Here is a 229469-nt window from a genome sequence, read left to right on the forward strand (position 1 = left end):
CCTGCTGGGTCAGCAACGAGTCCAGCGAACTCTTCGGCAGGTGGTAGAAGTTGGCCAGTTTCGTGGAGTAAGCGCTGCGCAGGATGTCCGGGTCGGCGCGGGTCACATTGCCCCATACGGCGTCGAAGTCACCGGATTGCAGTGTCGGGGCGAACTGGGCGATCTGTCGTTCCTTGAGCACGATGTCGATGCCGACGGCCTTGAGCTGCTGCTGGATCAGCTCCAGCGCGGGCTGGTTCGTGGCCGCGTTGGCGAACCAGTTGACGGTGAGGCTCAGTCTGGTGCCGTTCTTCGTTCGGATGCCGTCACTGCCCGTCTTCCAACCGGTCGAGTCCAGCAGGGACTTCGCCTTCACCGCGTCGTAGGCGAGAGCCGGGCCGAGGTTCGCGTAGTCCGGCGTGGTGTGCGCCAGGATGCTCGTGGCCGGTTGTGTGCCGGTCGGGAACACGGCGTCGACGATCTGTTGCCGGTCGATGGCGAACAAGATCGCCTGACGCACCTTCACGTCCTTCAGCAGCGGCCGGGAGTTGTTCAGCCCCAGGTTGAACACGTTGCCCGGGTTGGCCCGCCGCGGCAGGCTCACCTGACCACCCTTGAGTGCTGCCTCGTCGGCCTTGCCGACGCTGCTGATCGCGTCGACCTGACCGGACTGAAGGCTGCCGGTGCGCACCCCTGCCTCGGGCACCACCTTGAACACCAGCTTGTCGAGGTATGCCTCGCCCTTCTTGGCCCACAGCGAGGAACCCCAGGCGTACTTGGTGCGCTTGGCCAAGGTGATCGACCGGTTCTGCACGTACTGCTTCAGCGTGAACGGGCCGCTGCCGACCACCCCCTGGCTGCACTTCTGCTGCGGGGACTGCTTCACACTTGCCGACGACTCGATGCCCAGCGAGAACGTGGAAGTGGCCTGGAGGAACTGGGCGTTGGGCTGCTTGAACTTCACCCGCACCGTGAGCGGGTCGACCACGATGGTGCTCTCCACGCCGGTCAGGTACCCCTGTGCCAGGACGCCCAGGGCGCCGAGCTTCGGCACCGCGTCGAAATTGTCCTTGACCACCTGCGAGGTCAGCGGTGTCCCGTCGCTGAAGGTGACACCCGATCTCAGATGGAAGGTGAACGTCGTCGTGTCCGAGCTGATGTCCCAGCTCTTCGCCAGCCACGGCACGATCTTGCCGGTCCTGGGGTCCTGGTCGGTCAGGGAGTCGACGACCTGACGCAGCGAGTAGATGGTGTCGTTGCTGCCGACCTGCTGTGGATCCACGCAGCCGGCGTCGGAACCCACCGCGAAGGTCAAGGTGCCGCCGGACCTGGCCTGGCCGCTGTTGTTGCTCGAACTGCTGCCGCCGCCGGACGAGCATGCGGTCAGCAGCACACTGGTGGTCAGGAGTGCGGTCAGTGCCGCCCATCGGGCAGGGCGGGAATCCGGATGCGATATCACGGAACGAGTTCTCCTACTCGAAAGCCGTCACGCACGCGTTCGTGCGGACAAGGGAGATACGCGGATGGTGTCGCTCCCGAGGCAGGACGACACGGTTGAAGAGGGGTGAGGCGGAGAGCGGAAGGAGTTCGCTGTCGGCGCTAGAACGGGCGGTGAACGCCCTCAGTCAGCCGACGGAACGCGGTGAGCCAGTGAGCCGACGAGACGCAGTCAGCCAAGACACAGGCAACTGGTGATGCGCTGCAAGTCGATGTGACGGCGGCGGGAAAATCGGGAAACAGCCGCAGCAGTCGTGGTGGAGGGAGTTGAGACGCTGCTGTGACGCATGCTCACACCTCCATGTTCCAGGCCCCTGAAGCGGGGCCACGCGCTTGCCGAGTCGGCGACTCGGCCGGGCTTTCACCTGGAGCACCCCACCGCGTCGGAGGGTTGCCGGTCAGCAAGCCAGGGCTCGGTGCTGACACTCAATGCCAGTTGAAACTTTAGCTATCGCCGCCGTGCCCCGTCAATGTCGAGGGACGAGTCGTACAACACCAGGCGGCACATCGGGTGTGCCGGACGGAGGTTCCTCGACAGGGAGGTGATGTCCGCCCGGCCTGTTGACGAGAGACAAGATGTACTGGTGCATCACCGGCGGCAACGACCGGGAACAGGGCCGCGAGGGCGACACGCTGACCAAGGACGAGCGCTACGCCCGTACCCGCGAGTACATCCGGATCGTCAAGAAGATCTGGACCACCCGCGAGTCCTTCGACCACGAGGGCGAGCACTACCGCTTCCATGACTTCGTCAGCGATGTCTTCCCGGTCCAGCAGCCCCGCCCGAACGTGTCCTTCGGGGGCTCGTCACCTGCCGCGTACGCCGCAGGGGGCGCCGAGGCCGACGCCTACTGCCTGTGGGGCGAGCCCCTGGAGAAGACCGCTGAGCAGATCGAGGCCGTCAGGTCCGCCGCGAAGGCCGCGGGCCGCACCGACGTACCGCGCATCCAGGTCGCGTTCCGCCCGATCATCGCCCCGACCGAGGAACTGGCCTGGGAGAAGGCCCACCGCACGGTCGGGGCGATCAAGGCCCGCAAGGAGAAGGACGAGCCGGTCAACAAGCGCCACAACGGGCAGGCGCAACCGCAGAACACCGGCTCGCAGCGGCTGCTGGCCATCGCCGAGGCGGGGGAGCGCTACGACCGCGCCCTGTGGACTCCGACCGCCGCCGCGACCGGAGGCGCCGGCAACTCCAACGCCCTGGTTGGCACACCGGATACGGTCGCCCAGGCGCTCCTTGACTACTACGACCTCGGCGTCGACATCCTCTCCGCCCGCGGCTACGACCTGCTGGGCGACGCGATCGACTTCGGCAGGTATGTGATCCCGATCGTCCGGGACGAGGTCGCCAAGCGCGACGCCGAGCGGGCCGAGCGCGGCACGCGGAACCTCGCGGCGGTGCATGGATGACGTCCGTCCCACCACCACCGCCGCACGCGGTCGAGCCGGCGGTCATTCAAGTGACCGTGATCTGAGGCTCACTGGTCCGGCGGCCCCAGGGGGCTGTCGGACCAGATCGCCGCGCCGCTCGTCCGGGTTGTGCGGGGTTCGCGGGGCCGGACCGGACCGGATGGAAGACGCTAACGGAGCCCGGTGTACAGGGAGTTCATCAGGGTGCCGTTCGGGGTGTCGCCGGACATTTCCCAGATCATGCCGCCGAGCAGCCCCTTCGATTTGATGTACTCGGTCTTCTTCCCGATCGACCAGGTGTCGTCGAAGGACCACCATTGGCCGCCGTTGCCCGTGTAGCCGTAGGTGGACACCGACTGGGGGTCGTGGACGACGGTGATGCCGGGGTAGCTGGTGATCAGGTTCTGGTAGCCGCGGGTGCCGGCCTCCTCCGGGAACTGGCCGGGGGCCGCGCCGTTCGCGCTCTGCCATTCTCCGCCGGCGCCACCGTCGGTGACCTCCTTCCAGCCTCGGCCGTAGAAGGGGAAGCCGATGGTGAGTTTGCGCGGGCTGACACCGGCGTCGGTGTATGCCTTCACGGCACCGTCGATGCTGAAGTCGTTCGGGTAGGGCGACTGGGCGTCGGCGTAGAGATTGGCCTGGTGGCCGGTGCGGCCGGGTTCCCAGGAGTTGTCGCTGCCCGCGCCGTGGAAGTCGTAGCCCTGGACGTTGGCGTAGTCCAGGTCGGTGAAGATCTTCGATACGTCCCAGCCGGCGTCGATCTTCTTCGGGTCGGCGGGGGTGAACGCGGTGAGCAGCTTGTGGTCGCCGCCGAGCGCGTCGAGCTGTTTGCGGAACTCCGCGATCAGGGCGGTGTTGTTGGCCTTGTCGGCGGTGCTCCAGTGGTTGCCGGGGTGACCGTCCGGGGAGCCGGGCCACTCCCAGTCGAGGTCGATTCCGTCGAAGATCCCGGCCGCGGCGCCCGGCCCTCCGGCACCGTTGTACGCGGGCAGGTCGCCCTTGATGTACATGTCCACGCAGGACTTCACGAACTTCTTGCGTGACGCGTCGGTGGCGGCGACATCGGAGAAGTACTTGGAGAACGTCCACCCGCCGAGCGAGATGACGATCTTCAGGTTCGGATACTTGGCCTTGAGCTTCTTGAGCTGGTTGAAGTTGCCGCGCAGTTTGCCCCAGCCGTCGTCTGCCACGCCGTCCACGGACTGGGAGGCGGGGAAGGCGCGGCCGTAGTCGGCTTCTGCGTCGCCGGCGCCATCGCCTTCGTTGGGGTCCTGGGGGTTGGCCGAGACACCCTTGACCACGCCGTTGAGGCAGGTGAGATTGACGGGGTCGATATTGCCGAAGGCGTAGTTGACCACGTCCAGCTTGGCGGCGGCGCCGGAGGTGTCCAGGTTCTTGACGAAGTACTGGCGGCCGTAGATGCCCCACTGGACGAAGTAACCCACGGTCGCGTAACGGCCGTTGCCGACCGCCTCCTGTGTGGTGACCGAGAGTGTGTTACTCGCCGGGGATGTGTTGTCGGCGGCGTCGCGTGCCCTGACCGTGAACCCGTATGTCGTGGCGGGGGACAGCCGGGTGACCGTGGTGGTCAGGGTGCCTGCCGGGACCGTGGCGACCAGCGTCGCGCCCCGGTACACGTCGTACGCGGCGACGCGGTTGTTGTCGCTCGACGCGTTCCAGGCCAGGGCGACGGTGCTGGAGGTGACGGCGGTGGAGCGCAGGCTGCCGGGTGCGGTCGGCGGTACGGGGTCGGTGGCCGGGTCCACGGTGGTGGCGGTCACGGGCGCGCTCGGCGCACCGAGGTTGCCGCGGGTGTCCTTGGCGCGGACGGTGAAGCTGTATCCGGTCGCCGGGGTCAGGTCGCGGACGGTGGCGGAGGTGGTGGCGGTGGCCGCCACGACGGTGCCGCCGCGCAGCACCTCGTACCCGGCGACGGGGAAGTCACCACGGGTCGACGCGTCCCACTTCAGGCTCACCGTCCGGGCCGTGGTGTCGGTCACGGCCACCCCGGGCGGCGCGGACGGGGGCGCGGCGGGGCTGCCGTCGCACTTGTCGCCGTTGATCAGGCAGCCGGTCGGCGCTGTGAGAGGACCGGTGGCGACGAACCAGTAACTGTAGGGTTCGGTACTGCCGTTCGCCGGGACGGAGGCGTTGTAGTGGGCGTTGGTGACGGTGACATGGGAGCCGTTGACGGTTGCGGTCCCGTTGTAGTGCTGGCTGATGGTGACCCCGGCCGGCAGATCGAACTCCAGGGTCCAACTGGTCACCGGTGTGGCGCTGTTGTTCCTGACGACGAACGTGCCCTTCCACCAAGGGCCGTTGTCGGCGCTGGTGAACGACGCGGTGAGTGCGCCGACGGCCTGTGCCGGCGCGGCGATGCCGACGAGCCCGCCCAGGGCGAGGACGAGTGCGGTGAGCGCGGCGAGTAAGCGCCGCCGGGGCGGCGCCATGGATCTGATCGCCATAGATCTGATCGCCATGGATCTGATCGACCTGGGTCTGGTGAACACGGCTCTCCTTGGTGTGGGGGGAGGCGGGACCGGGATCCCGCGTCGCGTGTCCGTGCGCCGGCACCCGATGACGCGATGGTCGGGAGACACGCACCTGTCCGTGGCGCCGTGGCCGGCATCGGACACGTGTGCTGTGGCAGTGCTCTCCAGAGAAGCCAGTTGTCGCACACCCGTCAATGAGCGCTGCGCGGGATTGGACTGCACCAATGCCACGTACGGTCCGCCATGTCGAACTCCCGCCCCAGGCAGGCGACTCAGGAATGGGCTAGACCAATTCTCGGGATTTTACGGTCCCTTGGCATTGTGCGGGCTGCGGGGGAGGACGCCGGCGAAGGAGGGGCAGCGCAGGGGACGGGTGGGGGGTTTGGCGCCGGACAGGAGGGGTGGGCGGGTGAGGGGCGCTGCTCGACTTCGAAGGCGCCGGGGCTTGACATCGTGCGCGCTCTAGTCGGCAGCCTCGGGCCTGTGTCAACGAGAACGTAACGAGAACTTTGGGACACAGCGGGATCGAGGTCAGCGCGATCGGACTCGGCTGCTCGGCGACACGCGGGCCGTTCACCGCGGGTGGCAAACCGGCCGGGTGGCGTGTGGTCGATGACGAGGAGTCGAACGCGGCCATCCGGCGGGCCCTCGAACCGGGCGTCCCGTTCTTCGACACGGCCGACAACGGCTGAGCCGTCCCAGGAATTCGATCTACTGAGAACACGTGCGCAAGTCCACGTCACTGAGGAGGAGTAGGCCATGGAGTACACACGATTGGGAACGTCAGGGCTCAAGATCAGCCGGATCGCCTTGGGCTGTATGAGCTTCGGCGACCCCGCCAAGAGGATGTCCTGGGTGCTCGACGACAACGCGGCCGAGCCGATCTTCCGCCAGGCCGTCGAGCTGGGCATCACGTTCTGGGACACCGCCAACATCTACGGCCTGGGCACATCGGAGGAGATCGTCGGGCGGGCGCTGCGTAAGTACACCCGGCGTGAGGACATCGTTGTGGCCACCAAGTTGTTCACGGCGATGCACGAGGGCCCAGGCGGGGCGGGGCTGTCCCGCAAGGCCGTCATGGAGCAGATCGACGCCTCGCTGCGGCGCCTGGACACCGACTTCGTCGACCTCTACCAGATCCACCGCTTCGACCCGCAGACACCGGTCGAGGAGACGATGGAGGCGCTGCACGATGTGGTCAAGGCGGGTAAGGCCCGCTACATCGGTGCTTCGTCGATGTGGGCCTGGCAGTTCGCGACCATGCAGCATGCCGCGCAGGCCCACGGGTGGACGCGGTTCGTCTCCATGCAGGACCAGTACAGCCTGCTCCACCGCGAGGAGGAACGCGAGATGTTCGGCCTGCTCGCCTACCAGGGCGTGGGAAGCATCCCGTGGAGCCCTCTCGCCGGGGGACTGGCCACCCGGCCCTGGGGCGAAGGCTCCACGCAGCGCTCGGAGGCCAACCCGAAAGTCGACCAGTACGGTCGTCCGCTGTTCCTCGACAGCGACCGGGCCATCGTTGAGGCCCTCCAGCGCATCGCCGACGCCCGGGGCGTTTCGATGGCGCAGGTGGCGATGGCCTGGGTGTTGAACAACCCGGTGGTCTCCGCCCCGATCGTGGGCGCGACCAAGCCGCACCACCTCGCGGACGCCGTCGCCGCGCTCGACATCAAGCTCACCGCCGAGGAGATCGACTCCCTTGAAGCACCCTATGTACCGCGCCTGCCCACGTACTTCTAGGCATCCGCATCGTGGCCCCAGCCCGGACACCGGCGTCCGCAGTTCAGCGCGCCGAGGGTGGGGAGACTCACCGTCGTATATTCCATCGCTGTATGGGGACGCGGTGTTCAACCAGCCGCAGAGGCCGCCGCTGTTGGCGGAATTCGACCGGCTTCCCGCCGCCTGCGGTGGTGACTGGGTCGCGCAGGCCCGCGAGTTGTGCCAGGTCGTTCAGCGGGGGACGCACCTGTATCTGTGGTTCATCGGCGACTGACCGCGCCCGGTGGGCCGTCACCTTCGGCGGGCTCGTCACTGGCTCAGGGCCTGCCAGCCGATGGTGCGCGATGGTGCCGCCCTGGACGGAGTGGGCCTTATCGGCCCGCCACCGGGTGGCGTGCGTGCGGAGCCGTCCGTCGGGCGTCTCCGCGTACGGCACGTCGGGTTCAGTCGGTGATGTACCAAGAGGTCACGCAGGAACGGGGAGAACGGTTCCCGGGCCGGTTCAGATGGGAGGTCGGCCGGTCACGCAGGGCCCCAAGTCCGCGTGCGCCGCCGTTGGGCTTGGTTTACCCGTTCGATCACCGGCCGTGCGGTGGGCAGTTAGCGTGCTGGGATTCGGGTTGCTCGGTTTCTTCGGGTTCTACCTCTGGAAGGTGTCCCGCAGCGAGGTGGCGGAACCCGATCTGGCCGGACCCGCCGCCGTCATCGGGGAACTCCCCCAGCACGCCCGCCGGATCCTGGTGGTGGGTCTGGTCCTGTTCGCCGCCGCCGTCATCCTGGCCTGCGCCGAGCCCCTCGCCCACAACCTGATCGCCGCCGGAACCGAGCTGGGCATCGACGAGTTCCTGCTCGTGCAGTGGCTCGCGCCGCTCGCTTCGGAGGCTCCCGAATTCATCGTGGCGATCCTGTTCGCCGTACGTGGCAACGGCGCGGCGGCCATCGGCACCCTGATCTCCAGCAAGGTCAACCAGTGGACGATGCTCGTCGGCAGCCTCCCGGTCGCGTACCTCCTCGGCGGAGGCGGTGCGGCGCTGCACCTCGACGGGCGTCAGGTGGAGGAGTTCCTGCTCACCGCGACCCAGACGCTCCTCGGTGTCGCGGCACTGCTCGCACTGCGGTTCCCCCGCTGGGCCGCCTGGACGCTGCTCGGGCTGTTCGCCGTGCAGTTCGCGCTTCCCGGCCAGGAGGCGCGTTACGTACTGTGCGGTGTCTACGCCGTGATCGCCGTGGCCGCGTTCGTCCGCAACCGCCGCCACATCCTGCCCACACTGGCCGCGCCCTTCCGTGGTGCGCCGGATGACGACGACCAGCCGCCCCGCGAAGGGGGCGAGCAAGTCGGCGTGACAGGCTCGTGTTTCTTGCGCTGAGCCCTTTCCGGACAAGCCTGTTGGGCAGTGAGAGCGCCGGATGACGTCCCCGAGGTGCCGTGGCGGACCCCGTCCGTGCCGGACACCGGCCACGGCGCCTCGGGACTACTGAGAAAAGGCCGATGAGACTCTGTTTTCTGGTGGAGGAGCGGTACCGGAACGACGGCATGCCGAACAGGGTGATCGGTCAACTCACCGCCTGGGGGCACCACGTTGACGTTCTGCGTCCCGGCAGCTCGCTGGTCGGTCTGTCCGACGCGGTCCGGGCGGGAAGTCACGATGCCTGGGTACTCAAGACGGTGTCGGGCGGACCGGGACTGTCCCTGCTGGAGGCCGCCGCCGCGGTGGGGCTGACGACCGTCAACGACGCGCGGTCGATACGCGGCGTACGGGACAAGGTACGCGCGGCCGTGGTCGCGCGGAGCCGGGGTCTGCCGATTCCCCGTACCTACGCCGTGCCGTGTCCCGAGGCGTTGGCGGAGCTGCCGGAGGCGGAGTACCCGCTGATCGTCAAGCCGGCCGACGGGAGTTCGGGACGGGCGGTCCGCCTGGTGCGGTCGCCGGGACGGCTGGCAGCGTTGCGGCCTGCCATGGCACAGGAGGGGATGCTGATCGCTCAGCCGTACGTGCCCAATGCGGGGGTCGACCTGAAGGTGTACTGCGTAGGCGGCGAGTTGTTCGCGACCGAGCGCTCGTCACCGCTTCATCCCGACCGGCCGCAGCACGAGCGCCGTGTGCCGCTGTCCGCCGAGGTGGCGGGGCTGGCTGAGGAGGTGGGGAGGGTGTACGGGCTCGATCTGTACGGTGTCGACGTGGTGCTCGGCACGGACGGCCCGGTCATTGTCGACGTCAACGACTTCCCGAGCTTCCGTCGTGTGCCGGACGCAACGGCCCGTGTGGGGCGCGCCGTCCTGAGCCTGGCGCGCGGAAGCGGGAGCCTGCGGGAGACAGTGGTGCCTCTGCCCCGGCCCGAGCGCGCGCGGATTCCGGCACATCTCTCGGCGACGGAGCCCGAAGGAGTATGAGGATCCGCTTCATCACACACGGCCCCGACCACCCGCTGATCGCTGCCACCGCCGCCCTGCTGACGCCCCGTCACCAAGTGGACGTAGTCGACCCGGCCCTGTCGTCCCAGCCGAGCGGGCGCGTCGACGTCTGTCTCCTGAAGGCGCGTACACCGTCGGCGCTCGACCTGGCCCAGTCGTACGAAGCGCAAGGGGCCGTCGTACTGAACTCGGCGGCGGCGACGGCACTTTGCCAGGATCGAACGGAAATGGACAGACTGGCCCGGTCCGCCGGACTGCCGTTCGCGGCCACCCGGACCGTGGCGGACCTCGCGCGGCTCACAGCGGAAGGGGACCTCCCGTATCCACTGGTGGTCAAAAGCCGACACAGTCGCCGCGATGACCTGGTCGCCCGCGTCGATGACATCGCCGCACTGCGCGAGCTGTCCCGCACCTGGCCTCACGAGCCGGTGGTAGTACAGGAGTTCGCGCGGAACGGCGGCTGGGACCACAAGCTGTGGGTGATCGGCGATGACGTCTTCGCCGGTCTGCGCCGGTCCGAACTGGCAGTCGCGGACACGGGCCCGACGCTGCCGCTCACCGAGGCCGATCTGCCCGACGGCTGGGCTGAGTTGGCCCGCGCGGTCGGCTCCGTGTTCGCCCTCGACGTGTACGGCGTGGACGTGGTCGAGACGGTAGGCGGCGCCCCGCTCATCGTGGACATCAACGCCTTTCCCGGCATGCGAGGCCAGACCGGACCTCCCAGGGCTCTGGCAGCACTGGCACTACGAGCGGGGACCCCGCCCGGCCTCGGACGGCCGGTGCGATGAGGGTGAAGCGCGCCGGACCACCGGCGGTCGGTCCTTGGCCAGCGTTGACACCACCACACCCGAATCGCCCATTGATCACGCAATACGGGTTCTAGGAGGGTTGACGGACTTCGGTGGCGAAGGTGTACAGCTCGACGATGACGCCGTCCTTGCAGTGGGCGATGTCCATTCCGGCCGCAACGGGCGGTTGGCCGGCCGGACCGTACTGGAAGGCGAGGTGACCGAGGTCGTCGTTGACGGAGACGGGGCCATCGGGGTGGAAGACCCAGTCCGGGGTTTGCGCACGCAGTTCCGTGGCGCGCTCGGCGAGGGCCCCGCGGCCACGGACGACGCGGTCGGGTTCGTGCCACACGACGTCCTCGGCGTAAGTCTGGGCGATGGCCGCGCTGCGGCGCTCGGGATCCGGTTCGTTGAAGACGTCGAGGAGGTTGCGGCGCATCAGGTCGGCGACGGTGTTGTTCATGGGGGGGTCCTTCGGGTCGTGCCGGTCGGCATCATCGGTCAGGCGTTCCCCTATGGGGCCGGGAATCGCCTTGCCGACTCTGTTCGGGGGGGTTCGTTGAGCGGCACGATAGTGACTTCGTCGGCCTTCACCTGTGCGGCTCGGTGTCTGGATGAGAGACCTGACCCGGACGATTCATTGATCACGACGCGATACACGCCCAGGGCCCTTCTTCTGGATCAGCACTCGCAGCGATCGAGGCGGCGAGTCCCTGATCGGCGACTCGATCCGGCCGGCATATGACGCGGTCTAGGGTGATCGAATGGACGTGGGGGCGGTACTGATTGCGATCACTGGTGTAGCGGGAACTCTCGGGGGTGCGTTGCTCACCCAGCGGAGCGCTGACCGGGCCAAGAAGCGCGAGTTGGAGATGGCCCATGCGATCCAGGAAGCTCGCGAGAATCGTGAACTACGTCGGAGCTGCTACACACAACTGCACCGGGACGCCAGGCAGTTCGCCACGGCGCTCAGCCGGCACTTGTACGTGATGCGAGATTGCACGCTCGGGCAGGAGGACATATCGGCGTTGGAAGGAACCAAGGACGCCTACCGTGACCGGTGGTCCGAGGCTCTGATGATCGCCCCCGATGCGGTGATCGTTCCGGCTCATGAACTGAATGAAGCTCTGACCGGAGTCTATGGACAGATCAAGCGCCTGGAACAGGGAAACCCCCGGCCGGGCGAGACCCTCCAGTCAGCCGCTGAAGCGCAGCATGCGCTCTGGTCTCTGACAAGCGTCACGAGAGAGGCGATGCGTCGTGATCTGGGCGTCACCGCAGTCGCCGGCGAGGAAGCCACCGGTCGAACACCGTTGGTCTCCTCCAGCAGCCCCATCGTCTTGGCCAGGGATTTCGGTGAGCCGCTCGACGGCCTCGACTCCTAGGCCGTCTCTCTGGATCACCCGCTGACCAGATGAAGATGGCGGCGAGATGGAATCCGGCGTGATCCTTGGACGGCCGGTCCGCCTGGGCACTCGTAAGAGGGCCATGACCTGGGTGAACACAGGTGCGTCACCTGCCTGGCCGGGCGTGATGACGAAGGCCGGCGGGCGGCGGTGGCCGTCTGCGGCGAGGTGGACCTTGGTGGTCAGCCCGCCCCGGGACCGTCCGAGGGCATGGTCAGGCGGCTCGCCGGCCGGAGCCCCTTTTTTGACGGGCCCCGGCGGCGTCCTGGTGGGCACGGACGATGGTGGGGCCGACCGCGACGACCCGGTCGAGGTCGCCTTCGGCGTCGGCCTGGGCGAGCCGTGGGCGCCGAACAACCCGTCCCGTACTGGGGGCCGTGGTGACGCCCGGCCACCCGGGTCGCCACCGTCATGACCACGGCAGCGGAGGCCGTTGCCCGAGCGTACGGTGTTCTTCGATCGTCGTCGCGTCTGCTGTCCGGGATGACCGACACCGCGGCTCCGCCGCCCGATCAACCGGGGTCAAATCGCCTACCAGGCAGGTCCTGAAGGAGGCAGGTCCCACGCAGCGGCACTTCCCCGGAAGGGGGCACCACACACCGGTCAAGCCCCGCGCAGCGGCCCGCTCCGCTGGCAAGCCCCCCGCCTCGCCTCTAGCCTGAATCTGCACGCGCCGCCCCGGTATGGAGCGTGCGAGGCCGGTTGGTGCCGGGGTCTGGAGGTTCGACATGCCACGCCCCGTATGGTCGGGTGCCATCACCTTCGGACTTGTCACGATCCCGATCAAGGTGCTGCCGGCGACGGAGAGCCACAACATCTCCTTCCACCAGTACCACCTCACGGACCTGGCACGCGTCCGCGTCAAGAAGGTGTGCGAGCTGGACGGCAAGGCTCTGGAGCCCGAGGAGATCGGGCGCGGATACGAGGCGCCGGACGGCGGCACCGTCGAGATCACCGACGACGAACTCGACGCCATTCCGCTGCCCACCGCGAAGGCCATCGAGATCGAGGGCTTCGTACCCGTCGACAGCATCGACCCGGTCCGGATCGGTGAGGGCTACTACCTGGAGGGCGACGGGCAGGTCGCGGCGAAACCGTATGTGCTGCTGCGCAGGGCGCTGGAGCGCAACGCCAAGGTCGCCGTCGCCAAGTTCGCCTGGCACGGCCGGGAACGGCTCGGTCTGCTGCGGGTCAAGGACGACGTTCTCGTCCTGCACTCCATGAAGTGGCCCGACGAGGTGCGCTCACCGGAGGAGTTGGCGCCGCCCGACATCGAGGTGGACGACGGCGAGGTGCGGGCCGCGGTCGCGCTCATGGACTCCATGGCCACCGATGACATCTCGGACCTCAAGGACCACTACCGGGAGGCCCTGGAGAAGGTCATCGAGGCGAAGGCCCAGGGGAAGGCACCGCCCGAGGCACCGGAGGAAGAGGCCGAGGAGGGTCAGGTACTGGACCTCATGGCGGCGCTCCAGAACTCCGTGGACCAGGCCCGTTCCGCACGGGGGACCCGGAGCGACGGCGGCGACGCCACGGTCCACCAACTCCCCAGGAAACGCGGCAAGAAGGCCCCGGCCGAGAAGGCGACCGCACCGACGAAGACCACCACCCCCACGAAGACCACCGCCACAAAGACGGCAGCCAAGAAACCGGCGGCCAAGAAGACCACGGCGAAGAAGGCGGCGCAGGAGAAGGAAGACCCCGGCAAGGCGAAGAAGGCCACGGCCAAACGCACACCGGCCCGGCGCACCGGAAAGCCCGCCTGAGGCAAGAGGGAAAGTCCGCCGGACGTCACGACGAGTTCCGTACCACCAGCTCCGGTTCGAAAATCACCGACGTCGCCTCCGTGTGCACACCCGTGAGCCGTTCGTGCAGCAACCGCGCCATCGCGGCGGCCATGTCCTCCACCGGCTGCCGCACGGTCGTGAGCGGTGGACGGCACGCGGTCGCCGCGCTGCTGTCGTCGAAGCCGACCACGGCGACGTCGTCGGGGATGCGGCGCCCTTGTTCCCGCAGGACGAGACAGGCTCCCTGCGCCATGAGGTCGTTCGCCGCGAACACCCCGTCCAGATCCGGGTGTTCGGCCAGCAGCCGCCGCATCGCGTCCTCGCCGCTCGCCAGCGTGAAACCGCCCTCGGCCACCCGGACATACGCGTGCCCGCGCCGGGCCATCGCGTCCCGGAAACCGGCGAGCCGGTCCTGCCCGGCCAGAACGTCCAGCGGACCGGTGATGGTGGCGACGCGCCGGCGGCCACGGGCGAGCAGATGCTCGGCGGCGAGCCGCGCGCCGTCCTGATGGGCGACGTCCACGAAGCTGATCGGCACGGGCGTCGCCGGGCGCGCGAACAGCACGGCCGGGATGCCCGCCTCCGCGACCAGCGCGGGCAGCGGATCCTCGGCGTGCGTGGAGACGATGAGCGCGCCGTCCGCGTTGCCCTGCCGGAGATACGACACGACCTGGTCCCTGGTTTCGTCCGTCTCCGCGAACATCAGGACCGGGTGCATCGCCCGGGGCCGCAGGTATCCGATCACCCCGCTCACCACCCGGCCGAAGAACGGATCCGCGAACACCCGTGAGGCGAAAGCCGATTGCTCGGCCTCCGACGCGCCGCCGGCCCCGGACACGACCAGGGCGATGGTCTCGGCGCGGCGGGTGACGAGGGAGCGTGCCGCCCGGTTCGGTGTGTACCCGGTGGACGCGACGGCCCGCCGTACGGCCTCCTGGATCGTCGGATCCACATTGCGGACGCCGTTGACGACCCGGGACACGGTGGCCCGGGAGACTCCGGCCACCCGGGCGACGTCCTCCAGCGTGGGCGGAACGGCAGGCGCCCGCAGCTCTCTGCTCATGAACGAACTGTACCGGAGGGGAGAGCGCTCTCCCGATGCTTGCGCGGACCTCCTGAAGCTCCTCCTGTCAGCTCCTTCCGTCACCGTCCGACCCGGTCGGAACCGCCCGCGCCCGGTACCTCGCCGGAACCGGTGGCCGACTCCGGCAGGAACGGGTGCCCCACCAGCGTGACCCGGCGGACCAGCGGAAGGTCCCCCGCCGAACGGCCCGCCCGTACCTCGAAGGTGCCCGGTTCGGTACGCCTGCTGCGCTCGGCGGGCGACCAGTGCTGCCAGGTGCGGGGCGCGAGCCGGACGACAGCGGTGACGGCCTCGCCGGGACCCGCCGTGACCTCGGCATATCCGGCCAGCCAGCGGGCCGGCCGGTCGACCGCCGAGTCCGGCCGGGCGACGTATATCTGGACGACCTCGCGCCCGGTGCGGCGGCCGATGTTACGGACCCGGACGCGTATGGCCACCGGCTGGTCGCCCGTGATCTGTCCGGCGACGTCGATGGTCTCGTACGACCAGGAGGTGTAGCCGAGACCGTGGCCGAACCAGTAGGCGGGCCGGGCGCGTGAGCGCAGCCAGGCGCGGTATCCGATGTGCAGCCCCTCGTCGTACGCGAGGACCCCGCGCGTCGGCCGTACCGTCCTGACCGGGACCTCGGCGAGCGTCTCGGCCCAGGTGGTCGGGAGCCGGCCGCCGGGTTCCGTACGGCCGAGGAGTACGTCGGCGAGTGCCGGGCCGCCCTCCTGTCCCGGGAACCAGGTGAGCAGTAGCGCGCCCGCGTCCGTGTGCCAGGGCATCTCGACGGGACCACCGGCGTTGACCACCACCACCGCGTCCGGCGAGTCGGCCAACACCGCCTGGACGAGGGCGTCCTGATGGCCCGACAGGCGCAGCGACGCCCGGTCGTGGCCCTCGGACTCGCTCTGCTCGGTCGTGCCGACGACCATCACGACCGCGTCGGCCCCGCGGGCGGCGGCACGGGCCTCCTCGGTCGCGGTCGCGGGATCCGCCGACGCGGGCGGGGACACCGAGAGGACTGTGGCACGGCCCGTGTCGGGGGCGAGAGCGCGACGCGCGACGACGGTCACCTCACGGTTCGCGCGGAGCGCGATCGTGCCGTCGTGGCGCGGTGGGTGGACGTGTACCACCGCCGGGTCGTCCGTGTCACGCGTGAACTCGCCGTCCACCAAGGTCTGTTCGTCCACCGTGAGGCTCATCCGGCCGAACCCTGCGACGCCGAAGGTCCATTCACCGTCGCGGTCCGGTGCGAAGCGCGCCGTGATCTCCACCGTGTGCCCGTCCGGTACGAGCCGGGGCTCCAGGATCCGCCCGGACAGCCGGTGTTCGGCGTACAGCTCACGTCCCGAGGCGTCCAGCAGCCGCACCAGGACACCCGGTTTGCCCGACCTGGGGTCGCGGGCCCGCGCCGGGGTGAGCGGGGCGGGCGGGGACCCGAGTGCGGGACCGGGGGCGTGGACGACCCGTACCTCCGGACCGAGCGCCGTACGCAGCGCGTCGAGCGGGGACACGGATGACGAGGGAAACACCTCCGCGCTGCCGCCGCCCTGCATCCGGGGGTCCACGGCGTGGGCTCCGATGACCGCCACGGTGCGCAGCCCGTCCGAACTCAGCGGCAGCACACCCGAGTTGCGCAGCAGAACCATGCCTGCCGCAGCAGCCTCCCGCAGGGTCGCACGGGCACCTTCGGACTCGGACTCGGCCTCGGCACATCCGGCGGTAGCCGTGACCGAAGCGGCGGCCGGACCCACGGTCGTCGGACCCGCCGTCGTAGTCGCACCCACCGTCGTAATCGGCCCCGAAGCCGTAGCCGGAACGACAGACGTGGTCGGAGCAACAGCCGTAGCCGGAACAACAGCCGTACCCGGAACCACACCCGTGATCCCGTCCACGCCCACGTCATCGTTCCAGCTCCCGATGCCGAGCGCCCCCACCCGGTACCCGAGCCGGAGCACCCGCCGTACCTTGTCGTCGACCGCCGACTCCGGGACCAGGCCCTCCTTGACCGCGCGGACCAGCGCGGCGCCCCAGGGTCCGTCGGGCCCCGGCATCCCGAGGTCGTGACCGGCGACTGCCGGGCCGACGGTCGAGCGGAGGGCGCCCCAGTCCGACACCACGACGCCGTCGAAGCCCCAGGCACTCTTGAGCGGATCGCCGAGCAGTGGATTCGCGGTCATGGTCGCGCCGTTGACCCCGTTGTACGCGGCCATCACGAGCCAGACCCCGGCCTCGACGGCGGCTTCGAACGGCGCCAAGTACACCTCGTGCAGGGCGCGTTCACCGACCTGGACGTCCACGGTGAGCCGTTCGGACTCGGAGTCGTTGGCGACGTAGTGCTTCGCCGTCGCGGCGACCCCGCGGGACTGGACCCCCCGGATCACGGCCACCCCGGTGCGTCCGGTCAGCCAGGGGTCCTCGGCGAAACACTCGAAGTGCCGTCCGCCCAGCGGTGAGCGGTGCAGATTGAGGTTGGGCGCGAGCACCACCTGGACGCCCTTGCGCCGGGCCTCCGACGCGAGCAGCCGACCGAGGCGCTCGGCGAGGTCGTCGTTCCACATCGCCGCGACGGCGGTGGGGCAGGGCAGCAGCAGCGAGGTGCTCCGCTCGTCCCAGGAGTCGCCGCGCACGCCGACAGGACCGTCCGACAGGGTGAAGGCGCGCAGCCCCACGGCGGGCTCGTCCGCCGTACTCCAGGTCGACCCGCCGGAGAGCAGCCCGACCTTCCTGTCCAGGCTCAACGTGCCCAGAAGCAGGTCGAGTCGCGCGTCGAGTTCCGGGTCGGGCATCGCACCTCCAGGCAGGCACTCGGGGAGAGCGCTCTCCCAAGGCTGGTACCGGTACCCGCCTCCTGTCAATCGCCCGGCACCGAGCCGGCCTGGGAAAGAGCCGCCGCCGAGTCTTGACACGGACTTGTCACGGCGGAACACTCCGGCTGCGGGAGAGCGCTCTCCCGTTCTCCCGCACTCCGCACCCCGGGCAGCCGCGACGGCGACCCACACCGACCGCGCACGGCCGTCCACCCCCACCCACCCGCACGGACGTGACAGGAGGTCTCCATGGCGAGGAGATCGCACCAGAAGAAGGCACGATACGGCTCGGCGTTACTCGTGAGCACCGCGCTGATCGCCACCTCGCTCGGCCTGGTGCTGCCCGGCATCGTGGCCAACGCGAGCCAGGACACCGGACAACAGCACGCCGCCGCGACCGGCGCGCACGCGGGCCACGCGATGGCCGCGGCGGCGCCCGTGCCGTCCGGCGACGACCCCGACGGCGACGGCTACATCCCGGCGAACCCGCCGGTCACCGGCGTCACCCCGTCCGACAAGGAGCCGACGCACAAGTACTTCCACGAGTTCCAGGCCAACTGCTCGGTCTCGCACACCAAGCCGGACGACCCGATCGTCTTCCCGGGGCAGCCCGGCGCCTCGCACGACCACACCTTCATGGGCAACACCACCACCAACGCCCAGAGCACCACCGCCTCGCTGAGCGCGGGCGGCACCCTGTGCAGGGCGCCGGGCGACAAGTCGGGTTACTGGATGCCCTCGCTGTACAAGGGCGACCAGAAGATCCAGCCGGTCGGACCGCAGACGATCTACTACAAGGCGGGCGTCACCGACTACACGAGCGTGCGTCCCTTCCCCAAGGGCCTGCGGTTCGTGGTGGGCAGCCCGACCCAGACCGCCGACGAGTTCCGTAACCACAAGGGATTCGTCGAGGGATGGGAGTGCGGCAACAGCTACTTCAACACCGAGTTCCCCGCGAGCTGTCCCACCAGCCCCGACGTACAGCTCAACCTCCGCTTCCAGGCGCCGAGTTGCTGGGACGGGAAGTACCTGGACACGCCGGACCACAAGGCCCACATGGCGTATCCGGTGGTCAAGCCCGGCACCAACAACAACGTCTGCCCCGCCGACCACCCGGTCGCGCTGCCGATGATCGAGTTCAAGATGGTCTGGCCGGTGAACGGTGACATGTCGCAGGTCCGGCTCGCCAGCGGCACCGGACACTCGTTCCACTACGACTTCATGAACGCGTGGGACGACCGCACGCTGAAGGCGCTCGTGGACCACTGTGTCGTCGGCGGGCTCCAGTGCGACGCGCGCGGCTACGACCAGTCCCACCCGGAGGCGGGAGCGGCGCTCAACCAGAACTACGAACTGCCCTGACCGAGCGACCGGTTACCCCCTCAAGGAGCGACATGCGCACACGCATACCCCTGGCGGTGGCGGCGGCGTTGGCCGCGGGCACACTCGCCCTGCCGGCGCCCGCGGTCCACGCCGCCGGGAACGTGGTCCGCGTCACCGGCACCCAGGGCAACTGGCAGCTCACCGTGAACGGTTCGCCGTACACGGTGAAAGGGCTCACCTGGGGCCCGTCCCCGACCGACGCGGCCCGCTACATGCCCGATGTGAAGTCGATGGGTGCCAACACCGTCCGTACCTGGGGCACCGACGCGTCGAGCCTGCCGCTCTTCGACGCGGCGGCGGCCAACGGCGTCAAGGTGATCGCGGGCTTCTGGCTGCAACCGGGCGGCGGTCCGGGCAGCGGCGGCTGCGTCAACTACCTGACGGACACCGCGTACAAGACCCAGATGCTCGACGAGTTCCCGAAGTGGGTGCAGACGTACAAGGACCATCCGGGTGTCCTGATGTGGAACGTCGGCAACGAGTCCGTCCTCGGCCTCCAGAACTGCTACAGCGGGGCCGAGTTGGAGCGCCAGCGCGACGCCTACACGACGTTCGTGAACGACGTCGCGAAGAAGATCCACACCGTCGACCCGAACCACCCGGTGACCTCCACGGACGCCTGGACCGGCGCCTGGCCCTACTACAAGAAGAACGCGCCCGATCTCGACCTGTACGCCGTGAACTCCTACGGCGACGTGTGCGGGATCAAGTCCACCTGGCAGGCGGGCGGTTACACCAAGCCGTACATCCTCACGGAGACCGGACCGCCGGGGGAGTGGGAGGTGCCGAACGACGCCAACGGTGTGCCCACCGAGCCCAGCGACACCGCGAAGCGCGACGGGTACACCAGGGCGTGGGACTGCGTCACCGGACACCAAGGTGTCGCCCTGGGCGCCACGATGTTCCACTACGGCACCGAGTACGACTTCGGCGGCATGTGGTTCAACCTGCTGCCCGCCGGTGAGAAGCGGCTCGCGTACTACGCCGTGAAGAAGGCGTACGCCGGTTCCACCGCGGGCGACAACACGCCGCCCGTCATCTCGGCCCTGAACGTCGAGGGCGGCGCGTCGAACGTCCCGGCCACCCGTGACCTGGTGCTGGCCACCACCGCGTCGGACCCGGACGGGGACCCCCTCACCTATGAGGTCCTCTTCGGGAGCAAGTACCTCGACAACGCCGGCGGTCTGACCAGTGTGCCGTTCACGAACCTGGGCGGAGGGCGGCTCAAGGTGACCGCGCCCGACCGGACCGGGGTGTGGAAGGTGTACGTCAAGGTCAAGGACGGCAAGGGCAATGTCGGCGTCGAGACCAGGTCCGTGAAGGTCGTGCCACCACCGGTGTCCGGTACGAATGTGGCCCGGGGCAAGCCGGCCACCGCGTCGTCGTACCAGCCGTCGGGTTCCGGCTGCCCCTGCCCGGCGTCCAACGCCGTGGACGGGGCGGCGGACACCCGCTGGGCCAGTGACTGGAGCGACCCGCAGTGGATCCAGGTGGACCTGGGCGCCCGTACCACGGTGCGTCATGTCCAGCTGGTGTGGGAGGCCGCGTACGCCAAGGCGTACACGGTCCAGACGTCGGACGACGGACAGAACTGGCAGACCCTGCGCCAGGTGACCGACGGGAACGGCGGTATCGACGACTTCGACGTGTCGGGCACCGGGCGTTACGTCCGTGTGCACGCCACGGTCCGCGGTACCGGATACGGCTACTCGCTCTACGAGTTCGGCGTCTACAGCTGAACCCGGGGACCCGTACCGAGCCCGCCCCGCACCGGGTCCGCCCCGTGCGCGCCCTGTCCCGCGACAGCACATCCGTCGCGGGACAGGGCGCCGCGCGGCGCCGATGATGCCGCCGCCCGGCGCCCCGCCCGTGCCGGTCCACGGCTCAGGTCCCGTACACCACCTTCACCTCGTCGAAGCCCAGCGAACGCAGGAGTCCGCGGAGCATGCCCGTGGTGTTCTCCTCGGCCCGCCGGACCAGGTTGGTGTCCTTCGCGGCCTTCCCGATGTGCTGTGCGGCGAGTTTCTGCACGGCCCGCTCACTGTTGGGGTTGTCGGAGAAGAAGTCACCCAGCCGGTCGAGCAGTCCGCGCTGCTTCGACACGGCGTACGAGCGATCGGGGTCGAGCGCGGGTTTGCCCAGCTCGGCATGCGGCAGGCGCAGGGTGGCGGACGTACGGTCCTTGTTCGTCGTCACATCGTCCTCGCCGACCTTGCCGAGGTCGACATAGGCGTCCACGGTGCCCGCCCCCACGTACAGGGTGCGGGTGCCGCGGATCGCGTCGGGCAACAGCTTGGCGTCCTTCTCCAGGTCCACGACCACCTGGAAGTTCCCTGAAGCCGCGTCGTAACGGCTCATGTCCTGGATCGACTTGAGGAGTGCCGGTCCCGTGCGGTCGTGCGTGTCCTCCCCGAGCAGCGCGTTCAGCCCGGGGACCAGGCTGAACCGGATACCCGCGAGGAGGACCACGATGACCACGACGACGGCGGTCAGCACCTTCACCCAGGTGGGGACCCGGGTGCCGGTCGAGACCTTCCCACGGGGTGAGACCTTCTTTTCGGACGTGCCGGACGTCATGAGGCTTCTCCCTTCCCGCCTTACCCAATGCCCCGATGCGACGAGATCAGGCATCTCTCCCTGGACGGCGCCGAGTTCACTTCCTGACCGAACGGCGTGCCGCGTCCGTGACCGTGTGCACAACTCTTGACGAGACACGTACAAGGGGAGAACCATCACTGCGATGGGAGAGCGCTCTCCCCACCGTTTCAGGGCTACCGCGCTCGCTTGTCTCTCTCCGGGGCACCGCACCGTCCCGGCCACCCGCACCCCGACAGCTCAGGAGTTCCGACATGCTCATTTCCGCTGTACGGCCCCGGAGGGCGGGCGGGCGGCTGCCCCGTCCGGGCCCGCGTAGAACGCTGGCGGGTGCCCTGGCCGGCATCCTGGCCGCCGCCCTGCTGACCTTGCTGCCGACCCCCGCCCAGGCGGCGCCGGCCCTGCTGTCCCAGGGGAAGACGGTCACCGCGTCCAGCGAGGAGAACTACGGCACCCCGGCCACCGGCGCGGTCGACGGCAACAACGGCACACGCTGGTCGAGCGCCGCTGCGGACCCGCAGTGGATCAAGGTCGACCTCGGCGCCACGGCCTCCGTCAGCCAGATCGTGCTCCGCTGGGAGACCGCGTACGCGAAGGCGTACCGGATCGAGTTCTCCACGGACAACTCGACCTGGACCACGGCCTATTCGACGGCGGCGGGATCCGGCGGCAACGAGACCCTGAACGTCTCCGGGTCCGCGCGCTATGTCCGGATGTACGGCACCACGCGGGCCACCCAGTACGGCTACTCCCTCTGGGAGTTCCAGGTGTTCGGGACCACGGGCGGCGGCGGGGGCGACCCCATCCCCGGCGGCGGTGACCTCGGGCCGAACGTCCTCGTCTTCGACCCGTCGACGCCCGACATCCAGGGCAAGGTCGACGCGGTGTTCAAGCAGCAGGAGTCGGCGCAGTTCGGCACCGGCCGCTACCAGTTGCTGTTCAAGCCCGGCACGTACAACAACATCAACGCCAACATCGGCTTCTACACGTCCATCTCGGGCCTCGGCCTGTCGCCCGACGACACCACCTTCAACGGCGATGTCACCGTGGACGCGGGCTGGTTCAACGGCAACGCGACACAGAACTTCTGGCGCTCCGCCGAGAACCTCGCCCTCAACCCCGTGAACGGCACCAACCGCTGGGCGGTGTCCCAGGCGGCGCCGTTCCGCCGGATGCACGTCAAGGGTGGGCTGAACCTGGCGCCCACCGGCTACGGCTGGGCCAGCGGTGGCTATATCGCCGACAGCAAGATCGACGGCACTGTCGGACCGTACTCGCAGCAGCAGTGGTACACCCGGGACAGCTCGGTCGGCGGGTGGACCAACGGTGTGTGGAACATGGTGTTCTCGGGTGTGCAGGGCGCCCCGGCGCAGGGCTTCCCGAACCCGCCGTACACCACGCTCGACACCACCCCGGTCTCCCGCGAGAAGCCGTTCCTCTATCTGGACGGCAACGACTACAAGGTGTTCGTGCCCGCGAAGCGCACCAATGCCCGGGGTGTCTCCTGGGCCGGCACCCCGCAGGGCCAGTCCCTGCCGCTCAGCCAGTTCTACGTGGTCAAGCCCGGAGCGACCGCCACCACCATCAACGCGGCCCTCGACCAGGGCCTGAACCTGCTCTTCACGCCCGGCGTCTACCACGTCGACAAGACGATCGACGTCAAGCGCGCCAACACCGTCGTCCTCGGTCTCGGCCTGGCGACGATCATCCCCGACAACGGCGTCACCGCGATGCGGGTCGCCGACGTCGACGGCGTCAAGCTCGCGGGCTTCCTCATCGACGCGGGCCAGGTGAACTCGTCCACACTCCTGGAGGTCGGCCCGGCCGGCGCCGCCGCCGACCACGCCGCCAACCCGACGACCGTCCAGGACGTGTTCATCCGCGTCGGCGGTGCGGGCCCCGGCAAGGCCACCACCGGCATGGTCGTCAACAGCGACGACACGATCATCGACCACACCTGGCTCTGGCGCGCCGACCACGGCGACGGTGTGGGCTGGGAGACCAACCGCGCCGACTACGGTCTGCGCGTCAACGGCGACGACGTCCTCGCCACCGGCCTGTTCGTCGAACACTTCAACAAGTACGACGTCGAGTGGTACGGCAACAACGGGAAGACGATCTTCTTCCAGAACGAGAAGGCGTACGACGCCCCGAACCAGGCCGCCGTGCAGAACGGCGCCGTCAAGGGCTACGCCGCCTACAAGGTCGCCGACTCCGTCACCACCCACGAGGGCTGGGGTCTGGGGAGCTACTGCTACTACAACGTCGATCCGACCATCCGCCAGGACCACGGGTTCGAGGTACCGGTCAAACCCGGCGTGAAGTTCCATGACCTGCTCGTCGTGTCGCTCGGCGGTAACGGACAGTACGAGCACGTGGTGAACAGCACCGGGCCGGGGACATCCGGAACGTCCACCGTCCCGTCGACGGTGACGTCCTTCCCGTAACAGGCCATCCCGTAGCGGTCCATCCCGTAAGAGAGAAGAGGAGTGGCGGGCTCCCGTGCCGGCGGACGGGAGCCCGCTTAGAAGCGGCCGTCACACGAGTGGCCCGTCGATCTGCCCTCCTGTCCGTTTTCATGCATATGGTCGGAAAACGGTACATCTAGGGCAGGAGGCGGGCGCTCATGGCAAAGCCCGGATGGAGGAACGGTCTCGCGGCTGAGCTTTCGGCTGAGTTCGCGGGCACCCTCATCCTCATCCTTTTCGGATGCGGAGTGGTCGCGCAGGTCGTGGCCGCTGGTCTCGGTGACCACGACAGCATCGCGTGGGCGTGGGGGCTCGGCGTCACCTTCGGCGTGTACACGGCGGCCCGGATCAGTGGCGCCCACCTGAACCCCGCGGTGACCCTCACGCTCGCGGCCTTCAAGGGCTTCTCGTGGGGCAAGGTGGTCCCGTACGCCCTCGCGCAGACGTTGGGTGCCTTCGTGGCGGCGCTGCTCGTGCGCTGGAACTACTCGGAGGTGCTGGCCAAGTTCGACCCCGGGCACACCTTCAAGACCCAGTTCGTCTTCTCGACGCTTCCCGGCAACGGCGTGCTGCCGGTGAGCGAGTGGGGCGCGTTACGTGACCAGATCATCGGCACGGCGATCCTGCTCTTCCTCATCCTCGCCGTCACGGACCTGCTGAACACACCCCCGGGCGCCAACCTGGGAGCGTTCATCATCGGCCTGATCGTCGTCGCGATCGGGATGGCCTGGGGTGCGGACGCGGGATACGCCATCAACCCCGCCCGTGACTTCGGCCCGCGCCTGGCGAGCTTCATCACCGGATACGGAACCGCGTGGCGAGATCAATACGGCAATTTCTACTTCTGGGTGCCGATCGTCGGGCCCCTGATCGGTGGTCTGGTCGGCGGGGCGCTGTACAAGTACCTGATCGGGAACTTCCTGACCAGGGAAGGTGAACTGCCACAGGAGCCGGGCCGGGTGCCCGCGCCCGAGGGCAACCGCTGACGTCTGGCGCACCCCGGCCCCACGGTAGGCTCTCCGCAGCGGTGGTCCTCGACCACCGCTGCGGTGGTGGGGCCCACCGTTCCCGAACCGCGGCACCGGCGCCGCCAACGGTCCCTACTTGCGATCACGCGCACCCTTTCGTGGCGGCGAGTAGGAGATCCGGATGACGCACATGTGGCGCGGGCAGGGCCCGGTCGTCACGATGGTGGCCATCGGCGGCGCCGTCGGCGCGAGCGCCCGCTACGGTGCGTCCCTCCTCTGGCCCACGGCCGCCGGAACCTTCCCCTGGACGACCCTCTTGGTCAATGTCGTCGGGTGCGCGGTCATCGGGGTCTTCATGGTGGTGATCACCGAGGTGTGGGCGGCCCACCGGCTCGTACGGCCCTTCTTCGGCACCGGTGTCCTCGGCGGCTTCACCACCTTCTCGACGTACGCCGTCGACATCCAGCGGCTGGTGGCGGGCGGTGAGACCGGTACCGGAATGGCCTATCTGGCGCTGACTCTGCTGGCCGCCCTCGGCGCGGTGTGGACGGCGGCACATCTGACGCGGCGCGCGGTCGCCTGGAAACGGCGGTGAACCCGGATGGGGGCAGGGATGGAGGCAGGCATGGTGACATTGGTGGAGGCATCGGTGGAGGCGTGGGTGCTGCCGTGGACGGAGGTACCGGTGGAGGCGCGGACGCGATGAGACTGACCGGATCCGCCCTGCGGCTCACCGTGATCGTCGGCGAGAACGACACCTGGCACCACAAGCCCCTCTTCACCGAGATCGTGCACCGCGCCCACGCGGCGGGCCTCGCCGGCGCGTCGGTGTTCCAGGGCATCGAGGGCTTCGGCGCGTCCTCACTGATCCACACGACCCGACTGCTCTCCCTCAGCGAGGACCTGCCGGTCGCTGTCGTCATCGTGGACACCGAGGAGCGCGTACGGGCCTTTCTGCCGCAGCTCCATGAGTTGGTGACCGAGGGGCTGGTGATCCTCGACGCCTGCGAGGTCGTGCGGTACGGGGGCCAGGACGACGCCGGCGGGAGCAAGGGGGCGCGGTGAACTGGCTGTTGGTGATCGGCGGAGCGATGGTCGGCGCACCGCTGCGCTACCTCACCGACCGGGTGGTGCAGTCCCGGCACGACACAGTGTTCCCATGGGGGACCTTCGCGGTCAACGTCGTCGGCTGCCTGATCCTGGGCGTGCTCACCGGCGCGGTGACGGCGGGCGCCACCTCGGCGCAGGTCCAACTCCTGCTGGGCACGGGCCTGTGCGGGGCGCTGACGACCTACTCGACGTTCTCGTACGAGACGTTGCGCCTGGCGGAGGACGGGGCGGGGGTCTTCGCCGCGGCGAACGTGCTCGGCAGCGTGCTGGTGGGTCTGGGTGCCGCTTTCGCGGGGGTCGAGGTGGCGGGGTTGCTGTGGGGCTAGGTTTCCGTGCGGCGGGTCTTCTGTCTGCCGCACGGTCGGTTCGTTGTACTGGTCGTGGGTTGGGTGATCTGACCAAGGGCGATCAGGTCGGTACGTGTGCCGTGGTGGGGCCGTGTGTGACGAGCCGTCCGGCTTCCAGAACGTGCACCGTGTCGGTGTAGGCGGCGACCAGGTGCGTCTCGTGGCTGACGAGGGTGACGGCCATGTCGTGTTCGGCGCGCAGGCGTTGCAGGAGTTCCATGATGGCGATGGCCGTGTCGGGATCGAGCGCGGAGGTGATCTCGTCGCAGAGCAGGAAGTCGGGGGTGGCGGTGAGGGCGCGGGCGATGGAGACGCGCTGGCGCTGCCCGCCGGAGAGTTCGTGCGGGTAGCGGTGGATGAAGTCGGCCGGCAGGTCGACCTGGTCGAGCAGTTCGGTGATCCGGTCCGCGGTCCGGGCCTTGGTGAGCGTGGTGTGCCGGCGCAGGGGCCGGGTCAGGGCGGCGCCTACGGTGCGGGACGGGTTGAGCGCGGCGAGCGGGTTCTGCGGGACCAGTTGGATGCGCCGGAGGTGTTCGCGGCGACGCTTGCGGGCTGCGTGGGCCAGCGGGTGGCCGTCGAGGGCGAGGCTCCCGGTGTCGGGCCGTTGGAGGCCGGCGAGGACGCGTAGCAGGGTGGTCTTGCCGGATCCGGAAGGCCCGATGATCGCTGTCGCCGAGCCGGCGGGCGCGGTGAAGTCGACCGAGTCGAGCGCCAGCTGTGCGGTGCCTCGGGCGCGGAAGGTCACGCTGACGGACCGCGCGGCGATCCCGTCCGTGGCGGTGTCCGCGGATTCTTTCTTCCGCTGTGGGCGCGCCGTGTGTTGTCGGGGAAGGCGTGGTTGCGCGGTGGTGAGCTGTACGACGTGGTCGGCGCAGGCGTCGACGAGTTCGGGGTCGTGGCAGGCGATGACGATGGCCAGGCCACGCGAGCTGGCCAGGTGGCGCAGCAGGCCGGCGATGTCGTCGCGCAGGGCTTTGTCGAGTCCTGCGGTTGGTTCGTCGAGGAGTAGCAGGTCAGGAGTGCGGGCGAGGGCGCGGGCAAGGGCGACGCGGCGCTGCTGGCCGCCTGAGATCGCGGTCGGTCTGCGGTCGGGGAAGCCGTCGTCCGTGGGCAGCTTGCATTCGCGCAGCAGGGCCGGAACGGTCTGGTCGTGCACCGTGGCGGCGGTCTCCGCGATCAGATGGCGGATCTTCATCCGGGGGTTGAGTGCGGAGCCGGGGTCCTGGCCGACGTAGGCGACCTGCGTTCGGCGCATGGTCCGCAGTGCCGTCGGGTCGAGGCTGGGGACGTGGTGGCCCAGAACGTCGAACGCGGTGCAGTGGGTGGCGGCTTGGGCGGGCAGATGGCCGATCAGGGCGCGTAGCAGCGTGGTCTTTCCGGAGCCGGAAGCCCCGGTCAGGGCGGTGATCTCGCCGGGCCGGACGGTCAGGCTGGTGGGCTGGAGCAGGGTGGGTCCGTCGGGCATCCGGATGCTGAGATCGGTCACCGACACCACTGGCGCGGAAGCGCTGTCCTCGCCGGCCGGCGCGGCTTCGAGGGTCTCGTCGGTGGTGGACGAGGGCAGGGGGTTGTTCACGGGGTGGTCACCGCCTTGCGTGCGGAGCGGGGGGCGAGGGAGGTGGCGGCCAGGTTGACGCTGATGGCGAGGAAGGCGATGGCGAGACTGGGGGCCACCACCGCCCACGGGTTGAGGAGGATGCCCGAGGAGTTCTCGCGGATCATCAAGGCCCAGTCCGCGGCAGGTGGCTGGGGGCCGATCTGGAGGAATCCGGCCATGGAGATGACGTAGACGGCCTCGACGAAGCGCAGGCCGAACAGCGCGAGGACGGTGGCGCGCAGATTCGGCAGGAGTTCACGGGTGGCGGTGTAGGTGAGGGATTCACCGCCGGCGAGGGCGGCTTCGACGTATCCGGCACCGGCCAGCGGGGCGGCGGCACTCGCGACGACGCGCACCGCGTAGGGGGTGCCCAGGATGATGGCGGCGCTGGTGACGGCCCATCGTCCGCCGCCGGGCCAGGCGAGTGCGATGAGCATGATGCCCAGGATCGGCGGGAGCAGGATGAAGATGTCGGAGGTGCGTTCCACGGCCCGCCCCACGGCCGGGTGCAGGACGGCGAAGCAGCCCGCCAGTGCGGCGAGCGCGGTGACGACCACGGCGACCAGGAGGGCGCTGCCGATCAGTGCGGTTCCGCCGTGCAGGAGCCGGCTGAGGACGTCGCGGCCGAGCTGGTCCCCGCCCAGTGGTGCGCCGTCGCCGGCGGCGGCGAAGGGAGCGGTGACCGGTTTGTCGAGGGGATGTGCGGCGAGGAACGGGCCGGTGAGGGCCAGCAGGACCAGCACGACACCCGGTGCCAGACGGCGGATCACCCGCCCACGGCCGACAGACCGCGCGCGGGCGCGGGCGGTGGTGAGGGTGCTCATGCGTGGCTCCCCAGAACTCGGGCGCGGACGAGGTCGGCGGCCAGCAGAACGAGGCTGATGGCAGCACCGGCGCAGACGACGACGCCGGCGATGAGGGGAGTGTCGCGGGTGGAGACCGCGCTGGCGAGCACGCTGCCGATACCGGGGTAGTTGAAGAGGGTTTCCACGACCACGGTGCCGCCCAGGAGCATGCCGGTGGAGGTGGCGAGGCCGGTGGCGATGGCCGGGACGGCGCCGGGCAGGGCATGGCGCCAGATGACGCGGCGTACCGGCAGGCCGTCCAGGTGGGCGGCCTCGACGTGCGGTGTGGCCGCCTGGTCGGCGAGAGCGCCGCGCACGATGGTGGTGTTCCACCCGGTCTGCGGGATGACGAGCGCGAGGACCGGCATGATCAGCATGGTCCAGGTGGAAGGACGGCCGTCGGCCCCGGCCACGGTCACCGCGGGCAGCCAGCCCGTCCACAGGGACAGGAGCATCAACAGGCCGACGGACACGACGAATTCGGGGATGGCGAACGCCGAGGTCGAGGCGTGGCCGATGACCCGGTCGGTGAGCCGGCCGGGGCGGGCGGCGGCCCAGCAGCCGAGGGCCAGCGAGGCCACGGCCGTCAGGGCGAAGGCGATGGCCGCGAGCAGCAGCGTGTTCGGGAACGGGTCGGCCAGCATCTGCGTGACCTTCTCGCCACGGGCGCTGACTCCCAGGTCCCCCGTGAGCAGCCCCGTCATCCAGTCCCGGAAGCGTTCCCACACCGGTCTGTCCAGGCCCAGCAGATGGCGCCGTGCCGCGATGTCCGCGGCGCTCTCCCCCCGCTCGGAGGTCGCGGTGGCCGCGTCTCCGGGCAGCAGCTCGACGGCGGCGAACACCAGGGCTAGCAGGACGGCCAGCATGAGGAGTCGCCGCCCCACGGCCGCGGCGAGACGGCCGAGGAGCGGCAGCGGGTGACGTCGCGCGGTGGCCGGCCCTGTGCCGGCAGGGGCGGCCACCGCGCTGTCCTTGAGCGCGCGACTCAACTCAGCCACACGCTGTCGAGCTGGACTCGGCCGTAGCCGGGCAGCTTCGGCAGGCCCTGGACCTTGGCTGCGGCCAGGTCGACACCGTCGGCCATGCCCCACAGCAGATAACCGGAGCGGTCGTACTCGATCTGCTGCAACGCGTGCAGGGCCTTGGTCCGTTCCTGCTTGTCCGTGGTGCCGATGACCTTGCGGTAGGTGGCGTCGAACTCCTCGTCGCTGAAGCCCGATTCGTTCTGGCCGGCGCCGGTGAGCAGGGTCTTGGACGCGAAGAACACCACGGAGTCGTTGGTGCCCCAGTAGTTCGTGTAGAGGTCGCCCTTGAGCCAGGTCTTCTCGTAGAACGTTCCCGACTCCTGCTTGACCACCTTGATCTTGATCCCGGCCTCGCGCGCCTGTGAGGCGAACAGGGTCGCGGAGTCGGCGATGCCGGAGATGTCTTCGGTGGTGTACAGCTCGTAGGTCTTGGACAGGTCGAACTTGGCGTCCCGGAGCAGCTGTTCGGCCTTGGCCAGGTCGCGCACCCGCTGCGGGATGTCCTTGGCGTAATCGGGGTCGCCGGTTCCCATGATGTCGTTGGCGACGTTTCCGTATCCGGACAGGGCCTGCCTGACCATGGCCTCGCGGTCCACCACCAGGCGCATCGCCTCGCGCACCCGCGGGTCGGCGAACGGGCCGTCGGCGGTGCGCATGACGATGGGCATCGACATGTCGTCGGGACGGCGGACGACCTGGATCTCCTTGCGGGACTCCGCGGTGCGCGCGGCGACCGGGCCGGCGTTGGAGGCGACGTCGATCTGCCCGCCGAACAGCGCGTTGGCCATGGCCTGCGGCGTCTCGAACATGGTCACCTCGATCGCGTCGAGATGGACCGTGCCGCCGTACCACTTGTCGTTGCGCACCAGACGGGCGTTGCCGTTGCGGTACCAGTCCAGCTTGAACGGGCCGGTTCCGGGCGCCTTGGCCACATCCTTGTCCGGGGTGTCCTGCTTCATGACGAACGTCGTGAACCGGGTCATGAGGGGGAGTTCGGTATTGGCGTACTCGGAGACCACGACCACCGTGTCGGTGCCCTCGGCGGTGATGCTGTCGGCGTTCTTGACTCCGGGCAGACGGGCCGCACCGGCCGGGGTGTCGCGCAGTCGGCGCAGCGACCAGACCACGTCGTCGGCGGTGACCGGGCTGCCGTCGTGGAAGGTGGCACCCTCGGCCACCTTGAAGCGCCATGTCTTCAAGTCCGCCGAGGACTCCCACGAGGCCAGTCGGGGAACGGTGTTGGACTTGGCGCCCGGCACGGCGAGCGTGTCGAAGGTGAGCGCGAGGATCAGGTAGTCGCTCTCGTTGGCCTGCGTACCGTGCGGGTCCCGGGTGATGGCGCCGGCCCGGCCGAGCGCCCCGATCCGCAGGGTGCCGCCCTTGCGGGGCTTGCCGGCCTTGCCGGAGCCGGCCGCGGTGTCGCCGCTGCCCGAGGAGCACGCCGCCAGCAGTACGGCCGTCCCTATCGCCCCGCCGGCCGACAGCACCTGACGCCTGTTGATGTCCACGTACGTCCTCGCTCCATGATCCGGGCAACCCAAAGATGTTTTTAGGTTTGCCTACCCTAACGACAATCATTTCTGCAAGAGGGGGCGGGGTGTTGCGCGCGAAAGGCAGCACATTCGCTCACCGATCGCTCCCGTCTCGACAGGTTCCAGCCACCCTAGCCTGAATACTAAGGTTTGCCTTACCTAAGTCTGATGCTAGCGTTCGGTCGCCACCGGAGGTCGAACCGCCCGCACCGCTGGGGGCAACTCGCCCTACCTGACCACCGGTTGGCGACCGTCGCCTCCTGCGTTCCGGCGACACTCCCTGCCACCCCCACACGGAACGGACTCCTTCGCCATGAGCACGGCAGCCGCACCTGTCCGTCAGCTCGCCCCCCACACCGTGGGTGAACTCCGCACGGCAGCGGAACGGATACTCGAAGAATTCGGCACCTCGGCGACGTCCCCCGCCCTCCTGGAGTGCGTCGCGAAGACCGTGAGTGGCTTCGGCGACGCCCTGCGGCACGACTGCCGGCCCGTCGACACCGCGGACGGCCTGTTCGTACTGCGGGGTCTCGATGTCGACGACGCCTCCATCGGGGCCACGCCGGACAGTTGGGCCCGCGCCGGTGACAGCGGTGCCCTCTACGACATCACGCTCCTGCTGCTGGCAAGCGTGATGGGCAACCCGATCGCCTGGGAAGGCCAGCAGGACGGCCGGTTCGTCCATAACATCGTGCCCTCGCCCGGCCATGAGAGCGAGCAGACGGGCGCCAGCAGCAGCGTGCTGCTCAGCCCGCACACCGAGGACGCCTTCCACCCGGGCCGCGCACACCTGCTGATGCTCGGCTGCATGCGCAACCACGACAACATCGCCACCACCGCGGCCAGCATCCGCAGGACGGCCCTGTCAGAAGCCGATGTGCGGACGCTGTCCCGGCCTGTGGTGCCGATCCTGCCGGACGCCGCCTATGCCGACGCCCAGGGCTACGCCGACGCGGAACCGCCCGCGGTTCCCGCCCTGTTCGAGGCTGAGGACGGGACGACGCTGCGCTTCGACCCCGCCTACACACCCCTCGATCAGGCCGACGACACCTACCGCGAAGCCTACGAACGGCTGGAAGACGGACTGGCCCGTGTCTCCGTCGCGGTCAGCCTCACCCCCGGCGAAGTCCTCGTCGTCGACAACGACATCGTCGTGCACGGCCGTGTCCCCTTCCAGGCCCGCTACGACGGCACCGACCGCTGGCTCAAGCGTGCCTCGGTCCGCGTCCCCGGACGCCGCACCCGCCCGGCGGCCGAGGCCGAGGAACACGGCTACGGCCAGGTCGCGCTCGAAGCGCACGCCAGTCCGAACCGCCCCTGCCACTGGAGGAGTTGACCCATGACTGACGCACAGACCCGCAAGGCCGACGGCGCGATGTCCGTCGATGACACGCATATGCGGATCCTGTCCAAGAGTGACCTCGCCGGGATCGACATCACGCCGGCAGATGTGGTCGCCACGGTGGAAGGCGCCTACCGCACTCTGTATGAGGGGCAGTCCGACAACCCCCGCAAGCTCACCGTCAAGCCGCAGGACGAGCACTCGGTCGCCTACGCGATGCTGGGCCGCGACGGCTCACGCAACGTCGTCGCGATCAAGACCTCGTACAAGCACGGCCTCGACGTCGGTCGCGAGGAGCAGCACTACTACACCACGCTCAGCCTCTACGACGACGTCACGGGCCTGCCGGTGGCGATGATGGACTGCTCCCGCATCGGCTCCCTGCGCACGCCGGCGGTCTCCGCCCTGCTGGCCCGTGAATGCGCCGTACCGGGTGCGCGCAGTGCCCTGGTGATCGGCACCGGCACCCAGGGGCGCCTGGCGCTGCCGTTCCTGCTGACGACGCTGCCCGAGCTGGACCGGCTGATGCTCTTCGGTACGCACTCCGAGGGCATCGCCGCGGTGCGCGAACAACTGCGTGTGCACCACCCCGACCGGGAGGTGGAGATCGTCACGGACGTACGGGCTGCCGCTGCGGACGCCGATGTCATCGTGGCCACCGCCGGCGGCCACACCCCGGCCGCCGTCGAAGCGGACTGGCTCAGGCCGGGCGCCCTCTCGATCCTGGTCGGCCACGGCCTGGCGCCCTCGACCCTGCACCGTGCCGACCGGGTGATCGCCACGAGCGAGGCCCAGATGAACGTCACGGGCACCGACATGGCCGACGCCGACGGCAAACTCCCCGCGGTCCACAGCGAGTTCCCGCCCGTGGTCGCCGGCATCACCCCGGGCCGCTTGTCCGCCAAGGAGAAGATCTTCGCCTACAACAGCGGTCTCGTCGTCACCGACATCGCCCTCGGGCACCATTTCGCGCAGCTCGCTCTCGCGCAGGGCCTGGGCACCGAGGTGCCGCTGTGGCAGTGACCGCCCAGGACACCGCGATCGTGCCGACCCTGCCCGCCCACCCGGATCCGGACAGCGACCGAATACTGGACAGCGGACTTCTCCACGAGCTGTCCTACGCCTTCGGCGGGCCCTTCCACTTCCTGCTGCCGCACCGCTTCGACGCCAACCTGGCAGCCTTCCGCACCGCGCTCAGCGACTCCGGTGTGGAGGGGCGTGTGTACTACGCGAAGAAGGCCAACAAGGCCGCCGTATGGATGGAGCGCTGCGCCGTACACCAGGCAGGCGTCGACGTGGCCGCCGTGGGTGAACTGCGGGAAGCTCTCGGCTACGGGGTCCGCGGCGAGAACATCGTGGTCACCGGCCCCGCCAAGAGCGACGAGCTGCTGAGACTTGCCCTGTCGCAGGGCTGTCTGATCGCCGTCGACGCACTTGACGAACTGGACATGCTCATCACGGCGGCGCTGACCGGCGCCGTGCGACCGGCCCGGCTGCTGCTGCGCCGCCTGCCTCCCACGCAGCCGCACAGCCGCTTCGGCATGAACGCGGATGACCTGGCGGCAGCCCTGGACCGCTGCGTACGCGCGGGCGACGCGGTGCGGATGGAGGGCTTCAGCTTCCATCTGTCCGGCTACGCCACCCAGCCGCGTGCCGACCTCGCGGCGGAACTGGTCGAGTGGTGTCTCAAGGCCCGGGTCCTTGGGCTGCGGGCCGACCGGATCAGCATCGGCGGCGGCTTCGCTGTCGACTACAGCCCGGCCGACCAGTGGCACACCTTCCTCGCCGAGCAGCGTCCCGATCACTACCACGCACGCAGGACGTTCCATAACCGCGACTTCTACCCGTACCACTCCCCGGTCGCGGGAGCGGACGCCCTGCGCGCCATCCTGTCGTCCGTCCCCCAGGGCGGACAGGCCGTCCTGGCCGAGTCCTTGAAGGAGACGGGGACACTGCTGATGATGGAGCCCGGACGCGCCCTGCTGGCCGGCGCGGGCTCCACGGTCTTCCGCATCCAGGGCCTCAAGGAACGTGACGGGTACCGGATCGCCACCGTCGACGGGACCAGCCTGAGTCTGTCCGAGCAGTGGTTCAACAGCGAATACCTGCCCGAACCGGAATTGGTGACCCCCACGGGCCGCTCCCGGAGCACGGACATCCACCCCACGTGCGTCGGCGGTTCCTCATGCCTGGAGTCGGACATGGTCACCTGGCGCAAGATCCCCCTGCCCGCCCGAGCCAGGGTCGGCGACCTCCTCGTGTACCCGAACACGGCGGGTTACCAGATGGACTCCAACGAGTCCCCCTTCCACGACCTGCCGCTGCCACCCAAGGTCGTCCTCGACCGGCTGGGCGACCGTCCGCGCTGGCGCCTGGACCGTCGAACCGCCTGACCCCGAGCCGACGTCCCCCACGAATACAGGAGCGTTTCGATGCCCGGATTTCTACAGCGCCCGGCCGTGGTCTCCCGCGTCTCCGACCTCATCGGCCACACCCCCCTGCTGGAACTCGCCGGCACGGAGACCGGCAGCCGTCTGCTGCTGAAGCTGGAAATGTTCAACCCCACCGGGACCGCGAAGATCCGTATGGCACGCGCGATGATCGACGCCGCGGAACAGTCCGGCGAACTCAGGCCCGGTGGCCGCATCATCGAATCCACCTCCGGGAACACCGGGCTCGGCCTCGCCGTGATCGCCGCCGAGCGCGGCTACGCCTTCACGGCCGTGGTCGACAACCACGCCGCCGCCGACAAGCTCCGCGCCATGAAGGCGCTGGGCACCGAGCTGGTCCACGTCGTCGATGACGGCACCGAGGAACTGGCCACCGCCGCCCGTGAGGAACTCGCGGAGGACATGGCACGCGACCAGGACAACACCGTCTTCACCGAGCAGCACAACAACCCGGCCAACGGTGTCGGCTATTTCCCCGTCGCCCACGAACTGAACGCGGCCCTCGACGGAAACCTCGACGTCCTCGTCGGTGCCGTCGGAACCGGTGGCGGACTGTGCGGCACCGCCCGCGAACTGCGCACCCTCATACCCGGCTTCTCCACCATCGGAGTCGAACCCAAGGGTTCCATCGCCTTCGGCGGACCGGCCCACGACTACTACCAGTCGGGCACCGGCACCCCCGAGGGCGCCGAACTCGGCGCCCTGGTGGACTTCGACCTGATCGACGAAGGCGTGAAGGTCGGCGACGTCGAGGCGTTCGCCACCTGCCGGGCCGTTGCCCGTACCGGCCTGCTCATCGGCGGCTCCGCCGGCGGCGTGGTCCACGAGGCACTGACCCGCCTGTCGTCGCTGCCGCCGGGGACAACTATGGTCGCCCTGATAAACGACGGAGGGGAGAAGTACATGGACACCGTGTTCAACGACGACTGGATGCAGGCCCGCGGCCTCCTCGACCCGAACGCGGAACGGGACATCGAAGAACTCCTCACCAAGCTCCGCAGGAACCGGTGACCCGATGCTCAGCACCCTCCTCCGCGACAGCCGGGCCCTCGCCACCCTCGCCGTCCCACTGATCCTCACCCAGCTCGCACAGGTCGCCCTCACCACGACGGACACCGTGATGATGGGCTTCCTCGGCACGCGGGAACTGGCTGCGGGCGGCCTGGCCATCGTCATCTTCAACCAGCTGCGCACCATGGGCGTCGGCCTGGTCACCTCCGTCGGCAACCAGATCGCCGCCGCCGGAGCCCGCGCCGAACAGGCCGCCCAGCATGCCGGTCAGGAGGGCGAGGGCGGCCAGGACGGTCAGGACGGCAAGGGCGGTCAGGGCGGTCAGGGCGGTCAGGACACGGTGCGGGGCAGCGAGGAGGTGCCGGGCCGCGAGGAGGTGCGGGGCATCGTCCGCGCCGGTATGGCGCTGGCCACCCTCGCGGGCATCGCCGGCGCCGGCCTGATGATCCTGATCGGGCAAGCTCTGCCCTGGCTCGGGCAGGACGCCGATGTCGCCGACCGCGCCCAGACCATGATCTTCGCGCTCGCCCCCGGCCTGCTGCCCTGCCTCTGGTTCCAGGTGATCCGCCAGTTCACCGTCGGCATGCGGCGCCCGCAGGCCCTGCTCCGGATCACCATCGCCTCCGTCGCGGTCAACGTCGGCCTCAACTGGATCCTCATCCACGGCACCTGGGGCCTGCCCCGCATGGGCCTGACCGGCGTCGGCATCGCCACCTCCAGCGTCTACCTCCTGACCTTCCTCGCCCTCTACCTGTCCGCGAGGAGGGACAGCACGCTCGCCGCCCTGCTCTCGCTGGACCTCATGAAGGCCGATTCGGCAGTCCTCAAGCGGCTGCTGCGCCTGGGCATCCCGATCGCCGCCACCTACGGCTCCGAAGCCGGCTTCTTCTCCCTCACCGCACTGATGGCCGGATCCTTCGGACCGGCGGCCCTGGCCGCACACACCGCCGTCAACCAACTCGTCTACATCGTCTTCCAGGTCGCCGTCGGACTCTCGCACGCCGCGTCCATCAACGTCAGCCGAGAAGTGGCACTGGGCCGATACGACGACGCCCGCAGGATCAAGAACACGGCGTTGGCCTGCGCCGGCGCCGTCATGACCGTCGTCGGAATCCTCTACCTCACCCTGCCGAAACTCGTCCTGGCCCCCTTCCTCGAGTCCGGCTCCGACCAGGCCCTCACGATCGCCGGCCATCTGCTGATCGTGACCGCGTGCCTCCAGTTCTTCGACTGCGCCCAGAACATCGGCGTCGGCCTGCTGCGCGGACTCGACGACACCAAGAGCGGTTTCCGCATCACCCTCATCGGCTACTGGGCCGTCGGGCTGCCCGCGGCATGGCTCCTCGCCTACGCGCTGGACCTCGAAGCCGTGGGCCTCTGGCTGGGCCTGCTCACCGGCCTCGCCACCACCGCCGTCCTGCTCCTGCGCCGCTACTCCACCTCCCTCACCGCGCGAGCCGGCGAACGGACAGCCGTCGCGGCTGGATGAGGTGTTCGCGCGTGACGGGTCGGGGAATCAGCCGGCTCGGCGCGTGACCGCCCGGACGCACCCGAGGCTGATGAGTGTCACCCCGGCGAGATACAGCGCGATGGGCGTGGTCGAGGACCAGCTCGTGTAAAGGCTGGTGGCGACGGTCGGGGCGATACCGCCGCCCAATACGGAACCCACCTGATAACCGAGCGAGGCCCCGCCGTACCTGACTTCCGCCTTGAAGAGCCCGGAGAAGAGTTCCGCGACGGGTCCGTAGACGACACCCATGAACACGGCCGTGACCAGCAACGCGACCAGGGTCAGCGGAGGTTGGGCGGTGTCGATCGCCGGGAAGAGCAGGGCCGCGCAGCCGACCAGACCGACGGAGCCGGTCAGCAGCACCTTGCGCCGGCTGCGCCGGTCCGAGAGAGAGGAGGCCCAGGGGATGACCGCGAGCCACCAACTGGGGTCGGATATCGCCGTCTTGTGCGGAGCCCTTCGGTGTCAGGGTCTCCGTGACGGTCCTGTCAGTGCCCCGCCCGGACCGGTCGGCCGGCAGGTGTCAACCGAAGGTTGACAGTAAGGGAGTGTCAACCTAAGGTTGACGCATGACGAAATCAGTCGGCATGAACCCTCCCGTACGTCTGGACGACCTGATCGAGGCCATCAAGTTGGTCCACTCCAACGCGCTCGACCAACTCTCCGACGCGGTCATCGCGGCCGATCACCTCGGTGACGTGGCCGACCATCTCATCGGCCACTTCGTGGACCAGGCCCGGCGCTCCGGCGCCTCCTGGACGGACATCGGCAAGAGCATGGGCGTGACCCGGCAGGCGGCCCAGAAGCGGTTCGTCCCCAAGAACCCGGGCGAGGTGCAGGACCTCGACCCGCAACAGGGCTTCGGCCGCTTCACCGATCGTGCGCGGAACGTCGTGATGGCCGCGCAGAACGAAGCCGCGGCGACCGGCGCCGAAGAGATCTGCCCCGCCCACCTGATCCTCGGCCTCCTCGCCGAACCGGACGCTTTGGCGGCGAAGGAGATCGTGGCCCAGGGCGTCTCGCTCGACGCCCTCAGGGAAGCCGCCGTCGCGGCCCTCCCTCCCCGCGCTCCCGCCGTCGCCGAACTCATCCCCTACGACGCGGCGGCCCGCAAGGTACTCGAACTCACCTTCAGGGAAGCCCTGCGCATGGGCCACAACTACATCGGCACGGAACACATCCTCCTCGCCCTGCTGGAACACGAGGACGGCGACGGAATCCTCACCACCCTGGGCATCGACAAGACCCGAGCGGCGACCAACCTGGAAGAGGCGGTGGCGGAGGTGGCGCGGAAGATGCGGGAAGGGGCGTCGAGGGAGGAGAAGTAGCAGGGAGGAGGGGGCGGCGCGCGTCCGTGCTGCGGTGCCGGTGAACAAATCGGTGGTCAGGTGCGTATGGCTGATGAAAGCGGACTTGTGGTGGTGGCCCGTGGGGGATGGCGGGGCGGCATCGGTCCGGGTGGACGCGTCGCCGCGGAGGTCCCTGATGACGATCAGCCGAGACACCGACATCCCCGTGCCCATGACGGGCGGGCTGGGGCGGCGGCTCCAGCGTTGGGCGACCGGCACGCGTGACCAGGCCGCGGTGACCGCACTTGTTCAGGAGCGGTCACTGCTGGCCAGGGAGGACGTCCGGCTGGCGCTGGTCCGTGAGGACGGCGCCGGCGGGGTGCTCTGCGACTGGGCGGGGCTCGCCAGGCATCTGTACATCCTCGAACTCGACGCGGGGGAACGGGTGTTCCTCGGGTTCGTGCTGTCGATGGCGGGTCCCCACCAGACCGCGCTCTCGCGCGTTCAGGAACTCGACGAGGCCCGGCTCGCGATCGTCCTGCGAGCCCTGATCCGGCTGTCGGGCAACCTCCGTATCGCTGTCGGTACCCGCGCCTGACACACCGTCATCACCGGGTGCGAGGCACCGAATTCCGGTGCCGTTGAACATCTCACCCGGCTCACCCGTACCTCCAGTCATTCAGGCGCCCCATTCGGCCGCTCCGGCGGCCCCGCGGACTCCGTCCCCCAGGAGGTCACGAGTTGAGCCACAAACGGATACCCAAGCGCAAGGTCGTACTGGCGGGAGCCGGAGTCGTCGCGATCGGTGCGGCAGCCATCCTGCTGCCCAACGCCAACGCGTCACAGACCGATGACCAGGGACCGAAGACGATGTCGGCGGCGGACGCCTCGGACCTCGCGGCGGACCTGTCGTCCCGGCTCGGTACGACCTTCGCGGGCGCCTACTACGACACCGGCAAGAAGCAGGTCGTCGTCAATGTGGTCGGCGGCGACGACAGCGCCGTCAGCCAGGTGGAGAAGGCCGGTGCCGTCGCACGGAGCGTGGACAACAGCACCCGCCAACTGAAGGCCGCCGCAGGGACGTTGAAGGACCGCGCGACCATCCCCGGTACCGCCTGGGCCGTCGACCCGCGCACCAACCGGATCGTCGTCACCGCCGACCGCACCGTCACCGGCGCCAACTGGAACAGACTGGAATCGACCGTCGCCGGACTCGGTACCGGCATGGCCCGTATCCAGAAGTCGACGGGCGAGTTCAAGACCTTCGCCGCCGGGGGCGACGCCATCTTCGGTGACGGCGCCCGGTGCTCCCTCGGCTTCAACGTCGCCACCGCCGACGGCGCCCCCGCCTTCCTCACCGCCGGCCACTGCGGGGTCGCCATCGCCCAGTGGTCCGACACCCAGGGCGGCGCGCCGATCGCCACGGTCCAGGAGGCCACCTTCCCCGGCGAAGGGGACTTCGCCCTCGTCACCTACGACGACGCCACGACCCAGGCGCCGAGCACCGTCAACGTCGGCAACGGGCAGAGCGTCGACATCGTCGGCGCCGCCGACGCGGCCGTGGGCCAGCAGGTCTTCCGCATGGGCAGTACGACAGGGCTCCGCGACGGCACCGTCACGGGACTCGACGCCACCGTCAACTACCCCGAGGGCACCGTCACCGGACTCATCCAGACCGACGTCTGCGCCGAACCCGGCGACAGCGGCGGCTCGCTGTTCACCCAGGACGGCAGCGCCGTCGGACTGACCTCCGGCGGCAGCGGCGACTGCGCCAACGGCGGCGAGACCTTCTTCCAGCCCGTCACCACCGCACTGACCGCCGTCGGCGCGGTCCTCGGATCCGGCGGGGCCGAGGCTCCCCAGGACCCGCAGGCCCCGGATGACCCGCAGAACCCGCAGGACCCCCAGAACCCGCAGGACCCCCAGGCTCCCGGCGACGACATGGGCGCGGGCATGGGCGACGACAACGGCTCGGGCGCCGGTAGCGGCACCGACGACTCCGCGCAGTACGGCCACTGACCAGTACGGCCACCGACCCCGCGACCAGGGCACAGCGCGACCCGGCGGTCCGACTCCTCGCCACACCCGGGAGCCGGACCGCCCCTCCAGGGGGACCACGCCCGGCCCAGGGCGCGGTTCCGAGCAGCGACACGTGAGGACCTCCCATGAACGAGTCCACCACCCCACCCCTCCAGGCCACGCCCGACGGCGGCGCCGAAGTCCGTCTGGTGCTGAGGCTCCAGTGGGAGGACGTCGCCGCGCTCGGCCAGGAGGCCGGGCAACTGGCCGCCCGGCTCCAGCGCCCCGTCACCCTCGACGAGGCGGTCAGCCACCGGCTACGGGTCCGGCCGACCGCGGCCCACGCGAAACCCGCCACGCCGCAGCAGACGGTCGCGCCCTCGACGGTGTCGTCCCTGCCGTCGCGCTCGCCGGGAGACCAGGCACGGCAGGCGATCGAGAAGATCACCGGCTCGGCTTGACGCCGCGCTCGGCCTGAACCGTCGTACGGCAAAGGAGCGTTACTCCTCCAGGCGGACGGACAGCGCGTGGTGGAAGACGTCGCGTGGGTCCCAGCGCCGCTTGACGGCTTGCAGGCGTGCGTAGTTGCCCTTGAAGTACAGGGCGTGCCACGGCTCGCCGGAGGTGTTCCAGGCGGGGTCCGCGAGGTCGCTGTCCGGGTAGTTGAGGAAGGCGCCGTCGTGGACAGAGCCCGGTACGGGGACGCCGCCGGTGTCGGCGTACATGTCGCGGTAGAAGGCACGTATCCAGGCGAGATGCGCCGCATCCTGGTCCGGCCGCTCCCACGCCGTCAGATACGAGAGTTTGACGACGGCGTCCCGCTGCGCCACGGCCGTCGCCGCCGGAGCCACCGTGTTGACCTGGCCGCCGTACGTGTTCAGGGACAGGGAGCCGCTCACCACGTCGGAGTCGGTGCGGGTCAGGTGGTGGTGGATCGTGGCGATCTGCCGGTCGGTGAACGGCCGCCGCAGATAACCCGACTTGATCTTCAGGCGCCAGTCGCCCACCTCGTCACCGGTACCCCGCAGCGCCGCCGTCAGCCACGGCATCCGCTGCTTCGTGAGCCGCGCGGGCCGGGGCCCGCCCGCGCTGATCGCGCCGATGTGCTCGTCGAGCAGGCGCTCCCCCGCGCCGGGCCCCGCCGCGACCTGACCGACCATCAGAAGGAACCCGGCGGCGCGCCGCAACAGGACGAACTCGCTGTACAGCGCGGCCTGTTCGGAACCCGGGGCGCTGTTCCGCCCGGCCCATCGCCCGTGGTTCGCCACCAGCCGTGAGAACGCCGACCGGTCCAGACCTTCCCAGGTCCACTCCGCGCGGAACGTCAGCGCCGAGGCCGGTGGCGCCGGCAACAGCCGCTCCGGCGCGGTGGCCGCCGTCGTGCCGGGGGAGCGGAACCAGTACCGCGTGACCACACCGAAGGAACCGCCCCCGCCACCGGTGTGCGCCCACCACAGATCACGGTGCGGATCCGACGGCTCCCGGCTCGCGATCACACTCCGGGCCCGCCCCGCCCGGTCCACCACGACCACCTCGACCGCGTACAGATGGTCCGAGATCAACCCGAACAGACGGCACAGCGGCCCGTATCCGCCGCCCGGCACATGGCCGCCCGTACCGACCTCGGGGCAGTAACCCCCGGGTACGGTCACCCCCCACCCCAGATACAGGCGCCGGAACGCCTCACCGAGCGTGGCCCCCGCTTCCACCACGAAAGCGTGCCGGACCGGGTCGAAGTACACGTCCGCCATGCCGGACAGATCGATGACGGTCCGCACGTCGGGGTGGTCGACGAAGTCCTCGAAGCAGTGGCCGCCGCTGCGTACCGCGACCCGGCCGCCCGACCGCACCGCGTCCTGTACGGCCCGGACCACCTGCCGGGTCGTACTCGGCACGTACACCGTGTCGGGTGTGCCCCGGAACCGGTTGCTCGCGCCCCGCGAGGTGAGGTGCGCGTACCGGGGATCGTCCGGCCCCGCCCGGACCAGCTCCGGCGGCGGCGGGCAGTCGCGGTCCACCCCCGACGAAGAAGCCGCCGATGCCGATGCCGGCGTTCCGGCTGATCCGGTGACGGTGAGGGCCGCCCCCGCCCCCGTCAGCGCGGTGGCCCGCAGGACGTTCCGGCGGCTGTGTCCGCCCATAGCACGTCTCCCCTCGTTGCGGGCCACCGACGCCGGGCGGCCCCCGTGGGAAAGACCCTAGAGAGCGCCGTCACGGATCGTGAGGGGCCTACCCACCCGGTGCGGGGTGGGGATAGCCCCCGTAAACAGCTCCGGTAAAACCGCTTTGCCTTTCCCGCACCCGCTCGTTATGGTCGAACGGTCCTGTTGTCTCCGAATGAGGTGGACGTTGCGCATCTGAGGTCCGCGATCACCGCGCCGTACGGCACTCGCCGTACGCCCGTCACGCCGCAGCGGCATTCGCCCTGCCCGTGACCCCGCGTGGCTGCGACCTCGGTGCACGAGCCGTCCCTCACGTCCCGGAACGCAGGTCCCCCTCACCAGGACCTCAGTCCAGGACCCAGGACCGCCGCACCCCTCTCCCGGATTTCCTCCGGTCCGGTCCGGTCGCCGCGCGGTGCTCGCCTTTGCAGCCCTCGTTCACCCCGTCTGCGACTGCGAGACTCATCATGGCGACACCCACCACACCCCACGCCTCCCTGGCCTGCTCGGCCCTCTCCTTCCGGTGGCCGGACGGCACCGGCGTCTTCGACGGGCTCTCCCTCACCGTCGCACGGGGCCGCACCGGCCTCGTCGGCACCAACGGCGCGGGCAAGTCCACCCTGCTGCGCCTCCTCGCCGGGCAACTCCGCCCCGCACAGGGGTCGGTGACCGTCGGCGGCAGCCTGGCCTACCTCCCGCAGAACATCACCCTCGACACGGCACTTGGCGTCGACCAGGCCCTGGGCATCGCCGAACGCCGCGCCGCCCTGCGCGCGATCGAGGCCGGAGACGTCCGCGAGGAGCACTTCGACACCGTCGGCGACGACTGGGACGTCGAGGAACGCGCCCTGGCCACCCTCGGCTCGCTGGGACTCGGCCACGTCGAACTGGACCGCACCGTGGGCCGGATGTCCGGCGGCGAGACCGTCCTGCTGCGGCTCGCCGCACTGCTCCTGGAACGCCCCGACGTCCTCCTCCTCGACGAACCGACCAACAACCTCGACCTGTTCGCGCGCCGCCGACTCCACGAGGCCGTCGACTCCTGGCGCTCCGGCGTCCTGGTCGTCGTCAGCCACGACCTGGAACTCCTGGAACGCGTCGACCGCATCGCCGAACTCCGCGCCGGCTCCGTCACCTGGTACGGCGGCGGCTGGTCCGACTACCGGGAGGCACTGGCCACCGAACAGGAGGCCGCCGCCCGGACACTGCGGGCGGCCGAGGCCGATGTGCGGCGGCAGAAAAGGGAGTTCGAGGAGACACAGATCAAGGTGGCACGCCGCCAGCGGCACAACAACAAGATGGACGTCCAGCGGCGCGCGTCCAGGATCGTCGCGGGCGAGAAGAAGCGGTCCTCGCAGGAGTCGGCGGGCAAGCTCCGTACCCTCCAGGAGGACCGCCTTGGCGAGGCACGCGAGCGCCGCGACGAGGCCGCGGACGCCCTCCGCGACGACGCCGAGATCCGTGTGAAACTCCCGCACACGGCGGTACCCACAGGCCGCACCGTCCTGACCCTGGACCAACTGACCCCCCGGTACGGCGCGTTGCGCGAGGGAAACCTCCGGGTGCACGGACCCGAGCGGATCGCCCTGGTCGGTCGCAACGGCGCCGGCAAGACCACACTGCTGCGCACCCTCACCGGCGAGTTGGCCCCGCTGTCCGGCGAGGCCAGGACGTACGTACCGCTGCGGTTCCTGCCCCAGCGCCTCGACGTCCTGGACGAGGAGGCGAGCGTCGCGGCGAACGTCGCACGGCTCGCCCCCGGGGTCACCGACAACCACATCCGCTCGCAGCTCGCCCGCTTCCTGTTCCAGGGCAAACGCGCTGAACAACCGGCGGGCACCCTGTCTGGCGGCGAACGCTTCCGCGCCGCCCTCGCCGCGATGATGCTCGCCGCGCCCGCGCCCCAACTGCTGATCCTGGACGAGCCGACCAACAACCTCGACCTCGCGAGCGTCCGACAGTTGACATCGGCACTCGACTCCTACGAGGGCGCGCTCCTCATCGCAGGGCACGACCTTCCGTTCCTGCACGCGGTCGGCATCACCCGCTGGCTGCTCCTCGCGGAAGACCTCCAGGAGACCAACGCCGACGAGGTCGACGCCCTCCTGGCGGCACCGGAATCCGGCTGAGCGACCGGCGGGGCCGCAGACGGCAGTTCGGTGCGTCGACCGACGCACCCAACCGCCGCCTGCGGGCCGTTCCACGCCCGGTACCCGCAGGAACAGCGGTCGGGAGCGGGGTCGGTCAGTCGCCGGCCCTGCTTCCCGTGGAGACCCGGCGGGTCACCCGGAGCAGATACTCCTTGCGGTCCAGCGGGTTGTGGTCCGTACGGGCCCGGGTGGGCACCGGGCCCGTCACCGGTCGGTAGCGGGCGAACGCCGACTCCAGGACGCCCTCGCCGCCCGTCAGCGTAGGCAGTTGCTGCTCCAGGGCGTGCAGGTGCGCGGCGGGGATCTCACCCTCCAGGACACAGGACGTGCGGGTCGTCATCGGGGCCCGCGGGACCGCCCGCAGCCGGGTGAGGACGGGCCACACGGAGCCGAACGCGTCCGCCGGGATCTCCAGCCGGAAGCGGTGCATCGGCTCCTGCACCTCGGTACCCGCCCGCCGGAGCGCGGCCGTGAGGACCAGCGGTGTCAGATGACGGAAGTCCGCGCCCGTACTCGACATGCTCTTGTCGAAGACGGCATGGGAATGGCTCTGCCGGGGGCAGTATCCGGACCGTGTGAGGGTGACCGCGCAGTCCGCGATCTGCCAGCCCCGCAGCCCCTGCGCCAGGGTTTCCCGCACGGTGTCCTCGATCGCCTTGATGAACGCCAGCGGGAGCGAGCCGAGTTCGATACCGAGCCGGAACTCGACCCCGCTGTCGACGGGTGCCGGTTCGACCCGCAGCCCGATGGTGGCGAGGAACGGATTGGGCCCGTACTTGTCGATGACCTCCAGCGCCTCACCGGTGCCGACGACCCGCTCCCGGCAGATGGTCGTCGATTCACGGAAGGTGACGTCGACACCGAAGTCGTCCGCCAGAGTGGCTTGGATGACCTCCTTCTGGACCTCGCCGTAGAGCGAGACATGGACCTCCTGGCGGATGTCGTCCTGCCGCAGGTTGATCAGGGGGTCCTGCTCGGCGAGTTGGGCCAGCGCGAAGTGCAGGGTGCCCTTGTCGGAGGCACGGACCGGCACGACGACGGTCTCCAGGGTCGGCGGCGCGAAGTGACCGTCACGGGGTGTACGGGCGCTCACACCGGGACCGTCGTCCCCACCGCTTTCGTCCCGTCCGGGACCCTCGTCCGACGCCTCGCCCAACTCGTCGTCACGCAGTGTGTCGCGTGGCCCGATCGTGTCGCCGATCCGGACCTCGCCGAGACCCCACAACTTCCCGATCTGCCCGGCCGTCACCAAGTCCCGTCGTACGGTGGTCCCTTGGTCGAAGACACCGATCCCGGTGACCTTTCCCTCCACCGGTTCAAGGGCGCCCGTGTCGTCCGCGCCGGCCCGCAGGACGACCCGGTCCCGGGTCCGTACCGCCCCCGAGAACAGCCGGGCGTAGGCGATCTTCTCGCCGGCCGGGCCGCGTTCGACCTTGAAGACCGTCCCGGACAGAGTGCCCTCGGCGTCGCCGCGTGGTGCGGGCAGCAGCTCCGGGATACCGGCGATCAGCGCGTCCACGCCCGCACCTGTCACGGCCGAGCCGAAGAACACCGGATGCGTCCGGGCCCGCCGCGTCTGGGTGGCGAGCGCGCCCCGCAGCCGGTCGTACGACACGGCCGTCTCGTCGTCCACGTACGCGGCCAGCAGGTCGTCGTCCTGATCGGCCAGCAGCTCCAGGAGGTCCGACGTGAACCCCGCGTCCCGCGCGGTGTACGGCGTCACGGCCGCGTCGCGGCGGCCCGCACCGGTGACCTGTCCCATCGGGACCACCGCGGGGGTGAGCCGCTCCGCGAGGCTCCGCAGGACGCGCTCGGGGTCGGCGCCGCCACGGTCGACCTTGTTGACGAAGATCAAGGTCGGAATCCGCAGCCGTTGCAGGGTGCGCATCAGGACACGGGTCTGCGCCTGGACACCCTCGACGGCGGAGACGACGAGTACGGCGCCGTCGAGTACGCTCAGCACCCGCTCCACCTCGGCGATGAAGTCCGGGTGGCCGGGTGTGTCGATCAGGTTGACCGTGATGTCGTCCAGCGTGAAGGAGACGACGGCGGATTTGATCGTGATCCCGCGCTGGCGCTCCAGCGCCAGCGAATCGGTCTGTGTGGTGCCGTCGTCCACACTGCCGATCTCGTCGATCACACCGGCGGCGTGCAACAGCCGCTCGGTCAGGCTGGTCTTACCGGCGTCGACATGCGCGAGAATTCCCAGATTGAGCAAGTGCACTGAGCGTCAAGTCCTTTGAAGAGGCGAAGATTTCCTTCTGGGTGGACCTGAACGTTCCGCGCATGATCGCCTCCGGGGTCGAATGAGTTCCCGGCGAGTCCAGCAGACCGCCGGGAGACGGGGCAACCGAATTTCGGGGCGGCGGGGCACCCGGCGAGACCGGGTAGCCGGAGGGGACGTCCCGGATCGGCCGTCCGCCGGACCGAATTGGTACGCACCATCTTGACGTGTGCATGTGACCGCCCCTAGCTTCACGGCTTGAGATAAGTATTGGCGGATGCGGCCCCGCACCGGACCCGCGCGTCCACCGCTCCTGACTTGGCCCCCCACGCCGCCCCGCGCGGCACAGGAGACACAGATGACACGTTCCGGACCGGCGTTCCCCGCCGAACGCCGTCGCACCAGCCGTCGCACCAGCCGTCTCATCCGGCGACTTCACCCCGATGGCCCACGGCGGCGCGGTGCGGCACTCGCCGCCGTGGGCGCCCTGTGCGTCTCCCTGCTGTCCGCGGTCACCGCTGCCCCGGCGGCCCAGGCCGCCACCTCGGCCGCCGCCCTGCCCACCGGCTGGGCCACCGTCGCCGCCAAACACAGCGGCAAATGCGTGGACGCGGCAGCGGCAGGCACCGCGGACGGCACCGCCGTCCAGCAGTACGCGTGCAACGCGTCGACGGCCCAGCAGTGGCAGTTCGTGCCCACCAGCGGCGGATACGTCCGCGTCAACAACCGCAACGACACCGCGAAGGCGTGGGACGTCACCGGCGTGTCCGCGGCCGACGCGGCGCCGATCCAGCTGTGGACGTACTCCGGCGGGAACAACCAGCAGTGGCTGCCGGTCGAGGAGGCCGGGGGAACCTTCCACTTCGTCAACCGCAACAGCGGCAAGTGCCTGGACGTGCCGGGCGCGTCGACCGCTGACGGAGCGCGGATGCAGCAGTACACCTGCAACGGCAGCGCGGCCCAGTCCTTCAGCCTCGGCTCCGCCGACGGCCCGTCGAACCCGCCCGGCACCCCGGACCTCGGTCCCAATGTGTCCGTGTTCGACCCGTCGATGTCGTCCGCGACAATCCAGAGCCGCCTCAACCAGGTCTTCGGCCAGCAGGAGACCAACCAGTTCGGCGCGCAGCGCTACGCACTCCTGTTCAAGCCCGGCAGCTACAACGTGGACGCCAACGTCGGCTTCTACACCCAGGTCGCCGGCCTTGGACTGTCACCCGACGACGTGACCATCAACGGCGCCGTGCACGCGGAGGCCGACTGGTTCCAGGGCAACGCCACACAGAACTTCTGGCGTTCGGCCGAGAACCTGTCCGTCACACCCGCCGGCGGCAGCGACCGCTGGGCGGTCTCCCAGGCGGCGCCGTACCGGCGGATGCATGTGCGTGGGAATCTGCAACTGGACGACGGCGGCTGGTCCAGCGGCGGCTTCATGGCCGACTCGAAGGTCGACGGCCAGGTGCGCTCCGGCTCGCAGCAGCAGTGGCTCTCCCGCAACAGCCAGTGGGGCAGCTGGACCGGATCCAACTGGAACATGGTCTTCGTCGGTGACGTCAACGCCCCCGCGAACACCTTCCCCAACCCGCCCTACACCACGGTCGCACAGTCCCCGGTGACCCGCGAGAAGCCGTTCCTGTACGTGGACAGCGCCGGTGCCTACAAGGTGTTCGTGCCCTCGCTGCGGACCAACACCCAGGGCACCACCTGGGCCAACGGCACCCCGGCAGGGTCCTCGCTGCCGATCGCCGACTTCTACATCGTGAAGCCGGGCGCGACCGCGACGGACATCAACGGGGCGCTCGCGCAGGGCAAGAACCTCCTGTTCACGCCCGGCGTCTACCACCTCAACCAGACGTTGAACGTCAACCGAGCGGACACCGTCGTCCTCGGTCTCGGTCTCGCGACGCTGATCCCGGACAACGGCATCACCGCGATGAACGTCGCCGACGTGGACGGTGTGAAGATCGCCGGGCTGCTGATTGACGCCGGAACGACCAACTCGGAGACCCTGATGAACGTCGGCCCGTCCGGGTCGAGTGCCCGGCACACCGCCAACCCGACCTCGCTGCACGACGTGTTCTTCCGCATCGGCGGCGCCGGCGTCGGCAAGGCCACGCAGAGCCTGGTGATCAACAGCTCGGACGTGATCGGTGACCACATGTGGCTGTGGCGCGCGGATCACGGCAGCGGTGTCGGCTGGACCAGCAACACCGCCGCGACCGGGCTCGTCGTCAACGGCACCGACGTCACCGCGTACGGGCTGTTCGTGGAGCACTATCAGCAGCATCAGGTCATCTGGAACGGCAACGGCGGGCGCACGTACTTCTTCCAGAACGAGATGCCCTACGACCCGCCCAACCAGGCCGCGTGGATGAACGGTTCCACACGCGGCTACGACGCCTACAAGGTGTCCCCGAACGTGACCAGTCATGAGGCGTGGGGTCTGGGCAGTTACTGCTACTTCAACGTCAATCCGGGCGTGGTCGCCGATCGCGCGATCGAGGCGCCGAATGTCTCGGGGGTCCGTTTCCACAGCATGGTCACGGTCTCCCTCGGCGGCACCGGCACCATCAGCCATGTCATCAACAACACCGGAGGACCGTCCAACTCGTCCAGCAACGTGGCCAATCTGGTCTCGTACCCCTGACCGAACCCCCTGAACGACCGAACCCCCTGAACGACCGGGCCGCCGGACGGCGGCACCGGGCGGGACGGCCCGGTGGGACACGTGGTCCTGTCCCACCGGGCGCCCGCCGGTCCGGTCGGCGGGTCAGCGGCCCCCGAGGCCCCGGTCGACGGCGCGCACCAGCTCACCGTCGGCGGTGTCCCCGTCCAGGGACCAGAACATCGCCCCGCCGAGCCGGTTCTCGCGCACATAGCGGGACTTGGTGCTCAGGACCTGCGGATCGTCGTACGTCCACAGCGTCGTACCGTCGAACAGCCACGCGTGACCGTTGCGACGGTCGCGGTGGACCTCGAAGGTGCCCGCGTCGGCGAGCTTCTTCAGGGCCTTGTAGTCCTCGTAGCCGGACTGCCAGGTCGCGGGTGCCGGGGCCGCCGCGGGCTGGTGGAGCCCGTCGCCGCCGCCCGTCACACCGGTCCAGCCCTGACCGTAGAACGGCATCCCGACGACCAGCTTGCGGGCCGGCGCGCCGCGGCGCAGCCAGTCGCCGACGGTCTGGTCCACGCTGAAGTCGTTCCGGGCGTAGAGCGCCGACTGCTGGTTCGTGGTGGCCTCGCCCGAGACATGGAAGTCGTAGCCCTGGAGATTGACGAAGTCCAGGTCCCGCATGATCTTGCGGACCTCGAATCCGGCGTCGATCTTCGCCGGGGCCGTCGGCACGAACGCCGACAGTTCGTAATGCTTCTTCCCGCGCGGGGATGTCGCGCGCTGCGACTTCGCGTACGCGTCCATCTGGGTGCGGAACTCCCGTACCAGCGCCGTGAAGTTCTTCTTGTCCTCCGGCCGGTACACGGTGTCCGTGTCGCCCGCCGAGCCCGGCCACTCCCAGTCGAGGTCGATGCCGTCGAACACGCCCGCCGCGGCACCGGGACCGCCCCGGGCGCCGTCGACCGGCAGATTGCCCTTGAGGTAGAGGTCGATGCACGAGGACACGAACGCCTTGCGGGACGCGGGGGTGCGGACCGCGTCGGAGAAGTGGGTGGACCAGCTCCAGCCGCCGAGCGAGATCATCACCTTCAGGCCGGGGTGCTTGGCCTTGAGTTCCTTGAGCTGGTTGAAGTTGCCCGCCAGCGCCTGGGTGTCTGTGTCGGCGACGCCGTCCACCGAGTTCTCGGCGTCGAGCGGCCGGGCGTAGTCCGCCCAGGCGTCGGCCTCGCCCGGCACATTGCCGGTGAAGCACTTGCCGTCGGAACTCACGTTCCCGAAGGCGTAGTTGATGTGGGTGAGCCGCTCGGCCGCACCGCTCTTGTCGAGGTCCTGGACCTGGAAGTCCCGTCCGTAGACGCCCCATTGGGTGAAGTAGCCGACCCGCTTGTACTCGGGGGACGGTGCGTGGGAGGTGCGGGAGTCGGCCGATGCGGGTGCCATGGCCAGGAGGGAAACCGGAAGAGACGCGGCGCAGGTGGCGACAGCCAGCCTGACGAGGATTCTTCGACGCATGCCGGGAAACTATTGGTCTGGACCAGGGCGGTCAAGGGGGCGGTGCCCGGAGCGCACCGGGAACGGGCTCCAGGACCGCACCGGAAAAGGGGCATCAGGACCGAACCGGCGTTCCGGAGCGAATCGGGGCGATCGAACATACGATGGGGCGTGCAGTGATGCCACGGCCGGTACCCGGCGAGGCGCCGGGCGCGGCACTGATCGACTCCGGGTGGGAGACGTATGCCAGAGGCTGTCGACGCGACACGGACCGTCATCCTCACCGTGGACGACGACCCCGGTGTGTCGCGGGCCGTGGCCCGAGATCTGCGACGCCGCTACGGCGCGTCGTACCGCATCGTGCGGGCCGAGTCCGGCGAGTCGGCGCTCGACGCGCTGCGCGAGCTGAAACTCCGCGGCGACCTGGTGGCCGTGATCCTCGCTGACTACCGGATGCCGCAGATGAACGGCATCGAGTTCCTGGAAGAGGCCCTGGACGTGTACCCGGCCGCGCGCCGCGTCCTGCTTACCGCCTACGCGGACACCAATGCCGCCATCGACGCGATCAACGTGGTCGACCTCGACCACTACCTCCTCAAGCCCTGGGACCCGCCCGAAGAGAAGCTCTACCCGGTCCTCGACGACCTCCTGGAGACCTGGCGGGCCGCCGACCACCGCACGGTGCCCACCACCAAGGTCGTCGGCCACCGCTGGTCGGCGCGCTCGTCGGACGTCCGCGAGTTCCTGGCCCGCAACCAGGTCCCGTACCGCTGGTACTCCTCCGACGAACCCGAGGGGCAGCGGCTGCTCACCGCGGCCGAGGAGGACGGGCTAAGGCTGCCGCTGGTGATCACCTCGGACGGCACGGTCCTCGTGGAGCCCGCCGATCAGGACCTCGCCGCCCACGTCGGCCTCGCGACGACACCCGCCGCCGACTTCTACGACCTCGTCGTCATCGGCGCCGGACCCGCAGGACTCGGCGCCGCCGTGTACGGCGCGTCGGAGGGCCTGCGGACCGTGGTCGTGGAGCGCTCCGCGACCGGCGGCCAGGCCGGTCAGAGTTCCCGGATCGAGAACTACCTCGGCTTCCCCGACGGCGTCTCCGGCGCACAGCTCACCGACCGGGCCCGACGGCAGGCGGCGAAGTTCGGCGCCGAGATGCTCACCGCGCGCGAGGTCACCGGACTGGAGGTCAGCGGCTCCGCGCGGACCGTCCAGTTCTCCGACGGGACCGCGATCGCCGCGCACAGCGTCATCCTCGCCACCGGCGTGTCGTACCGGCAGCTCGACGCGCCCGGCATCGGCGACCTCACCGGCTGCGGCGTGTACTACGGCTCCTCGCTCACCGAGGCCGTCGCCTGCCAGGGGCACGACGTGTACATCGTCGGCGGCGCCAACTCGGCCGGGCAGGCGGCGATGTACCTCGCCCGGGGCGCCAAGTCGGTCACCCTTCTGGTCCGCGGTGAATCCTTGTCGCACTCGATGTCGCACTACCTGGTCGAGCAGGTCATGGACGCCCCCACCATCACCGTGCGCACCGGCACGGTCGTCGAGGCCGCGCACGGCAGCGACCATCTGGAGCAGCTCACCCTCCGCGACACGGCCTCCGGGCACACCGAACTCGTCGACGCCCAGTGGATGTTCGTGTTCATCGGCGCCGCACCGCTCACCGACTGGCTCGACGGCACCGTCCTGCGGGACCCGCGCGGCTTCATCATCGCCGGGCCCGATCTCGCCGCCGACGGCGAACGGCCGCCCGGCTGGGAACTCGACCGCGCGCCCTACCACTTGGAGACCAATGTGCCCGGCGTGTTCGTCGCGGGTGACGCGCGCGCCGAGTCCGCCAAGCGTGTCGCGTCCGCGGTGGGCGAGGGCGCGATGGCGGTCATGCTCGTCCACCGCTATCTGGAGCAGTCATGAGCGGGCAGCCTGCCGTGTGCGACCAGGAGGAACTGAGTTCGCTGTTCCTCTTCGAGAAACTCTCGCCGGAGCAGTTGGCACGGCTCTGCCACGAGGGCCGCGTCGAGTGGTACGACACCGGCCCGGTCTACGCCGAGGGTGAGCAGGCCACCTGCTTCTACGTCCTCCTCGAAGGCACCGTCGTGATGTCCCGCCGGGTCGGCGCCGACGACATCGAGGTCACGCGCACCTCCAGCCCCGGCGTGTACGCGGGCGCCTTCCAGTCCTACCTCGGCGACCGGGTGCCGCAGCGGTACAACAGCTCGTTGCGCGTGACCGAGCCCTCGCGGTTCTTCGTGCTGGGCGCCGACTGCTTCGCCGCGATCATGCGCGAGTGGTTCCCGATGGCCGTACACCTGCTGGAAGGGCTCTTCTTCGGCACCCGGTCGACGCAGCGGGCCGTGGGACAGCGGGAGCGGCTGCTCGCCCTCGGCTCCCTGTCCGCCGGGCTGACGCACGAGCTGAACAACCCGGCAGCCGCGGCCGTACGGGCCACCTCGGCGCTGCGCGAACGGGTCGCCGGCATGCGGCACAAGCTCGGCGCGATCGCCGCGGGCCCGTACCAGCGGGGCAGCCTGGAAACCCTCATCGAGGTGCAGGAGCGCACCGCGGACCTGGTCGCCAAGGCCACCGCTCTCAGCCCGCTGGAGGCCGCCGACCGGGAGGACGCGCTCGGGGACTGGCTGGAGGACCACGGCATCACCGGCGGCTGGCAGCTCGCGCCGACCTTCGTCCAGGCCGGACTCGACACCGACTGGCTTGACCGGGTCGCCGCCGACGTGGACGAGGGCACCCTCGAAGGCGCCGTGCGCTGGCTGAACTACACCGTCGAGACCGAACTCCTGATGAACGAGATCGAGGACTCGGCCACCCGCATCTCCCATCTCGTCAACGCGGCCAAGCAGTACTCGCAGCTCGACCGCGCCCCCTACCAGGTCGCCGACGTGCACGAACTCCTCGACAGCACCCTGCTGATGCTCTCCGCGAAGATCGGCCCCCGCATCACCGTCGTCAAGGACTACGACCGCACCCTGCCGAAGATCCCGGCCTACCCGAGCGAGCTGAACCAGGTCTGGACGAACCTGATCGACAACGCGGTCGCGGCGATGAGCGGTGCCCCCACCGGTCCGGGCGCCGCCGCCGACACCGCCTCCGCGCCTGAGTCCGACGGCACCCTCACCGTCCGTACCGCGCTGGACGGCGACCGGCTGCTCGTCGAGTTCGGCGACACCGGACCCGGGGTGCCCGACGAGATCCGCGACCGTATCTTCGACCCGTTCTTCACCACGAAACCGGTCGGCGAGGGAACGGGCCTCGGCCTGGACATCTCCTGGCGCATCGTCGTCAACAAACACCACGGCGACCTCGAAGTGCGGTCCGCCCCCGGCGACACCCGCTTCCGGGTCCACCTGCCGCTGACCCCACCGGAACCCGAGACCCAGCCGGAGCCGCCGGACCTCTCGGCGGAGTGAACGACATCTCACCGGAGTGAACACGGCCACCGTCCACCGGGAGTGATCATGAGCACCGTCAACGGAATCGACCCGTCCGTCCCGCCGTCGGGAGCGGGCTGCGCCGAATGCGAGGCCGGCGGCGGCTGGTGGTTCCATCTGCGCCGCTGCGCGCAGTGCGGCCACATCGGCTGCTGCGACAGCTCACCCGCGCAGCACGCCACGAGCCACGCCCGCGCCAGCGGGCACCCGATCATGCGCAGCTACGAACCGGGCGAAAGCTGGTTCTGGAGCTACGACGGGAACGAGATGTACGAGTCGGGTCCCGAGCTGGCCCCGCCCGAGAGCCACCCGGCCGACCAGCCCGTTCCTGGCCCCGCCGACCGCGTCCCCGCGAACTGGTCCGACCTGCTGCACTGACCCCACAGGCGTCGGCGGACGAATGGCCCAGGAAGGGACGGACACCGTGGCTCGACCCAGGATTCTCGTGGTGGGCGCCGGCTTCGCCGGGGTGGAATGCGTCATGCGCCTGGAGCGGAAACTCGCCCCCGGCGAGGCGGACATCACCCTGGTCACGCCCTACTCGTACCAGCTCTATATGCCCCTGTTGCCCCAGGTGGCGGCGGGTGTCCTCACCCCGCAGTGCATCGCCGTGTCGCTGCGCCGCAGCGGCAAGCACCGCACCCGCATCATCCCGGGCGGCGCCGTCGGCGTGGACCTCAAGGCGAAGATCTGCGTCATCCGCACGATCACCGGCGAGATCGTCGACGAGCCCTACGACCGCATCGTGCTGGCCCCCGGCAGTGTCACCCGCACCTTCGACATCCCCGGCCTGAACGAGCACGCCCGGGGCCTGAAGACCCTCGCCGAGGCGGCCTACATCCGCGACCACGTGATCGCGCAGCTCGACATCGCCGACGCCAGCCACGACGAGGACGAGCGGGTGTCGAGGCTCCAGTTCGTCGTGGTCGGCGGCGGCTACGCGGGCACCGAGACCGCCGCGTCCCTTCAGCGCGTCACCACCAACGCGCTCAAGCGCTATCCGCGCCTGGACCCGCGACAGATCAAGTGGCACCTCATCGACATCGCCCCCAAACTGATGCCGGAACTCGGCGACAAGCTCGGCGCCGTCGCCCTCGGCATCCTGCGCCGGCGCGGCATCGAGGTCTCCCTCGGGGTGTCAATCGCGGAGGCCGGTGCCGACAAGGTGACCTTCACCGACGGGCGCGTCATACCGTGCCGGACCCTGATCTGGACGGCGGGCGTCGTCGCGAGCCCTCTGGTCCACACCTTCGACGCCGAGACGGTGCACGGCCGGCTGGTCGTCGGCGCCGACATGGTCCTGCCCGGCGCCGACGGCGTCTTCGCACTCGGCGACGCGGGAGCCGTGCCCGACCTGGAGAAGGGCGGTGACGCGGTCTGCCCGCCGACCGCGCAGCACGCCATGCGCCAGGGCCGGACGGTCGCCGACAACGTCATCGCCACGCTGCGCGACCAGCCGACCCGGCCCTATGAGCACCGGGACCTCGGGCTCGTCGTGGACCTCGGCGGCAGGGACGCCGTGTCCCGGCCGCTCGGCGTCGAACTGCACGGGGTGCCCGCCCAGGCCGTCGCCCGCGGCTACCACTGGTCGGCGCTGCGCACCAATGTCGCCAAGACGCGCGTGCTGACCAACTGGATACTCAACGCCGTCGCGGGCGACGATTTCGTCCGGATGGGCTTCCAGTCCCAGCAGCCGGCGACCCTGCGCGACTTCGAGTACACGGACACCTATCTGACCCCGGAAGAGGTCCGGGAACACACCGCGACGATGCGGGCCATCAGATCCTGAGACGGATCCTTGAGGCGCCCACCCCCGTGGGGCGCCCGACGCCCTGTCACGCGGTGGGCACCCGGTCCAGGAAGCCGAGCACCGAACGGATCCGGCCGTCCTCGGCCAGCGTGATCACGTCGAACCCCGCGACGGGGGCCGAGCCGTCGGCCGGATCGACCAGTTCCCAGCCGAAGCGGGCGAGGTCGTGATGCCCGTCGACCGCGCCCAGCGGACGGAAGATGAAACCGGGGAACTGCTGGTGCGCGCCGTTGATGACCGCGGCGACCTGGTCCAGCCCCGCGACATCGGCCAGCGGGTCGGTGTAGGAGCCGTCCTCGGTCCACGCGACGGCGACGGCCTTGCCCACGGCGTCGGGGGACGTGGCGTTCCAGGCGTCGAAGTAGCGGGCGACGGCGGTCTCGTAACGGTTCTCGGACATGGTGCATCGGCCTTTCGTCGGCACGGCTGGGAAGTCCGGTCCTCCGGGAGCCGTGCTCCCGGGGTCCCGGTGACCGCAACGATGCCGGGTGGTGCGGAAAGGGTCGATTACGTCGCAGGTAATGACGCGGGTGATGACGGAGCGGGTGATGACGGCGCAGGTGGTGACGGCCGGGCCGGTCAGCTCTCGGGCGGCTGCTCGCCGAGCACGTACAGCTCGGGCAGGTTGACCACGATCGCCTCCTGCGTGCTGCGGGCGATCACCACGACGGCCTCCTCGTCGGCGCTCGGGTTCTCCTCGCGGTGCGGGACGTACGGCGGGACGAAGATGTAGTCACCGGGCGCGGTGCGGATACGGACCTCCTCGGGTGTGCCGGCGGAGTCGTCGAGGAACACGAACTCCGGGTGGCCCTTCACCACATGGATCGCCGTCTCGGACTTCCCGTGGTGATGGTTGGACGAGGCGGTCTCCGGGGCGACATGGGTCTGGCCCATCCAGATCCGCTCGGAGCCGACCGTGCGCCCGCTGATCGCGGCGAACCGCCGCATGCCGCCGGTCTGCGCGGTGTCGCCGTCGAGCGCGTCCGCCCGAATGTGGTGCAGCCGTGCCCGGAGCGGGAGTTGGCTTTCCGCGGGGTCGCGGGGGCCGTCCGGCAGATCGGGGTGGAAGGCGTCCCGGTCCGGTTCGGACGAGGGCGGGGTGTGCGGGGCCATGGGCATCCTGCTCGTCGGAAGGTCGGGGGTGGAGATCGGGGGTGGAGATCGAGGGCTGGAAATGGGGGGATGGAAATCGAGAGGTGCGAAGGGGCGTACGCAAGATCCTGACGCCGACGGTAGAGAGCGCGGCGAATGGATGTCAAGATGTGTCCATTACGCCTGGGCTGGCCCTTTGCCGTCCTCGGGCGGAGACACACGGCCGTGGACGGACCCTTCGGGAAGACGGTGCACATGCAGATCTCGGCAAAGGCGGACTACGCGGTACGGGCCCTCGTGGAGCTGGCCGCGGACAGCGGGCGGCCCTTGACCTGTGAGGGCATAGCCTCCGCTCAGGAGATCCCGTTCCGCTTCCTCAAGTCGGTGTTCCGCGACCTCCGTTCGGCCGGTCTGGTGCGCAGCCAGCGCGGCTGCGAGGGCGGCTACTGGATCGGCCGTGACGCTGGATCCATCACGGTCGCCGAGGTCATGACCGCCGTCGACGGCGAGTTCTTCACGGTACGCGGCGAACGCCCCGGCACCCTGGACTACCCGGGCGCCGCGCACGGCGTCGCGGAGCTGTGGCGGTCCGTCGAGTCGGCTGCCGAGACCCGGCTCGCGCGCACCACCATCGGGGACCTCGCGTCCCGCCAGGGCTCCGCGGCCCTCCCGGTATGAGCACGTCCGCGCGGCAGCCCCGCCCGACCGTCACCGGAGGGTCCGTCCCGCCCGCCGGGCACCGACTCCCACTCCGCGTAACGGAGTTCACCGATCCCGCCTGCCCCTGGGCCTGGGGCGCCGAACCCGTCTTCCGGCTGCTCCGGCACAGCTGGGACCCGTACGTCCGCTGGCGCCGCGTCTTCGGCATCCTCTTCGACGAGAACGACGACCCGGCGCCCGACCCGGACGCCGAGGCCCGCTGGTACGAGGGCTTCGTCCGGGGTGTCGCCGAGCACACCCGCGCTCCGTACGCGCCCCGGTTGCACCGGCTGACCCGGACGAGCTGGCCCGCGTCCCTCGCCGCCAAGTCCGCGCAGGCGCAGGGCGGCGAGGTTGCCGAGCGGGTCCTGCGGCGGCTGCGCGAGACGACGTTCGTGCTCGGCACCCCGGCGGACACCCCGGCCGGTGTCGAGGACGCCCTGCGCGGTCTCCCCGGCCTCGACCTGCCCCGACTGCTCACCGCCCTTGACTCCACCGAGGCACGCGCCGCCGTCCGGGCCGACTGGGCGGAGACCCGCGCACCCCTGCCCGACGTCCTCGACCTGGAGGGGCCGGGGCCGCACCCGGGACGCGCCAAGGAAGTGGGGGACGGATACCGGTACGCCCTCCCGACCCTGCTCTTCGAGGGGCCGGGTGGCCGGAAATGCGTCCCCGGATGGCAGCCGCTCGATGCGTACGCCGAGGCCGCCGACGCGGTGGCGGGCGGCCCGCTGCCGCGCCCAGGACGTCTCGCGCCCGAGGCGGCCCTGACCCGGTGGCAGACGCTCACCGGCCCCGAACTGGCGCTCCTCACCGGCGAGTTCACGCCGCCCGCCGACGCCGTACGCGTCGAGACCGGCAACGGGCCCCTGTGGCTGCACCCCGAGGAGGCCCGCCACCACCCCGCCACCCGCGCCTGACGCCGTCCCGCACCTGGTGCCGCCGTGTTCCGTAAACACGCAGGTCGTCGGGGTCTCGATGAATGAGACACCAAGAGGTGTCCATTGACAGGGCGGTGCCGGGCCGTGAGGATACGGGACATGCATTCGATGCACCCCGGCGTGGTCTGCCGCTACGTGGACTATCGGCGCACTTCCAGCGCACTCTGTCGCTGACCCGCCTCCTGCGGAGTCCCGGCGCCAATGCCCGGCGCCCTGAGGGCCCCGGCACCCGGTAACCCCTCGCGCACGGTCGCGAACGCCGCCCTGGCGAACGCCGCCCCGGCGAACGCCGCCCATGCGTGCGGCGCCCGTTCACCCTCCTGAGCGCCCGCCCCGGCCTGTCCGCACGTCGTCGCGGATGGCCGGAAGCAGTGCTCCCGTACGCCGGAACCCCCGCCGATCCGCCGATCCGCCCTGCCTGCCGATCCGCCCTGTTCGCCCCCCCGTCTTGTCGTCACTTCCTTCGCCCGCGCCACCGTCGACCGGGCGTCCCAACGGCCCTGCCCGCGCTCCCGTGTGCCCGCACACCCGGGTGCGGCGGCCCGGCCGAGAAAGGTGCGCACCCATGCCGAAGTCCCTCACCACGTCCACCGCCACGCCGACCGTCACGGCCCCGACGCCCCCCGTCACCTCCGCACTCGGCCGGAGATCGTTCCTCGGTCTCTCGCTCGGCGTGGGCGCCGCCTTCGCCCTCACCGCCTGCGGCTCCACCTCCACCTCGGCCGCCGGAACGGGTCAGGGCACACTCAAATGGGGCTGGGCCCTGCCGACTTCCTGGGATCCGGTCACCTCGTCCGCCGGCTGGGACGTACACGCCCTGTCCCTCGTCTACGCGGGCCTGACCAAGCTCGACCCCAAGGGTGAGGCAGTACCGGCCCTGGCCAAGTCCTGGACGTACAACACCGAAGGCACCACCGTCACCTTCACGCTCCGCACCGGCCTGAAGTTCAGCGACGGGACGGCACTCGACGCGACCGCCGTGAAGAAGAGCATCGAGCGGGGCCGCGACGACGAGAAGTCGCTGATCGCGGCGCAGCTCACCGGAGTGCGGAAGGTGACGGCGCTCGACGCGCACACCGTCGAACTCCGGCTCGCCGAACCCGACTTCCAGTTGCCCGCCCTCTTCGCGGGCAAGACCGGCATGATCGTCAACCCGAAGGTGTTCGAGGCCGACGCGGCGGGCCTCGCCACCAAACCGGCGGGCGCCGGCCCGTACACCCTTGTCTCCTATGTGCAGAACTCGAAGGCCGTCCTGCGCCACAACGCCTCCTACTGGGACGCCGGGCAGATCAAGGTGCCGAACTTCGAGCTGTACCCGCTGCCCGAGCCGTCGACCGTCGTCGCCTCCCTCAAGTCGGGTCAGTACGACGTCGCCCAGATACCCGGCAGCCAGGTCAAGGCCGCCAAGGCGGCGGGACTTGAGGTACAGGTCATCCCCTCGATGGTCGTCGCCGTCCTCGATGTCCACATCGGCCGCGAGCCGTTCACCGACCCCGACGTCGCCCTCGCGCTGAAGTACGCCATCGACCGCGAAGAACTCCTCAAAACAGCCTCGTTCGGGTACGGCGAGGTCACCCGCCAGCCCTTCCCGAAGGGTTACGCCGGTCACGACGACGCCCTGGACACCCTGTTCCCCTACGACCCGGAGAAGGCCAAGGAGTTGCTGGCCAAGGCGGGCCACGCCGACGGGCTGAAGATCACGCTCTCCGCGCAGAAGGGCGAAGGCGTCCCGGAACTCGTCCAGGCACAGCTCAAGAAGGTCGGCATCACCGCCACCATCGAGACCATCCCCGCCGACCAGGCCACCCAGATCGTGTACATCCAGCGAGCCAAGGCCCTCTACGTCGACCAGTTCGCCGGACGCGACGCCGCGACGCAGGCGTTCCAGGTGCTCTTCGGCAAGGAAGGGCTGATGAACCCGGGGCGGACCTCACCGCCCGAACTGGAGGCCGCGCTCGACGTCGTCCGCCGCACCCCGCTCGACTCGCCCCGGTACCCCGAGGTGCTCCAGAAGGCGACCGGTATCGCCGTACGCACCATGCCGAACGTCTTCCTCTACACCGTGCCGCGCATCCTGGCCCGCAACCCCAAGGTCTCCGAGATCCCCGCGTATACGGTCGTCCAGCGGTTCGAGGGGGTCTCCGTCTCATGAGCACCGCCACCGGTCCGCGGGCCGCCCCCGAGACGAAGGAGCGGCGATCTGTCCGGCGACCGCTGAGCCGGCTCGCTGCCGCGCCCCGCTCCTTCGGACGGGTCGCCGCGGTCACCGTCACCGTGTTCCTCCTGGCGTCCCTGCTGACCTTCGCGCTGGGCGCGCTCTCCGACGCCAACCCGGCCGCCGCCGTACTCGGCGACCTCGCGACCCCGGCTGACATCGCCCGGATGGAGGCGCAGTTCGGCCTCGACCGGTCCCTGCCCGTGCAGTACCTGACCTGGCTCGGCAACGCCGTCACCGGCGACCTGGGCGTCTCCTGGTTCACTGGGGTCCCGGTCGCCGACAGCATCGCGCAGGCCCTGCCCGTCGACCTGTCCATCGCGGGCCTCGCCCTGCTGCTCGCGGTGCTCATCGGCGGCGGCGCGGGCATCGCCGCCGCCCTCGACAACGGCGGCCTGATCGACCGGACCGTGACCCTCGTCTGCTCCGTCCTCGCGACCCTGCCGCCCTTCCTCATCGGCATCGTCCTCATCGTCGTCTTCGCGGTGCAGTTCGGCGCCCTGCCCACCGGCGGCTACCAGCCGATCGGCGCGGGTGTGGGGGAGTGGCTGCGGTACGCGATCCTGCCCGCCTTCGCGCTGAGCCTCGACGCCGCCGCCTCGATCGCCCGGCAACTGCGCACCTCACTCGTCGGCGCGCTGCGCGAGAACTATGTGACCGGCGCCGAGATGCGCGGATTCTCCGCCCGGCGCGTCCTGTTCGGACACGTCCTGCGCAACGCGGCGGGACCCGCGCTCACCGTCCTCGGTGTCAGCGTCCCGGTCATCCTCGGCGGCGCCGTCGTCACCGAGAAGATCTTCAACCTTCCCGGTATCGCCCAACTCTCCCTCCAGGCAGCCGAACAGCACGACATCCCCGTCATCCAGGGCACGCTGCTCGTCACCGTCGTGGTCGTGCTGGTCGCGAACATCGCCGTCAACGCGGCGCTCGCCGCGCTCAATCCGGCGGCCCGCCGCACCCGGGGCGGGCGCGGGACCGGCGACGCGGGTCAAGGAGCCGCCGTATGAGGGCTCTTCGCCGCACCTGGCGGCTGCGCACGGCGCGTCTCGCGCTGGCCGTTCTCGCCCTCGTCGCGTTCCTCGCCGTGGCGGGCGCCGCCGTCGCCCCCGACGACCCGCTCGCCCAGCACCCGGCCGACATGCTCCAAGGTCCGGGCGCCCAGCACCTGTTGGGCACCGACTACCTCGGCCGTGATGTCCTGAGCCGGCTGCTCGCCGGGACCGGACCCTCACTCGTCGGCGCCCTGGAGTCCGTCGGCGCCGCGATGGTCATCGGCATCGTCCCCGGGCTCGCGTCCGTCTGGCTCGGCCGGACCGTCGAATGGACCACGCAACGGGCCGCCGACACCTTGATGATCATGCCGTTCACCGTCTTCGCCATCGCCGTCGTCGGCGCCCTCGGCAACGGTATGCACCAGGCGATGCTCGCCCTCGGCGTCCTCTTCGCGCCCCTCTACTTCCGGGTCACCCGCGCGGCGGCCCTCGGCCTCAAGCAGGCGCAGTACGTGGAGGCGGCGGAACTGATGGGCGCCTCCCGGTGGTGGATCCTGCGCACTCATGTCTGGGGCAAGGTCCTGCCGACCATCGCCGTCACCACCGCCCAGACGGTCGGTCAGGCCCTGCTCGTGGTCTCCTCGCTGACCTTCCTCGGCCTCGGGGTACAGCCGCCCGCACCGACCTGGGGCGGCATGCTCGCCTCCGACCTGGGCTATCTCGCCCAGCAGCCCTGGGCACCACTGATTCCCGGCATCGCGATCATGATCACGGTCGGCGCCCTCAACCTGCTCGCCGACGCGATACGGGACGGCGGCGCACCGGTCGCGGGAGAGGTCGCGGCGGTCTCGGGCGGCGCGGGGGAGCCGAGCGGATCCGGGGAGCCGGTACTCGTCACAGCGGCCGTACCGGAGGTTGTACGGGAGGCGGCCGACGCCACACCCGATGCCGACCGCGCAACCGATGCCGATGCCGATGCCGATGCCGATCGCGATTCCGATTCCGGTGCTCGACAGCGCCGCCCCGCCGCTCCGGCATCCACCGCACCCGAAGAGGAGGCCGAAGGCCGTGTCGCGACCGTCTGAACACCCGGGCGCGGAAGCCCAGTTGGCCGGCCACTCGGGCCTGGACGCCCCGCCCGTTCTCACCGTCGACGCGCTCGACGTCACGATCGGCGACAGCGTACGGTCCGTGCGTGCGGTCCGCGATGTGTCACTGCGGCTCGCGCGCGGTGAATCGGTCGGCCTGGTCGGCGAGTCGGGCAGCGGCAAGAGCCTGACCTGCCGTTCGGTGCTCGGCGTCCTGCCGCCCGGCTGCCGTGTCACCGCCGGAACTGTCACCCTCACCGACGGAACCGACAAGGTCGAAGGAACCGCCGCCGCCGAACCCGTCGAGCTGACCGCGCTCACCCGCAAGGAATGGAACACCGTACGCGGCAGCCGGGTCGGCGCGGTCTTCCAGGACCCGGCCTCGTATCTGAACCCTTCCCTCACCGTGGGGCGCCAGCTTGCCGAGCAACTGCGCGTGGGCCGGGGCCTGTCGAGGTCCGCGGCACACTCCCGCGCCGTCGAACTGTTCGCCGCCGTCGGACTGCGTGACCCCGCCGAGGTGTACCACCAGTACCCGCACGAACTCTCCGGCGGCATGCTCCAGCGCGTCCTCATCGCCATCGCCGTCTCCTGCGAGCCCGAACTGCTCATCGCGGACGAGGCGACGACCGCGCTCGACGTCGTCGTCCAGGCGGAGATCCTCGACCTACTGCGGACCCTCCGTGAGGAGCGGGGGCTCGCGCTGCTGCTCGTCACGCACGACCTCGCCGTGGTCGCCGAGAGCTGCGACCGGGTCGTCGTGATGTACGCGGGCGAGATCGTCGAGGACGGACCGACCGCCGACGTCCTGGCCGACCCCGCCCACCCCTACACCGAGGCCCTGCTGAGGGTGGCGTCCATCGGGGACTGGGACCGCCGCGACCTGGACATCATTCCCGGCCGGCCGCCCGAGACCGGCGCCGACCTCCCCGGCTGCCGCTTCGCCGACCGCTGCGCCTACGCCAGCGCCGCCTGCACCGAGGGCCCGGTCGCCCTGCACACCCGCGCGAACGGCCGCCGCGCCCGCTGCCTGCGCCTGACCGATGTCGTCGGCGCACTCCCGGTGTCCGGCACGTCCGTCACGGAAGCGCGAGGAGCCACCGTATGAGCCACGCCCCCGTCACCGACGCGCGTACCGAACCGGGTACGCGGACCGAACCGTCGCCGGCGCTCCTGGAGATCAGTGGGCTGAGTGTGTCGTACGGGCGCCGGGCCACCGCTCGCCGTTCGGCGGGCCGGACCCGGGTGCTCGCCGATGTGGATCTGACCGTGCGGGCGGGCGAGATCGTCGGGATCATCGGCGAGACCGGGTCCGGCAAGACCACCCTGGCCCGCGCCGCCGTCGGACTGGTCCGCGCCGACACCGGCAGCGTCCGCTTCGACGGCCGCGACCTCACCGGGCTGCGCCGCCGCGACCTGCGGACGTTCCGGCGCTCGGGCAGCGTGCAGTACATGTTCCAGGACCCGCTGCGGTCGCAGGACCCGGATCTGACGGTACGTCGTATCGTGGCCGAGCCGCTCGCCGCCGTCGGTGCCCTGAGCCGGTCGGAGCGGCACGACCGGGCCGACGAGGCACTCGCTCTGGTGGGTCTGGACGCCGCCGCGCTCGGGTCCCGTACCCCCGGGCAGATATCCGGCGGGCAGCGCCAGCGGGTCTCGCTGGCCCGCGCGGTCGTCACCCGGCCCCGGCTGCTGCTGAGCGACGAACCCGTCAGCGCCCTGGACGCCTCCAACCGCAATCTCGTCCTCGGCCTTCTGGACCGGCTGCGCAGCGAACTGGGCCTCGCCGTCGTCGTCATCTCGCACGACCTCAGCTCGCTCGCCGGCATCGCCGACCGGGTCGCCGTCCTCTACCGGGGCAGGCTCGTGGAACAGGGCCCGACCAGGGCGGTGCTCGGCCGCCCCCGGCACCCGTACACCGCACTGCTCACGGCCTCGGCGCCCAGCGTCCGTCATGAACACCGGCTGCCGCTCGGGCAGTTGAGGGTCTCGGCGGAGCGTGCGCCCTGGCCTGCGGACGTGGGGTGCGTGTTCGCGCCGCGCTGCCGGTTCGCCGACCCGGAGTGCCGTGACACCCCGCGTGGTGCGGCAGCCGACATCGAGGGCGCCGATACCGCCGGCGGAGAGGACGCCGGCACCGCGCACACCGTCGCCTGCCACCACGCCGGCACCTGGCGCGACCGCGTCGAGTGACCCCGGTCCTGACACCGGCCCCCTTCGATTACGCCCCTCGCACCCGGGAGTTGACCACCATGGCCATCGAGTTCATCGGCATCGCCGCGACCCAGGAGACCAGTGAGAGCGGCGCCGGCACGCCGACCGCGTCCCGTGACGGGATCTCCACCCAGACGGAGGCCGGCCATGCCCACGGCCCGGTCGTCCAGCCCGGCTATCTGCGGGACATCGCCCGAGCCCACGAGGAGTCCGGCTTCGACCGGGTCCTGGTCGCGCACTCGTCCGCCAGCCCCGACGGCTTCACCGTCGCCGACCAGATCCTCACCCACACCGACCGACTCGGCGTTCTCCTCGCGCATCGCCCGGGTTTCGTCGCGCCGACCCTCGCGGCCCGCTCGTTCGCCACCCTCGACGCCTTCCACCCGGGACGGATCGCCCTGCACGTCATCACCGGCGGCGACGACGCGGACCAGGCCAGGGACGGCGACTTCACAGACAAGCCGACGCGGTACCGCCGTACCGACGACTTCCTCGACGTGGTCCGCAAGGAGTGGACATCGGCCGAACCCTTCGACCACGAGGGCGAGTTCTATCGCGTCCAAGGCGGATTCTCCGCCGTACGCCCCGCCACACCCGTTCCCGTCTACTTCGGCGGCGCGTCCGAGGACGCGGTCCGGGTCGGTGGCAAACACGCCGACGTGTACGCCTTCTGGGGCGAACCCCTGGCCGGGATCGCCGAACGTATCCGCGAGGTACGGGCCGCCGCCGCCCCGCACGGCCGCGACCCCCGCTTCAGCGTCAGCCTGCGGCCGGTGCCCGCCGCCACCGAGGCCGAGGCATGGCAGCGGGCGGCGGAGATCCTGCGCCTCACCAAGGACCGGGTGAGCGAGGCCCGCGCGACCTTCAACCTGGACCACGGGCAACAGCGCGGCTCCCAACGGCTCCTCGCCTACGCGGCCCAGGGTGACGTCCACGACAAGCGACTGTGGACCGCCATCGCGAAGACGACCGGCGCCGCCGGTAACTCGACGGCGCTGGTGGGCAGTTACGAGCAGGTCGCCGAGTCCCTGCTCGACTACGTCGCCCTCGGTGTGAGCACGCTGCTCATCCGTGGGTTCTCACCGCTCGCGGACGCCCGTGACTACGGCACCCTCATCGACCTCGTCCGCGCGGGCACCCAGCGGATCGCGGACCCCGTGGCCCTTGAGGACCCGGTGGTGCCCGCATGACGTCCACTGAGCCGCGCAGCCGCGCGCGTACGGAACACGGCGACTCCGCCGCCGCCCTGCCGCCCCTCGACCTGGACCGGCTGCCCGTGATCACCCGGACCCTCGCCGACCGCGCGCCCGCACACGACCGCGACGGCTCCTTCCCCACCGAAGGGTTCGCCCTGGTCCAGGAGGCCGGCCTGCTCACCGCCACCGTCGCGCCCCGGCACGGCGGACCCGGCGCGGGCCTCGCCGACACCGTCCGCATCCTGACCGCGCTCGGCGCCGGCGACCCGGCCGTGGCACTGGTCACCGCGATGACCCTGTTCACGCACGGCACCGAGGCCCGTACCCCCGGCTGGCCCACCGCGTCCTACACCGCCTTCCTCCGGGAGGCCGCCCAAGGACCCGCTCTCGTCAACGCCTTGCGTGTCGAACCTGAACTCGGCAGTCCGGTACGCGGGGGACTGCCCGCCACGACCGCGCGCCGCGCCGGGGACCACTGGCTGCTGACCGGCCGCAAGATCTACTCGACGGGCGCCGTCGGCCTGAGCCGCATGCTCGTCTTCGCCCGCACCGACGAGGACCCCGTCCGCGTCGGCTCGTTCGTCGTCCGCGCCGGCACGCCCGGCCTGAGCGTCGAACCGACCTGGGACCACGTCGGGTTGCGGGCCAGCCGCAGTGACGACGTGGTCCTCGACGGCGTCCGCGTCCCCGTTGACGACGTCATCGGCCTCCGGACCGCGACGGGGGACACCCCGGGCGCCCGCCCCGACCCGGTCACCGGCGCCTGGAACGCGCTCGGCCTCACCGCCCTCTACCTCGGCGTCGCGGGAGCGGCCCGCGACTGGCTGACCGGGTTCCTCCACACACGCGTCCCCACCGTACTTGGCGCACCCCTCGCCACCCTGCCGCGCTTCCAGAGCGCCGTCGGCGAGATCGAGGCCGCGCTGACCGGCACCACCGTGCTCGTGGAAACCCTCGCGGCCCGCGTCGACGCCGGCGACCCGGAGGCCGCCCAACAGGCGGGCACCGCCAAGGTCCTCGGCACCCGGGCCGCGATCGGCGCCGTCGAACAGGCCCTCGCGCTCACCGGCAACCACGGCCTGACCCGGGCGAACCCCTTGCAACGCCACTACCGGGACGTGCTCTGCGCCCGGGTCCACACACCCCAGGACGACTCCGTCCTGACCACCGTCGGCCGGGCGGCCCTCGCCCGCCGCGCCGCACCCGACGGGCTCCCCGTCACCGGTCACCCTCCCGTGTCCGCACCCGGCGACGGCTCCGCACCCAGCGACGGCTCCGCACCCAGCGACGGCTCCGCACCCGGCGACGGCCCCTCCGCACCGAAAGGCACCCGAACATGACCATGCCCTCCGTCGAGTTCATCGGCATGATCGGCACCCAGGACGCCTCCGAGACACGGCCCCCGACCGGACCCGTGGTCGACGTCGCGTACACGACCCGCTTCGCCCGCGCCCACGAGGACGCCGGATTCGACCGGGTCCTGATCGGCTACAGCTCGACGCGCCCCGACGGCCTCCAGGTCGCCGCACATGTCGCCGCGCACACCGAACGCCTCGGCCTGCTCGTCGCCCACCGGCCCGGCTTCATCGCGCCCACCCTCGCGGCCCGCAGCTTCGCCACCCTCGACCGGTTCACCGGGGGACGCGTCGCCGTGCACACCATCACCGGCGGCAGCGACGCCGAGCAGCGCAGGGACGGCGACTACCTGGACAAGGAGGAGCGCTACGACCGTACCGACGAATACCTCGGCATCCTGCGCCGCGCCTGGTCGTCCCCGGAACCCTTCAGCCACGAAGGGCGCCACTACCGCTTCGAGGACTACGCGCCCGGCGTCCCGCCGCACCGGGAATCCGGCATTCCGCTGTACTTCGGCGGATCGTCCGACGCCGCGTACCGCGTCGGCGGACGGCACGCCGACACCTTCGCGCTGTGGGGCGAACCCCTCGCCGAGACCGCCGAACAGATCGCCTCCGTCCGCGCGGCGGCCGAGGCGGCGGGCCGTACCGAACCGCCCGGCATCAGCGTGTCCTTCCGGCCGATCCTCGCCCCCACCGAGGAACTCGCCTGGGAACGCGCGCACCGCATCCTCGACACCATCAGGTCCGGCGCGGGCCGCCCCTTCTTCGAGCAGGCCCGCCACCACACCGGCGGCGCCACACCCCAGAACACGGGCTCGCGACGCCTCCTCGCCGCCGCGGCCAAGGCCGACCGGCACGACCGGGCGCTGTGGACCCCCACCGCGACCGCGACCGGTGCCGGCGGCAACACCACCGCACTCGTCGGCACCCCCGAGACGGTCGCCCAGGCCCTCCTCGACTACGTCGACATCGGCGCCACCACCCTCCTCATCCGCGGCTACGACCCGCTCGACGACGCCATCGACTACGGCCGTCATCTGCTGCCGCTCGTCCGCCAGGAACTCGCCCACCGCGCCGTCACCGCGGCGCCCCTCACCCCCGCCGGAAGCACCCGATGACCCACCTCGACACCGCCCCCGCCCTCGTACCCACCGACCGCCCGCGCGGACACACCTGGCAGCCGCCCGCCGGCATCGCGCCGCGCGGCACCCTCGTCGTCCTGCCCGGGCGCGGCGAACACGCCCTCGTGTACGAGCGGTTCGGGCGCCGCCTGGCCGCCGACGGCTATGTGGTGCACGCACTCGACACGACCCCCGACGACCGCCCCGACGACCTGCGGGCCACCGTCGCCACCGCCCTCGGCGATACCGCCGTCGCCCCCGTGGTGCTCGTCGGCAGTGACACCGGAGCGCTCCAGGCGCTGCACACCGCGGCGGCGGACGACCCGGGCCACCGACCGGACGGCGTCGTCGTCGCCGGAACCGCCCTCGCCCCCGAACCCGGTGGCGACACCGAACCACCACCGCCGACCGCCGAGTGGACCTGGGACGGCGAACTCGACGCCCGCACCGCCTGCCCCACCCACCGTGAGCGGCTCACCGACGACCCCGACTTCGCACGCGGCCGGATCGGCGACCCCGTACCACCACACCTGCGGGCGGACGCGCTGCCGGACGTACCCGTACTCGTCCTGCACGGCTCCGCCGACCCGCTGACGCCCACCGCTCGGGCGCGTGACCTCGCCGCACGGCTGCCCAGGGCGGCCTTCGGGCTGCTGCACGACGGACGGCACGACGTCCTCAACGACGCGACCCACCGCTCCACCGCCGCCACCGTCGTCCTGTGGCTTGAACGCCTGCGCGCCGCCCCTGACCTGCGGCCCGTCCTCACGATCGAGACCGACCCGCACGCCTGACCGCCCTCCCGACCACGCCCTGAAGGGAAGTCGTATGACGACGCTCTCCACCGGACGGCCGCAGGCACCCGCCGCCGATGTGATCCTCCGCCGGACCCTGCGGCGGCACGCGGCCGGGGTCACGGTGATCACCGTGCCGGGCCCCGCCGGATTCACCGCGACCTCGTTCACCTCGGTGTCCCTGGCACCCGCACTGGTCTCCTTCTGCCTCGGCCTCGACGCGTCCACCGCGCCCGCGGTACGCGACGCGGAACGCTTCGCCGTCCACATCCTCGGCACTGGCAACGCGCCCCTCGCCCGGCAGTTCGCCCGCAGCGGCGTCGACCGGTTCGCCGGTGTCCCCTGGACACCGGAACCGGACGGCCTGCCCGTCCTGGACGGTGTGGCCGCCTGGCTCGGCGCCCGGGTCACCCTGCGCCAGCGCGTCGGCGACCATCTGCTCGTCGTCGGCGAGGTCGATTCCGGCGCCGTCCACGAGCACACCACCGCCCTCGTCCACCACGACGGCGCCTTCGCGTCGGCGGCCCGCCTGCCCGTCCAGCCGACGGAAGCCCAGCATTCGTCACATGACGGACCATGACGGACCATGACATGCCGTGACGGACTCATCGCATGAAAGGACCGAATGACTAGAATGGGAAGGTCCGATCCGCTGCGGCGGCGCGACAGCGACCGGGCGCGGGTGCCCGGGTCGCCAGGTGCTCGAAACCGATGTGCGGCGGAGTTGATTCATGGCGTGGAACCGCCCCGCGGAGAGCCCTGACGACCTCCTGTCCAGGCTCGGGTCGCTGACGGCCGAGGCCAGGGAGCGCGCCGAGGGCCAGCGGGCCCGGATCGAACTGGCCCTCGCGTTGCAGCGGGACATGCTCCCCGCCGACCTCCCGGACGTCCCCGGCCTACGGGTCGCCGCCCGCTACCGGCCCGCCGACACCGGACTCAACGTCGGCGGCGACTGGTACGACGGTTTCCGGCTGCCCGACGGCTCCCTCTGCTTCTCCATCGGCGACGTCCAGGGCCACAACATCGAGGCCGCCGCGTTCATGGGACAGGTACGGGTCGGACTGCGCGCGCTCGCGTCGGTCGTCCGCGACCCCGGCGAGCTGCTGGCCCGTACCAACGATCTGGTGCTGTCACTCGGCGGCGCCCTCTTCGCGACCTGCACGCTGATGCGCTTCGACCCGTTCACCTGGGAGCTGGAGACCGCCCGCGCGGGCCATGTGCCGACGGTATGGGCCCTCGCGGCGGGCCAGTCCGGCGTGATGGACGACGCGGGCGGCCTGCCCCTCGGTATCGAGGAGGGCGCCGAGTACCCCGTGACCCTCTATCGGCCGGCCACGGCCGGTGCCTTCGTCTTCGTCACCGACGGTGTCGTTGAGGGCCCCTCGCTCGCCGTGGACAAGGGCCTCGGTCAGGTGGCACGGCTCGCCGGTGACGCGGTCGTCGCGGGCACGGACGCCGACGACCTCGCCTCCGGCGTCATGGAGCTGGCCTCATCGATCGGCCACGAGGACGACGCCGCCGTACTCGTCATCTGCCACGACGCACCCCGTCCGGCGTAGTCGCCGCACGCCCGTACCGGGCCGCCGGGCCCCTGGCGTCCGACCGGTCGCCCGGTGTGACCAGGGGAAAAGCGGACCGGGACCGAGCGTGTCACGCCTCGTGCCTGGCCTGGCGCCGGTGTCTCATGGCTGCCGTGGTGCCTATCCAGCTCAGCAGCCGAAGGGTCAGGACGGTCCTGGAGATCCTCGCCGTCGCCGCCTGCTACTACGCCGGAGGACGGCTCGGCCTGCTGAAGTCGCTCATGGTGGAGGAGTCCGTGGTCAGCCCGATCTGGCCGCCCACCGGCATCGCGCTGACCGCCCTGCTCGTGTTCGGGCTGCGCTGCTGGCCGGGGATCGCGCTCGGCTCCTTCCTGATCATCATCTCGATCAGTGCGCTCCAGCTGAACATCCTCGGATTCCTGGTCGGCAACACCGTCGCCCCGATCTGCTCCTACCTGATGCTGCGCCGGGTGGGATTCCGCAAGGAGCTGGACCGGCTGTCGGACGGCCTGGCCCTCGTCTTCCTCGGCGCCCTCATCGGCATGCTCATCAGCGCCACATCCGGCGTGGGCGTGCTGTACGTCACGGGCAAGATCGCCGCGGAAGACTTCTGGCCCGTGTGGTCGGCCTGGTGGGCGGGCGACGCGATGGGCGTCCTCATCGTCACCCCGGTCCTGCTGCTCCTCACGCAGTCCCGGTGGCCGCACTCCACGGCACGCTGGGGCGAGGTCCTGGCCCTGGTCGTGTGCACGGCGGTCGTGGCGCCGTACGCCACCCACAGTTCCCTCTGCCTGCTCTTCCTCGCCTACCCGCTGCTGATCTGGGCGGCGCTGCGCTTCCAACTCGTCGGCAGCACGCTGTCCGCCCTGTTCATCTCCGTGCTCGCCGCCGTGGCGGCGGTCGACGCCGTCGGCCCCTTCAGCCGGCGCAGCCGCCTCGAAATCATGATCAATCTGCAAGCCTTCAACGTGTCGCTCGCGCTGAGCGGCCTGCTGCTCGCGGCGCTCGTCGCGGAGCAGTACAACACCCGTCTGCGGATCGAGGAGGCGTGCGGGGAACTCGCCGAGGTGGTCGATCAGTTGGCACCGGGCGAGGCGAGCCGGAGCTGGCCGCTGCGGGAACGGGACGAGCGCGAGCGCCGCGAGCGCAGGGGGCGGCGAGGGGACCAGGGCCGCTGAAGTGTCCCCCAAGGTGGGCTTCACGTGAACGGCCCTCGATGCTGGTGCCCACATGATCGGTCCGCGAAGGCGGGTCTCCACAGGACCGTGCCCCACGTCACAGAGGGGCCGGAACATTCGGCTGTGGTTTATCGTTCACCTATTGCGTGGGTACGGCGGGGGCACTGCCCCCCGGTGGCTCCGTCGTATCCCGCCCCTGAACGGCCCCGGCTGGTCTCCCCCGTCCAGCCGGGGCCTTTTCCCTGCCCGGCGGCCCGTTCCCGGTGCGCGAGGGGTGCTGAGCCCCGGGTGTCCGGGGCGGCCCGCGTCAGACCCGCGCGCCGCCGGTCGCCAACTTGCTCACCAATTCGAAGGAACGGATCCGGTCGCCCAGGTGGTACACCGGCGTCACCAGCATCAGCTCGTCCGCGCCTGTCGCGTCGGCGAGTTGAGCGAACCGGCGGCCCACGTGGTCGGGCGTGCCCTCGGCCTGGTGGGCGCGGAATCCGGCGAGCAGGTCCTCCTCCTCCGAGGTGAACCGCCGGGCCGCCGCGGCCTCCGGGCTCGGGAACGCCTCGTCACTGTGCCCCCTGAGCAGACCGAGCTTGACCACCTCCATGGGCCGCGCCATCTCGGCGACCTGCTCCTCGGTCTCACCGCACACCACCTGGACGCACACGAGGACCCGGGGCTCCTCGCACCATCGCGAGGGGCGGAAGGCGGCCCGGTACCGTTCGAGGGAGGGGACCGTGTTGTCCGGCCGGATGTGGTGCGCGAAGGCGATCGGCAGCCCCAGCGCGGCGGCGAGTTCGGCACCGGCGCCGCTCGACGCCAGCAGCCAGGGCTCGGGCAGCGCACCGAACTCGAACTCGGCGAGGAACCCGAGTGTGGCCGCCACGTCCCCCCGGTACTCGTCGTCCGTGACCGGCCCGGCGCCCCGCCGTAGCGCGCGGGCGGTCCCCTCGTGGAAGGTGCCGGGGCCGCGCCCGATCCCCAGGTCGATCCGGCCCGGGTGGAGCGCTGCCAGCGTCGTGAACTGCTCGGCGACCACCACCGGGGCGTGGTTCGGCGCGAGCACACCGCCCGAACCCACCCGGATGGACGAGGTCGTCGCCGCGACGTGCGCGGTCATCACCGCCGGCGGGAAGGCGCCGATCGCGGGGGAGTGGTGATGCTCGGCGAACCAGATCCTGCCGTAGCCAAGATGCTCCAACTCATCGCCGAATCCAGCGCAGTTGGCGAGTGCCTCGGTGGCGGGACGGCCGTGCTCGACCATGGCGACTTCGAGTACCGACAGTGGCAGATCGATCATGCGGTCAGCATAGGGCGATCCTCACGCGGTCGTGCGGGGCTGAAGGAACCGGGCCAGCAGGTCGTCCAGGCTGACCAGCCCCGTGAGCCGTCCCGCGTCGTCGCGGACCACGGCCAGTGACGTCCGACGCTGCCGCAACTGCTCGACGGCGTGCGCCACCGTGTCGTCCGTGGTCAACTCCGGCAGAGGTCGAGCCAGTTGGCGTGCGGTAGTCGTCCGGGCCTGTGCGCGGGCGACCAGCGCGTCACGGGCGTGCACCGAACCGAGGACCGTGCCGTTCTCCCGCACCAGCAGCCGGGTACGGTCACCGGCCGACGCCACGTCGAGGATCCCGTCGACATTGGCCCCGCCGTCCACCCAGGTGATGTCGGCGGCCGGCACTTGAAGGTCACCCACCGGTGTGTGCGGCTCGGTCAGCGAACGGGTGATCAACTCCGAGTCGGTCTCACTGATCAGGCCGAGCCGCTGGGACTCCGCCACGAGATGGGTGAGTTGCTCGCGGTTGTGGACTTCGGTGAGTTCGTCGCGGGGGGTGACCCGGCAGAGTCGTACCAGTGCGTTGCTCACGCGGTTCAGTACCTGGATGAGTGGGCGTACGACGTTCACGACGGCCCGGAACGGGGGTGAGAGCAGCATCGCGGAGCGTTCGGGGTGGGCGATGGCCCAGGATTTGGGTGCCATTTCGCCGACGACCATGTGCAGGAACACGACGACGATCATGGCGATGGCGAAGGAGACGCCGTAGCTCACACCGCTGGGCAGGCCCAGCGTGTGCAGGAGTGGTCCGAGTTCGTGGGAGATGGCGGGTTTGGAGAGGGAGCCGAGTCCCAGGGTGCAGACGGTGATGCCGAGTTGGGCGCCGGCGAGCATGAGGGAGAGTTCGCGCATGCCGGCGAGGGCGGCTTTGGCGCCGCGCTGTCCGGAGGCGGCTGCCTGTTCCATGCGGTGGCGTTTGGCGGCGACGAGGGCGAACTCGGCCGCCACGAAGAAGCCGCTGCCGACCAGGAGCAGGACGGTCACGAACAAAGCCATCGGAAAACTCATGCCTGCTCCTCCTTGTCCTTCTTGCCCTTGTGCCGGTACTGGGTGGTGTGGGGGTTGGTGCCGTCCGGGTCGTGTGTGTCGTCCAAGGTGTCCGGGTCGTCCGTGTGGCGGTCGGGTCGGGGCCGGTGTTCCAGGCGTACTCGTTCGGGCACGTGCCGGTTGAGGGTCCGTACGTCGATGACCACCGTGTCGCCGTTGTCGAGTGGGAGGGTGAGGTGGTCGCCGACGGTGGGGAAGCGGCCGAGGCGGTCGACGATGAGTCCGGAGACGGTGTCGTAGTCGTCGTCGGGCGGGAGGGTGATGCCGGTGGCTTCGGCGATCTCGTCCAGCCGGCGTCCGGCATCGACCAGCCAGCCGTCGCCGTCCGGGCGGGCGGGTTCGGTGACGGTGTCACTCTCGTCGGCGATGTCTCCGACGAGTTCCTCGGCGATGTCCTCGTAGGTGACGATCCCGGCGATGCCGCCGTGTTCGTCCAGGACGACCGCGAACTCGTCGTCGCTCTCCCGCATCCGGGTCACGGCCCGGGGCAGTTCGAGGGTGTCGGGCAGCAGCAGCGCGGGCCGGGCCAGCGTCGCGGCGGTGGTGACGGCGAGGCGGGAGGCGGGCAGCCGCATCAGCTCCCGCACCCCCAGGACACCGGTGATGTCGTCGGGGTGGTCGCCCAGGACGGGGTAGTTGGAGTGGCCGTGTTTTCCGATCAGCTCGACCGCCTCCGTCGCGCTCGCGTCGCTGCGGACGAAGACGGCGTCGGCGCGGGGGACCATGACCTCGTCCAGGGTGCGTTCGGAGAAGTCGAGGGCGTGGTCGAGGAGTTCGGCGGTGTCGTGGGGGAGCTGGCCCTGCTGGTGGGACTCGCCGATGAGGTGGCCGAGTTCTTCCAGGGTGGCGCCGTGGTGGAGTTCCTCGACGGGTTCGATGCCGATCCGGCGCAGCAGCCGGTTCGCCGCGCCGTCGAAGATCCGCACCAGCGGTCCGACCACCTTCAGGTAGGCGAGGGTGGAGGGGGCCAGGGTTTTGGCGAGGCGTTCGGGGACGGCCAGGGCGAGGTTTTTGGGGGCCAGTTCGCCGAGCACCATCTGGATGACGGTGGCCAGGACGAAGGCGAGGGTGACGGACAGGGCGGTGACCGCGCTGTCGGGGAGGCCGGTTCCGGAGAGGGCGGGGTGCAGGAGGGCGGAGACGGAGGGTTCGGCGAGGAAGCCGACGATCAGTCCGGTGACGGTGATGCCGAGCTGGGCGCCGGAGAGCATGAAGGACAGGCGGCCCAGGACGGTCAGGGCGCGGGTGGCGTTGCGGTCGCCGGTTTCGGCTTCGCGGGCCAGGGCGAGGCGGTCTGCGGAGACGTAGGCGAATTCCTGGGCGACGAAGTAGCCGGTGCCGGCGGTCAGGACGAAGACGGCCAGCAGGCCCAGTACGGCATTCATCGGACACCATCCCGCCGGGTGCCGTGGTCAGGGGTGCGGAGGCGGGATGGTCCGGGACTGTGTCCCGGAGGGTCCGTCGAACTGGCGGACAAAGCGGTGATTCCTCGATCCTGGTCGTGGCGGGTCGGTGCGTTCGGATAACGGACGAGGTGCGAGGTGAGTTCCCGGGTGACCTGTGCCACACCGCTGTCCGTCCGGGTCGTGAGTTCTCCACGGGCCATGGAGGAATTCTTCACCGGGGCGTGCAGGTCCGCTCGGGGGCGAGCCGTTGGCTGCTTGATCCAAAAGGGCTACGCGTCACGTCGCACCCGCGCCTACCATCCCCGGCGATGACTACTTCAGCCGACGACTCCAGCCAGCCCGCCCACCCCACCCACCTCGGCAATCCCGGCCGCCCCGGCCCCTCCGCACCCGGCATCGAGCCATTCCGTATCGATATCGCCGAGAGCGAGCTGGACGATCTGCGTGACCGGCTCGACCGGATCCGCTGGCCCGACGAACTCCCCCGCGTGGGCTGGGACCGCGGCGTCCCGGTCGGTCACCTCAGGGAACTCGTCGACCACTGGCGCCACCGCTACGACTGGCGGGCCGCCGAGGCCCGCCTGAACGCCTGGCCGCAGTTCACGACCACCGTCGACGGCGCCACCGTCCACTTCGCGCACATCCGCTCCCCGGAACCGGACGCCACCCCGCTGATCGTCACGCATGGCTGGCCCGGCTCGATCGCGGAATTCACGCGGATCGCCGGACCGCTCTGCGACCCCCGCGCGCATGGCGGCGACCCGGCGGACGCGTTCCACCTGGTGCTCCCGCACATCCCCGGCTTCGGGTTCTCCGGGCCGACGCGCGAGACGGGCTGGGAGTACCAGCGGGTCGCCGCCGCGTTCGCCGTCCTCATGGACCGCCTGGGGTACGCGCGCTACGGCACCCAGGGCGGCGACTGGGGCGCCGCGATCTCCCGCGAACTCGGCCGTATCCACCCCGAGCGGGTCATCGGCGTCCATCTGAACCTGCTGCCCGGAGGCGACGCGACCCGGGAGCCCGACCCGGACGAACTGGCCGCGCTGAGCCCCGCGGAACGCGACCGCACCCACGCCTCGTACGCCCGTCATCGTGCGTGGCTCCGCGACCGGCAGGGCTATGCCGACCTCCAGTCCACCCGGCCGCAGACCCTCGCCTACGGACTCACCGACTCGCCGGTCGGCCAACTCGCCTGGATCGCCGAGAAGTTCCACGAGTGGAGCGACACCCGCGAGCGCCCTGGCGGTGCGATCGACCGTGACCTGCTCCTCACGAACGTGATGCTGTACTGGCTCACCCGGACCGCGGGCTCCTCCGCCCGCATCTACTACGAACGCGCGCACGCCGACTACCGGGGCGCCCCGCCCGAGCCGTCGACCACGCCCACCGCCCTCGCCGTGTTCCCGGAAGACAACTTCATCCCCCTGCGGCACATCGCCGAGCGCACGAACCGCATCGTGCGGTGGACGGAGTTCGACCGGGGTGGTCACTTCGCGGCGCTGGAGGAACCGGACCTGCTCGTCGCCGACGTGCGGGCGTTCTTCCGAGAGCTGCGCGGACGCTGAGCGGGATCGGCGAGATCCGGTGCGGGACAGACCCCGCAAGAGGCGCGGAGCGGGTGCGGCTCCGCCGCCTGGGCGCGACCAGCCACTGACGGCCGGCGGTTTCCGCACCGGTCTTCCAGCGGAGCGCCCGGCGCCACCGGATGGGAAAATGGGCCGTACACCCACGGGAACGCCCGTGCGACGCGACCACGTCATCGAGGTACTGAGCTGTGACCAAGCCCGCCCCCCGCGTGCCCCAGCGAAGCAACTCCCGGTCCAACCGGGCCCGCATCCTGGCCGTCGCCCGGCACGAGCTGGGCCGGAACCCGGACGTCTCCCTGGAGGACATCGCCCAGGCCGCCGGCGTCGTCCGGCGCACCCTCTACGGCCACTTCCCCGGACGGCTCGCCCTCCTCGAAGCGCTCGCCGACGAGGCGGCCGACGCGCTGCGCGACGCGGTGACCGAGGCGAGCGTCCCGGACGAGCCGTACGAGCGTGCCCTCGGGCGGTTCGTCCTGGCGATCTGGCCGATCGGCGACCGCTACCGGATGCTGCTCGCGCTGGCCCGCCACGACCTGGGCGCCGAACGGGTCTCGGAGGTCCTGGCACCGGCCCGCCGCGAGGCCATCGGCATCCTGAAGAGCGGTCGGCGGGCGGGTGTGTTCCACGACCACGTCCCCGCCGACGTACTCAGTACCGCTCTGGAAGCCCTGGTCCTCTCCCTGCTGGAGAGCGTCAACACCGGCGCCTGGGAGGACGACCAGGGCGGCGGCGCGGCTGTCGCCACCCTGATCGCGGCAGGCGTCCCCGCCGCACACGCCGAGGCGGAGGTACGCGGCCTCATCGCCGCCCGCTCCCGGCCGGACACCACCTGACCTGGAATGGAGCGCGGGGAAGCGGCGGCATAGGATTCGGGGATGAGCGGTTACGAGCTGGGGGAGTTCCTGCGTGCCCGGCGCGCCCGGCTGAAGCCGGAGGACGTCGGTCTCCGCAGCTCCGGGGCGCGGCGCGTCGCGGGCCTGCGGCGGGAGGAGGTCGCCGTGCTGGCGGGCGTCAGCGCCGACTACTACGCCCGCCTGGAACAGGGCCGCGAACGCAGCCCGTCGAACCAGGTCGTCGACGCCATCGCCGGTGCTCTGCACCTCGGCACGGACGCCCGCTGGCACGCGTACCGCCTCGCCGGACTGGTACCGAAGGAGCAGCCTGACGAGCGGCCCGACGACGTGGACCCCGCCCTGCTCCAGCTGATGGACGGCTTCCCCGGCGCGGTCGCCTATGTCGTCAACCGGCGCCTGGAGGTCCTGGCGTCGAACACGCTCGCCGACGCCCTCCTCGCGCCGCTCGCGGACTCCCGCCGGATGGTCCGCTCCCTCTTCCACGACCCCGCCGCCCGTGAGCTGTTCGCCGACTGGGCGACCGTCGCCCGCGACTCCGTCGAGGCGCTGCGGCTGGCCGCGGGAGAGGCCAGGGCCGACCCGGGAATCAGTGCGCTCGTCGACGAACTCCTCGACAGCAGCGCGGAGTTCGCGACCCTGTGGCGTGACCACGACGTGTCCCGGCTCGGTAGCAGGACCAAGGTGTTCCACCACCCCGACGTCGGTCGCGTCAGGCTGACGTACCAGGCGTTCGACGTGCAGGGCACGCCGGGGCAGTACCTCCTCGTCGGCACCGCCGAACCGGGCAGCGCTGACGTTGACTCGCTCGCGCTCCTCGGTTCGCTGTACGCGGCGGCGCACCCCAACAGCCCTCGGCCGGGCACCCGTTGATGCGATCGACGCACGGCGCCGCGCCAACAGCCGGGCGCCTGGCGGGCCTTGGCGCCGCCCTGTTGCTCACCTTCACGGCGGCCTGCTCGTCCCCGGACACCGGAGGGCAGGACGGCGACATAGGACCCACGAAAAGTGGCTCCACGAAAAGCGGCACCGCCGTACGCAAGCCCGTCCCGGGCGCCGCCTTCGACTACCAGCTCGGCGGCCCGTACACCCCGCCCGACCAGGTGCGCGCCGTCTCCCGCGACCGCACCGCCGACCCGGTCCCCGGGCTCTACAACATCTGCTACGTCAACGCCTTCCAGGCCCAGCCCGGCGATGCCGTCACCTGGTGGCAGGACCACCACCCTGACCTGCTGCTGCTGCGCGCCGACGACGGGCACCTCGTCATCGACGAGGACTGGACGGAACCCCTCCTCGACATCAGCACACCCGCCCGACGCGACGCCCTCATGGACATCGTCGGCCCCTGGATCGACGGCTGCGCCGACGCCGGGTACGACGCCGTGGAGCCGGACAACCTCGACTCGTACGAGCGCTCCGACGACCTGCTCGACGTGGCCGACGCCGTCGCCTTCGCGACGCTCCTCGCGGACCGCGCCCATGAACAGGGCCTGGCCATCGCGCAGAAGAACACCACCGACCTGCTGCCGCACCGCGCCCGCGTCGGCTTCGACTTCGCCGTTGTCGAGGAGTGCGCCCGCTACGACGAGTGCGGCGACTTCGCCGACGCCTACCGGGGCAGGGTCTTCGACATCGAGTACGTGAAGGCCGACTTCGCGACCGCCTGCCGCACCTGGGGCGAAGACCTCTCCATCACCCTGCGCGACCTCGATGTGGAGCCCGCCGGCACGAAAGGCCATGTGTACCGACGCTGTTGACCGCGGAATGCCCGGCGCCCCGAGCGATGTTGCACTCGGTGCGGCCTTCGTGCCGTACGACCTGTCCTTCTCCTACGTAAGGATCGCGACCGTGGCAGCTGGTCTCTCCGACGACCTGAAGAAGTACCTCGACGACTCACGGGCATTCGTGACCGTGGCGACCGTACTCCCCGACGGGCGACCGCACTTGACGGTGGTCTGGATGATCCGCGACGGCGACGATCTGCTGTTCTCCACGACCGTGGACCGGCAGCAGGGCAAGAACGTCGCCCGCGACCCCCGGGTCACCGTCCTGATCAGCCCCGCCGACAACCCGTACACCTACGCCGAGGTCCGGGGCACCGCCACCGTCACACCGGACACCACCAAGGAACTCGTGAACACGCTGTCGCACAAGTACACCGGCCAGGACTACGCCACCTTCAACCCGGCGTCGAAGAACGACGGCGACCGCGTCATCGTCCGCGTCACGCCGGACAAGGTCACCGGCCGGTTCTGACAGCGGGCGCAGCTGACCGTGCGCCTCTCCGGAAGCGCCGAGGGGGACCGGCCCAGCGGCCGGCCCCCCGTGCCCGGCATGCGTCAGCGCGAGCCGGTCTTCTGTCGGACGTCGCCCCGTACCGATCGGGCGAGTGGTTCGTCGTCCGTCTCCACCGGACCTCCCTGTCACGGCCACATGCGCAGCGGCCTCACCCCGTACTTGTCGCCCGGAGCCCGGAGCGTTCGCGACGGCGTGCCACGCGCCGCCCCGCCGACAGGGCCGCACCGCCCGTGACCAGGGCGAGTGCCACCAGAGCCGCACTCACCCACACCGCCGACCGGTAGCCGGATCCGGTGCCGATGGCGACGCCGCCGAGCCAGGGCCCGATCGCCGCCCCCACATTGAACGCGGCCGTCGCACCGGCACCGGCGAGCGTCGGCGCGCCCGCACCCGCGTACAGCGCCTGCGCGATCAGCGTCGATCCGACGCCGAAGGAGAGCGCGCCCTGCACCAGGACCAGGACCAGGGTCACCGTCGCGTCGCCCGCCGTCAGCGCACACACGACCCAACCGGCGCACAGCGCCACTCCACCGATCACCAGCACCGGCAGCGGACGGGTGTCGGCGATGCGGCCGGCGACGGTGACGCCCAGGAACGACCCGAGGCCGAACAGCGCCAGCACTCCCGGCACCCAGCCGGCGCCGATGCCGGACACGTCCGTGGCCAGCGGCGCCAGATAGGTGAAGGTGCAGAAGGTCGCGCCGTTCACGAGGGCGCCGAGCGCCAGGATCACCAGCGGCCGGGGCCGTCGCAGCGCACGGAACTCGGCCCGTACACGACCGCCGCCGCGCCTGCCCGACCCCTCACGCGCAGTGCCGGGAGCGTCCTCGGTGTCGCCGGACCCGCCAGGAACCGACCGCAGGATGGCGAAGACCGCCGGTACCGACACCACGACCACCGCCCAGAACGCCGACCGCCAGCCCCAGTGCTGACCGAGCACCGCACCGCCGGGCACGCCCGCGACACAGGCGAGCGTCACCCCGCCGAGCAGGACCGATGTGGCGCGCCCCTTGGCCTCGGGGCCGACGAGACCGACTGCGGTCACCAGGGCGACCGCGAGGAAACCGGCGTTGGCCAGCGCAGCGACGACACGGGTGGCCAGCAGAACCCAGAACGTGGACGTCAGGGCGCCCACCACATGGACGAGGAGGAACAGGATCAGAAAGAACAGCAGAGCGTTCCGTCGGGACCAGCGCATGCTCAGCACCGCCATCACGGGGGCGCCGACGACCATGCCCACGGCGAACGCCGAGGTCAGTGAGGACGCCACCGGGACGGACACGTGAAGGTCACGCGCGATATCCACCAGGAGGCCGGACAGCATGAACTCGGACGTTCCCTGGGCGAATACCGCCAGTCCGAGCAGATAGAGAGCCAAAGGCACAGCAGAACTCCGCAACCGCATCGAGGATCGACAAAGGCAGCGGCGGCTCGCGGCAACGCCCCGGAGCACGGGAAAGCCCCAAGAACCCGAAGAAGGGGGTAAGGCCCGAAGGACGGGAAGAGAGGCTCAGGGCACAGGAGCACACACCCGGAGCACTACGGCTCGGGGCTCCACGCGAGCAGCCACCGGACGGGAACCGGTGGCTAGAGTTTGGACGCCTCGGGGCTGGACACGGGATCACCCTAGGGACTCGCGCCGCCCACCGTCCACACGATTACCCCTCAGGGCCGGTGGTTCGGCTCCCGGTGCGCGGGCTGCTCCGGCGCCGGCCGTACCGTGGCGGCCGGAATCTCCCGGCTCAGCGGCGCCTCCAGCGTCAGGGTGAGCGGCTGCCGGAAGTGGCGGATCTTCAGGGGTGACCCCGCGAGCAGTGTGTACGTCGCCGTGGCCGCCGTGATCTCCACTCGCAGCCGCCGCCCCAGGAGTTCCATCGTGAATGCGAGCCGGCTGAACTTCTCCGGCAGCCGCGGGGTGAACTCCAGTGTGTCCCCGATGTGCCGCATCCCGCCGAACCCGGCGACCAGCGCCATCCAGGTCCCGGCCAGTGACGCGATGTGCAGCCCGTCCTTGGTGTTCTTCTCCAGGTCCTCCAGATCCATCAGCGCCGCTTCGGCCAAGTAGTCGTAGGCGAGGTGCAGATGGCCCGCCTCCACGGCGATGACGGCCTGGCAGCACGCCGACAGGGACGAGTCGCGGACGGTCAGCGGCTCGTAGTAGTCGAAGTTACGGGCCTTGTGCTCCTCGTCGAAGTACTCGCTGCACTTGTACATCGCGAGGACGAGGTCCGCCTGCTTGATGACCTGCTTGCGGTAGAGGTCGAAGTACGGGAAGTGCAGCAGCAGCGGGTACTGGTCGGCCCGTGTCCCGGCGAAGTCCCACACCTGGTAGCGGGTGAACCCCGACGCCTGTTCGTGCACGCCGAGTTCGTGGTTGTAGGGGATGTGCATGGCGTCGGCGGCGTCGCGCCAGTTCGCGCTCTCCTCGTCGTCGACGCCGAGTTCCGCGGCGCGGTGCGGATGCCGCTCCACCATGTCCGCGGCGGCCAGCAGATTCGTCCGTGCCATCAGGTTGGTGTACGTGTTGTCGTTGGCGATCGCGCTGTACTCGTCCGGGCCCGTGACCCCGTCGATGTGGAACTTGCCGTGATGGTCGTGATGCCCCAGCGACCGCCACAACCGGGCGGTCTCCACCAGGAGTTCGACCCCGGTGTCCCGCTCGAAGTCCTCGTCCTGCGTCGCGGCCACGTACCGCAGCACGGCGTCCGCGATGTCGGCGTTCACATGGAACGCGGCGGTACCGGCCGGCCAGTACGCCGAGCCTTCCGAGCCGTCGATGGTGCGCCAGGGGAACGCCGCGCCCTGGAGGCCGAGTTGGGTCGCCCGGTCCCGCGCGGCGGGCAGCGTGTTCTGCCGCCACCGCAGCGCCTCCGCGACGGCGTCCGGCGCGGTGTACGTCAGGAGCGGCAGCACGAAGCTCTCGGTGTCCCAGAACGCGTGCCCGTCGTACCCGGAGCCCGTCAGTCCCTTCGCCGGAATCGCCCGCTGCTCCGCCCGCGCACCGGCCTGGAGCACATGGAACAGTGCGACGCGGACGGCCTGCTGGATCTCCTCGTCACCGTCGACCTCGACGTCCGAGCGCGCCCAGAAGTCGTCCAGATAGGCCCGCTGTTCATCGACGACGCCCTGCCAGCCGACGGCCGACGCCGCCGCGAGCGCCGCGTCCACCTGGTCGCTCACGGCCGGCAGGGAACGGGTGGCGGACCAGCCGTACGACACCAGCTTCTCCAGGCGCAGCGTCTGCCCGGGGGAGAGCACGGAGGTGACGGTGAGCCGGGCGGTGTCGTCCACGGACTCGCTGTCCGTGCGGGTGCCGTCGGGGCCCGTGACGACATGGTCGGCCGCCGCCGCGACCCGCAGTTCGCTCTGGCGGGTGCGGTGCACCAGCTTCAGCCGCTTGCCCACCGCGAAGTGCTCCTCGCCGTCCAGCGGCGACTCCAGGGCCACCGCCGCCCGGGGGTCGCCCACCCTGGTGGGCAGTTGCTCGTTGGCGACCAGCTCCGACTGGATGACGACACGTACCTCGCCGTCGACGGCCTCCACCTCGTAGGCGATGGCGGCGATGGCGCGCTGCGTGAAGGACACCAGCCGTGTGGAGCGCACCCGGACCGTGCAGCCGGCGGGTGACGTCCACTCACAGGTCCGCTCCAGGAGGCCGCCGCGCAGATCGAGTACCCGCTCGTGCGAACGCAGCCGCCCGTACCGCAGATCGAACGGCTCGTCGTCCACGAGCAGCCGGATGATCTTGCCGTTGGTGATGTTGATGACGGTCTGCCCGGACTCCGGATAGCCGTATCCCGCCTCGGCGTACGGCAGCGGATGCAGCTCGTGGACCCCGTTGAGATAGGAGCCGGGCAGTCCGTGCGGTTCTCCCTCGTCGAGGTTTCCGCGCCATCCGACGTGCCCGTTCGACAGCGCGAAGATGGACTCGCTCTGCGGCAGCACGTCCAGTTTGAGCCCGGTCTCGCGCAGCGTCCACGGCTCGACCGCGTACGACGAATGGGTGATCATGCCCCGTTCTCCAGCTCGGCGAGATCCTTGACGACGACATCCGCGCCGTGCGCGCGCAGCCCCTCCGCCTGGCCGACACGGTCCACGCCGACGACATACCCGAAGTGGCCCGAACGGCCCGCGTCCATCCCGGCGAGCGCGTCCTCGAAGACCGCCGCCCGCGACGCCTGGACCCCGAGGTCCTGCGCCGCCGCGAGGAACGTGTCCGGCTGCGGCTTGCCCGGCAGCCCGCGCTCCACGGCGACTACGCCGTCCACCCGCACGTCGAACAGGTCCTCCGCGTGGACCGCGCGCAGCACGTCGAGGCAGTTGGCGCTGGACGACACGACCGCCGTCCGCAGACCGGCGGCGCGGACCGCGTCGATGTACCGCAGCGTGCCGTCGTACGCCTCGACACCACCCTCCCGGATCTTCGCGAGCACCAGGGCGTTCTTGCGGTTGCCGAGCCCCTGGACGGTGATCTCGCCCGGTGGGGCGTCCGGCGGGTCGTCGGGCCCGCCCTCGGGCAGCTCGATCCCGCGCGAGGCGAGGAACGTCCGCACACCGTCGGCGCGTGGCCGACCGTCCACGTACTGGTCGTAGTCCGTCGCGTCGAAGGGCCGGAAGTCGGCGCCGTCACGCTGCCGCAGGAACGCGTCGAACGTTTCCTTCCAGGCCGCCTCGTGCACGACGGCCGTCTTGGTGATGACTCCGTCGAGGTCGAACAGGCAGGCGCGAATGGTGTCCGGGAGTCCGAGCTTCGTCATACGAGGAACCTTCCCCAGGCGTCGCCGCCATCGTAGGTCGTCCCGGCGCCGCCCACCCGGCGAGACGGACCGGGGCATCATGGCCCTACTCCGGGTGTCGACCCGGAGTACCTACAGGGGAGCAGGAGCGTCATGAGCACCTACGTGCTGATTCCCGGAGCGGGCGGCGTCGCCGCGTTCTGGCATCTGGTCGAGGACGAGCTGCGCCGCCGCGGCCGGCACACGATCGCCGTGGACCTGCCGGGCGACGACCCCGCCGCCGGACTGCCGCAGTACACCGACCTCGTGGTCGAAGCGGTCGAAGCGGACGGCAAGGCGGTCGACGGCGACCCGGGCGGACTCGTCGTCGTCGGCCAGTCGCTGGGCGGGTTCACGGCGCCGCTGGTGTGCGCCCGGCTGCCCGCGTCGCTGCTCGTCCTGGTCAACGGGATGATTCCGCGGCCGGGCGAGACACCGGGGGAGTGGTGGGACGCCACGGGCCAGGCCGCCGCGCTGCGCGCGAGCGACGTACGCGAGGGCCGGGACCCGGACGCCGGGTTCGACCTCGCGACGTACTTCCTGCACGACCTGCCCCAGTCCGAGATCGACGCTCTGTTGAAGAACAACCGGGACGAGTCCGACGCCGCGTTCGGCACCCCGTTCACCCTCGACGCCTGGCCCGACGTACCGACCCGGGTGATCACCGGACGTGACGACCGGTTCTTCCCGGCCGACTTCCAGCGGCGCGTCGCGCGCGAACGGCTCGGGATCACCCCGGACGAGGTACCCGGCGGCCATCTGGCCCCGCTCAGCCATCCTCGCGAGTTGGTGGACCAGTTGGAGGCGTACGGCACCGGGCGCCCGGAGGGAGGGCCCAGGCCATCCAGGCGGGGCTGAGGCGCACATACGCGATGGTGCGCCGGTGACGGGTGTAGGCGACATGGAGGGTTCCGTCGGACGCCTGGGCGATGGACGGGTAGGACAGTTCGCGGTTCAGGCCGTGCCGTGAGTTGTTCGTCAGGCAGTAGCCGTCGCCCGTCTCCAGATCGTGGCGCACCGGCCAGGTGCTGCCGCCGTCCGACGACACGGAGAGGGTGAGCGGGGCGCGAGGGGCGCCCCAGAACGCCGTGGCCGCCTCGCCCGGCGCTGCTTCCCTCCGCGCCGCCTCGCCCGGTGCGCGGTCGCCCGGCGCACCGTCGTTCACCCCGTCGTCGTCGATCTCGTCGTACAACGACACCCGGCGCTCGACGGCGTCGGCGGCGCTGCTGGCGTTGTGCACCAGAGCGAGTCGCCCGTCGGCCAGCGGCACGAACTGGACCGAGGAGTTGTTGTTGGGGACGCCCAGGGGTTCCGGCGCCGTCCAGGTCTCCCCGTCGTCCCGCGAGGTGCACCGGTGGACATGGTCCGCCCGGCGGCTGCGGAACAGCGCCACCAGCGAACCGTCCGGCAGCGCGTGGACGTTCATGTGCACCAGACCGGTGGAACCGGGCACCGGCCGCTCGCGCCAGGTCGCTCCGGCGTCGTCACTGACCAGCACCGAACTGGTGTCCTGGCCGCCCGACCAGCGTTCGCCCGGCACGGTCACACAGCGGAACACGGGCAGCAGCCAGCGCCCCGACGGCAGTACGGTCACCGGCTGGCGCACGAAGACACCGCCCTCGGCCGTGGCGGGGAAGAGGACCCGGGACGGGCCCCAGGTCACCCCGTTGTCCCGACTGACCCGCTGCCGTACCTCGGCGGTGTCCTGATGTCCCGCCCGCTGGGCGGTGTGCAGCAGCCACAACTCGCCCGCGGGCGTGGGGAACAGCACCGGGTTCTGCTCGGACCGGGTGGTGTCGTCGGAGAGCCGGACCGGCGTCGACCATGCGTCGGCGCCCTCGACGAGCCGTGCGAACCAGACGGAGATGTCCGCGACGCCTTCCTGCGTACCCCCGAACCAAACGCAGGCCAGGTCCCCGCCGGGCAGCACCGTCAGATTCGCGGCATGGCTCTGCGCGGCGGGTGCGGCCAACTGGGCCTCCGCACGCCCCGGTTCCGTCGGATGCGGGCGCAGGACACCGTCGGCGTCGGCCGGCGTAGTGGACGAAACGGCCGTGGGCGTCCCGGCAGGGGGCGTGCTCACCGGGCGTCCCCCGTGGCACGCGCGGCGGCGAGATGGGAGCGGACGACCTGCTCCAGGTGGGTCAGGTCACTGGCGACGGTGGCGAACGTGAAACCCTGGGCCAGACGCCGGGCGGCGGAGGCACCGTCGGCGTTGTGGATGCCCGCGGCGATCCCGGCGGCGACCGCGGCCTCGCGCACCCGGACGAGCGCGGCCTCGAACACCTCGTTGACCGAGGGGTCGGTGGACGTGGCCCCGCCCAGGGCGATCCGCAGATCGGACGGGCCGATGTAGACGCCGTCGAGGCCGTCCGTGGCGCAGATCTCCTCGACGTTCGCCAGACCGTCCGCTGTCTCGATCATCGCGAGGACGACCGTCTGCTCATGCGCGTCGGCCGGGTCGGGCCCGATCCGCAGCGCCGAACGCATCGGGCCGTAGGAGCGGCGGCCGAGCGGTGGGTAGCGTACGGCGGCCACCGCGTCGGCCGCGTCCTGGGCGGTGTCGATCAGCGGGACGATCACCCCGGAGGCCCCCGCGTCCAGCGCGCGGCCGATGGGCGCGGGATCGTTGGCCTCGGTACGGACCAGGCCGACGGCGGTGCTGCCCTTGGTGTCGATGGCGGTGAGGGAGGCGAGCAGACCCGCGTACTCGATCAGACCGTGCTGGGCGTCCAGCACCACGTAGTCGTAGCCGAGGCGCGCGATGCGTTCGGTGGAGACCGGGGAGTCGAGGACGGACCAGTAGCCGATGAGCTGTTCGCGGGCGCGCAGGGCGGCGGCGAAGGCGGCAGGCGTACCGGGCGTGTCGCGGGTCATGAGGACAACTCCTTGAGGGGGTTGAGGGGGTTGAGAGGGGCCGGGTGGGGGGTGCGGCGGATGGCCGTCGGGTAGTCCGGTCAGCGGTTGTACGCGGGCATCGGACCGCGCAGCGCGGCGCCGACCTCGTCACAGGCGGCCGTGACATCGGCGGACAGCGGTCCGGCCTGGGCGGCGGTGACATTGGCCCGCAGGTGCTCGGTGCGGGAACCACCGAGCAGCAGCGCGTCGGTGGAGGGCCGGTCAAGCAGCCAGCGCAGCGCCAGCTCGGTGAGCGGAAGACCGGCCTCGTCGGCGATCCGCGACAACTGTCCGATCGCGTCGAACAGCCGCTCGTCCCAGTAGCGCTCGCGGTACATCGCGGCGAGCTTGGAGTCGCCGAACCGACCGGAGTCCGGGGTCTGTCCGAACTGGTGACGTCCTGTCAGGAGTCCGCCGCCGAGCGGGTTGTAGACCATGGTGCGCAACCCGGTCACGGCCGCGTACTCGACGTACTCCTCCTCCAGTCTGCGCGCGAGCAGATTGTGGAGCTGCTGCGCGACGACCGGGGACGGTGCGCCCACCTCGCCCGCCGTACGGACGAGTTCGGCGATCTGCCAGGCCGCGAAGTTGGAGACGCCGAGGGCGCGGATCTTGCCCTCGGCCCTGAACTCGGCGACGGCGGACAGCGTTTCGGCGAGCGGGGTGGCACGGTCCGGCTGGTGCAGATAGAAGAGGTCGACGTGATCAGTGCCGAGGCGCCGGAGGCTGCCCTCCAGCGCGGCCCGCATCCCGGCGGCGGACAGCGGCGCGTGCTCGCCCTGGTCGGGGTGCGGGATCCCGGCCTTCGTGGCGAGGACGATCCGGTCACGGCGGCCGGGCAGCAGCCCGGCGAGGATGCGTTCGCTCTCCCCACCCGCGTAGCCGTTGGCGGTGTCGACGCCGGTGATGCCCGCGTCGAGCGCGGTGTCGAGCATGGCGGCGGCGCCCGCCCGGTCGACGGTGTCACCGAAGGTCATGGTGCCCAGGACCAGACGGGACAGCGGGACGGGGACGTGGGGCAGGTCGATGCCGGTGGTCACGGGAGATTGCCTTCCGGTGCGTTGGCGCCCGAGGGGGTGACGGGCGTGTCCGAGGGCGTGGCGGACGTGCTGACGGCGGTGCCGGACGGCCGGGGCGCCGGCGCGGCGGCCGTGGCGTTGAGCAGATGCCGGGGTTTGAGCCCCCGGATCGCCAGAGGGTCGAGCGCGGCGCGGCGCAGCGCCCGCGTGTACGGCTGGGCCGGGGCGGCGAGGACGGACCTGGTCGGACCGGTCTCGACGATCCGGCCCGCGTGCATCACCACGACCTCGGTGCTGATCTCACGGACCACCCCGAGGTTGTGGGCGATGAAGAGATAGGCGATGCCCGTCTCGGCCTGGAGTTCCCGCAGCAGCTCCAGCACCTGGGCCTGGACCGAGACATCGAGGGCGGAGGTCGCCTCGTCGCACACCAGCAGCTCCGGCCGGGAGGCGAGCGCGCGGGCGATGCCGATGCGCTGGCGCTGACCGCCGGAGAACTCCGGCGGCCTGCGGTGCAGCGCGGTGGTCGGCAGCCCGACCCGGTCGATGAGTTCGGCGGCGCGGCGCGCGCGTTCCGCCTTGTCCGTCACACCGGACAGGCGCAGTGGCTCCGCCACGATCTGTTCGGCGGTCAGATGCGGGTCGAGGGAGCCGTACGGGTCCTGGAAGACCATCTGCACCCGCCGCCGCAGTGGTCGCAAACGCCGCTCGGACAGCGGGGCGATGTCCGTGCCGTCCAGCACGATCCGGCCCGATGTCGGCTTCAGCAGCCGGACCAGGGCACGGGCGAGCGTGGACTTGCCGCACCCGGACTCGCCGACGACGGCGAGCGACCCGCCGCGCGGCAGCTCGAAACCCACCCGGTCGACGGCACGGAACGGACCCCGCGCGGTGGGGTACTCGACGACAAGGTCCTCGACGCGGAGGAAAGACCGGCCCGCGTCCGGGGCGTGCTCGTCGGCGTGGGGGACGGCCCCCGTACCGGTCAGGGGCGTGTTCACCGGGACACCTCCGCTACGGCGGTTCCGGCCGGCGCGTCCTCGTCCCAGGCACCGAGTCCGGGCACGGCGGCGAGCAGGTCGCGGGTGTACGGATGGGCCGGCCGGTCCACGATCTGCTGGGCGGGTCCCGACTCCACGAATCTGCCCTCCTTCATGACATGGATGCGGTCGGAGACGATCCGGGCCACCCCCAGATCATGCGTGATCATCAGCATCCCGATCGACTCCTGTTCCTGTAGCTCCATCAGCAGATCGAGGACTCCGGCCTGCACGGTCGCGTCCAGCGCGGAGGTCGGCTCGTCGGCGATCAGGAGCCGGGGCTCCCCGGCGAGGGCCACGGCGATGAGTACGCGCTGCAACATGCCACCCGAGAACTGGTGCGGATAGGTCTTCCAGCGCGTCTCCGGCTGGGGGATACGGACCTGCGCGAGCAAGTCGGTGCCCCTCTCCCGGATCTCGGAGCGGGACATCCGCGGATGCCGCAACCGCAGCGCGTCGCCGAGCTGACGGCCGATGGTGTGGACCGGGCTGAGCGCCGTCATCGGATCCTGCGGGATCAGTGACACGGTCCGTCCGCGCACCGCACGGGCCGCGGCCGGATCGGCGATCACGTCCCGGCCCGAGACGCGTATGGTGCCGGAGAGCACCGCGAGCCCGTCGGGGAGCAGCCGCAGGACGCCCATGGCGGTGGTGGACTTGCCGGAGCCCGATTCGCCGATCAGCGTCACGGTCTCGCCCTCACCCACGGTGAAGCTCACGCCGTCCACGGCGCGTACGATCCCGCGCGCGGTGATGAGTTCGATCTGGAGGTTCTCCACGTCCAGGAGCGGAACATCCGTCATGGCTCAGACTCCCTTCTTGGCGTGTGCGGCGCGCATACCGCGGGGTACCCACGTTCCGCGCGGTGCCTTCGCCGTGCGGGTACGGTCGCGCAGGCCGTCGCCGATCAGGTTGACGCCGACCACGAGCAGGGCGATGACCAGGCCGGGCAGGGTGACCAGCCACCACGAGGTGGTGATGTAGTCCTGGCCGTCGGAGATGATCCGGCCCCAGGTCGCGAACGGCCGCTGCGGGCCGGCGCCGAGGAAGCTGAGCGCGCTCTCCAGGAGGACGGCCTGGGCGAGCAGCAGCAGGACGACGAGGCTCGCCTGGCGGATCACGTTGGGGACGATGTGCCGGACGAGCACCGACCAGCCGCGCAGCCCGAGTACCCGGGCCGCGGCGACATACGGTTTCTCGCGCTCCACGAGAACGAGCGAGCGGGTGAGCCGCGCGACCTCGGGCCACTGGGCGACCGCGATCACACAGGTGATGACGGTGACCGAGGGACCGAACAGGGCGACCACGAGCAGCAGCATCATCAGCAGCGGGAGCGCGAGCTGGGCCTCCAGGAGCCGGGAGACGACCGTGTCGACCCAGCCGCCGAAGAACCCGGCCGCGGAGCCAGCCGCGATACCGATCAGACCCGACACGAGGACGGCGAGGATGCCGACCGACAGGGACACCTGACCGCCGTGCAGGATGCGGGAGAGCAGATCGCGGCCGAGCTGGTCGGTGCCGAACAGATGACCCTCACTGAGCGGCGGCAGTCGGCGCCGGGACAGATCCTGCGCGTCGGCGCCGGGCAGCGGCAGCAGACCCGCCAGCGCGACGGGCAGCACCACAAGCGCGGTGCAGAGCGTGCCCACCCACAGCTTGAATCGGGCGCCGCGCTGTTGCCGGGTGGCGGTGGCCCGCGCGAGGTCGCGCGCGGTGACGGCGCTGGGGCGGCCGTCCGTGGCGGAGCCACCGGAGGAAGGGCCGCCGGGGGAGTCGGCGGGACGCAGGGCGGTGGTCATGTGTCAGGCCGCCTTTCCGAGGCGCACCCGCGGGTCGAGCAGCGGGTAGGCGAGGTCGACGAGGAGTTGGACGAGGATCGCGAGGGTGGCGGTGACCAGCACGGTGGCCTGGATGAGCGGATAGTCGCGGGTCTCCAGCGCACGGACCACGAGCGAGCCGACGCCGGGCCAGCCGAAGACGACCTCGACCACGACGACGCCGTTGAGCAGCGCCGCGAAGCGCGTACCGATGGCGGTGAGCAGCGGAACCCCCGAGTTGGCCAGGGCGTACCGCCAGGTGAGGGCGCGCTCGGAGAAGCCGCGTGAGCGGGCGACGGTGATGTAGGGGGATGCGAGAGCGGTGCTCATCTCGCGCCGTACCAGCCGGGAGATCAGCGCCAGTTGGAGGACCGCCACGGTGACGGTCGGCAGCACCAGACCGCTCCAGGAGGTGAAGCCGGAGGCGGGCAGCACCGGCAGCAGCACGGCGAAGACGGTCAGCAGCATCACCCCGGTCCAGAAGTCCGGCATGGACTGCCCGGCGATGGTGAGGACGTTGGCGCCCAGCTCGCGCTTGGTGTCGGCGCGGCGCGCCATCCACACGCCGAGCGGCACGGCGACCACGGCGGTCACCGTGATCGCGGAGACGGCGAGCGTGATGGTGTACGGCATCCGTTCCAGGACCACGTCGAGCGCCGGGGCGTGGAAGGAGTAGCTGGTCCCGAGGTTCCCGCTGAACAGATCGCGCAGGAAGATGCCGTACTGCGTGAACAGCGGCTGGTCCAGCCCGAACTGGGCGCGGATATGGGCGAGATCGGCGGACGTCGCGTTGGGAGCGGCGTACGCGGATGCGGGGTCTCCGGGGGCGAGACGTACCAGCAGGAAGACGGTCGTCAATGTGAGGAAGACGGTGAGCAGGCTCTGGCCGAGCCGGCGAGCGAGATACTTCGGCACGGCTCAGCCCTCCAACCGTACGGCGGACAGGTCATAGGAGTTGATGGTCAGCAGCGAAAGGTCCTGGACCCGGGCCCTGCGCGCGAGGAGCGTCTTGGGGGCGAAGGCCCACAGGCTGGGCCAGGTGTCCCAGATGGCCTTCTGCACTTCGGCCAGTTGCCGGGTGCGCTCGGCGTCGTCCACCTGGGTGGCGGCGGCGGTGAGTTGCCGTTCGACGTGCGGGACGACATACCCCATGAAGGCGTCGCGTGTACGTTCCTTCGCCGCCGTCCCGCCGTACATGCCCTGGAGCACGGTGAGTGCCTGGCCGGTGGGGCTGCCGTAGCCGTTGCCGATGACGTCCCAGTCGCCGGCCTTGCCCTGGCGCCAGGTGAGGATGTCGCCGCCCGGCTGGAACTGCTGGAGCGAGGCACGCACCCCGACGTTCTTCAGCATGTCCACCACGGCCTCCATGACCGAGGTGTCGGCGGCGAACTCGCCGGACTCCCAGATGATCCTCATCCGGAGGTTGGTGGCTCCCAGGGACGTCAGCAGCGCGCGGGCCCGGCCGGGGTCGTACGTGTACGAGCCGGTGGGCACCGCGCCTTCGAGGGCGAGCGGCACCACACCGCGGGCCGCCTCGGCCGATCCGTTGAGCACGTCGTTCACGAGGGCCTTGCCGTCGATCGCGTACGTCAGGGCCTGCCGGACCCGGGGGTCGGCCAGCGGACTGCCCTGGGGCTTGCGGAAGTTGTAGAAGAGCTGACACATACGGACACCGGAGGTCTCCTCGACCTGGACGCCCGGGAGCCCGGTGAGCTGCTCCGCCGAATCCGGGGTCAGCGTGTCAACGACATCGATCTCGCCGCTGCGTAGGGCGACGACGCGGCTGGACTCCTCCGGTACGAACCGGACGCGTACCGTCTCGACGCGGGCGCGCGGTCCCCAGTACTTCGGATTGCGGCCGAGGGTGTACTCACCGGCGCCCGAGTTCGCCTTGAGCACGCGGTACGGGCCGGAGCCGAGACCGCTCTGCAGCTCCTCGGGCCGGTTGGCGGCGGCGGGCGTGATGTGGATGTTGGCCATCAGCCGGTCGAGCACCGGTACGGGCTGGTGCGTGTGCAGCAGGAAGGTACGGGCGCCGGTCTTCTCGACGGAGGGCAGTTCGGGGAACAGACCGAGCAGGAACGAACCGTTGACCTTGCCGTACATCTTCAGGGCCGTGGCGACGTCCTCGACGGTGACCGGGGACCCGTCGGAGTAGCACACGCCCTCACGCAGCCGCACGGACCAGGCGGTGGGCTCGGCCATGTCGAACCGGTCGGCGAGGACGAGCCGCGGCTTCATGCCGGGGCCGATCCGGGTGAGCGCCTGGCGTACCGCGCGCTGGACGGTCACGGCCGCGTCGAACTGGTTGAGCTTGTTGTCGAGGCTCACCAGGGAGCGGTTCAGGCCGAGCGTGAGGGTGCCGGGGCCGGGAGCCCCGGTGGGACCCGCGCAGGCGGCCAGCGGGCCGAGAGCGACGCCCGCGCCGCCGACGGCGCCCCAGCGCAGCAGTGTGCGGCGGCTGAAGGGCCCGCGCCGGGGAGCGTCGAGGGGATCGCTCGGAGGAGTAGGGGTCATCGTCGACCTTCTCGGGTTCTGGGAGGCGACCGGCTCGTGCTGCCGGTGCCGGGCGGGCCGGAAAGTGGTCCCTTCTGTCCTGGACCGCGGCCTTCCCGCACCAACAGGTGTCGCGCCGCACAAGGTGGCATGGTTGCGTGTTTCGCGCAAGAGGTCTCGCGCACTTCGCGCAACCTGTGTCATCATCGGGCACCGAAGCGGCCCGACCGGGCCGTCCGGAGGAGGTATGCGTGGTACTCGCCAGCCCTGGTGTACGCGCACCGCGCCGCGTTCTCGCCCTCGCGGACGACCTGTCCGGCGCGGCCGAGACAGCGGCGGCGCTACGCCTCCCCGGCCGGATCGTGCTGGGACCGGCGGCCGTCCCGCCGCCCGCCGACGGCGAGGCGCTGGTCCTCGACCTCGACACCCGGCAGCGTGCGGCCGACGACGCCGCACGCCTCGTCCGCGACGCGGTACGGGACGTCGCCGCGCCCACCGTACTGATCAAGAAGACCGACTCGCTGCTGCGCGGCAACCTGGCGTCCGAGGCCGCCGCCTACGCCCGTGGCGCGCGGGGCGTCGTGATCGCCCCCGCGCTACCGGCGGCCGGCCGCACCGTCCGCGACGGTGTCGTCCACCTGCGCGGCACCCCGCTGCACGCCACGGACGCCTGGCGCGCCGAGTCCGCTCCCGCCCCGCGTTCGGTGCGCGCGGCGCTCGGCGACCTGCCGACGCGGATCGTGCCGCTCGCCGCGGTGCGCGGCTCCCGCCCGGAACTCGCCGGCCTCCTGCACGACCTCGTCGCGGCGGGGGTGTGCCCGGTCTGCGACGCCGAGACGGACGCCGACCTCGACGCCGTCATCGCCGCCACGCTCCACCTCGGGCCCGGTGTACGGCTCATGGGAACCGGCGGCCTCGCCACGGCGCTCGGCCGGATACTCGGCCCGGCAGCCGGCACCGCTGACGCCCCGACACCGACGGCCGCCCGCACGGTGGACCGTCCGCTGCTGGTCGTCGTCGGGACCGCCGAACCCAGCGCCGCTGCGCAGATCGCGCAACTCACCGCCGCCGGAGCACAGCACACCGCCCTGTCCGCCGATCTGCTCGCGCGGCCCGGCCCGCCGCTGCCGTTCCGGGTCGATCCGCACGGCGTCACGGTCGTCAGTGTCGACAACAGCCGCGGGATCCGGCCCGGTTCGGCCCGCCAGGTGGTCGCGGGACTGGCTCGGGCCGTCGCCGCCGTGGACCGGCCCGCGGATCTCGTCCTCACCGGCGGCGAGACCGCGCGGCGCGTGCTGGACGCCCTCGGCATCGGCCAACTCCGCCTCGTCGGACAGATCCACCACGGAGCCGTGCACGGCCACACCCCCGACGGCCGCTCCGTCGTCACCCGCCCCGGAAGCTACGGCGACAGCGGATCACTGCTGCGGATCGCCCGCGCCTTGCGACCCGGCCGGCTCCGCACCTCCCCGGCCCGGCCCGCCGCCCTCCCATCGGCCACCGACCCCTCCGCACCGGGAGTGGCGTTCGTCGCGCCTGACTCCCCACCGCCCGAAGCATCCGTACCGCAAGGAGAAGTCCAGTGAACGCAGCCCCGACGACCGCCCCCACGCAGCAGACCGGAACGGCCGACCAGCCGCTTCCGATCATCGCGGTCACCATGGGCGACGGTGCCGGCATCGGCCCCGAGGTGATCGTCCCGGCGCTGCTCCACGCCGACACCGCCGGTCGCTGCCGCCCCGTCGTCATCGGTGACGCGGAACGCCTCCGGCAGGCGGCCCGCATCGTCGGTGCCGACTGCGAGATCGTGACCGTCGAGACCCCCGAGGAGGCCGAGTTCACCCCCGGTCGTATCAACGTCGTCGACCTCGGACTGCTCCCCGCGGATCTGCCCTGGGGACAGTTGTCCGCCGTCGCGGGCGACGCGGCGTACCAGTATGTGCGGGTCGCCGCCGAACTCGCCGTACGCGGGGCGGTGCAGGGCATCTGCACCGCCCCGCTCAACAAGGAGGCGCTGCACGCGGGCGGACACCTCTTCCCCGGCCACACCGAACTCCTGGCCCACCTCACGGGTGTCGAGGAGGTGTCGATGATGCTGTCCACACCGAAGGTGAAGGTCATTCACGTCACCACCCACATCGGTCTGATCGACGCCGTGCGCCGCATCGAACCAGGACTGGTCGAGCGCACCGTGCGGCGCGGGCACGAGGCGATGGTGCGGGCCGGAGTCACCGACCCGGTCATCGGGGTGTGCGGCATCAACCCGCACGCCGGTGAGAACGGCCTCTTCGGCTACGGCGAGGAGGAGGAGAAGATCGTCCCGGCCATCGAGGTGCTGCGCGCCGACGGGATCGACGCGGTCGGCCCGCTTCCCGCCGACACCGCCTTCTTCCTCGCCGCACGCGGTGACTACGACCTGATCGTCGCCATGTACCACGATCAGGGCCACGGCCCCGTCAAGGTCATGGGCATCGAAGCCGGCGTCAACCTGACCGTGGGACTGCCGGTGATCCGCACCTCCGTCGACCACGGCACCGCCTTCGACATCGCGGGTACCGGCAGGGCCGAGGCCGGTAGCATGGTCGAGGCTCTGCGCCAGGCCGCCGAGATGTCCACCACTCCGGCCCACTGACACCTGTTCCGTCCGCATTGGGAACAGAGGACCACAGAGGACTGAGGACAGAACGCTGATGTCTGCGATGGGATCCAAGGCCCGGCGCGATCGTATCGTCCACCTTGCCACGACGACCGGTCTCGCCAGTGTGGAGGAGCTTTCCCAACTGCTCGGTGTCACCGCGTCCACCATCCGCCGTGACCTCGCGAAGCTCACCACCGACGGGCAACTCGCCCGTACCTACGGGGGAGCCATGGCGCTGGCCGCGCATCCCGAGGCGTCGCTCCGGCAGCGCACCGGCGAGGCGTTCGAGGCCAAGCAGGCCATAGCGCGCTGGGCGGCGGCGGAGGTCAGGCCGGGGGAGACCCTTCTGCTGGACGCGGGTTCCACCGTCGGCGCGCTCGCCCATGAGCTGCGCACGGCGGAGGACGTGACCGTGGTGACCACGGGGCTGACGGCCCTTCAGGAACTGTCCGACGTCGAGTCGGTGCACGTCGAATGCCTCGGCGGCACACTGCGCCCGCTCAGCCAGGGGTTCGTCGGACCGCTCACCGAGGCCGCCCTGGAGCGACTGACGTTCGACCGGCTCTTCCTGGGCACGGACGGGGTCTCGCCCGAACACGGCATCTGTGAGGCCGACTTGAGGCAGACGCGCCTCAAGGAACTCATGGCCCGCCGCGCCGATCGGGTCTATGTCCTCGCGCACGCGGCGAAGCTGGGCCGCCGGCCGTTCCACACCTGGACCCCGCTCCGGCAGGACTGGACGCTGGTGACCGACGACGCGGCGGACCCCCGCATCGTCGAAGCGCTGCGGTCACGCGGCATCACGGTCGTCCAGACCCACCCGGAGCCGCACACCACTCACCGGAGCGCGGACTGATCTTCGAGCCGGCGACTCGAACGGCGTCTTCGCCACCTACTCAAAAGCCGCAGAAGCTAGTAGTCGATTTGATGCGTAGCGGAGATCGTGCCATTGATCGCGCACGCCGTGCTGGAGCCACTACGCATGTTGATGCCGCTGCCCTTGCTACCGATCGCGGTCGCATCAAAGTTGGTCGGACGGGTCGACCCGCACGCGGCATGCGCATTCGCTGTAGTGGAACGCGTGAGTGGTGCTGCGACAGGGAAGTTCAGGACAATGTGTGCGGTAGGCGGCCAGGACGCCCACTTGGCCTCCGTCAAGTGAACCGGTCGGCCGCGTGTGTGCCCAGGAAGTGGAAGCCCGGCCGGGGATGCATCAGGAAGTCGTGGTGGGAGATGTTCCACGCGTACGCCCCCGCCAGCGCGAACAGCACCCTGTCCCCGGCGCGCAGCCCCGCCGCCGGTACCTCCCGGGCCAGCACGTCCTTCGGTGTGCACAACTGCCCGGCCAGCGTGACCCGTTCCCCTGCCGCCGGGGGCCGTGGCCACGGATGCGGCCAGGACTCAACCGGGAGTACCGCGCACGGCTGGTCGTGGCCCTTCGTCGCCGGGGTCCGCAGATGGTGCGTCCCGCCCCGGACGACCGCGAAGTCCTCGCCGTGACTGCGCTTCACGTCCAGCACCTCGGTCGCGTACCAGCCGCAGTACGCGGTGAGGGCGCGACCCGGCTCGATGCGGAGGGTCAACCCCGGGTAGCGGGAGGTGAGTTCGGCAAGCCCGGCGCCGTACGCCACCCAGTCGAACCGTCGGCCGGGGCGGGCGTAGTCGACGGTCATACCGCCTCCGATGTTCACCTCGCGGACCTCGGTGCCGTGTCGCGCCCCGAGACCGGCCGCCCAGCCCACCACGGACGCGGCGACGTCCAGCAGCTCCGGGGCGTCGAGTCCGCTCACCAGATGGGCGTGGACACCGTGCCACTCCAATTGCGGGAAGGTCTTGTCGGTGAGGAGACCTACGACCTCGTCCGCCTGGGACGGGTCGAGGCCGAACGGGGTCGGCCGCCCGCCCATGGTCAGGGACCCGCCGTCCAGGGCCCGCCCGGCCACCGGCAGATTGAACCGGAGCAGCACGCCGACGGGCGCCGTCGCGTCCCCCGAAGGGCGACGGACGTGGCGGGCGAGATGGCCGAGCATCCGCAGTTCGTACGCGCTCTCCACATGGAACCGGCGCACCCCCCGCTCCAGCGCCGCCGTCAGCTCGGCCGGTGTCTTCCCTGGCCCGCCGAACGCCAGCTGACGATCCGTCACCGTCTCGGCGACATGGGCGAGTTCACCGCCGGACGCCACCTCGAAACCGTCCACGAAGGGGGCGAGGGTGGTGAGGACCGCCGGCTCCGGATTCGCCTTGGCCGCGTAGTACATCTCGACGCCCGGGGGCAGCGCTGAACGCACCGACAGCACGTGTGCTCGCAGGGCGTCGAGGTCGTACAGATAGGCGGGCAGTTCCTCCGGCGCGAGGGAGAGCGCGCGCTCACGCACCAGTGCGGTGACCGGCACGGGGGACAGATCGGTCATCGGGTGCTCCACTCGGCGTCGGCGGAGGTCCCGCTGTCCGCGTCGCTGTCCGCGAGGGGTGACGGCAGCCGTACGTACTCGGCGTCCCGGTCCGCCGAACGCTCCCAGCGGGCCAGCAGATTGGCCTTCGCGGGCAGCGGTACCCCCGCGAGAAGGGTCCTCAGCCGGGGCGGACAGCCGTGCTCGTGCGCGTACTCCTGGAGCGTGCCGCGCAGCCGCTCCCACAGGGCGCGTTCGAGGGAAGGATGCAGATCGGCGAGCGCGGCGAGCAGTTCCGCCGCGTGGTTCACCACGAGGCAGTACACGACCCGGTCCCAGCCGCGCCGGGCGTCGTACGTCAGCGGGCCCGCCACCTCGGGCGGCAGGGAGCGAAGGGCTTCGGTGTGCGGTCCGGGCAGCAGCTTGGTGCCTTCGAGATCGCGGAAGAGGACCTGCGCGGGCCGCCCGTCGTCGTCCACGCAGAGCAGGACGTTCTGGAGATGCGGTTCGAGGACGATGCCGTGGTCGAAGTAGGCCGCGAGCACCGGCGGCACCAGCAGCCGCAGATACCGCGTCCACCAGCGCAGGGCGTCCTCGGGTCCGGCGCCGGCGAGGAGTCGGGACACATGGGCCGGTCCTGTCGCGTACTCGTCGGCGACGGCGGCGGCCAGCAGCGGGGTGGTGCCGGGCCGTAGGTGCCGGGCGAGTCCGTCGCGGACGATCACGCCGAAGCCCTCCAGGAGGGCGGGGTCGGGACGTTCGTCGGGCCCGGCGACGGCGAGGCTGCGGTAGGCGGGCTCCCGCAGGACCGCCGTACCGGGGAACCGGACCGCCAGCTCCGCGAAGGCCGGGGCGAGCAGCCGGGTGAGCGCGACGGCGCCGGACAGTTCGTACGAGGCGTTCTTGCGGAGGCAGTTGGTGATCCGCACATTGAGGCTGAACTTGAGGAAGGCGTCACTTGTGAGGGCGGTGCCCGTGCGGACCGTGCCCGTGCGGAGGGTGCCCGTGTGGACCGTGCGTACGGACGCGGTCGGCGTGACGGGTGTGCGCCCGGGGCCCAGGTCGAGGACGTCCCGCCGGTCCAGGGCGGCCCTCAACCCCGGGTGCGCGCCCAGGAGTTCGTACTGCCAGGGGTGGGCGGGCAGCAGACGGTAGCCGTCGGGTACGGGATGCAGTCGGTCGAGTGGTTCGGCGGCGTCGGGATCGGCGCACTCCTGGGCGACGAGTTCCTCGCGGACGGCGAGCATCCGCAGCGGGAACGACGCCCCGGCCTCCGGCGCGTACGCCGCCCAGCGGACCGGGTCACCGCTGTGTGCCTTGGGGGTCGGATGGAAACGGTGACCGAGGACGAGGGACTGCTCGGACGTGAGGTAGGCGGCGAGACGGTCGTCCGGACCCCGACGTGGACCCCCTCCGGCCACCGGCCCGCTGTCGGGTCCGGTCAGCGCGAGCGCCGCCGCGGCCCCGCGATGGCTTGCCGCGACCTGGTCGAGGAATTCGTCGTTGTCGACGCCCGTGCGCAAGGACAACTCGTCCCGCACATGGGCGGCGAGACGGGACCAGTCGATCTCGGTCCAGTCGTCGCCGTCGCCGTCCACGCGCTGTTCGGTGACGGGTCCGGTGAAGCGGGGGGAGCCGAGGAGGGAGCCGCGGCGCAGGGCCACGCGCAGCAGCACGCCACGGCGCGGCAGCCGCAGCAGCAGACGGTCTCCGACGACGGCGGTCTGCCGTTCGGGTGCGGACACCTCGCGCAGCAGACAGTTGAGGAGAGTGTGGGTCACCGCGATGTCGGCGGTGGGCAGGGCCGAGAGCGGCGCCGGGGCGTACGGCGAACCGGAGAGTGTGCTGGCCATCGGCGGGTCACGCACCTCGCAGAAGATAGTTGGGACCGGTGGTGTAGTGCTTGTTGATGTCCGACGCGCCCGAGCGCTCCTTGGTGAGCAGGGTGCCCGCGGTCACCATCGCCTTGACGGGCAGCCGTTCGGCGTCGAGGACGCGTGTCCGCAGGACGGCGCCGGGCTGCCCCGGGCGCGTTCCCAGCCGCTCGACGGCCGCGCCGAGCCGGTCACGTATCAGCGCGAGCAGCCGGTCGAGCGGGGCATGGCCGCGCCGGGCGAGGCCGAACGCGTAGGCGCCCGCGCAGAGATGGACGGTGATCGTGGTGAACAGATCCGCCACAGGGCCGTCGTCGGCGCACAGGATCCGCGCGTCGTCGAAGTCGGCGAGCCCTGGCGGCTCGGGACCGAGCCGGTCCCCGAGTCGGGCCGTGTTGATCCGGGGGCCGTCGTTGTCCTTGAACAGCAGCCGCAGGGGCGGCCGTCCGGGACGGTCGTCCAGGACGAGGGAGATGTTCTGCTGGTGCGACTCCAGGGCGATCCCGTAGCCGAAGAGGGTGGTCTGCCAGTCGAAGAGCAGGGTGAGCACGGCGTCGAGGAGGGCGAGCGGGTCGCCGCGGTAGAAGCGGTCGGCGAGCCGGTCGATGACGAGGCGCCCGCTCCGGGCGGAGCGTTCCTGTCGCCCGGGTCCTTCGCGTTGGCCGGGGCGTTCGTCCGGCGCAGGGCTCAGGAGCGCCGCCATCGGGACGGTGACGGTGCCGTCGAGCCCGCGCGGGTAGCGGCGCCGCAGTACGGACAGGAGTTCATGGTCCGCGTGGGCGAAGGACGTCTCGTCGGCGAGCAGGACCGTGTCCCGGAAACGCTCCTCGCGGGCGAGTACGGCGGTGAGGAGCCGCTGGCAGGCGGCGCCGTCGTACAGGGTTCCCGGTTTGACGGTCCGCAGGTTCAGACGGCCCAACGTCGAGGTCATGAGCGGCAGTTTGAGGTGTGTTCCCGGCGTGCCGACGAGCGCCACGGTCCGCATCGACAGGGTGGGGACGACCTCCGCGTACGCCCGTTCGGCGAGGACCGCCCGCCCATCGAGGCCCTGGTGGCGCAGGAGGTCCCGCAGGCGTGGGCCGACGGTGAGCGGATGGACGGGCAGGGTGACATGGGTGCCGTCGAGCGGGGCCGGCAGCCCGAGCGCGGACGGGCTCGGCCATGCGTCCGGTACGGGCCCCCGTCCGGTCAGGGACTCGCGGGGCAGGGCGAGCCAGCGCAGCCGGAACCGGGGATGGAACTCCGGTGCGTACGCGCGGAGTTGCCGCTCGGTGATGCCCGTGCGTGCCCGCCCGGTCGGATGGACCGGGTGGTCGAGGCGCGCGGCGAGGGTGTCGAAGGCGAGTGAGGCGTCGGGCCCGGTCCAGTCGGCCGGATCGTCGCCGTAACGCTCCGCCAGGCGGGCCGTCACCGTGTCCTGCGTCGCGCGGTGCAGCCGCAGGGTGGCGGCGGCCTGGCGGCACTCCTCGCCGAAGGCGGCGAACCCGGCCCGGTCCGCCGGATCGGCCTGATCGCTCAGCGCGGCCAGGACGGAGTCCACGGTGGTCAGATCCGTCCCGTCGGAGGCTCGCCGTAACAGCGGCATCCGTGCCCTGAACTCGCCCTGGAATCCGTCCTGTTCGACCGGGAGCAGCAAGGCGTCACCGTGCCGCGCGGGCACCCTCAGCCAGGTCCCGTCGGGTGCTTCCACGGGCTTGGCGCGCGTACGGAGACCGGCGACGTCCTCGCGGAGCAGCGCGCCCAGGACATTGCGCAGGAGGCCGTCGGCATCGGCTGTCGCGTCCCCCGGCTCCCTGGTGCCGGTCATGGGACGATCTCCCACCTCTGGCCGGCACGGAAGTCCGCGACAGCCCGGTCCACGGACACCTGATCGCGGCCGGTCGCACGGATGACGCCGAGGAAGTCACGGTTGGTGTGGTGCAGTGCGTGCCGCTCCCCGGTCCGGCGCAACGGGCGGTACGTCAAAGTCACGTCGTCCAGGGCGAGTTCCACCGGTCCGGGCGCATGGGTGAGGGTACCCGGGGTCCGTGCGTACGGGTAGTCGAGCACCGCGGCGCCGCCGGTACGTAGGCCCAGGTCCGTGGGCAGGGGTTCGCCCAGGTGGACGCGGAGAATGTGCTCGAAGAGGGGGATGCCGAGCAGTTCGGCGAGCAGCAGGTCGCACTGGTCGCCGATGGCCCGATAGTTCACCTCCACGATCCGCGCGCGCCCCTCGGTGTCGATGACGAACTCGGTGTGACAGGCGCCGAACCCCACGCCCAGCGTGGTGAGTTGGTCTAGTACCTGTGCGACGACCGGCTCGGGGTGTGCCGGTACGAAGGTGAGCCGCTCCTCGATGAAGTACGGCGGCGGCGACAGCTCCGTACGGAAACCGCCGAGCACATGCAGGACCCGGCCGTCGCCCAGGGTCTCCAGGGTGTGCAGCCCGCCCGTCAGGAACTCCTCCACGACCAGGGCCTCGCCCGGTCGCCGACCCTGGATCTCGGTGCACCGCGCCACCAACTCACCGGGTGTCTCGACCCGGAACACGTCCTCGCTCGCCACCCCCTCGCGCGGTTTGACCACACACGGGTACGGGAGGTCCGCGACGGTGCCGAGTGCGGTGGCGGGATCGGCGCCCGCGGGCACCTCGGCCGAGCGGACCCGCTCCGACTCCGGGCGTCCGGAGGACAGATGACGGCGCATCAGCGCCTTGTCCTTCGTCCGTAGCGCGGTCCGCCAGTCTTTCGCCGGGAGCCCGAAGTACGCGGCGGCCAGCGCCGCCTGGGTCTGGAGGTGGTCGCTGTTGGTGAAGACCGCGCCGGGCGCCGCCGCCTGGGCCGAGATCAGCCGGACGACCGCCCGGAAGTCACGTACATCGCACTCCAGCAGATCGACGCCGTCCGGACACCGCTCGCGGTGGTCGTCGGGCCGGTCGGTGAGGAGGGTGACGGGGAGGCCGAGGCGGTGCGCGGCGGGGAGGAATCCCTCGGTGACCGAGTCGGTCGGATTCAGGGCGAGCAGGTACAGCCGCAGGTTCGGGAACACGAGGCGAGAGCTTAGGTTAGGCAAGCCTAAGAGTGTCAATTCGGCGCGACGCGCCCCCGATTCGACGTATGAGGGGTCGTCATCAGTAAGGTGAGCCTTGCCTTTCCCTTTCGTGCGGAGCTGTCTGCTCCGTGCTCAGTGCTGCCCCCACGCTCGCAGTTCATGTTCGTGCTCGTGTACGTGTTCGAGGAGTACCCGTGTTCTTGGCCCCGGCGCCGGCCCCCGCCGCCCCAGCCGTGAGCTGTTCCACCCTGCTGGCCGCCACCTACCGGCGGCTCGTCGGGCTCTGCCCAGCCCTGGACGTCACCGTCGCGCACCCCGCGTCGACCGTGGGCCAGGGCTGGGCCGACAGCGCGGAACTGGCGTACCGTCAGGAACTCCTCGACGGCTTCCTCGACGCCGAGTCGACCCGCATCCGGGACCGGTACGCGCACACGGCCCGTCCCGACGTGGTCGCCTCCCGGGCCCTGCACGGCTACCTCTGGTCCGCCGCGCTCCTCGTGACCGGCCCCTGGTTCCTTGAACGACGCGTGCCGCGCCTTCGGCCCCAGGACGTGCGAGTCAGCCGTACGAGGGACGCGTACGAGATCGTGCCCGGCGGGTTCGCCTGTCTGCCCGACGATCCGGCGGCCGGGCTTCCGGGGGTGCGTGTTCTGCCGGACGGGGCCGTGCTGCGGGCCGAGGTCCGCGCCGCCGTCGCCGACCATGTGCGGCCCCTGCTGGCCGCGATCGGCCCCCGGCTGCGGCGCGGACCGCGCGCCCTGTGGGGCATGGTCGGTGACGATCTCGTCTCCGGTGTCTGGTACCTCGGCCGGATGCTCGGCGACGAAGCGCGCGGGGTGCGGGAGGCCGGGGCGCTGTTGCCGGGTCCGGTCCACCCGTTTCCGGGCGGCGCCGACTTCCGTGCCCTGGCGGCCCGCGACGGACAGATCCACCCGACTCGTACGCGCCTCGGGTGCTGCCTCTACTACACGATCCGCCCGGCGGAGGCGTGCGGCACGTGTCCGAGGGTGTGCGACGCGGAACGGCTGCGGCGGATCGAAGGGGACGCGGACGGGCGCGGCGCCTGACGGACGTGATGGCGAACGTGATGGCGAACGTCCCTGTTCCGCACGGTCGGTGAGGCATGTGACACAGGCGCAACTCACGCGGCCTTCACATTTACTGACGTATGCTTCACAGCATGTCCACGACTCCAGGAACCGGCGAATCCCGTACCCCGACCGAGGTCAATGAGGACATCCGGGCTCTGTGGACGCGCGCCGGTGGCAGTCTGACCATCGAGCAGCGCCGTGAGTACCAGCGGCTCGTCACCGAGTGGTCGGCGGCCCTCAGGTCCGGGACCGAGGCCGCGTAACCGCAGGGGCGCGCCCGCCTCAGCCCGCGTCCTTCATCGGCACCCCGGGAGCGAACTCGGCCATGGCGGCGGCGAGTCGGTCCCGGTCGAGACGCCAGCCGCTCACCGGCCGTGACACCGCCACGACATCGGCGGGAAGATGCGGCACCAGCGCACGCACTGTCGCGCGGCCGATCCGGCTCCGGGTGGCCCCCGGTACGGGCGCCGCGTCCGCCCGAAGTGCCAGTCCCACATGGGGGATCGAGGCCGCGGTGTGCTGCCGCCAGCAGACGACGGCTTCGATGTCACGCCACGGAATCCGCGCCGTGGTCGCCTGGTAGCGCGCCGGATTGCCACCGAGGAGCACACCGGTCTCGTCGACCCGGAACGCGACCTTGCCACTCATCGCCGCGTACGACATGAACAGGCCGCCGCCGGCGGACAGCAGTAGGCCCGCGCTCCGCAGTGCGAGCGGCGCGGTCGCCACGAGCAGACACAGCGCGAAGACGGCACACGTGATCACGATCACGATCGTCTTGCGGTCCCAGCCGAACCGCGCCTCGTACACCGGCGTCACCGTGTGAATCCTCTGTGAACCATGCCGGGAGCATCCCAAGCGCCCAGGGGTGTTGGGAAGTGCCGGCGCCTCGCCCGGTCGGGCCGGCCGACCCCCTGGTGCGGCTCGGCGCGATCGGCGACAAATACAGCCGCCGCGGCGCCCTCGTCACGGGACTGATCGTCTTCGGCGCCGGTTCCGTGATGGGCAGCCTCGTCGACGAGACGGCACTGGTCATCACCGCCCGCGCCGTCATGGGCCTCGGCGCGGCCGTGATCATGCCGGCCACCCTCTCCCTGCTGGTCGCGACCTTCCCGCGCGGCGAACGCGGCAAGGCGATCACCGTCTGGACCGCCACCTCGGGACTCGCCATCGCCCTCGGCCCACTGGTCGCCGGCTGGCTCCTGGAGGACCACGCCTGGGGCTCCACGTTCCTGATCAACATCCCCGTCGTCGTCCTCGCCCTCATCGGCGCCCTGCTGCTCGTCCCGCCGTCGAAGGCCGAAGGGCTCGGCCGACTCGACTACGGCGGCGGCCTGCTGTCGATCGTTTCCATCGGCGCCCTGGTGTACGCGATCATCGAGGGCCCGCACTTCGGCTGGGGCGCGGGTCCCGTCACCGCCGCCGTGGTCGCCGTCGTCGGCCTGATCCTGTTCGTCCTGTGGGAGCTGCGGCACCCGCAGCCGATGCTGGACGTCCGCAAGTTCAAGGTCCGCCCGTTCAGCGGCTCGATGATCGCCGTGCTGTTCTTCTTCTTCGGCACCTTCGGCTCCATCTACTACGCGACCCAGCACCTCCAATTCGTCCTCGGCTACGGCCCGTTGGACACCGGCGTACGGCTGCTGCCCCTCGCGGGCGCCGTGTTCGTGGGCGCCGCCGTCACCGGCCGCCTCACCCCGAAGCTCGGCATCAAGTCGATGATCGTCGTCGGCATGGCCATCGGCACCGTCGGCGTCCTCCTGCTCACGCGGATCGACCAGGGCTCCACCTACGACGACTTCCTGGCCCCGCTGCTGCTCCTGGGCGTGGCCATCGGGCTGAGCGTCTCGCCCGCCACCGACACGATCATGGGTTCCTTCCCCGAGAACGAACTCGGCGTCGGCGGCGGCGCCAACGACACCGCCCTGGAACTCGGCGGCTCACTCGGTATCGCGGTCCTCGGCTCCCTCCTCGGCACCACGTACCGCGACGAACTCACCGACCTCGTCGGCGGCAAGCTCCCCGCCGCGGCCCTCGACACCGCCCAGGACTCCGTCGGCGGCGGCCTCGCGGTGGCCCAGCGCATCGCCCAGGACCCGGCGGGCGGCCCCGCCCAGGCGCAGGCCCTGATCAACGCCGTCCATGAGTCCTTCGCCACCGCCGTCTCGCACACCAGCCTCATAGGCGGCGTCATCATGGGAGCGGGAACCCTGATCGTCCTGGCCGTCCTCCCCAGCCACCGAAAGCGCCCGGCACGCACCACCGGGAAGACCACCGCCGACGCGACGGCACGACCGGAGCCGGAGCGTTCGGACGCGATCTGACGGGACCGGGTTCAGTCGGTGAGGTCCACCCGGATGGTCAGCAGGTGGGTGCCGAATGCCTGGACCGCCGCGCTGTTGGCGCGGGGGAGTGTCCTGAGGCGGGCGCGGGCGTCGTCCCCGGCGAGCAGGTGGGCCGTGCCGGTGTGCCACTTGCCCTTGATACGGACACGGACCCGCGGGTCGGCTTGGATGTTGCGCACGTACTGCGACTTGTCGCCGTACTCCGACACGAACCAGAAGGAGTCTCCCTCGCGGCGCCCGCCCACCGGGGTGCGGCGGGGGAGTCCGGACGTCCGTCCGACCGTCTCCACCAGGGTTTGCGTCGGCAGCCGCCGCGAGACCGGATTGGCGACCCGTCGCTGAAACGTCGTGACGACCCGGAACTTGACCTCGTCCATGCGTGACACCGTTACTCTCCCGTTCGTCGCTCGACCTCAACACCCTTATCGTGTCAGGGACTTCTTGTCACCCATCACCACGACCGGCCGCAGCTTCGGGTCCAGCAGGAGCAGCAGTTCCCGCATGTCGTCGAGCGGCAGTGACACACACGCCCGCGTCGGTCCTCCGTGGTCGACGTGCAGCCAGATGCCGCCGCCCTTGCCTTCGCCGAGCGGACGCCGCTTGTCGAGAGGTGACGCACCGGGAACGCGGTTGTAGTCGATGGCGATGACGTACTCGAAGGAGCCTTCCAGCGACTCGCCCAGAAAGCCGGTGCCGGAATCCGCGAACTCCTTGTCCTGGCTGTAGGGGAGCTTCGTCCCCGGGTCCGGCAGTCGGCCCCCCGAGTCCCGCAGTCCGAACACTCCGATCGGGCTGCGCTGATCGTCCGCGCGGTGGTCGTGCGTCCAGCCCTTCATCGCGTTGTGCGCGGGCCATGGACCGCCCACGGCGCCCCAGGTGCCGTTGGCGCCGCGCTGATGCAGCACGACCGACCCCGTGTTGGCGTCCTTCCCCTCACCCGTGACGACCAGCACCTGCCGTGTCGTGTCCGGAATACGCGCACGCGTCGCGGGCCCGATGCCATGGATCCCCAGCGGGTGCTTGTCCCCGGCCGCCCGGCCCGACTGCGCCTCCGGTCCCGCGTGCCCCTGCGGCGGTCCCGCGTGCCCCTGCGGCGCCGGCGGGTGCGAGGGGGTCGCGCTCAGCGTACCGGCGCCGGACCACGGGGCGCCGGAGCAGCCGGCGAGCAGGAATCCGGCGCAGGAGACCGAGGCGAGAAGGCGGCGAACGGCGGGGCGGAGAGCGGTATTGCGGACTGGCACGTCCAGGGCCTTCCGGTCGGGGGTCGCGGGCGGGAGCGGGGCGGAAGAGGATGCCGCAAGCGCACGGGTTCTGATCATCATTAGTGTGACTTATATGCACCGGAATTCCGGGAATGCCGCGATGCCGTTCCCGGATTCACCCCACCGCACCGGAGTCCTTTGCCGGATCGGCAACGAATCTGTGCGGCGCGGGTCGCGATGACGGATGCTCGCCATGATCGTCCGCCAAGCCGAAGCGCTACGCCGATGTCCCCCGACATACGCCGATGCGCGCCGATGTACGAGGAGCCCGCGATGACGCAGCCCCCGCGCCCCCACCAGCCGACGCCCGCAGGCGAGCCGACGCACCGACTGGTGGACGTCCCCGGTGGACGTGTCCACCTCGTGGAACAGGGCACCGGCCCCTTGGTCCTGCTCGTCCACGGATTCCCCGAGTCCTGGCGCTCATGGCGCCACCTGCTCCCGGTCCTCGCCGCCGCCGGACATCGCGCCGTCGCCATCGACGTACGCGGATACGGCCGGTCCTCGAAGCCGGGCGCCGTCGCCGAGTACCGGATGCTCGCGCACATCGCCGACAACGTGGCCGTCGTCCGCGCACTCGGCGAGGAGACCGCGACGGTCATCGGTCACGACTGGGGCGCCACCATTGCCGCGAACTCGGCCCTGGTCAGGCCGGATGTCTTCACCGCCGTCGGACTCCTCGGTGTCCCGTACCAGCCGCGCGGCGGCCCCCGGCCGACGGACATCTTCTCCATGATCGGCGGGCCGGAGGAGTTCTACGTCAGCTACTTCCAGCAACCGGGCCGTGCGGAGGCCGAGATCGAGCCCGACATCCGCGGCTGGCTGGCCGGTTTCTACGCCAGCCTGGACGGCGGGACGGGCGTGCCCGAGGGCGGCGACAGTCCCTTCTTCGTCCCGGCCGGCGCGAAGATGTCCGACCGCTTCGTGCGCGGCACCCTGCCCGACTGGCTCACCGAGGAAGAACTCGACATCCTCGCCGAGGAGTTCGAGCGCACCGGATTCACCGGGGCGCTCAACCGCTACCGCAACGCCGACCGGGACTGGGAGGACCTGGCCGCCTGGGACGGCGCCCCGATCCGGCAGCCGTCCCTGTTCATCGGCGGACAGCGCGACGCGTCCACTACCTGGCTCGCCGACGCCATCGCCGCGTTCCCTGTCACGCTTCCCGGCCTTACCGCCTCCCACCTCCTCGAAGGCTGCGGGCACTGGCTCCAGGAAGAGCGGCCCGACGAGGTCGCCCGGATTCTGACGGACTGGCTGAGCAGCGTACGCACCTGAGTACAGGCGCCTTCGAGTGCATGGTCAAGTTCCCTTTTTCACCTCGCTGTTGGAGGTGTGGAAGGACGTTCAAGGGCTCGTTCGGTGAACTCTGCTTTTTTCATTGACAGCGGAAAATAAGCGCCTTAGGTTCCCGGCCATGCGCTCGACCCGCTCGACCCCTCGCACCGAGGCGTACCCGGCCCCGCTGCCCACCGCCGCCCAGATCTTCACCACCGTTCTGTCCCAAGGGCCGCTCACCCGGACGGAGTTGGCCCGGCGGACCGCGCTGTCCCCGGCCGCCATCACCAAGGCGGTCCGGCCGCTGATCGAGGCGGGCTACCTCGTCGAGGACGTGGACGAGGAAGCCCGCCGCTCCCTCGGGCGCCCCGCCAACCCCGTACGTGTCGACGGGGGCAGGGCGCTGTTCCTCGGGGTCAAGGTCACCGGGGACGAGATCATCGCCGTCCTCACCGACCTCTGCTGCCGCGTCCGGACCGCCCGCCATGTCCCGCTCGTGGCGCGCGACCCGAAGACCGTGCTGGCCGCGCTCAGCGATCTCGTGCAGGAACTCCTCGCGGAGGCCGACGGGTTCGGCGTCCGGGTCCAGGGCCTCGGCGTCGCCGTCTCCGGTGACGTGGACCGGCCCGGCGGCACCGTGCGCTACTCGCCGTTCCTCGAATGGCGCGACGTCCCGCTCGCCGAACTCGTCGGCATGACGACCGGACTCCCGGTCACGGTCGACAACGACGTACGGGCCCTGACCATCGCCGAGCAGTGGTTCGGCGCCGGTGTCGGACTCACCGACTTCGCCCTGGTCACCGTGGGCGCGGGCATCGGCTGCGGACTCGTCGTCAACGGACAGGTCGTGTCAGGGATGTTCGGCGTGGCCGGCGAACTCGGCCATGTGTCCATCGACCCGAACGGCCCCCTCTGCCACTGCGGAAACCGCGGATGCGTGGAGGCGATGGCCGCGGACTCCGCGATCCTGCGCGATGTCCGCGAGGCCACCGGGCTACCGGTCGCCGACACCACGACCGCCCTGGAACTCGCCCACCGCGGCGACCCCGGCGTCCGAGCGGTCTACGCCCGCGCGGGACAGGCCATCGGCCGCGCCATCGGAGCCGTCGTCAACCTCCTCGGACCCGAACGCGTGATCATCTCCGGCGAGGGCCTGGTGGCGTACGACCTCTTCGCCGACCAGATCCGCACCGAGTTCGCCGCGTCCGCCTTCGCGACCGCCGCCCAATGCGATGTGAAGACCCGCCCGTTGCCCTTCGAACAGTGGGCGCGCGGAGCCGCCGCCACCGCGATCCAGTCCTTCATCCGGTCCGACGCCTTCCAGGAAGGACGCTGACGGCATCCCACGCCCACCGGCACCGAACATCACGTCGCACCGGTACCCCATGCCAGGCCGTACCACCCCGCGCCACCCCGCACGCCGCAGTGAGAGCCGTACCACCTCCGCACCAACCTCGTACCTCACCTTGACGACAGGAGGTCCGACCATGCGGTCGTCCCTGCACTCCGCCCCGCCGCCCCCCGCCCCCTCACCCTCCATCCCGCCCGCCGGAGCCCCCGCACGCTCCGGCCGCCGCGCCCTCAGAGCCGTGCTCGGCCTGGCCCTCACGGCCGGCATCGTCACCGCCGTCCCGTCCGCGCAAGCAGTCACTCCCGCCACGTCCTCCGCCCCCGCCGCACCGGCCGCCCCCGCCACCGCCCTGGCCGCCAAGCCGTACATGGGCTGGTCCAGTTGGAGCATGCAGTCCTCGAAGTACCCGGGGCTCAACCCCGACGGCGACTACAGCTACCTCACCGAGAAGAACGTTCTCAAGCAGGCCGACGCCCTCGCGAAACGCCTCAAGCCCTTCGGCTACGAGTACGTCAACATCGACGCCGGCTGGTGGCGTGACAAGGACTGGAAGCCCGTCTTCGACGCCCACGGCCGTCAGACCTCCGACCCGACCCGCTTCCCGCGCGGTATGAAGCCCGTCGCCGACGACCTCCACGCCAAGGGGCTCAAGGCCGGTATCTATCTGCCCGTGGGCCTGGAGAAGGAGGCGTACGGCGAGGGCAAGGTGCCCCTGTGGAACGCCGGTGACTGCACCACCGCCGACATCGTCCACAGCGATCTGCGCACCACCAACGGCTGGGACAGCTCGTACAAGATCGACTTCAGTCGTCCGTGCGCGCAGAAGTACATCGACTCGCAGGCCCGCATGATCGCGGACTGGGGTTACGACTTCCTCAAGCTCGACGGGGTCGGCCCCGGCTCCGGGAAGAGCGGTGACCAGTACGACAACGTCGCCGATGTCGCCGCCTGGCAGAAGGCCATCGCCGCGACCGGACGCCCCATCCACCTGGAGGTGTCCTGGTCGCTCGACATCGGCCGGGTCGCCGACTGGAAGAAGTACACCAACGGCTGGCGTATCGACACCGACGTCGAGTGCTACTGCAACACCCTTGTCAGCTGGGAGAACTCGGTGGACGACCGCTGGGACGACGCTCCCGGCTGGACCCGTCACGCCGGTCCCGGCGGCTGGAACGACCTGGACTCGCTGAACGTCGGCAACGGCCAGATGGACGGACTCACCAAGGCCGAGCGGCAGAGCTACGCCACCCTCTGGGCCATCGCCAAGTCCCCGCTCTACACCGGTGACGACCTCACCCGGCTCGACTCCTACGGCCTGTCCCTGCTGACCAACCGCGAGGTCATCGCCCTCAACCAGGGCGCCACGCCGCCCGCACGCCCCGTCACCCCCTCGGGCGCCCAGCAGGTGTGGGGCGCCAAGAACGCCGACGGCAGCTACACGGTCGCCCTGTTCAACCTCGGTGACGCGCCCGCCGCCGTCACCGCCGACTGGACGTCCTTCGGCTTCACCGGCAAGGCCGCCGTCCGCGACCTGTGGAACCGCGAGAACCTTGGCACGTACACCGACAAGGTCACCCAGGCGCTGCCCGCGCACGGCTCGCGCCTGTTCACCGTCACACCGAAGGGCCCGGCGGTGCAGCTGACCGGCTACGAGGCGGAAGCGCCGGCCAACACCCTCAGCGGCAACGCGTCCGTCGCGAACTGCGACGCCTGCTCCGGCGCCCGCAAGGTCGGCAACCTCTACCTCGGCGGGAAGCTCCAGTTCAACGACATCGTCGTGAACAAGGCGGGCAGCTATCTGCTCCAGGTGGCCTACGTCAGCGGTGACCCCCGCTCGGTTGCCGTATCCGCGAACGGCAACGGCGCCACCACCCACAAGTTTCCGTCCACCGGGGACTGGGGGACCGCCGAGACGGTCGGCGTGCCGGTCACTCTCAAGGCGGGATCCAACACCGTCACCTTCGACAGCGGCTCCGGCTACGCACCCGACATCGACCGCGTCGGCGTACCCAAGCTGCCCTGACCCAAGGTGCCCGACCCAAGCTGCCCTGACCCATGTGCCGCCGGGGCCCGGCCCGCGCCGGGCCCCGCGTCGCCCCGCTTCCCCATCAGGCCGCGTCCGGCCTGCCCGCACGGGGTCTGCCCGCACGCCCTGTCCACCCGTCTTGCCCACCCGCCCCGCCCACCGGAATGGAGTGCACCGTGGACCTCCAGCCCACCAGCCCGCCCGATGGCCTCCCCAGCAGACGCCGCCTGCTCTCCCTGGCCGCGGCGGCCGGGGCGTTCACCGCCCTCGGCGGCCTGCCCGCCTTCACCGCGTCCGCCGCGCCCGCCCGGCCCACCACCTCACCGCTGCGGCCCCCGGACCCCCGGTCCGAGCTGTGGTGGCAGGCGCCCGCCGATGACCGGTCGATGATCGAACAGGGCCTGCCGATCGGCAACGGCCGCCTCGGCGCCCTCGCGTCGAACGACCCCGGCAGCGAACTCCTCCTGATCACCGACGCCACCGTCTGGACCGGCGGCCTCAACGACACCCTCGACTCCGACGGCCAATTCCCTTACGGGCGCGAGGATTTCGGCTCCTTCACGCTCCTCGCCCGGCTGACCGTCGACATTCCCGACCACGACCTGTCCGCCGTCTCCGACTACCGGCGCACCCTCGACCTCGCCCAGGGCATGGTCACCGCCTCGTACCGCCGCTCCGGAGTGACCTACCAGCGGCGGATCGTCGCGAGCCGCCCCGACGACGCACTCGTGCTGCACTTCACCCAGAGCGGCGGCGGCCGGTACACCGGCAGCATCTCCCTCGCCGGCACCCACGGTGAGACCACCACCGCCGACGGATCACGGCGGTACGCCTCCTTCGGCGCCACCTTCGCCAACGGGCTGCGCTACGGCGCCGCGGTGACCGCCCGCAGCACGAGCGGCACCGTCCGCGTCGACGGGACCCGCATCTCGTTCACCGGGTGCAAGGACCTCACCGTCGTCGTCAGCGGCGGCACCAACTACGCGCCCGACGCCGCCGCGCACTACCGTGACCCGTCACTCGACCCGCAGCGCCTCGCCCGTACGAAGGTCCTTGACGCGGCAGGGCACTCGGCGGACGTCCTGCTCGCCACGCATGTCGCCGACTACCGTTCCGTGTACGGGACGATGGACCTCTCGCTCGGTACGTCCTCGTCCGCGCAGCGCGGTCTCGACACCTGGGAGCGGATCCGGGCACGGGCCCGGGACGGCGCACCCGATCCCGAACTCGAAGCCGCCTACCTCCAGTTCGCCCGCTATCTGATGATCTCCGGTTCGCGGGGGAGTCTGCCGCTGAATCTCCAGGGCCTGTGGCTGGACGGGAACGACCCCGACTGGATGGGCGACTACCACACCGACATCAACGTCCAGATGAACTACTGGATGGCCGACCGCGCCGGACTCTCCGACTGCTTCGACGCGTTCACCGACTACTGCGTCGCCCAGTTCCCGTCCTGGACGGAGCTGACCCGCACCCGCTTCAACGACTCCCGCAACCGCTACCGCAACTCCAGCGGGAAGGTCGCCGGCTGGACCGTCGCCTTCTCGACCAACATCCATGGCGGCATGGGCTGGTGGTGGCATCCGGCGGGCAACGCCTGGCTGTGCCACTCGCTTTGGGAGCACTACGAGTTCACGCAGAGCCGCTCCTACCTCGCGAAGATCTATCCCCTCATCAAGGGCGCCTGCGAGTTCTGGGAGGCGCGGCTGCTCACCACCGAGGTGACCGACCCCGACACCGGCGCCGTACGCGAGGTCCTCGTGGACGACAGCGACTGGTCGCCCGAACACGGCCCGCAGGACGCGAAGGGCATCACCTACGCGCAGGAACTGGCCTGGGTCCTGTTCGGCATGTTCCGTACCGCCGCCTCCGTCCTCGGCAAGGACGCCGCCTACAGCAGGACCGTCGCCGATCTGCAACGGCGGCTGTATCTGCCGCGGGTCAGCCCGAAGACCGGCTGGCTGGAGGAGTGGATGTCGCCCGACAACCTCGGCGAGACCACCCACCGGCATCTCTCCCCGCTTTTCGGCCTGTTCCCCGGTGACCGCATCCGCCCGGACGACTCGACGCCGAAGGAGATCGTCGACGGTGCCACCGCGCTGCTCACCGCGCGCGGCACGGAGAGCTTCGGCTGGGCGAACGCCTGGCGCGCTCTGTGCTGGGCCCGCCTGAAGAACGCCGACAAGGCGTATCAGCACGTCGTGAACAACCTGCGGCCCTCGGTCGACGGCAGCAATGGCACCGCGCCGAACCTCTTCGACATCTACGAGGTCGAGCGGGGCCGGGGCATCTTCCAGATCGACGGCAACTTCGGCACCCCCACCGCCATGCTGGAAATGCTCGTGTACTCCCGCCCCGGGCACATCGAACTCCTGCCCGCGCTCCCGGCGGCGTGGGCAGCGTCCGGTGAGGTCACCGGGGTGAGCGCGCGCGGCGGCTTCGTCGTCGATCTGCGCTGGCGCGACGGCCGGCCGGCCGAGGCCACGGTCCGCAGTGTCGGCGGACGCACCACCACCGTGTCCTTCGGCGGCACGGTACGGAAGGTCACCCTGACCCCCGGCAGGTCCGTCACGCTCAAGGACCTCGGGCGGTGAGGCCCCGGCCGCGCCACCTCGTCCTCGCCGTCGCGCTGTGCGGCGTCCTGTCCGTCCCGGCCACGGCGGTGGCGGCGCCCCCTGAGGCGGAGCCGACGGGAGAGAGAAGCGTGACCGCCGCCGGGACGCACGAGGTGATCACCTGGGGGGCGAGCGCCGACCGGATCGGTGACGCCGTCGCCGACCGGGGCTACCGCCTGGTGGTCCGCACCAGCGTCGGCGGCACCGGTCTCCGCATCCGGCTGTCGAACGCCTTCGGGGACCGGCCGGTGACCTTCGACAGCGCCTACGCGGGCGTCCAGAAGGAAGGCGCGAGCCTGGTCGACGGCAGCAACCGGCGGCTGACCTTCGGCGGGAAACGGTCCGTCACCGTCCCGGCGGGCGCCACCGCGTACAGCGACCCGCTGCCCGGACGCCTCGCCGCCGCCACGACGCTCGTCGTCAGCCTGCACACCTCCGATGCGGCGGGCCCGGTCACCGGCCACTCCATGGCCATGCAGACCTCCTACACGACCAGCGGCGACCACACCGCCGAAGAGGGCGCCGGTAACTGGACCGAGCGGACCGGGTCCTGGTTCTACCTCGACGCAGTGACGGTACGCACGCCGTCCACTACCGGCGCCGTGGTGACCCTGGGCGACTCCATCACCGACGGCTGGCAATCCACGAGCGACCTCAACCGCCGCTGGCCCGACTACCTCGCCCGCCGACTCCAGGCCGCACCCCGTACGACCGTGAAGGGAGTCGCCAACGAAGGGATCTCCGGCAACAAGGTCCTCGCGGACGGCGCGGGACAGAGCGCGCTGAAACGCCTCGACCGGGACGTCCTCTCGCACCCCGGTGTACGGACCGTGTTCCTCTTCGAAGGCGTCAACGACATCAAGGCGCACTCGGGTGTCACCGCCGCCGAGATGATCGCCGGATACCGGGAGATCATCGACCGCGCCCACGCGGCCGGCACCTGTGTCGTCGGCGCCACCGTCGCACCCTTCAAGGGCTGGTACGAATGGGACGCCGACGCCGAGGCGGTACGGCTCGACATCAACGAATTCATCCGGAACAGCGGCGAGTTCGACGGCGTCACCGACTTCGACCGGATCCTCCGCAGCCCCTACGACCGGGAACGGATCCTCCCGGCGTTCGACGGCGGCGACCATCTCCACCCCAATGACAAGGGGATGCAGGCGATGGCCGACGCGGTCGATCTGAACGGCCTGGAGTGCGATCGCTTCTGACCAGGCGTCACGCATTCATGTGTCACGTTGTCGTGCGGGGTGGCCCGAACCATGGCCGTCCCGCACGGAGTTCACCTACGGCAGCCGGTATGTCAGCCGGTACGTCAGCCCTCGAACGCCGGCTGCGCCAGGCCCCGTCCCGCACCGGGCAGCACGAGGAGCGAACCCTCGTAGGGGCGCGGCGCGTCCAGCCCCGTACGGGCGGAGGTGATGTACAGGTCGCGCAGATCCGTGCCGCCGAACGCGCACGCGGTGGGGCGCCTGACCGGGAGGTCCACGACACGGTCCAGGGCGCCGGACGGTGTGTAGCGGCGCAACGCGGCACCGTCCCAGAGCGCCACCCAGACACAGCCGTCCGCGTCGACGGTCAGGCCGTCGGGGAACCCGCACCCCTCCTCGACGGTCGCCAACTCCCTGCGGCTCGCCCGGAATTGGGACGCGTCCACGGTGCCGTTGGCGACATCGAGTGTCGTGGCGTCGAAGACGTCGATGCGGCGCGTCGTGGTGTCGACGTAGTACATGAGCGTCCCGTCGGGGCTCCAGCCGGTGCCGTTGCTGACGGTGACATCGCCCAGGATCTCCGTCACCGTGCCGTCCGGGGCGATCCGGGACAGTGAACCGCCGCCCGGTGTCTCGTCGTACGGCATGGTCCCCGCCCACAGCGTGCCGTCCGGGGCGACCGCCGCGTCATTGCCCCGGCGGCCGGGCACCGGATCGCGCAGCAGCCACCGGAAGTCACCGCCGCCCGGCCCGTAGAGCCCGATCCCGTCCCGCAGGTTGACCACCAGACCGCCGTCCGCGCGGGGCTTGGCGGCCCCCACGTGCTGCTCCGTCGCCATGACCGTACGGCGACCGCTGTCCGGTTCGTACGTGTGGACCCGTGAGCCGAGGATGTCGACCCAGATCAGCCGGCCGGCGGCGGTGTCCCAGGTGGGTCCCTCGCCGAGTTGGGCGTGCGCGCGTACCGCGATGTCGATGGACTGCATGCCGGTCACACTCTCAGGTGCCCGCACGGCACGACGATCCGGCCCCGGCACACACACCGCGATCCGGCCCCGGCCCCACCACCACCCGGCCCCGGACACCCGCCGTCAGCCGTCCCCAGCCGCCCTCATCCCTCGTTACCCGTCGATCAGATGCTCCGCCGTGAACCCCAGCAGCCGCCGCGCCGCCGATGTGTCCACGGGCGCCGTCCGTCCCGGCAGCGGGCGCCGCAGGGTCGCGGTCGGGTGGTAGCGGCGCAGCAGTTCCTCCGTGCGGAACGGCACGATGATCTCCGGAGCGCACACATGGACGGCGTGCGCGCCAGGACCCGGAACGTCCAGGGCGAGGAGCGCCGCCCGTGCCGCGTCGCCGACTTCGAGATACGTCCACAAGTCCCTTGCCCCGGCGCCCGGTTCCCGGGTCAGCCGTGCCGCGTGCTCCCGCAACCGCTCGTCGAAGCCGCCGACGAAGGGATAGCGCAGACACACCACGCTCATCCCGTGCCGCCGGGCCATCATCGCGGCGGTCAGCTCATCGACCTGCTTCGACAGCCCGTACGGGTCCTGCACCTGAGACGGCAGCGCCTCGTCCACCGGCACGTACGCCGGACTCGGATTCCGATCGGCCGTCCACGGCAGTCCCGTTACGCCCCACGAACTCGCGAGCGCGACCCGCCGTACACCGGCCCGGCCCGCCTCCTCCAGGACCGTGAACGTGGACAGGGTGTTGCCGCCGAACACGTCCTCGGCGCGGTCCCGTTCGGGCGTCGGGACGGCCGCCAGATGGATCACCGCGTCCGCGCCGTCCAGCGCGGCGCGGACGGCCTCCTGGTCGGCGGCGCTGCCCGTGACGACTCGGCGCGCGGTCAGGTCGCCCGGGTCCTGGAGGACGAGGGCGTTCGCCTCGATGCCGCGTGCGGCGAGCAGATCGAGGACCGCGCGCCCGATCCGCCCGGCAGCTCCGGTGACCAGCACGCGGGAGACCGAGGTGACCGTGTCGTTCCTGGTGGGTCCCGAGACCATCCGACTGCTCCTATGCGTACGCGCGGACCGAGACGATGTGCGCCGAGCCGGCCCCGTTGGTCGCCTCGACAACGATTCTCACCGCGTCCGTGCGGACCGGCTCGGCGAGGCGGTGCACCAGTCGGCGCCGCCGGTTGTCGCGGACCCGTGCGAGCACCTGCCAGCTGCCGTCCGGGCGGCGCGTCTCGACCCGGTAGTCCCGCAGCAGTGTGGGCAGGACGTCGAACGGGGTCCGGTGGTGGTGCAGATTGATCAGGTCCTCGTTGACGTCGTCGTCCGCGACGACCTCGATCCTGCCGAGCGTCACCGGCTCCGGCCAGGCCACCTGGAGCCAGGCGCCCACCGTCTCGTCGAGTGGCGCGGACACCCACATGTGCGGGCCCGCGTACGGGCGGGCGTACCCGTCGACGGCCCGCCGCGCGGTGAACGCCCAGGTCGGGCCCGCCCGCAGACAGAACGCGCGGCGGTGCAGCCCGGTGTCCGTCCACTCCCGCAGCGGCTGCGGCGACTCGTCCTGAGGACGCAGCGGGACCCGTGTGAGCGCCAGCACGCCAGGCGTCGGATCGGCGGTGACGTACAGGCCGATTCCGGCGGCGGCGCGGACGACGACGAACGCGTTGCGCGGGGTGTCCGGCGCCCACCGGACACCCGTGTCGACCCACTGCTCGGCCCCCGCCGCGACCGGGACAGTGGTGGTGGCGACGAGATGGCGCGGCACATAGTTCTGGCCGGGCCCCGGGTCGTACACCTCGACGGTCAGTTCGGTGTCGCGGTCCGCGTCGAGGAGGAGTTCGAGACCGGTGAGCCCGGGGTCGGCGGGCAGCACGATGCCCGCGTCGGCGGTCAGCGGCCACGGCTCGTGCGGTGCGTCGACCGTGAGCGCGGTGAGTGTGGACGACGCGGTGGCCGTGCCGCCGAGCGCCAGGTCGTCGGGGTCCGTCGAGGCCAGGCCGACGACGGACGCGTCCTCGCGCAGCAGCGTCCGGTGCAGCGTGGGCACGTCCAGTTCACGCGGCGTGACGCCCCGCTCGGCGCAGAGCGCCGCGGCCGTCCCCGCCGCCTGCCCGATCGTCGCGCAGGTCGCCATCACCCGGGTCGACCCGAACGCGACATGGCTCGCGGAGATGTTCCGCCCGGCGAACAGCAGATTGTCCGTGTTCACCGAGTACAGGCTGCGGTACGGGATGTGGTAAATGCCGTCCGCATAGCGCTGTTTCGCGGCGGCCTCGGTGGCGTACATGCCCTGCGGCGGATGCAGATCGATGGACCAGCCGCCGAACGCGACCCGGTCCTCGAACTCCGTCTGCCCGAGGATGTCGCCCTGGTGCAGGACGTAGTCGCCGAGGAAGCGCCGGTACTCGCGCTTGCCGGGTACCGACCCCACCCACTCCAGGGTCATCGTGTCGGCGTCGAACTCGCCCGAGTTCTTGATGTGGTCCCAGATGCCGTGGATGACCGACCACAGCTCGTCCCGGATCCGCTCGTTGTCGTGCACCGTGTCGAGTTCCCCACCGAACTCGATCCACCAGTACGCGCACCCGTTGTCGCCGGCCTTGATGATGCGGCGCTGCGGGATGGACGTTTCGCCGATGTCTTTGGCGAACGACGGGGGCACGTACTTCACCGGGTGCCCCGCGTCCTTCGTGTAGAACAGCAGCGTCGAGCCCAGGGTGATGTCGTCGGCGGTCTCGGGCGCCCACGCCTCGCCGTACTCGGCGTGCGCCTCGCGGCCGATACGGTGCCGCGCCCCGGCCAGCGCGCCGACCAGACCGTCGCCCGTGCAGTCGAGAAACACGTCGGACTCGAACCGGATCAGCCGCTCGGAGCCCATCATCCAGCCGGTGACACCCGTGACCCGCCGGGCGTCGTCCGCGCCCTCGGCGTCGACCTCACGGACATCGGTGTTCAGATACAGGCTGATCAGCGGCTCCGCCCGCACCGCGTCGAGGACCACGGCGTCCCAGTAGTACGGATTGCCGTCCGGGTTGCGGAACTGGTTCTCGACGAACAGCTCGCCCATGATGCCGCCCTCACGGGCGTAGTGGTTCTTGCCGTGGCCGGTCGCACCGCAGACCCACACCCGGACCTCGCTGCTCGAATTCCCTCCCAGCACCGGCCTGTTGTTGACCAGGGCGACACTCCGGCCGAGGCGTGCGGCGGCGATCGCCGCGCACACCCCGGCCAGACCGCCACCGACGACGGTGAGGTCGTGCCGTACGGTTTCGTTTCTCATGGACCGCTGACTACTTCCAGTCGGGGTTGGCGGCGAGCCCGTAGTACACGCGCGGCGCGCCGTCGAGGGTCAGGGTGACTTTGCCGCCCGCGGCGGTCAGGGTGCTCTCCTGGCCGATGCAGTTCAGCACCCGCACGGTGCCGCTGACGGCGCCGGAGTGGGCGACCACGTCGGTCCTCGTCGCCCAGCGGTCCGTCCACGGCTCCGGCGACGGGTACCAGGAGTCGGTGCCGTGGTCGGCGTTGAGGACGTAGCCGTCCTTACGGCTCCACAGGATCGACACCGGCCCCTCCGGCGTGGTGAACAGCAGCCCCTTCACCTGCGCGTCGGCGAACGTCAGATTGCGTACGAAGGTGGCCCGGTCGAGGACGCGGGCGGCCGTCGCGAACGCGAGCAGCGACGGCTTGGCGCTCGTGTCCCGGTTCATCAGACCGAAGTGGTACTCGATGTTCGCGGGATCGGCCTCCTGCGGGTGATGGATCGTGGAGTCGTGCAACTGGTACCAGTTGACGCCGCGCACCCCCTCGGCCTTGGCGAGCGCCAGCGTCAGCAGGGTGTTCTCGGCCGCGTCACGATACGTGTCCGTCCACCAGGCGTTGGGCTTGGTCGACGCGTACGCCTCCGTCAGCCAGAGTTCCTTGTTGCCGCCGTACTGCGCCATGACCTGCTTGGCCTTGCGGAGCGCGCCGAGGAAGTTCCAGTACGAGCCCGCCGAGCCCTGCGTCCACTCCTCCGGCGGCGGGGCGTAGTCGGCGGTGAAGTTGCCGCGGCCCGGGTGGAAGGCGAACGCGTCGATGAGGTCCCAGCCGCCGGCCGCGTGGAAGTTCTCCGTCCAGATGTAGTCCATGCCGCCGAGGCCCGCGTTCATCACCTTCATCGGCGAACCGGCCGCGGTCAGCCGGTCGGTGACCTGACGCAGCCCGTCCCGTACGTACACGTCGGCGCCCCGGCCCGACATCCACGGCTGGTTGACCTCGTTGCTGACCTCGAAGTACGACGCGTTGGCCGCCAGCGCCTTGGCGACGTTCGTGTCCGCCCAGGCGGCGATCGCCTCCGCGCTCCCGCCGACCGGGATCCCGCTCAACTCGACGTTGTGCTCGATGGAGTTCGCGTCCAGCGTCGCGATGTCGATGCCGGGCGCACCGGCGTAGGCGATACGGATCCACTTGACGCCGAGGGTCTTCAGCAGGCCCAGTACGGCGTCCTTGCCGGGCTTGAGGAGCCAGGGATAGTTGGCGATGCCGAACATCGACTCGGCCCCGGCGCGGTAGGTGAAGTCGGGCAGGACCGACAGATTGGTGCGGGCGAGTGCTTTGTCGCCGCCGCTGACGGCCTCCACCTCGGTGAAGACGATACCCTGCGTGGGCGAGGTCACCGTGAACGACGTGTCCCACGCGGTGCCCGCCGCGACCGTCTTCGACACGGTCCCCCCGGCGAGTCGCGTGCCCGCGTAGTCCCGGGCCCACCAGTTCACGGTCACCGCCTTCGCAGCCGCTCCGCCGTTGACGACCTGCGCCTTCAACGTCATGGTCTGCCCGGCCGCCTTGTACAGATTGAACGGCTGGTCCGTCCACACCTCGACACCCAGCGCCCTGGCCGAGGCGAGCGCGCCGGCGCCCCGGGGACGCAGCTCCCCGAGCACGAGGTCGGCCTCCGTCACGGCGGTGGTCGTGCCGGTCGCCGTGCCGGGGGAGTGGATCCACGTGGCGTTGGTGTACGCGGGATTGGTCGACGGCAGGCAGAAGAAGCCCTTCGTGTCCGCCCAGGTCTCGATGTAGGCACCGCCGGCGTTCGTCTCGTACGGGATCCCGCCGCGCGCGTCCCGCTCCCACACGGTCAGCGCCTCGTAGGACTCCGCCGCGCTCGGCGCCGTCACGGTCCGCGCGAACATGAAGCCGCTCGGCGTGAGCGTGCTGGACGAGCCGCCGACCTCCCAGCGCAGATGTGCCTTGTGCGGCGACACGTCGAAGACACCCCGGACGGTGACCCCGGGCGCACCCGAGCCCATGGCGTACGTGATCTGGATCGCGGGCCGTCCGTCGGGCAGCGTGATCCGGGCGGGCGTGCCGCCGAAGGTGCGCTGCTGCCCCAGCGCACTGTCCTTGATCATGAAGTGCGAGAGCAGGATCCGGTCGGTCCCGGCGCCGTCCCGGACGAGGACGCTGCCGTCGCTCTGACCGGTCAGCGAGATGCCGTCGGCGGTGATCGTCACGGGGTCCGCGGCGTGCGCGAGGCTCACGGGCAGCAGCGCGGCGCCGGTGGCGACGGCCGTGCCCTGGAGGAAGGTGCGGCGGTGTACGGACATGGAAGTGCCTTTCTCTTGTCCCGAAGAGGAAGGTGCGAGGAGGCCGGGACGTGCGTGCCCCGGCCGGGCCCGGCCCGGCGCGGCGGACACGGACGTGCCCTGCGGGCCGGGCTTCAGCCTTTGACGCCGGTGAAGCCGAGTCCGGCGACGATGTACTTCTGGCAGACCACGAAGACGAGTACCGGCGGGGCCACAGCCAGTACCATCGCGGCGATGAGCTGGTCCTGTGGCGCCTGCGTGGCGAGTTGGGCCAGCGCGACACTGATCGGTTGCTTCTCGGGGTCGGTGAGCGCCACCAGCGGCCAGATGAAGTCCTTCCAGCTGTGCATGACCGCGAGCAGACTGATCACGGCGAGCACCGGGCGGCTCATCGGCAGCACGATCTTCGTCAGCAGTTGACGGGTGCTCGCGCCGTCCACCCGGGCCGCGTCGAAGAGTTCCTTCGGCAATGCGTCGAAGAACTGCTTGGCAAGCAGCACCGTGAACGCGTTGGTCCCGGCCGGCAGCCAGATCGCCCAGTAGGTGTCACCGAGATTGAGGTGCAGGAACGGCAGATCCGTCACCGTCATGAAGAGGCTGACCATGTTCACCGTGTACGGCACGAACATGGTCGCCAGGATCGCCCCGTACACGGCCTTCCCGAACCGGGGCCGGAGCACCGACAGGGCGAAACCCGCCGTGGCGGAGACGAAGAGCTGCACACACCACGAACCGCCGACCACCAGGAAGGTGTTCATCAGATAGCGGCCGACACCCAGGTCGTTGTACGCCGTGGCGAAGTTCCCCGGCAGCGGCCGGTCCGGCCACAACGCGAGGGGCTGCGTGGTGAGTTCGGTGGGCGGCGACATGGCGCCCTTGACCATCCAGTACAGCGGCCCGATACCGATGAGCAGCAGCACCAGCAAGGTGAGGACCTGGACGGAGCGTACGGCCGCGCGCACACCCGGCCGCTGCCGGTCGTGGGCGGAGACGAAGGTGGTGAGCGTGGTCATGACGTGCTCCAACCGCGGGTGGCCCGCAGATACACCGCGGAGAGCAGGGCGAGGGTGAGCACCATGAGGAACGACAGCGCGGCGGCCTGGCCGTACTCACCGTCCTGGAAGGCGTACCGGAAGATCAGCAGCAACACGGTGAGCGTCGCGTTGTCAGGACCGCCGCCCGTGAAGACGTACGGCTCGGTGAAGACCTGCACCGTGTTGATCAGCTGCACGAGCAGCAACAGGCCGATGACGGACCGCAGTTGCGGCAGCATCACATGCCAGATCCGCCGCCAGATCCCCGCGCCGTCGACTTCGGCGGCCTCGTACAGCTCGGCGGGGATGCCGACCATCGCGGCCAGATAGATGAGGACGGCGCCGCCCATCCCGGCCCAGGTCGCCTCCAGGACCAGCGACAGCATCGCCGTGTCCGACGACTCCAGCCAGGACCACGGGCCGAGGCCCACCGTGCCGAGGATGCTGTTGAAGAGACCGCTGCCCGGATCGTAGAACCACTTCCACAGCAGGATCGCGACCACCGGCGGGATGACGACCGGCAGATAGACCAGGAAGCGGTACACGCCCGCGCCCCGCCGTACCGTGGACATGATGGCCGCCAGGACCAGCGGCGCCGGGAATCCGATCAGGACACCCAGGCCGACGAAGAACAGGGTGTTGCCGACCGCCGTACCGAGCAGCGGATCGTCGAACAGGACACGGAAGTTGTCCAGCCCCACCCAGACCGCGGGCTCGGTGAGATTGGTCCGCTGGAAGCTGAGCAGCAGGCTGCGCAGGATCGGCCACCACGCGAACAGACCGAAGATCAGCAGCGTGGGCACGAGGAACAGCCACGCCGTCAGTTGCCGTCCCGCGGCCCCGCCGCGCCGGCCCTTCCGCGCACCGGTGCCGGTGCGGGGCGGTGTCTTGGGGGACGCGGCGGCCGGCTGCCGCGAGGGGGTGAGCACGCTCATGAGCGGCCTACTTCTTCTGGTCGGCGGCGAGCTTGGCGTTGACGTCCTGCTCGGCCGACGCGAGCAGTTTGTCGACGTCGGCGTCCTTCTTGGTGAGCACCGCCTGCACGACCGGGTCCAGCGCCGTGTACACCTTCTGCGCCTGGTACGGCGGTTCCGCCTTGAGTTCCAGCTTCGGCAGACCCTCGGTGTAGGGCCGGAAATTCCCCAGCTTCACGTTCACATACGGCTTGATCGCGGCGTTGATCTTCTCCTGGCGGGCGGCGTCGAACACCGGCAGCGTCGGCACGCCCACCGCGGACTTCGGGTCGGCGGACAGCGCCTTGGCCTGCTGCGCGGCGGCGTCGGTGCTGTACTGCGGCTGCGCGTAGGCGAAGGTCAACCACTTCACGGCCGCCGCCGCGTGCTTCTTGTCGGCGGACCGGGGGACCATATAGATGTCGCCGCCGGTGAGCGTGGCGTTGCCGCCCGACTGCGGCATCGGGGCCACCCCGAAGGCGTCCGTGTTCTCCATGCCGAACTGCATCTTGGCCAGCCGGTAGGTGCCGGGGCTGCCCATGTACATGCCGACCTGACCGGCCGCGAACTGCTTGATGACGTCGTTCTGGTTGTTGAGCAGCGTCCTGCCGAGCGAGTCGTCCTTCCAGCGCATGTCCTTCAGCAGCCGCAGCGCCTGCTTCGTCGGCTCGCCGGTCAGAGTCGCCGTGTACGTACCGTCGGCGTCCTGCTTCTGGAGATCACCCCCGAAGGCGTACGAGAGCATCGTGAGCTGCCAGCCGCCCTGGTTGTCCTTGGACTCGTGGACGAACCCCGCCTTGCCGGTCTTGTCGCTGATCTTCTTGGCGGCGGCGCGGACCTCCTCCCAGGTGGCCGGCGGCTTGTCCGGGTCGAGCCCGGCCTGCTCGAAGAGATCGCGGTTGTAGACGAGACCCTGCGCGTACGGGTTCTGCGGGACGCCGTAGACCTCGCCCGCGCTGTCGCTGAGCGGCTTGATGACCTGCGGGTTGAACTCCTTGAAGTGGCCCCACTCCTGGAGCTGTCCGGTGATCGGCTGGACCTGCTTCTGCTGGATGAGCCGCTGCGGCTCGGTGAGCGGGACCCTGATGACGTCCTCGACATTGCCGCCGGACAGCTTGGCGGAGAACGTCAGCGGATCGAACACCGTGGTCGAGCCCTGCACCTTGATGCCGGGGTTGGCCTTCTCGAATTCGGCGACCTGCTTCTTGAACAGGGCAAGGGCCGGCTTGTCGGTGGCCGGTGGCATGCCCTGGACCCGCAGCACGAGGTCGCCGTCCGCGCCGGCCTTGCTCGGGGTGACGGCGGAACAGCCCGCGAGTGCCATGGCCAGTGCCACGGCGGTGCAGCCGACCAGGGCCGCACGGTGGGATGTTTTGGGCATATCGACTCCAGAGAGGGCAGGGTGGGTACGTGCATGTGCCTTGCTGTGGGGGAGTGCGATCGCTCGGTGGGGGAGCGTGACGACGCCGGCGCGCGAGGGGGTGCGTCAGTACGGGGTGGGGGCGCCGGCGCGGGGTGGTGTTACGTCAGTGAGTGGGCGCCGGGCCCGTGGAGGCTCGCAGGATCAACCGTGAGCCGATCTCCACGAACGGGGAATCGGCGGTGTCGGTCCGGCCGCCGATGACGTCGATGAGCAGATCTCCCGCGCGCGTGGCGATCTCCTCCGGGTCGATACGGATCGTGGTGAGGCTGGGCGTGGACACCGACGCGAGCAGGGTGTCGTCGATGCCGATGACACTGACCTGCCCCGGCACACTCACCCCGAGGTTCGCCATCTGGTGCAGCACGCCCAGGGCGACCAGGTCGTTGTGCGCGATGACCGCCGTGGCCTCGTGCGCGGCGACGAGACTGGCGGCGTGCACACCTGTCTCGAACCGCGGCTCGTAAGGGCCGAGTTCGACCAGCGACATGTCCAGCGCCTCGAACGACTCATGGATGGACTTGCCCCGACTCAGCTCCGTCCGGGACGCGTTGACAAAGGCGCACCGCCGATGCCCGTAGGCCCGCAGATGCTCCACGGCCTGCGCGATACCGGCGGAGAGTGAGATCCGCACCTCGGCGATGCCCGGCACATGCCGGTTCACCACCACCAGCGGCATCTGGGCGGCGAGTTCCCGCAGCCGGTCCTCCGTGAGCGTCGACGCCCAGAGCACCAGTCCGTCGACCCGCTTGGACACGGCCGCGATCGTCTCCAGCTCATCGGCCTCGCGCTCGTCGCTGTCGGCGACCAGGACGGTGTAACCGAGCCGGCGCGCACGGGCCTGCATCGCTTTGACGATCGGCGGGAAGAACGGGTTGGCGATGTCCGGGACGATCAGCCCGAGCGTGCCCGTGCCACCGCCGCGCAGGCTGCGTGCCGCCGGATTCGGTGAGTAGCCGAGCCTGGCCGCCGCGTCCAGGATGCGCTGGCGGGTCTTCGGCTGGACCTGGTCCGGTGCGGTGAACGCGCGGGACACCGTCGACACCGACACTCCGGCGGCGCTCGCCACTTCCCGGATCGTGACTGCCACGGACGGCCTCCCTGTCGCTCTGCTGCGGTACCGCTGCCTTTCGGCCACGGTGCCTGCTGGATGCGGTGGATCCTTGCGAACGTTCTCAGACGTGTCAAGAGTGTTTCCACAAGGAAAATCCTGCGGTGACAAGGGGCTTGCGAGCAGACCTGGTTGCTGCGGATGATGCGTCCCGACACCTTTCATAAAATTGCGGGAACGTTTTCATCGAGGAGCGGAATGAAGATCACCGGCCTGGAAGTGCTGACTCTCCCCGACCACGGCGACAGCATGATGCTCGTCGTGGTCGACACCGACGAGGGCATCCACGGCCTGGGAGAGGTCGGCATCAGGTCCCGTCAGAGGGCGGTCGCGGGCGGCCTCGACCACCTCGCCGAACTGATCACCGGCGAGGATCCGCGGCGTATCGAACACCTCTGGCAGGTGATGTTCCGCCGCGGCTTCTTCCCCGCGGACCGCATACTCGGCGCCGCCATCGCCGCCGTCGACGTCGCCCTGTGGGACATCCGCGGCAAGTCCCTCGGCGTACCGGTGCACGAAATCCTCGGCGGCCGGGTCCGGGACCATGTGCCCGCGTACGTGCATGTCGGCGACGGCTACCACGACCGCGATGCGTTCCTCGACCGCTGCCGCGCCCTGGTCGCGGAGGGCTGGCGCCATCTGCGGTTCGCGTCGCCGCACGACCCCGACGACGTGCTCGACGCCCGCCGTTGTCTGCGCGACTCGGTCCGCCTCTTCCACGAGGTGCGCGAGACCGTCGGGGACGAGGTGGAACTCATCCTCGACGTCCATACACGCCTCGACCCACCCGAGGCCGTGACGCTCTGCCGGGAGATAGAGGCGGCCCGCCCGTACTTCGTCGAGGACCCGCTGCGCAGCGAGAACCCGGACAGCTACCGCATGCTCCGCTCCCGTACCGGCGTACCGCTGGCGGCGGGGGAGCAGTACGGCTCCAAGTGGGAGTTCCGCGGTCTCATCGAGCACGATCTGATCGACTACGCGCGCGTCGACATCGGTGTCGCGTCGGGCCTCACCGAGGCGAAGAAGATCGCGGCGATGGCGGAGGCCCACCACATCAAGCTCGCCACCCACAACCCCCTGGGCCCGGTGACCGCGGCCTCCTCGCTCCAACTCAACCTGGCCTGCCCGAACATGGCGATCCAGGAGCACCAGACCGACCCCGAGCCGGCCATCGCAGCCCTGTTCACCCACCGTCCCGTGGTGGTCCCCGGCCGCATCGAGCTGAGCGACCTTCCCGGCATCGGTGTGGACATCGACCGTGAGGCGGCCCGCACGTACCAGGCCACGGCAGCGGAGCGGCCCCATCTGCGCACGGCAGACGGGGCGTTCACGAATTGGTGAGCCGCGAGGTGAGTCGAGTGGTGAGCTAAGTGGTGCGCTGAGTGATGAGCCGCGTGGCGAGCCGTGCGATGAGCCCCGGTGTGTCCCCGGGACGCTCATTCCGGAACCCGTCGGCCGAGCGCGCCCCAGGCCGGGTAACCTCCCCGCGCGTGACCCGCGCACGCGTGCCTCCGTCTTCCGGTAAGGTCCCCGAGCGCAGACGATTAAGAGTTTGCGCAATCCGGGAACTATGACAAGAGGCACGGCGTTGACCCCGGACGACGAGGATCGGACGGCGTCCCGCGCCGCCTCACCCATCGGGGGACACGTATGCAGCAGCCCGGCTCTCAGCAGGCGGAACACGCCATCGCCTTCGCACAGGTCCTGGACCGCGCCCTCGGCACCCCGGAGGTGAGCGACGCGACGGGCCGTACGGACGCACCGCTGAACCGGGAAGAGCTGCGTACGAAGGCCCTGGCGGCGAGCACCACGATCTCCGCGGTGGCGACGCCCGAGTACCGCCGCTATCTGGAGGTCCGGGCGGTGGCGGTGAAGCGACGGCGGGCCGCGCGGGCCGCCCGCCGGGGCGAATCCGCCGAAGGCGCCGGATCCTCCGGGTCGTCGGGGTCCAACGGGTCCGGGGAGGGCGGCGCGCGTCAGAGGAGCGGGCTGCTGCCCGCGCTGGCCGTGCTCGTGCCCAGCCTGGCGGCGGTCGCCTCGGTCGTGTTCCTGCTGATCGGCTACGGCATGCGGGTCCTTCTCGCACGCCCCTACATCGGCGACGGGCTCGTCATGGCCGGGCTGATAGCGGGAAGCGTCGCCGTGGGCGCGGCCCTCGCCGACCTGGCCTGGCTGCTGGTCGCCGCGGCACGCAACCGCCATGCGTCGGACGGTGCCGCCGCAGGTGAAACGGACCCCGACGTGCGGCACGCCCGTGAGGCATGGCAGGAGGTGCTGCTGGAGCGAGGCGTTCTGCCCTTCCTGCGCGCCCGTCTCGACGAGGCGCAGACGGCGGCGGGTGCGCCCGCGCGGGGCGGCGCGCAAGGGGATGCCGGGGCAACTCCGGCCGCCGCACCCCGGGGTGGGCGCGGATTCGCGTCACCCGACTACGCGGGGCCGGAGTTCGGCAGCCCCGACTTCAGCAGCCCGGACTTCAGCAGCCCCGACTTCGCCGGGCCGGGAAGCGGTGGTCCCGACGCCGGCGGCCCGGACTTCACCGGGCCCGACTTCAGCAGTCCGGACTTCACGGGTCCTGGCCTGCCGCGATCCGAGTAGGGGGCGCGGGCCGTACGGTCAGCGGGTCCGCGACTGCCACCGGGTCAGCGGGCTGTCACCGCGTCCGGGGCAGTGGGTCGCCGGGCGGGCTCGACGGGTCGCGCCGCTGCTCCACGTCCACCGCCTGGTAGATGAGGTCCTTGAGCCCTTCCGGATCGGGCACATGCTTGAGCGTGAGCATGCCGTGCTCGGACGCGGACTGGATGAACAGCGTGCCCTCGCGCAGGATCCGCTCCCACAACGTCGCCCGGAACGACACATCGTTGACGCGGATGAGCGGAATGCTGTGGCCCGTCTTCGTCAGGAAACCGCTGCGCTTGTAGATCCGCTTCGTCGTCACGATGTAGACGGTGCCGCGCCAGGCGAGCAGCGGTATCAACCAGAACCACAACGAGGCGACGACGGCGGCGCCCGCCACCACGTAGTCGGCGATCCGGCCCCAGTCCTCGTCCGAGGGAATCACCCACCACAGCGCGCCGGCCGCCGCCCAGATGACGGCCAGGATCAGGAACTCGGTGAAGATCTCGGTCCAGTGCTGGCGTGTGGCGTGCACCAGTTCCTCGTCGTCCGCCAGATAGCGGTTGGCGAAGCTCATGGGGTCCTCCGGTGTGGGTCAAAAGGGGAACTGGAAGGGGGAGTTCGAAAGGGGGAGTACGGGAGTACGGGGAGTACGAAGGGGTTGCGGGGCACCAGTCTCCACGACCGTCAAGTCGCGTCGGGATCGAAGGGCACCCGCGCGGACGGCGGTTCGGAACCCGCGCCCTTCGTCAGGACGACGCGCGACGTGTCGTCGTCGCCCGCAGCTCGCTTCCGTACCGGGTCCGACTCCCGTTCCGTCTCCCGTTCCGTGGCCTCCAGGCCCCGTACCGCATCCGCCACCTCGGCCAGTTCCTGTCGCGGGTCGAGCGCCTTGCGGATCTCGTCGAGTCCCAGGCCGTCGCCGTCACCGCCCTCCAGGAGGTGCTTGCGTACGAAGGTCTTCGGATGCAGGTCCTCGAACTCGAAGTCCTTGAACTCCGGACCCAGTTCGGAGCGGATGTCCTGCTTCGCGCTCTCGGAGAACTCCCGGAGCTTACGGATCGTCCGGGTCAGGTTCTGGATCTGCTCCGGCAGCTTGTCCGGGCCGAAGAGGAGGAGACCGAGGACCACGAGCGTGATCACCTCCATCATGCCCACATCTGAGAACACCGGACACTCCCTCTCGTCGTCGCCGTGTGCGACGAGGTCCACCGGTCGCCCGCCGCCTCCGGCGCCCGCACCGCGCTGACACTTTAGCTGTTGCGCAAGGATGGGAACCATGAAGGTAGCCTCGGCGTTGTCACTAGGCGAGAGCGTCAACCGGGCGCGTGGAGCAGTGGAGGTTGTGCAGTGGGTGTTTCCCTGGCCAAGGGCGGCAATGTTTCCCTGAGCAAGGAGGCTCCGGGGCTGACCGCGGTGCTGATCGGACTGGGCTGGGACGTACGGACCACGACCGGCACGGACTATGACCTGGACGCGAGCGCGCTGCTGTGCTCCGACTCCGGGAAGGTCATCTCCGACCAGCATTTCGTCTTCTACAACAACCTCACGAGCCCCGACGGTTCGGTCGAGCACACGGGCGACAACCTCACGGGTGAGGGAGAGGGCGACGACGAGTCGATCAAGGTCAATCTCGCGACGGTGCCCACCCAGGTGTCGAAGATCGTCTTCCCGGTCTCGATCCATGACGCGCAGTCCCGCGGCCAGAGCTTTGGCCAGGTCCGTAACGCCTTCATCCGGGTGGTGAACCAGGCGGGCGGCGCCGAGATCGCGCGCTACGACCTGTCCGAGGACGCGTCGTCGGAGACGGCGATGGTCTTCGGTGAGCTGTACCGCCATGGCGCGGAGTGGAAGTTCCGCGCGATCGGCCAGGGGTACGCGTCGGGCCTCGCCGGTATCGCCGCGGACTTCGGCGTCAACGTCTGAGTCGAGCGGACAACGACCGGGCCGGGGACCGGCCGACCACCCTCCATGGACAGCCGGTCCCGTCGGTCACCGACCGTCCACCTAGGGTGCCTTGATGCAGCGCATCCTCGTCGTCGGTATCACCGGAGCCGGCAAGTCCACCTTGGCCCGTACGCTGAGCCGGCGGCTGACGCTGCCCTTCCATGAGATGGACGCGCGGTACTTCACCGGCCCCGGTTGGGCCGTGAACGCCGGCTTCGTCGCCGAGATCGAGCACCTCACCTCGGCCCCTGGCTGGATCTTCGACTCGTTCGGCTACCCGGAGGTCCGCGACCTGCTGTGGGAGCGCGCCGACACCATCGTCTGGCTGGACTACCCCCGGCGCGTGGTGATGCCCCGCGTCCTGCGCCGCTCGCTGCGCAGGACCGTGTTGCGCGAGCGGGTCTTCGGCGGCAACCGGGAGACCACGGCGGACTGGTTGAGCCGCGACCATCCCGCGTGGTCGGCCTGGACCGGGCACGCCGCCCGCCGCGCCGAGATCGGCCGCCGCTGCCCCGACCCCCGATTCGCCCCGCTGCGCGTCGTACGGTTCGGCACGCCGCGCGAGGCCGATCGGTGGCTGCGCACAGATCTGCGCGACTGAGAGACGCCCAGGTGCCGGTGCGCCGCCCTACGGTGGACTCATGGCCAAGCCTCCCGTACCGCCCGGCTTCCGCCGGTTGACCGTCGAACTGCCGACCGACCTCGTGGAGTGGCTGTGGGCGTTCGCGGAGATCTCGCACCGGACGGTCGATGATGTGGTCCGCCCGCTCGTCGAGGAGGAGAAGGCTCGCGTAGAAGCGAACTGGACCACGAGTACGAACCGGACCACGCGATCGGAGTCGCGACCGGGCCCCGACACCGAGGAACCACCGTCCCGGTGACCGGGGCGGTGGTTCGGCTCTCGGTTCAGACGGGCTGGGCGTGACCCGTGGACGCAGACCCGGAGCCGGTCGTGGACATCTCCTCGACCACGGCCGCCATGAGGGGTTCGGCGACGGCCCTGGGCGTATCCGGCGGGACGACCAGCAGATCCCATCGGCCTCGGCCGGGCGCCAACAGGCAGATCGTCTGCGGGGCATGGGGGGCGGTGGTCCTGTGCAGTCGTACGACCTGGTTGACGACGAGCATCCGTCCCGGTGACGAGGACCAGACGGTGCCGTTGACGGTGACGCTGCTGATGTGTCCCCAGGCGCGCGGCAATCCGGCGAGCAGCTGCGGCAGTTCGGCCGTCAGGTCGTAGGAGCGCGGCCACCACGCCCCGTCGATCCGGTGCGCCATGGAGCCGTGCGGAACCAGGCGGAGTCGGAGCAATGGGTGGGACGGCAGCGGAGGTTGCAGTGCGGTGGTCATACGGACTCCTGCGGTGAGGGCCTGCGGGCGGGCTCGTGGCGGCGGGCGGCGGGCGGCGGCGCGGACCGATGGGGGTCGGCTGACGATTCGCAGGGCTCGGGCGGGCTCAGACGGTCTCGCCCGGGTGGGTGCGGTCCGTCGGCGGCCTGCTGATGTCGATCCAGCGCCGAAACGGCCGGCGGGGTGGCGGGATGACGTCTTCGGGCGACATTTCGGGCGGCATAAGGCGGAACCTGCCCCGGGTCGAACAGCACCCGGTGTCGTGGGGCAGCGGGAACGAGGCCGGTCCGAGCACCGGCGTACGAAAGGCCCCCGCTCCCTTCAACATACTCCTTAGCAGAGCGAAAGAACCCGGGGGCGGGCTGTGCCTCTTCTCACCCGAGGTGTGACCCACGGTAACCGAGGGCCGGTGGGCCGGGACGGCCTGAGAGCGCTCTTGATGGGTGCCACCTCGGACGGGTCCCTGCTGGTGAACTGCCGAGTACAGATGAGAAGTGGCCGTTCTCGGAGATTGGCTCAATCCGAGCACCGGAATATCCACATTCGCGAACTTTGCCGCGATTCTTGAGTGTTGCTTCGGACGCCCGAATCCGATCGTCGATTTTTGCCCAACGTGTGTCTGGAAACAGTCGATTGGCGGCACGGGGCATCGACAAGCGTTCCTGGCCCGCAATAGCGTCCGGAGTCATGGCACCCCCTACAGACCGGCGTATACACCGTGAGCTGAGTGCGGCTCAGAGAGTGGGCTGGCACATGGTCGACCTGGTCACCGCGCTGCCGAACGAAGGCGACGCGCTGACGGTGACGATGCTCGGGGAGGTGGTGGTCGTCAGCCGGAGCGAGGAGGACGGCGATCTGCACGCGTACCGATGTCTGCGTCGGCCGCGCGGTGAGCCGCAGGAAATCCAGTGCGCCGTGCGGTACGGCCTGATCTTCGTGCGGCTGCTGCCCGTGGCTCAGGGGATCAGGACGCTCGGCGACTCCACCATCCCCCAGACCGCCGCCCCGACCGGCACCACCCCGAAAGCGTTCGAGGCGATCCCCCAGTGATCAACGTCGCCCGGACGCGCCCCCGCACAGCGGTGTCACCGCGACAGCCGCGGTGACACCGCTGTGTCTCCCACATCACGTGTGTCCCCCACGTCGCGGAGGGGCTCCTTATGGTCAGGAGACCATCCGGAAACCGCGGTCAACGGGGATGTTGGCGCCGTTGATGGTGCCCGCGCTCTCCGCGGCCAGGAACTTGACCGTCTCCGCCGCCGCCGTGACCTCCGGCGAGAAAGCCGTGGTCAGAGCGGCCCCGGGCTCCCGCATCACCGGCTGACGACCGGCCGCCCGAGCGCGGGCCGCCGGCATGCTCAGCGTCACGACGTTGCAGGTGATCCCGTAACGCGCCTCCTCACGGATCATCGTGCTGATGAACCCGCGCAGAGCGGCCTCCGTGGCGCCGTAGCGCCGCGGCAGATCGCCTGTCAGCTCCGTGTTGAGGAAGATGATGCGGCCGTGTCCCGTGTCCCGCATACGGTCAAGCGCGGCGCGGATGAGGCGGAAACTGCCGACGAGATGGTTGTCGCAGACGGACACGAAGCGCTCGTCCGCCGGGCGGAGCATCACGTCGTTCGCCAGACCGATGCCGGCGACCAGCACCTCGATCGGGCCCTGGACCTCCTCGACATGGGCCACGGCGTACTCGACGTCGGCGGGGCTGGTCACATCGCACTCGACGGCGAAGTCCGGCACCGCGGGGCGGGCGTCGACATAGGTCGCGGCGACTCTGTCCCCGAGGGCGTGGAGCGCCGCCGCAATGCCCTGACTGGCCTCGCGCTGGCCTTCGGTGATGAGTACGGACCGGCCATTCATGATGCCGGGTTCGGAACGCATTGCGAGGTTCCTTACGTCAGAGGTGCACTCGACACTGTGCAAATTTCATAGCGACCCTGAGAGTCTGACGGCTGGTGACCAGCCTTTCCACGCAAAAGAAGTGCAGATAAATCCGGGACCCCCACGGTTCCGGCCAGAGAACGGGGACGGTGTGCAGCTCTCGACCGACGACACCGAGGCACTGCGAAAGCTCCTGGAGGACCGCAGAAAGGCCGTCGCGCCCGAGTCCCTCGGCTACGGGGGCCGCAGCGGCGTGGGCCGCCCGGTAGAGGGACTGAGCCAGGAGCAGATCGACGAGCTGACCGGGCGCGCCCGGGGCACGTACAGCCGTCTCGTCAACGGCCGTCTGGAACGGCCGAAACCGCAGTATCTCCAGGACATCGCGCGGCTCCTGCGGATGACCGAGCAGGAGTGGACCCACCTGTACTGGCTGACGCGGCGCGAGTACCCGGCGCCGCTCCACGAGGACGCCGGCATGGTGATCCCCGGCGTCTGGAGCAATATCCACCGCATCGAGGGCGTCATCGCCTACGTCGCCGACGCCGCGTGGAACCTCATCACCTGCAACCGCGAGTTCGAGGAACTCTTCCCCGGCAACCGTCCCCCCTCCAACGTTCTCCTCTACATGGCGACCGACCCCACCCGCCACACCCTGCTCCTCGACTGGGAGCAGTCCTGGGCCCCCTGGATCTTCCCCCAGCTACGCCGGGCCATCTCGGAGCGCCCCGAGGACGAGGAACTGAAGCGCCTGGAGCAACTGGTCCTCTCCGACCGGGAGGCAGGCCCGATCTACACCGGCACCGGTCTGGTCACCGTGCCGTTCCCCGACGGGGCGCAGCGGCCCTTCCGTCACCCCCGGCACGGCGACGGTGTCGTGGACATCCTCGCCGCCGATCCCCGCAACTCCCGGGGCGCGGGTTTCGTCATGCTCGCCTGGCACAGTGGGGACGGGAGCGCCGCTCGCCAGGAGGACCTTCGTGCCCCGGTCACGCTCGCCTCGCGGAGCCTCATGACCTGATCGGCCATACGCACGTGATGTCGCACGGATGTTCAGGACTCCGGCAAAGCACTGGTCAAATGGACGTAGTTTGTTCGTAACTTGACTATCCCGAGCGCTCCTGGGAGTCCTTCGTGCACGTTTTTGTCAGTCGTCCCGCCAATGTGCTCCCTCCCTATAAAGTGGGTACACAGGACATCCTCGACAACATCCGCACCCATCACCCCGACCATGAGCGCCTCGGCGCGATCCTGCGCATCGTGCGCAACGTCGGTGTGGACACCCGGTACTTCGTCCGTCCCCTCGACTCCTATCTGGTGTCCGGGGACCCGGATGTCACCGAACGCACAGGGACCGCCTTCGCCGACGCCGCACGGATGGCCGAGGAAGCCTCCCTCGCAGCCCTGGACCAGGCGGGCATCGGGCCGGATGACATCGATGCCCTGGTCACATCCCACTCCACCTCATGGGCCGTGCCGGGGCTCGACGTCCATCTCGTCAACAGCCTGGGGCTACCCGGGAGAACGCGCCGCGTCTCCATGACGACACTCGCCTGCGCGGGCGGCGTCCAGGCACTCATACGCGCCGCCGAACTCGCCAGGGTGCGGCCGGGCTCGCGGGTCCTGGTCGTCATCTCGGAGGCGATCAGCGCCGTCTACAACCACCGGGACACCAGCGTTCCCAGCATGATCTACAAGGCGCTCTTCGGTGACTCGGCCGCCGCCTGTGTCGTCTCCACCGAACCCCTCGGTCCCGGCCTGGCCATCGGGGACCCGGGGACCACCGACTCGACGCTCGAACTGCTGATGCCCGACACCACCGACCGCTACCGGGGCAGCCTCGACACCCACGGTCTGCACTTCGAGAGCACGAAGGCCGCCAAGAAGACCGCCGATCAGTCCCTGCCGCATGTCGCCGCATGGCTGGACGGCGAGGTCCCCGGGTTCGCCGTGATCCACCCCGGCAGTCCGGTCATCATCACGGACGTCGCCGCCGGACTCGGGCTCGACGCCCGTAGCGCCCAGCACTCACGCGAACTGCTCGCCCAGGAAGGCAACCGCGGGGGAGCGAGCGTGCTCGGCGTCCTGGAGCGTATCCACGACGACCCTCCCGCCGACGGGGACCCGGGGATGGCCGTGGCGTTCGGCCCCGGCTTCGTCGTCGCCGCGCTGCGCGGCTCCTGGCACGCCTGACCTGCCCACGAAACCCCCGGCTCCGCCGGGGGTACCTGTACGGGCCCGACGTCAGGTTCGGGCCCGTACAGGTGGTCGGTGCGGACGGTTCCGCCTCTCCGTCACTCCTTGAGGGCGCCCGCGTTCCCGCCGCGTACGAAGTGGCGCTGGAACACGAAGAACACCACGGCGACCGGGATGGTGGCCAGCAGGGCCGCGGTGAGTTTCAGCGGGTACTGCGTACCCACGCCCAGACCGCCGGTGACGAACTGGGCGAGACCCGTCGTCAGGGTCGCGTGGTCCGAGGACTGCGTCGTCACGACGAAGTGCGTGAACTCGTTCCAGGACCCCTGGAAGGACAGGATCGTGAGGGTGATCAGCGCGGGCCGCGCCATCGGCAGGATCACCGACCAGTACGTACGGAACACGCCCGCGCCGTCGACCCGCGCCGCCTCCTCGATCTCCTGCGGGACCGACGCGAAGAACTGCTTCATGATGAAGATGCCGACGGCGTCCACCAGCAGCGGCACGATCATCGCCGTATAGGTGTCGTAGATCCCGAGGTACTGCACCACGAGGAACTTCGGGATCATCAGGACGACGCCCGGCACCGCCATCAGCGAGATGAGCGTGACCGTGAGGACGCCCCGGCCGGGGAACCGCAGCCGGGCCAGCGCGTACCCCGCGAGCGAGTCGAAGAACACCCGCCCGACCGTCACCACCACGGCGACGAACACGGAGTTGCCCAGCCATGTCGGGAAGGGCACCGCACCGCTACCGCCGCCGAACAACTGCCGGAACGTGTCCAGCGTCGCGGGGCTCGGTATCAGACTCAGCGGTGACGACGCGGCCTGCGGATCCGTCTTGAACGCCGTCACCACCTGGATGACGAACGGCATCAGGAACACCAGTGCCGCCAGTGACATCAGCAGGGTCCCGAGCAGCCGCAGGTTCGTGTACCGGCGGCTCAGAGCGCGCAGCGCCGTCATCGTTCCTCACCCGACCCCTTCGAACCGGACCCCTTCGACCGCAGCCGGCCGCGGAACACGCGCCGCTTCGGCCCACCGTCGCGTTCCCGGAGCAGCAGCCGCTGCACTCCCGTCATCAGCAGGATGATCCCCAGCAGCACGAACGAGATCGCCGCGCCCGTCCCGTACTGCGCGTCCTTGAAGCTCAGCGTGTACGAGAGATACGCCGGGGTCAGCGTCGTGTTCGCGGGCGTGCCCTTACTCATCACGTACACCTGGTCGAAGACCTGCCAGGTGCCGATCAGGCCGAGCGTGATCACCAGGAACAGCACCGGACGCAGCGCGGGGATGATCACATGCCGCAGGACCTGGCGCCGGTTCGCGCCGTCCAGACGTGCCGACTCCAACTGCGACTCAGGGATGTCCTGGAGTGCGGCGAGGAACATCAGCATGAACGTGCCCGACGTCGTCCAGACGACCAGGAAGATGATGGTGCACATCGCGACGGACGGTCCCGAGAGCCAGTCCCACCACGACAGACCCAGCACCCCGTGCCCGGCCAGCGCGGCCGGTGGTGCGTCGGTGTCCACGACACCGAGAGCGCTGAGCGCCACCCACACCAGCCCCCGCGCGTCCGTGAACCAGCTCGGCCCGTTGATCCCCACCCACTTCAGCAGGCTGTTGATCGCGCCGCTGCCCTGGAAGAGGAACAGGAACACCGTCGACACGGCGATCGAGCTGGTGACGGACGGGAAGTAGAACGCCGTACGGAAGGCGCCCCTGCCCTTGAGCCGGCGCTGATTGACCGCGAGGGCGAGCCCCAGCGCCAGCGCTGTCTGGAGCGGGACGACGATCAGCACGTAGTACAGGTTGTTGCGCAGGGACGTCATGAACAGCGTCCGGGTCAGACCGTTCTCCGTGAACAGGTTCTGATAGTTCCGCAGGCCCACGAAGTCGGCCGCGCCCGAGAACGGATTGGACTGGCCGTCCCAGTCGAGCAGGCTCACCCACACCGCCATGACGATGGGCAGCGCCAGGAACAGGCCGAGCACCAGCACCATCGGACTGACGAACAGCCAGCCCCACGGACCCTGCCGGTCCCGCCTCCGGCGGGGCCGCGCCGGCCGCGACCGCCCGGAGGCGGATCGACGGCCGGACGCGGTGGTGGTCGATGTGGTGCTCATCGCCCGCTGCCACCCAGGACACTGTCACCGTTCTTCTGCAGGTCGGCCAGCAGCTTCGCCGGGTCACTGCTCGCCAGCTGTTCCAGCGAGGTGTTGAACTCGGCCATCGCCTGGCGCATCCCGGTCGCGTTCACCGGCAGCTGCGCGTACGCCGAGCCGTCCGCCCACGCCTGCGACTTCGGGTTCTGCTGCTTGTACTCGTCCATCAGCGTCTGCTTCGACGGCATGACGCCGATCGTCCGCGCGAACGTGAGCTGGTTGCTGTCACTGGTCAGCTCGTTGACCAGGTCGACCGCCGCGTCGTGGTGCTTGCTCTTGGCGGAGATGCCCCAGCAGTTGGTGAAGGCCATCGTGCCCTTGCCTCCCGGCCCCTCGGGCAGCGGGACGATCTCGTACGGTGTCTTCGGGAAGTCCTTCGTCATGGCACCGGCCAGCCAGTTGCCCTCGATGGTCAGCGCGGCCTTGCCCTTGCCGAACGCCTCACCGCCCCATCCGGCGTCCAGTTGCTTCGGGAACTTCAGGACGCCTTCCTTGAGGAGCTTCTTCACATACGTCAGCGCCTCGACGTTGGACTTCGCGGTCGCCGTCATCTTGGTCTGGTCGGGGTTCGTCAGCCAGCCGCCGGCCTGCTTGAAGAAGGTGCCGATCTGGCTGTAGTCGGCGTTGAAGGACACCCCGACGACACCGTCCTTGGTGAGCTTCTTCGCGACCGACTCCAGCTCGGCCCAGGTCTTCGGGTAGTCCGCGTCGGTCAGCCCGGCCTTCTTCCACAGGTCGGTGTTGACGGCGAGCCCCAGCGTCGACTGGTCCTTGGGGGCGCAGTAGAGCTTGTCCTGGTAGGTGAAGGCCCCGGTCAGCGCGGGGCTGAACGCGTCGGCCTGCTTGAGCTTGTCGCCGTACGGGTAGAGCGACCCGGCCTTGGCGTAGGTGCCGAACTGGTCGGTGGAGACATAGAAGACGTCCGGCGGGTTGCTGCCCGCGAACGCCTGGCCGAGCTGCTGGTCGATGTTCTGCGCTATGTCGACCGTGACGGTGTTGCCCGAGGACTTCTCCCAGGCGGCGGCGGCCTTCTTGACCGCGTCGGTCTCGGCGTTACCGGATGTGGCGATCAGTACCTTCAGGTCCTGCTTGCCCGACTTCTGCTGTTCTGCTCCGTTTTCCTTGTCGAATCCTGATGAGCAGCCGGTGACCAGCAGGGAAACCGTCAGTCCGCAAACGGCGAGTGGGAGAGTCTTGCCACGCATGGTCGTCCTCCGTGCGTATGGGTGATCAATGGATGGATACCGGTCGCAATCGGACCGGCGGTTGTGGTGGCGGCAGTGGGCGTTCCTGCCGGTGATTCATGAGGGGGGTGGCGCTGGGGGTGGTGCTCGATGTGGTGCTTTGTGTTGCTGGGTGGTGCTCGGGGTGAGGGGCGGGTCGTCGGCCCGCCCGTGTCACCCGCCGGGCGTGCTGTCCGCCGGTGGCGGACCCCCGGGGTGTGAGCTGTCGCGCGCGACGAGTCGCGGCTTCAGCAGCAGTCGCGCGTACGGACTCCTCGGTGCGGCGAGCCGCGACAGCAGCATCCGTACGCACTCCTGGGCCGCCTGCTCCAGCGGCTGTTCGACCGACGACAGGGGCGGGTCGAGCAGCGCGGCGATGGGGGAGTCGTCGAAGCCGGTGACCGCGACGTCCCGTCCCGGCCGTAAACCCCGCTCGCGCAGGACGTCGTAGCAGCCGAGGGCGAGTGTGTCGCTCAGCGCCACCACGGCCGTCACGTCGTGTTCCAGCAGGACGCGGGCGGCCCGCCGGGCGTCCTCGGTGGTGTTCTCGGCGCCGACGCGCAGACCCTCCACCGGCAGGCCGTGCCGCTCCAGTGTCCGCCGCCAGCCTGCCGCGCGGTCCCGGCCCGAGTCGCTGTGCTCGGGCCAGCCGAGCAGGCCCACGCGCCGGTGACCCGCCGCCACCAGATGCTCGGTCGCGGCCTCGGTGCCCGCGGCCCCGTCCACGTCGACCCAGTCGCCGAGCCCCTCCTCGTCCCAGGCCCGGCCGAACGCGACGAAGGGCACACCCTTGTCGTGCAGCCAGCGGTGCCGGGGGTCGGAGGTGCGCGTACGGTCCAGCACGAAGGCGTCCACCGCCTGCTCGCGCAGCAATTGGTCGTAGCGCTCTATCTCCTGCACCGGATCGTCCGTGGGGAACACCACAAGGCGGTGGCCCGCCGCGTCGGCGGCCTCGGTCAGGGCGTGCAGGAAGCGGTCGTGCACCGCGTTGGAACGGCCGGCCATGCTGCGCTCCAGCGCGTGCCCGATGGTCCGGGACTCGCGGCGGCGCAGGGAGCGGGCCGCCGCGTGCGGCCGGTAGCCCAACTCCTCGATGGCGGCCTCGACCCGCGTCAGGGTCTCGGGACGGAGCAGGTGCGGACTGTTGAGCGCGTTGGAAACGGTCTGCCGGCCGACCTGCGCGAGGCGGGCGACATCCGCCATCGTCGCGGGGCGCGACCGTGCCGCGGAACCCCCTTGTGGGGGCACCTGTCTGTCCAGCGGGGGGACTTCTCTGTCCATTGCTGTGCTGTCCGATGCGTCGGGTACGGTGTCCGTCGAATCTATTGGATCGATCCAAGAGAACGTGATTGGATCGATCCAACGCCGAAGTGCCGCTGACTGTACACCCGCTCAAGGAAATCAAGGAAGGCCGAAGGTCCCTCTGAGATGACGCACGACAGCCTCCGCGACCACCCCCTGTCCGGCCCACCCCAGGAGCCGGACACCGACCCACACGTATCGGGACAGCCCTACGTCCATGACGCCAGCGTCGTCCTGTGGGCGCCGTCGTTCGTCGCCTCACGGCCGGACGGCGACCTCGTCTCCGCGGTCGACGGCTTCTACCACGGCGACCGCCGCTTCCTGCGCACCCTCCGCGTCACGGTGGACGGCATACCGCCCGCCCCTGCCGGGTCCGCCACCGAGTCGGCGGAGCGCGCCGTCTTCGACGCCGTCCTGCGCGGCGTCGGGCAGACCACGGCCGACCCGGCGGTCACCCTGCGCCGTGAACGCACCGTCGAGCCGGGCCGCTTCACCGAGCGCGTCCTGCTCGCCAACCACGGCTCCCGGCATGTGGCGTTCACACTCCGGGTGAGCGCCGAGGCGGACTTCGCGGCGATGGACGTCGTCAAGTCGGGTGTCCGTTTGGGAGCCGCCGAACCGGTCGCGGGCGATGCGAGCCTGTCGTGGACCGGTGACACCGCGCACCTCACCCTGACGGCCGACGCCCCCGACGCACCCGGAGCCGTCTTCGTCGACGGCACCGAGGGCAGCCTCGAATTCGCCGTCACGCTCGCTCCCGGCGAGGAGTGGCCGTGTGCGCTGCACATCGTGGCCGAGCGCGGCGACTCGGCGGCGTTCCTGCCGGTGACCGACGAGCAGCGCCCCTGGCAGCCCGTCGAACTCGCCTGCGCCGACGGCGACTTCACACGGCTGATCACTCAGGCCGAGCAGGACCTCTCCCGGCTGCTGCTCGCCGACCCGCAGGCACCGGAAGACGTCTTCGCCGCCGCGGGCGCCCCCTGGTTCCTCACCCTGTTCGGCCGTGACTCGCTGTGGACGGCCCGCATGCTGCTCCCGCTCGGTACCGAACTGGCCGCCGGGACCCTGCGTACGCTCGCCCGCCGCCAGGGCCGCGACACCGTCCCCGGCACCGAGGAACAGCCAGGCAAGATCCTCCACGAGGTCCGCGCCCAGGAGCAGTCCGGGCACATCGGCATGCGTCTGCCCCCGCAGTACTACGGCACCATCGACGCCACCCCGCTCTGGATCTCGCTCCTGCACGACGCCTGGCGCTGGGGCATGCCCGACGCCGAGGTCGCCGAGCTGCTGCCGAACCTGGAGGCGGCCCTCACCTGGCTCGTCGAGTACGGCGACCCGGACGGCGACGGCCTCCTGGAGTACATCGACTCCACCGGCAGCGGCCTCGCCAACCAGGGCTGGAAGGACTCGGGCGACTCGGTCCGCTTCCGCGACGGCTCCCTCGCGCAGGGCCCGATCGCCCTGTGCGAAGTGCAGGCGTACGCCTATGAGGCCGCGCTGGCGGGTGCCGCGCTGCTCGACGCCTTCGACCGTCCCGGCGGCGACCGCTATCGCACTTGGGCCGCTCGGGTCCAGGACGCGTTCCGCGCGGGCTTCTGGGTGTCCGACGAGAACGGCCCGTACACCGCCATCGCGCTCGACGCGGACAAGCGGCCCGTGGACTCGGTGACCTCCGGCATGGGACACCTGCTCGGCACCGGACTCCTCGACGCCGAGGAGAGCCGTGCCATAGCCGACCGGCTGCTCGCGCCCGACCTCGCCGACGCCTACGGTCTGCGCACCTACAGCACTCTCAACTCCGGCTACAACCCGCTCGGTTACCACATCGGCTCGGTCTGGCCGCACGACACCGCCATCGCCGTGCACGGTCTGGCCCGCGCCGGATTCCCGGACCACGCGCGCCGGCTCGCCGAGAACCTCATCGCCGCGGCACCCGCCTTCGACTACCGGCTTCCGGAACTCCTCGCGGGCACGGCGCGTACCGCGTCCCGCCGGCCCGCGCCCTATCCGGCGTCGTGCCGCCCGCAGGCATGGTCGGCCGCCGCGTCCGTCGGCATGCTCCAGGCACTCCTCGGTCTGGAGGCGGACGTCCCGGCGGGCCGCCTCACCGTCCGCCCCGCCTCCGGCGGCCATCTGCCCCTCAAGGTGACGGGTCTGCGGGTCGCGGGCGAACCGCTGGCGGTCTCGGTGACGGCGGACGGAGCCGTACGTGTGGACACGGCCGCCGCGGTGACGGTGGAAGTGGAGGGTGCGCAGGGCTCTCAGAAGTGAGAGCCGGGCGGGTCCTCAACTCTCAGGAGTGAGAGCCCGGTGGGACGGGGCCGTGCGGAAGAGGTGAACCGCACAGCCCCGTTGGTGGCCCCGGCGGCGAAGGCTCACGCCTGGCCGGGCGGGCTCACACGCGGCCTGTCGGGCTCACGCGTGGCCTGCCGGGCTCACGCGTGGCCTGCCGGGCTCATGCGTGGTCGTGATCCGCGCAGCACGGCGTGGGGTTGGGCACCTCGAACGGTGCCAGCACACCCCCGGCCGCCGGAACCAGCGGCAGCAGCAGATCGCCCTCCTGCCAGGTCGGCCGCACATGTCCCCGCGTCATCACCAGCGTGCCGGCACCCGACAACCGCGGATCACCGGCCGGGGAGCCGAGCAGCGAGACCCGGTCCACCGCGCTGTCGGCGAGCAGCCGCTCCAGCGTGACCGTGCCTGTCAGCAGGTCGACCCCTGGAAACACCACCGCACGCCCACCGTCGCGCCGAGCGTGCTCGGCGGCGGCCGTCGTGGCGCCGTCCACCCACTCGACCGGGCCGAACTCCCGCTCGCCGAGGACCGCGCCGGCCGGTGGCTCACCCGGATCCGAGAGCAGCACGACCAGCCGTTCCCACGCCGACTCCGCGGCGTCCGCGTCCGGCAGCGCGAACGACACCGCCGTGTGCGGACGCGCGCCGCGCACCAGATGCGTACACCCCACGGTGTCCGCCGGCAGACCCAGCACCTCCACCAGTCGGTGGACCAGATGGTCAGCGTCGCTCAGACCGGCACAACCGGCGTCCACACCGATGACGGTGGGGACGCCGGACGCGTGACGAGGTGCTGTCATGCGGGCAGGACCCACATCGGGTTGGAGTAGAACCACAGGTCCTTCCACGGGTCGGCGTCGCCGACCACGTCGATCGCCGGGCCGACCGGGTCGACGCCCGCGCCGTTCAGACCGACCGCCGTGCGGTTGCCGTCCGTGCCCCGCAGGCGCACGTACACCGGCTTGTCCACGCGGCCCAGCGAGTACGTCAGACGCACGCCGCCCGTCGACTTGTTGACCTCGAAGGACTTGACGACCTTGGTGTTCGGCGTGGTGAGCGCGTCACGGTCGGACGCCTGGCCCGTGACATCGCCCTGGACGACGTCCACGCGCGCCAGCGTCGGCACGAACTGCGCCCAGTTGGAGCCGTTCGCCAGCGAGATCTCCACGACCAGGTCGACCTGGCTGCCGCGCCGCACGTGCAGCGTTCCGCCCAGCGTGACCGAGCTGCGGCCGGACTTGAGCTGCGCGTTGAGACCGCTGATCAGCCCGCCGTGGTCCACCCAGACCCGGCCCGCGCGGATGCCGTCCATCACGGACTTGTACGAGAAGTTCGACGCGCCCACGTGGGTGCGGCTGTAGTGACCGGGCCAGTAGTCGCCGTCACCGAGGTTGAGGCCGCCGCCGTACACCGGGTCCTGGTACTTGCCGTCGCGCGCGAAGTCGCTGCCCGGACCGCGGGTCGAGTTGTCGGCGTACACACTGTGCGAGTCGGAGTTGGCGGTGATCCACCACGGCTTGCCCTCGGCGAGCAGGCTGTCCCACAGACCGCCGACGGTCGCGGTCATCCAGTCGAAGCCGCCGAAGGTGCGGTAGCTCTCCAGCGGGTAGCCCGCCCAGGAGTTCGCGCTCGGGCTGGAGTCGTAGAAACCACGCCCGGAACCGGGGCCGTTCGGCTTCGGCAGACCGGCCGCCTGGTGGCCCGGCGCACCCTCCATGCCGACCGCGATCCGGGGCTGCGCGTCACGCCAGCCACGGATCTCGTGCGGCGAGTCCAGACCCTTGCGCGCCGGGTGGTTCGCGAGGAACAGCGCGTCCGTGATCCGCTTGCGGCGGATGGCGTCGGCGAGGAAGTTGACACCCGCGATCGCGAGGGCCTCGTTCGCCGGGGTGCTGTCCGTCGCGCCCTTCACGGCACCGTCGAAGGAGTTCTCGAAGTCCTTGAGAACACTGACCTCGTTACGGCCCGGGTGCACGAACACGGTGCCGTGCTCCGCCGCCGGGATGTTCCACTCCAGACCCTGGAACACCAGGGTGTCGGAGATCTTGTCACGGGCCGCGACGATGTCCGGGTTGACCTTCTCCACGCCGATCTTGGCGTGCGTCTCGCTGCCGTGGTCGGTGATGACCATCCAGTCGAGACCGTGCGCGTTCCCCTGGCGCACATGGTCGATCACGCGGTACTTGCCGTCGGAGCTGTGCTGCGTGTGGATGTGGTGGTCACCGGCCAGCCACAGATAACCACCTGTACGCGCACCGCCGTTCGAGGACCCGTGCGCGGCGGGCGCGGCAACGGCTTCCCCGGCACCCACGAGGCCACCGCCCACCACACTGCCCGCGGCGATCCCCGCGCCGAGCAGACCGGTGCGCCGCAGCATCGAGCGTCGCGACAGCTGATCGGGCGTCAGCCCCTCGTCGGGAACCGACATGTCGAGAGCCGGAGGCAACGACGTGGGTTCGTCATTGCCGTGGTGATGATGCCCATGGTGGTGCCCATGGTCGTGACTGTGGCTCATCTCAGCTCCTGCTGGCCTCACGGGAGTACGCGTTCGGACGTGCCGAGCGTGCGCATGCGCGGTGAACGACAGACGATGCACCGATGACGGCACAGGGAACGCCGGATGTGAGGAGGGGACGGAGCCATGGGTGACGGTCGCCTGCCGACCAGCCGTGGTCTGCCGTTGGCGGTTACGGCTTGCGGCCCATTCCGCAGTAGGCGTCCACCGGTGTCGCTCCGTCTGTGGAGGTGCCGGGCTCGGGGTGCCAATGGGTGACCTGGACGATTCCGGGGTCGGTCAGCTCCAGGCCGTCGAAGAATCCGGCGATCTCCTCGACGCTGCGGACGTAATACGGCACGGCACCACTGGAGTTGTACGCGTCCGACGCGGCGATCATGCCTTCGCTGGTGGACGTGCTGTCGCTGATGACCAGGTAACTCCCTGACGGCAGGCCGGACATGAGGTGCGACACCAGCGAGCGGGCCTCTTTGTAGTCGGCGACATGCCCGAGCGTGTTGAGGATCATCAGCGCGACCGGCCAGGAGAGATCGAGCGTGTCCCGGGCCGCTTCGAGGATCTTGTCGGGCCGGTACAGGTCGGCGTCGAGGTACGCGGTCCTGCCCTCGGGTGTGCTGGTGAGCAGCGCGCGGGCGTGGCTCAGTACGAGAGGGTCGTTGTCGACGTACACGATGCGCGCGTCCGGGGCGGCGCGCTGGGCGACCTGGTGGGTGTTGTCGGCGGTCGGCAGGCCCGTCCCCACGTCGAGGAACTGCCGTACGCCCTGCTCGACGGCCAGGTGCCGGACCGCGCGCCCGAGGAAGTGCCGGCTGGTGAGCGCCACATCGACCAGCCCGGGGAAGATCGTCCGGATGTGGTCACCGATCTCACGGTCGACTTCGTAGTGGTCCTTGCCGCCCACGAAATAGTTCCAGAAACGCGCGGAGTGCGGCGTGGTGATGTCGATCCGTGCGCGTACTTCTGCGGCTTCTTGCAGGGAGTCACGGTCGGACATGGAAAGGGGCCTCCTCGGCTACGTCGGTCCGGCGATCACCTCCAACCTAGACGCACCGACGAAGCTCGAACACACGCTTGGCTACATCAACTCCCTTGCCCGGCAAGCGAGATGACCCGTGCGTCTCCCTACCCCAAACCCCTCCCCGTACCGTACCGACGCCATGTCCGAATCCCGCCAGCAGCCGCCTCCGCGAAGCACCATTCTCGAAGGTGGAAACAGAGAGCGGAAGGGACGGAAGGGACAGGACGATGAATGAGAAACCGGCGACTGCTACTACAGGTGCAGGGATAGGTGCACGTACAGGGACAGGTTCAGCTACGGGGGTGACCGTCTGGACGGCCGTGGACAGTCCGCTGGGTGACGTGCTGCTGGTCGGAGAGGTGACGGCGAGCGGTACGGCGCTGACCTCGCTGTCCATGCCGGGCCAGAGAAGCGCCCCGACGGTACGGGACGACTGGCGGCACGCTCCGGGTGCCTTCGTGGATGTCACCCGGCAGCTCACCACGTACTTCGCGGGTGAACTGACCACGTTCGCCGTCGAGTTCATCCCGACCGGGACCGACTTCCAGCGTCGCGTATGGAGCGCCCTGGACGACATCCCGTACGGCTCCACGACCACCTACGGCAAGCTCGCCGAGCGGCTGGGAGTGGCGCGTCAGGACGTCCGGGCGCTGGGCGCCGCGATCGGCGCGAATCCGCTGCTGCTGGTGCGCCCCTGCCACCGGGTGATCGGCGCGGACGGCACGATGCGCGGTTACGCGGGCGGAGTCGAGCGCAAGGTCCGACTCCTCACCCACGAGGGAGCCCTCCAGCCGACGCTGCTCTAGCCGGTCGGGCGCCGGTCGCTCCGGTGGTCCGTTTGCTCCCTCCCGTACCACCTGACAGCCTGGCCGGGAGCGAGTGATCCCGCACTTCCGGGGAAGGAACGATGACCTCCACACCGCAGCCCAGCGCACCGCGGCCCAGCACGCCTCACCTCAGCACGCCTCAGCCCAGCACACCGGCCCCCACCAAGGTCGACTTCTACTTCGACCCGGTCTGCCCGTTCGCGTGGATCGCCTCCCGATGGATCCTGGAGGTGGAACGGCACCGCGACATCGACCTGCGGTTCCGGATCATGAGCCTGACCGTGCTCAACACCGGCCGCGAGGACCTGCCGGCGCGGTACAAGGCGCGGCTGGAGGAGGGCTGGTGGGCCGTCCGCGTCGCAACGGCCCTCGCCCAGCGGGACGGCGAAGACGCCCTGCGGGCCTTCTATACCGAGTTCGGCGTCCGCTACCACAACGAAGGCATCAAGGACCGCAGAGCCGTCATCGAAGCAGCGCTCGCCGCCATCGGAGCACCCGCCGACCTCATCGCCGCGGCGGACTCCACGGAGTACGACGACGCGGTGCGCGGGAGCCATCACGAGGGGATGGACCCGGTCGGGTTGGACGTCGGCACACCCACCCTGCACGTCGACGGCGTCGCCTTCTTCGGACCGGTCCTCAGCTCGATCCCGCGCGGCCAGGACGCCCTGAACGTCTTCGACGGCGCCGTGGCGCTGGCGAGTTACCCGGACTTCTACGAGCTGAAGCGCTCACGGACCGGCGGGCTCGACTTCACCTGACGGGGCCCGGTGGGTGAGGTTGAGCAAACCGTCCTGTTTCGGGGTGTGTTGGGTTCATACTGGCTGCTCACAGCCGACGGACGCACGACGGCGACGGAAGCACCAGGGGGGCCGATGAGTGACGGGCGTGTGCGCATCGAGCTGAGACTCACGGACACCGAACTGCCGTGCGAGCACTGGGACGCGGCGACGGAATCCCTGCGGCAGGGGCTCTTCGCGTACGGGGCTGAGCTGATCCGTCCGTCGTCGGCGCAGGCGCAGGCGCAGGAACAGGCAGAGGCAACGGCAGAGGCAACGGCAGAGGCAGAGGGGCAAGCAGCGGCAACGGCACCTCTAGGCGCCAAGGGTGACCCCCTCACCATGTCGTTGATCGCCGCGCTCATCGCCTCACCCGTCCTGACCGAGGTCGTACGGCTCGCCGCCGGATGGGTCGGCAGGACGCAGCACCGGTCGGTGGAGCTGACGGGACCCGCCGGCAGCATCAAGGTGACCGGTCACCCGAAGGGCGAAGAGGAAGCGCTCGTGGCGGCGTGGCTACGCGAGAACACGACACCCACCACGGCCGACGCGACCAGCACCCCTCCTGCGAGGGACGGCGCGGGCACCGGCGGCGACACCGAAGGCAACACCAACGGCGACCGCGACGCGCTCGCCGGATCCTGACATGGTGCCTTCGGCCCCGGTCCCGTACGCCATGGAACGGCGCCGCGCGCTGCTCGTGGCCACCGACACCTACGAGGACCCCGAGTTCACGCGCCTGATCGCACCCGCCGGAGACGCGGCGTCCCTCGCCGATGTGCTCGGAGACCCGGAGGTGGGCGCCTTCGACGTGACCGTCGTGGCGAACGGCACCGCCGACCACATCGAGCGCGCGCTGAGGGTGTTCCTGGGTGACAGCCGTCCCGACGACACCGTCCTGCTCTACTTCTCCTGCCACGGCGTCAAGGACCTCCTCAACCGCTACTACCTCGCCGCGACCGACTCCCGCGCCGACCGCATGCCGCAGACCGGACTCAACCCGCGCACCATGCATGTCTGGCTCGACGAATGCGACGCGAAGACGGTCGTGGTGATCCTCGACTGCTGCTTCAGCGGCGCGTTCCGCAAGGGTTTCGTCGCGCGCGGCGACGCTAAGGTCGATCTGCCGCGTGACCTCACGGGCCGGGGGCGGATCATCCTCACGTCCTCGACCCAGTTCCAGTACTCGTACGAGGAGGGCACCGACCTCGTCGCCGGGAACGTCCCGCGTTCCGTCTTCACCACGGCCCTGGTCGACGGCATCCGCACCGGACTCGCCGACCGGGACGACAGCGGCTACGTCTTCGTCGACGACCTGTACGACTACGTCCACGAGACGCTCGCGTATCTTGGGAAGCCGCAGTCGCCGGAGATGTACAGCGACGGGCGTGGACGCGTCTGGATCGCCCGTAATCGTCGCGCGTTCCAGCAGCGTTTCTCGCCGCCGCCCGTCCTGGTCGAAGGAGCCACTGTCACGGGCATTTTGGCGGCGTCGGTGCGTCATTTCCCTTGTGGCGAGGCGGTGTTGAAGGCGCTCGCCGCCACGGTCGGCCGTCTCCGAGGCTTGGCGGAAGGGCCCGAGCTAGCGGTCATCTGGCGGGACATCCAAGCGGCCGTCGACCCGCACTACCGCCCGACGACCCTGATCGACGCGGTTCTGAGCCTCCGTGACGCCCTGGACACCCTCAATCGGGACCCCACGCTCTGCCGCGTCACGGCCGAGGTGTGCGACGCCCTGATCGCCCAGGTCGCCGACGCCGAGTCCACGGCGGCCGTGGACGACCTCCTGGCCGCCGCCGTGGCCTACTTGGCGCTGATCGACCGGGCCGTGACCCGCTATCACGGGTTTCTCGATCTCACTCGCCACGCGCCCGCGATCCGTTCCTTCGTGGACGTGGTGTCCCGCGCCGTCCGGCACACGGGCGAGCAGAGGCCGCAGGACACGGACCCCGGGCTCGACGAGAACACGGAAGACCCGAAGCCTGCGGGGGACCGCTCTGACCCGGCCTACCACGACACCATCGCGGTCCTCGTCACGCTCGCCGCGGAGATCCGGGCCGTGGCCCACGTGCTGCGCGGCCTCGGCGGACGGGGCCCGCTGGCCGACATACTCGGCGAACTCGCCGCCGTGATACGGAGCGGAACCCTCGTCGACGAGACCGGCGCCATCGCCCTCCGCGCTCTAGCGGCGGCGCTGAACGACCTCGCCCACGCACTGTCCGGGTTCCTCGACGAGGAGGCCGTGGCGGCCCTGGACCCGGTGCTCTCCGCGGAGGTGGGCACGGAACTCGCTGGCCTGTCGGGGGAGGTGGACCTCGACAGCGCGGCGGCCACGGTCCATGAGGCGGCCGGGAAGCTGGTCACCCAGGCACGGAGCCTGGGAAACGTCCACGAACTCCTGGCCGTGATCGCCGACATCCGCGCCTCCGTCGCCGAAGTGCGGCGCACCCCGTGGGAGCCGGAGGAACTGACGGAGGCGGCGAACACCCTCGCCGCTTCGACGAAGGCGGCGGCGACTGCGGTACGGGAGTCCCGCGAGGGAATCCTCACGGAGGCGCGGGAGACCGGCCCGAAGCCCCTGCCCCCGGCATCCGAAGCCGGCCCCGCCGAGATCACCCTGGACGACTGAGGCGAAGGCGGTACGTTCAGTTGGACGGCCGGTCCGGCGACGGCGGAGGGGTCGCGGTGATGACTTCGATCTGGTTGAGCATGCGGGCCGCCAACTGCCCGCGCGCGTCCTGGATGTAGTCGAGGCCCGATCGAAGCTCGTCCACCACGTCCGGGGTGACGCGGGACTCACCCACCGCCTCCTGACGTATCCGCCTGGACGCGGCTTCCAAGTAGACGAGGGGCAAGGGGCGACCGTCCTGCGCGAGCGGATCACGCAACGGATATCCGTAGGCGGACTGTCCGATCCACAACCCGTCGCGCAGCATGGCATCGACCGCCGCGTGAGCGGTCCCCTGAACGCGGGCCAACGCGACATCGAAGTCCTCCGCGTTGAGCCGCCGGCCGAGTTCAAGGTCTTGAAGTGCCCTGTACAGGAAGTCGTTCCAGTCCCGCAGAGCGGAGCGTACGAGGATGATCCTCTCGACCCTCTCCTCCTTCCGGGCCTCCGCCTGGGCGCGATCCGCACGCGTACCCTGTTCAAGGGCTTCCTGCCGTTGAGCCCTCAACGTCGCCCTCTGCATCTGAAGCGGCCCCCAATACGCCCCCAGGGCCGTGATGAGCGCCCCACCGAGTGCCCCCAGCACCCCATACAGAACTTCCGGCATGGGACAACCACGCCCGACACCCGCCGCGGAAATTCTCGTGGGACGAGGGAGAACAAGGGAATGGACACCGCCAACGCACACGACCTCACCCTGATCTTCTCCGACCTCCAACTGACGGAGGACTATCCGGGCGGTGTGATGACCTGATCCGGTGGGACCTGGATCCGGGGTTGGCGGGCTATCGGCTCAGTTCCAGGGTGATGTGCGGGGACAGGGCGTGGAGGAAGTCGGGGGCGTCGAAGATTTTTCCTGCGGAGGCGACGCCGATCGCGTTGGTGCGTCCCGTGAGGACACGGTCGACCGCTTCCACCACCAGTGGCGCGGTGACCGCGTAGATGTCCTGGCCGCGGGCCACGGCGCGCCGTTCGGCGTCACCTGAGCGCAGGACGACGTCGACGAGGAAGGTCTGGGCCGACCGACCGCGCTCGTCGACCGAGGTCGGTGTCGGCGTATCCGGGGCCGCGATGTCCCGGGCCGCCTCGACCGTCATGTAGGTGCGCACTTCGGGGATGGACAGGTGGCTGGGGACGGTCACGACGTCGGCCATCGTGAACTCCCCGATGACGGGCCGGGGACCCATCGGGTCGGGGAAGGGCCACTCCAGGGTGGGCGGCGCGTCGTGGCGGTGCTCCAACTGCCCGTTGGTGAACACGACGCGTCCGCCGTTCCGCCGCTGCCGGGAGACCACGCCCGCCTCGCGCGTCCCGGCGGTGGGATGCCAGCCGCTCAGTCCGTACGCGACGTGCGCCTCGTCGGCCGCCGTCCAGTCGCCCATCGCCGCGGTGACCAGCAGGTCGCCGAAGCCGCCGAAGAACGCCATCGCCGGGACGATCACTGTTCCCGCGTCCCGTGCCCGGTCGGCGAAGTGCGCGAACGTATCGACGTTGGCCTCGATCTCGGCCGCCACGTCCAGATACGGAATCCCGGCCCGCAGGGCCGCCTCGATCACCGGAGCGGCCGTCGTGGCGAAGGGCCCGGCGCAGTTGATCACGGCCGCCGCACCGGCCAGCGCGCGATCGAGCGCGGCCGGATCGTCGACCCCAGCCGGGCGGGCCTCCAGTTCGGTCTCGTATGCCTGCGCCTTCAGTTTCCCTGCGTCGCGGCCCAACAGAACCGGGAGAAACCCACGCTCCCTCAGCTCCGCCACCACGAACCGCCCGGTGTGCCCGTACGCGCCGAACACCGCCACCGTCTGGCCCGATCCCATGAGTTCTCCCCACACTGTGCTGATCCGCTGCGATCTGTCACGGACATCCTGACGAAGGTCGGACCCTCACCGCGATTGTCTGGAACGCCATGCCCCGTACAATTCCGGACATGAAAACTGTCGCGCTGGCCGTCACCGACGGCATGCTGAATTTCGAGCTGGCCTTGGCGTGCGAGGTCTTCGGAGCCGACATGACCGGCAGGGCGGACTCCTGGTACCAGCTCTCGATCTGCGGACCGAGCGCGGTGCGGGTCGGCCGCTTCCGGATGCAGCCCGACCACGGACTCGACCGCCTCCCGTTCGCCGACACCGTGATCGTCCCCGGTTGGGTCGATGTCGACCAGGCCCCGCCGGCCGAGCTGATCGACGCGGTGCGCGCGGCCCATGATGCGGGCGCACGCGTGGCCTCCCTCTGTACGGGCGCCTTCGTGCTGGCCGCCGCCGGTCTGCTGGACGGCAAGCGCGCGACCACGCACTGGGCACACACTCAGGTGCTGGCCGAGCGACACCCCCGGGTGACGGTGGACCCGGACGTCCTCTACGTGGACAACGGCAGCGTGCTCACCTCGGCCGGCAAGGCCGCCGCCATGGACCTGTGCCTGCACCTGGTCCGCCTCGACCACGGTTCGTCCATCGCCAACACGCTGGCCCGCCTGCTGGTCGTGCCACCGCACCGGGACGGCGGTCAGGCGCAGTTCGTGACCACCCCCGTCCCCGCCCCCGGCAACCACCCGCTCGCCGAACTTTTTCCCTGGGTGATCCAACGGCTGGACCACCCGCTCACGGTGGAAGACCTGGCCCGTCAGGCACGGATGAGTTCGCGTCACCTGGGCCGCCACTTCAGGTCAGTGACGGGTACCACCCCATTGCAATGGCTGCTCACCCAACGGATCCGCCACGCCCAAGAGTTGCTGGAGACCACCGACGACACCGTCGACACCATCGCGGCGGCCACCGGCATGGGCACGGCCGCGACACTGCGCCGGCATTTCAATCGGACGGTAGGTGTCCCGCCGGACACCTACCGGCGCACCTTCCGCTCGCGGACCCATGCGACTGGGCCGTCCGATGGATCAAAAAGCGTGCTCCTGACGGTAGTTTAGTGCGTTCATTCACATTGGGGGTGAGGGCGTGACCGCGCCTGCCATGGAGAAGATCGAGATCGTGCGGGCGACCCGGGAGCATGTCCCGAGGATCCTCGAACTGGCGCAGTCCAGGAGTCTGCAGGGTGTTGATCCGGCTGTCGCGAGCCGGGACGGGTTCCTGGTGTCGGGGTACACCGAGGAGGTGTACCGGGCGCGGTTGGTGAGCGCCGAGCACTTCTATGTGGCGGTGAAGGGGACCGATGTCCTGGGATTTCTGCTGGCGTACAGCGACGAGCAGATCGAACCCGATGAGTGGCTGAATCACCGGATCAAGACCACCCTCGGCAGCTTTATGGTGATCAAGCAGGTGTGCGTGGCCCGCGAGGCGGCGCGGCAGGGGGTTGCGTCGCGCCTGTACCACCATGTGCTGGAGCAGTGGACGTCCAACCCGGTGATCGCGGCGGTGGTGAGCGAGCCGCCGAACGAGGCGTCGACACGGTTTCACCGAAAGCTGGGGTTCGAGGAGCTGACGCGGCTGAGGCCGCCGGACGGCCGGTTGCGGGTGGTATGGGTGTGGCGGAAGCCGCGCGAGTCGATGCTGCAGACGCAGTACACGATCGCCGTGGATCTGTACAAACACGAGGACCTCATCAACTGGAACAAGCTCAACAACTTCTTGTACATCACTGCGGGCCTCGCGGCGACGCTGGCGTTCACGCTCGGCAAGGAGGGCGCGACGTCGGCGGGGGTGGCCCAGGGCATCGCGGCGATCATCACGGTGGTCGGGTTCGCGTCGGCTCTGGCGTTTGCGATCATGCTGCGGTTCGGGCGGCGGTATCTGCAGGCCCGTAAGGCCGCGGTCGTGGACCTGGAGGAGCACATGGCCTGGCACGGCGGGCACCGGATCGTGGGACGGCACGCGGCCGAGCCGGGGGCGGCGTGGCTGGAGTCATCGCCGACGGGGCTTATGATGACGCTGCTTCCGGCCCTTGTCGCACTGTGCTGGCTGGCGATGCTGGCCGTGGTGCTCGTCAACTAGACCCGCTGGGCGGCCAGCAGTGGCCCTCGTCGCCGAACTACGCAAGCGTGGACTCCCGTTGAATGCCGACGAGGTGGGCCCCGACTGGGATGCCGCGTCGAACACATGGATCACCTACGACCTGCCGATCGGCGACGAAGTCGTGTACGTGTCCTTCCCGGACCGGCCCATCGGACCGGGACTCGACCAAGTCCTGTACGTCCAGGGCGCGGAGTACACCTGGGAGGCGGCTGTCACGGCGGTCTTCACCGAGGCGGGAGTTCCGATGCCGGACCGACCGTCACCAGACGGTCCTTGAGCGGTGTGCAGCGCGCCCCCGCTTTCAAGCGTCGGCGGGGGCGCGCCGCGAGGAGAAGCGGGGTCAGCAGCCGGTGGAGCAGGAGCAGCAGTGGGGCCGGACCTGGACGTTGTCGAGGACGGGACCCCATGGGCCGGTGATGGTGCTGACGAAGGTGAGGGTTGAGGTGGCGCCCGTGGCCACGAAGGTGAACTGACGGGTCACGTAACCCATGTTGGCGGGGGTCTTGCCGGTGATGTTGAAGGAGAAGTCCTGGAAGTCCTGGCCGTCGATGAGGGCCTTGCCCGTCTTCAGGGCCAGGTTCGAGGGTTGCCCGGGGCCCGGGTTTCCGGCGAGTGCGTAGGACACCGTGTACGTCGCGCCGGGCGTGGTCGTGAAGGTCTGGGACACCGTTCCTGCGGCGGTGCCGTTCAGATCGATGGACTGGTCGCCTTCCGCGGCCTGCCAGAACCCCTTGCCGATCAGGTCGACGGAACCGCCGGCGACCTCCCAGGGGCCGACAGCCTGCCCGGCCGTGTACGTCAAGAACGCGTTCGCCGGGGCCTTCGGATACTCGAAACTGCCGTCGTCGAAGCGGCTGGCGGCTGCTGCGGCGTTCGCAGGGGACGTTAATACCGTGCTGACGCCCGCGAGTAGGGCGGCGGAGGCGATTGCGGCGGTGCAGGTGCGCAGGACTTTCATGAAACCTCCGTGAGAAACCGTGCTGGATCCGGGCTCGGATCCCGTGCAATGAATTTCCCCTTGAACAGCCCGCGAGCCAAGGCTGTTGAGCGGGCGCATCATGGTGTACGCGAGGCAATTCATGCGTCCGTACGCCTGTTTCGCCAGTCAGGCGTGCCGTACATCGAGCCTGGTGGGGCGAGGCTCCGGTCGCCTCGTGGGGGCTGGGGTGGAAGCGGCGTCAAATGCTTGATGGAAAGCTGCACCGGAAAATCGGTGCAACGTACCTCTGTGCGTGAGAACAGGTATTCGCGCGGCGGCGCAAATGAGCCACCCCGGCCTCGTGAAATTCCGGACACTTTCCGGACGGCTGGGTCCGATTTCGACGGGCACGTACATCGGCACGAAAGCCCCGCATGGTGCCCGTGCCGCACGGTAGTTCTTTGCGTCAAGCGGCGGGCCGAGGTGGCCGATGACGTGGCCGGCCGCAGGCGAACAGGGCTGTCCAGGACGCCTCCGACGTCGTGATCACGCCACTGCCCGAGCGGCAAGCGCTGGCGCGATTTACCGTCCCTCACAAGGGTGCATTCGCCAACAGAGTCAAATTTTCCGCATGTTCGAGGCGGAGTGGTGGGTATCGACGTCTCTGTCACATGAATGCGCCTGACTGGCACACAAGTTGAATAGATCGGGACATGCTCAGTACGCGAGTAAAGTTCCCGCGATAGCTGCACGCAATGTTCTGCTGGTAGCAAACCGTCACCGGAGGTACTGCCATTAAGGTTGTCGATTCACTGAAGAAGAAGCTCATCGGCGAGAAGAGCCTGAAGGAATACGCCTGGTACATCTGGTACTGACAGACTGACAGGTCGCCTCAAAGGCCCGGAATCAGGCCGGCATCAGTCCCGACATCAGGCGCGCCACAACGCTCTCGCCGCAGACCCGGAGCAGACCACAGCGGACGTGCCCCTCGCCGGACTGATGAGCGTCGTCGGCGTGCGGATGGTCCATCGTCAGTAAGTCGAGGACGGGGGCCGTACGGCCGGAATCCCGCCCGTTCGGGACCGGTCGCCGCTGAACTTCGGGCCGGTACTCACCGGCCGACGGTGCGCCCCCGGGGGACGGCGAACGCGGTGAGGGCGGCCGTGCCCGGGGTGAGCCGGGCCCAGGTGGACGGCAGTGCGAGAACGGCGATCGCGGAGGTCGCGAACTTCCCACGGGCACCCGCGAGAGCCTCGGCGTCCCCGCCTCCCGCCAGGGACAGGACCAGTTCCTGTACGCCGGGTTGGTGGCCGATCAGCAGGACGGTCCGCCGCGACTCCGGTGTCGCGCGCAGCACATCGGCCAAGGCATGCCGGCTCGCGTCGTACACGCGTGGCTCGAACACCACCTGCGGCGCCGCGTCGAGTTCCGGTGCGACCAGTTCCCATGTTTCCCGAGTGCGCCGGGCGGTGGAACAGATGACCAGATCGGGGACGTTGTCCGCCGCACGCAGCCACCGGCCGACGGCGGGTGCGTCCCGTCGGCCCCGGCCGGCGAGTGGACGTTCATGATCGGCCACGTCGTCCGGCCACGCGGATTTGGCGTGCCGCAGCACGATCAGCCGGGCCGGGGCGGAGCCGCTCATGACCTCAACTGCCTTCCCGTGCCGGTACGCGCCCCACCTCGCGCGCGAGTTCCAGACCGAGAATCCGGTCCAGTTGGGCGAAGGTCTCGAACTTCGCACCGTCGGGGAGGTCTTCGGCGGACTCGGCGCGCAGCAACAGGTTCAGGACGGCGGGCGTCGCCAGATCTGTGGCCAGAGCGGTGGCCGCCCGGCTGCGGTACTCCTCGGGGACAGGTTGCGACGGCGCGCACGCCCAGCGCGCGACGCGACCCCGCCACCGCGTCAGCGTGCGTTCGGCGTCATCGAGCGTGCGGCGCATGAGTGTGGCCGCGCGGTGGTACGGGCGGCCGAGCAGATCCAGCCGGACGGCCAGCAGATCGGCGTCCCGTTCCGGTTGGGATTCCGGGGTCCCGACCTGGCGCACGGTTCCGACCTCCAGCCACAGCCCTTGTTCGGCGTTGCGCCGCCCGTCACCGAAGACGTCCACGTCCGCCGGGGCACCCAGGGCTTCCCGGGCTCCGCCCTCGGCGGTGAATCCCGACGGCGGATGCGCTCCGAGCGAAGCCGCCAAGACCCGCACCGCCTCGGTCTGCTCGGTTGCCGTGGCGTCCGGAACCTCCACGACCCAGTCCATCTGCCGGCCGGTCGCCTCCACGCTGCGCAGCAGTACGTCGGCGGTCACCAGGACACGTGCGGCGGTCGGCCCTGGGGAACCGTCGTTGACCGGCATGTGCACACACATACGCAGCAGTCGTCCGCGGCGGGTCGGCAGCGCGACGGCATGGTGCGTACGGCCGTCAGTGATCGTCACCAAGGCATTACTCCCTTCCACAGCGCCGACTCCGGCATCAAGGCCATGGCCTGAACGGGCCTGCCATCCGCCCCCAGGGTTGTCCCGCAACGCCGGACCACCGGATCAGGCACAGGCCATCAGCGCCGGACGGCGCGGCTTCGGCGAGCCTCATCGCCGGGTACGTCCAGTGTCGCGCGCCCTGGCAGACGCCACAAACGCCCGCTGCCCGGTGCGGTAGGAGGCCACGGTCGCCGGCCGGTATGCGCGGTGACCTGCGGAGCAGCCGCGGTGTGTGCGCTGTGGTGCCTCATCAGAACCTCTCTTGGGCCTCAGAGCATCGCCACTCCCACCACGGCCGTCGCCACGAGCACGACGAGGGCCAGGACGTTGAACATCACGTCCCGCTCCGCCGAGCGGTGTTCTGCCGCGCGGTCCAGCGTGAACCCGGCCGGGTCGGCGGACGTGTAGTGGACCGTGACGTCACGGCCGTACGCGTCGGCGGGGTCTGGGAATTTCGACGTGCAGTGGGCCGTGACGGCCGTGCCCTCGCGGGTGGTGAACGACACGACCGGGGTGATGGTGGTCGAGGTGTGCCCGTCGTCCTGGTCGACGCTGACATCCTTCAGGACCGCGACGACCCGTCCCCGCACGGTGTCCATCGCGGCCAGTCTCTCGATGCGGCGGTTCTTGGCGCGTACCGCCCCGGGCAGATGAACGGCGGCGGAAACCGCCCACGGCCCGCCGAAGCCGATCAGCGCCCACGGCCATCCCCAGCCGACCGTGGCGAGGACCACCAGCCCGACGTAGACCAGGAAGACCGCGAAACTTGGCCACCCCAGCCCACGACCGGGCTCCTGGGGAAGGTTGGAGAACCGGTAGGCGTGCGGTCTGCCTCGCGGGTGGCTGACCCCGATCTCACGGCCCTCCCACGCAGAGGTGATCACCTCGCCCCGCTCACCGTCGTTCGTCACGGTGACCTCCTGACCCGAGGCCGGGTCGCGGTAGGAGACGACCACCGATATGCCTCCCTTCCGGGACCCGCCGTGCAGGGGCTCCCGTACCCGCTCGATCCGTCCTGTGAGCCGGACCGTCCGCTGCGCCTTGGTCACCCCGGCCAGCGACATGCCGTACCCGACCAGCGCCGCCACACCCCAGACCGCGCACCACAGCACCAGAAACTCGTCCCACCCCATGCGCCCCTCCTCCCGCCGGTCCGGTCAACTGCCGCTGCGCCGCTGTACCTTGCCCTGGCCGTCCGCCTCCAGCGTTCCCGTGCCCCCGCCGCCGGTGACCACGACCCTGAGCGTGAGCGAGCCGGTGACGCCGTCGGCGGTGAGCTGCCAGCTCCGCGGAGACTCGACGCCGAGGGTGGTCCTGGCCTCCTCGACCAGGCCGGGGACGCGGTCGTAGGGCAGGGACCTCGGGTCGAACCCGGCGCTCTTCACGCCGGTGGGGGAGAAGACGACCGTCAGCAGGCGGTCCTGCACGACGACGGTGAGAGCCTGACGCTTGTCCGCGTCCTGCGTCAACGACTCGACGGCCTTGCGCAGTTCGCCCTCGTCGAGCATCGATTGGCCAGGACCGAGGGTGACCGTGCCCGTCGCCGACGTCACGGTGGTCGTGGACGACGAGGAGGAGACGGACGGCTGGGGGACGCCGCTCCGGGCCTCGTGGGAGTCGAACAGGTCGGCACGGAACAGCAGGAGCACGGCGCCCGCGCCGAGCAGCAGCCCGAGGAGAGTGAGGAGCGCGCTGAAACAGCCCCCCGGGGTCTCGCTCTTCATGGCCGGACCGGGCACCGAGTCCACCTTGGCCACCGCCGCCCGCTCCTCCCACTCCGGCGTCGGCCGCTTCACGATCCGCGTCTTCCACGGCCGGTCCGGCGGATACTCCACGACCACGACCCCGCGCGGCCGGTATCCGGTCAGCTCGACGAGGTTGACGTCCTGCCGTATCTCGACACGGAACCCGGGCGCGTCGTCCGGCGCGACGGACAGCTCGAAGCGCACCGGCACGTCGCTGTTCTCACCCCCCTCGGCCTCCAGATTCTCGATCACCGCGAGCGCCGTGCGCGGCACGACGGCCGCCTCCCGGGCACGGCGCGGCAGCGTGGCGAGGAAGAACAGAAGCCCGTAGACCGCCGGCAGGACCAGCCCCGTGAGGATCAGCGGCACCTTCTCGATGACACAGCCACCGATGAAGGCGGCCAGCGACGCCCCGATCACCCCTCCCGTCAGGAACCCCAGAGCGAGGCCGGCAGGCGTCTTGTGCGTGGGCGGCGCGCCCGCGGTGATCGTCATGTCGCCGATTGTGCACGGCGTGGGTAACGGCCAACAGACCTGTGGATGAGCGGTCCCACCCGTAACGCCGCCGAATCGAACGCCAAGGAACGATCACGGCTCTTCCCGGGGGAACGGCCCTGCTCGTCGCCGCGAGCTAGGGTTCAGGCGACGACCTGTCCGGTGTGCAGGGCGGCGATGGTGTCCGCGTCGTAGCCGAGCGCCGCCAAGACCTCGTCCGTGTGCTCGCCGAGCAGCGGAGCACTCGTGATGTCAGGAGTGAAGTCGGAGAACTTGATCGGGTTTCCGATCGTCAGACAGGCCCCGCGGCCCTTCTGGTCCACTTCCACGACGGTGCCGCTCCTGCGCAACGCCCCGCGTCCTCGGCGATCTCCTTCATGCTGAGCACGGGGGCGCAGGGCACCTCCGCCTTGCGCAGGATGTCGACAGCCTCGTACTTGGTTTTGTCGGACAGCCACTTCTCGATCTCCCCGAAGATGCCGAAGATGCGGAGTTGACGGGCCTCGGCGGTGCTGTAGTCGGGGTCGTCGGCCCATTCGGGGTGGCCGACGGCCTCGGCGGTCCGCTTCCAGTTCTGCTCCTGGATCGTGAAGTAGATGTACGCGTCGGGGTCGGTCTGCCACCCCTTGCACTTCAGGACCCAGCCGGGCTGCCCGCCTCCACCGGCGTTGCCTCCCCGGGGGACGGAGTCGCCGAACTCGCCGTCCGGGTACTGCGGGTACTCCTCCAGGTAGCCGAGGTTGGCGAGGCGCTGCTGGTCGCGGAGCTTGACCCGGCACAGGTTGAGGATGGCGTCCTGCATCGATACGGACACCTTCTGCCCCCGCCCGGTCCGGGTACGGGAGATAAGGGCGGTGAGGACGCCGATCAGCAGGTGCATACCGGTGTTGCTGTCACCGATGGCTGCCGCGCTGACGGTGGGCGGTCCATCCCAGAAGCCGGTGGTCGAAGCGGCGCCGCCGGCGCACTGGGCCACGTTCTCGTAGACCTTGAGGTCGCTCCACGGCGAGTCGTCGTTGAACCCCTTGACCGAGCCGAAGACCAGGCGGGGGTTAAGTTCCTGGAGGTGGTCCCAGGACAGTCCCATGCGGTCCATGGCGCCCGGGGCGAAGTTCTCCACCAGGACGTCCGCGTCACGGATCAGCTTCTCCATGACCTCCTTGCCTTCCGGTGTGCGGGTGTTGATGGCGAGAGACCGCTTGTTGCTGTTCAGCATGGTGAAGTACAGGGCGTCGGTGTCGGGGATGTCGCGCAACTGGTGGCGCGTCACGTCGCCGCCCGTGGTGCGCTCGACCTTGAGTACGTCGGCGCCGAACCAGGCGAGCATCTGGGTGCAGGCCGGACCGGCCTGCACACCGGTGAAGTCGATCACCTTGATTCCGGTCAGGGGCAGATCAGTCATGACGGTTTCCCTTTCTGATGTGGCGCGGTGCGGTGCGGTTGCGGTGCCGTGTGATGCGGTCGTCGGATGTCGGATGTGCGCCGCACGTCCGGGCGTTCAGGACGTGGGCCGGGCGATGTCCGCGACTCCCTTGGGGTTGAGGTTGGTCAGATGGCCGCTCTCGGTGCCGTCGGTGGGGTCGATCACGCAGTCGATGAGGGCCGGCTTGCCCGAGGCGAGCGCTTCGCGCAGCGCGCGGTCCACCTCAGCGGGCGTCGTCGCCCGGTACCCCACGCCGCCGAACGCGGGCATCATGAGGTGGTACTGGGCCCGGAGCGCGGTGGGAGCGGGGTCCGCGGTGGTGGAGACGTCGTCCCCCCGGTACACGCCGCTGTTGTTGAGGACGACGGTGACCACGGGCAGCCCGTAACGGCAGGCGGTCTCCATTTCCATGCCGCTGAACCCGAAGGCGCTGTCCCCCTCGACGGCGACGACCGGTTCGCCCGTCTCGACGGCGGCGGCGATGGCGTACCCCATGCCGATGCCCATGATCCCCCAGGTGCCGCTGTCCAACCGGTGGCGCGGCACCCGCATGTCGAGCACATTGCGGGCGAAGTCGAGTGCGTTGGCGCCCTCGTTGACGACATACGCGCCGGGGTGGTCGTGCAATACGTCTCGTACCGCTCGCAGCGCGCCCAGGAACTTCATCGGGTGCGCCTTCCCGGCGGCCTCGATGCGCTCGGTCATCTTCGCGACGTTCTGCGCCGAGCGGGCCGCGAGTTCTGCCCGCCATGCCTTGGGGACCGTGATACGACCCGGCGCGGTCCGTTCGGTCAGCACGTCCATCACCGATGCCGCGTCCCCGACGAGCGGGGCGTCGATGGGCCGGTTGCCGTCCAGCTCGACGGGGTCGATGTCGACCTGGACGAACCGGACGTCAGGGTTCCATTGCGGTGCCTCGCCGTGGCCGAGGAGCCAGTTCAGGCGTGCGCCGATGAGCATCACCACGTCCGCCCGGCGCAGGGCGAGCGACCGGGCGGTGGCCACCGACTGCGGGTGGTCGTCGGGAAGCAGGCCCTTGGCCATCGACATCGGCAGGAACGGCAGACCGGTCCGCTCGATGAACTCCCGGATCCGCTTGTCCGCCCGCGCGTACGCGGCACCCTTGCCGAGCACCACCAGGGGCCGCTCGGCGCCCGCCAGCAGCTCGATCGCGCGGTCGACAGCGCCGGGCTGCGGAAGCTGGCGTGGTGCCGGATCGACGACCCGGGGGAGTGACGCTGCGCCCTTCTCCGCCTCGACGACCTCTCCGAGTACCGCCGCCGGTATGTCGAGGTACACCCCGCCGGGGCGCCCGGACACCGCCGTACGGATCGCTCGGGCCAGGCCGCGCCCGATGTCCTCGGCCCGGTCGACCCGGTACGCCGCCTTCACCAGCGGCCGGGCCGCCGCGAGCTGGTCGATCTCCTCGTAGTCGCCGCGGCGCAGGTCGATGATGCCGCGTTCGCTGGATCCGGAGATCTGGACCACCGGGAAGCAGTTCGTGGTGGCGTTGGCGAGTGCGACGAGCCCGTTGAGGAATCCCGGGCCGGAGACGGTCAGGCACACGCCCGGCCTGCCGGTCAGGAATCCGGCCGCCGCCGCGGCGTGCCCGGCGTCGCTCTCGTGCCGGAAGCCGATGTAGCGGATCCCCGACGCCTGGGCGAGGCGGGCCAGATCCGTGATCGGGATGCCGACCACTCCGTACATGGTCCTGATGTCGTTGCGCAGGAGCGCGTCCACGGCCAGGTGGTAGCCGTCGGTGAACGGTTCCGGGGCGCGGTCGGAGGTCTGCGGGGTCGGGGCTGCGGAGACGGTGGCCATGGCGAGACTCCTTGCGAGTGTTTTTGGGTGGTTTCGCCCGCTCTTGTGCCACTCTTCGACAGCCGGTGCCGCCGCGTCCAAGACCTGTCGGCGACCGGCTGATAAGCGACGGTTGTCAAAGGAGTCCGGGGCCCCCGCGCACCCGGCCACGCTGCGTCGATAACCACCGCATGTCGGTCGTTCGCCCCTGCGTATTGGACCCGCCGCCCCAGCCTGGCGCAGGATCGCAGGCGAGGCATCCCCCTGACGTCCTCCGTGACCTGGAGCGAGGAGGTGATGACCATGGGCTCGTCCCCCATGGCATCCGCAGGCACCGCGTCCCCGTACCGACCCCCCACGGTCACGGGTCTCACCGGACTGATCGACCGGTCCGCCAGGGACCGGCCCGGCTCACCGGCGCTGATCTTCACCGAAGACCGTGTCCGGCTGTCGTACGCCGTACTCGGCGGCCTGGCCGACGACGTGGCCGCACGACTCGCCGACGCCGGCCTGCGGCCCGGGGACCCGGTGGGGCTGGTCGACGCCAACACCGTCGAATTCGTCGCCGCGCTGCTCGGCGCCGCACGGGCCGGGCTCGTGACCACCCCGCTGGACCCCTCACTCCCCGGGCCCGAGACGGCGACCCGACTGGCCGCACTGGGCGCGCGGGCACTCCTCACCGGCCCCGGCGCCCCGGCCGCGTCGCCGGAGGCAGCGGTGCCCACCTGGCCGGTGCGCGTGGGGTTCCTTCCGGCCGGGACCGTGACGGTGACCGTGGACACCGGCGAGCGGGCGGCGCCCCGCGGCGGGGGAGCGGCCGGGGAACTCACCCCTCAGGACGCCCTCGTCCTGTTCACCGCCGGAACCACCGACCGCGCCAAGATGGTGCCGCTCACCCACGCCAACGTGGCCGCCGGTGTGACCGCGGTCTGCGCGACCTACGAGCTGGGCACGGCCGACGGGACGGTGGCGGCGATGCCGTTCTTCCACGGCCACGGGCTACTCGCGACGCTCCTCGCATCGTTTGCCGGCGGCGGCCGGGTCGTGCTGCCCTCACGCGGCCGGTTCTCGGCACACACGTTCTGGGACGACATGGAGATCGCCCACGCCACCTGGTTCACCGCGGTACCGACCATCCACCAGATCCTGCTGGCACGGTCGGCACAGGAGTACCCGGGCCGACAGGCCCAGCCCCTGAGGTTCGTCCGCAGTTGCAGCGCCGCGCTCCCCACGGCCACCGCCCAGTCGCTGGAGGACCTGCTCGGCGCACCCTTGCTGAGCGCGTACGGAATGACCGAGTCCACGCACCAGGCGGCGGGCGAGCCACTGCCGCGGAACGGGACACGCAAGCCCGAATCGGTCGGCCCGGCGACCGGAGTGGACCTCCGCATCGCCGACGTGGACGGGCACGCGTGCCCGCCGGGCGCCGAGGGGGAGGTGTGGGTGAGCGGCCCCGCTGTCGCCCGCGGCTACCTGGGCGACCCCACCGAGACCGCGCACAGCTACGTCGACGGCTGGTTCCGCACCGGCGATCTGGGCCTGCTCGACACGGACGGCTGTCTGTTCCTGACCGGGCGCATCAAGAACCTCATCAACCGTGGGGGTGAGAAGATCTCGCCCGAGCATGTCGAGGAGGTCATCGCCGACTGTCCCGGCGTCGCCGAGGCGGCCGTGTTCCCCGTCCCCGACGCCACGTACGGGCAGCGGGTCGGCGCCGTCGTCGTGGTGCGGGAGGGCGAGGCCACCGAGTCCGCGCGCATCCTGCGCCACTGCCGCACCCGGCTTGCCCCGTACGAGGTGCCCGAACGGCTCCAGGTCGTCACCGCGCTCCCGCACACAGCCAAGGGCGGGCTGGACCGGCGCGAGTTGATCACCCGGTACGCGAGCTGATCACCCGGTACGCGAGCTGACGACCGACGACTGTCGTGCCCGGCGTGCGTCAACCGATCCGGTCCGCCGGACCTGGCGTGGCGTCGAAGAACTCGTCCAACGAAAGAGCGGTCGCCGCATCCACGAAGGCTCGCGCGATTGGCGACCCGGGAGCCCCGGCGTGGACCCCCACCAGGACCTTGGCCCTGACATCCGGGTCGACCAGCCGTACCGCCCGCGTCCCGTCGGTCACCGGCATCGCGCGCAGCCAGGTGTGCGGCACGATGCTCGCCCACTCCCCACCGCCCACATGCGCGTACAGGGAGGCGACCGAGTCCGTCTCCACCTGTGCGGTGACCGCCACCCCGTTACGGGCCAGCGCGCCGTCGAGGACCTGGCGGATCCTCATGTCCTCCGTCAACAGCGCGAGCGGCAACTGTGCCGCCTCCGCCCATGTCATCGTGCGGATGCCGGGCCTCAGTCGGTCCTCGGGAGCCAGCAGTACATACCGTTCCTCGTACAGCGGCACTGTCTTCAGTCCGTCCCGGTCCTCGGGCGGGAAGGGCCCGATCGCCGCGTCCAGCTCGAACTCCCGCAGTTGCCGGGCCAGGTCGGTCGACGGCAGCCGGGAGCGGATCCGCACCCTGGCCAGGGGATGTGCCGCGCAGAAGGCGGCCACGGGCAGAGCCACGGTCGTCGACGCGGTGGGCTCGGTGCCCAGCCGCAGTGTCCCGGTGACGCCCGACCGGACGGCCGTCACCTCGGCCTTGAACGCGTCGTGCTCGGCGAGGATCCGCTTGGCCCACACCACAAGCCGCTCCCCGTCCGGGGTGAGGCCCTGGTAGGTGTGGCCACGGTTGATCAGGGTGACGTTCAGCTCCCGCTCCAGCTTGGCGATGGCCGCCGACAAGGCGGGCTGCGACACATAGCAGGACTCGGCCGCCCGCGCGAAGTGCCTCTCCCGGGCCACCGCCACGAAGTACTCCAGCTGCCGGAACAACATCCGCGAGACCTCCCTGCGTCGGGCGCGGCCACCGGCGAAACAGACCCGATCGGTCCGACCGCTTCCCTCACCATCCTGCAGGCTGGTCGCGGTGTCGGCTCCGCCAATGTCTTTCTGTCAGGGGCCCGGGGTCCGCGTCACGTTCTGTGATGGCGTGAGTGTCGCAGGCGACGGTCCTGGGGTACTGGCGGTCAGGGGCCCTCGGCTGCCTGGGGCCGTCTTGGGCTCGCGTTGTCGACCTGGACCACGAGCTGGGGCATGCTCCGTAGCGAAGATCAGGAGGGATCGACATGAACTGCCCCAACTGCGGCGGCACTACTCAGCAGGGTCCGGGCGGCGGCTGGCTGTGCCCCAACTGCGGGTGGCAGTCCGGCTACGCCCCCTTGAATCCAGCCAACCCTCCGGCCGCGCACCCTTCGATACAGTAGATCCATGACCACGCCCCCCGAGCCCTTCGCTCCGGCCGAGATCACGCGCGCGGAGTGCCGGGGGTGCGGAGCCGAGGTCCACGGGCTCAACGGCAGGTACGCCTGCGGGGTGTGCGGCTGGGTCAACCACTGGGCGGAGGGCTCCGCGGAGCTGCCTCGCGCGCAGGACGATCCGGACTATCCGGGTCGCCGCTAGACCGGACAACCGGCCATGGTCAAGCCGAGCAGGGCACCCGTGAAGCGCGGTCTCAGCAGCCGCCACGTCTGAACATACACCGTGATCACCGAACCGTTGATCCTGCGCTCGCCGCACGCCTCGAAGTGGTCGGCGAGCGTGTCCCGCTTCACCCGGGCCATGGCGTCGTCCTGCACCGCGACGCCGGACGGCGCGGCGACGGCGACGATCCGGTGCCGGCGAGCATCCGGGCGCGCAATTCGTCGGGTGCCACCTCGGTGCCGTACAGGCTGTGCGAGGCGACCGGGCAGCGCGCCCGCGCGAGATCCGCCCCGGCGACGGGCGTGGAGTCGACGAGTTCCCAGGCCCTGCGCTTCACGGACAGGTAGACCATGCCGTCGCCGGGCTGCGTGGTCTCGCGCAGGGCGGCGGCGAGTACGGTCATGTCGTCCGAACGGCTCTCCGGAGTACGCAGGTCAAGGGCGGTCGGCACCAGTGCCGCGCAGGCGACGACGGCCGCGACGACCGCACCCGCGCGGATCCCACGCCCGAGCCGCAGCACCTGATGGAACGCGGCACCGAGGAGCAGCGGGCAGGCGGACGGGGGTGGCGCCGATGAACTGAGCGCCCTGGAGCGTGAGTTCCACCTCGCGAGTGTGGCCGCCCACACGCAGACGCTACGGACCCGCGCGCGGGCCACCCGCCGGCGCCGCTCCCTGATCGCAGCCCTTGCCTTGCTGATCTGTCTGGCGGCGGTCGTCGGCACGGTGGCCTGGGAGCAGAGCCGCGTAAGCGATCGCCGCCGCGACGAGGCCGAGGCCCGCCGCGTCGCCGGTGTCGCCACGGCCCTGCGCGCATCGGACCCACGCCTGGCCATGCGACTGAGCGTGGCCGCCTGGCGGATCGCCGACCTGCCGGAGACCCGCGCGGCGGTGCGAGGCGCGGCCGCACAGCGCGAGCACCCTACCGGGAAACCTGCTGACCTGCGGTTTCCCGCTGACGTCTCCGGCGCCGGACCCGGAGCGCCGCACCTGGGCCGCCGTTACCGTCGGTCCCGCCACGGCTTGCACCGGCGGGCACCTCGAAGGAGACCCGGGAGCCTTCCCCGCCGCCATGCGGTCAGGATGCCGACCGGCGCCCGTGGCGCTTCAATGGTTGATGGTGCGACCGACAACAGGTTGGCCTGGCCGACCGGCCTGGTGTCCTTACCCGGGACATGGGATGACCGATGGAGCCGGACAACAGCGCCGCTGAAGAGCCGTCCGCACAGGCACAGGCACAGGCCCAACCACAGGCAGAGGCACAGGCCCGAGCCTCCGAGGCCGTGATCGTCACGACCGGTCTCACGAAGGTCTACCCGAAGACCGACTTCCGGGCGGTCGATGGTATCGATCTGCTCGTGCGCCACGGCGAGATCTTCGGGCTCCTCGGCCCCAACGGCGCGGGGAAGACCACGACCGTCGGGATGCTGACGACCCGCGTGGTGCCCACATCGGGCTCCGCCCAGGTCGGGGGCGTCGACGTGGTGCACCGGCCCACCCTCGCCAAGCAACTCATCGCCGTCGTCTCTCAACAGAACACGCTGGACCGCGCGTTGACGGTTCGCGAGAACCTCTACTTCCATGGCCTGCTGTTCGGCGTTCCGCGCCGCGAGTCGAGGAGGCGGGCCGACGAACTCCTCGATCAGTTCCGGCTGTCACGGTGGGCGGACGCCTCCGTCTACGCCCTGTCCGGTGGGATGGCGCAACGGCTGATGGTGGCACGGGCGATCTTCCACCGTCCGACGGTTCTCTTCCTGGACGAGCCGACGGCCGGCCTGGATCCGCAGAGCCGACTGGCCCTGTGGGAGACGCTCGACCAGTTGATCGCGGAGGGGCAGACGATCATGCTCACGACCCACAACATGGAGGAGGCGGACCAGCTCTGCGACCGGGTGGCGATCATCGACCACGGCCGGATCCTCGCCCTGGACACGCCGACCGCCCTCAAGCACAGCCTGGGAGCCGACACCATCGTCACGGTCGCCACTTCCGGCCGGCCGGAACAACTGGCGAGTCGGCTCAGCCATGACATCCGCGATGTCGTCCGCACCCGTCTGGTCGGCGGCGGTGTCGAACTCCAGGTCAAGGGCAACGACCGCCTCCTGCCCCAGGTGGTCGCCAGCGCCGAGCGGGGCGGCTTCGACCTGGTCGACCTGTCGATCACCGAAAGCACGTTGGAGACCGTGTTCATCAGCCTCACGGGAAAGGAGCTGAGGGACTGATGTCCGCAGCCCAGGCGTCCTCCCGCCCCGTCGATCCTCCGCGAGACGGACCCGCGGTGCCGTTGCGCACTGCGATGTCCGCAAGCCGTACGGCGCTGTCCGCGCTCATCCAGCGCGATCTGACCGTACTGAAGAAGAACTTCGGCGAGTTCGTGGGGCGCACCCTCATGCAGCCGTTCCTGCTCGTCTTCGTGTTCCTCTACGTCTTCCCGACGATCGGCCAGGGCATCGGGTCCGCCGGAGGGGCGAGCGGCGAATCGGCGTTCGCCACGGTCCTGGTGCCCGGCGTTGTCGCCATCTCGATCATGTTCCAGGGCATCCAGTCGGTCGCCATCCAGATGTCGCAGGAGTTCGGCTTCACCCGGGAGATTGAGGACCGGGTGCAGGCTCCCTGTCCGATCTGGCTGGTGGCGGTCGCCCGGGTGCTGTCCGGGGCGGCCCAGGGACTGATCTCGGCCGTCATCGTGCTGCCGATCGCCGCGGTGGTCCACGCGCCGGGGGTCCATCCGAACCTGAGCATCCACTGGTGGATCGCGGTCACCCTGATCCCGCTGGCGTGTATCGCGATGACCTCACTCGGACTGTTCCTGGGCACCTCCTTCGAACCCCGGAACATCGGCGTCATGTTCGGCTTCGTGATTCTGCCGCTGGTCTTCCTCGGCGGCACCTACTACCAGTGGACCAAGCTGTCCCTGGTCGAGATCGGCGGATTCCACTGGCTTCAGGCCCTGGTACTCGTCAATCCACTGATCTACATCAGCGAGGGCATGCGGGCCGCGTTCACCGACATCTCCCATATGCATCTGTGGATCGTGTACCCGGTCCTGGTGGCGTTCTGCGTCATCTTCCTCGGCCTCGGCCTCCGCAACTTCCGCCGCCGCGTGCTGTCTTGACCCGAGGACCGACTTCAGGCCGGGTTTCCCTTGAGGCGCCGAATCCAGCTCAGGCACCACGTCGTGATCACCAGCACCGGTGACATGAACAGGAACGCAGTGGTGACGAGGGTGGTCCAGAAACGCGGCTGCGTCGGATCAGTGGCAAGTCCTTGCAGGGCCCATTCGCCGACGGTCAGCAGGATGCGGCCAGTGAAGTGGGCGTAGTACCAGAGAGCCAGCGGAAGTCCGATCAGATAGACCCAGCGGAACCAGCGTCCGACGCTGACGTCCCGCGGATGTGCTTCGGACAGTCGCTGGGCCTGTGCCGGTGACAAACGCCCGAACGCACGCCGCAGCAGCAGTCGTTGGGTGTCCCACAGGTCGTAGCAGCCGGTCCAGGTGAGAAGCACGCTGTAGAGGTCGGTGCGCAGGAAGATCAGGCACTGCCAGATGAAGGTCATCACGGTGGACATCACCAGGGCCGCGGCCATCTGGTCGGCCAGCGCCGGGATGCCCGGATGCGCGGCAGCGACCAGCCGGAAGAGCAGCAGCACGGCGAGAACCACGGACTGCACAGCCAGTCCCGCCAGTTGCGGACCGTAGCGCTTGTTGCGCGGAAGAGTCCACAACTGCGACAGGTCCGTTTCGAAGACCAGAAAGGCCAGCCGGCGGTCGATCCCGAATCGGGCGCTCAGCCCCGCCGCCCGCGCGGCAAGCCAGTGCCAGTACTCGTGCAGCGCGGTCATGCCGTACGTGAACGGCAAAAGGATCAGCATGGCGGGTCCTGGACCGCCGGTCACGAAAGCGTCGTGCGGGCTGGGGAAGAGCGACGGGCGCAGGGCGAAGCAGCAGGCGCTGAAGACGGCTGCGGCGGCGTAGACCACCCAGGCCGTCGGGGAGAACAGCAACGCAACCCACCGGCGGTCCGGCCGCGTCAGCCAACGGCGTTGCTGGATGGGCGCGTTGCGGCGCAGTTCCGGCGGATCCGCCGAATCAGCCGCGGGATCCCCGGTGGCGAGAAATCCGACCTCACCGAGCGCGTCGAGGAATTCGGGTACGTCAACGGGTTCACCAGCGTGCCGCTCGGCGGCCAGAGCGGCCTCCCGCACGGTGGCACCGTCCTGCAGAGCGCGGATGACGAGGGCGCCGACGGCGGGCACATTGATGAACGTGCCGGTCTCGGTGTCGCCGACGACATAGGTGTCGTCGCCGTCCTCGACCACGCTGAGGGGGCGCAATCGTACGGGCCGGTCCTCGGCCGTCAGGTTGCTCATGACGCCGCCGCGGTGAGGGAACTCCTGTTGGGGGCGAGCGCGCACACCCGGCAGTCCGCGTCGACGTCCCACTCCTCGCGGCGCTGAGCGAGGTGGCCTGCGGCGTCCAGGTAGAGGTGGGCGCCCGCGACGTGCGGGGACTCGTAACCGGTGAGATAGCGGAGCAGTTCGAAGGCGGCGTAACCGGCCAGTAGCCCGGCGACCGGTCCGTTGGCCGTATTGGGCAGCGTGCCCGACAACCGTGCGTTGAGGCGGCTGGCCACCCCGTCGGCGCCGGGGCCGGCGGTGATGCGGTCCGACGAACGCCGGTGACAGGCGAAGCAGGCGCTGCGGCCTGGATCGACGGAGAAGTAGCCGAGTCGGCTGCCCATGATTCCGGCCCGGACCCAGGGCACCCCGGCCCGCACGCACGCCTCGTTCACCCAGTGGTCCACCCCGACCGGCCGGTCGATCATGGCGGAGACCGCGTCCACTCCGGCCAGCAGCGAGGCGACGTCCTGCGGACCGGTGACACGGCATTCCACTACGTCAACGTCGATCCGGGGGTCGAACTCGCGGACCCATTCCGCGGCCCGCCGCACCTTCGACCGGCCGATGTCCTGGTGTCGGTACGCGTACTGGCGGGCGAAGTTGCCGGGCTCGACGAGGTCGAAGTCCAGCAGGGTCAGCCGACCGATGCCGAGCCCGGCGAGATGCTGGAGCACGTTCGATCCCACACCGCCGACGCCGAGTTGGAGTACGTGCGCCGCCATCAGGTCCCGCTGCAGGGCGGCGGACGGCCGGGTACGGGTGGCGAAGAGTTCGAAGAAGGCCAGATTGCTGCGGTAGCGGTCGTCGTCGGCGACATCGTCCGCTTCCAGTCCGTCGCCGCTGCTGAGCAGGGCGAGCGAGTCAAGGACGTCGAGTGCGTCATGGACTTCCCGCACCGTCACGTCCATGCCGCAGGTGACCAGTCGCTGCCGCAGTTCCTCGGGACTCTGCGGGCCGGCCGACAAGGCGGTGAGCAATTTCTCCGCGTGGCCGTCCGGATCGGCGATCTCGATCTGCTTGCTCGGGTCACGCACGATCAGCAACAGGTCCTCGTAACGCTCCCAGACAATTTCCTGGAGCCGGACCAGGTCCGTCATCATTTCCCCTCTACGGCCGATGGGGCCGGGCGCCGAAGGAAACGGTGTCCTCCGGTCCCGGCCCACTCTCGTCAACAGCTTGTCGATCTGACGTTTCAGAGGTGCCGCAGGTCGACTTCTTCTCGGTCTCAGCAACCGTCGCTTTCATCGGTCGACTTGATGGGCTCGACCCGGCGAACGGTGATCTTCATGAGTATTCCTCCCGCTATTCACTGTGGCGGATGGACCGCCCTATTCCGTCGGATTCGGCCGAACCCATGGTGGCTGTTCTCCGTCTCCGACGAAATGAACTCTGCCGGGAGCCAGGCGGCCGGACAAGAGGAAGCGGATGTCATAAACGGTCCTTGGCCTACTCCGTCCATTCCCGCGAGGTGCTCTCGCGGTTGCGTCCGATATGGTCACCGGACGCCGGGACCGGTCAGCCTCCCCAGGTCACGTCGTTTGTCGTGACAGGCGAGTCGGCCACCAGAGTGTGTACGGCCCCCGGCGACGCAACTGCCATGCCCTGGGGAACAGTCAGGGACAACCCCGCGACGAGAGTTCCGGCAACTGCGGAAATGGCTGTACGGAGGAACGTCATGACTCCACCTTTCGATGGGCGCGTGGCAGATAGCCGAAGTGCGCCGGGCTGCTTACTGCGCTCGCGGAACAGACGATCGTGCGGCGCATGCGACATTTGTTAATGTCGCCGATGAGCGGAACCCGAGAAAGTGGAATCCCGTGTCCTAACTAGGACCTGGCATATCCTGTCCACCAGGCTCCTGGCGAAACTGCAGGTCAAAGAATCCAGGGACCAACCGGACCGCGCAGCCCGTCAGTGCGAACCCGGCCAGTTCCGGTTGATCGTCCAGTGCGCGCAGACACACCCGGGTAGCAACCCGCTCGGCCTCCTCCACACCCGAAGCGACCACGAACAATCCCACCAGGGGGCCGCCGTCCTCGGTGCCGGCGTGGACTACGACATGCTCGACCCCCTCATCAGGGCCGCGGCTGTCAAGAATCAGACGAACGGCATCCGAAGGAAGAGGCGCATTGTCCGTCCGGCGGAGTTCCGCATGAACGAGATACATGACTCCGAGCATCAAGGCCAGCAAATTCGCCCCACAAGTAATCCGCGGGGGCCTCTTTATGCCATTGCATGAAGAGGCCCCGCACGCCATACTCTTGCGCCGTACCTCAGAACCTCGCCAACTGCGCGCGGTGTGAAGGAGACAAGGTGCTGGAGACCCTGGGGCTCTCGCCGATGGCGGAGAACGTGTACCGGGTGATGCTCGCCCACCCCGCAGCAGGAGTGGAGCAGCTGGCGCAGCGGCTGGCGACCACCGAGGAGGCCGTCCGGGACAGCCTCGACCAGCTCAGCGCCCTGGCCATCGTCCAGCCCTCACCGCACGAGGAGAACGGTCGCCTGCGGGCTGTGACCCCTGAGATGGCCATGGAGATCCTGCTCGCGCGTCAGCAAGCCGACCTGGCTGCCCAGCAGTTACGCGTCGAAGCCTCACGGGCTGCCGCGGCGCGGCTCATCGCTGAATGCTCCGGCATACGTCCCCGTGCCGCCGACGACGAACAGCTCATCGGCCCAGAAGCGATCCGCGAGCGCCTCGGACAACTCGCCCGCCAGGCACAGACCGAGATAATGACCTTCGCGCCAGGCGGTGCGCACACCGCCGCCGACCTGGCAGCCAGCCGGGGACCCAACGAAGAACTCCTGCACCGCGGAATCATCAGCCGCACCGTCTACCTCGACAGCGTGCGCAACGACAAACCCACCCTTGAGCATGTGAACTGGCTCAACCAGCGCGGTGCGGCGGTACGCACAGTCGTCTCGCTACCCGTCCGAATGATCATCTTCGACCGGCGACAGGCGCTGCTGCCCACGGACATGGCCGATGCCCGTACCGGAGCCGCCCTCCTGACCGGTGAAGGCACCATCGCTGCTCTGTGCGCTCTCTTCGAAGCCACCTGGGAGTCGGCCACACCCCTCGGCGGCACCGCCCCCACCGGCGCCCACGGACTGACCGGCCAGCAGACCCAGATGCTCAAACTCCTCGCCACCGGCCTGACCGACGAGGCCATCGCCGTACGATTCGGCATCTCCCCGCGCACCGCACGCCGCATCGCGGCGGACCTGATGGACCGCCTCGAAGCCCGAAGCCGTTTCCAAGCCGGCGTTCACGCCGTACAGCGAGGCTGGCTCCGTGCCTGAGTGATGTCCCGTAAATGATCTGGTTCCGACCACTGCCTCAACCGCTCGCCTGTCGCGAGACAGTCCTTGTTCCGGCTGTCAGCCTTTGGGTGACCGGTGTCTCTCGCTGATGGTGAGCGCGAGCCAGCTGCCCCAGCCGATCGGTTGGAGGGCCCAGTAACTGATCACCCTGTACAGGAGGGTGACCGCGATGGCGTTCTGTGTGCTCAGGCCGTCGAGTACGAGAAGCGCGGTGAGGCTCGTCTCCACGACGACCAGACCGCCGGGGGTGAGACGCAGGCTTCCCGCGAGCTGGGTGAGCGCGTACGAGACCACGAGTCCGCGCCAGGGGACGCCGATGCCGAGACTCCACATGCACGCGGCGAGGCATGCCATGTCCAGGACCCAGTTGGACAACGCGAGGCAAGCGGGCCACAGCCAGCCGCGGGGACCCGGCCGGGCGGTGCGGACTCGCCGCCCGAGGCCGGCCAGGTCGTCCTCCAGGGCCAGGAGACGCGGGGACCGCAGCCCGATCCGCCGCCATGCCCGCCACGCACGCACCCGGACCCGGTGGAACCGGGACAGCCCGTACACCACAACCGCCACCACAACCCCGAGGGCCGAGAGACCGAGCACCACCGGCCGCAACACGGCACTGGGTCCCGAGTCGCCGCCGAGCAGCGAACCGGCCAGCAGCAACGCGAAGAGGCTCAGCCCCGACAGCGCTCCGGCGACCAGCAGCGCACTCCCGGCCAGCGCCCGTCCCGCGCCGCGCAGACGGTAGCGGCGGAACACCCAGGCCGCCGCGAACGCGGCCCCGCCGGGAAGCACCCCCGCGATGGCATTCGCCGCCAAGACGACGGCTCCGACGACCCAGAGACGTATCCGCACACCTCCGGTCCGCAGCAGCCACCGCTGGAGCACCACCAGACATTCCAGCGACACGGCCTCGCACACCACGGCCGTCAACAGCCGCGCGGGGCGCACATCGGCCAGCAGGTGAACCGCCGAGACCAACTCGTCCCTGCGGACGACGGCGGCGACCACCGCCGAGGCGAGAAGGACGGCCGAGACCGCCCACCACCAGGGCCGCACCCTGGTGGCCGAGGTCCGTTCCATACCGCTGCGTCACCCTCTCGGGCTTCCCGTCACACTGTCCAGATTAGGTGGCTTCCTCATGGAGATCGTCTCCAGTCACGTGACGAGCCACCACCGCGGGTCGGCCTCGTCGGCGCGTCCGAACGTGTCGGCATGGAGCGCGGTGAGGGAGCCGACGCTGACCGGACTCGGAAATCGTTCATGGTCGATGGTGTCCGGTGGTGTCACCGATCAGGATTGGAGAAGCGCCGGCCGCCGCGCCGCCCTAGCGTGATGGCCATGACATCCATCGCATCCGTCACCCTTGATGTGGCCGACCCCGAGGCCGCCCACCGCTTCTACACCACCGCTTTCTGCCTGGACACGCAGATACGCCTGCGGGCCTCCGAGGCACCCACGACCGGCTTCCGTGGGTTCACGCTGTCACTCACCGTGTCCCAGCCGGCCAATGTCAACAGCCTCATCGACGCCGCCCTCGACGCCGGAGCCACATCACTGAAGCCCGCCGCGAAGTCGCTCTGGGGCTACGGAGGTGTCGTACAAGCCCCGGACGGGACGATCTGGAAGATCGCGACCTCGGCGAAGAAGGACACCGGCCCCGCCACCCGGCAGTTCGACGAGATCGTGCTCCTGCTGGGAGTCGCGGACGTGGCAGCGAGCAAGCGGTTCTACGTCGGCCAGGGCATCGCCGTGGCGAAAAGCTTCGGCCGCGTGTACGTCGAGTTCGCCGCCGGGTCGAGTCCCGTCAAACTGGCGCTCTACCGGCGCCGTGCCCTGGCCAAGGACGCCGGCGTCTCTCCCGACGGCACCGGATCGCACCGGCTCATAATCGGTGGCGATGGCGGGTCTTTCACGGACCCGGACGGGTTCGCATGGGAGGCCGTTTCCCCGGCACCCGCACCCTGACGCGCCGGGCTTGAGACCATGGTGTCCGCGAAACTCGCGCTTCAGGTGAACCGACCGACGACCGACGGAGCCCGTCCCCTCAAGGAAGGGCTCTTCACGAAGTGACTGGAGGAACCATGAAGGGCGCGCCGCCGCGTGGACTTGAGGAGAGGCTGCGGGACACCCGCGCGAGGCTGGAGAGCGACGTCGACCTCTGGGTCGCGACGTCGGGCTCACCGGACGGCGTCCACCTCATCCCGCTCTCGTACCTCTGGGACGGGACCGCGTTCCTCGTCGTGACGCCGCGGGCCTCGGTCACCAGCCGCAACCTGCTGGCGGACGAGCGGGTGCGGCTCAGCCTCGGGCCGACGCGCGACGTCGTCATCGTGGTCGGCACCGCCGAGCCGGTGGACATCGCCGACCTCACCCAGGAGAGGGGCGACGCGTTCGCGACCAGAACCGGTTTCGACCCAAGGGAACTCGCCGAGACCTACCAGTACTTCCTGATCCGGCCGCGGCGCATCCAGGCGTGGCGTGAGGCGAACGAGCTACGAGGACGCGACCTCATGCGCGATGGCCGCTGGCTCGGCTGACCATCGCCGGAGCAGGTCTGGGAGCACACAGGGGAGCACGTCTGGGAGCACACCTGGGAGTGAACCCGCCCGCCCGGTGAGCGGTACGGCCGAGGAGGTACACGGCCGGCGCCCTCAGTTCAACCGCTTCCCCCGCACCACTCGCCACAGCACCCAAGCCTGGGCGAGACCCCCTACCGTCAGGAGCGGGAGGAACGCCGCATTCGGGATCGGCAGGGCGGACAGCGGGATGGCGATGGGCAGTGTCGCCCAGATGAGCCAGACACCCGCGAATCCGGGGTCGTCGAACAGTATGAGTGCCTCGATCCAGACGGCGAGCCCGACGACGAGCGCGGCGTAGCCGCCCGCGGCCCACACGGCGACGCGCTGACGCTCGTAACGGGCCGGTCCCTGCAATGCCATCGTCATGACGCGTCTCCTCGCTGCGGCGGAGTCCGCTGCGGATCTCCTGGACCCAAGGGTCGCGCCGCCGGGGAGACCCGGCCTCGGTTCTGCTACTCAGGTTCGGCCTGAGTAGGTACGGGGATTGCCGACTTGCGGCCATTGATCGGCGCACGATTGATGGCGGCGGCCGCTCCGCTGGGGCCGGTTCGACATCTGGCCGGACGCTCGGACCGGGGTAGCCCATTCCCGGACAACGTCACCGGACACCTGGGCACTGCGGAGGGCCTTCAGAGAGACGACCGGATGAGTTTGCCGACCGCCGGAAGCCGACGGAGAGGGTGAGGAGGACGATCCCGGCGGTTGGCGCGAGTGCGAGGGCGGCGGCGGGGTTCAGTGTGTCGGCGGCGCGGCCGGCCAGGAACCCCGCCAGGGCCGAACCGGCCGCGCTCGCCGAGTTGTTCCAGGTGAACGCCTGGGTGAGGACACCGGGGTGGACGGCTCGCTCGGTGGGGACGTTCAGCAGGACAAGAAGAGGCGGGACCGCCGCCTCGGTGACCACCGCGTCGGCGCCGAGCCAGATCACCGACGGTGCGAGGGGAAGCAGCAGCGCGGTGACCGTCAGATAGGCGGTGGCGATGACGAGTTGGCGGGACGGCGGGATCCGGGGTCGCCGCAGCCCGTAGAGCCAGCCGCAGAGCAGCCCGCCGAGACCCGCGGCGGCGATGATCGCCGCGGCGGCGCCGGGGATGCCGTGCCCGGTGGCGTAGGCGCTGATCGACACCTGCATGGTGCCGAAGTACAGCCCGATGGCCAGGTTGAGTGAGGCGAGGAGAAGGAAACCCGGCCGCAGCAATGTCTTTCCGGAGTGGGGGAGTCCGCCGTGTTCGTGGGCGGTGGGGGGTGCCGTACGGCGTTGCACGGCGAGCGCGGCTCCTCCGCCCAGGACCAGAGCCGCGGCCATGGCGGTGGCGAGTGCCGTGGCGCCGAGGGCCCCGAGCGTGGTGATCAGGACGGGTCCGATCAGGAACGCGGTGGCGTTGGCCACCGATTCCAGGGACAGGGCGGTGGGCAACTCGTCGGCACGGTCGCCGCGCAGCAGGTGCACCCAGCGGGCCGATGAAAGTGCCCCGAGCTGCGGTACGGACGCGCCGGCGCAACTGGCGGCGACGATCGCCACCGTCGGTGTGGACGACGCGAGGACGACACCGATCGCGGCGCCGTGGACGAGCAGGGCGTACGGCAGGACACGAGTCTGGCCGAATCGGTCGATGAGGCGGGCCAGTTGCGGGCCGATCAGTGCGTCGGCCAGGGCGAAACCGGCCGTGGCGAGGCCGGCGGTGGTGTAGGAACCGGTGCGGGCATGCAGGAGCCAGACCAACCCCAGGCCGGTCATGGCCAGTCCCACACGACCGGCGGCAGCGGTGAGGAAGAAGGCGGCGGCACCGGGTGTGCGCAGCAAGGGACGGTAACCGTACGCGGTCGACTGCACGGGGATGTCCTTCATCGCCGCCAGGCAGGGCGGGCCACACCCGGGTCGCCGGCGCCTGCCACTCAGATATGAGGGCGAAAACGCGACCCGTGGCCCGCCTGGGGACGTCCAGGACTGCGGGAGGACGGGACACTCGCCCTCACCGCCACCCCCATCACCGGCGGAACGCGAACGTTGGGCCCGAACCAAGGCGGGCCCAGGCAACTGCCCGGACCGTAACAGAACGAGACGGACGTCGGTCAAGACCTTTACGGCGCCCGGAACGGACCAAACGTCGTCACCAAGTGATACGACGCGCTATCAAGCGTTACCACGTGTTACGGAGTGTTGGAGAGGGGCACCTGAGAGGCTCGGTCGGTCGATGCCTGCGGACCCATCCTCCCGACCTGGCACGATGGGCTCCCATGAGCGATCAAGAAGCGGCGCTTTCTCAGGCCACTCGCCTGGCGGTTGAGCTGTTTCCGCAGGCCCTGGGCGCTGTTCTCGGCGGTTCGATCGCCCAGGGCCGCGCCACCGCGACCAGCGACCTCGACATCGGTGTCCTTCTCCCGGACGACGCGGGGAGCGGTCGGGAGGTGATCCGCCATGAGGGCCGGCTCGTGGAAGTGTTCCTCAACGCCCTTGGTGACGTACCTCAGTTCTTCGAGTGGGACCGGGCCCGCCGACGTGCGACGGTCGTCTTCGTCTATGCCCAGGGGCTGACTCTCGCCGATCCGCATGGGTACGTGGCTCGTACGCGGCAATTGGCGCGCGAGGTGATCGCCTCGGGGCCGCCTTCGCTGACGGCCGAGGAATGGAGGCATGGCCGCTACGTCCTGACCTGCTACCTGGACGACCTGGTGGATTCCTCGTCCGGGAGCCGCCATGAACAGCTCGTCATCGCCGACCACGTGTTGAGGGAGGCGGCCCACCTGGGCACCGCTCATTACGGCGCGTGGACGGGGATCGGTAAATGGTTGCCCCGTCGGCTCCTGGCTGCTGCCCCAACTCTCGGCAAGGCGTTGCTGGATGGCCAGCAAGCGGTGGCGGAACAGGCCGATCCAGCCCCGCTGGCAGCCGCGGTGACGGAACTCCTGGACCTGATCGGCGGGCCACTGCGAGAGGGATACACCCACCGTTGGCAGGCGTGTGAGGGACCCAGCGTGTAGTGGGGTTCATGTGTGCTTTTGCGAGGGGTCGCCCTCGGTCGGGGTCGTCGTGCCTGCCAGGAGGAGTGCCGCCAGCCGCTTGAGTCTGGGGGCGAATTCGATGGGGGTGTGGGCGAGGGCCGGGTCCTCGGCGTAGAGGCGGGCGAGGGTGTCCGGCGGGTTCGCGGTTTGCCACAGCGACGCGGCTATCGCGGTTACCCCGGCGATCAGATCGATCGCCTGCTCCCGGGACACCCATGGCATGGCGGTGGTCAGGGTGTCGGTGACGCGGTCGACGGCATCGAGGGTCGTGATCTTGAAGGCGCGCACCTCCTGCTCGGACACCCCGCGTTCGAGGGTGAGTTGCGCGTGTGTGAGCAGGTCGCAGAACAGTGGCCGGTCGGCGAGGGTGTCGGCGAGCGCGGCGGCGACCTTCTGCGGGCCGGCCGCGTACGGCACCGCCTCGTCGAGAGCTGCCGCCCAGTCCTGCCAGGCGTCGGCGGTCAGGAGGAGGAAGACCGCCTCGCGTGATTCGAAGTAGCGCAGGACGGCCGACTTGTGGATGCCGGCCTCGGCCGCGAGGTCGGTGAGGGTGACCGCCCGTACGCCTTTGCGGCGGCCGAGCGTGGCGGCGGCGTTCAGGATGTCGTGCCGGCGCTGTTCCTTGTGCTCCGGTTTGCGGGCGCGCTGAAACGGGGTGGTCATGAGGCCACCTTAGCAAAACGGCGTTGCGTTGTTAGCGCAACGGTGTTGTACTAACTCACGCAGGCATCACCGCTTCCGAGCAGGGAGAAGATCATGAGTGAGCACGAGCACATCCACCCGGCGGGCCACTACCACTACAAAGAGCTGCTGATCGGAGGGCGGTGGGTCGCACCCGCCTCCGAGCGGGTCTTCGAGATCCGATCCCCCCACGACGGCCGTCTCGTCGGACGGGTTCCCGAAGCCGTCCAGCAGGACGTGGACCGGGCTGTCAGCGCGGCGCGCCGGGCCTTCGACGAAGGTCCCTGGCCCCGGATGACCCCGTCCGGGCGGGCCGAGGTGATCACCCGCTTCGCGCGCCTCCACCGGGCCGAGACCGAGGAACTGGCCGCGCTGACCACCGCGGAGAACGGCTCGGCCATATGGTTCACGCGGATGCTGCAGAACATCGTCAACGACCGCACCGACGACTTCCTGCGCCTGGCCGCCGACCACCCCTGGGAAGAAGAACTCGTGGATGCCTCCGGGTTCCGCACGCTCGTGCGGCGTGAGCCGGTCGGAGTCGTGGCGGCGGTCATCCCCTGGAACGCGCCGCAGCAGTCGGCGCTGGTCAAACTGATCCCCGCACTGCTGGCCGGCAACACCGTCGTACTCAAGCCGTCGCCCGAGACCGCGCTCGACGGCGTCCGGCTCGGAGAACTGTTCGCCGAGGCCGGACTGCCCGAGGGAGTGCTCAGCGTGCTCCCGGCCGATCGCGAGGTCAGCGAATACCTCGTCGGCCACCCCGGAATCGACAAGGTCGCCTTCACCGGTTCCACCGTGGCGGGACGCAAGATCGCGTCCGTGGCCACCGGACAGCTCAAGCGGGTCAGCCTGGAACTCGGCGGCAAGTCGGCGGCGATCATCCTTGAAGACGCGGACCTGGACCGCGTCGTGGAAGGGATCCGGTACGGCAGCTTCTCGAACAACGGTGAGGCGTGCGTCGCCCTCACCCGCGTCCTCGCCCCCCGCAGTCGGTATGAGGAGATCGTGGCCGCGCTCGGCGCCCTCACCGCGAGCCTGAAGGTTGGCGACCCCTCCGACCCGGAGACCTTCATCGGCCCGATGGTCCGTGAGGGGCAGCGTGACCGGGTGCAGTCGTACATCACGTCCGGCATCGAAGACGGCGCCCGCCTTGTCACGGGCGGGCCGGGCGCACCCGAAGGTCTGGAGAGCGGCTACTACGTCCGGCCCACGCTCTTCGCCGACGTAGACAACGCGATGCGTATCGCGCAGGAAGAGATCTTCGGACCGGTCGTCGTCGTCATCCCGTACGAGGACGAGGCCGACGCCATCCGTATCGCCAACGACTCGCCGTACGGACTGAACGGCGCGGTCTTCACCGCCGATCCGGTGCACGGTGTCGAGGTCGCGCGCGCGGTGCGCACCGGAGGATTCACGGTCAATGGCGCACCGCGTCACTGGGACGCGCCGTTCGGCGGGTACAAGGACAGTGGTTTCGGGCGCGAGTACGGGCGCCACGGGATCGACGCGTACACCGAACTGAAGGCGATCGCCACCGGACTCACCGTCTAGAAACGGTCAGGCTCTGACGGTTCTTCAGGAGGGGCGATATCAACGGCCCTTCGGGCGATTCGCGCCCTGGACGGCAGGGGCGTCCAGTCCCCCTGCTGCGCCGGACTCTGCTCCGGGCCCTGATGAGCTTGGAGCCGTGACATGGCCGCACCCGTCATCGGCCGCCCCCCCCAAAAAAACGGGTGGACGGGCCCCTCAAGGTGAGCGGCCGGGCCACCTACGGCGCGGACTACGCCTACCCCGGCCTGGTCCACGGGTACGCGGTGACCAGCATAGGATGCGCATGGAGGGGCCGATCCCCGCGCAGTTGACGTCCGTGCGCAGCGGGACACCGCCAGAGGAGGCGGTGGTAACGGCTTCCTGGACGGCGGCGCCGTCGGTGAGGGCGGCGGTCGCGGCACCGAGGCCGGACGCTCCGCCGGTGACGATCGCAGCGGTGTTGTCGACGCGCATCAGTTCTCCTTGCTCGGCACCCTGAGGTTGCCTCGGTCGTCCTTCTGCAGCGCACGACTGATGATCAGGCGCTGGATCTGATTGGTGCCCTCGAAGATCTGCATGACCTTGGCCTCCCGCATATAGCGCTCGACCGGGAAGTCACGGGTGTATCCATAGCCGCCCAGCACCTGGACGGCGTCGGTGGTGACCTTCATGGCGTTGTCGGTGGCCACCATCTTGGCGATGGACGCCTCACAGCCGAAGGGGAGTTCCTGGTCTTTCAGCCGCGCGGCGGCGAGCGTGGTGGCGCGGGCGGCCTGGACCGCCGCGGCCATGTCCGCGAGGACGAAGGCCAGGCCCTGGTGGTCGATGATGCGCCGGCCGAAGGTCTCCCGCTCCTTGGCGTAGCGCACGGCGTGGTCCAGCGCGCCCTGGGCCAGACCGACGGCCACCGACGCGATACCGAGCCGTCCGCAGTCCAGCCCGGCCAGAGCGATGGTGAGCCCCTGACCCTCCTCGCCGATCCGGCGCCGCACCGGGACCCGCACATCCTCAAGGCGCACGGTGGCGGTGGCCGAACCGGTCAGCCCCATCTTCCGCTCGGGAGGGTCGGCGACCAGGCCAGGGGTGTCGGCCGGGACCAGGAAGCAAGAGATGCCGTGCGAACGGTCCTCGGACGTACGCGCCATGACCGTGTAGAAGTCCGCGTGCCCACCGTGTGTGGTCCATGCCTTGGCGCCGTTGAGCACATAGTCGCCGCCGTCCCGGACGGCCCGGGTGCGCATCGCCCCGGGATCGGAGCCGGCGTGCGCCTCGGACAGGCAGTAGGCGCCGAGCAGTTCGCCGCCCAGCAGATCGGGAAGCCACTCCTTCTTCTGCTCCTCGGTGCCGAAGACGGCGAGGCCGAAGCAGGACAGCGCGTGCACCGAGATGCCGACCGCGACGCTGGACCACACGGCCGCGATCTCTTCGATCACCTGGAGGTAGATCTCGTACGGCTGGTCACCGCCGCCGTACTCCTCGGGGTAGGGCAGGCTCAGCAGCCCTGCGCGGCCGAGGGTGCGGAAGAGGTCACGGGGAAACCGCTCCTCGGCCTCCGCCTCCGCGACGCGCGGGGCGAGTTCCTTGTCGGTCAGCTCGCGCGCCAGGTTGATCAGGTCGACGGCTTCCGGTGTGGGAAGCGTCCGGGTAGCGGGCATGGCAGTTCCTCGGTCGTGACACTGGGTAATATTGATACCTTGAGCGATACAAGAGTATCGCTTGAAGTACGGTATAGCCATGCTTCCCCGTGATGGATCCGCCGGTCCCCTCGGCGGACTGCGTGTTCTTGAGCTGGCCGGGCTCGGGCCCGCTCCGCACGCGGCCATGATGCTGGCGGATCTCGGCGCCGACGTCGTGCGCGTCGAGCGGCCCGCCGGACGCGCGCTCCAGCTCGGCCCGGCCGGCGCGACCGACATCGTGCTGCGCGGTCGCCGCTCGGTCGCCGCGGACCTCAAACAGCCCGAGGGCCTGCGACCGGGCGTCGCCGAGCGGCTCGGGATCGGCCCCGACGACTGTGGCCGCCGCAATCCGGGACTCGTGTACGCGCGGATCACCGGCTGGGGGCAGGACGGCCAGCTCGCGCAGCAGCCCGGACACGACCTGAACTACGTCGGCCTCACCGGCGCCCGCCACGCGATGGGCCGCGCCGACGGACCGCCGCCCCCACCCCTCAACCTGGTCGGGGACTTCGGGGGCGGGTCCATGCTCGTGGTCGTCGGTGTCCTGACCGCGCTCTGGGAGCGTTCACGCTCCGGAGCCGGACAGGTCGTCGACGCCGCCATGGTCGACGGGGTCGCCCTGCTCTCCCAGATGACACTCGCCGTGCGCGGCATGGGCGTCTGGTCGGACGAACGCGGCGCCAACCTGCTTGACGGAGCCGCCCCCTTCTACGACACCTACGCGTGCGCCGACGGCGAGTACGTCGCCGTCGCGGCGCTGGAGCCGCACTTCTTCGCCGCCCTGCTCGACGGCCTGGGACTCGATCCCGCGCGGCCGCCCGCCCAGGGCGCCCGCGTCGGCTGGCCGGTGCTGCGGGCACGGTTCACGGAACTGTTCGCCTCCCGTACGCGCGACGCGTGGGCGGCGCGTTTCGCGGGGACGAACGCCTGTGTCACCCCGGTGCTCACCTTCGCCGAGGCGGGCGCGCACCCGCACCCGGTGGCCCGGCGCACCTTGACCGAGGTTGAGGGAGTCCTTCAGGCGGCGCCCGCCCCCCGGTTCTCCCGCACCCCGAGTGGCCGGCCGTCGGCCCCGCGCGAACCGGGCGCCGACACCGGGGCGGTCCTGCGCGACTGGGGCATAGAAAGCTGTCCGGAGCCGGAGCCCGTCAGGGTGAGACCGCGTGGACGATGAGGGACGCCAGTTCGGCGTACGCCTCCGAGTCGGACAGCCCGGTGCGGGTGGCGATCTGGCCGCGCTGGATCTCCTGCATGGTGGCGGCGACGACCTCGCCCACGAACGCGGCGTGGACGTCCCGGAAGGCGCCGGCGGCGACCCCTTCGGTGATGAGCTGCCGGATCCGGTCGGCGGCAATGCGCGTATTGGCCTCGTACACCTCGCGGGCCGGCTCGAATTGGGCCATATCGTCGAGGAATTGCCGGGACAGCGGCTTGAGCTGCTCGGCGACCGCGTTCAGATAGACCACCACGCGGTCCGAGGGCTCTGAGGCGTCCGCCACCTGTTTCTCGATGGACCGGGTCGCCTCCTGGAAGTAGTGCTTGACCGCTTCCCGGACCAATTCCTGCTTACTGCCCGCCAGTTGATACAACGTGGTCTTCGAGCACCGCAGCCGCTCGGTCAGTTCATCGAGGGTGAACGACGCGAACCCCTCGGCCGTCAGCAGCGCCACCAGTCGTTCGAGCAGATCGGTCTGGCGTGCGGTGCGGCGTGGAGACGGCATGATCTCAGCCTAGCCGCTTCCCCTTCGCGGGGTGTGACCAGTATCAACGCAGCTAACACCAGTACGTCATAGTTAGCTTAGATGGATTTCGAGGGCTACATTCAATGGGGGTTCATTTGTGTAGGGCCCGCAGGAGAACATCCCGGAGATGGGGCAACGCGTGCCGGAGAGTCAGTGAAACGATCAGAAAACTGCCGTAGGGCGTCGACGCCTGCCGAAGATGGCCGAGATCGTCGCCGCGGAACTTCGGCACAAGATTCTCGGCGGGGAATTGCAGCCGGGTGACTCGTTGTCGTCCGAGTCCTCGCTGGTCGAGGAGTACGACGTCTCCCGGCCGACCCTGCGTGAGGCGCTGCGGCTGCTGGAGTCCCAGCAGCTCATCACGGTGCGGCGCGGCTCGCACCGGGGTCCGGTCGTCAGCCACCCGGACACGTCGGTGACGGCCCGCAGCATCAGCATGCTGCTGCAACTGCGCGAGGGCACACTCGCGGACATCTACGCGTTTCGCATGCTCTTCGAGCCGGTGGCGGTACGCATGGTCACCGAGACGGCGACCGACGACGACCTCGCGCGCCTGCGGGCGCTGCTGGAGGAGGAGTACGAGGTCCGCGGTGACGCCGACCGGTTCCCCGAGGCCGCCTGGCGCTTCCACACCACCCTGGTCGCGCTCTCCGGCAATGTCACCATGACCGTGATCGCCGAGACCCTTGAGCACATCTCCAAACGGCACGCGCAGGCCGCCTTGCTGCGGTGGGCCGACGGAGACCGGCAGCGGGACAGCGCCTACCGGGCACACAAGAAGCTGGTCGGCCTCATGGAGAAGGGCTCCGGTGACGAGGCCGAGCAGTTCTGGGCCAAGCACATGGCCGAGGTCGGCAAGAAGCTGCTCTCCAGCACCGACGAACTGTCCATCGTCGAACTGGTGGAGTGAGAGGGAGCGAGTCGCCGGGCCGCCCGCGTGGCGGCCTCTCCTCTTCGATCAGCATCAGCATCAGCGCCGGGAGCGCCGCGTCAGGACGCGGCGCTCACTTGTGCGCGCAGACGCATCAGCCCCTCCTGCGCCACGCTGGCGACGAGTGTGCCGCGACGGCGGGGAGTGGTTCGGTGACGCGCAGCCAGAAACGCTGCCGGGGGAGTACCCGAGCCCCGTGTGAGGTGTTGTGCCGGGGACCTCCGCACCGGAACCCAGGATCGCCGGATTCGAAGCCTCTCGCTGAGCAGGGCCGACCTTCATACCGGCTCAACCTCCTTCGGCTAGCCTCACCGCATGGCTCTCACCGTTGATCAGTTGGCCGGGTACGTGGATCGGGATCTGGACGCCGATCTGGGGCGCTGGTTCCCCGACGAACCTCGCGTTGACATCCCGGCGTCGACCCGCCCGGTCGAACCGTTCCTCGCCAAGCTCCCGCCCGACGCAGCGACCGCGTTGGCCGGTTTCGACCGCAAGGTCCGATCGGGAACCATGGCGCAGTTTCTCGATATCTATGACTGGTCGTACGGATTCGACTTCGCAGCGAACGACTGCGAGATCCTGGACTCCGACTATGAGACGGAGCTTTCCGGCGACGATGTGTGGTCCATCGGCTGCGACGGCGCAAGCAACTACTACGTCGTGCTCACCAGCGGTCGGGTCGCGGTGTGGTTCCACGAAGAGCAAGTCATAGAAGCCCACACACAGTTCGACAACCTCGACGTCTTCCTGTGGTCGGTCGTCCGGTCCCACGCCGTGCGCGCCGGCGCCCTTGACCTGGCAGCGGTCGAGCGCGACTTCCGGTCCCTCGGGCAGCCCGGAGTCCTGGTACCGAAACTCGGGCTCCTCGCCCACGCGTCCCGAGATCAGGCGTAGTTGGAATCAGCGGTCCCCCGGTAGTCGGCGGCGGCGACATCGAGGCGTGCCGCTGCCCAGCCAGCCGCCCATATCCGGCTCTACTCGGCTCTACCCGTCTCAGCCACCGCTCGGTGGGATCATCTTCCGGCCCGCGGTGGCTCCGCCGTCCACCGCGATCGACGCACCCGTCATATAGGGGAAGTCGTCGGACGCGAGCCCGAGTACCGCGCGCGCGATCTCCTCGGCCTCGGCCATCCGCTCAAGACCGTCGACGTTGAGCGGTCCCCACGCCTGCTTGTACTTCGCCCATTCCGCGTCCGGGATACCCGGCGGACGGACGAAGGGTGTGTCGGTGGTGCCGGGCAGCAGGGCGTTGAGCCTGATGCCCTTGGGCCCGTACGCGAGCGCCGCGGACTTCACTATGCCGTGCACCGCCCGCTTACTCGCCGTGTACGCGGCGCCGTTCGGCCGCGCCTGTTCGGCCGCGGATGACGAGGTGCAGATGATGACGCCGCGCCGCGCCCTGAGCATGTGGGGAATCTCGTACTTGATCGCGAGGAACACGCCCCGGGCGTTGGTGGCTTGGATGTCGTCCCACTCCTCGACGGTCATCTCATGAGGCAGTTTGCCGCCACCGATTCCGGCGTTGTTGAAGGCCACGTCGAGGGAGCCGTAACGACTCGTGACCCGGTCCACGAAGCTCTGCACCTGGGCGGCCACCCGGACATCGGCTTGGATATACGTGGCTTCGCCACCCGCGTCCCGAATCTCCCGTTCCACCCGGCGCCCCAACTCGGCTCGCCTGCCCCAGAATCCGACATGAGCGCCCTCCCTGGCGAACGCCTTCGCCGCCGCCCGGCCGATGCCCGATGTGGCACCCGTGACGAGCACCGACTTACCCTGGAAACGGCCGCTCTTGCCACGGGACCGGGAATCGGCGCCGACGGCATGTGCGGTGGTGTCGAAGGCGGCGCCCGCCAGGCCCAGGGCGACCGCACCACCGAGCAGGGATCGCCGCCCCGTGTCCTCGGACTTCGCGTTCGGCTCGGTACTCGCGTCCGTGTTCGTATGCGTATCCATGACGATCACGCTCGCAGCCGGCCCCGGGCGCCCGGCTCCGTCCACGGGCCGGAGATCGGGCCGGTAGGAGGAGGCGTCCTCCTGCGACGGCAGGAGACCGGGCGGACAATCGTCCGCCTATCGTGAGCCGCGTGAACCGACCCTGGATCGAGATCGGGTTCGACAGACGCTTCGCCGTGATACGGGTCCTGGCGCTCGCCTGCGTCCTGGTCGGCGATCTCCTGCTGCTGGAGCGGCCGTTGGGGGCACGCGGCGGGGGCTTCGCCGCAGCGGGGCTCGTGCTGTGCCTGGCTGCGGGCAAGTGGGCGTTCGGTTCGCTCGTGGCGCAGTCGGTCCTGCTCGTCGCCGCGCACGCGCTGGGCGCGAACACCGCTTCTTCGCTGAAGGTGCTGGCCGCCGTCACCCTCTTCGAGTTGGCGGTACGCCAGTCCGGGCGCCGTCCCGTCGCCGGGGCGACGGCACTCGCGATCGCCGTCGCGGCGAACCGCCTTGAGGACCTGCCCGGCGAACTCCTCCCGGTGCTCTACAAGATGGGCATCGTCGCTGGACTGCCGCTGCTTCTGGGCGCGTACGTGCGTGTGACCCGCGACGCCGCGCTGCATGCCCGTGAGCACGCGGAACAGCAGGAACTCCGCGCCGGGCAAAAATTGCTGGCCGCCCGAGTCGCGGAACGCAGCGCCATCGCACGCGAGTTGCACGACCTCGTGTGGCGGCGATCGGATCGGCCGGGTCGTTCATCTTCGGCCAGTCACGCGCGAAGTTGTCATAAGTACGGCGTCCGAACAGGAATCCGTCCACGTCATCGAGCCAGCCTGTGACGATCCGGATGAACCCGTCGTCTAGGTGCGGCGCGAGCCAGCCTCCCCGCGTGAACCCGCCGGTGGTGTCCTCCTCCGGGGACGCGGGCCCCTGCGTCACCCCGTCCAGCGACAGGAACTCCTGTACAACCAACTTCACCGCGCACTACCCTTCCTCAGCCCCGAGACGCCCGCCGTCCCGGCCCAGTGAGGACTGCCCGATCCACGAAAGCTCATCGGTTGAAGCCGGCTCCATACGGCTGCCGTCCGTGGTGCCGCCGGTGTCCGGTGGGGTATCCGCCGCGACCTTGGCGGCTGTTCGGACGAACGCGGCGACGGCTGCGGAGTGTGAGTCCTGCGGCCACGCCACAGCCAGCGTGGCCGGTTCCACGTCGCTGACCGGCCGGTAGGCGATCTCGGGTCGCGGATACCGTCGGGTGACCGAGGTGGGGAAGAAGCAGACGATGCTGCCGAGCTCGACGAGCCGGAAGATCTGCGGCAGGTCCGAGGCGCTCTGCGCCGCGCTCACCGTGAGCGGGTCGTCCCCGACCGGGCCGGTCTGACGGTCACGTGCCCCGGTCGACCTGTGGCGTCCGGAAGCGGGCCCGTGGTCCGCCGGAGATCCGTCGGGAAGGCTGCGGCCCGCCAGGTCGGCCAGGCGCAGGGACGACCGGGCAGCCAGCGGGTCGGCAGCCGCCAGGGCGACCAGGAAAGGTTCGGTGGCCAGCGGTTCGGAGTCCAGGCCGCGTTCATCGAAGGGGGCGAGCAGCAGCGCGGTGTCGGCGCGGCCGTCCCGTACCGCCTGCGCCTGCTCGCCGAATCGGCCGAGCACCAGCTCGACCGGCAGGGCTGCTTCCTCTTCGGCGTACGCGTCGAGGATCTGCGGCAGCAGGCCGCCGTCGATGTCGGGCTTGAGCGCGAGCCGCAGCCGTGGCGTGGGCTCGCCGGCGTGCCGGGCCCGCCGGCCGGCGGCGCTGATCGCGTCGAGCGCGGTCCGGGCGTCCCGCAGCAGGACTTCCCCGGCCGGCGTGAGTGTGACCTGGCGCGTGGTGCGCCGGAGCAACAGGACATCGAGCTGGCGTTCCAGGTCCCGGATCGCGCGGGACAGCGGCGGTTGCGCCATGCCGAGCCGTTCAGCGGCACGCCCGAAGTGCAGTTCTTCCGCGACCGCGACGAAGTACCGGAGCTGCCGCGTCTCCAAGTCATTCATACTCGCAGGGTATCAATGGCGCTCGAATCGGTCCTTCAGGTCCGTCGCCGTGCCACGTTGACTGGTGTTTGTCACCGCCGTCCGTCGGCGCCCGGAACGGTCCGTGCGGCAAAGGGCGGGACAGGAGATCGGTCGACAAGCAGGAGGTCAGCCATGCGTGCTGTCGCGGTACGCAGGACAGGTGACACACCCGAACTGATGGAGATGCCCGTCCCCCGCCCGGCGCCAGGAGAGGTCCTGGTCGCACTGGAGGCGGCGTCGGTGAATCCCGTCGACATGGGCATCGCCGAGGGCCTGCTGAGCATGCCGCACACGAACCCGCTCGTCCTGGGCGTGGACGGCATGGGCCGGGTGACGGAGGCAGGGGAAGAGGTGCGCGGGCTGACGGTCGGTGACCTCGTGCACGGGCAATTCCTCCGCGCGCCCTTGGGTAACGGCACGTTCGCCGACTACACAGTGGTCACGGAATTCCCGGACCGCGGGGCGCTCCAGCGTGTCCCGGACGGCATGCCCGCCGAGATCGCGGCGGCGCTGCCGACCGCGGGCATGACCGCGCTCGGCGCCCTTGAGGCCATCGGTGTGCGAGCCGGGCGGTCGGTCCTGATCGTGGGGGCCACCGGGGGAGTAGGTGTGTTCGTCGTCCAACTGGCGGCTGCGTTCGGCGCGGAAGTCATCGCGACCGCCCGGCCCGACGCCGACCGGTGGATTCGGCAACTCGGCGCCGCCGGGACGGTCGACTACACGACCGGCGACGTGGCGGAGCAGGTCCGCCGGACACATCCCGGCGGAGTGGACACCTTCCTCGACCTCACCCGCGACGCAGCACGCTTCGGCGACTACGCCGGACTCGTCCGCGACGGCGGAGCGGCTGCGTCCGTGACCTTCACCGCGCCCCCGGACCTGCTCACCTCCGAACGGATCGCGGTAACCAACTTCCAGATGCGTGACAAGCCGGACCTCCTCGCCCGGATCACCGCCGAGGCCGCGGCGGGCAGGATCACGGTCCCCATCCAGCAGAGCGTCACGCTGGACCGGATCCCCGAAGCACTGGCGCGGAACGCCGCGGGCGGCGCACGCGGCAAGACGACGGTACGCATCTGACGATGGCGTGGACGGTACGCATCCGACGATGCCGCGACCGTGGCGTTCACGGCTGACCGCGTGTTCTGCCCGGCACATTCCCGGCACGCCACCGCAACGCACGGCACTGCATGGCATCGCACCGCAACGCGCGGACCGCACTGGCGACCACACCGCGCGGAGTTCCCCGTCATGCGACACCTTGGAAGGATTGGAAGGAGAAGACCGTCATGGACTACGTCAAGCTCGGCACCACAGGTCTTGATGTCTCGCCGATAGCGATCGGTGCGATGACATACGGCGAGCCCGACCGCGGGCACCCGGTCTGGTCGCTGGGCGAGGAACAGAGCCGCTTACTCATCAAGCACGCCATTGAGCAGGGGATCAACTTCTTCGACACGGCGAATGTGTACTCGCAGGGCTCCAGCGAGGAGATCCTCGGCCGAGCGCTACGGGACTTCGCCCACCGCGACGATGTCGTGATCGCGACCAAGCTACGGAACCCGATGCGCTCGGGCCCCAACGGAAAGGGCCTGAGCCGCAAGGCGATCATGACCGAGATCGACCACTCGCTCAGGCGCCTCGGCACGGACTACATCGACCTCTATCAGATCCACCGCAACGACCACGCGACCCCGCTTGAGGAGACTCTTGAGGCGCTGCACGATCTGGTCAAGGCCGGCAAGGTCCGCTACCTCGGGGCCTCATCCATGCCGGCTTGGGAGTTCGCGAAAGCGCTGCACCTCCAGCGTGAACACGGCTGGGCCCGCTTCGTGTCGATGCAGGACCACTACAACCTGCTCGCCCGCGAGGAGGAGCGCGAGATGATCCCGCTGTGTCTCGACGAGGGCGTCGGTACGGTTGTCTGGAGCCCGTTGGCCCGAGGGCGCCTCGCCCGTGCGTGGACGGACGCGAAGTCGACCGCGCGAAGCGGCAACGACGGGTTCGCCGACATGCTGTACACACCGCTGACCGAAGCGTCCGACCACGAGATCGTCGACGCCGTCGGCCGCATCGCCGATGCCCGGGGCGTTCGGCGCGCGCAGGTGGCCCTCGCCTGGCTGCACAGCAAGCCGGTCGTCACCGCCCCCCTTGTCGGGGCGAGTTCGACGCAGCAGATCGATGACGCGGTCGCCTCGACGGCGATCGAGTTGAGCGACGAGGAGATCCGGGCGCTCGAAACGCCCTACACGCCGCGCCACGACTTCCAGGGCGTCTCCGACGACGCCGAGATACAGGCCATCATGGCGCGCCTGCCCCAGTTCACGACCGCGCGTTAGTACGGCAGTTGGAGGATCAGTGGCGAGTCGGAAGAAAGGTGGAGCAATCCATGAGTAAGGGATCCGCGTTCATCGTGGGGGTAGGCCCCGGCCTCGGTCTGGCCCTCGCGGAAGCCTTCGCGCGGGACGGCAACCCGGTGGCGCTGTTCGGCCGTGATGTCGCGCGCCTGGAGAAATACGTGTCCGGGCTGGTGGCCGAAGGCCGTACGGCCAACGCCTACCAGGCGGACGTCGCCGACTCCGAGGGCCTGCGGGCAGCGCTTGCCCAGGCCGCGGACGACCTGGGGGCGCCGGAGCTGCTCGTCTACAACGCGGCCCTGCTGGCCCCCGACACACCCACCGGACCGGATGCGAAGGACTTCGCGCACACCCTCGCGGTGAACGTCACCGGAGCCATGGTCGCGGCCCGGACGGTCCTTCCGCTCCTGCGAGGCGGCCGGGGAAGCCTGCTGTTCACCGGCGGCGCTTTCGCCCTGCACCCGTCGCCCGAGTACACCTCGCTGTCGGTGGGTAAAGCGGCACTACGGGCCTATGTCCAGGCCCTGCACAAACAACAGCAGGGCTCCGACGTGCACGTGACCACCGTGACCGTCGCCGGATACATCGGCGGTGAAGACCCCCGCTTCGCTCCCAAGACGCTGGCCGCGACCTACCTCGACCTGCACCACCAGCCACAGGACCAGTGGCAGGCGGAACTTCTCTACGCCTGAGCACTCGCCGGCCCCCCGGGCCCGCGCCGCGACACTCGCACGGCCTTCGTCCTGGTGATGTGCACCTTGGCCGGAGCACATCACCGGACGAAGGCCGCCCCGGCGTCAGACGAGCGCTTGGGCCGGCGAGTTGGTTCGGGGCCCATGCCGACGACGGGGGTTGAGGTCAGTTCTGGTGCAGCTCGTTGCGGCCGGGACCGCCGGAGAGCTTGTCGGTGCCCGAGCCGCCCCACAGGACGTCGTCACCGCTGTTGCCCCAGAGGGTGTCGTTGCCCGCCTCGCCGTACAGCTTGTCGTTGCCCTTGCCGCCGTAGAGGACGTCGGCGCCGCCCTTGCCGTGCAGGACATCGTTGCCGTCGTCGCCGTGCAGGGTGTTCTCCTCGCCGGTGCCGGTCAGGGAGTCGTTTCCCGGCCCGCCGAAGCAGTCCTGCCCGCAGTGGGTGAGGATGTCGTTGCCCGGACCGCCGTAGGAGCCGAAGCCGAACGGGCCACCGCCGCCGTCCAGGCGGTCGTCCCCGCCACCGCCGTGGAGCATGGCGGACGCGGACCCCTTGAGTACGTCACTGCCCGAGCCCCCGTAGACCCCGGCCCATGCGTGACTGTCCGGTTCGAGCGTGGCGGTGTCGTCCTTGTCGCCGAGGTCGATGTCGTAGCTGTCCGAGTCGTCCGAGTTCACCGGGATCTCGACCGCGCAGCGTACGACGGTGCGGTCGCCGGGCGTGGGATACGTGCACTCGTCCCAGGTCGCCGCACTCGCGTCGATGGCGATGTCGTACCGGTCGTGGAAGGTGAGGACGTAGTACGACTCGAACTCACCGCGGTTCTCTATCTGTTCGTCGACGGTCAGCTTGTTCTGCTGGCCGGGTGCGGCCTTGTACCAGAGTTCGCTGTCCCCGTGGACGACGGTGGCCGTTGCCGTGGAGGCCGCCTGGGCGGCCGGCGCCATGAGGGCGGTGGTGCCCAGGGCCAAGGCAAGGGCGGCGGTTGTAGCGATGGTGCTGTAAGTGCGCATACGGAAGTGATCCTCCGGGATGTCAGTGCGCTGTGGTGCTTGTGGTCGCCCGGTTAGACCGGGGCGCCGACAACGGAGTTGTCCCATCGATCATGAACAACCACGGACCAGGCAGTGGCCGGAACATGGACAGTCCCAGAGGGAGGAACGGGTGTGTCGATCACGGGCCTCCCGCCACGCTCCGCACGCGTCGGCCCCGTTTCGCACCTCACGAGGCCATCCCGATCACGCGGAACGAGAGAGCTGTTCGCGCACCCATCCGGGATCGGGGTTGACGTGTGACTGTTCCGCCACGACGACAGTCGGTACGGTCTCGTTGCCTTCGTTGACCGCCCGCACCGCTGCCGCTCCGGCCGGGTCACGCCAGATGTTGACCCAGTGCAACTGGCTTGCGCCACGGCCCAATCGGACGCGCAGCCGCAGACAGTACATGCAGCCCGACCGCCAGAAGACGACCGGCCGGCCGTCGACGGCGCTGCGGCGTTGTGCCTCCAGCGCACCGATCGACTTCGGGAAGACCAAAGGCGAGTTCACGCCTGCGAGCAGCACGAACACCAGCAGGAGTGCCGCGGCGGCGCCGGGACTACCCGTGGAGATCAGCCCGGCCGCAACGACCGACCCGCAGAGCACCAGCAGGACCGGCAATATCCAAGTACGCGTCATGGCGACGCAGACTATCGATGCCTCCTCCACGTCCCGAAGCCCTTGTCGCCGGGTTCACCGGGTTCACGTGACGGTCTGCCCTTGCGGATGGTGCGGCTGTTGCTGAGGTCAGTCCGCCAGCGCCGCCGCGGTGGCGCGGACGAAGCCTTCCGGATTGTCCAGCATGATGTTGTGCCCGCAGTCCGGGATCGGGACCACGGCCACCCCGGCCTCGGTCAGCGCATCGGCGCCCGGGAGCGGGCCGTCGGCCTCGGGCAGCAGATAGGTGCGGGAGATCTTCAGGTCCAGCAGAAGCTCACGCATGGTGGGGACGGTGCCGCGGGTGAGGTGGACCGCGCTGCGATGCAGTGCCTCCCGGCCGGCCAGGCGCATCGTGGACCACCAATGGGCACCGGCCCGGTCGCGGATGTCTTCCCAGCCGCCCGCCAGGAACTCCTGCTTGGAATACGCGGCGATGCCGGCACTGCCCGCAGAGGTGCGGCTGGGCGGGATCGGGTCGAGGTTGGCGTCGACCAGAACCAGGCGGGAGACCAGGTGGGGGTGCCGTGCGGCCAGGACGACGGCCACCGAGCCGCCCATGCTGTGCGCGATCATCTCGGTGCCGACAACACCCGCTGAGGTCAGGGCCGCGGCGAGGGCATCGGCGTGCGATTCCAGGGTGTAGTCGAAGCCCGTCGGCCGGTCGCTGATGCCGTGTCCCAGCAAGTCGATCAGCAGGGAACGGCGGCCGGCCAGCAGTGGATGGACCGCGACCTCCGTGAAGTAGGCCGACGACGTGGCACCCAGACCATGAACGTAGACGCGTGACGGCTCCTGCCCCGGCAACTCGACCCAGCGGATCCGGTCGTCCTCGGGTGTCACGGCGGCGTTGCGCACAGTCTGCTCCCTGCACTCCAGATGGACGGAGAGACGAGGGTAGCCAAACGGAGGAGGGGGGCGGGGTGACGTACACCGGCCGGGCCTCTCCGACCGTTGGATCGCCTTCGCCGCCTTCGCCGCCTTCGCCACCCTGGCCGGTCAGACGCGTGGGCCGAGGAACAGGCCACCGCTGGCGTCGATGACCTGACGTCTGGGAGGTCAAGTCGGCGGGAGTGGCGGCCAAGGCCGTTCCCGAGGCCCAGTGGTACGTCAACCGGATGCGCGCCGACGGGAAGAACTCGGTGCTGGGCTGGACCATCGGCGGCCAGTACAACGTGGTGAACGGCGACAAGGTGATCGGACCGGAGCCGGGGGCCGTCATCTACGGCAGAGCCAACAACAAGAAGTTCAAGCGAGTGCTGAGCTCCAGCCCGACGGCCGTGGCCCAGCAGCAGTCCCAGCCCGTGCCACAGCCCACACCCGGTCCGGGGCCGGGCCCCTATCCGGGGACCATCGACCAACCCGGACTCGGTATCGTGCCCCAGGCGACGGACGGTGTGAACCAATGGCCGTTGCTGGTACCCATTGTCATCGTGGCAGCGCCGTTTGTCGTCGAGGGTGGTGGTGCGGCGGCGACCGTATCGGTGAGCGCGACCGTCGCCGCCAGTCTCTTCGAACTGGCGGCGTGAGAAGGAAGCGGCGTACATGAATCCCCTGGACACCCTCATCCGGGAGCACGTGGTCCCGGTCATGAAGGCCGCCGGCTTCGCGAAGAAGGGCAGGATCTTCCGGCGGTCCGCGCCGAACGGCGATCACGCGTTCCTGCACATCGACGCGGACGCGGTGGATCCCGAGAGGTTCGTCTTCGAGGCGAGCTTTTGGATGGTGCCGCTGTCGAGCTGGGAGTTCGCGTACCGGAACCACGCCGGGGCGGGCACGCCCAATGCCAGCGGGGCGCTGGCGGCCTGCAAGGTGATTCCGCCGGAAGCCGCCGCCCACCAGCCAGACGAGGAGGGCTACTTCCGCAGCCGGTGGGCCTTCGTGGAACCGGACACCCGCGACCTCTGCGGCCGGGAACTGGCCCGCGTCCTCACTGAGGAGGCCGTTCCATGGATGGTACGGCTGCTGGACCGCAAGACGCTTTTGGCGGAGACCCGCACGAATCCGAACGGCGAACTTGTACGGCTCGACGACGCGACCACAAGCGAGATCCTCCTACGCATCGACGACGACCCCGTCGCGGAGGTGACCGCCCTCGTGGACAAGGCCGAGGCCGACGGTGTCTTCCCGCCTCTGGTCGCCTGGTCCCGGACCCGACTTGCCCGCCGCACCGCACAGGAGAGCTGACCGTGGGTTTCTGGGGCTCCTACGTCGTGTGCCGCAGCGAGACCCCGCTCGACGACCTCCGGGCCCTCATCGAGCGGCACGACGGTATCGACGAACACGAACACCGGCCCGGCGGCTGGCAGATCGGCCGCTACCCGGGCCCGGAACTCGCCGACGAGGGCCCGGCGATGCTCGCCGAGCTGACTTTCCCGTCAGTCGTCCCTGGAGGTGTCCGCGTGGGTTGCGGGCTCGGGCAGGGGTCCGGTGTGGTGGCTGCTGAGCCCGTCGAGGGAGATGCGCAGGAGGCGGCGCCACTGGCCTGGTTGGCTGTCGATGGTCGCCAGGACGGTCTGGCTCAGTGATGTGCTGAGCAGGACCAGATCAGCGGTCGTGACCCCGTGCCGCAGGAGGCCGGCGTTCACGCAGCGGGTGCGCAGTTCGTCCATGACGGCGTAGTAGTGCTGTGCGCATGCCTCGGTGGGGCCGCCGGCTGCGGTGTAGCTCTCGACGAGGGCGCGGTTGCGGCCCTGCTTGGCGAGCATCTGCTCGAAGAAGCCGGTCAGCGCCTGCCAGGGGTCTTCGATGGCGGTGGCCTGCCGGTGGGCGTCGGTGAGCCAGGAGGTGAGCTCCTGTCCCAGGACGGTGGCGAGCAGGTCGTCCTTGGTCGGGAAGTGGCGGTAGAGCGTGCCCATGCCGACGCCGCTGCGCCGGGCGATCTCACGGACGTCGACGGTGCCGCCCTGTTCGGCGAAGACGACGCCGGCCGCCTCGGTGATCGCGGCGCGGTTGCGTTCGGCGTCGGCGCGGCGGCTGCGCTGAGCGGGGGCGGGGGTGGGCTGGTCGGCGAGGGTCACGGCATACAGGGTACAGCGAACTCCACTTTTGCGGAGCACTTGCTCCGCTTGTGTTACGTTCAAGAGGAGCACTTGCTCCGGTTGTGGCGGGAGGAGCCTCTGGCCTTCGCCTGCCTGTTTCCGACCTGAGCCCGGCACCCCTGCAGAACCCCGGCGGACGGCACGGTCCGCGAGACAAGGAGATTCCTCCCATGGCAACACTTGGCTTGATCGGCAGCGGCAACATCGGCACGACTGTGGCCCGGCTCGCGGTCGCGGCGGGTATCGACGTCGTCCTGTCCAACTCCCGCGGTCCCGAGACCCTGGCCGAGACGGTGGCGGGGCTCGGCGAGCGGGCCCGCGCCGCGACGCCCGAGGAGGCGGCCCGGGCGGGCGACTGGGTGGTGGTGAGCATCCCGATGGGCGCCTACCGCAAGCTGCCCGCCGCCGCGCTGGCGGGCAAGGTCATGCTCGACACGAGCAACTACTACCCGGTCCGCGACGGGCACATCGAGGTCCTCGACTCGGGCAAGACCACCCCCAGCGAACTCGTCCAGGAGCACCTGGACGGCGCGAAACTGGTCAAGGCGTTCAACAACATCACGGACTATCACATCTCCGCACTCGCCCGCCCCGCAGACGCTGCCGACCGCGCCGCCCTGCCCATCGCCGGCGACGACCCGCAGGCCAAGGCCAGTGCCGCCGACCTGATCAGCCGGCTGGGCTTCGACACCGTCGACGCCGGTCCCCTGGCCGAGAGCTGGCGCTTCGATCCCGAGACCGACCCCTACGTGTGGCCGTACCACGCCGACCCCGACGCCGCGCGGGCCGGCTTTGTCAAGACGATCGAAGCCATCCGCTCCGGCAGCCCGACGCCGACGCAGTTGCCGACCTCTGACGACCCCGGTTTCCCGCTGCCCGCCGCGCGGCTGCGCACCCTGCTCGCCGACACCCCCCGCAAGCTCACCGCCGACCGCGCCTGACGCCCTGCCGAGTTCCGGCCGGACCCCTCCCGGCTGCGCCGGGAGGGTTTCGTCAGATATCCGAGTTGTCCTTCGGCGGGCGGGAGTTGACCTTCCGCCTCCAGGCGCCTCGGCTCTTCTGCGATCAGAGCCGGTGCCGGCGCCGGACGGCAGTCCCGAGGCCATCGGGATGTTCGCTGATTCTGCCCTCCAGGACCTCGCAGCCGTCACCGCCCACTTGTCATCGCTGACGTGACCGGGCCGGGCCATGGGGCTGCTCACTCTGCGGGCGAATACTGCAACCCTCGAACTACCGACACTCCACCAGTGCGGCACTCGGCCATGGGAACCTGCCCCACGGACGCCCTTCGACCGCGGACCCGCCAAACCTGCCTTTCCGAGGTGAGAACAAAAGACATGCCTCCACAAGAAATCACAGCCCGCTCGCCCCAGCGCATCGGCGTCGTGGCCGAGTCCGTCTCCGGGGAGACACGTGTCGCAGCCACGCCCGCGACCGTGCGCCAGTTGCTGGCCCTCGGCTACGAGGTCGTGGTGGAGCCCGGGGCCGGTGCGGCCTCCGGCTTCGGCGACCAGGCATATCTCGACGCCGGCGCAGAGGTCGGCGTCGCCTGGGACGCCGATGTCGTCCTGAAGGTGAACTCCCCCTCCGACGCGGAGATCACCCGACTGCGGCGGGGCGCCACGATGGTCGCCCTGCTGGCCCCCGCACAGACGCCCGAGCTGCTCGCGGCACTCGCGGAGGCCGGGGTGACCGCCCTCGCGCTGGACGCGGTGCCGCGCATCTCCCGCGCCCAGTCGATGGACGTGCTGTCGTCGATGGCGAACATCGCCGGCTACCGGGCGGTCATCGAGGCCGCGCACGTCTTCGGCCGGTTCTTCACCGGCCAGGTCACCGCCGCAGGCAAGGTACCGCCGGCGAAGGTGCTGGTCGCGGGCGCGGGTGTGGCCGGCCTCGCGGCGATCGGCGCCGCGTCCAGTCTCGGCGCCATCGTCCGGGCCACCGACCCGCGGCCCGAGGTCGCGGACCAGGTGACCTCGCTGGGCGGCGAGTACCTCCCGGTGGACATCACCCAGGAGGCGAGCACCGACGGCTACGCCAAGGCGACCTCCGCCGACTACGACCGCGCCGCCGCCGAGCTCTACCACCGGCAGGCCCAGGACGTGGACATCGTGATCACCACCGCGCTGATCCCCGGCCGGCCGGCGCCGCGCCTGCTGTCCGCCGCGGACGTGGCCGCCATGCGACCCGGCAGCGTCGTCGTCGACATGGCCGCCGCCCAGGGCGGCAACGTCGCGGGCACCGTGCCGGGGCGCGCGGTGATCACCGACAACGGCGTCACCCTCATCGGCTACACCGACCTCGCCGCCCGGCTGCCCGCCCAGGCATCGCAGTTGTTCGGCACCAACCTGGTCAACCTGCTGAAACTCGTCACCCCCGGCAAGGACGGGCGACCGGTCATCGACTTCGACGACGTCGTGCAGCGGGCCGTGACCGTCGTACGGGACGGCGAGGTCACCTGGCCGCCGCCGCCGATCGCGGTCTCTGCCGCGCCTGCCGCACCGCCCGAGACGTCCGCCGCGCCGAAACGGAAGGAATCGAGGCCGACGCCCGCGCGGCGCTTCGGCCTGATCGGACTCGGCATGGTCGCCCTGTTCCTGCTGGTGGCCTTCGCCCCCGCCCAACTCGCCGGGAACTTCACGGTGTTCGCTCTCGCGGTGGTGATCGGCTACTACGTCATCGGCAAGGTGCACCACGCGCTGCACACGCCGCTGATGTCGGTGACCAACGCGATCTCCGGGATCGTCGTGGTCGGTGCCCTGCTGCAGATCGGGTACGAGAGCCGCATTGTCACCGCGCTGTCCTTCGTGGCGATCCTGCTGACGAGCGTGAACATCTTCGGAGGTTTCGCCGTCACCCGCCGCATGCTGTCCATGTTCTCGAAAGGCTGAGCCGAGATGACCCCCTTGACGGCCTCGCACGCTGCCGACCTGGTCGCTGCCCTGTTGTTCGTCCTCAGCCTGGCCGGCCTCTCCCAGCACCGCACCTCCCGCGCCGGTGTCGTCTACGGCATCGCCGGCATGGCGCTCGCCCTGGTCGCCACGGTTGTGGTGGCGGCGCAGAGCATCACCGCCGGGGCGGTGACCCTGATCGTGCTGGCGACGGCGCTCGGCGCGGCGCTCGGCCTGTGGCGGGCCCGCCGCGTCGAGATGACGCAGATGCCCGAACTGATCGCGGTACTGCACAGCTTCGTCGGCCTCGCCGCGGTGCTGGTGGGCTGGAACAGCTATCTGGAGGTAGAGGCACACGGCGCGGCACAGACCCGGATCGGCGCCGACCTGCTGGGCATCCACCACGCGGAGGTGGCCATCGGCGTATTCATCGGCGCGATCACCTTCACCGGCTCGGTCGTCGCGTTCCTGAAGCTCTCCGCGCGCATCAAGTCCCGTCCGCTGACGCTGCCGGGCAAGAACGCGCTGAACCTCGGTGCGCTCGGCGCCTTCGTGGCGCTCACGGTCTGGTTCACGATCAGTCCGAACCTGCCACTGATGATCACGGTGACCGTGCTGGCGCTGGCACTGGGCTGGCACCTGGTCGCCTCGATCGGCGGCGGCGACATGCCCGTCGTGGTCTCCATGCTGAACAGCTACTCGGGCTGGGCGGCGGCCGCGGCCGGCTTCCTGCTCGACAACAACCTGCTCATCGTCACGGGCGCGCTGGTGGGCTCCTCCGGCGCCTACCTCTCGTACATCATGTGCAAGGCCATGAACCGGTCCTTCCTCTCCGTCATCGCGGGCGGCTTCGGCATCGAGGCGCCGTCCGGCCGCGAGGAGGAACAGGGCGAGCACCGCGAGATCCGGGCCGCGGAGGCGGCCGAGGCACTCGCACAGGCCCGCTCGGTGGTCATCACCCCCGGCTACGGCATGGCCGTCGCCCAGGCCCAGCACCCGGTCGCCGAACTGACCCGCCGGCTGCGGGAACGAGGCGTCGAGGTCCGCTTCGGCATCCACCCGGTCGCCGGGCGCCTGCCCGGGCACATGAACGTACTGCTGGCCGAGGCGAAGGTCCCGTACGACATCGTCCTGGAGATGGACGAGATCAACGACGATTTCGCCGGCACCTCGGTCGTGCTGGTCATCGGCGCGAACGACACCGTCAACCCGGCCGCGATGGACGACCCGGCCAGCCCCATCGCAGGCATGCCGGTGCTGCGGGTGTGGGAGGCGGAACAGGTCATCGTCTTCAAGCGGTCCATGGCCTCCGGGTACGCGGGCGTACAGAACCCGCTCTTCTTCCGCGACAACAGCAGCATGCTCTTCGGCGACGCCAAGCAGAGCGTCGAGGACATCCTGCGCGCGCTCGACACCGACGGCCGCCAGGAAACGGCGTTCGCCGCGCGCCAGAAGACCGCAGCCGGCCGCTGAACCTGTACGCAGCCCGTTCGGGAGCGGCCGCTTCGCCCGGGGCAGCGGGCGGAGAGGCCGCTACGGTGCCGGTTCACGCCGTGTCCGATCTCCTCGGGCCGTGCTGCGCGCCGCATCGGAATCGCGGCGGCGAACGCCCTGATCGACTTCTCGGCCCTTGGGCGCTGTGACCGGCTCTGGAATCGTGCACCTGATGCCACGTCTGCGCAGGTAGGCGCGATTCGCGCGTGAAGAGTACGCCTTATCGCCTCGCACCCGCAGCGGGCGGCTTCTCGGCCGGCCGACACCAGGCCGGGGCACCCCGATCGCGTTCAGGACCGGCTCGAAGTGCGGACTGTCACCGCGCTGCCCGGCGGTGATCAGCAGCGACAACGGCTTCTGTCCCTGCTCACACGCCAGAAGAATCTTCGTGGTGAACCCGCCTCGCGACCTGCCCAGTCCATGGTCTTCAGGTTCGGCGCTGACCCCGCCTGGCGGTTCCTTCTGCACAGCACCGCGCCGGCGGGCACCGGCAGCATGCTGGTGTGCCCGGCAGATGGTGGAGTCGACATTGACCTCCCAGAAGATCAGCCCGGCCGCATCAGCCCTCGCCTGCAACAACGTCAGCAGCCGGGCCCACACACCCCGACGCTGCCATCTCCGGAACAGTCCATACACCGTCTGCCACGGTCCGTACTCGAACGGCAGGTCCCGCCACGGAACTCCGGTCCGAACCCGCCACCGCACACCGTCTACCAGCCGCCGACAGCCAGGCCACCTGCGACTTATGCCCACCGCAGGCAGCAACGACTCCGGCACCGACCACTGCTCATCAGAAAGATCCCCTTGCCTCACATCTTGATCATCATCGTGAAGGGCGCGCGCACAGGGAAGCCGAACCTAAAACACGACCTAGTGGCGTCAACCGAGCGGTGTGCTGATCTTGAGGTGTACGACCACGGGCCCTCGGCAAGTATCGGGGGCTCGTAGTCGTTGGCGCTCAGTGCCCGTTTCCGCAGCCTGCACGCCGACACGCCCAGGTGTGCCATCACTTCGGGTGAAGAGTCCACCATTTGGGGCAGTGAAGATCCATCAGCATGGACACTCATAGTGGTCATCTGTTCACTTTGGGTGACGGTCTGGGTGGCCTTGGCTGCCTTGCCCGCACCACCCGACCGGTAAGGACCGACATGAACGCACTTCCCCTCGGCCGCAACCGCAGCTCCCCCGTCCTCCTGGCGTTACTGGCGCTGCTGGCGATTCTCACGGCATGGGCTCTGCCCTCCGCCGCCAACGCCCAGGAAGGCCGGCTCAAAGGCTGGGGAGCCAACGAGAGCTACCAGCTCGGCGGCGTTGTCACCAGTTCCAAGTACACGCCCGTGACCGTACCGGGGCTCACCGGCGGTGCCATCCAGAGCATCGCGGCCGGCAGCAGCCACAGCCTCGCCCTGCTCTCCAATGGGACCGTGGAGAGCTGGGGCCTCAACACCAGTGGCCGGCTCGGCATCGGCACCGTCACCAACCAGGACCAGGCGTCCACCGTCCCCGGACTGCGCGGCGTGGTCGCGATCGCGGCGGGCAGCAACCACAGCCTCGCCCTGCTCGCCGATGGCACCGTCAAGGCATGGGGTCTCAACTCCAGCGGCCAGCTCGGCGACAACACCGTCACCCAGCGCAACACCCCGGTCACCGTCTCCGGCCTCACCAACGTCGAGGCCATCGCCGCCGGCGGCGCCCACAGCCTGGCCGTCCTCGCCGACGGCACCGTCAAGGCATGGGGCCTCAACGGCAACGGCCAGCTCGGCGACAACTCCCTCACCCAGCGCAACACTCCAGTCACAGTGACCGGCCTCACCAATGTCCGCAGCGTCGCCGCCGGCAACGTCCACAGCCTCGCCCGCCTCGCCGACGGCACGGTCTGGGCCTGGGGCTACAACACCCAGGGCCAGCTCGGCGACAACTCCCTCACTCAGCGCCTCACCCCCGTCAAGGCGGACAACATCAGCTCCGCCCGCGAGATCAGCGCCGGTGTCTACCACAGCGTCGCCCGCCTCGCCGACGGCACCGTCAAGACCTGGGGCTACAACGCCCAGGGCCAGCAGGGCGACGGCACCCTCACCAACCGCCCCGCCCCCATCACCCTCGACGGTGCCACCAACATCCGCGCCATCGCGGCCGGCGGCTACCACACCCTCGTCCTCGACCGCGACGGCAAGGTCAGCGCCGTGGGCTACAACAACAACGGTCAGCTAGGCGACGGCACGGCCACCGACCGCACCGCGCTCTCCACACCCATTAACAGCCTCAGCAGCATCTCGCTGATCGCTGCGGGCAACGCGTTCAGCCTCGCCGGATAGCAGCAGCACACACCGCACCAACGCCGGGCCGGCAGTCGGGGACAAGCCGACTGCCGACCCGGCCCAGGTGTGGTCATGACGCCTCACCATCTCTCAGGCAAGGGCCCGGCAGACGGGACCACCAGCGACAACACCCCGGCCCAACTCCCGCCAGATTCAACCCACTTCGAGATCCACACCAGTAATGACCACAACTGACCGTTTGAGAGCAAATCAGACACGTGAGCTGTTCGCGGAAGCGTTCTCTGGACGCTTGGGCGAAAGGTTCCTTCCGAACCACCCACGCCCTGCGACGACACTTCGCCGAGCCGTACACCGCGTTGCGGCGGTGATCCACCCTCACCACCCAAGCCGCCCGGCACACCGGACACACCCGCCGGCCCTCACCCCGCTCCAGCGCGCGGCCACCCGAAGCCTCACCCGCCACCGTCGGCGCCACTGCCTGGAACGACACACCTCCGAGCAGAACACCGCCCGCGGCCCGGCACCTGGCCTCAGCCAGTCACCACTGCCCGGACAACGCCGCCCGCGTACAGGCCCATCGATCCCGACCGCCAAACCGGACTGGACCCGCACAAAGATCCATACCGGTAGTTGAGAATCGGGCACTCACACGACCGACGATCAGCGGGAAGACCTCGGGAAGGCCGGCGGCGAGTGCCGGGTCGGGCAGTACGACGACCGTCCGGCTTCCGACTCGCCGCCTGGCCCTCCGGGGGCATCATTCAGGCGCGGGCTGTCAGTTCCCCGATGCGTTGGGCGAAGCCTGCGGTTGGCAGGGGGAGTTCGACGTCATCGACGTACTCGATCGCTGTCGGCACGTAGCTGACCGCCGCGGCGGCGGCCTGGGGAAGGACCACGTGTTTCCACGTGACCGTGGCCGTGGGCGGGCTGTCCTCCAGTCCGATGACCATCTGGGTCCAGGTTGCTGGAGTCCACGGGATGTCGCCCCATGCCCTGCCCGTAGGCGTGGATGCTTCCGGAGCAGGTTCTACGCTTGTTCCTTATGGTCGGGTGGTCACTCTCTGCATTGATGGCTGTGATCGCTGTGGTCTGCTTCGGTCACGTTCGATCAGCGTCTCGGGTCGCTTGATGGTTTTGCCCACGTTGTAGCGGGTGGCGGGGTGCCGGTTCTTGGAGCCTGGAGGTCGTCCTGGCCCCGGCCGGGTGGGTTTGGGTGCACGGGCCGGACTGCCGAGGTGGCGGCGGATGTTTCTGAACCCGCGCCGGACGCGAGTCGGGGTGAGCGTGGTCCCGGTGCGGGTGGTTTTCTCCCAAGGCTTGCGCTGGTCTGTCGCCAGCGGGAGCGCGAGACGGAGCTGGGTGTGGGCTGCGACGACGAGCCAGGTCCACCGGTCCGCCGCTTGCGGATCGCGCAGTCGGGGGCGTGCCCAGCCCAGGGACTGCTTGAACAGGCGGAACGTGTGCTCCAGGTCGAATCTGCGCAGGTAGCAGGACCAGATGAAGTCGACGTCGCCCGGGATGGTGCCGGTGGTGGAGGACCACAGCCAGACCGATGGCGCGGCACGGTCGCGGGGCAGGTGGTCGACTTTGAGGCGGATCAAGGTGCCTTCGACCAGGGGGAGTTCTCCGTCCAGGTCGATCCAGGCCGAGCGGTGGGTGAGCCGGGGATGGACCCGGTCCCATGCGCGGGCTTCGGCTTTGCCGTAGCGGGAGGTGTCATTGACCGTGACCACCGCCGGCTCAGGCCACGTCTCTGGCTTCGCGAGGCGGAACTCCGGCCCGTGCTTGGGTGGCCTGCCGCCCTTGGGGTCGTAGACGCGCGGCGGCTTCGGCAGCCGCAGGACGCGGTCCGAACGCAGGCGTCCGACGAGCTCGACGGGCAGATCACGCAGCACCCAGGCCAGCCGCATCACGTCGTAGCCCGCGTCCATCACCACCAGGATGTTCCGATCACTGCGGCGCCACTGACCGGCCGTGATGAGTCGTTCCGCCACGGCCCGCAGCTGGTCGGCCGTCACGGCCGCGGCGTCGTCGGCTGGGCCGAGCCGGACCGCGTCCAGGACCTGCGTCCACGACGTGCGGTCCGGGGCGAGCGCGGCGACGAACGAGTACGGCCAGCCCGGCACCACGTGGTCCGACGCGCGGCCGTTACGGCCGTGGACCAGGCAGAACAGCCGCTCCGGCGAGCAGGCAGCATCCGATCGCAGCCACGGCGAGACGTCCACCGTGAGCACGATCCGCCCGTCGAACCGCGGAAGTGGGAAGGAAACTAGCAGGTCACGCAAGGCGTCCGTGTCAAGCCGACCATCGTTCAGAGCACCGTACAGCGAGCCATAACCGCGCTGGTGCTCGGCAAGCAGCGACAACTCGACCGGCGTTCGCGTCGGGCTGTCGGCGCACAACAACGCGTCGGTCAGCTCGAAGAACGCATCCGCCCGCGCGGACAAACAGTCGTAGAAGGCCGTCCGAAAGCGTGACAGCTCCGCGAGCGCGTCCCGTCCGTTGTCCAGCGGCAGCACACTCATCCCACGGCCTTCCTTGTGAACTCCGGTAACTCGTCGCAGAGTTCAGGATTACGGGAAGGTCGTCCTCTTGCCCTGTGATCACTCCAAAGAGTGACCGCACAACCGGGCCCGACCGAAAGGAACAAGCTAAGGCCGTGCAGAGTGGAGCTTCTTCGACACCGGCACCTTGGTGAGCTTCAGGGACCACGGATTGTCTGGAGTGCTGAACTCCAGCGTTCCGTCGCCGCTCGTGTACAGCTGGACACCGGCCAACTTACCGAGGCCGTTGTCCTCGATGGTGAGGTAGATGAAGTCGCTGGCCGTGCTGCTGTCGACGAACTCCCATCGGCCATGGAAATCGGCAGGGTCCGAGCCGGAGCTGATCGATACGTGCGTTGCTGTGAACGCTCCGTCGCGCGCGAGACGGATCTGCCCGCCACTCTTCTCGTTGCGGTACGCACCGGGAAGATCATCGGTATCGACGGTGCGGGCACACCCGGCGGTAAGTACAGCAGAAGCGGCCAATGCTGCGGCAAGCCACTGTCTGCCTGTCCTCTTGATCGTCACGTCCTCAGCGTACCGAGGGCCTGATCAGTCACATCAGGAGGATGTCGCACAGCCCCAGAACTCGTTCCGTACCTACGCAACGATCATTGGTAGGTTAAGGAACAAGCTAAGGAAATGTCGGGCATCATCTGGCCGCGCCACCAGTCGGCTTCGGGTGCCTCTCCCAGGGAGAGGTGGTGCAGGTAGAGGCAACAGGCTGCTGTCATCTCGCCCGCGCCGGCGCCGAACTGCCACCAGAAGCGGGCGCTGTCGTCGCGTGCGGCCAACTGCAGGACACAGCCGAGGATGACGGCCCCGTCGGGGTCAAGGACGCGGTGCCCGACGAACGAGGCCATCTGATGGAGCGCGTCCGGCTGGCTTACCAGGCTCCGGCACAGGGCACGCAGCGCGCCGGCCGCGTCGGTCCGCAGCTTCTCCTCCGGCTGCCAGGTCGCGCAGCCAGTGCTATAGGTCCGAAGGGTCTGGGCGCGGGCCGACCTCATGTCATCGTCGAAGGACAAGGTGCCGTGCAGCAGCCGGTCGGCGACACGCGCGGCAATGCGCCGCTCGGCTGCCTCGATGTCCTCGGCGCTGTACATGGTGTTCTCCAGTCGTGCCTTGGCCAGGGTCCTTTCAATCGGCGACGGGTTCATCGTGGTTCCTTTCGTCCTCATCCAGGCCGAGATCCCTCTTCGGGCGCCGTCTGGCGTAGCGGGCGGTCGAGCGGACCCCAGCAGCCGTGATCCCCACGACATCGGCGTCTCTGCGGTGTCGTAGCCGAGGCAGTAGCGCAGCACGATCACGTCGAATTGCCGCTCCGGGAGCTGGTTGATCGCCTGATAGATGCTCAGGGACTCCTCCAGCTCTCCGATCGGGTCAACAGCCCTGTGCAGGGCACGGGTCTCGAATGAGGCGACATCCACGACGGAGGGACGTCGGCCCCGGTCCCGAGCGACATCAATCGTCCGGTTCTTGACCACTTTCCAGGCGTATGCCTCCGGCACCGGCTGCCGGAGCACCTGGGCCCAGTCGATGGCCAACTGCTCGAAAGCGCTGTCGACGGCTTCCTCGGCATCGGCTCGCGAGCCCAAGTGGGCCTCGGCCCAGCGCACATACCGGGCGCGGTAGAGCTGATGAAAGGCGCAGAAGTCGGCGGGCAGCATGGGCGAGACCGTGCGAGTCGCAGGGCTCGGGGCTCTCTCGGTCACTGTCGTCCCCCTCGCCCTGCCGCAAAGCCGCGTCTGGGCAAGTTCGGCGTTCCCCGGAACGCCGTCGCCGTCATGCACCGCCTCACCCCGCAGCCCTACGGCTATCACCACTGGCGGGACTACCACCGCCGCTTCCGCGCCCAGTACGGAGTCGGCGCGACCCTGCCCGTCCTCGACCTGGTCGCCGACAGCGGCCTCGGCTGGCCCGCCGGATACATCGGCGCCGAACGCCGCAGGGCCCCCAGGCTGTTCACCGACCGCGACGCGCTGATCCTCCGACTGCTCCAGCAGACCGGTCACGGCGACCTCGTCCTCGACGAGGCCACGATCACCGAACTCGCCGAAGCCGGCGGCATAGATGAGCCGCTGTACACGGACCGCTGCGAACTCGCCTTCGAGGTCCACGCTCCGTCGACAAACGCCGTGACCCGAGGCGAGTTCAGCATCGCCGTCACCGGCGTGCCCCGCCCCGGCAGCAGCATGCTCGGGCGCTTCACCCACCTGATGCCCCCGGAACAACAGCGCCTGATCGCAGCCTCCTACACGACCCGGCCCGACGCCGTCACCGCGCAGCTCAGCTTCCCGCCGCGCCGTCGCCGTAACGAGAACGTCTCCCGCACCGCCCGGATCCTGCCCGCCGTGATCCCGCTCGCCGAGCACCCCGTCGAGAACGCCGCATCGATCGGCGTGAACGACATCGGTGTCACCGCCGACGCCCGCAGCCTGCACCTCGTGCAGCTCTCCACCGGCCGTCCGATCGACGCGCGCGTGGTCCACGCCCTGGAGGCCAGTGTCCAGACCCCGCCTCTGGCACGGTTCCTGTCCGAGGTCGCAGGCGCCCGGCACGCGGCCTACAAGCCATTCGACTTCGGCGCCGCCTCCCGCCTGCCGTACCTGCCGCGCGTGCGCTTCGGCCGCACCACCCTGGTCGCCGCCCGCTGGCTCCTCGACAACCAGGACATGCCCGGCCGCGCGGATCCCCACGCCGAGTGGGAGAGGACCTTCGCGACCTGGCGAGAACGCATCAACGTCCCCCGCCACGTCTGCCTGGTGGAGTACGACCAGCGTCTCCCACTCGACCTCGACCACCCGGTCCACCGCCGCCTCGTACGCTCCCGGATGTACGGGCCCGGCCTGGAACTCCGCCAGGCCGCAGAGCCGGAGGCCCACGGCTGGATCGGCCGCGCGCACGAGGCAGTCCTCTCCTTCGCCCGGACCGCCCCCACCAGCCCGCCGCTGCCCGCGCTGCGCGCCCACCGGGAACTAGAGCCCATCCAGTTACCCGGAGCAGGCCCGGTACTCCGGATGCACCTGCACACGCACCCCGACCGGTTCGACGAGATCCTGGACCGCCACCTCCCACTGCTGCTGGCCCCGCTCGACCCCGAACCGGCCTGGTGGTTCACCCGCCACCGGCAACTCGCCCGCCCCGAGACCGGACACCACCTCGCGCTGAACCTGCACGTCGCGGCGGCCGAACACGCGACCGTGACGGCCGCCGTGAACCGTTGGGCGACCCAACTGCACCACCAGCGCCTCATCGCCCGCCTGACCCTGGAGCCGTACCGGCCCCAGACCGGCCGCTACGGCACGCGGACCGCGATGGACGCCGCGCACGACATGTTCGCCGCGGACTCAGCGGCGGCCCTCGCACAGATCCGCCTCACCTCTCACACCGGCATCGCACCCCAAGCCGTAGCAGCCGCAAGCCTGGTCGACATCGCGACCCGCCTCCTGCCCTCCGCCGAGGACGGGTGGCGATGGCTGATCGACAACGTGCCCGCCCACGGACGCCCCGCCCGACCAGAACGCACCCAAGCCCTCCAGCTCCACGCGGCCGGGGGCGGCACCGGCCTCGCCGACGTGTGGACGCAGCGAGGCCGCACCCTGGCCGCGTACCGGCACACCCTCACCACGGAACAGCACACCCCGGACACCGTCTTGCGCTCGCTGCTGCACCAGCACCACGTGCGAGCCCTCGGCGTCGATCCCACCAGCGAGGCCGCCACCCTGCACCTCGCCCGCACCGTCGCCCTGCGCCACCAGCCGTTCAAGGCGCCCCGATGACCGGTGTGAGGGAACAGGCGCGCGACCTCGTACGCGACTTCACCACCGCCCTCGCGCAGCCCTTCGCACCCGCGAGCGACGAACCGTGGGCCGGGCAGTCCCTCGCCACCGGCGCGGCCGGCATCGCCCTGCTCCACATCGACAACGCTGCCACCGGCCAGGCGACATGGCACCGCGCGCACCACTGGATCGGCCAGGCCGCCGCCGGAGACGTCACCGCCACCGACAACACCGGCCTGTACCTCGGAGCCCCAGCTCTCGCCTACGTGCTCCACTCGGCCCCGGACTCCGTGCAGCACCTCTACCGCGACGCGCACGCCGTCCTCCACAGCCACGTTGTGAATCTGACGCATCGCCGCGTCGACGCCACCCTTGCCCGTATACACCGGGGCAACGAGCACCCCACGTTTGCCGAGTACGACACCTTCTACGGACTCACCGGCATCGGCGCCTACCTGCTGCGCAGCGCCTACGGCAGCAGCGCGACGGAACGCGTCCTGCGCTACCTCGTCTCGCTGACGGGCGGGGAAATCCGGGAACCGTCCCGGCGGGGACGCCGGACCTGATAGACGGCGCCCGGACGCGGCAGTCCGGGCACCGCGGGTGTCCGGCTTGCCGTCGTAGACATGCAGTGTGGAGGTCTCCGGGCCTGGGCGGCGGCTGGCTCGTAGGCGTTAAGTCGGGGTGTGACCCAGATACGCTCCAAACCCGCCACGAGATGCTCTTGCGCTAGGTCGTCGCGACGTCGTGCCGCGTAGGTCAGAGAACCGCAGGACAGTCCGGGCAGGAGAACAGGAACTCGCGCGGCACGAACCCGGCGGTGCCGGCCCGCCCGGGTGCGCCGCGCCACCGCCATCCGGCTTCCGTGTCAATTCTGTCCGTGTTGCTGCGGGCGTCGGGGCCCCGGACAACTGCCCGGCCTACGCTCAGCGCTTCCGCCAGTGCTTCCGCTCAGCTCTTCCGCTCACTCAGGACGCAGAACTCGTTGCCCTCCGGGTCGAGGAGGGTCACCCAGTGCTGCTCGTCCTGCACGGTGTCGGCGCGCCGGGCACCGAGGGAGAGCAGCCGGGCGACCTCGGCCTCCTGGTCGTTGGGGCGGAAGTCGGGGTGGAGCCGGTTTTTCGACGTCTTGCCCTCGGGGACAGGCACGAAGAGCAGCCCCGGCATCTGGTCCGGCTCAGGCCGGATCTCGATGATCTCCTCGGATTCGTCGACCACTACCCAGCCGAGAGCCTCGGCCCACCAGCGCCCGAGAGCGACGGGGTCGGCGGAGTCGACGATGATCTGTTCCCATTCCAGTGCCATGGGCCTGAGCATAGACAGGACCGGCGGCCCACCCGTCCCTCCGTCGAAGGGCGGGCCGCCCCGGCGGCCCTGGCTCATCATCTCCCGGCCGTGACAGGAGAGGGAGTCCTGGCTCAGACACCAGCCGCAAGGTAGCGGTGGATCACGCCTCTGCGGTCGCGGTAGCCCGCTCGTCGTGTTCGCGCAGCATCCGCATGACGGTAGCCGGTGACGGGTGCCGGCCCTTCTTCTTGCCGCTGGTGATGACGAGCTTCGCGGCCATGCCGCGCAGGCTCAGACCTTGATCCCGGTAGTGCAGGGCCATGGCGAGCATGTCCGGGTCGGCGACGGTGGCGCCGCCGATGGTCTTGCCGCGTTTGCGGGCGGACTCGTGGCCTTCGAGGGTGCGGTCGCGGATGTACTCGCGTTCCATGCCGGACAGCGCGGCGAGCACGGTGAACACGACCCCGGAGGGATCGTGCCGGCCCTGGAGCTCTCCGGTGAGGAACTCCAGCCCGACCTCGGACGTTTTGAGTTCTTCGGCGAGCGTGGCGAGGTCGATGCCGCGGCCGAGGCGCTTGTGCTCGTGGACGACGAGGGTGACCGCGACGCCGGAGGCGCGCAGTTCCCGCGCGAGCGTGACGGCCCTGTCCAGCTCGGGCCGCTTCGTGACCCGGGTGGAGATCTTCTCCGAGAAGACCCGGGTCACCCCGGCCTCGGCGAGGGAGTCGAGCTGGGCGTCGAGGGACGGCCGGGCGGTGGAGGCGCGGGCGTAGCCGAGGCGGACATGCCCAATCGGCTCGGTGCCGGCGGCACGCGGCCACGGCAGCTCCACCCAGGCCGTGCCGGGCTTGCGTACGGGCGGGGTGGGCACGTTGAGCGTCTTGGCGAGCTGAGGCACCAGGCGGAAGCGGGCGGTGTGGTACTGCACGGCGACCTTGCCCTTGCCGGTCCGGCACGGCGAGCCGACCGGGGCGGCGCAGGACGACGTCGGGCAGGTGTACGCCTCAACAAGGGTGTGCGGGTCCGGACTCACCCCCGGATCGCTTCATGAGGGTGATTCATCTGTCCCGCTGTTTGCAACAACTCATGAAACAAGGTCGCCGCAGGTCGTGCGCCGCGGGTCGGGGTGTTTCACAGGCGAACACCTATGAAACATCGGGGTTGTCGCTGTGGACACGTTCGTCCTGGACGAGCGCCTCTTCGATCGCTTGGCGCAGTTGTGCGCTGTCAGCGGCTTCGATCGAGTCGCACTGCGCATGTCTGGGCCCCGATGAACCCACGACCGAGCGCCACACAGCGCTATGTGTCCGGGCCACCCTTCGATCCGAAAGCCACCGGCGGGTTACTTGTCGCCTGGTTGGCCGCTCGTTAACGGCAACCCGGACGGGGGAGTCCTCCTCGATGGCGGTGTGGTCGGGCAGGAGGTCGGCGACGGCCGTGCGGATCGCGCCGCGGCTGACCCGGTGGTCGCGGGCGAGGGCGCCGATGGAGCGGCCCTCCAGGTACCCGGTGCGCACGGCGGCGCTCTTCGCGGCCGCCACGGCGGGGCGGCGCCCGCCCTTGCTGCCCTTCGCCTCGGCGGCCCGCAGCCCGTCGTAGGTCAGCTCGCGCTGGAGGTCGCGCTGGAGTTCGCCGGCGGCGGCGAGGGTCTGCACCATGAACTTCACGGTGGACAGCAGTTCGCCGGTGCGCGGGTGGCGGGCGGTGAGGTCCATCGCGGAGAACGCGCCGTCGTTTACCGACAGGCGCATCGCCTCTCAGGTCTCATCGAGGCTGGTCCCTGGCCGGACCGAACCGAGCAGCGGTGACGTCGCTTGCCACTGTCCCCTGAGGCAGCCGTCATACCTTGGTGCGGCATCCGGCCAGGAGGAGGGCGACCATGCCCTCGGCGTCGGCCTGGCCGTAGTCGGGGCCGGTGATGCAGAGGTTTCCGATGGCGCGCAGGAGCGTGTAGGCGGCGACACCAGGGCGAAGTTCATCGGTGGCGGCGCAGGCGTCCAGCAATGACGCGCAGGCCGGGACCAGGGTGTCGAGCATGAGGGCGTGGAGGTTCTCCAGCCCTGGGTCACCGGACCCCAGCGCCGCGCCGAGGCCGTGCTTGGTCACCAGGAAGTCCACGAACGCGTCCGTCCACAGGGTCAGAGCGGTGAACGGCGAGGCGGATTCCTCAAGAAGCCGGGGCGCGAGAGCGGTGCAGGCGTCGATCTGGTGCCGGTAGACGGCAGTGACGAGATCCGCGCGGGTCGGGAAGTTTCGGTAGACCGTGCCGACACCGACGCCGGCGCGTTCGGCGATGTCGCGGACGGGTGCCTGGATGCCCCGGTCCACGAAGACTGCCGCAGCGGCCTCCAGCACGCCACTGCGGGTGCGCTGAGCCTGTGCTTGGCGTACCCCGACCGACTCCGGCACGGATGCCTCCCATTTGCTCGCGGAACAATGTTCCGCTAATTTGGCGGAACGACGCTCCGCCAAATTATGGCATCCCGGTACTCATAGAAAGTGCAGGACCCTCATGTCCTCGTCCCACTCGCTCAGCCAGCAGATCGTCTCGGTCAAGCCCATCGTTGTTCCCTCGCCCGGGCGCGGCATTGACCTTCAGGTAAAGGTCACCGCACCCCGGTCGGGCCGGAACCTGCCTGTGATCGTTTTCTCCCACGGGAACGCGTGGTCACTGGACGGGTACGAGCCCCTCGTCGACCGGTGGGCCGCCGCCGGATTCGTCGTGGTGCAGCCCACCCACCTGGACTCCCGGCGCAACGGCATCGCCTGGGACGACCCGCGCTTCGCCACCATCTGGCGCGTGCGGATCACCGACCTGCACGCAATCCTCGACCACCTCCCAGACGTCCTGGCCCAGGCCGGCCTGGAGACCCGCGCCGACCGTGAGCGCACTGCCGTGGTCGGCCACTCCTGGGGCGCCCAGACCGCAGGCGCCCTCCTCGGTGCGCGCGTGCTGGACGCCGAGGGTGTTGCGGGAGAGGACTTCTCCCACTCCGCGGTTTCGGCCGGCGCGCTGATCGGGGCGACGGGCACTGGCGACACCCTCACCCCGTTCGCCGCCGAGAACCTTCCGTTCATGAAGCCGGACTTCTCCACCATGACCACCCCGGCCCTGATCGTCGCGGGCGGCAAGGACGACTCGCAGCTCTCCACCCGCGGGCCGGAGTGGTTCACCGACGCCTACCACCTCAGCCCGGCGCCCAAGAGCTTGCTCAGCATCACCGAGGCCGAGCACACCATGGGCGGAATCGCCGGCGAGAAGGTCACCGAGACCACCGACGAGGACCCCGCCCGTGTCGCCCTCACAGCCGACGCGATCTCCGCCTACCTCCGCGCAGCCCTCAACCTCGACGACGCCGAGTGGACCGCCCTCAACAGCACCGCCGAAGGTAGCGACGGTACGTGGAGCCTCGCCAGCAAGTGAGCTCAGCCTGACCGCCGGGGCACACTCGGCGGTCAGCAGCGAGCGGGGCGGAGTTCGGCACCGAGGCGGCGCCGACGCGCACGCTGGGCCGGTTCGAGGCGCGCGTTGACGCCGCCCGGCCCGTCGGCGCTTCCCTGGAGGAGTTCCAGGCATCCGAGTTCCGCTTCCCGGTGCGCGGCGGGACCCGTACCACTGGAGCGACTGGGTACCTGCCCTCGTGCGTGCTGCTGTCTGGGCCGCCGAGCAGTACGACGCCGCGCTGGTATCCGTCGGCTGACCTCTCGCCTCACTCGGCGTCGTCGTTCTCGTCCAGCTCGGGCGCGTCCGGGTCACGCAGCGGGCGCAGGGCGCCGGTGGCCGGGATCCGGGCGGTGAAGCTGTAGCGGCCGAGCAGGTTCAGGTTCAGGTTCTTGTGCTTGAGCGGGGAGAGCCGGGCGACGTCCTCGTCGCGGATCTCGTGGCCCTCGGCGCGGAGTTGGGCGACGGCGGCGTCGATGTACTTCGTGGTCCACAGAACGATGGCGTTGAGGACCAGGCCGAGCGCGCCGAGCTGGTCCTCCATCCCTTCCCGGTACGCCTGGTGGATGGTGCCGCGCTTGCCGTGGCACGCGTCCCGGGCCAGCTTGTGGCGTGACTCCTCCATGGTGAGCTGGCGGTTCATCTGACGGTGGTAGGTGTCGTCGACCGGGTCGACTACGCGCAGCAGGTGTTCGGTCTTCGCGATCCGCCCGTACTCCGCGAATGCCGCACCCAGCGGGGTGGGGCGCCCCTCGCGGCCGAACATGCGCAGCAGGTCGTAGGCGCGGACCTGGTTGGTGACCAGGGAACCGGCGACCTTCAGCATGTCCGGCCAGTGCGTGATCACCTTGTTCAGGTTCACGCGGTTGCGGGCCAGGTCCTCCACCGCGCCGTACGTGCCCGTCTCGACGCCGGGCATCGTGGCCCGCCAGAACCGCTGGTCGTCCAGGTCGCGGAACCTGGGTGAGAAGTTGTAGCCGAGGATCTTGAACAGGCCGAACACCATGTCGGAGTAGGAGGCGTTGTCGGTCGCCACCATCTCCGGCTTCACGCCGCCGTCCAGGTTCAGCAACGCGTCCAGGATGTGCAGGGAGTCGCGCGGGGTGCCCGGGACAATCATCTGTCCGATGCCCGCGACCTGGTCGTTGACCGCGTTGAGCCAGGTGATGCCGCGCTTGAACCCGAAGTACTTCGGCGACGGCGCCGCGCTCACGGTCCGGACGGGGACGACGAACCGCAGCCCGTCCACCGAGGCGAGCAGCCCGTCACCCCCGAACTTCACGATGGGCACCTCGGCCTGGGCGGCGATCAGCGCGGCGTTCGCCGCGGCGATGGTGTCGGCGCGCAGGTAGTACTGGTCGACGTGCACGAGCCGGGCCCGGGTCAGCGCCTCGTAGCCGGGGTTCATCACCGGGGCCAGGCCGATGTTGCACGCCTCCGAGACCAGCAGCGCGACCACCGAGGTGGACAGGTCCTTCATCCGGGTCGTGCCGTCCCCAAGGCGCACGAACGTGTCCAGGAAGCCGGTCCAGGCGTTCACCTCGAACAACAGGTCCGGCAGGTCGATCTTCGGGAGCATCTTCTCGACCCGCTTGCGCAGCCAGGTCAGGGACTTCGGCTCGCCGAGCGCGCCGAGCTTGTCGACGTTCAGCTTCACCCGCCCGTCGTCCTGCACCCCGATCGACACCTTCGCCGCCGGCCCCGCCTCCTCGGAGACGCCCGCCCGCTCGAAGATGGCGCTCGACCGGCTGACCGGAGTTCGTGTTGGAGACCGTGTACTGGGACGCCGGCACCGCGCCGCCGCTGCCCCGGCTGATCAAGGGCCGCACGCGCGGACCGGTGTTCGTCACCCGACCTTGCCGGGCCCCGGCAAGGTCGCCAGCTCGCGCGACGTGTGTCCGGACACGGGCCTTGTCCGACTGTCGTATGGGCAGGCCCGCGCTCTGCTGGAGGTGCACACGGCGGTCGGCGGGGTGCCGGGCACGGGATGGCGGCTGAAGCTCCCTGGCCCACTGCTACGAGCGCGACCGCGGCTCGGGGCGCACGACGCGAAAGGGCTGTCCGTGCAGATCGGTGACTACGACCCCGGACTTTCCATTGCAGATCCAGTGCACGCCGATGCGCCACCGGAAGTCGCCTGGCTCGTCGGTAGTCGCATGGATATAGAAGTGATCGGGACCAAGGGGTGTGACCGTGTAAGGGAAGTCCGGTACGCCATCGGCAGGTCTGGGCGAGGGCGCCGGATCCGTGGCGTCCGCGGAGAGTCCCACGTTGAGGCTCACGCGGAACTCTCGCAGTTGCCGGGGGGACATCGGGGCAGGTACCGGAGGCCCGGCGAGGTCACTGACGTGCGGAGGAGCGTCGCACGACTCCATGTGCACGTCTAGTTTGTTGATGATCGCTGTACGGTACCCGGCGGCCTCGACGATCAGATGGACGACGACATCGAAGAGGTCCACCACGTTGGCGGAGTCGCGCCACCGCTCCGTGGTCGGTGGCAGAGGGCCTATGTACCCGCTGAAGCCGGGGACCTGCGAAGCGTGAACGGTGATGGGATCTTTCGGTGTCCGGGCCAGCATCGCCTCGCCGCCACGTGTGATGACCTTGTCGAGGTTGCGGGTGACGAGTCCCGTGACGGCCGCGCTCGCACCCGCGAGGACCGCCGTCAGGACCCACTTCTCCACCCCGGCGACAACCACAGCTACAACAGCGGCAGCTAGAGCTAGCGCAACTGCGGAGATCCGTATGACCAGTTGACGAGACAGCACTGCCTTCCCCCTTTGATGCCCAGGATGCCCGGTGGCCGCTCCTTCCGAGAACAAACCAGTGCTGATCAGCCACCCCGTGCCTCCGGCACCTGGCCGTGCAGCCCGCGTTGTGGCGACGACAGGGGCGTCGACATCGGCTTCGGCCGCGGATTCCCCAGCAAGGCCCCGCCCCAACACACTTACAGGGAAGGGAACTTGCTACTCAGGCAGGTTCTCCGAGCCAACCAGCACGAGGCGGAAAAGCTGGTTCGGCCCGCCGTGACGGGTGTACTGAACGATCGGCGCGTGGTCGTCGGTGCGGGCCTCAAGGACGTCCAGCCGCTTGCCGGCGAACGTTCCGATCTCGAACAGGCCCTGGCCGACCGGGTGGAGGGAGAACCGCTGGTTCGCCCCACCGTGGCGGCTGTACTGGACGATCTGTGTGAAGTCCTCGGTACTGGCACCCCAGACGTCCAGACACTTGCCGGCGAACGTCCTGATCTCGTACAGCCCGTCACCGACCGGGTGGAAGGTGAACTGCTGGTTCGGCCCACCGTGGCAACTGTGCTGGACGATCCGCGTATGGTCCTCGGTGCTGACGCCCCAGACGTCCAGGCTCCTGTTGGCGAACGTCCAGATGTGGAACGGGCCCAACGGGCCAGTGTCGAGTTGCCGCAGCGCCTGCGCGAGGGCGGCGGCATCCGGGTACCGCCGGGCGGGGTCTTTGTCGAGCAGGGTCAGCACGAGATCGTCCCAGTCGGGCGGGACGCCCTCGGCCACCGAGCTGGGCGTGGGCGGCTGCTGGGTGGAGTGCGCGGTGAGGTAGCCCAGGGCATCGGGGGCCTGGAACGGCGGCCGGCCCGTGATCAGCTCGAAGAGAAGGCAGCCCAGGGCGTACAGGTCGCTGTTGGGTTCCGGGTAGCCGCGTGCCTGTTCGGGGGCCATGTACGCGGGCGTGCCCACGATGAAGCCCGTCCTGGTGACCCGGGTCGCGATGGGATCGGCTGCCCTCGCGATGCCGAAATCGAGGACCTTCACGACGCCGGACGGTGTGACGAAGATGTTGGACGGCTTGATGTCCCGGTGCATGATGCCGGCTTTGTGCGCGTCGTCGAGCGCCTCGCAAATCTGCGCGCCCCACCGGGCCACGTCCGGCAGAGCGACGGCGCCTCGGTTCAACACCGCGTCCAGGCCCTCACCGCGGACCATCTCCATCACCAGGAACGGGACACGGTCATTCCCCGTGCCGGTCTCGCCGAGATCGTGGACGGTCACAGTGTTGGGATGCTGCAACTGGGCAGTGATCCGTGCCTCACGCAGGAACCTGGCGCGTTCCTGATTGCCGCGACTTCCGCCACCGGCGAGCTGGGAGATCAGCTTGACGGCGACGGGACGCCCCAGCGTCTCGTCCTGCGCCTCCCACACCTGCCCCATGCCACCCTCGCCGAGCTCTCGCACCAACCGGTAACGGCCCCCGAGAAGTTGGTCTCTCACTGCTACGCCTCCCCCTTTGCGAACACTTCCGTCCCTGCTGCTGGCGAACCACAGAACCACAGAGCACACGAAGGAGGAAAAATTCCTGGCCACGGGGTTGCAGACTCAGCCAGGCTCAGGGGAGTCGGCGCTCGCCCTGCTGACCCGTCTGAGCCGTGACGTCGGCGAGGCAGCCCAGGCCGCCCGCGAGCCGCAGCGGCTGTTGACGGTGGTGGACCAGCCCGCCTGAGTCTCCAGCCCGGGACGGTGCCAGGATTGATCCCGGCACAAAAGCCGGAGCCCCGGTCAGCTTCCCTCTGACCGGGACTCCTTTTCCGCCTGCCGTCAGGCGGAACGATCCTGCTTTGTCGCGTCGCCCTTGTGTGGCGGCACCATTCTCGGCCGCCGAGGGGTCGTGTTCGGCTCTGCGGCAACTGGAGCGCGACATCCTCGCGGGATCGCCGACCGCGCGGAAGATGTGGGATCGCCGCGAGATGGTCGAACACGTCGACGGCGACCTGCGTCGGCTCAGACTCCCGTATCACCGAGGCCGGGAGATCGCTGTTCGCATCGTCGCCCTGCGGCCCGTGCGCAGTTACCTCCTCCGAGTGATCGTGCCGATAGAAGACTGCCGAGGAACAGCGGTACCTGATCAGGCCAAAGGGCCGGTGCATGCAGGCGCTTTGGGCGGGCCGATGCCAAAGTCAACCACTGTGACGTGGGTATCGATTGTCACATCCGGGCCGTGAACTGCTTTAACCATGGCTGTGTTGGGCGGGTGAACTGAGCGGTGAGGTGATTCGACTTGTTCGTCAATCCATGGAAGAACTTGCCGTGCGAAATCAGCGATGAAGACGACCTGGAGCTTCCTATGAAGATCGGTAGAACTGCTGTAGTCCTGGCTGCGGCGGCGGGAATCGTCGTGCTGGGAGCAGGCGGTGCACAGGCTGACGGCTCTCATGGCAAGGGTGGCCGAGATCAGATCAACAACTGCACCAGCTTCACCCTTATTAGTGTTTTTGGTGGGCCGCAAGTCAGGTGCGTAAATGCGCAGACTTCGGGTCAACCCCACGGTGACGGAGTGCAGGTGAATAACTGTCAGGTAATCACCGTCATGAGCGTAGGGAAGCGGCAGATCCTTCCGATCGGGCTTGACGCACCGGGTGCCACGTGTGAGAACCTCAGGCGTTGAGATCCGTCGGCGCCTTTCTTCTTCCTGATCATCGAGAGAGGCGTTCAGGCTGATTACCCACCCGGAGCTTTCTCTCGGCGGGCGGCGGCCTCTGGTGGCCGAGGGTGTCATCGTTCAGCAGGGCCCGGAGCTGCTGAACGATGGCACCCTCGGCCACCAGAGGCCGTTTCGTGCCATCTGGCCGCGACATCACGCATTCGGGTTCCGCTCTCAGGGGTAAAGCATTTGCTGGCATTCCTGCGCATGCCCCTCGGGCCTTCCGGGTGAATGGCGACACGTCAGCAGATGTTCGGATATGAAAATTGCGCTCTTTGGCGGTGCGATTGACGGCCAATTGGCGCGCCCCGGGCCCATTAATGTTCTGCCGCGCGGGTGAAACATGCGGTTGGAGTTTGGAATTGCCCGGCATTTCATGGAGTATCTGGACGAACGGTCCAGCCACGAAGAGAATCTGGAGATCGCTATGGGAATTGGTAGGACTGCTGCACTCCTGGTTGCCGCTACAGGAACCGTGGTGCTCGGGGCAGGCGGCGCGGACGCCAGCGGCGGCGGGGATGATGGGCCGCAGATCAACAATGGGGCGCAGATCAACAACTGCAACAGCGTTTCCCTTGTCGACATCATCGGCGGCCCCACGGCCAGCTGCCTGAACTTCGACGAAGCTTTCGGCAAGCACCATGGCCCGCAGGTGAACAACTGCAACGCCGTCGCCGCCCTCAGCGCCGTGGGCAACGTGATCTTCTTCCCCATCGAGGACGCCCAGGGGCCGAGCGCCAGCTGCGCCAACATCAGGCGCTGACGCCGGCCGGGCCGGTGGAGGCTTGAGGGAACGTGCCGGGAATTCTCTGATCATGACGTCTGTACGGGTGAAAACGGCGCCGATCCCGCTGCCTGGGTGCCCCGCCTTTCGTTGTACCCGGTAACGCGGTCGCATGATGGAGGTCCCGGCGCAAATGTCCACGCAGAGAAGTGTTCCCGAACTGATCCACCAGACCTGGGTGGACGCTGAAGCGCCTGCCCGGTGGCAGAATTGGGTGGATTCCTGGAAGCGCTGTCATCCGGGTTGGGAATACCGACTGTGGACGGATGTGGAAAGCCGATCATTCCTCAAGGAACATTATCCGTGGTTCCTTCCGGTCTATGACGGTTACCCCGACCCGCTCATGCGCGCCGACGCCATCCGGTATTTCCTGCTCGACCATTTCGGCGGTGTGTACGTCGATCTGGATGTCGAGTGTCTGCGTCCGGTGGGCGAACTGCTCACCGGGCGCAGACTCGTGCTCGGGTGCGAGCCGTCACTGCACACCCGCCTTCCGCTGGCGCGTCAGCGGGCTATGGGCCGCATCGTGGGCAACGCATTCATTGCCTCCACGCCGGGGCATCCGTTCTGGGCACACGTGCAGCGGGAGCTTGTCGGCACCCATCTCCTGCCCAATGCTCTGGATGCGTCGGGTCCCTTCTTCCTCACGCGTGCGCTGGAGAGCGCACCCGAGCCCGACTCGATCACCGTGGTGGGCTCGGAGCTGCTCTACCCCAAGGTGAACCCCTTCGCGATCCAGCTGTTCGGGCCGCAGGAAACCGACCATGACCATGCCTACGCCGTGCATCACAGTGCCGGCGTCTGGGCTGCCGAAGAATCGTGGGCGCCACGGACCCCGCGGCACACGAGGGTGAGGTTCTATTCCAGCCAGGGCCTGCGCCCCCTCGCCGACGGGGCCTTCGACCTGGAAGCGCAGCGCCGCCGCTGGGCATCGGGCGCACCGGCGCCGACGGTCTCCTGCCTGATGGTGACCAAGGACCGCCCAGCACTGGCCGAGCGTGCGATCCAGTGCTTCCTCGCCCAGACCTACCCGAACAAAGAGCTGGTCGTGGTCGACGACAGCCCGGACGACGCACTGGAACAGCACGTTCAGGGTCTCGATGACCCGCGTATCCGTTACCACCGGCTCCCACCGGACGGGCAACCGCTCGGGGCGCTGCGCAACATCGCTGTGGACCGGGCAGCGGGGACGTATGTGTGTCAGTGGGACGACGATGACCTCTACGATCCGGAGCGGGTCGAGGTGCAGGTGGCAGCGGTCCTCGCACTGGGCGCCGAGGCATGCTTCCTCGCGCGGCAGCGACTGTGGCGGCCCGCCCGCCGTGAGCTTGCCATCTCCCATGTACGCGTGTGGGAGGGCACCATGCTCTGCGCGAAGGCCGCGGTGCCCCGCTATCCGGAGCAACGCCGAGGCGAGGACACTCCCGTCGCTGCCCACGTCGTGAGCAACAGCCGGGTCGTCTCGGTCGACGTACCGGAGCTGTGCACCTATGTGTGTCATGAGAACAACACGTTCGAGCCCGCCCACTTCCAGCGCATCTTCGATGTCGCGCCCCAGACTTGGACCGGCAGTGACTATGCCGAGCAGCTTCTGGCCATGGCCGCACGGGTACCGCTGGGCCCGGAGGACCTCGTCCACGCCACGACCGGTACCGACACCGGTACCGACACCGGTACCGGGACGGGTGCCGGCGTCGGCACGGATGCAGGACCCGAGCCGGGCGTTGACGCCCTGCGGCTGCACCGGGCGCGATGGGTGATCAGTGAACCGGCCCCGGCGCCCATGCCTGACCGTCCCCCGATCCTGGTACTCACCCCGGTCAAGGACGCGGCCCGATTCCTGCCCGACTACTTCGGAAACCTCCGCGGCCTGGACTACCCGCAAGAGGCGATTTCCCTGGGCCTGCTTGAGGGCGACAGCCAGGACGACACCTGGGACGTGCTTCAGCGCGCGCTGCCCGACCTGGAGCAGCAGTACCGCCGGGTGACGCTCGTGCGCCACGACGCCGGGGTCCGCCTGCCCGGACAGCGCTGGGAGCCGGGCGTCCAACGCGAGCGCAGGGCCGCGCTGGCCAGGGTGCGCAACCACCTGCTCTCCCGGGCCCTCACCGACGAGCAGTGGGTGCTCTGGATCGACGTTGACGTGACCAGCTACCCACCCGATCTCATCCAGCGGCTGCTGGCAGCGCGGAAGGACATCGTCGTACCGCACTGCGTCAGCGAGCCGAACGGACCCACGTACGACCTCAACACCTTCCTTCTGCGCCCAGAAGCACGCGGCCTGAACTGGGCCCAGTGGATCCGCGACGGAATTCTGCAACCCCCGAGGGGATTCGGCAGGGCCCATCTCGACGAGCTCGGCGGGCACGAACTCGTCCGCATCGACTCGGTCGGCGGCACGGTCCTGCTGGTACGGGCGGACCTGCACCGCGCGGGTCTGGTGTTTCCGACGGTCCCGTACCAGCACCTCATCGAGACCGAGGGCCTGGCGGCCCTGGCCAAGGACATGGGTACCACGTGCTGGGCCCTGCCCGGACTCGAAGTGGTGCACCCCCACCACTGGTCGGAACCGGTCGGCCGACCGGCCACACCGACGGCCTGAACAGGCGCCCTGCCGAGCAGGGCCACCCGGTGCTCGCGCCCGGAGGGAAGGACGACGAATGAGTGTCAATCACGCACCTGCGGTCTCGGTGGTCATCCCCTGCTACAACTACGGCCACTACCTGCCACAGACGCTGAACAGCGTACTCGGGCAGACGTTTGTCGACTGGGAGGCCGTCATCGTCGATGACGGCAGCACCGATGGCTCCCCGGCCGTGGCCCGGGCGTTCATCGACCGGCATCCCGACCGGCGCATCCGGCTGCTGGGCCAGGCCAACGC

202 protein-coding genes, 5 pseudogenes and 1 riboswitch (1 of these 208 running past the window's edge) are annotated in these 229469 nt (G+C 69.9%); of the genes and pseudogenes, 109 read left to right on the top strand and 98 right to left on the bottom strand.

Annotation, left to right across the window (positions count from 1 at the left end; all coding sequences use genetic code 11):
* Window positions 1-1438, bottom strand: a 1438-nt coding sequence (locus tag ACFVT5_RS12765; protein WP_389885314.1) for an ABC transporter substrate-binding protein, incomplete at its 3' end; no start/stop codon positions are given.
* Between the two features lie 210 nt (window positions 1439-1648).
* Entirely contained in the window at window positions 1649-1765 is a 117-nt protein-coding gene (locus tag ACFVT5_RS12770; protein ID WP_389885317.1) for a putative leader peptide, read from the bottom strand.
* A 35-nt stretch (window positions 1766-1800) separates the two neighbouring features.
* Window positions 1801-1910: riboswitch (SAM riboswitch) on the bottom strand.
* Window positions 1911-2064: 154 nt separating this feature from the next.
* Here ACFVT5_RS12770 and ACFVT5_RS12775 point away from each other — a divergent pair.
* Window positions 2065-2886, top strand: a pseudogene (locus ACFVT5_RS12775) (LLM class flavin-dependent oxidoreductase); the annotation flags it as partial.
* Window positions 2887-3056: 170 nt separating this feature from the next.
* Here the strand turns inward: ACFVT5_RS12775 and ACFVT5_RS12780 are convergent.
* Window positions 3057-5366, bottom strand: coding sequence for a glycosyl hydrolase family 18 protein (locus ACFVT5_RS12780; RefSeq protein WP_389885320.1), 2310 nt, complete (start codon window positions 5364-5366; stop codon window positions 3057-3059).
* A 521-nt stretch (window positions 5367-5887) separates the two neighbouring features.
* Between ACFVT5_RS12780 and ACFVT5_RS12785 the strand changes: the two genes are divergently transcribed.
* From ACFVT5_RS12785 to ACFVT5_RS12810, 6 genes are all read left to right on the top strand, one after another.
* The gene (locus tag ACFVT5_RS12785) at window positions 5888-6070 is read left to right on the top strand and encodes a hypothetical protein (RefSeq protein ID WP_389885323.1); all 183 of its coding nucleotides are present in this window, start codon (window positions 5888-5890) and stop codon (window positions 6068-6070) included.
* A 67-nt stretch (window positions 6071-6137) separates the two neighbouring features.
* Window positions 6138-7118, top strand: coding sequence for an aldo/keto reductase (locus tag ACFVT5_RS12790; RefSeq protein ID WP_389885326.1), 981 nt, complete (start codon window positions 6138-6140; stop codon window positions 7116-7118).
* Window positions 7119-7221: 103 nt separating this feature from the next.
* On the top strand, window positions 7222-7371 hold the full coding sequence (locus tag ACFVT5_RS12795; protein ID WP_389885329.1) for a hypothetical protein: 150 nt from the start codon (window positions 7222-7224) through the stop codon (window positions 7369-7371).
* 313 nt (window positions 7372-7684) lie between these two features.
* On the top strand, window positions 7685-8464 hold the full coding sequence (locus ACFVT5_RS12800; protein ID WP_389885332.1) for a sodium/calcium exchanger protein: 780 nt from the start codon (window positions 7685-7687) through the stop codon (window positions 8462-8464).
* Window positions 8465-8586: 122 nt separating this feature from the next.
* On the top strand, window positions 8587-9489 hold the full coding sequence (locus tag ACFVT5_RS12805; protein WP_389885335.1) for a RimK family alpha-L-glutamate ligase: 903 nt from the start codon (window positions 8587-8589) through the stop codon (window positions 9487-9489).
* Window positions 9486-10298 carry a RimK family alpha-L-glutamate ligase gene (locus tag ACFVT5_RS12810; protein WP_389885338.1) on the top strand — a complete coding sequence of 271 codons (813 nt, stop codon included), beginning with the start codon at window positions 9486-9488 and terminating at the stop codon, window positions 10296-10298. Before ACFVT5_RS12805 ends, ACFVT5_RS12810 begins: the two co-directional genes overlap by 4 nt.
* A gap of 91 nt (window positions 10299-10389) precedes the next feature.
* Here the strand turns inward: ACFVT5_RS12810 and ACFVT5_RS12815 are convergent, their stop codons facing one another.
* Window positions 10390-10761 (bottom strand): nuclear transport factor 2 family protein, encoded by a 372-nt coding sequence (locus ACFVT5_RS12815; protein ID WP_389885341.1) that lies wholly within the window; start codon window positions 10759-10761, stop codon window positions 10390-10392.
* Window positions 10762-11062: 301 nt separating this feature from the next.
* On the opposite strand from ACFVT5_RS12815, the gene ACFVT5_RS12820 reads away from it, so the two are divergent.
* Together ACFVT5_RS12820 and ACFVT5_RS12825 are read left to right on the top strand one after the other, a co-directional pair.
* Window positions 11063-11683, top strand: a complete 621-nt coding sequence (locus tag ACFVT5_RS12820; protein WP_389885343.1) for a hypothetical protein — start codon at window positions 11063-11065, stop codon at window positions 11681-11683.
* A 749-nt stretch (window positions 11684-12432) separates the two neighbouring features.
* Complete coding sequence (locus ACFVT5_RS12825) at window positions 12433-13470, top strand: Ku protein (RefSeq protein WP_389885345.1); 1038 nt, start codon at window positions 12433-12435, stop codon at window positions 13468-13470.
* A gap of 25 nt (window positions 13471-13495) precedes the next feature.
* Here ACFVT5_RS12825 and ACFVT5_RS12830 read toward each other — a convergent pair whose 3' ends face one another.
* Both ACFVT5_RS12830 and ACFVT5_RS12835 read right to left on the bottom strand, forming a co-directional pair.
* On the bottom strand, window positions 13496-14554 hold the full coding sequence (locus ACFVT5_RS12830) for a LacI family DNA-binding transcriptional regulator (protein ID WP_389885348.1): 1059 nt from the start codon (window positions 14552-14554) through the stop codon (window positions 13496-13498).
* Window positions 14555-14634: 80 nt separating this feature from the next.
* Entirely contained in the window at window positions 14635-17349 is a 2715-nt protein-coding gene (locus ACFVT5_RS12835; RefSeq protein WP_389885350.1) for a glycoside hydrolase family 3 C-terminal domain-containing protein, read from the bottom strand.
* A 270-nt stretch (window positions 17350-17619) separates the two neighbouring features.
* Here ACFVT5_RS12835 and ACFVT5_RS12840 point away from each other — a divergent pair, with 270 nt between their 5' ends.
* Both ACFVT5_RS12840 and ACFVT5_RS12845 read left to right on the top strand, forming a co-directional pair.
* Window positions 17620-18732, top strand: a complete 1113-nt coding sequence (locus ACFVT5_RS12840) for a DUF1996 domain-containing protein (protein ID WP_389885353.1) — start codon at window positions 17620-17622, stop codon at window positions 18730-18732.
* 32 nt (window positions 18733-18764) lie between these two features.
* Window positions 18765-20492 (top strand): discoidin domain-containing protein, encoded by a 1728-nt coding sequence (locus ACFVT5_RS12845; RefSeq protein WP_389885355.1) that lies wholly within the window; start codon window positions 18765-18767, stop codon window positions 20490-20492.
* Window positions 20493-20637: 145 nt separating this feature from the next.
* Here the strand turns inward: ACFVT5_RS12845 and ACFVT5_RS12850 are convergent, their stop codons facing one another.
* Window positions 20638-21330 (bottom strand): DUF4230 domain-containing protein, encoded by a 693-nt coding sequence (locus ACFVT5_RS12850; protein WP_389885357.1) that lies wholly within the window; start codon window positions 21328-21330, stop codon window positions 20638-20640.
* A 272-nt stretch (window positions 21331-21602) separates the two neighbouring features.
* Here ACFVT5_RS12850 and ACFVT5_RS12855 point away from each other — a divergent pair, with 272 nt between their 5' ends.
* The 5 genes from ACFVT5_RS12855 (at window position 21603) to crcB (ending at window position 26220) form a co-directional block, all read left to right on the top strand.
* Complete coding sequence (locus tag ACFVT5_RS12855) at window positions 21603-23795, top strand: discoidin domain-containing protein (protein WP_389885360.1); 2193 nt, start codon at window positions 21603-21605, stop codon at window positions 23793-23795.
* A gap of 179 nt (window positions 23796-23974) precedes the next feature.
* Window positions 23975-24802 carry an MIP/aquaporin family protein gene (locus tag ACFVT5_RS12860; RefSeq protein ID WP_389885362.1) on the top strand — a complete coding sequence of 276 codons (828 nt, stop codon included), beginning with the start codon at window positions 23975-23977 and terminating at the stop codon, window positions 24800-24802.
* A gap of 163 nt (window positions 24803-24965) precedes the next feature.
* Complete coding sequence (locus ACFVT5_RS12865) at window positions 24966-25379, top strand: fluoride efflux transporter FluC (protein WP_389885365.1); 414 nt, start codon at window positions 24966-24968, stop codon at window positions 25377-25379.
* Window positions 25380-25486: 107 nt separating this feature from the next.
* Entirely contained in the window at window positions 25487-25849 is a 363-nt protein-coding gene (locus ACFVT5_RS12870) for a DUF190 domain-containing protein (RefSeq protein WP_389885368.1), read from the top strand.
* Window positions 25846-26220: a fluoride efflux transporter CrcB gene (crcB, locus tag ACFVT5_RS12875; protein WP_389885371.1), complete on the top strand. Its 375-nt coding sequence runs from the start codon at window positions 25846-25848 to the stop codon at window positions 26218-26220. The genes ACFVT5_RS12870 and crcB overlap by 4 nt, the downstream gene beginning before the upstream one ends.
* An 82-nt stretch (window positions 26221-26302) precedes the next feature.
* On the opposite strand, the gene ACFVT5_RS12880 is transcribed toward crcB, so the two are convergent.
* Genes ACFVT5_RS12880 through ACFVT5_RS12895 form a run of 4 tightly spaced genes read right to left on the bottom strand, consistent with a single transcriptional unit; the run spans window position 26303 to window position 31216 of the window.
* Window positions 26303-27817 (bottom strand): ABC transporter ATP-binding protein, encoded by a 1515-nt coding sequence (locus tag ACFVT5_RS12880; RefSeq protein WP_389885374.1) that lies wholly within the window; start codon window positions 27815-27817, stop codon window positions 26303-26305.
* Window positions 27814-28662 carry an ABC transporter permease gene (locus ACFVT5_RS12885; protein WP_389885378.1) on the bottom strand — a complete coding sequence of 283 codons (849 nt, stop codon included), beginning with the start codon at window positions 28660-28662 and terminating at the stop codon, window positions 27814-27816. The genes ACFVT5_RS12880 and ACFVT5_RS12885 overlap by 4 nt, the downstream gene beginning before the upstream one ends.
* Window positions 28659-29645: an ABC transporter permease gene (locus tag ACFVT5_RS12890; protein ID WP_389886627.1), complete on the bottom strand. Its 987-nt coding sequence runs from the start codon at window positions 29643-29645 to the stop codon at window positions 28659-28661. The genes ACFVT5_RS12885 and ACFVT5_RS12890 overlap by 4 nt, the downstream gene beginning before the upstream one ends.
* A 23-nt stretch (window positions 29646-29668) precedes the next feature.
* Complete coding sequence (locus tag ACFVT5_RS12895; RefSeq protein ID WP_389885381.1) at window positions 29669-31216, bottom strand: ABC transporter substrate-binding protein; 1548 nt, start codon at window positions 31214-31216, stop codon at window positions 29669-29671.
* Window positions 31217-31553: 337 nt separating this feature from the next.
* On the opposite strand from ACFVT5_RS12895, the gene ACFVT5_RS12900 reads away from it, so the two are divergent.
* From ACFVT5_RS12900 to ACFVT5_RS12920, 5 genes are read left to right on the top strand one after another with little or no spacing between them, the layout of a single operon-like run.
* A complete protein-coding gene (locus ACFVT5_RS12900) occupies window positions 31554-32576 on the top strand; it encodes a TauD/TfdA family dioxygenase (RefSeq protein WP_389885384.1) in 1023 nt (340 codons plus the stop codon).
* 3 nt (window positions 32577-32579) lie between these two features.
* A complete protein-coding gene (locus ACFVT5_RS12905) occupies window positions 32580-33605 on the top strand; it encodes an ornithine cyclodeaminase family protein (protein WP_389885387.1) in 1026 nt (341 codons plus the stop codon).
* Window positions 33596-34975 carry a Y4yA family PLP-dependent enzyme gene (locus tag ACFVT5_RS12910; RefSeq protein ID WP_389885390.1) on the top strand — a complete coding sequence of 460 codons (1380 nt, stop codon included), beginning with the start codon at window positions 33596-33598 and terminating at the stop codon, window positions 34973-34975. The genes ACFVT5_RS12905 and ACFVT5_RS12910 overlap by 10 nt, the downstream gene beginning before the upstream one ends.
* Window positions 34976-35014: 39 nt before the next feature.
* Window positions 35015-36043, top strand: coding sequence for a cysteine synthase family protein (locus ACFVT5_RS12915; protein ID WP_389885392.1), 1029 nt, complete (start codon window positions 35015-35017; stop codon window positions 36041-36043).
* 4 nt (window positions 36044-36047) lie between these two features.
* Window positions 36048-37532, top strand: coding sequence for an MATE family efflux transporter (locus ACFVT5_RS12920; RefSeq protein WP_389885395.1), 1485 nt, complete (start codon window positions 36048-36050; stop codon window positions 37530-37532).
* A gap of 27 nt (window positions 37533-37559) precedes the next feature.
* On the opposite strand, the gene ACFVT5_RS12925 is transcribed toward ACFVT5_RS12920, so the two are convergent.
* Entirely contained in the window at window positions 37560-37991 is a 432-nt protein-coding gene (locus ACFVT5_RS12925; protein WP_389886630.1) for an MFS transporter, read from the bottom strand.
* 131 nt (window positions 37992-38122) lie between these two features.
* On the opposite strand from ACFVT5_RS12925, the gene ACFVT5_RS12930 reads away from it, so the two are divergent.
* From ACFVT5_RS12930 to ACFVT5_RS12945, 4 genes are all read left to right on the top strand, one after another.
* Window positions 38123-38881 (top strand): Clp protease N-terminal domain-containing protein, encoded by a 759-nt coding sequence (locus ACFVT5_RS12930; protein ID WP_389885397.1) that lies wholly within the window; start codon window positions 38123-38125, stop codon window positions 38879-38881.
* A gap of 157 nt (window positions 38882-39038) precedes the next feature.
* The gene (locus tag ACFVT5_RS12935) at window positions 39039-39440 is read left to right on the top strand and encodes a hypothetical protein (RefSeq protein WP_389885399.1); all 402 of its coding nucleotides are present in this window, start codon (window positions 39039-39041) and stop codon (window positions 39438-39440) included.
* 143 nt (window positions 39441-39583) lie between these two features.
* Entirely contained in the window at window positions 39584-40861 is a 1278-nt protein-coding gene (locus tag ACFVT5_RS12940; RefSeq protein ID WP_389885402.1) for a S1 family peptidase, read from the top strand.
* Between the two features lie 146 nt (window positions 40862-41007).
* Window positions 41008-41322, top strand: a complete 315-nt coding sequence (locus ACFVT5_RS12945; RefSeq protein ID WP_389885405.1) for a hypothetical protein — start codon at window positions 41008-41010, stop codon at window positions 41320-41322.
* A 39-nt stretch (window positions 41323-41361) separates the two neighbouring features.
* On the opposite strand, the gene ACFVT5_RS12950 is transcribed toward ACFVT5_RS12945, so the two are convergent.
* Complete coding sequence (locus ACFVT5_RS12950; protein WP_389885408.1) at window positions 41362-43002, bottom strand: FAD-binding oxidoreductase; 1641 nt, start codon at window positions 43000-43002, stop codon at window positions 41362-41364.
* A 488-nt stretch (window positions 43003-43490) separates the two neighbouring features.
* On the opposite strand from ACFVT5_RS12950, the gene ACFVT5_RS12955 reads away from it, so the two are divergent.
* Window positions 43491-45152, top strand: coding sequence for an ABC-F family ATP-binding cassette domain-containing protein (locus ACFVT5_RS12955; protein WP_389885411.1), 1662 nt, complete (start codon window positions 43491-43493; stop codon window positions 45150-45152).
* A 115-nt stretch (window positions 45153-45267) separates the two neighbouring features.
* Here the strand turns inward: ACFVT5_RS12955 and ACFVT5_RS12960 are convergent, their stop codons facing one another.
* Window positions 45268-47397, bottom strand: coding sequence for a GTP-binding protein (locus tag ACFVT5_RS12960; RefSeq protein ID WP_389885414.1), 2130 nt, complete (start codon window positions 47395-47397; stop codon window positions 45268-45270).
* Window positions 47398-47755: 358 nt separating this feature from the next.
* Between ACFVT5_RS12960 and ACFVT5_RS12965 the strand changes: the two genes are divergently transcribed.
* Window positions 47756-50041 (top strand): RICIN domain-containing protein, encoded by a 2286-nt coding sequence (locus ACFVT5_RS12965; RefSeq protein ID WP_389885416.1) that lies wholly within the window; start codon window positions 47756-47758, stop codon window positions 50039-50041.
* Between the two features lie 123 nt (window positions 50042-50164).
* Here the strand turns inward: ACFVT5_RS12965 and ACFVT5_RS12970 are convergent, their stop codons facing one another.
* Window positions 50165-51517: a glycoside hydrolase family 18 protein gene (locus ACFVT5_RS12970; RefSeq protein ID WP_389885419.1), complete on the bottom strand. Its 1353-nt coding sequence runs from the start codon at window positions 51515-51517 to the stop codon at window positions 50165-50167.
* Window positions 51518-51739: 222 nt separating this feature from the next.
* Between ACFVT5_RS12970 and ACFVT5_RS12975 the strand changes: the two genes are divergently transcribed.
* Genes ACFVT5_RS12975 through ACFVT5_RS12990 form a run of 4 tightly spaced genes read left to right on the top strand, consistent with a single transcriptional unit; the run spans window position 51740 to window position 56737 of the window.
* A complete protein-coding gene (locus ACFVT5_RS12975; RefSeq protein ID WP_389885421.1) occupies window positions 51740-53416 on the top strand; it encodes an FAD-dependent oxidoreductase in 1677 nt (558 codons plus the stop codon).
* Window positions 53413-54927 (top strand): ATP-binding protein, encoded by a 1515-nt coding sequence (locus tag ACFVT5_RS12980; RefSeq protein ID WP_389885424.1) that lies wholly within the window; start codon window positions 53413-53415, stop codon window positions 54925-54927. The genes ACFVT5_RS12975 and ACFVT5_RS12980 overlap by 4 nt, the downstream gene beginning before the upstream one ends.
* 48 nt (window positions 54928-54975) lie before the next feature.
* Window positions 54976-55326, top strand: coding sequence for a UBP-type zinc finger domain-containing protein (locus ACFVT5_RS12985; protein WP_389885427.1), 351 nt, complete (start codon window positions 54976-54978; stop codon window positions 55324-55326).
* Between the two features lie 46 nt (window positions 55327-55372).
* Window positions 55373-56737, top strand: a complete 1365-nt coding sequence (locus ACFVT5_RS12990; RefSeq protein ID WP_389885430.1) for an NAD(P)/FAD-dependent oxidoreductase — start codon at window positions 55373-55375, stop codon at window positions 56735-56737.
* Window positions 56738-56783: 46 nt separating this feature from the next.
* Here the strand turns inward: ACFVT5_RS12990 and ACFVT5_RS12995 are convergent, their stop codons facing one another.
* Both ACFVT5_RS12995 and ACFVT5_RS13000 read right to left on the bottom strand, forming a co-directional pair.
* Entirely contained in the window at window positions 56784-57158 is a 375-nt protein-coding gene (locus ACFVT5_RS12995) for a nuclear transport factor 2 family protein (protein ID WP_389885433.1), read from the bottom strand.
* A gap of 179 nt (window positions 57159-57337) precedes the next feature.
* Window positions 57338-57871, bottom strand: a complete 534-nt coding sequence (locus ACFVT5_RS13000; protein WP_389885436.1) for a cupin domain-containing protein — start codon at window positions 57869-57871, stop codon at window positions 57338-57340.
* Between the two features lie 234 nt (window positions 57872-58105).
* Here ACFVT5_RS13000 and ACFVT5_RS13005 point away from each other — a divergent pair, with 234 nt between their 5' ends.
* The 14 genes and pseudogenes from ACFVT5_RS13005 to ACFVT5_RS13070 all read left to right on the top strand — a co-directional run bounded on the left by ACFVT5_RS13005 (window position 58106) and on the right by ACFVT5_RS13070 (window position 73187).
* A complete protein-coding gene (locus ACFVT5_RS13005) occupies window positions 58106-58528 on the top strand; it encodes an RrF2 family transcriptional regulator (RefSeq protein ID WP_389886633.1) in 423 nt (140 codons plus the stop codon).
* Window positions 58525-59469 (top strand): DsbA family protein, encoded by a 945-nt coding sequence (locus ACFVT5_RS13010; RefSeq protein ID WP_389885438.1) that lies wholly within the window; start codon window positions 58525-58527, stop codon window positions 59467-59469. Before ACFVT5_RS13005 ends, ACFVT5_RS13010 begins: the two co-directional genes overlap by 4 nt.
* Before the next feature lie 586 nt (window positions 59470-60055).
* On the top strand, window positions 60056-61642 hold the full coding sequence (locus ACFVT5_RS13015) for an ABC transporter substrate-binding protein (protein WP_389885441.1): 1587 nt from the start codon (window positions 60056-60058) through the stop codon (window positions 61640-61642).
* Window positions 61639-62712 carry an ABC transporter permease gene (locus ACFVT5_RS13020; protein ID WP_389885444.1) on the top strand — a complete coding sequence of 358 codons (1074 nt, stop codon included), beginning with the start codon at window positions 61639-61641 and terminating at the stop codon, window positions 62710-62712. Before ACFVT5_RS13015 ends, ACFVT5_RS13020 begins: the two co-directional genes overlap by 4 nt.
* On the top strand, window positions 62709-63782 hold the full coding sequence (locus ACFVT5_RS13025; RefSeq protein WP_389885446.1) for an ABC transporter permease: 1074 nt from the start codon (window positions 62709-62711) through the stop codon (window positions 63780-63782). Before ACFVT5_RS13020 ends, ACFVT5_RS13025 begins: the two co-directional genes overlap by 4 nt.
* Window positions 63783-63804: 22 nt before the next feature.
* Window positions 63805-64827, top strand: a pseudogene (locus ACFVT5_RS13030) (ABC transporter ATP-binding protein); the annotation flags it as partial.
* 62 nt (window positions 64828-64889) lie between these two features.
* Entirely contained in the window at window positions 64890-65978 is a 1089-nt protein-coding gene (locus ACFVT5_RS13035) for an ABC transporter ATP-binding protein (protein ID WP_389885449.1), read from the top strand.
* A 59-nt stretch (window positions 65979-66037) separates the two neighbouring features.
* Complete coding sequence (locus tag ACFVT5_RS13040; RefSeq protein ID WP_389885452.1) at window positions 66038-67189, top strand: LLM class flavin-dependent oxidoreductase; 1152 nt, start codon at window positions 66038-66040, stop codon at window positions 67187-67189.
* Window positions 67186-68535 (top strand): acyl-CoA dehydrogenase family protein, encoded by a 1350-nt coding sequence (locus ACFVT5_RS13045; protein ID WP_389885455.1) that lies wholly within the window; start codon window positions 67186-67188, stop codon window positions 68533-68535. The genes ACFVT5_RS13040 and ACFVT5_RS13045 overlap by 4 nt, the downstream gene beginning before the upstream one ends.
* A gap of 2 nt (window positions 68536-68537) precedes the next feature.
* Window positions 68538-69671 (top strand): LLM class flavin-dependent oxidoreductase, encoded by a 1134-nt coding sequence (locus tag ACFVT5_RS13050; protein ID WP_389886636.1) that lies wholly within the window; start codon window positions 68538-68540, stop codon window positions 69669-69671.
* The gene (locus tag ACFVT5_RS13055) at window positions 69668-70468 is read left to right on the top strand and encodes an alpha/beta hydrolase (protein WP_389885458.1); all 801 of its coding nucleotides are present in this window, start codon (window positions 69668-69670) and stop codon (window positions 70466-70468) included. The genes ACFVT5_RS13050 and ACFVT5_RS13055 overlap by 4 nt, the downstream gene beginning before the upstream one ends.
* 34 nt (window positions 70469-70502) lie before the next feature.
* A complete protein-coding gene (locus ACFVT5_RS13060) occupies window positions 70503-71048 on the top strand; it encodes a flavin reductase family protein (RefSeq protein WP_389885461.1) in 546 nt (181 codons plus the stop codon).
* Window positions 71049-71199: 151 nt separating this feature from the next.
* Window positions 71200-72027, top strand: coding sequence for a PP2C family protein-serine/threonine phosphatase (locus tag ACFVT5_RS13065; protein WP_389885464.1), 828 nt, complete (start codon window positions 71200-71202; stop codon window positions 72025-72027).
* 125 nt (window positions 72028-72152) lie between these two features.
* Window positions 72153-73187 carry an MASE1 domain-containing protein gene (locus tag ACFVT5_RS13070; protein ID WP_389885467.1) on the top strand — a complete coding sequence of 345 codons (1035 nt, stop codon included), beginning with the start codon at window positions 72153-72155 and terminating at the stop codon, window positions 73185-73187.
* Between the two features lie 307 nt (window positions 73188-73494).
* Here the strand turns inward: ACFVT5_RS13070 and ACFVT5_RS13075 are convergent, their stop codons facing one another.
* From ACFVT5_RS13075 to ACFVT5_RS13085, 3 genes are read right to left on the bottom strand one after another with little or no spacing between them, the layout of a single operon-like run.
* On the bottom strand, window positions 73495-74478 hold the full coding sequence (locus ACFVT5_RS13075) for an MsnO8 family LLM class oxidoreductase (protein ID WP_389885470.1): 984 nt from the start codon (window positions 74476-74478) through the stop codon (window positions 73495-73497).
* A gap of 21 nt (window positions 74479-74499) precedes the next feature.
* Window positions 74500-75522 (bottom strand): hemolysin family protein, encoded by a 1023-nt coding sequence (locus ACFVT5_RS13080; protein WP_389885473.1) that lies wholly within the window; start codon window positions 75520-75522, stop codon window positions 74500-74502.
* Window positions 75519-76946, bottom strand: coding sequence for a hemolysin family protein (locus ACFVT5_RS13085; protein ID WP_389885476.1), 1428 nt, complete (start codon window positions 76944-76946; stop codon window positions 75519-75521). Before ACFVT5_RS13085 ends, ACFVT5_RS13080 begins: the two co-directional genes overlap by 4 nt.
* Window positions 76947-77275: 329 nt before the next feature.
* Between ACFVT5_RS13085 and ACFVT5_RS13090 the strand changes: the two genes are divergently transcribed.
* From ACFVT5_RS13090 to ACFVT5_RS13110, 5 genes are all read left to right on the top strand, one after another.
* Complete coding sequence (locus ACFVT5_RS13090; protein ID WP_389885479.1) at window positions 77276-78532, top strand: epoxide hydrolase family protein; 1257 nt, start codon at window positions 77276-77278, stop codon at window positions 78530-78532.
* Window positions 78533-78741: 209 nt separating this feature from the next.
* Entirely contained in the window at window positions 78742-79386 is a 645-nt protein-coding gene (locus ACFVT5_RS13095; RefSeq protein WP_389885482.1) for a TetR/AcrR family transcriptional regulator, read from the top strand.
* 42 nt (window positions 79387-79428) lie between these two features.
* A complete protein-coding gene (locus tag ACFVT5_RS13100) occupies window positions 79429-80277 on the top strand; it encodes a helix-turn-helix domain-containing protein (RefSeq protein ID WP_389885485.1) in 849 nt (282 codons plus the stop codon).
* Window positions 80277-81161, top strand: coding sequence for an endo alpha-1,4 polygalactosaminidase (locus ACFVT5_RS13105; RefSeq protein ID WP_389885488.1), 885 nt, complete (start codon window positions 80277-80279; stop codon window positions 81159-81161). Before ACFVT5_RS13100 ends, ACFVT5_RS13105 begins: the two co-directional genes overlap by 1 nt.
* Window positions 81162-81252: 91 nt before the next feature.
* On the top strand, window positions 81253-81660 hold the full coding sequence (locus tag ACFVT5_RS13110) for a PPOX class F420-dependent oxidoreductase (protein ID WP_389885490.1): 408 nt from the start codon (window positions 81253-81255) through the stop codon (window positions 81658-81660).
* 190 nt (window positions 81661-81850) lie between these two features.
* Here ACFVT5_RS13110 and ACFVT5_RS13115 read toward each other — a convergent pair whose 3' ends face one another.
* The 3 genes from ACFVT5_RS13115 to ACFVT5_RS13125 form a co-directional block, all read right to left on the bottom strand.
* Window positions 81851-83086: a Cmx/CmrA family chloramphenicol efflux MFS transporter gene (locus tag ACFVT5_RS13115; RefSeq protein WP_389885493.1), complete on the bottom strand. Its 1236-nt coding sequence runs from the start codon at window positions 83084-83086 to the stop codon at window positions 81851-81853.
* Window positions 83087-83367: 281 nt separating this feature from the next.
* Entirely contained in the window at window positions 83368-85713 is a 2346-nt protein-coding gene (locus ACFVT5_RS13120) for a glycoside hydrolase family 65 protein (protein WP_389885496.1), read from the bottom strand.
* Window positions 85710-86459 carry an HAD family hydrolase gene (locus ACFVT5_RS13125; RefSeq protein WP_389885499.1) on the bottom strand — a complete coding sequence of 250 codons (750 nt, stop codon included), beginning with the start codon at window positions 86457-86459 and terminating at the stop codon, window positions 85710-85712. The genes ACFVT5_RS13120 and ACFVT5_RS13125 overlap by 4 nt, the downstream gene beginning before the upstream one ends.
* 132 nt (window positions 86460-86591) lie before the next feature.
* Here ACFVT5_RS13125 and ACFVT5_RS13130 point away from each other — a divergent pair, with 132 nt between their 5' ends.
* Complete coding sequence (locus tag ACFVT5_RS13130; RefSeq protein WP_389885502.1) at window positions 86592-87335, top strand: alpha/beta fold hydrolase; 744 nt, start codon at window positions 86592-86594, stop codon at window positions 87333-87335.
* Here the strand turns inward: ACFVT5_RS13130 and ACFVT5_RS13135 are convergent.
* From ACFVT5_RS13135 to ACFVT5_RS13170, 8 genes are all read right to left on the bottom strand, one after another.
* Window positions 87247-88560 carry an exo-alpha-sialidase gene (locus ACFVT5_RS13135; RefSeq protein ID WP_389885504.1) on the bottom strand — a complete coding sequence of 438 codons (1314 nt, stop codon included), beginning with the start codon at window positions 88558-88560 and terminating at the stop codon, window positions 87247-87249. The genes ACFVT5_RS13130 and ACFVT5_RS13135 overlap by 89 nt on opposite strands.
* Window positions 88557-89354: an HpcH/HpaI aldolase/citrate lyase family protein gene (locus tag ACFVT5_RS13140; protein ID WP_389885507.1), complete on the bottom strand. Its 798-nt coding sequence runs from the start codon at window positions 89352-89354 to the stop codon at window positions 88557-88559. The genes ACFVT5_RS13135 and ACFVT5_RS13140 overlap by 4 nt, the downstream gene beginning before the upstream one ends.
* Window positions 89355-89434: 80 nt before the next feature.
* Window positions 89435-90415 (bottom strand): aldo/keto reductase, encoded by a 981-nt coding sequence (locus ACFVT5_RS13145; RefSeq protein ID WP_389885510.1) that lies wholly within the window; start codon window positions 90413-90415, stop codon window positions 89435-89437.
* Window positions 90412-91395 carry an ATP-binding cassette domain-containing protein gene (locus ACFVT5_RS13150; protein ID WP_389885512.1) on the bottom strand — a complete coding sequence of 328 codons (984 nt, stop codon included), beginning with the start codon at window positions 91393-91395 and terminating at the stop codon, window positions 90412-90414. Before ACFVT5_RS13150 ends, ACFVT5_RS13145 begins: the two co-directional genes overlap by 4 nt.
* Window positions 91392-92237 (bottom strand): ABC transporter ATP-binding protein, encoded by an 846-nt coding sequence (locus tag ACFVT5_RS13155; protein WP_389885515.1) that lies wholly within the window; start codon window positions 92235-92237, stop codon window positions 91392-91394. The genes ACFVT5_RS13150 and ACFVT5_RS13155 overlap by 4 nt, the downstream gene beginning before the upstream one ends.
* Before the next feature lie 3 nt (window positions 92238-92240).
* Window positions 92241-93233: an ABC transporter permease gene (locus ACFVT5_RS13160; RefSeq protein WP_389885518.1), complete on the bottom strand. Its 993-nt coding sequence runs from the start codon at window positions 93231-93233 to the stop codon at window positions 92241-92243.
* A 3-nt stretch (window positions 93234-93236) separates the two neighbouring features.
* On the bottom strand, window positions 93237-94166 hold the full coding sequence (locus tag ACFVT5_RS13165; RefSeq protein ID WP_389885521.1) for an ABC transporter permease: 930 nt from the start codon (window positions 94164-94166) through the stop codon (window positions 93237-93239).
* Window positions 94167-94169: 3 nt separating this feature from the next.
* Window positions 94170-95768, bottom strand: a complete 1599-nt coding sequence (locus tag ACFVT5_RS13170) for an ABC transporter substrate-binding protein (protein WP_389885524.1) — start codon at window positions 95766-95768, stop codon at window positions 94170-94172.
* Window positions 95769-95998: 230 nt separating this feature from the next.
* On the opposite strand from ACFVT5_RS13170, the gene ACFVT5_RS13175 reads away from it, so the two are divergent.
* Genes ACFVT5_RS13175 through ACFVT5_RS13185 form a run of 3 tightly spaced genes read left to right on the top strand, consistent with a single transcriptional unit; the run spans window position 95999 to window position 99241 of the window.
* Window positions 95999-97333 (top strand): four-carbon acid sugar kinase family protein, encoded by a 1335-nt coding sequence (locus ACFVT5_RS13175; RefSeq protein ID WP_389885527.1) that lies wholly within the window; start codon window positions 95999-96001, stop codon window positions 97331-97333.
* Window positions 97330-98379 carry a 4-hydroxythreonine-4-phosphate dehydrogenase PdxA gene (gene pdxA, locus ACFVT5_RS13180; RefSeq protein ID WP_389885530.1) on the top strand — a complete coding sequence of 350 codons (1050 nt, stop codon included), beginning with the start codon at window positions 97330-97332 and terminating at the stop codon, window positions 98377-98379. The genes ACFVT5_RS13175 and pdxA overlap by 4 nt, the downstream gene beginning before the upstream one ends.
* 58 nt (window positions 98380-98437) lie before the next feature.
* Entirely contained in the window at window positions 98438-99241 is an 804-nt protein-coding gene (locus ACFVT5_RS13185) for a DeoR/GlpR family DNA-binding transcription regulator (protein WP_389885533.1), read from the top strand.
* Between the two features lie 298 nt (window positions 99242-99539).
* Here ACFVT5_RS13185 and ACFVT5_RS13190 read toward each other — a convergent pair whose 3' ends face one another.
* The 4 genes from ACFVT5_RS13190 to ACFVT5_RS13205 are packed head-to-tail and all read right to left on the bottom strand — an operon-like array spanning window position 99540 to window position 105664.
* Window positions 99540-100796, bottom strand: a complete 1257-nt coding sequence (locus ACFVT5_RS13190) for a type III PLP-dependent enzyme (protein ID WP_389885536.1) — start codon at window positions 100794-100796, stop codon at window positions 99540-99542.
* Complete coding sequence (locus ACFVT5_RS13195; RefSeq protein WP_389885539.1) at window positions 100793-102628, bottom strand: IucA/IucC family protein; 1836 nt, start codon at window positions 102626-102628, stop codon at window positions 100793-100795. Before ACFVT5_RS13195 ends, ACFVT5_RS13190 begins: the two co-directional genes overlap by 4 nt.
* Before the next feature lie 7 nt (window positions 102629-102635).
* On the bottom strand, window positions 102636-104456 hold the full coding sequence (locus tag ACFVT5_RS13200) for an IucA/IucC family protein (protein ID WP_389885542.1): 1821 nt from the start codon (window positions 104454-104456) through the stop codon (window positions 102636-102638).
* Window positions 104453-105664, bottom strand: coding sequence for an acetyl-CoA carboxylase biotin carboxylase subunit family protein (locus ACFVT5_RS13205; RefSeq protein ID WP_389886639.1), 1212 nt, complete (start codon window positions 105662-105664; stop codon window positions 104453-104455). Before ACFVT5_RS13205 ends, ACFVT5_RS13200 begins: the two co-directional genes overlap by 4 nt.
* Before the next feature lie 209 nt (window positions 105665-105873).
* Between ACFVT5_RS13205 and ACFVT5_RS13210 the strand changes: the two genes are divergently transcribed.
* On the top strand, window positions 105874-106746 hold the full coding sequence (locus ACFVT5_RS13210) for a (2Fe-2S)-binding protein (protein WP_389885545.1): 873 nt from the start codon (window positions 105874-105876) through the stop codon (window positions 106744-106746).
* A gap of 101 nt (window positions 106747-106847) precedes the next feature.
* Window positions 106848-107033: a hypothetical protein gene (locus tag ACFVT5_RS13215; protein WP_389885548.1), complete on the top strand. Its 186-nt coding sequence runs from the start codon at window positions 106848-106850 to the stop codon at window positions 107031-107033.
* A 19-nt stretch (window positions 107034-107052) separates the two neighbouring features.
* On the opposite strand, the gene ACFVT5_RS13220 is transcribed toward ACFVT5_RS13215, so the two are convergent.
* Entirely contained in the window at window positions 107053-107589 is a 537-nt protein-coding gene (locus ACFVT5_RS13220) for a hypothetical protein (RefSeq protein WP_389885551.1), read from the bottom strand.
* A gap of 59 nt (window positions 107590-107648) precedes the next feature.
* On the opposite strand from ACFVT5_RS13220, the gene ACFVT5_RS13225 reads away from it, so the two are divergent.
* The gene (locus ACFVT5_RS13225) at window positions 107649-109091 is read left to right on the top strand and encodes an MFS transporter (RefSeq protein ID WP_389885554.1); all 1443 of its coding nucleotides are present in this window, start codon (window positions 107649-107651) and stop codon (window positions 109089-109091) included.
* Window positions 109092-109102: 11 nt separating this feature from the next.
* Here ACFVT5_RS13225 and ACFVT5_RS13230 read toward each other — a convergent pair whose 3' ends face one another.
* Window positions 109103-109489, bottom strand: coding sequence for a nitroreductase/quinone reductase family protein (locus ACFVT5_RS13230; protein ID WP_389885557.1), 387 nt, complete (start codon window positions 109487-109489; stop codon window positions 109103-109105).
* 45 nt (window positions 109490-109534) lie between these two features.
* Window positions 109535-110353, bottom strand: coding sequence for a hypothetical protein (locus tag ACFVT5_RS13235; RefSeq protein ID WP_389885560.1), 819 nt, complete (start codon window positions 110351-110353; stop codon window positions 109535-109537).
* A gap of 294 nt (window positions 110354-110647) precedes the next feature.
* On the opposite strand from ACFVT5_RS13235, the gene ACFVT5_RS13240 reads away from it, so the two are divergent.
* The 5 genes from ACFVT5_RS13240 (at window position 110648) to ACFVT5_RS13260 (ending at window position 118858) form a co-directional block, all read left to right on the top strand.
* Complete coding sequence (locus ACFVT5_RS13240; protein WP_389885563.1) at window positions 110648-111652, top strand: alpha/beta fold hydrolase; 1005 nt, start codon at window positions 110648-110650, stop codon at window positions 111650-111652.
* Window positions 111653-111791: 139 nt separating this feature from the next.
* A complete protein-coding gene (locus ACFVT5_RS13245) occupies window positions 111792-112988 on the top strand; it encodes an ROK family protein (RefSeq protein ID WP_389885566.1) in 1197 nt (398 codons plus the stop codon).
* Between the two features lie 151 nt (window positions 112989-113139).
* Complete coding sequence (locus ACFVT5_RS13250; RefSeq protein WP_389885568.1) at window positions 113140-115026, top strand: alpha-galactosidase D; 1887 nt, start codon at window positions 113140-113142, stop codon at window positions 115024-115026.
* Between the two features lie 179 nt (window positions 115027-115205).
* Window positions 115206-117623 (top strand): glycoside hydrolase N-terminal domain-containing protein, encoded by a 2418-nt coding sequence (locus ACFVT5_RS13255; protein WP_389885571.1) that lies wholly within the window; start codon window positions 115206-115208, stop codon window positions 117621-117623.
* Entirely contained in the window at window positions 117620-118858 is a 1239-nt protein-coding gene (locus tag ACFVT5_RS13260; protein ID WP_389885574.1) for an SGNH/GDSL hydrolase family protein, read from the top strand. Before ACFVT5_RS13255 ends, ACFVT5_RS13260 begins: the two co-directional genes overlap by 4 nt.
* Before the next feature lie 104 nt (window positions 118859-118962).
* Here ACFVT5_RS13260 and ACFVT5_RS13265 read toward each other — a convergent pair whose 3' ends face one another.
* The 8 genes from ACFVT5_RS13265 to ACFVT5_RS13300 all read right to left on the bottom strand — a co-directional run bounded on the left by ACFVT5_RS13265 (window position 118963) and on the right by ACFVT5_RS13300 (window position 129878).
* On the bottom strand, window positions 118963-119844 hold the full coding sequence (locus ACFVT5_RS13265) for an SMP-30/gluconolactonase/LRE family protein (RefSeq protein ID WP_389885577.1): 882 nt from the start codon (window positions 119842-119844) through the stop codon (window positions 118963-118965).
* A 135-nt stretch (window positions 119845-119979) separates the two neighbouring features.
* Complete coding sequence (locus ACFVT5_RS13270) at window positions 119980-120864, bottom strand: NAD-dependent epimerase/dehydratase family protein (RefSeq protein ID WP_389885580.1); 885 nt, start codon at window positions 120862-120864, stop codon at window positions 119980-119982.
* 10 nt (window positions 120865-120874) lie between these two features.
* On the bottom strand, window positions 120875-123097 hold the full coding sequence (locus ACFVT5_RS13275; protein WP_389885582.1) for an FAD-dependent oxidoreductase: 2223 nt from the start codon (window positions 123095-123097) through the stop codon (window positions 120875-120877).
* Window positions 123098-123107: 10 nt separating this feature from the next.
* Window positions 123108-125402, bottom strand: coding sequence for a hypothetical protein (locus tag ACFVT5_RS13280; RefSeq protein WP_389885585.1), 2295 nt, complete (start codon window positions 125400-125402; stop codon window positions 123108-123110).
* Window positions 125403-125515: 113 nt separating this feature from the next.
* A complete protein-coding gene (locus ACFVT5_RS13285) occupies window positions 125516-126394 on the bottom strand; it encodes a carbohydrate ABC transporter permease (protein ID WP_389885588.1) in 879 nt (292 codons plus the stop codon).
* Window positions 126391-127350, bottom strand: a complete 960-nt coding sequence (locus ACFVT5_RS13290; protein ID WP_389885591.1) for a carbohydrate ABC transporter permease — start codon at window positions 127348-127350, stop codon at window positions 126391-126393. Before ACFVT5_RS13290 ends, ACFVT5_RS13285 begins: the two co-directional genes overlap by 4 nt.
* 7 nt (window positions 127351-127357) lie before the next feature.
* The gene (locus tag ACFVT5_RS13295) at window positions 127358-128749 is read right to left on the bottom strand and encodes an ABC transporter substrate-binding protein (protein ID WP_389885594.1); all 1392 of its coding nucleotides are present in this window, start codon (window positions 128747-128749) and stop codon (window positions 127358-127360) included.
* A 145-nt stretch (window positions 128750-128894) separates the two neighbouring features.
* Entirely contained in the window at window positions 128895-129878 is a 984-nt protein-coding gene (locus tag ACFVT5_RS13300; protein ID WP_389885597.1) for a LacI family DNA-binding transcriptional regulator, read from the bottom strand.
* 219 nt (window positions 129879-130097) lie between these two features.
* Here ACFVT5_RS13300 and ACFVT5_RS13305 point away from each other — a divergent pair, with 219 nt between their 5' ends.
* Window positions 130098-131240, top strand: coding sequence for a mandelate racemase/muconate lactonizing enzyme family protein (locus ACFVT5_RS13305; RefSeq protein ID WP_389885600.1), 1143 nt, complete (start codon window positions 130098-130100; stop codon window positions 131238-131240).
* 309 nt (window positions 131241-131549) lie between these two features.
* Window positions 131550-132494 (top strand): hypothetical protein, encoded by a 945-nt coding sequence (locus ACFVT5_RS13310; protein ID WP_389885603.1) that lies wholly within the window; start codon window positions 131550-131552, stop codon window positions 132492-132494.
* Window positions 132495-132549: 55 nt separating this feature from the next.
* On the opposite strand, the gene ACFVT5_RS13315 is transcribed toward ACFVT5_RS13310, so the two are convergent.
* Window positions 132550-133089: a PH domain-containing protein gene (locus ACFVT5_RS13315; protein WP_389885606.1), complete on the bottom strand. Its 540-nt coding sequence runs from the start codon at window positions 133087-133089 to the stop codon at window positions 132550-132552.
* Window positions 133090-133199: 110 nt separating this feature from the next.
* Window positions 133200-133682: a sec-independent translocase gene (locus ACFVT5_RS13320; protein ID WP_389885609.1), complete on the bottom strand. Its 483-nt coding sequence runs from the start codon at window positions 133680-133682 to the stop codon at window positions 133200-133202.
* A 180-nt stretch (window positions 133683-133862) separates the two neighbouring features.
* Between ACFVT5_RS13320 and ACFVT5_RS13325 the strand changes: the two genes are divergently transcribed.
* From ACFVT5_RS13325 to ACFVT5_RS13335, 3 genes are all read left to right on the top strand, one after another.
* On the top strand, window positions 133863-134438 hold the full coding sequence (locus ACFVT5_RS13325; RefSeq protein ID WP_389885612.1) for a TerD family protein: 576 nt from the start codon (window positions 133863-133865) through the stop codon (window positions 134436-134438).
* A 94-nt stretch (window positions 134439-134532) separates the two neighbouring features.
* Window positions 134533-135060: an adenylate kinase gene (locus ACFVT5_RS13330; protein ID WP_389885615.1), complete on the top strand. Its 528-nt coding sequence runs from the start codon at window positions 134533-134535 to the stop codon at window positions 135058-135060.
* Between the two features lie 40 nt (window positions 135061-135100).
* Window positions 135101-135340 (top strand): hypothetical protein, encoded by a 240-nt coding sequence (locus ACFVT5_RS13335; protein ID WP_389885622.1) that lies wholly within the window; start codon window positions 135101-135103, stop codon window positions 135338-135340.
* A gap of 25 nt (window positions 135341-135365) precedes the next feature.
* Here ACFVT5_RS13335 and ACFVT5_RS13340 read toward each other — a convergent pair whose 3' ends face one another.
* Window positions 135366-135809 (bottom strand): DUF5994 family protein, encoded by a 444-nt coding sequence (locus ACFVT5_RS13340; protein WP_389885625.1) that lies wholly within the window; start codon window positions 135807-135809, stop codon window positions 135366-135368.
* A gap of 687 nt (window positions 135810-136496) precedes the next feature.
* On the opposite strand from ACFVT5_RS13340, the gene ACFVT5_RS13345 reads away from it, so the two are divergent.
* Complete coding sequence (locus ACFVT5_RS13345; RefSeq protein ID WP_389885627.1) at window positions 136497-136859, top strand: hypothetical protein; 363 nt, start codon at window positions 136497-136499, stop codon at window positions 136857-136859.
* A gap of 114 nt (window positions 136860-136973) precedes the next feature.
* Here ACFVT5_RS13345 and ACFVT5_RS13350 read toward each other — a convergent pair whose 3' ends face one another.
* Complete coding sequence (locus ACFVT5_RS13350; protein WP_389885630.1) at window positions 136974-137690, bottom strand: SDR family NAD(P)-dependent oxidoreductase; 717 nt, start codon at window positions 137688-137690, stop codon at window positions 136974-136976.
* A 151-nt stretch (window positions 137691-137841) separates the two neighbouring features.
* Here ACFVT5_RS13350 and ACFVT5_RS13355 point away from each other — a divergent pair, with 151 nt between their 5' ends.
* Together ACFVT5_RS13355 and ACFVT5_RS13360 are read left to right on the top strand one after the other, a co-directional pair.
* Window positions 137842-138708, top strand: coding sequence for a helix-turn-helix domain-containing protein (locus ACFVT5_RS13355; protein WP_389885633.1), 867 nt, complete (start codon window positions 137842-137844; stop codon window positions 138706-138708).
* 161 nt (window positions 138709-138869) lie between these two features.
* Window positions 138870-139880: a PhlD gene (locus ACFVT5_RS13360; protein ID WP_389885636.1), complete on the top strand. Its 1011-nt coding sequence runs from the start codon at window positions 138870-138872 to the stop codon at window positions 139878-139880.
* 101 nt (window positions 139881-139981) lie between these two features.
* Here the strand turns inward: ACFVT5_RS13360 and ACFVT5_RS13365 are convergent, their stop codons facing one another.
* From ACFVT5_RS13365 to ACFVT5_RS13380, 4 genes are all read right to left on the bottom strand, one after another.
* The gene (locus ACFVT5_RS13365; protein WP_389885639.1) at window positions 139982-140848 is read right to left on the bottom strand and encodes a carbohydrate ABC transporter permease; all 867 of its coding nucleotides are present in this window, start codon (window positions 140846-140848) and stop codon (window positions 139982-139984) included.
* Window positions 140845-142011 (bottom strand): carbohydrate ABC transporter permease, encoded by a 1167-nt coding sequence (locus ACFVT5_RS13370; RefSeq protein WP_389885642.1) that lies wholly within the window; start codon window positions 142009-142011, stop codon window positions 140845-140847. Before ACFVT5_RS13370 ends, ACFVT5_RS13365 begins: the two co-directional genes overlap by 4 nt.
* Entirely contained in the window at window positions 142008-143255 is a 1248-nt protein-coding gene (locus ACFVT5_RS13375) for an extracellular solute-binding protein (RefSeq protein ID WP_389885645.1), read from the bottom strand. Before ACFVT5_RS13375 ends, ACFVT5_RS13370 begins: the two co-directional genes overlap by 4 nt.
* A 192-nt stretch (window positions 143256-143447) precedes the next feature.
* Complete coding sequence (locus ACFVT5_RS13380) at window positions 143448-144476, bottom strand: LacI family DNA-binding transcriptional regulator (protein ID WP_389885648.1); 1029 nt, start codon at window positions 144474-144476, stop codon at window positions 143448-143450.
* Between the two features lie 225 nt (window positions 144477-144701).
* On the opposite strand from ACFVT5_RS13380, the gene ACFVT5_RS13385 reads away from it, so the two are divergent.
* Window positions 144702-146846, top strand: coding sequence for a glycogen debranching N-terminal domain-containing protein (locus ACFVT5_RS13385; RefSeq protein WP_389885650.1), 2145 nt, complete (start codon window positions 144702-144704; stop codon window positions 146844-146846).
* 184 nt (window positions 146847-147030) lie between these two features.
* Here ACFVT5_RS13385 and ACFVT5_RS13390 read toward each other — a convergent pair whose 3' ends face one another.
* The 3 genes from ACFVT5_RS13390 to ACFVT5_RS13400 form a co-directional block, all read right to left on the bottom strand.
* Complete coding sequence (locus ACFVT5_RS13390; RefSeq protein WP_389885653.1) at window positions 147031-147669, bottom strand: hypothetical protein; 639 nt, start codon at window positions 147667-147669, stop codon at window positions 147031-147033.
* Window positions 147666-149384 carry a histidinol-phosphatase gene (locus ACFVT5_RS13395; protein ID WP_389885656.1) on the bottom strand — a complete coding sequence of 573 codons (1719 nt, stop codon included), beginning with the start codon at window positions 149382-149384 and terminating at the stop codon, window positions 147666-147668. Before ACFVT5_RS13395 ends, ACFVT5_RS13390 begins: the two co-directional genes overlap by 4 nt.
* Before the next feature lie 172 nt (window positions 149385-149556).
* Complete coding sequence (locus ACFVT5_RS13400) at window positions 149557-150378, bottom strand: SAM-dependent methyltransferase (RefSeq protein WP_389885659.1); 822 nt, start codon at window positions 150376-150378, stop codon at window positions 149557-149559.
* Window positions 150379-150704: 326 nt separating this feature from the next.
* Here ACFVT5_RS13400 and ACFVT5_RS13405 point away from each other — a divergent pair, with 326 nt between their 5' ends.
* The 4 genes from ACFVT5_RS13405 (at window position 150705) to ACFVT5_RS13420 (ending at window position 154637) form a co-directional block, all read left to right on the top strand.
* Entirely contained in the window at window positions 150705-151208 is a 504-nt protein-coding gene (locus ACFVT5_RS13405; protein ID WP_389885662.1) for a methylated-DNA--[protein]-cysteine S-methyltransferase, read from the top strand.
* Between the two features lie 101 nt (window positions 151209-151309).
* Window positions 151310-151990 carry a DsbA family protein gene (locus ACFVT5_RS13410; protein WP_389885665.1) on the top strand — a complete coding sequence of 227 codons (681 nt, stop codon included), beginning with the start codon at window positions 151310-151312 and terminating at the stop codon, window positions 151988-151990.
* Window positions 151991-152104: 114 nt separating this feature from the next.
* On the top strand, window positions 152105-152653 hold the full coding sequence (locus ACFVT5_RS13415; RefSeq protein ID WP_389885668.1) for a hypothetical protein: 549 nt from the start codon (window positions 152105-152107) through the stop codon (window positions 152651-152653).
* A 1-nt stretch (window position 152654) separates the two neighbouring features.
* Window positions 152655-154637 carry a caspase domain-containing protein gene (locus tag ACFVT5_RS13420; RefSeq protein ID WP_389885671.1) on the top strand — a complete coding sequence of 661 codons (1983 nt, stop codon included), beginning with the start codon at window positions 152655-152657 and terminating at the stop codon, window positions 154635-154637.
* A 16-nt stretch (window positions 154638-154653) separates the two neighbouring features.
* Here the strand turns inward: ACFVT5_RS13420 and ACFVT5_RS13425 are convergent, their stop codons facing one another.
* Entirely contained in the window at window positions 154654-155283 is a 630-nt protein-coding gene (locus tag ACFVT5_RS13425; RefSeq protein ID WP_389885674.1) for a hypothetical protein, read from the bottom strand.
* 178 nt (window positions 155284-155461) lie between these two features.
* Window positions 155462-156490, bottom strand: a complete 1029-nt coding sequence (locus ACFVT5_RS13430) for a saccharopine dehydrogenase family protein (RefSeq protein ID WP_389885677.1) — start codon at window positions 156488-156490, stop codon at window positions 155462-155464.
* 110 nt (window positions 156491-156600) lie between these two features.
* Here ACFVT5_RS13430 and ACFVT5_RS13435 point away from each other — a divergent pair, with 110 nt between their 5' ends.
* From ACFVT5_RS13435 to ACFVT5_RS13445, 3 genes are read left to right on the top strand one after another with little or no spacing between them, the layout of a single operon-like run.
* Window positions 156601-157593 (top strand): helix-turn-helix domain-containing protein, encoded by a 993-nt coding sequence (locus ACFVT5_RS13435; RefSeq protein WP_389885680.1) that lies wholly within the window; start codon window positions 156601-156603, stop codon window positions 157591-157593.
* Window positions 157594-157621: 28 nt separating this feature from the next.
* On the top strand, window positions 157622-158614 hold the full coding sequence (locus ACFVT5_RS13440) for a GNAT family N-acetyltransferase (protein WP_389885683.1): 993 nt from the start codon (window positions 157622-157624) through the stop codon (window positions 158612-158614).
* A 58-nt stretch (window positions 158615-158672) separates the two neighbouring features.
* The gene (locus ACFVT5_RS13445) at window positions 158673-158912 is read left to right on the top strand and encodes a hypothetical protein (protein WP_389885686.1); all 240 of its coding nucleotides are present in this window, start codon (window positions 158673-158675) and stop codon (window positions 158910-158912) included.
* A 63-nt stretch (window positions 158913-158975) separates the two neighbouring features.
* Here ACFVT5_RS13445 and ACFVT5_RS13450 read toward each other — a convergent pair whose 3' ends face one another.
* Complete coding sequence (locus tag ACFVT5_RS13450; RefSeq protein WP_389885689.1) at window positions 158976-159593, bottom strand: choice-of-anchor C family protein; 618 nt, start codon at window positions 159591-159593, stop codon at window positions 158976-158978.
* A 755-nt stretch (window positions 159594-160348) separates the two neighbouring features.
* Here ACFVT5_RS13450 and ACFVT5_RS13455 point away from each other — a divergent pair.
* Window positions 160349-160429, top strand: a complete 81-nt coding sequence (locus ACFVT5_RS13455; protein WP_389886642.1) for a tryptorubin family RiPP precursor — start codon at window positions 160349-160351, stop codon at window positions 160427-160429.
* A gap of 236 nt (window positions 160430-160665) precedes the next feature.
* On the opposite strand, the gene ACFVT5_RS13460 is transcribed toward ACFVT5_RS13455, so the two are convergent.
* From ACFVT5_RS13460 to oxc, 6 genes and pseudogenes are all read right to left on the bottom strand, one after another.
* Window positions 160666-161199 (bottom strand): SixA phosphatase family protein, encoded by a 534-nt coding sequence (locus tag ACFVT5_RS13460; RefSeq protein WP_389885692.1) that lies wholly within the window; start codon window positions 161197-161199, stop codon window positions 160666-160668.
* Window positions 161200-161203: 4 nt separating this feature from the next.
* Window positions 161204-161989 carry a hypothetical protein gene (locus ACFVT5_RS13465; RefSeq protein ID WP_389885695.1) on the bottom strand — a complete coding sequence of 262 codons (786 nt, stop codon included), beginning with the start codon at window positions 161987-161989 and terminating at the stop codon, window positions 161204-161206.
* A 311-nt stretch (window positions 161990-162300) separates the two neighbouring features.
* Complete coding sequence (locus ACFVT5_RS13470; RefSeq protein WP_389885698.1) at window positions 162301-163164, bottom strand: DUF3592 domain-containing protein; 864 nt, start codon at window positions 163162-163164, stop codon at window positions 162301-162303.
* A gap of 24 nt (window positions 163165-163188) precedes the next feature.
* Window positions 163189-164271 carry a hypothetical protein gene (locus ACFVT5_RS13475; RefSeq protein WP_389885701.1) on the bottom strand — a complete coding sequence of 361 codons (1083 nt, stop codon included), beginning with the start codon at window positions 164269-164271 and terminating at the stop codon, window positions 163189-163191.
* Window positions 164272-164414: 143 nt separating this feature from the next.
* A pseudogene (gene frc / locus ACFVT5_RS13480) lies at window positions 164415-165673 on the bottom strand (formyl-CoA transferase).
* A 96-nt stretch (window positions 165674-165769) separates the two neighbouring features.
* The gene (gene oxc / locus ACFVT5_RS13485) at window positions 165770-167515 is read right to left on the bottom strand and encodes an oxalyl-CoA decarboxylase (RefSeq protein ID WP_389885704.1); all 1746 of its coding nucleotides are present in this window, start codon (window positions 167513-167515) and stop codon (window positions 165770-165772) included.
* A 282-nt stretch (window positions 167516-167797) separates the two neighbouring features.
* Here oxc and ACFVT5_RS13490 point away from each other — a divergent pair, with 282 nt between their 5' ends.
* Window positions 167798-169384 (top strand): FadD7 family fatty acid--CoA ligase, encoded by a 1587-nt coding sequence (locus tag ACFVT5_RS13490; RefSeq protein ID WP_389885707.1) that lies wholly within the window; start codon window positions 167798-167800, stop codon window positions 169382-169384.
* Window positions 169385-169433: 49 nt separating this feature from the next.
* Here the strand turns inward: ACFVT5_RS13490 and ACFVT5_RS13495 are convergent, their stop codons facing one another.
* Window positions 169434-170366: a LysR family transcriptional regulator gene (locus ACFVT5_RS13495; RefSeq protein ID WP_389885710.1), complete on the bottom strand. Its 933-nt coding sequence runs from the start codon at window positions 170364-170366 to the stop codon at window positions 169434-169436.
* Window positions 170367-170798: 432 nt separating this feature from the next.
* Here ACFVT5_RS13495 and ACFVT5_RS13500 point away from each other — a divergent pair, with 432 nt between their 5' ends.
* Window positions 170799-170990 carry a hypothetical protein gene (locus ACFVT5_RS13500; protein ID WP_389885713.1) on the top strand — a complete coding sequence of 64 codons (192 nt, stop codon included), beginning with the start codon at window positions 170799-170801 and terminating at the stop codon, window positions 170988-170990.
* On the opposite strand, the gene ACFVT5_RS13505 is transcribed toward ACFVT5_RS13500, so the two are convergent.
* Window positions 170987-171151: a hypothetical protein gene (locus ACFVT5_RS13505; RefSeq protein ID WP_389885716.1), complete on the bottom strand. Its 165-nt coding sequence runs from the start codon at window positions 171149-171151 to the stop codon at window positions 170987-170989. The two genes, ACFVT5_RS13500 and ACFVT5_RS13505, sit on opposite strands and share 4 nt — an antisense overlap.
* Window positions 171139-171846, bottom strand: coding sequence for a hypothetical protein (locus ACFVT5_RS13510; RefSeq protein ID WP_389885719.1), 708 nt, complete (start codon window positions 171844-171846; stop codon window positions 171139-171141). Before ACFVT5_RS13510 ends, ACFVT5_RS13505 begins: the two co-directional genes overlap by 13 nt.
* 351 nt (window positions 171847-172197) lie before the next feature.
* Here ACFVT5_RS13510 and ACFVT5_RS13515 point away from each other — a divergent pair, with 351 nt between their 5' ends.
* Together ACFVT5_RS13515 and ACFVT5_RS13520 are read left to right on the top strand one after the other, a co-directional pair.
* Complete coding sequence (locus ACFVT5_RS13515) at window positions 172198-173232, top strand: ATP-binding cassette domain-containing protein (RefSeq protein ID WP_389885722.1); 1035 nt, start codon at window positions 172198-172200, stop codon at window positions 173230-173232.
* Between the two features lie 74 nt (window positions 173233-173306).
* Window positions 173307-174125, top strand: coding sequence for an ABC transporter permease (locus tag ACFVT5_RS13520; protein WP_389885725.1), 819 nt, complete (start codon window positions 173307-173309; stop codon window positions 174123-174125).
* A gap of 14 nt (window positions 174126-174139) precedes the next feature.
* On the opposite strand, the gene ACFVT5_RS13525 is transcribed toward ACFVT5_RS13520, so the two are convergent.
* From ACFVT5_RS13525 to ACFVT5_RS13535, 3 genes are all read right to left on the bottom strand, one after another.
* Complete coding sequence (locus ACFVT5_RS13525; RefSeq protein ID WP_389885728.1) at window positions 174140-175381, bottom strand: hypothetical protein; 1242 nt, start codon at window positions 175379-175381, stop codon at window positions 174140-174142.
* The gene (locus ACFVT5_RS13530; protein WP_389885731.1) at window positions 175378-176508 is read right to left on the bottom strand and encodes a HesA/MoeB/ThiF family protein; all 1131 of its coding nucleotides are present in this window, start codon (window positions 176506-176508) and stop codon (window positions 175378-175380) included. Before ACFVT5_RS13530 ends, ACFVT5_RS13525 begins: the two co-directional genes overlap by 4 nt.
* A 725-nt stretch (window positions 176509-177233) precedes the next feature.
* Complete coding sequence (locus ACFVT5_RS13535) at window positions 177234-177578, bottom strand: hypothetical protein (protein ID WP_389885734.1); 345 nt, start codon at window positions 177576-177578, stop codon at window positions 177234-177236.
* A 146-nt stretch (window positions 177579-177724) separates the two neighbouring features.
* Here ACFVT5_RS13535 and ACFVT5_RS13540 point away from each other — a divergent pair, with 146 nt between their 5' ends.
* Window positions 177725-178711 (top strand): LuxR C-terminal-related transcriptional regulator, encoded by a 987-nt coding sequence (locus ACFVT5_RS13540; protein ID WP_389885737.1) that lies wholly within the window; start codon window positions 177725-177727, stop codon window positions 178709-178711.
* Window positions 178712-178789: 78 nt separating this feature from the next.
* Here ACFVT5_RS13540 and ACFVT5_RS13545 read toward each other — a convergent pair whose 3' ends face one another.
* Window positions 178790-179809 (bottom strand): YbhN family protein, encoded by a 1020-nt coding sequence (locus tag ACFVT5_RS13545; protein WP_389885740.1) that lies wholly within the window; start codon window positions 179807-179809, stop codon window positions 178790-178792.
* Between the two features lie 75 nt (window positions 179810-179884).
* Window positions 179885-180016: a hypothetical protein gene (locus tag ACFVT5_RS13550; RefSeq protein WP_389885743.1), complete on the bottom strand. Its 132-nt coding sequence runs from the start codon at window positions 180014-180016 to the stop codon at window positions 179885-179887.
* 51 nt (window positions 180017-180067) lie between these two features.
* Here ACFVT5_RS13550 and ACFVT5_RS13555 point away from each other — a divergent pair, with 51 nt between their 5' ends.
* Together ACFVT5_RS13555 and ACFVT5_RS13560 are read left to right on the top strand one after the other, a co-directional pair.
* Window positions 180068-180694 carry a glyoxalase gene (locus ACFVT5_RS13555; protein ID WP_389885746.1) on the top strand — a complete coding sequence of 209 codons (627 nt, stop codon included), beginning with the start codon at window positions 180068-180070 and terminating at the stop codon, window positions 180692-180694.
* Window positions 180695-180810: 116 nt separating this feature from the next.
* Window positions 180811-181266 carry a pyridoxamine 5'-phosphate oxidase family protein gene (locus ACFVT5_RS13560; RefSeq protein WP_389886645.1) on the top strand — a complete coding sequence of 152 codons (456 nt, stop codon included), beginning with the start codon at window positions 180811-180813 and terminating at the stop codon, window positions 181264-181266.
* Window positions 181267-181380: 114 nt separating this feature from the next.
* Here ACFVT5_RS13560 and ACFVT5_RS13565 read toward each other — a convergent pair whose 3' ends face one another.
* Entirely contained in the window at window positions 181381-181674 is a 294-nt protein-coding gene (locus tag ACFVT5_RS13565) for an SCO4225 family membrane protein (RefSeq protein WP_389885749.1), read from the bottom strand.
* A gap of 232 nt (window positions 181675-181906) precedes the next feature.
* Window positions 181907-183154 (bottom strand): MFS transporter, encoded by a 1248-nt coding sequence (locus tag ACFVT5_RS13570; protein WP_389885751.1) that lies wholly within the window; start codon window positions 183152-183154, stop codon window positions 181907-181909.
* 389 nt (window positions 183155-183543) lie between these two features.
* On the opposite strand from ACFVT5_RS13570, the gene ACFVT5_RS13575 reads away from it, so the two are divergent.
* Window positions 183544-184287 carry a nucleotidyltransferase domain-containing protein gene (locus ACFVT5_RS13575; RefSeq protein WP_389885754.1) on the top strand — a complete coding sequence of 248 codons (744 nt, stop codon included), beginning with the start codon at window positions 183544-183546 and terminating at the stop codon, window positions 184285-184287.
* Between the two features lie 6 nt (window positions 184288-184293).
* Here the strand turns inward: ACFVT5_RS13575 and ACFVT5_RS13580 are convergent, their stop codons facing one another.
* The gene (locus tag ACFVT5_RS13580; RefSeq protein WP_389885757.1) at window positions 184294-184971 is read right to left on the bottom strand and encodes a TetR/AcrR family transcriptional regulator; all 678 of its coding nucleotides are present in this window, start codon (window positions 184969-184971) and stop codon (window positions 184294-184296) included.
* Between the two features lie 93 nt (window positions 184972-185064).
* Here ACFVT5_RS13580 and ACFVT5_RS13585 point away from each other — a divergent pair, with 93 nt between their 5' ends.
* On the top strand, window positions 185065-186543 hold the full coding sequence (locus ACFVT5_RS13585; RefSeq protein WP_389885760.1) for an aldehyde dehydrogenase: 1479 nt from the start codon (window positions 185065-185067) through the stop codon (window positions 186541-186543).
* Between the two features lie 452 nt (window positions 186544-186995).
* Here ACFVT5_RS13585 and ACFVT5_RS13590 read toward each other — a convergent pair whose 3' ends face one another.
* Window positions 186996-188177 (bottom strand): acyl-CoA dehydrogenase family protein, encoded by a 1182-nt coding sequence (locus tag ACFVT5_RS13590; RefSeq protein WP_389885763.1) that lies wholly within the window; start codon window positions 188175-188177, stop codon window positions 186996-186998.
* Window positions 188178-188256: 79 nt separating this feature from the next.
* Between ACFVT5_RS13590 and ACFVT5_RS13595 the strand changes: the two genes are divergently transcribed.
* Window positions 188257-189372, top strand: coding sequence for a CaiB/BaiF CoA transferase family protein (locus ACFVT5_RS13595; protein ID WP_389885766.1), 1116 nt, complete (start codon window positions 188257-188259; stop codon window positions 189370-189372).
* Here the strand turns inward: ACFVT5_RS13595 and ACFVT5_RS13600 are convergent.
* Complete coding sequence (locus ACFVT5_RS13600; RefSeq protein ID WP_389885769.1) at window positions 189347-189919, bottom strand: TetR/AcrR family transcriptional regulator; 573 nt, start codon at window positions 189917-189919, stop codon at window positions 189347-189349. The genes ACFVT5_RS13595 and ACFVT5_RS13600 overlap by 26 nt on opposite strands.
* Before the next feature lie 220 nt (window positions 189920-190139).
* Between ACFVT5_RS13600 and ACFVT5_RS13605 the strand changes: the two genes are divergently transcribed.
* Window positions 190140-190850, top strand: coding sequence for a FadR/GntR family transcriptional regulator (locus ACFVT5_RS13605; protein ID WP_389885772.1), 711 nt, complete (start codon window positions 190140-190142; stop codon window positions 190848-190850).
* A gap of 336 nt (window positions 190851-191186) precedes the next feature.
* Window positions 191187-191765, top strand: a complete 579-nt coding sequence (locus tag ACFVT5_RS13610; RefSeq protein ID WP_389885775.1) for a hypothetical protein — start codon at window positions 191187-191189, stop codon at window positions 191763-191765.
* Between the two features lie 99 nt (window positions 191766-191864).
* Here the strand turns inward: ACFVT5_RS13610 and ACFVT5_RS13615 are convergent, their stop codons facing one another.
* Entirely contained in the window at window positions 191865-192827 is a 963-nt protein-coding gene (locus ACFVT5_RS13615) for an SDR family NAD(P)-dependent oxidoreductase (protein ID WP_389885778.1), read from the bottom strand.
* 131 nt (window positions 192828-192958) lie between these two features.
* Between ACFVT5_RS13615 and ACFVT5_RS13620 the strand changes: the two genes are divergently transcribed.
* Window positions 192959-193645, top strand: a complete 687-nt coding sequence (locus ACFVT5_RS13620; RefSeq protein WP_389885781.1) for a hypothetical protein — start codon at window positions 192959-192961, stop codon at window positions 193643-193645.
* A 145-nt stretch (window positions 193646-193790) separates the two neighbouring features.
* On the opposite strand, the gene ACFVT5_RS13625 is transcribed toward ACFVT5_RS13620, so the two are convergent.
* The gene (locus ACFVT5_RS13625) at window positions 193791-194834 is read right to left on the bottom strand and encodes a LysR family transcriptional regulator (protein ID WP_389885784.1); all 1044 of its coding nucleotides are present in this window, start codon (window positions 194832-194834) and stop codon (window positions 193791-193793) included.
* 153 nt (window positions 194835-194987) lie between these two features.
* Here ACFVT5_RS13625 and ACFVT5_RS13630 point away from each other — a divergent pair, with 153 nt between their 5' ends.
* From ACFVT5_RS13630 to ACFVT5_RS13640, 3 genes are all read left to right on the top strand, one after another.
* Window positions 194988-195935, top strand: coding sequence for an NADP-dependent oxidoreductase (locus ACFVT5_RS13630; protein WP_389885787.1), 948 nt, complete (start codon window positions 194988-194990; stop codon window positions 195933-195935).
* 209 nt (window positions 195936-196144) lie between these two features.
* A complete protein-coding gene (locus ACFVT5_RS13635) occupies window positions 196145-197194 on the top strand; it encodes an aldo/keto reductase (RefSeq protein WP_389885789.1) in 1050 nt (349 codons plus the stop codon).
* Window positions 197195-197244: 50 nt separating this feature from the next.
* Window positions 197245-197904 (top strand): SDR family NAD(P)-dependent oxidoreductase, encoded by a 660-nt coding sequence (locus ACFVT5_RS13640; protein WP_389885792.1) that lies wholly within the window; start codon window positions 197245-197247, stop codon window positions 197902-197904.
* Between the two features lie 166 nt (window positions 197905-198070).
* On the opposite strand, the gene ACFVT5_RS13645 is transcribed toward ACFVT5_RS13640, so the two are convergent.
* From ACFVT5_RS13645 to ACFVT5_RS13655, 3 genes are all read right to left on the bottom strand, one after another.
* Entirely contained in the window at window positions 198071-198916 is an 846-nt protein-coding gene (locus ACFVT5_RS13645) for a calcium-binding protein (protein ID WP_389885795.1), read from the bottom strand.
* A gap of 225 nt (window positions 198917-199141) precedes the next feature.
* Complete coding sequence (locus ACFVT5_RS13650; RefSeq protein WP_389885798.1) at window positions 199142-199579, bottom strand: glutaredoxin domain-containing protein; 438 nt, start codon at window positions 199577-199579, stop codon at window positions 199142-199144.
* 108 nt (window positions 199580-199687) lie between these two features.
* Complete coding sequence (locus ACFVT5_RS13655) at window positions 199688-200455, bottom strand: alpha/beta fold hydrolase (protein WP_389885801.1); 768 nt, start codon at window positions 200453-200455, stop codon at window positions 199688-199690.
* Window positions 200456-200670: 215 nt separating this feature from the next.
* Between ACFVT5_RS13655 and ACFVT5_RS13660 the strand changes: the two genes are divergently transcribed.
* Window positions 200671-201126 (top strand): hypothetical protein, encoded by a 456-nt coding sequence (locus ACFVT5_RS13660; protein ID WP_389885804.1) that lies wholly within the window; start codon window positions 200671-200673, stop codon window positions 201124-201126.
* A 16-nt stretch (window positions 201127-201142) separates the two neighbouring features.
* On the top strand, window positions 201143-201784 hold the full coding sequence (locus tag ACFVT5_RS13665; protein WP_389885807.1) for a hypothetical protein: 642 nt from the start codon (window positions 201143-201145) through the stop codon (window positions 201782-201784).
* A 191-nt stretch (window positions 201785-201975) separates the two neighbouring features.
* Here ACFVT5_RS13665 and ACFVT5_RS13670 read toward each other — a convergent pair whose 3' ends face one another.
* Window positions 201976-202617: a TetR/AcrR family transcriptional regulator gene (locus ACFVT5_RS13670; protein WP_389885810.1), complete on the bottom strand. Its 642-nt coding sequence runs from the start codon at window positions 202615-202617 to the stop codon at window positions 201976-201978.
* Window positions 202618-202808: 191 nt separating this feature from the next.
* Here ACFVT5_RS13670 and ACFVT5_RS13675 point away from each other — a divergent pair, with 191 nt between their 5' ends.
* The 3 genes from ACFVT5_RS13675 (at window position 202809) to pntB (ending at window position 207002) form a co-directional block, all read left to right on the top strand.
* On the top strand, window positions 202809-203579 hold the full coding sequence (locus tag ACFVT5_RS13675) for an NADPH-dependent F420 reductase (protein ID WP_389885813.1): 771 nt from the start codon (window positions 202809-202811) through the stop codon (window positions 203577-203579).
* 396 nt (window positions 203580-203975) lie between these two features.
* Entirely contained in the window at window positions 203976-205529 is a 1554-nt protein-coding gene (locus ACFVT5_RS13680) for a Re/Si-specific NAD(P)(+) transhydrogenase subunit alpha (protein WP_389885816.1), read from the top strand.
* Window positions 205530-205535: 6 nt separating this feature from the next.
* Window positions 205536-207002, top strand: coding sequence for a Re/Si-specific NAD(P)(+) transhydrogenase subunit beta (pntB, locus tag ACFVT5_RS13685; protein WP_389885819.1), 1467 nt, complete (start codon window positions 205536-205538; stop codon window positions 207000-207002).
* Window positions 207003-207062: 60 nt separating this feature from the next.
* Here the strand turns inward: pntB and ACFVT5_RS13690 are convergent, their stop codons facing one another.
* Complete coding sequence (locus ACFVT5_RS13690; protein ID WP_389885823.1) at window positions 207063-207836, bottom strand: IS5 family transposase; 774 nt, start codon at window positions 207834-207836, stop codon at window positions 207063-207065.
* A gap of 335 nt (window positions 207837-208171) precedes the next feature.
* Between ACFVT5_RS13690 and ACFVT5_RS13695 the strand changes: the two genes are divergently transcribed.
* On the top strand, window positions 208172-209338 hold the full coding sequence (locus ACFVT5_RS13695) for an RCC1 domain-containing protein (RefSeq protein WP_389885826.1): 1167 nt from the start codon (window positions 208172-208174) through the stop codon (window positions 209336-209338).
* A gap of 725 nt (window positions 209339-210063) precedes the next feature.
* On the opposite strand, the gene ACFVT5_RS13700 is transcribed toward ACFVT5_RS13695, so the two are convergent.
* From ACFVT5_RS13700 to ACFVT5_RS13715, 4 genes are all read right to left on the bottom strand, one after another.
* Complete coding sequence (locus tag ACFVT5_RS13700; protein WP_389885829.1) at window positions 210064-210252, bottom strand: hypothetical protein; 189 nt, start codon at window positions 210250-210252, stop codon at window positions 210064-210066.
* A gap of 90 nt (window positions 210253-210342) precedes the next feature.
* Window positions 210343-211827, bottom strand: coding sequence for an NF041680 family putative transposase (locus tag ACFVT5_RS13705; RefSeq protein ID WP_389885832.1), 1485 nt, complete (start codon window positions 211825-211827; stop codon window positions 210343-210345).
* Between the two features lie 126 nt (window positions 211828-211953).
* Window positions 211954-212373: a hypothetical protein gene (locus ACFVT5_RS13710; RefSeq protein WP_389885835.1), complete on the bottom strand. Its 420-nt coding sequence runs from the start codon at window positions 212371-212373 to the stop codon at window positions 211954-211956.
* Between the two features lie 83 nt (window positions 212374-212456).
* On the bottom strand, window positions 212457-213515 hold the full coding sequence (locus tag ACFVT5_RS13715) for an RNA polymerase sigma factor (RefSeq protein WP_389885837.1): 1059 nt from the start codon (window positions 213513-213515) through the stop codon (window positions 212457-212459).
* On the opposite strand from ACFVT5_RS13715, the gene ACFVT5_RS13720 reads away from it, so the two are divergent.
* Window positions 213486-215627, top strand: coding sequence for a lantibiotic dehydratase (locus ACFVT5_RS13720; RefSeq protein WP_389885839.1), 2142 nt, complete (start codon window positions 213486-213488; stop codon window positions 215625-215627). The genes ACFVT5_RS13715 and ACFVT5_RS13720 overlap by 30 nt on opposite strands.
* Window positions 215624-216193 (top strand): lanthionine synthetase LanC family protein, encoded by a 570-nt coding sequence (locus ACFVT5_RS13725; protein WP_389885842.1) that lies wholly within the window; start codon window positions 215624-215626, stop codon window positions 216191-216193. The genes ACFVT5_RS13720 and ACFVT5_RS13725 overlap by 4 nt, the downstream gene beginning before the upstream one ends.
* Window positions 216194-216578: 385 nt before the next feature.
* Here the strand turns inward: ACFVT5_RS13725 and ACFVT5_RS13730 are convergent, their stop codons facing one another.
* The 4 genes from ACFVT5_RS13730 to ACFVT5_RS13745 form a co-directional block, all read right to left on the bottom strand.
* Window positions 216579-216932, bottom strand: a complete 354-nt coding sequence (locus ACFVT5_RS13730) for a VOC family protein (protein ID WP_389885845.1) — start codon at window positions 216930-216932, stop codon at window positions 216579-216581.
* 142 nt (window positions 216933-217074) lie between these two features.
* Window positions 217075-217947: a recombinase family protein gene (locus tag ACFVT5_RS13735; RefSeq protein ID WP_389885848.1), complete on the bottom strand. Its 873-nt coding sequence runs from the start codon at window positions 217945-217947 to the stop codon at window positions 217075-217077.
* 112 nt (window positions 217948-218059) lie between these two features.
* Complete coding sequence (locus tag ACFVT5_RS13740; RefSeq protein ID WP_389885851.1) at window positions 218060-218665, bottom strand: hypothetical protein; 606 nt, start codon at window positions 218663-218665, stop codon at window positions 218060-218062.
* Window positions 218666-218753: 88 nt separating this feature from the next.
* Complete coding sequence (locus ACFVT5_RS13745) at window positions 218754-219323, bottom strand: TetR/AcrR family transcriptional regulator (RefSeq protein ID WP_389885854.1); 570 nt, start codon at window positions 219321-219323, stop codon at window positions 218754-218756.
* Between the two features lie 103 nt (window positions 219324-219426).
* Here ACFVT5_RS13745 and ACFVT5_RS13750 point away from each other — a divergent pair, with 103 nt between their 5' ends.
* Window positions 219427-220338, top strand: coding sequence for an alpha/beta hydrolase family protein (locus ACFVT5_RS13750; RefSeq protein ID WP_389885857.1), 912 nt, complete (start codon window positions 219427-219429; stop codon window positions 220336-220338).
* Window positions 220339-220624: 286 nt separating this feature from the next.
* On the opposite strand, the pseudogene ACFVT5_RS13755 reads toward ACFVT5_RS13750, so the two are convergent.
* A pseudogene (locus ACFVT5_RS13755) lies at window positions 220625-222064 on the bottom strand (transposase); the annotation flags it as partial.
* A gap of 47 nt (window positions 222065-222111) precedes the next feature.
* On the opposite strand from ACFVT5_RS13755, the pseudogene ACFVT5_RS13760 reads away from it, so the two are divergent.
* Window positions 222112-222353, top strand: a pseudogene (locus ACFVT5_RS13760) (site-specific integrase); the annotation flags it as partial.
* Between the two features lie 18 nt (window positions 222354-222371).
* On the opposite strand, the gene ACFVT5_RS13765 reads toward ACFVT5_RS13760, so the two are convergent.
* Window positions 222372-223040, bottom strand: coding sequence for a hypothetical protein (locus ACFVT5_RS13765; RefSeq protein ID WP_389885860.1), 669 nt, complete (start codon window positions 223038-223040; stop codon window positions 222372-222374).
* Window positions 223041-223322: 282 nt separating this feature from the next.
* Window positions 223323-224657 (bottom strand): serine/threonine protein kinase, encoded by a 1335-nt coding sequence (locus ACFVT5_RS13770; RefSeq protein ID WP_389886648.1) that lies wholly within the window; start codon window positions 224655-224657, stop codon window positions 223323-223325.
* Between ACFVT5_RS13770 and ACFVT5_RS13775 the strand changes: the two genes are divergently transcribed.
* Window positions 224614-224826 (top strand): hypothetical protein, encoded by a 213-nt coding sequence (locus ACFVT5_RS13775; protein ID WP_389886708.1) that lies wholly within the window; start codon window positions 224614-224616, stop codon window positions 224824-224826. The two genes, ACFVT5_RS13770 and ACFVT5_RS13775, sit on opposite strands and share 44 nt — an antisense overlap.
* Window positions 224827-225228: 402 nt before the next feature.
* Here ACFVT5_RS13775 and ACFVT5_RS13780 read toward each other — a convergent pair whose 3' ends face one another.
* A complete protein-coding gene (locus ACFVT5_RS13780; RefSeq protein WP_389885863.1) occupies window positions 225229-225609 on the bottom strand; it encodes a hypothetical protein in 381 nt (126 codons plus the stop codon).
* A 571-nt stretch (window positions 225610-226180) separates the two neighbouring features.
* On the opposite strand from ACFVT5_RS13780, the gene ACFVT5_RS13785 reads away from it, so the two are divergent.
* From ACFVT5_RS13785 to ACFVT5_RS13795, 3 genes are all read left to right on the top strand, one after another.
* The gene (locus tag ACFVT5_RS13785; RefSeq protein ID WP_389885866.1) at window positions 226181-226567 is read left to right on the top strand and encodes a hypothetical protein; all 387 of its coding nucleotides are present in this window, start codon (window positions 226181-226183) and stop codon (window positions 226565-226567) included.
* 154 nt (window positions 226568-226721) lie between these two features.
* Window positions 226722-229190: a glycosyltransferase gene (locus tag ACFVT5_RS13790; protein ID WP_389885869.1), complete on the top strand. Its 2469-nt coding sequence runs from the start codon at window positions 226722-226724 to the stop codon at window positions 229188-229190.
* 58 nt (window positions 229191-229248) lie between these two features.
* Window positions 229249-229469: the 5' end (the start) of a glycosyltransferase family 2 protein gene (locus tag ACFVT5_RS13795; protein WP_389885872.1), read on the top strand. Its footprint extends 811 nt past the window's final position; 221 of the gene's 1032 nt are visible here — the first part of the coding sequence; the start codon lies at window positions 229249-229251; its stop codon lies off the right edge, out of view.

This window comes from Streptomyces sp. NPDC058001, from assembly GCF_042886315.1.
In the GTDB taxonomy this organism is placed as follows: domain Bacteria; phylum Actinomycetota; class Actinomycetes; order Streptomycetales; family Streptomycetaceae; genus Streptomyces.

Coding starts and splice junctions, on each gene's coding strand:
- ACFVT5_RS12770 (WP_389885317.1), bottom strand. CDS start 1,765: ATGCGTCACAGCAGCGTCTCAACTCCCTCCACCACGACTGCTGCGGCT.
- ACFVT5_RS12780 (WP_389885320.1), bottom strand. CDS start 5,366: ATGGCGATCAGATCTATGGCGATCAGATCCATGGCGCCGCCCCGGCGG.
- ACFVT5_RS12790 (WP_389885326.1), top strand. CDS start 6,138: ATGGAGTACACACGATTGGGAACGTCAGGGCTCAAGATCAGCCGGATC.
- ACFVT5_RS12805 (WP_389885335.1), top strand. CDS start 8,587: ATGAGACTCTGTTTTCTGGTGGAGGAGCGGTACCGGAACGACGGCATG.
- ACFVT5_RS12810 (WP_389885338.1), top strand. CDS start 9,486: ATGAGGATCCGCTTCATCACACACGGCCCCGACCACCCGCTGATCGCT.
- ACFVT5_RS12815 (WP_389885341.1), bottom strand. CDS start 10,761: ATGAACAACACCGTCGCCGACCTGATGCGCCGCAACCTCCTCGACGTC.
- ACFVT5_RS12820 (WP_389885343.1), top strand. CDS start 11,063: ATGGACGTGGGGGCGGTACTGATTGCGATCACTGGTGTAGCGGGAACT.
- ACFVT5_RS12825 (WP_389885345.1), top strand. CDS start 12,433: ATGCCACGCCCCGTATGGTCGGGTGCCATCACCTTCGGACTTGTCACG.
- ACFVT5_RS12830 (WP_389885348.1), bottom strand. CDS start 14,554: ATGAGCAGAGAGCTGCGGGCGCCTGCCGTTCCGCCCACGCTGGAGGAC.
- ACFVT5_RS12835 (WP_389885350.1), bottom strand. CDS start 17,349: ATGCCCGACCCGGAACTCGACGCGCGACTCGACCTGCTTCTGGGCACG.
- ACFVT5_RS12840 (WP_389885353.1), top strand. CDS start 17,620: ATGGCGAGGAGATCGCACCAGAAGAAGGCACGATACGGCTCGGCGTTA.
- ACFVT5_RS12845 (WP_389885355.1), top strand. CDS start 18,765: ATGCGCACACGCATACCCCTGGCGGTGGCGGCGGCGTTGGCCGCGGGC.
- ACFVT5_RS12850 (WP_389885357.1), bottom strand. CDS start 21,330: ATGACGTCCGGCACGTCCGAAAAGAAGGTCTCACCCCGTGGGAAGGTC.
- ACFVT5_RS12855 (WP_389885360.1), top strand. CDS start 21,603: ATGCTCATTTCCGCTGTACGGCCCCGGAGGGCGGGCGGGCGGCTGCCC.
- ACFVT5_RS12860 (WP_389885362.1), top strand. CDS start 23,975: ATGGCAAAGCCCGGATGGAGGAACGGTCTCGCGGCTGAGCTTTCGGCT.
- ACFVT5_RS12865 (WP_389885365.1), top strand. CDS start 24,966: ATGACGCACATGTGGCGCGGGCAGGGCCCGGTCGTCACGATGGTGGCC.
- ACFVT5_RS12870 (WP_389885368.1), top strand. CDS start 25,487: ATGAGACTGACCGGATCCGCCCTGCGGCTCACCGTGATCGTCGGCGAG.
- ACFVT5_RS12885 (WP_389885378.1), bottom strand. CDS start 28,662: ATGAGCACCCTCACCACCGCCCGCGCCCGCGCGCGGTCTGTCGGCCGT.
- ACFVT5_RS12900 (WP_389885384.1), top strand. CDS start 31,554: ATGAGCACGGCAGCCGCACCTGTCCGTCAGCTCGCCCCCCACACCGTG.
- ACFVT5_RS12905 (WP_389885387.1), top strand. CDS start 32,580: ATGACTGACGCACAGACCCGCAAGGCCGACGGCGCGATGTCCGTCGAT.
- ACFVT5_RS12915 (WP_389885392.1), top strand. CDS start 35,015: ATGCCCGGATTTCTACAGCGCCCGGCCGTGGTCTCCCGCGTCTCCGAC.
- ACFVT5_RS12920 (WP_389885395.1), top strand. CDS start 36,048: ATGCTCAGCACCCTCCTCCGCGACAGCCGGGCCCTCGCCACCCTCGCC.
- ACFVT5_RS12930 (WP_389885397.1), top strand. CDS start 38,123: ATGACGAAATCAGTCGGCATGAACCCTCCCGTACGTCTGGACGACCTG.
- ACFVT5_RS12935 (WP_389885399.1), top strand. CDS start 39,039: ATGACGATCAGCCGAGACACCGACATCCCCGTGCCCATGACGGGCGGG.
- ACFVT5_RS12945 (WP_389885405.1), top strand. CDS start 41,008: ATGAACGAGTCCACCACCCCACCCCTCCAGGCCACGCCCGACGGCGGC.
- ACFVT5_RS12950 (WP_389885408.1), bottom strand. CDS start 43,002: ATGGGCGGACACAGCCGCCGGAACGTCCTGCGGGCCACCGCGCTGACG.
- ACFVT5_RS12955 (WP_389885411.1), top strand. CDS start 43,491: ATGGCGACACCCACCACACCCCACGCCTCCCTGGCCTGCTCGGCCCTC.
- ACFVT5_RS12965 (WP_389885416.1), top strand. CDS start 47,756: ATGACACGTTCCGGACCGGCGTTCCCCGCCGAACGCCGTCGCACCAGC.
- ACFVT5_RS12970 (WP_389885419.1), bottom strand. CDS start 51,517: ATGCGTCGAAGAATCCTCGTCAGGCTGGCTGTCGCCACCTGCGCCGCG.
- ACFVT5_RS12975 (WP_389885421.1), top strand. CDS start 51,740: ATGCCAGAGGCTGTCGACGCGACACGGACCGTCATCCTCACCGTGGAC.
- ACFVT5_RS12980 (WP_389885424.1), top strand. CDS start 53,413: ATGAGCGGGCAGCCTGCCGTGTGCGACCAGGAGGAACTGAGTTCGCTG.
- ACFVT5_RS12985 (WP_389885427.1), top strand. CDS start 54,976: ATGAGCACCGTCAACGGAATCGACCCGTCCGTCCCGCCGTCGGGAGCG.
- ACFVT5_RS12995 (WP_389885433.1), bottom strand. CDS start 57,158: ATGTCCGAGAACCGTTACGAGACCGCCGTCGCCCGCTACTTCGACGCC.
- ACFVT5_RS13000 (WP_389885436.1), bottom strand. CDS start 57,871: ATGGCCCCGCACACCCCGCCCTCGTCCGAACCGGACCGGGACGCCTTC.
- ACFVT5_RS13005 (WP_389886633.1), top strand. CDS start 58,106: ATGCAGATCTCGGCAAAGGCGGACTACGCGGTACGGGCCCTCGTGGAG.
- ACFVT5_RS13010 (WP_389885438.1), top strand. CDS start 58,525: ATGAGCACGTCCGCGCGGCAGCCCCGCCCGACCGTCACCGGAGGGTCC.
- ACFVT5_RS13015 (WP_389885441.1), top strand. CDS start 60,056: ATGCCGAAGTCCCTCACCACGTCCACCGCCACGCCGACCGTCACGGCC.
- ACFVT5_RS13020 (WP_389885444.1), top strand. CDS start 61,639: ATGAGCACCGCCACCGGTCCGCGGGCCGCCCCCGAGACGAAGGAGCGG.
- ACFVT5_RS13025 (WP_389885446.1), top strand. CDS start 62,709: ATGAGGGCTCTTCGCCGCACCTGGCGGCTGCGCACGGCGCGTCTCGCG.
- ACFVT5_RS13035 (WP_389885449.1), top strand. CDS start 64,890: ATGAGCCACGCCCCCGTCACCGACGCGCGTACCGAACCGGGTACGCGG.
- ACFVT5_RS13040 (WP_389885452.1), top strand. CDS start 66,038: ATGGCCATCGAGTTCATCGGCATCGCCGCGACCCAGGAGACCAGTGAG.
- ACFVT5_RS13045 (WP_389885455.1), top strand. CDS start 67,186: ATGACGTCCACTGAGCCGCGCAGCCGCGCGCGTACGGAACACGGCGAC.
- ACFVT5_RS13050 (WP_389886636.1), top strand. CDS start 68,538: ATGCCCTCCGTCGAGTTCATCGGCATGATCGGCACCCAGGACGCCTCC.
- ACFVT5_RS13055 (WP_389885458.1), top strand. CDS start 69,668: ATGACCCACCTCGACACCGCCCCCGCCCTCGTACCCACCGACCGCCCG.
- ACFVT5_RS13060 (WP_389885461.1), top strand. CDS start 70,503: ATGACGACGCTCTCCACCGGACGGCCGCAGGCACCCGCCGCCGATGTG.
- ACFVT5_RS13065 (WP_389885464.1), top strand. CDS start 71,200: ATGGCGTGGAACCGCCCCGCGGAGAGCCCTGACGACCTCCTGTCCAGG.
- ACFVT5_RS13070 (WP_389885467.1), top strand. CDS start 72,153: ATGGCTGCCGTGGTGCCTATCCAGCTCAGCAGCCGAAGGGTCAGGACG.
- ACFVT5_RS13075 (WP_389885470.1), bottom strand. CDS start 74,478: ATGATCGATCTGCCACTGTCGGTACTCGAAGTCGCCATGGTCGAGCAC.
- ACFVT5_RS13080 (WP_389885473.1), bottom strand. CDS start 75,522: ATGAGTTTTCCGATGGCTTTGTTCGTGACCGTCCTGCTCCTGGTCGGC.
- ACFVT5_RS13085 (WP_389885476.1), bottom strand. CDS start 76,946: ATGAATGCCGTACTGGGCCTGCTGGCCGTCTTCGTCCTGACCGCCGGC.
- ACFVT5_RS13090 (WP_389885479.1), top strand. CDS start 77,276: ATGACTACTTCAGCCGACGACTCCAGCCAGCCCGCCCACCCCACCCAC.
- ACFVT5_RS13100 (WP_389885485.1), top strand. CDS start 79,429: ATGAGCGGTTACGAGCTGGGGGAGTTCCTGCGTGCCCGGCGCGCCCGG.
- ACFVT5_RS13105 (WP_389885488.1), top strand. CDS start 80,277: ATGCGATCGACGCACGGCGCCGCGCCAACAGCCGGGCGCCTGGCGGGC.
- ACFVT5_RS13120 (WP_389885496.1), bottom strand. CDS start 85,713: ATGATCACCCATTCGTCGTACGCGGTCGAGCCGTGGACGCTGCGCGAG.
- ACFVT5_RS13125 (WP_389885499.1), bottom strand. CDS start 86,459: ATGACGAAGCTCGGACTCCCGGACACCATTCGCGCCTGCCTGTTCGAC.
- ACFVT5_RS13130 (WP_389885502.1), top strand. CDS start 86,592: ATGAGCACCTACGTGCTGATTCCCGGAGCGGGCGGCGTCGCCGCGTTC.
- ACFVT5_RS13140 (WP_389885507.1), bottom strand. CDS start 89,354: ATGACCCGCGACACGCCCGGTACGCCTGCCGCCTTCGCCGCCGCCCTG.
- ACFVT5_RS13155 (WP_389885515.1), bottom strand. CDS start 92,237: ATGACGGATGTTCCGCTCCTGGACGTGGAGAACCTCCAGATCGAACTC.
- ACFVT5_RS13160 (WP_389885518.1), bottom strand. CDS start 93,233: ATGACCACCGCCCTGCGTCCCGCCGACTCCCCCGGCGGCCCTTCCTCC.
- ACFVT5_RS13170 (WP_389885524.1), bottom strand. CDS start 95,768: ATGACCCCTACTCCTCCGAGCGATCCCCTCGACGCTCCCCGGCGCGGG.
- ACFVT5_RS13185 (WP_389885533.1), top strand. CDS start 98,438: ATGTCTGCGATGGGATCCAAGGCCCGGCGCGATCGTATCGTCCACCTT.
- ACFVT5_RS13190 (WP_389885536.1), bottom strand. CDS start 100,796: ATGACCGATCTGTCCCCCGTGCCGGTCACCGCACTGGTGCGTGAGCGC.
- ACFVT5_RS13195 (WP_389885539.1), bottom strand. CDS start 102,628: ATGGCCAGCACACTCTCCGGTTCGCCGTACGCCCCGGCGCCGCTCTCG.
- ACFVT5_RS13200 (WP_389885542.1), bottom strand. CDS start 104,456: ATGACCGGCACCAGGGAGCCGGGGGACGCGACAGCCGATGCCGACGGC.
- ACFVT5_RS13215 (WP_389885548.1), top strand. CDS start 106,848: ATGCTTCACAGCATGTCCACGACTCCAGGAACCGGCGAATCCCGTACC.
- ACFVT5_RS13230 (WP_389885557.1), bottom strand. CDS start 109,489: ATGGACGAGGTCAAGTTCCGGGTCGTCACGACGTTTCAGCGACGGGTC.
- ACFVT5_RS13240 (WP_389885563.1), top strand. CDS start 110,648: ATGACGCAGCCCCCGCGCCCCCACCAGCCGACGCCCGCAGGCGAGCCG.
- ACFVT5_RS13245 (WP_389885566.1), top strand. CDS start 111,792: ATGCGCTCGACCCGCTCGACCCCTCGCACCGAGGCGTACCCGGCCCCG.
- ACFVT5_RS13250 (WP_389885568.1), top strand. CDS start 113,140: ATGCGGTCGTCCCTGCACTCCGCCCCGCCGCCCCCCGCCCCCTCACCC.
- ACFVT5_RS13265 (WP_389885577.1), bottom strand. CDS start 119,844: ATGCAGTCCATCGACATCGCGGTACGCGCGCACGCCCAACTCGGCGAG.
- ACFVT5_RS13270 (WP_389885580.1), bottom strand. CDS start 120,864: ATGGTCTCGGGACCCACCAGGAACGACACGGTCACCTCGGTCTCCCGC.
- ACFVT5_RS13275 (WP_389885582.1), bottom strand. CDS start 123,097: ATGAGAAACGAAACCGTACGGCACGACCTCACCGTCGTCGGTGGCGGT.
- ACFVT5_RS13280 (WP_389885585.1), bottom strand. CDS start 125,402: ATGTCCGTACACCGCCGCACCTTCCTCCAGGGCACGGCCGTCGCCACC.
- ACFVT5_RS13285 (WP_389885588.1), bottom strand. CDS start 126,394: ATGACCACGCTCACCACCTTCGTCTCCGCCCACGACCGGCAGCGGCCG.
- ACFVT5_RS13290 (WP_389885591.1), bottom strand. CDS start 127,350: ATGAGCGTGCTCACCCCCTCGCGGCAGCCGGCCGCCGCGTCCCCCAAG.
- ACFVT5_RS13295 (WP_389885594.1), bottom strand. CDS start 128,749: ATGCCCAAAACATCCCACCGTGCGGCCCTGGTCGGCTGCACCGCCGTG.
- ACFVT5_RS13305 (WP_389885600.1), top strand. CDS start 130,098: ATGAAGATCACCGGCCTGGAAGTGCTGACTCTCCCCGACCACGGCGAC.
- ACFVT5_RS13310 (WP_389885603.1), top strand. CDS start 131,550: ATGCAGCAGCCCGGCTCTCAGCAGGCGGAACACGCCATCGCCTTCGCA.
- ACFVT5_RS13315 (WP_389885606.1), bottom strand. CDS start 133,089: ATGAGCTTCGCCAACCGCTATCTGGCGGACGACGAGGAACTGGTGCAC.
- ACFVT5_RS13330 (WP_389885615.1), top strand. CDS start 134,533: ATGCAGCGCATCCTCGTCGTCGGTATCACCGGAGCCGGCAAGTCCACC.
- ACFVT5_RS13335 (WP_389885622.1), top strand. CDS start 135,101: ATGGCCAAGCCTCCCGTACCGCCCGGCTTCCGCCGGTTGACCGTCGAA.
- ACFVT5_RS13340 (WP_389885625.1), bottom strand. CDS start 135,809: ATGACCACCGCACTGCAACCTCCGCTGCCGTCCCACCCATTGCTCCGA.
- ACFVT5_RS13345 (WP_389885627.1), top strand. CDS start 136,497: ATGGCACCCCCTACAGACCGGCGTATACACCGTGAGCTGAGTGCGGCT.
- ACFVT5_RS13350 (WP_389885630.1), bottom strand. CDS start 137,690: ATGCGTTCCGAACCCGGCATCATGAATGGCCGGTCCGTACTCATCACC.
- ACFVT5_RS13365 (WP_389885639.1), bottom strand. CDS start 140,848: ATGACGGCGCTGCGCGCTCTGAGCCGCCGGTACACGAACCTGCGGCTG.
- ACFVT5_RS13370 (WP_389885642.1), bottom strand. CDS start 142,011: ATGAGCACCACATCGACCACCACCGCGTCCGGCCGTCGATCCGCCTCC.
- ACFVT5_RS13375 (WP_389885645.1), bottom strand. CDS start 143,255: ATGCGTGGCAAGACTCTCCCACTCGCCGTTTGCGGACTGACGGTTTCC.
- ACFVT5_RS13380 (WP_389885648.1), bottom strand. CDS start 144,476: ATGGCGGATGTCGCCCGCCTCGCGCAGGTCGGCCGGCAGACCGTTTCC.
- ACFVT5_RS13385 (WP_389885650.1), top strand. CDS start 144,702: ATGACGCACGACAGCCTCCGCGACCACCCCCTGTCCGGCCCACCCCAG.
- ACFVT5_RS13390 (WP_389885653.1), bottom strand. CDS start 147,669: ATGACAGCACCTCGTCACGCGTCCGGCGTCCCCACCGTCATCGGTGTG.
- ACFVT5_RS13395 (WP_389885656.1), bottom strand. CDS start 149,384: ATGAGCCACAGTCACGACCATGGGCACCACCATGGGCATCATCACCAC.
- ACFVT5_RS13400 (WP_389885659.1), bottom strand. CDS start 150,378: ATGTCCGACCGTGACTCCCTGCAAGAAGCCGCAGAAGTACGCGCACGG.
- ACFVT5_RS13410 (WP_389885665.1), top strand. CDS start 151,310: ATGACCTCCACACCGCAGCCCAGCGCACCGCGGCCCAGCACGCCTCAC.
- ACFVT5_RS13415 (WP_389885668.1), top strand. CDS start 152,105: ATGAGTGACGGGCGTGTGCGCATCGAGCTGAGACTCACGGACACCGAA.
- ACFVT5_RS13420 (WP_389885671.1), top strand. CDS start 152,655: ATGGTGCCTTCGGCCCCGGTCCCGTACGCCATGGAACGGCGCCGCGCG.
- ACFVT5_RS13425 (WP_389885674.1), bottom strand. CDS start 155,283: ATGCCGGAAGTTCTGTATGGGGTGCTGGGGGCACTCGGTGGGGCGCTC.
- ACFVT5_RS13430 (WP_389885677.1), bottom strand. CDS start 156,490: ATGGGATCGGGCCAGACGGTGGCGGTGTTCGGCGCGTACGGGCACACC.
- ACFVT5_RS13435 (WP_389885680.1), top strand. CDS start 156,601: ATGAAAACTGTCGCGCTGGCCGTCACCGACGGCATGCTGAATTTCGAG.
- ACFVT5_RS13450 (WP_389885689.1), bottom strand. CDS start 159,593: ATGAAAGTCCTGCGCACCTGCACCGCCGCAATCGCCTCCGCCGCCCTA.
- ACFVT5_RS13460 (WP_389885692.1), bottom strand. CDS start 161,199: ATGAGCGGCTCCGCCCCGGCCCGGCTGATCGTGCTGCGGCACGCCAAA.
- ACFVT5_RS13470 (WP_389885698.1), bottom strand. CDS start 163,164: ATGGGGTGGGACGAGTTTCTGGTGCTGTGGTGCGCGGTCTGGGGTGTG.
- ACFVT5_RS13475 (WP_389885701.1), bottom strand. CDS start 164,271: ATGACGATCACCGCGGGCGCGCCGCCCACGCACAAGACGCCTGCCGGC.
- oxc (WP_389885704.1), bottom strand. CDS start 167,515: ATGGCCACCGTCTCCGCAGCCCCGACCCCGCAGACCTCCGACCGCGCC.
- ACFVT5_RS13490 (WP_389885707.1), top strand. CDS start 167,798: ATGGGCTCGTCCCCCATGGCATCCGCAGGCACCGCGTCCCCGTACCGA.
- ACFVT5_RS13495 (WP_389885710.1), bottom strand. CDS start 170,366: ATGTTGTTCCGGCAGCTGGAGTACTTCGTGGCGGTGGCCCGGGAGAGG.
- ACFVT5_RS13500 (WP_389885713.1), top strand. CDS start 170,799: ATGACCACGCCCCCCGAGCCCTTCGCTCCGGCCGAGATCACGCGCGCG.
- ACFVT5_RS13505 (WP_389885716.1), bottom strand. CDS start 171,151: ATGGCCCGGGTGAAGCGGGACACGCTCGCCGACCACTTCGAGGCGTGC.
- ACFVT5_RS13510 (WP_389885719.1), bottom strand. CDS start 171,846: ATGGCCAGGCGTGGGTCCGATGCGCGCAGGGCCGTGGCGACACCGGCG.
- ACFVT5_RS13515 (WP_389885722.1), top strand. CDS start 172,198: ATGGAGCCGGACAACAGCGCCGCTGAAGAGCCGTCCGCACAGGCACAG.
- ACFVT5_RS13520 (WP_389885725.1), top strand. CDS start 173,307: ATGTCCGCAAGCCGTACGGCGCTGTCCGCGCTCATCCAGCGCGATCTG.
- ACFVT5_RS13525 (WP_389885728.1), bottom strand. CDS start 175,381: ATGAGCAACCTGACGGCCGAGGACCGGCCCGTACGATTGCGCCCCCTC.
- ACFVT5_RS13530 (WP_389885731.1), bottom strand. CDS start 176,508: ATGACGGACCTGGTCCGGCTCCAGGAAATTGTCTGGGAGCGTTACGAG.
- ACFVT5_RS13535 (WP_389885734.1), bottom strand. CDS start 177,578: ATGTATCTCGTTCATGCGGAACTCCGCCGGACGGACAATGCGCCTCTT.
- ACFVT5_RS13545 (WP_389885740.1), bottom strand. CDS start 179,809: ATGGAACGGACCTCGGCCACCAGGGTGCGGCCCTGGTGGTGGGCGGTC.
- ACFVT5_RS13555 (WP_389885746.1), top strand. CDS start 180,068: ATGACATCCATCGCATCCGTCACCCTTGATGTGGCCGACCCCGAGGCC.
- ACFVT5_RS13560 (WP_389886645.1), top strand. CDS start 180,811: ATGAAGGGCGCGCCGCCGCGTGGACTTGAGGAGAGGCTGCGGGACACC.
- ACFVT5_RS13565 (WP_389885749.1), bottom strand. CDS start 181,674: ATGACGATGGCATTGCAGGGACCGGCCCGTTACGAGCGTCAGCGCGTC.
- ACFVT5_RS13570 (WP_389885751.1), bottom strand. CDS start 183,154: ATGAAGGACATCCCCGTGCAGTCGACCGCGTACGGTTACCGTCCCTTG.
- ACFVT5_RS13575 (WP_389885754.1), top strand. CDS start 183,544: ATGAGCGATCAAGAAGCGGCGCTTTCTCAGGCCACTCGCCTGGCGGTT.
- ACFVT5_RS13580 (WP_389885757.1), bottom strand. CDS start 184,971: ATGACCACCCCGTTTCAGCGCGCCCGCAAACCGGAGCACAAGGAACAG.
- ACFVT5_RS13585 (WP_389885760.1), top strand. CDS start 185,065: ATGAGTGAGCACGAGCACATCCACCCGGCGGGCCACTACCACTACAAA.
- ACFVT5_RS13590 (WP_389885763.1), bottom strand. CDS start 188,177: ATGCCCGCTACCCGGACGCTTCCCACACCGGAAGCCGTCGACCTGATC.
- ACFVT5_RS13595 (WP_389885766.1), top strand. CDS start 188,257: ATGCTTCCCCGTGATGGATCCGCCGGTCCCCTCGGCGGACTGCGTGTT.
- ACFVT5_RS13600 (WP_389885769.1), bottom strand. CDS start 189,919: ATGCCGTCTCCACGCCGCACCGCACGCCAGACCGATCTGCTCGAACGA.
- ACFVT5_RS13605 (WP_389885772.1), top strand. CDS start 190,140: ATGGCCGAGATCGTCGCCGCGGAACTTCGGCACAAGATTCTCGGCGGG.
- ACFVT5_RS13610 (WP_389885775.1), top strand. CDS start 191,187: ATGGCTCTCACCGTTGATCAGTTGGCCGGGTACGTGGATCGGGATCTG.
- ACFVT5_RS13615 (WP_389885778.1), bottom strand. CDS start 192,827: ATGGATACGCATACGAACACGGACGCGAGTACCGAGCCGAACGCGAAG.
- ACFVT5_RS13625 (WP_389885784.1), bottom strand. CDS start 194,834: ATGAATGACTTGGAGACGCGGCAGCTCCGGTACTTCGTCGCGGTCGCG.
- ACFVT5_RS13630 (WP_389885787.1), top strand. CDS start 194,988: ATGCGTGCTGTCGCGGTACGCAGGACAGGTGACACACCCGAACTGATG.
- ACFVT5_RS13635 (WP_389885789.1), top strand. CDS start 196,145: ATGGACTACGTCAAGCTCGGCACCACAGGTCTTGATGTCTCGCCGATA.
- ACFVT5_RS13640 (WP_389885792.1), top strand. CDS start 197,245: ATGAGTAAGGGATCCGCGTTCATCGTGGGGGTAGGCCCCGGCCTCGGT.
- ACFVT5_RS13645 (WP_389885795.1), bottom strand. CDS start 198,916: ATGCGCACTTACAGCACCATCGCTACAACCGCCGCCCTTGCCTTGGCC.
- ACFVT5_RS13650 (WP_389885798.1), bottom strand. CDS start 199,579: ATGACGCGTACTTGGATATTGCCGGTCCTGCTGGTGCTCTGCGGGTCG.
- ACFVT5_RS13665 (WP_389885807.1), top strand. CDS start 201,143: ATGAATCCCCTGGACACCCTCATCCGGGAGCACGTGGTCCCGGTCATG.
- ACFVT5_RS13675 (WP_389885813.1), top strand. CDS start 202,809: ATGGCAACACTTGGCTTGATCGGCAGCGGCAACATCGGCACGACTGTG.
- ACFVT5_RS13680 (WP_389885816.1), top strand. CDS start 203,976: ATGCCTCCACAAGAAATCACAGCCCGCTCGCCCCAGCGCATCGGCGTC.
- pntB (WP_389885819.1), top strand. CDS start 205,536: ATGACCCCCTTGACGGCCTCGCACGCTGCCGACCTGGTCGCTGCCCTG.
- ACFVT5_RS13695 (WP_389885826.1), top strand. CDS start 208,172: ATGAACGCACTTCCCCTCGGCCGCAACCGCAGCTCCCCCGTCCTCCTG.
- ACFVT5_RS13700 (WP_389885829.1), bottom strand. CDS start 210,252: ATGGTCATCGGACTGGAGGACAGCCCGCCCACGGCCACGGTCACGTGG.
- ACFVT5_RS13705 (WP_389885832.1), bottom strand. CDS start 211,827: ATGAGTGTGCTGCCGCTGGACAACGGACGGGACGCGCTCGCGGAGCTG.
- ACFVT5_RS13720 (WP_389885839.1), top strand. CDS start 213,486: ATGAAAGGCGCAGAAGTCGGCGGGCAGCATGGGCGAGACCGTGCGAGT.
- ACFVT5_RS13715 (WP_389885837.1), bottom strand. CDS start 213,515: ATGCTGCCCGCCGACTTCTGCGCCTTTCATCAGCTCTACCGCGCCCGG.
- ACFVT5_RS13725 (WP_389885842.1), top strand. CDS start 215,624: ATGACCGGTGTGAGGGAACAGGCGCGCGACCTCGTACGCGACTTCACC.
- ACFVT5_RS13730 (WP_389885845.1), bottom strand. CDS start 216,932: ATGGCACTGGAATGGGAACAGATCATCGTCGACTCCGCCGACCCCGTC.
- ACFVT5_RS13740 (WP_389885851.1), bottom strand. CDS start 218,665: ATGCGCCTGTCGGTAAACGACGGCGCGTTCTCCGCGATGGACCTCACC.
- ACFVT5_RS13750 (WP_389885857.1), top strand. CDS start 219,427: ATGTCCTCGTCCCACTCGCTCAGCCAGCAGATCGTCTCGGTCAAGCCC.
- ACFVT5_RS13785 (WP_389885866.1), top strand. CDS start 226,181: ATGGAGTATCTGGACGAACGGTCCAGCCACGAAGAGAATCTGGAGATC.
- ACFVT5_RS13790 (WP_389885869.1), top strand. CDS start 226,722: ATGTCCACGCAGAGAAGTGTTCCCGAACTGATCCACCAGACCTGGGTG.